This is a genomic window from Peribacillus sp. Aquil_B1 (assembly GCF_022603275.1).
Classification (GTDB): domain Bacteria; phylum Bacillota; class Bacilli; order Bacillales; family DSM-1321; genus Peribacillus.
The window spans coordinates 1-181891 of sequence record NZ_JAKXEE010000005.1 but is presented as its reverse complement, the minus strand read 5'-3'; the positions used below and the strand labels follow the sequence as shown (position 1 = coordinate 181891).

At 41.4% G+C, this 181891-nt stretch carries 178 protein-coding genes, 21 tRNA genes, 1 rRNA gene, 4 pseudogenes, 2 riboswitches and 1 other annotated feature; of the genes and pseudogenes, 130 read left to right on the top strand and 74 right to left on the bottom strand.

The annotated features are described in order from the left end of the window. The first annotated feature begins 198 nt into the window (after positions 1–198). The 22 genes from rrf to MPH60_RS24705 all read left to right on the top strand — a co-directional run bounded on the left by rrf (position 199) and on the right by MPH60_RS24705 (position 2292). Positions 199–314: ribosomal RNA gene (rrf, locus tag MPH60_RS24810) — 5S ribosomal RNA — on the top strand. Positions 315–325: 11 nt separating this feature from the next. After that, positions 326–401, top strand: a tRNA-Val gene (locus MPH60_RS24805). Between the two features lie 10 nt (positions 402–411). Continuing rightward, positions 412–487 (top strand) — tRNA-Thr (locus MPH60_RS24800). Between the two features lie 20 nt (positions 488–507). Then, positions 508–583, top strand: a tRNA-Lys gene (locus MPH60_RS24795). 8 nt (positions 584–591) lie between these two features. Beyond that, positions 592–673, top strand: a tRNA-Leu gene (locus tag MPH60_RS24790). A gap of 8 nt (positions 674–681) precedes the next feature. Then, positions 682–756: transfer RNA gene (locus tag MPH60_RS24785), tRNA-Gly, on the top strand. A gap of 12 nt (positions 757–768) precedes the next feature. Beyond that, a tRNA-Leu gene (locus MPH60_RS24780) sits at positions 769–857 on the top strand. Positions 858–866: 9 nt separating this feature from the next. After that, a tRNA-Arg gene (locus MPH60_RS24775) sits at positions 867–943 on the top strand. Positions 944–954: 11 nt separating this feature from the next. Further along, positions 955–1031 (top strand) — tRNA-Pro (locus MPH60_RS24770). Positions 1032–1048: 17 nt separating this feature from the next. After that, positions 1049–1124: transfer RNA gene (locus MPH60_RS24765), tRNA-Ala, on the top strand. A gap of 28 nt (positions 1125–1152) precedes the next feature. Next, a tRNA-Met gene (locus MPH60_RS24760) sits at positions 1153–1229 on the top strand. A 10-nt stretch (positions 1230–1239) separates the two neighbouring features. Beyond that, positions 1240–1316 (top strand) — tRNA-Ile (locus MPH60_RS24755). Positions 1317–1337: 21 nt separating this feature from the next. Further along, positions 1338–1430: transfer RNA gene (locus MPH60_RS24750), tRNA-Ser, on the top strand. A gap of 101 nt (positions 1431–1531) precedes the next feature. Beyond that, positions 1532–1605 (top strand) — tRNA-Met (locus MPH60_RS24745). 6 nt (positions 1606–1611) lie between these two features. Then, positions 1612–1687 (top strand) — tRNA-Asp (locus MPH60_RS24740). Positions 1688–1709: 22 nt separating this feature from the next. Continuing rightward, positions 1710–1785 (top strand) — tRNA-Phe (locus tag MPH60_RS24735). Positions 1786–1802: 17 nt separating this feature from the next. Continuing rightward, positions 1803–1878: transfer RNA gene (locus MPH60_RS24730), tRNA-His, on the top strand. Positions 1879–1882: 4 nt separating this feature from the next. After that, positions 1883–1956 (top strand) — tRNA-Gly (locus MPH60_RS24725). Between the two features lie 5 nt (positions 1957–1961). Next, positions 1962–2038: transfer RNA gene (locus tag MPH60_RS24720), tRNA-Ile, on the top strand. A gap of 12 nt (positions 2039–2050) precedes the next feature. Beyond that, positions 2051–2125 (top strand) — tRNA-Asn (locus MPH60_RS24715). 1 nt (position 2126) lies between these two features. Continuing rightward, a tRNA-Ser gene (locus tag MPH60_RS24710) sits at positions 2127–2217 on the top strand. A gap of 3 nt (positions 2218–2220) precedes the next feature. Continuing rightward, positions 2221–2292: transfer RNA gene (locus tag MPH60_RS24705), tRNA-Glu, on the top strand. A 41-nt stretch (positions 2293–2333) separates the two neighbouring features. On the opposite strand, the gene MPH60_RS24700 is transcribed toward MPH60_RS24705, so the two are convergent. Both MPH60_RS24700 and MPH60_RS24695 read right to left on the bottom strand, forming a co-directional pair. Next, positions 2334–3083: a TraR/DksA C4-type zinc finger protein gene (locus tag MPH60_RS24700; RefSeq protein WP_241594679.1), complete on the bottom strand. Its 750-nt coding sequence runs from the start codon at positions 3081–3083 to the stop codon at positions 2334–2336. Between the two features lie 146 nt (positions 3084–3229). Next, the gene (locus MPH60_RS24695) at positions 3230–4150 is read right to left on the bottom strand and encodes a 1,4-dihydroxy-2-naphthoate polyprenyltransferase (RefSeq protein ID WP_241594680.1); all 921 of its coding nucleotides are present in this window, start codon (positions 4148–4150) and stop codon (positions 3230–3232) included. 300 nt (positions 4151–4450) lie between these two features. Between MPH60_RS24695 and MPH60_RS24690 the strand changes: the two genes are divergently transcribed. The 7 genes from MPH60_RS24690 to MPH60_RS24660 all read left to right on the top strand — a co-directional run bounded on the left by MPH60_RS24690 (position 4451) and on the right by MPH60_RS24660 (position 12745). Then, positions 4451–5860, top strand: coding sequence for an isochorismate synthase (locus MPH60_RS24690; protein WP_241594681.1), 1410 nt, complete (start codon positions 4451–4453; stop codon positions 5858–5860). Further along, positions 5853–7601 (top strand): 2-succinyl-5-enolpyruvyl-6-hydroxy-3-cyclohexene-1-carboxylic-acid synthase, encoded by a 1749-nt coding sequence (menD, locus tag MPH60_RS24685; RefSeq protein WP_241594682.1) that lies wholly within the window; start codon positions 5853–5855, stop codon positions 7599–7601. Before MPH60_RS24690 ends, menD begins: the two co-directional genes overlap by 8 nt. Beyond that, positions 7601–8422, top strand: a complete 822-nt coding sequence (gene menH / locus MPH60_RS24680; protein WP_241594683.1) for a 2-succinyl-6-hydroxy-2,4-cyclohexadiene-1-carboxylate synthase — start codon at positions 7601–7603, stop codon at positions 8420–8422. Before menD ends, menH begins: the two co-directional genes overlap by 1 nt. 7 nt (positions 8423–8429) lie before the next feature. Further along, positions 8430–9242: a 1,4-dihydroxy-2-naphthoyl-CoA synthase gene (gene menB / locus MPH60_RS24675; protein WP_370029151.1), complete on the top strand. Its 813-nt coding sequence runs from the start codon at positions 8430–8432 to the stop codon at positions 9240–9242. An 86-nt stretch (positions 9243–9328) separates the two neighbouring features. After that, the gene (locus MPH60_RS24670; protein ID WP_241594684.1) at positions 9329–10810 is read left to right on the top strand and encodes an o-succinylbenzoate--CoA ligase; all 1482 of its coding nucleotides are present in this window, start codon (positions 9329–9331) and stop codon (positions 10808–10810) included. After that, positions 10807–11910, top strand: a complete 1104-nt coding sequence (gene menC, locus MPH60_RS24665) for an o-succinylbenzoate synthase (RefSeq protein ID WP_241594685.1) — start codon at positions 10807–10809, stop codon at positions 11908–11910. The genes MPH60_RS24670 and menC overlap by 4 nt, the downstream gene beginning before the upstream one ends. A gap of 685 nt (positions 11911–12595) precedes the next feature. Next, positions 12596–12745, top strand: a complete 150-nt coding sequence (locus tag MPH60_RS24660; protein ID WP_241594686.1) for a hypothetical protein — start codon at positions 12596–12598, stop codon at positions 12743–12745. A gap of 47 nt (positions 12746–12792) precedes the next feature. Here the strand turns inward: MPH60_RS24660 and MPH60_RS24655 are convergent, their stop codons facing one another. Together MPH60_RS24655 and MPH60_RS24650 are read right to left on the bottom strand one after the other, a co-directional pair. Next, the gene (locus MPH60_RS24655; protein ID WP_241594687.1) at positions 12793–13488 is read right to left on the bottom strand and encodes a response regulator; all 696 of its coding nucleotides are present in this window, start codon (positions 13486–13488) and stop codon (positions 12793–12795) included. Next, the gene (locus MPH60_RS24650) at positions 13481–15091 is read right to left on the bottom strand and encodes an ATP-binding protein (protein WP_241594688.1); all 1611 of its coding nucleotides are present in this window, start codon (positions 15089–15091) and stop codon (positions 13481–13483) included. Before MPH60_RS24650 ends, MPH60_RS24655 begins: the two co-directional genes overlap by 8 nt. A 140-nt stretch (positions 15092–15231) precedes the next feature. On the opposite strand from MPH60_RS24650, the gene MPH60_RS24645 reads away from it, so the two are divergent. Further along, positions 15232–16296: a DctP family TRAP transporter solute-binding subunit gene (locus tag MPH60_RS24645; protein WP_241594689.1), complete on the top strand. Its 1065-nt coding sequence runs from the start codon at positions 15232–15234 to the stop codon at positions 16294–16296. A 53-nt stretch (positions 16297–16349) separates the two neighbouring features. Here MPH60_RS24645 and MPH60_RS24640 read toward each other — a convergent pair whose 3' ends face one another. Beyond that, positions 16350–17300, bottom strand: a complete 951-nt coding sequence (locus tag MPH60_RS24640) for a metal ABC transporter solute-binding protein, Zn/Mn family (protein ID WP_241594690.1) — start codon at positions 17298–17300, stop codon at positions 16350–16352. A 121-nt stretch (positions 17301–17421) separates the two neighbouring features. Continuing rightward, complete coding sequence (gene yidD / locus MPH60_RS24635) at positions 17422–17643, bottom strand: membrane protein insertion efficiency factor YidD (protein WP_245406465.1); 222 nt, start codon at positions 17641–17643, stop codon at positions 17422–17424. Between the two features lie 209 nt (positions 17644–17852). Here yidD and MPH60_RS24630 point away from each other — a divergent pair, with 209 nt between their 5' ends. Then, positions 17853–18326 carry an S-ribosylhomocysteine lyase gene (locus MPH60_RS24630; RefSeq protein WP_137019600.1) on the top strand — a complete coding sequence of 158 codons (474 nt, stop codon included), beginning with the start codon at positions 17853–17855 and terminating at the stop codon, positions 18324–18326. A 38-nt stretch (positions 18327–18364) separates the two neighbouring features. Here MPH60_RS24630 and ytzI read toward each other — a convergent pair whose 3' ends face one another. Then, complete coding sequence (gene ytzI / locus MPH60_RS24625) at positions 18365–18520, bottom strand: YtzI protein (RefSeq protein ID WP_241594692.1); 156 nt, start codon at positions 18518–18520, stop codon at positions 18365–18367. 124 nt (positions 18521–18644) lie between these two features. Between ytzI and MPH60_RS24620 the strand changes: the two genes are divergently transcribed. After that, a complete protein-coding gene (locus MPH60_RS24620) occupies positions 18645–19085 on the top strand; it encodes a Dps family protein (protein WP_241594693.1) in 441 nt (146 codons plus the stop codon). A 96-nt stretch (positions 19086–19181) separates the two neighbouring features. Here the strand turns inward: MPH60_RS24620 and MPH60_RS24615 are convergent, their stop codons facing one another. Next, entirely contained in the window at positions 19182–19448 is a 267-nt protein-coding gene (locus tag MPH60_RS24615; protein WP_370694063.1) for a DUF6154 family protein, read from the bottom strand. A 226-nt stretch (positions 19449–19674) separates the two neighbouring features. Between MPH60_RS24615 and MPH60_RS24610 the strand changes: the two genes are divergently transcribed. After that, the gene (locus MPH60_RS24610) at positions 19675–20025 is read left to right on the top strand and encodes a hydrolase (RefSeq protein ID WP_245406464.1); all 351 of its coding nucleotides are present in this window, start codon (positions 19675–19677) and stop codon (positions 20023–20025) included. A gap of 112 nt (positions 20026–20137) precedes the next feature. After that, a complete protein-coding gene (gene ytkD / locus MPH60_RS24605) occupies positions 20138–20608 on the top strand; it encodes an RNA deprotection pyrophosphohydrolase (protein ID WP_241594695.1) in 471 nt (156 codons plus the stop codon). On the opposite strand, the gene MPH60_RS24600 is transcribed toward ytkD, so the two are convergent. From MPH60_RS24600 to MPH60_RS24585, 4 genes are all read right to left on the bottom strand, one after another. Further along, a complete protein-coding gene (locus MPH60_RS24600; protein WP_241594696.1) occupies positions 20570–20728 on the bottom strand; it encodes a hypothetical protein in 159 nt (52 codons plus the stop codon). The two genes, ytkD and MPH60_RS24600, sit on opposite strands and share 39 nt — an antisense overlap. A gap of 184 nt (positions 20729–20912) precedes the next feature. Continuing rightward, on the bottom strand, positions 20913–21704 hold the full coding sequence (locus MPH60_RS24595; RefSeq protein ID WP_241594697.1) for an ABC transporter permease: 792 nt from the start codon (positions 21702–21704) through the stop codon (positions 20913–20915). Further along, positions 21694–22464, bottom strand: a complete 771-nt coding sequence (locus MPH60_RS24590) for an ABC transporter ATP-binding protein (RefSeq protein ID WP_137019594.1) — start codon at positions 22462–22464, stop codon at positions 21694–21696. The genes MPH60_RS24595 and MPH60_RS24590 overlap by 11 nt, the downstream gene beginning before the upstream one ends. A 27-nt stretch (positions 22465–22491) precedes the next feature. After that, the gene (locus MPH60_RS24585; RefSeq protein ID WP_405388960.1) at positions 22492–23493 is read right to left on the bottom strand and encodes an ABC transporter substrate-binding protein; all 1002 of its coding nucleotides are present in this window, start codon (positions 23491–23493) and stop codon (positions 22492–22494) included. Between the two features lie 135 nt (positions 23494–23628). Here MPH60_RS24585 and MPH60_RS24580 point away from each other — a divergent pair, with 135 nt between their 5' ends. The 4 genes from MPH60_RS24580 to MPH60_RS24565 all read left to right on the top strand — a co-directional run bounded on the left by MPH60_RS24580 (position 23629) and on the right by MPH60_RS24565 (position 26515). Then, positions 23629–24417 carry an alpha/beta hydrolase family protein gene (locus tag MPH60_RS24580; RefSeq protein ID WP_241594698.1) on the top strand — a complete coding sequence of 263 codons (789 nt, stop codon included), beginning with the start codon at positions 23629–23631 and terminating at the stop codon, positions 24415–24417. Positions 24418–24458: 41 nt separating this feature from the next. Continuing rightward, positions 24459–24701: a DUF2584 domain-containing protein gene (locus MPH60_RS24575; RefSeq protein ID WP_076370015.1), complete on the top strand. Its 243-nt coding sequence runs from the start codon at positions 24459–24461 to the stop codon at positions 24699–24701. Positions 24702–25249: 548 nt separating this feature from the next. Then, positions 25250–25702, top strand: coding sequence for a DUF523 domain-containing protein (locus tag MPH60_RS24570; RefSeq protein WP_241594703.1), 453 nt, complete (start codon positions 25250–25252; stop codon positions 25700–25702). 42 nt (positions 25703–25744) lie between these two features. Next, complete coding sequence (locus tag MPH60_RS24565; protein WP_241594699.1) at positions 25745–26515, top strand: sulfite exporter TauE/SafE family protein; 771 nt, start codon at positions 25745–25747, stop codon at positions 26513–26515. A gap of 72 nt (positions 26516–26587) precedes the next feature. Here MPH60_RS24565 and MPH60_RS24560 read toward each other — a convergent pair whose 3' ends face one another. Together MPH60_RS24560 and wecB are read right to left on the bottom strand one after the other, a co-directional pair. Then, positions 26588–26995: a VOC family protein gene (locus MPH60_RS24560; protein ID WP_241594700.1), complete on the bottom strand. Its 408-nt coding sequence runs from the start codon at positions 26993–26995 to the stop codon at positions 26588–26590. A 508-nt stretch (positions 26996–27503) separates the two neighbouring features. After that, the gene (gene wecB / locus MPH60_RS24550; protein WP_241615874.1) at positions 27504–28640 is read right to left on the bottom strand and encodes a non-hydrolyzing UDP-N-acetylglucosamine 2-epimerase; all 1137 of its coding nucleotides are present in this window, start codon (positions 28638–28640) and stop codon (positions 27504–27506) included. Positions 28641–28836: 196 nt separating this feature from the next. Between wecB and MPH60_RS24545 the strand changes: the two genes are divergently transcribed. The 4 genes from MPH60_RS24545 to MPH60_RS24530 are packed head-to-tail and all read left to right on the top strand — an operon-like array spanning position 28837 to position 32992. Beyond that, the gene (locus MPH60_RS24545) at positions 28837–30042 is read left to right on the top strand and encodes a glycosyltransferase family 4 protein (RefSeq protein WP_336275684.1); all 1206 of its coding nucleotides are present in this window, start codon (positions 28837–28839) and stop codon (positions 30040–30042) included. Between the two features lie 23 nt (positions 30043–30065). Further along, positions 30066–31382: a glycosyltransferase gene (locus tag MPH60_RS24540; protein WP_241594192.1), complete on the top strand. Its 1317-nt coding sequence runs from the start codon at positions 30066–30068 to the stop codon at positions 31380–31382. A 40-nt stretch (positions 31383–31422) separates the two neighbouring features. Then, entirely contained in the window at positions 31423–32724 is a 1302-nt protein-coding gene (locus MPH60_RS24535; RefSeq protein ID WP_241594193.1) for a nucleotide sugar dehydrogenase, read from the top strand. 49 nt (positions 32725–32773) lie between these two features. Then, positions 32774–32992 (top strand): hypothetical protein, encoded by a 219-nt coding sequence (locus tag MPH60_RS24530; RefSeq protein WP_241594194.1) that lies wholly within the window; start codon positions 32774–32776, stop codon positions 32990–32992. 904 nt (positions 32993–33896) lie between these two features. On the opposite strand, the gene pckA is transcribed toward MPH60_RS24530, so the two are convergent. Continuing rightward, positions 33897–35483 (bottom strand): phosphoenolpyruvate carboxykinase (ATP), encoded by a 1587-nt coding sequence (gene pckA / locus MPH60_RS24525; RefSeq protein ID WP_101225563.1) that lies wholly within the window; start codon positions 35481–35483, stop codon positions 33897–33899. 405 nt (positions 35484–35888) lie between these two features. Next, positions 35889–36051, top strand: a riboswitch (SAM riboswitch). Between the two features lie 163 nt (positions 36052–36214). Here pckA and metK point away from each other — a divergent pair. Next, a complete protein-coding gene (metK, locus tag MPH60_RS24520) occupies positions 36215–37408 on the top strand; it encodes a methionine adenosyltransferase (RefSeq protein WP_241594195.1) in 1194 nt (397 codons plus the stop codon). A gap of 361 nt (positions 37409–37769) precedes the next feature. Here the strand turns inward: metK and MPH60_RS24515 are convergent, their stop codons facing one another. Further along, positions 37770–38288: a gamma carbonic anhydrase gene (locus MPH60_RS24515; RefSeq protein ID WP_241594228.1), complete on the bottom strand. Its 519-nt coding sequence runs from the start codon at positions 38286–38288 to the stop codon at positions 37770–37772. A gap of 210 nt (positions 38289–38498) precedes the next feature. Between MPH60_RS24515 and MPH60_RS24510 the strand changes: the two genes are divergently transcribed. Then, positions 38499–39302, top strand: a complete 804-nt coding sequence (locus tag MPH60_RS24510) for an alpha/beta hydrolase (protein ID WP_241594196.1) — start codon at positions 38499–38501, stop codon at positions 39300–39302. Positions 39303–39368: 66 nt separating this feature from the next. On the opposite strand, the gene MPH60_RS24505 is transcribed toward MPH60_RS24510, so the two are convergent. The 3 genes from MPH60_RS24505 to MPH60_RS24495 form a co-directional block, all read right to left on the bottom strand. Next, positions 39369–39764, bottom strand: coding sequence for a hypothetical protein (locus MPH60_RS24505; protein WP_241594197.1), 396 nt, complete (start codon positions 39762–39764; stop codon positions 39369–39371). Positions 39765–39899: 135 nt separating this feature from the next. After that, entirely contained in the window at positions 39900–40472 is a 573-nt protein-coding gene (locus tag MPH60_RS24500) for a class I SAM-dependent methyltransferase (RefSeq protein WP_241594198.1), read from the bottom strand. Further along, the gene (locus MPH60_RS24495; protein ID WP_241594199.1) at positions 40469–41428 is read right to left on the bottom strand and encodes a TIGR01212 family radical SAM protein; all 960 of its coding nucleotides are present in this window, start codon (positions 41426–41428) and stop codon (positions 40469–40471) included. The genes MPH60_RS24500 and MPH60_RS24495 overlap by 4 nt, the downstream gene beginning before the upstream one ends. Before the next feature lie 166 nt (positions 41429–41594). Here MPH60_RS24495 and MPH60_RS24490 point away from each other — a divergent pair, with 166 nt between their 5' ends. The 12 genes and pseudogenes from MPH60_RS24490 to MPH60_RS24435 all read left to right on the top strand — a co-directional run bounded on the left by MPH60_RS24490 (position 41595) and on the right by MPH60_RS24435 (position 55405). Further along, positions 41595–42101 (top strand): SMI1/KNR4 family protein, encoded by a 507-nt coding sequence (locus MPH60_RS24490; RefSeq protein WP_063234889.1) that lies wholly within the window; start codon positions 41595–41597, stop codon positions 42099–42101. A 96-nt stretch (positions 42102–42197) separates the two neighbouring features. Then, positions 42198–42461 carry a DUF2524 family protein gene (locus MPH60_RS24485; RefSeq protein WP_101225556.1) on the top strand — a complete coding sequence of 88 codons (264 nt, stop codon included), beginning with the start codon at positions 42198–42200 and terminating at the stop codon, positions 42459–42461. A 154-nt stretch (positions 42462–42615) separates the two neighbouring features. Next, positions 42616–42846, top strand: a binding site (T-box leader). Positions 42847–42900: 54 nt separating this feature from the next. Then, the gene (leuS, locus tag MPH60_RS24480; RefSeq protein ID WP_241594200.1) at positions 42901–45315 is read left to right on the top strand and encodes a leucine--tRNA ligase; all 2415 of its coding nucleotides are present in this window, start codon (positions 42901–42903) and stop codon (positions 45313–45315) included. A gap of 333 nt (positions 45316–45648) precedes the next feature. Further along, positions 45649–48816, top strand: coding sequence for an Ig-like domain-containing protein (locus MPH60_RS24475; RefSeq protein ID WP_241594201.1), 3168 nt, complete (start codon positions 45649–45651; stop codon positions 48814–48816). Between the two features lie 422 nt (positions 48817–49238). After that, complete coding sequence (locus MPH60_RS24470; RefSeq protein ID WP_241594202.1) at positions 49239–49727, top strand: DUF2712 domain-containing protein; 489 nt, start codon at positions 49239–49241, stop codon at positions 49725–49727. A gap of 70 nt (positions 49728–49797) precedes the next feature. Further along, on the top strand, positions 49798–50562 hold the full coding sequence (locus tag MPH60_RS24465) for a DUF2705 family protein (protein WP_241594203.1): 765 nt from the start codon (positions 49798–49800) through the stop codon (positions 50560–50562). After that, positions 50552–51283 (top strand): WxPxxD family membrane protein, encoded by a 732-nt coding sequence (locus tag MPH60_RS24460; protein WP_241594204.1) that lies wholly within the window; start codon positions 50552–50554, stop codon positions 51281–51283. The genes MPH60_RS24465 and MPH60_RS24460 overlap by 11 nt, the downstream gene beginning before the upstream one ends. Beyond that, complete coding sequence (locus tag MPH60_RS24455; protein ID WP_241594205.1) at positions 51276–51998, top strand: DUF2705 family protein; 723 nt, start codon at positions 51276–51278, stop codon at positions 51996–51998. Before MPH60_RS24460 ends, MPH60_RS24455 begins: the two co-directional genes overlap by 8 nt. 11 nt (positions 51999–52009) lie before the next feature. Then, positions 52010–52651: an ATP-binding cassette domain-containing protein gene (locus MPH60_RS24450; protein ID WP_241594206.1), complete on the top strand. Its 642-nt coding sequence runs from the start codon at positions 52010–52012 to the stop codon at positions 52649–52651. Then, on the top strand, positions 52638–53285 hold the full coding sequence (locus MPH60_RS24445; RefSeq protein ID WP_241594207.1) for a hypothetical protein: 648 nt from the start codon (positions 52638–52640) through the stop codon (positions 53283–53285). Before MPH60_RS24450 ends, MPH60_RS24445 begins: the two co-directional genes overlap by 14 nt. A gap of 90 nt (positions 53286–53375) precedes the next feature. Further along, positions 53376–53592, top strand: a pseudogene (locus MPH60_RS24440) (DUF2716 domain-containing protein); the annotation flags it as partial. A 61-nt stretch (positions 53593–53653) separates the two neighbouring features. Then, the gene (locus MPH60_RS24435) at positions 53654–55405 is read left to right on the top strand and encodes a right-handed parallel beta-helix repeat-containing protein (RefSeq protein ID WP_241594208.1); all 1752 of its coding nucleotides are present in this window, start codon (positions 53654–53656) and stop codon (positions 55403–55405) included. A 751-nt stretch (positions 55406–56156) separates the two neighbouring features. On the opposite strand, the gene MPH60_RS24430 is transcribed toward MPH60_RS24435, so the two are convergent. The 3 genes from MPH60_RS24430 to MPH60_RS24420 all read right to left on the bottom strand — a co-directional run bounded on the left by MPH60_RS24430 (position 56157) and on the right by MPH60_RS24420 (position 58417). After that, positions 56157–56756, bottom strand: coding sequence for a hypothetical protein (locus MPH60_RS24430; protein WP_241594209.1), 600 nt, complete (start codon positions 56754–56756; stop codon positions 56157–56159). A gap of 128 nt (positions 56757–56884) precedes the next feature. After that, entirely contained in the window at positions 56885–57379 is a 495-nt protein-coding gene (locus MPH60_RS24425; RefSeq protein ID WP_241594210.1) for a spore coat protein, read from the bottom strand. A gap of 135 nt (positions 57380–57514) precedes the next feature. After that, a complete protein-coding gene (locus MPH60_RS24420; protein ID WP_241594211.1) occupies positions 57515–58417 on the bottom strand; it encodes a LysR family transcriptional regulator in 903 nt (300 codons plus the stop codon). A gap of 133 nt (positions 58418–58550) precedes the next feature. Between MPH60_RS24420 and gltB the strand changes: the two genes are divergently transcribed. Both gltB and gltD read left to right on the top strand, forming a co-directional pair. Then, positions 58551–63101: a glutamate synthase large subunit gene (gltB, locus tag MPH60_RS24415; protein WP_241594212.1), complete on the top strand. Its 4551-nt coding sequence runs from the start codon at positions 58551–58553 to the stop codon at positions 63099–63101. Between the two features lie 16 nt (positions 63102–63117). Beyond that, entirely contained in the window at positions 63118–64599 is a 1482-nt protein-coding gene (gene gltD / locus MPH60_RS24410) for a glutamate synthase small subunit (RefSeq protein WP_241594213.1), read from the top strand. A gap of 185 nt (positions 64600–64784) precedes the next feature. Here the strand turns inward: gltD and MPH60_RS24405 are convergent, their stop codons facing one another. The 3 genes from MPH60_RS24405 to MPH60_RS24395 form a co-directional block, all read right to left on the bottom strand. Beyond that, positions 64785–65354 carry an MEDS domain-containing protein gene (locus MPH60_RS24405; RefSeq protein ID WP_241594214.1) on the bottom strand — a complete coding sequence of 190 codons (570 nt, stop codon included), beginning with the start codon at positions 65352–65354 and terminating at the stop codon, positions 64785–64787. 123 nt (positions 65355–65477) lie between these two features. Beyond that, positions 65478–66113 carry a FusB/FusC family EF-G-binding protein gene (locus MPH60_RS24400; protein ID WP_241594215.1) on the bottom strand — a complete coding sequence of 212 codons (636 nt, stop codon included), beginning with the start codon at positions 66111–66113 and terminating at the stop codon, positions 65478–65480. A gap of 159 nt (positions 66114–66272) precedes the next feature. After that, positions 66273–66536 carry a CD3324 family protein gene (locus MPH60_RS24395; RefSeq protein WP_241594216.1) on the bottom strand — a complete coding sequence of 88 codons (264 nt, stop codon included), beginning with the start codon at positions 66534–66536 and terminating at the stop codon, positions 66273–66275. Positions 66537–66894: 358 nt separating this feature from the next. Here MPH60_RS24395 and MPH60_RS24390 point away from each other — a divergent pair, with 358 nt between their 5' ends. Then, positions 66895–67539, top strand: coding sequence for an SDR family oxidoreductase (locus tag MPH60_RS24390; protein ID WP_241594217.1), 645 nt, complete (start codon positions 66895–66897; stop codon positions 67537–67539). A 42-nt stretch (positions 67540–67581) separates the two neighbouring features. Here the strand turns inward: MPH60_RS24390 and MPH60_RS24385 are convergent, their stop codons facing one another. Further along, positions 67582–68148 carry a sugar O-acetyltransferase gene (locus MPH60_RS24385; RefSeq protein WP_241594218.1) on the bottom strand — a complete coding sequence of 189 codons (567 nt, stop codon included), beginning with the start codon at positions 68146–68148 and terminating at the stop codon, positions 67582–67584. A gap of 363 nt (positions 68149–68511) precedes the next feature. On the opposite strand from MPH60_RS24385, the gene brnQ reads away from it, so the two are divergent. The 5 genes from brnQ to MPH60_RS24365 all read left to right on the top strand — a co-directional run bounded on the left by brnQ (position 68512) and on the right by MPH60_RS24365 (position 73934). Beyond that, positions 68512–69843, top strand: a complete 1332-nt coding sequence (gene brnQ / locus MPH60_RS24380; protein ID WP_241594219.1) for a branched-chain amino acid transport system II carrier protein — start codon at positions 68512–68514, stop codon at positions 69841–69843. 118 nt (positions 69844–69961) lie between these two features. Next, the gene (locus tag MPH60_RS27850) at positions 69962–70093 is read left to right on the top strand and encodes a hypothetical protein (protein ID WP_272492881.1); all 132 of its coding nucleotides are present in this window, start codon (positions 69962–69964) and stop codon (positions 70091–70093) included. A 128-nt stretch (positions 70094–70221) separates the two neighbouring features. Further along, positions 70222–71088: an ATP-binding protein gene (locus MPH60_RS24375; RefSeq protein ID WP_241594220.1), complete on the top strand. Its 867-nt coding sequence runs from the start codon at positions 70222–70224 to the stop codon at positions 71086–71088. A gap of 15 nt (positions 71089–71103) precedes the next feature. Beyond that, positions 71104–73020, top strand: a complete 1917-nt coding sequence (locus tag MPH60_RS24370; protein WP_241594221.1) for a vWA domain-containing protein — start codon at positions 71104–71106, stop codon at positions 73018–73020. A 218-nt stretch (positions 73021–73238) separates the two neighbouring features. After that, positions 73239–73934 (top strand): hypothetical protein, encoded by a 696-nt coding sequence (locus MPH60_RS24365; protein ID WP_241594229.1) that lies wholly within the window; start codon positions 73239–73241, stop codon positions 73932–73934. 52 nt (positions 73935–73986) lie between these two features. On the opposite strand, the gene MPH60_RS24360 is transcribed toward MPH60_RS24365, so the two are convergent. Beyond that, the gene (locus MPH60_RS24360) at positions 73987–74106 is read right to left on the bottom strand and encodes a DUF4023 family protein (protein ID WP_048686276.1); all 120 of its coding nucleotides are present in this window, start codon (positions 74104–74106) and stop codon (positions 73987–73989) included. A gap of 275 nt (positions 74107–74381) precedes the next feature. Here MPH60_RS24360 and MPH60_RS24355 point away from each other — a divergent pair, with 275 nt between their 5' ends. The 6 genes and pseudogenes from MPH60_RS24355 to eutC all read left to right on the top strand — a co-directional run. Beyond that, entirely contained in the window at positions 74382–75758 is a 1377-nt protein-coding gene (locus tag MPH60_RS24355) for a sensor histidine kinase (protein WP_241594222.1), read from the top strand. A gap of 9 nt (positions 75759–75767) precedes the next feature. Beyond that, the gene (locus MPH60_RS24350; protein ID WP_241594223.1) at positions 75768–76352 is read left to right on the top strand and encodes an ANTAR domain-containing response regulator; all 585 of its coding nucleotides are present in this window, start codon (positions 75768–75770) and stop codon (positions 76350–76352) included. Positions 76353–76496: 144 nt separating this feature from the next. Next, positions 76497–77768 (top strand): ethanolamine utilization protein EutH, encoded by a 1272-nt coding sequence (gene eutH / locus MPH60_RS24345; protein WP_241594224.1) that lies wholly within the window; start codon positions 76497–76499, stop codon positions 77766–77768. A gap of 18 nt (positions 77769–77786) precedes the next feature. After that, positions 77787–79193, top strand: a complete 1407-nt coding sequence (locus tag MPH60_RS24340; protein WP_241594225.1) for an ethanolamine ammonia-lyase reactivating factor EutA — start codon at positions 77787–77789, stop codon at positions 79191–79193. A gap of 18 nt (positions 79194–79211) precedes the next feature. Next, complete coding sequence (locus MPH60_RS24335; RefSeq protein WP_241615873.1) at positions 79212–80576, top strand: ethanolamine ammonia-lyase subunit EutB; 1365 nt, start codon at positions 79212–79214, stop codon at positions 80574–80576. 29 nt (positions 80577–80605) lie between these two features. Next, positions 80606–81331 (top strand): annotated as a pseudogene (eutC, locus tag MPH60_RS24330) (ethanolamine ammonia-lyase subunit EutC); the annotation flags it as partial. A 411-nt stretch (positions 81332–81742) separates the two neighbouring features. Here the strand turns inward: eutC and MPH60_RS24325 are convergent. Further along, positions 81743–82468 carry a DUF4261 domain-containing protein gene (locus MPH60_RS24325; RefSeq protein WP_241593402.1) on the bottom strand — a complete coding sequence of 242 codons (726 nt, stop codon included), beginning with the start codon at positions 82466–82468 and terminating at the stop codon, positions 81743–81745. A 260-nt stretch (positions 82469–82728) separates the two neighbouring features. Between MPH60_RS24325 and MPH60_RS24320 the strand changes: the two genes are divergently transcribed. Then, the gene (locus tag MPH60_RS24320) at positions 82729–83448 is read left to right on the top strand and encodes a YebC/PmpR family DNA-binding transcriptional regulator (protein WP_241593404.1); all 720 of its coding nucleotides are present in this window, start codon (positions 82729–82731) and stop codon (positions 83446–83448) included. A 100-nt stretch (positions 83449–83548) separates the two neighbouring features. Here the strand turns inward: MPH60_RS24320 and MPH60_RS24315 are convergent, their stop codons facing one another. Next, positions 83549–84955 carry a polysaccharide deacetylase family protein gene (locus tag MPH60_RS24315; protein WP_241593406.1) on the bottom strand — a complete coding sequence of 469 codons (1407 nt, stop codon included), beginning with the start codon at positions 84953–84955 and terminating at the stop codon, positions 83549–83551. A gap of 185 nt (positions 84956–85140) precedes the next feature. Between MPH60_RS24315 and MPH60_RS24310 the strand changes: the two genes are divergently transcribed. Beyond that, positions 85141–85656, top strand: coding sequence for a sigma-70 family RNA polymerase sigma factor (locus MPH60_RS24310; RefSeq protein ID WP_241593408.1), 516 nt, complete (start codon positions 85141–85143; stop codon positions 85654–85656). Beyond that, on the top strand, positions 85641–86510 hold the full coding sequence (locus MPH60_RS24305) for an anti-sigma-V factor rsiV (RefSeq protein WP_241593411.1): 870 nt from the start codon (positions 85641–85643) through the stop codon (positions 86508–86510). The genes MPH60_RS24310 and MPH60_RS24305 overlap by 16 nt, the downstream gene beginning before the upstream one ends. Before the next feature lie 86 nt (positions 86511–86596). On the opposite strand, the gene MPH60_RS24300 is transcribed toward MPH60_RS24305, so the two are convergent. After that, complete coding sequence (locus tag MPH60_RS24300) at positions 86597–86821, bottom strand: hypothetical protein (RefSeq protein WP_241593413.1); 225 nt, start codon at positions 86819–86821, stop codon at positions 86597–86599. Positions 86822–87150: 329 nt separating this feature from the next. Here MPH60_RS24300 and MPH60_RS24295 point away from each other — a divergent pair, with 329 nt between their 5' ends. Continuing rightward, entirely contained in the window at positions 87151–88641 is a 1491-nt protein-coding gene (locus MPH60_RS24295) for a peptide MFS transporter (RefSeq protein ID WP_230178450.1), read from the top strand. A 352-nt stretch (positions 88642–88993) separates the two neighbouring features. Here MPH60_RS24295 and arfA read toward each other — a convergent pair whose 3' ends face one another. The 3 genes from arfA to MPH60_RS24285 all read right to left on the bottom strand — a co-directional run bounded on the left by arfA (position 88994) and on the right by MPH60_RS24285 (position 90888). Beyond that, on the bottom strand, positions 88994–89134 hold the full coding sequence (gene arfA / locus MPH60_RS28045; RefSeq protein WP_405388979.1) for an alternative ribosome rescue factor ArfA: 141 nt from the start codon (positions 89132–89134) through the stop codon (positions 88994–88996). Between the two features lie 89 nt (positions 89135–89223). After that, the gene (locus MPH60_RS24290) at positions 89224–90009 is read right to left on the bottom strand and encodes a glucose-1-dehydrogenase (RefSeq protein WP_241593558.1); all 786 of its coding nucleotides are present in this window, start codon (positions 90007–90009) and stop codon (positions 89224–89226) included. An 18-nt stretch (positions 90010–90027) separates the two neighbouring features. Next, positions 90028–90888, bottom strand: a complete 861-nt coding sequence (locus tag MPH60_RS24285) for a GRP family sugar transporter (RefSeq protein ID WP_241615872.1) — start codon at positions 90886–90888, stop codon at positions 90028–90030. 203 nt (positions 90889–91091) lie between these two features. Between MPH60_RS24285 and MPH60_RS24280 the strand changes: the two genes are divergently transcribed. Next, positions 91092–91652, top strand: a complete 561-nt coding sequence (locus tag MPH60_RS24280; RefSeq protein WP_241593418.1) for a thioredoxin family protein — start codon at positions 91092–91094, stop codon at positions 91650–91652. Positions 91653–91787: 135 nt separating this feature from the next. On the opposite strand, the gene MPH60_RS24275 is transcribed toward MPH60_RS24280, so the two are convergent. Continuing rightward, positions 91788–92333: a helix-turn-helix domain-containing protein gene (locus MPH60_RS24275; protein ID WP_241593420.1), complete on the bottom strand. Its 546-nt coding sequence runs from the start codon at positions 92331–92333 to the stop codon at positions 91788–91790. 243 nt (positions 92334–92576) lie between these two features. Between MPH60_RS24275 and MPH60_RS24270 the strand changes: the two genes are divergently transcribed. Genes MPH60_RS24270 through MPH60_RS24260 form a run of 3 tightly spaced genes read left to right on the top strand, consistent with a single transcriptional unit; the run spans position 92577 to position 94503 of the window. Then, positions 92577–92816, top strand: a complete 240-nt coding sequence (locus tag MPH60_RS24270; protein WP_241593422.1) for a PLD nuclease N-terminal domain-containing protein — start codon at positions 92577–92579, stop codon at positions 92814–92816. Next, the gene (locus MPH60_RS24265) at positions 92813–93718 is read left to right on the top strand and encodes an ABC transporter ATP-binding protein (protein ID WP_241593424.1); all 906 of its coding nucleotides are present in this window, start codon (positions 92813–92815) and stop codon (positions 93716–93718) included. Before MPH60_RS24270 ends, MPH60_RS24265 begins: the two co-directional genes overlap by 4 nt. Continuing rightward, on the top strand, positions 93715–94503 hold the full coding sequence (locus MPH60_RS24260) for an ABC transporter permease (RefSeq protein ID WP_241593426.1): 789 nt from the start codon (positions 93715–93717) through the stop codon (positions 94501–94503). The genes MPH60_RS24265 and MPH60_RS24260 overlap by 4 nt, the downstream gene beginning before the upstream one ends. A 363-nt stretch (positions 94504–94866) precedes the next feature. On the opposite strand, the gene MPH60_RS24255 is transcribed toward MPH60_RS24260, so the two are convergent. Next, entirely contained in the window at positions 94867–96255 is a 1389-nt protein-coding gene (locus MPH60_RS24255; protein WP_241593427.1) for a hypothetical protein, read from the bottom strand. A 384-nt stretch (positions 96256–96639) separates the two neighbouring features. On the opposite strand from MPH60_RS24255, the gene MPH60_RS24250 reads away from it, so the two are divergent. Both MPH60_RS24250 and MPH60_RS28040 read left to right on the top strand, forming a co-directional pair. Next, positions 96640–96849, top strand: coding sequence for a D-alanyl-D-alanine carboxypeptidase family protein (locus MPH60_RS24250; protein WP_241593429.1), 210 nt, complete (start codon positions 96640–96642; stop codon positions 96847–96849). Between the two features lie 60 nt (positions 96850–96909). Next, positions 96910–97020, top strand: a complete 111-nt coding sequence (locus MPH60_RS28040) for a M15 family metallopeptidase (RefSeq protein WP_241593432.1) — start codon at positions 96910–96912, stop codon at positions 97018–97020. Between the two features lie 847 nt (positions 97021–97867). On the opposite strand, the gene MPH60_RS24245 is transcribed toward MPH60_RS28040, so the two are convergent. Beyond that, the gene (locus MPH60_RS24245; RefSeq protein WP_241593435.1) at positions 97868–98866 is read right to left on the bottom strand and encodes an amidase domain-containing protein; all 999 of its coding nucleotides are present in this window, start codon (positions 98864–98866) and stop codon (positions 97868–97870) included. 148 nt (positions 98867–99014) lie between these two features. Next, positions 99015–99542 (bottom strand): hypothetical protein, encoded by a 528-nt coding sequence (locus MPH60_RS24240; protein WP_241593437.1) that lies wholly within the window; start codon positions 99540–99542, stop codon positions 99015–99017. A 591-nt stretch (positions 99543–100133) separates the two neighbouring features. Here MPH60_RS24240 and MPH60_RS24235 point away from each other — a divergent pair. The 6 genes and pseudogenes from MPH60_RS24235 to MPH60_RS24210 form a co-directional block, all read left to right on the top strand. Beyond that, a pseudogene (locus MPH60_RS24235) lies at positions 100134–100502 on the top strand (DUF2283 domain-containing protein); the annotation flags it as partial. Between the two features lie 200 nt (positions 100503–100702). Continuing rightward, complete coding sequence (locus tag MPH60_RS24230; protein WP_241593438.1) at positions 100703–101767, top strand: C45 family autoproteolytic acyltransferase/hydolase; 1065 nt, start codon at positions 100703–100705, stop codon at positions 101765–101767. Between the two features lie 206 nt (positions 101768–101973). Further along, positions 101974–102264: a DUF3817 domain-containing protein gene (locus MPH60_RS24225; RefSeq protein WP_241593440.1), complete on the top strand. Its 291-nt coding sequence runs from the start codon at positions 101974–101976 to the stop codon at positions 102262–102264. A 157-nt stretch (positions 102265–102421) separates the two neighbouring features. After that, positions 102422–103189 carry an ABC transporter ATP-binding protein gene (locus MPH60_RS24220; RefSeq protein WP_241593442.1) on the top strand — a complete coding sequence of 256 codons (768 nt, stop codon included), beginning with the start codon at positions 102422–102424 and terminating at the stop codon, positions 103187–103189. Continuing rightward, a complete protein-coding gene (locus MPH60_RS24215; protein ID WP_241593444.1) occupies positions 103176–105095 on the top strand; it encodes an ABC transporter permease in 1920 nt (639 codons plus the stop codon). Before MPH60_RS24220 ends, MPH60_RS24215 begins: the two co-directional genes overlap by 14 nt. A 5-nt stretch (positions 105096–105100) precedes the next feature. Continuing rightward, positions 105101–105454 carry a YxeA family protein gene (locus MPH60_RS24210; RefSeq protein ID WP_241593446.1) on the top strand — a complete coding sequence of 118 codons (354 nt, stop codon included), beginning with the start codon at positions 105101–105103 and terminating at the stop codon, positions 105452–105454. 45 nt (positions 105455–105499) lie between these two features. On the opposite strand, the gene MPH60_RS24205 is transcribed toward MPH60_RS24210, so the two are convergent. Next, entirely contained in the window at positions 105500–106894 is a 1395-nt protein-coding gene (locus MPH60_RS24205; protein WP_241593447.1) for a sensor histidine kinase, read from the bottom strand. Next, on the bottom strand, positions 106891–107601 hold the full coding sequence (locus tag MPH60_RS24200) for a response regulator transcription factor (RefSeq protein ID WP_241593449.1): 711 nt from the start codon (positions 107599–107601) through the stop codon (positions 106891–106893). Before MPH60_RS24200 ends, MPH60_RS24205 begins: the two co-directional genes overlap by 4 nt. Positions 107602–107931: 330 nt before the next feature. Here MPH60_RS24200 and MPH60_RS24195 point away from each other — a divergent pair, with 330 nt between their 5' ends. After that, the gene (locus MPH60_RS24195) at positions 107932–109107 is read left to right on the top strand and encodes an MFS transporter (protein ID WP_241593452.1); all 1176 of its coding nucleotides are present in this window, start codon (positions 107932–107934) and stop codon (positions 109105–109107) included. Positions 109108–109181: 74 nt separating this feature from the next. On the opposite strand, the gene MPH60_RS24190 is transcribed toward MPH60_RS24195, so the two are convergent. From MPH60_RS24190 to MPH60_RS24155, 8 genes are all read right to left on the bottom strand, one after another. Further along, the gene (locus tag MPH60_RS24190; protein ID WP_241593454.1) at positions 109182–109919 is read right to left on the bottom strand and encodes an amino acid ABC transporter ATP-binding protein; all 738 of its coding nucleotides are present in this window, start codon (positions 109917–109919) and stop codon (positions 109182–109184) included. A 29-nt stretch (positions 109920–109948) separates the two neighbouring features. Next, a complete protein-coding gene (locus MPH60_RS24185; protein ID WP_241593560.1) occupies positions 109949–110653 on the bottom strand; it encodes an amino acid ABC transporter permease in 705 nt (234 codons plus the stop codon). Next, positions 110637–111461, bottom strand: coding sequence for an amino acid ABC transporter substrate-binding protein (locus MPH60_RS24180; RefSeq protein ID WP_191929777.1), 825 nt, complete (start codon positions 111459–111461; stop codon positions 110637–110639). Before MPH60_RS24180 ends, MPH60_RS24185 begins: the two co-directional genes overlap by 17 nt. Positions 111462–111745: 284 nt before the next feature. Beyond that, the gene (locus tag MPH60_RS24175) at positions 111746–113335 is read right to left on the bottom strand and encodes an S-layer protein (protein ID WP_241593455.1); all 1590 of its coding nucleotides are present in this window, start codon (positions 113333–113335) and stop codon (positions 111746–111748) included. A 228-nt stretch (positions 113336–113563) separates the two neighbouring features. Beyond that, positions 113564–114148 (bottom strand): YjgB family protein, encoded by a 585-nt coding sequence (locus MPH60_RS24170; protein ID WP_241593457.1) that lies wholly within the window; start codon positions 114146–114148, stop codon positions 113564–113566. A 288-nt stretch (positions 114149–114436) separates the two neighbouring features. Continuing rightward, a complete protein-coding gene (locus tag MPH60_RS24165; RefSeq protein WP_241593459.1) occupies positions 114437–114907 on the bottom strand; it encodes a DinB family protein in 471 nt (156 codons plus the stop codon). Between the two features lie 270 nt (positions 114908–115177). Continuing rightward, positions 115178–115591 carry a GNAT family N-acetyltransferase gene (locus MPH60_RS24160; RefSeq protein ID WP_241615871.1) on the bottom strand — a complete coding sequence of 138 codons (414 nt, stop codon included), beginning with the start codon at positions 115589–115591 and terminating at the stop codon, positions 115178–115180. Between the two features lie 117 nt (positions 115592–115708). Beyond that, positions 115709–115894, bottom strand: coding sequence for a hypothetical protein (locus MPH60_RS24155; protein WP_241593462.1), 186 nt, complete (start codon positions 115892–115894; stop codon positions 115709–115711). Positions 115895–116104: 210 nt separating this feature from the next. On the opposite strand from MPH60_RS24155, the gene MPH60_RS24150 reads away from it, so the two are divergent. The 4 genes from MPH60_RS24150 to MPH60_RS24135 all read left to right on the top strand — a co-directional run bounded on the left by MPH60_RS24150 (position 116105) and on the right by MPH60_RS24135 (position 119517). Continuing rightward, the gene (locus tag MPH60_RS24150; RefSeq protein ID WP_241593464.1) at positions 116105–116995 is read left to right on the top strand and encodes a TIGR01777 family oxidoreductase; all 891 of its coding nucleotides are present in this window, start codon (positions 116105–116107) and stop codon (positions 116993–116995) included. A gap of 61 nt (positions 116996–117056) precedes the next feature. After that, complete coding sequence (locus tag MPH60_RS24145) at positions 117057–118241, top strand: LL-diaminopimelate aminotransferase (RefSeq protein WP_241593466.1); 1185 nt, start codon at positions 117057–117059, stop codon at positions 118239–118241. Positions 118242–118568: 327 nt separating this feature from the next. Then, positions 118569–118841 carry a phage holin gene (locus MPH60_RS24140; RefSeq protein ID WP_137019549.1) on the top strand — a complete coding sequence of 91 codons (273 nt, stop codon included), beginning with the start codon at positions 118569–118571 and terminating at the stop codon, positions 118839–118841. Positions 118842–119037: 196 nt separating this feature from the next. Beyond that, positions 119038–119517 (top strand): C40 family peptidase, encoded by a 480-nt coding sequence (locus MPH60_RS24135; protein WP_241593468.1) that lies wholly within the window; start codon positions 119038–119040, stop codon positions 119515–119517. Between the two features lie 86 nt (positions 119518–119603). On the opposite strand, the gene MPH60_RS24130 is transcribed toward MPH60_RS24135, so the two are convergent. Together MPH60_RS24130 and MPH60_RS24125 are read right to left on the bottom strand one after the other, a co-directional pair. Then, on the bottom strand, positions 119604–120140 hold the full coding sequence (locus MPH60_RS24130; protein ID WP_241593472.1) for a GDYXXLXY domain-containing protein: 537 nt from the start codon (positions 120138–120140) through the stop codon (positions 119604–119606). After that, positions 120133–121191 (bottom strand): DUF2157 domain-containing protein, encoded by a 1059-nt coding sequence (locus MPH60_RS24125; RefSeq protein WP_241593475.1) that lies wholly within the window; start codon positions 121189–121191, stop codon positions 120133–120135. Before MPH60_RS24125 ends, MPH60_RS24130 begins: the two co-directional genes overlap by 8 nt. Positions 121192–121426: 235 nt before the next feature. Between MPH60_RS24125 and MPH60_RS24120 the strand changes: the two genes are divergently transcribed. From MPH60_RS24120 to MPH60_RS24095, 6 genes are all read left to right on the top strand, one after another. Then, positions 121427–121747 carry a PadR family transcriptional regulator gene (locus tag MPH60_RS24120; RefSeq protein ID WP_095392907.1) on the top strand — a complete coding sequence of 107 codons (321 nt, stop codon included), beginning with the start codon at positions 121427–121429 and terminating at the stop codon, positions 121745–121747. Next, positions 121744–122298 (top strand): DUF1700 domain-containing protein, encoded by a 555-nt coding sequence (locus MPH60_RS24115; protein WP_241593478.1) that lies wholly within the window; start codon positions 121744–121746, stop codon positions 122296–122298. The genes MPH60_RS24120 and MPH60_RS24115 overlap by 4 nt, the downstream gene beginning before the upstream one ends. Continuing rightward, a complete protein-coding gene (locus tag MPH60_RS24110) occupies positions 122291–123085 on the top strand; it encodes a DUF4097 family beta strand repeat-containing protein (protein ID WP_241593479.1) in 795 nt (264 codons plus the stop codon). Before MPH60_RS24115 ends, MPH60_RS24110 begins: the two co-directional genes overlap by 8 nt. Before the next feature lie 240 nt (positions 123086–123325). After that, positions 123326–124069, top strand: coding sequence for a sensor domain-containing diguanylate cyclase (locus tag MPH60_RS24105; RefSeq protein WP_241593480.1), 744 nt, complete (start codon positions 123326–123328; stop codon positions 124067–124069). Between the two features lie 345 nt (positions 124070–124414). After that, complete coding sequence (locus tag MPH60_RS24100) at positions 124415–125611, top strand: MFS transporter (protein WP_241593481.1); 1197 nt, start codon at positions 124415–124417, stop codon at positions 125609–125611. A 165-nt stretch (positions 125612–125776) separates the two neighbouring features. Then, a complete protein-coding gene (locus tag MPH60_RS24095) occupies positions 125777–130444 on the top strand; it encodes a hypothetical protein (protein ID WP_241593482.1) in 4668 nt (1555 codons plus the stop codon). Between the two features lie 166 nt (positions 130445–130610). On the opposite strand, the gene MPH60_RS24090 is transcribed toward MPH60_RS24095, so the two are convergent. The 4 genes from MPH60_RS24090 to MPH60_RS24075 all read right to left on the bottom strand — a co-directional run bounded on the left by MPH60_RS24090 (position 130611) and on the right by MPH60_RS24075 (position 132703). Next, the gene (locus tag MPH60_RS24090; RefSeq protein ID WP_241593483.1) at positions 130611–130859 is read right to left on the bottom strand and encodes a hypothetical protein; all 249 of its coding nucleotides are present in this window, start codon (positions 130857–130859) and stop codon (positions 130611–130613) included. Between the two features lie 68 nt (positions 130860–130927). After that, positions 130928–131167 (bottom strand): hypothetical protein, encoded by a 240-nt coding sequence (locus MPH60_RS24085; RefSeq protein ID WP_241593485.1) that lies wholly within the window; start codon positions 131165–131167, stop codon positions 130928–130930. A 69-nt stretch (positions 131168–131236) separates the two neighbouring features. Further along, positions 131237–131461 (bottom strand): hypothetical protein, encoded by a 225-nt coding sequence (locus MPH60_RS24080; protein WP_241593487.1) that lies wholly within the window; start codon positions 131459–131461, stop codon positions 131237–131239. Positions 131462–131776: 315 nt separating this feature from the next. After that, positions 131777–132703, bottom strand: a complete 927-nt coding sequence (locus tag MPH60_RS24075) for a hypothetical protein (protein ID WP_241593488.1) — start codon at positions 132701–132703, stop codon at positions 131777–131779. A 249-nt stretch (positions 132704–132952) separates the two neighbouring features. On the opposite strand from MPH60_RS24075, the gene MPH60_RS24070 reads away from it, so the two are divergent. From MPH60_RS24070 to MPH60_RS24050, 5 genes are all read left to right on the top strand, one after another. After that, the gene (locus MPH60_RS24070; RefSeq protein WP_048687214.1) at positions 132953–133183 is read left to right on the top strand and encodes an excisionase family DNA-binding protein; all 231 of its coding nucleotides are present in this window, start codon (positions 132953–132955) and stop codon (positions 133181–133183) included. 221 nt (positions 133184–133404) lie between these two features. Then, positions 133405–134424, top strand: a complete 1020-nt coding sequence (locus MPH60_RS24065) for an AI-2E family transporter (RefSeq protein ID WP_241593490.1) — start codon at positions 133405–133407, stop codon at positions 134422–134424. Positions 134425–134761: 337 nt separating this feature from the next. Continuing rightward, positions 134762–135583 (top strand): basic amino acid ABC transporter substrate-binding protein, encoded by an 822-nt coding sequence (locus tag MPH60_RS24060; protein ID WP_241593492.1) that lies wholly within the window; start codon positions 134762–134764, stop codon positions 135581–135583. 78 nt (positions 135584–135661) lie between these two features. Then, complete coding sequence (locus MPH60_RS24055) at positions 135662–136318, top strand: amino acid ABC transporter permease (protein WP_241593494.1); 657 nt, start codon at positions 135662–135664, stop codon at positions 136316–136318. Beyond that, entirely contained in the window at positions 136315–137037 is a 723-nt protein-coding gene (locus MPH60_RS24050; RefSeq protein WP_241593495.1) for an amino acid ABC transporter ATP-binding protein, read from the top strand. The genes MPH60_RS24055 and MPH60_RS24050 overlap by 4 nt, the downstream gene beginning before the upstream one ends. A gap of 63 nt (positions 137038–137100) precedes the next feature. Here the strand turns inward: MPH60_RS24050 and MPH60_RS24045 are convergent, their stop codons facing one another. From MPH60_RS24045 to MPH60_RS24035, 3 genes are all read right to left on the bottom strand, one after another. Beyond that, complete coding sequence (locus MPH60_RS24045; RefSeq protein ID WP_241593498.1) at positions 137101–137472, bottom strand: hypothetical protein; 372 nt, start codon at positions 137470–137472, stop codon at positions 137101–137103. Positions 137473–137630: 158 nt separating this feature from the next. Beyond that, on the bottom strand, positions 137631–138515 hold the full coding sequence (gene cidR, locus MPH60_RS24040; RefSeq protein WP_241593499.1) for a cidABC operon transcriptional activator CidR: 885 nt from the start codon (positions 138513–138515) through the stop codon (positions 137631–137633). Between the two features lie 158 nt (positions 138516–138673). Next, positions 138674–139099: a universal stress protein gene (locus MPH60_RS24035; protein WP_241593501.1), complete on the bottom strand. Its 426-nt coding sequence runs from the start codon at positions 139097–139099 to the stop codon at positions 138674–138676. Positions 139100–139263: 164 nt separating this feature from the next. Here MPH60_RS24035 and MPH60_RS24030 point away from each other — a divergent pair, with 164 nt between their 5' ends. The 6 genes from MPH60_RS24030 to MPH60_RS24005 all read left to right on the top strand — a co-directional run bounded on the left by MPH60_RS24030 (position 139264) and on the right by MPH60_RS24005 (position 144780). Further along, positions 139264–139659: a MerR family transcriptional regulator gene (locus tag MPH60_RS24030; RefSeq protein WP_241593503.1), complete on the top strand. Its 396-nt coding sequence runs from the start codon at positions 139264–139266 to the stop codon at positions 139657–139659. 73 nt (positions 139660–139732) lie between these two features. Continuing rightward, positions 139733–140500 (top strand): 3-hydroxyacyl-CoA dehydrogenase, encoded by a 768-nt coding sequence (locus MPH60_RS24025; RefSeq protein WP_241593505.1) that lies wholly within the window; start codon positions 139733–139735, stop codon positions 140498–140500. A 79-nt stretch (positions 140501–140579) separates the two neighbouring features. After that, the gene (locus MPH60_RS24020; protein WP_241593507.1) at positions 140580–141725 is read left to right on the top strand and encodes an acyl-CoA dehydrogenase family protein; all 1146 of its coding nucleotides are present in this window, start codon (positions 140580–140582) and stop codon (positions 141723–141725) included. Between the two features lie 33 nt (positions 141726–141758). Further along, complete coding sequence (locus MPH60_RS24015; protein ID WP_241593509.1) at positions 141759–142910, top strand: thiolase family protein; 1152 nt, start codon at positions 141759–141761, stop codon at positions 142908–142910. A gap of 132 nt (positions 142911–143042) precedes the next feature. Then, positions 143043–144623, top strand: a complete 1581-nt coding sequence (locus tag MPH60_RS24010; protein WP_241593511.1) for a fatty acid--CoA ligase — start codon at positions 143043–143045, stop codon at positions 144621–144623. Next, entirely contained in the window at positions 144595–144780 is a 186-nt protein-coding gene (locus MPH60_RS24005) for a hypothetical protein (RefSeq protein ID WP_241593513.1), read from the top strand. Before MPH60_RS24010 ends, MPH60_RS24005 begins: the two co-directional genes overlap by 29 nt. A 230-nt stretch (positions 144781–145010) precedes the next feature. On the opposite strand, the gene MPH60_RS24000 is transcribed toward MPH60_RS24005, so the two are convergent. The 3 genes from MPH60_RS24000 to MPH60_RS23990 all read right to left on the bottom strand — a co-directional run bounded on the left by MPH60_RS24000 (position 145011) and on the right by MPH60_RS23990 (position 146401). Beyond that, positions 145011–145196, bottom strand: a complete 186-nt coding sequence (locus MPH60_RS24000; RefSeq protein ID WP_101225951.1) for a YfhD family protein — start codon at positions 145194–145196, stop codon at positions 145011–145013. 108 nt (positions 145197–145304) lie between these two features. Continuing rightward, on the bottom strand, positions 145305–145427 hold the full coding sequence (locus MPH60_RS23995) for a YfhE family protein (protein ID WP_081088510.1): 123 nt from the start codon (positions 145425–145427) through the stop codon (positions 145305–145307). A gap of 53 nt (positions 145428–145480) precedes the next feature. Then, entirely contained in the window at positions 145481–146401 is a 921-nt protein-coding gene (locus tag MPH60_RS23990; protein ID WP_241593561.1) for a TIGR01777 family oxidoreductase, read from the bottom strand. 125 nt (positions 146402–146526) lie between these two features. On the opposite strand from MPH60_RS23990, the gene recX reads away from it, so the two are divergent. Both recX and MPH60_RS23980 read left to right on the top strand, forming a co-directional pair. Then, complete coding sequence (gene recX / locus MPH60_RS23985; protein ID WP_241593515.1) at positions 146527–147324, top strand: recombination regulator RecX; 798 nt, start codon at positions 146527–146529, stop codon at positions 147322–147324. Positions 147325–147399: 75 nt separating this feature from the next. Beyond that, positions 147400–147711, top strand: a complete 312-nt coding sequence (locus MPH60_RS23980; protein WP_125163529.1) for a YfhH family protein — start codon at positions 147400–147402, stop codon at positions 147709–147711. Between the two features lie 41 nt (positions 147712–147752). Here MPH60_RS23980 and MPH60_RS23975 read toward each other — a convergent pair whose 3' ends face one another. Further along, positions 147753–147908 carry a small, acid-soluble spore protein K gene (locus MPH60_RS23975; RefSeq protein ID WP_034305387.1) on the bottom strand — a complete coding sequence of 52 codons (156 nt, stop codon included), beginning with the start codon at positions 147906–147908 and terminating at the stop codon, positions 147753–147755. Positions 147909–148021: 113 nt separating this feature from the next. Here MPH60_RS23975 and MPH60_RS23970 point away from each other — a divergent pair, with 113 nt between their 5' ends. Beyond that, the gene (locus tag MPH60_RS23970) at positions 148022–148288 is read left to right on the top strand and encodes a YfhJ family protein (RefSeq protein WP_101225953.1); all 267 of its coding nucleotides are present in this window, start codon (positions 148022–148024) and stop codon (positions 148286–148288) included. A 49-nt stretch (positions 148289–148337) separates the two neighbouring features. On the opposite strand, the gene MPH60_RS23965 is transcribed toward MPH60_RS23970, so the two are convergent. Beyond that, positions 148338–149315 carry a metal-dependent hydrolase gene (locus MPH60_RS23965; RefSeq protein ID WP_076371135.1) on the bottom strand — a complete coding sequence of 326 codons (978 nt, stop codon included), beginning with the start codon at positions 149313–149315 and terminating at the stop codon, positions 148338–148340. Between the two features lie 219 nt (positions 149316–149534). Here MPH60_RS23965 and mutY point away from each other — a divergent pair, with 219 nt between their 5' ends. Continuing rightward, positions 149535–150641 (top strand): A/G-specific adenine glycosylase, encoded by a 1107-nt coding sequence (gene mutY, locus MPH60_RS23960; RefSeq protein WP_241593562.1) that lies wholly within the window; start codon positions 149535–149537, stop codon positions 150639–150641. Positions 150642–150777: 136 nt separating this feature from the next. On the opposite strand, the gene MPH60_RS23955 is transcribed toward mutY, so the two are convergent. Then, on the bottom strand, positions 150778–151002 hold the full coding sequence (locus tag MPH60_RS23955) for a hypothetical protein (RefSeq protein WP_192207875.1): 225 nt from the start codon (positions 151000–151002) through the stop codon (positions 150778–150780). A gap of 68 nt (positions 151003–151070) precedes the next feature. On the opposite strand from MPH60_RS23955, the gene fabL reads away from it, so the two are divergent. From fabL to MPH60_RS23930, 5 genes are all read left to right on the top strand, one after another. Continuing rightward, a complete protein-coding gene (fabL, locus tag MPH60_RS23950; protein ID WP_241593517.1) occupies positions 151071–151820 on the top strand; it encodes an enoyl-[acyl-carrier-protein] reductase FabL in 750 nt (249 codons plus the stop codon). A gap of 82 nt (positions 151821–151902) precedes the next feature. After that, positions 151903–152175 (top strand): gamma-type small acid-soluble spore protein, encoded by a 273-nt coding sequence (locus tag MPH60_RS23945; RefSeq protein WP_241593523.1) that lies wholly within the window; start codon positions 151903–151905, stop codon positions 152173–152175. Positions 152176–152336: 161 nt separating this feature from the next. Further along, a complete protein-coding gene (locus MPH60_RS23940; protein WP_063577340.1) occupies positions 152337–152591 on the top strand; it encodes a YgaB family protein in 255 nt (84 codons plus the stop codon). 234 nt (positions 152592–152825) lie between these two features. Beyond that, on the top strand, positions 152826–153356 hold the full coding sequence (gene ntdP / locus MPH60_RS23935) for a nucleoside tri-diphosphate phosphatase (protein ID WP_063234823.1): 531 nt from the start codon (positions 152826–152828) through the stop codon (positions 153354–153356). A gap of 241 nt (positions 153357–153597) precedes the next feature. Then, entirely contained in the window at positions 153598–155346 is a 1749-nt protein-coding gene (locus MPH60_RS23930) for an ABC transporter ATP-binding protein (protein WP_241615870.1), read from the top strand. A 78-nt stretch (positions 155347–155424) separates the two neighbouring features. On the opposite strand, the gene MPH60_RS23925 is transcribed toward MPH60_RS23930, so the two are convergent. From MPH60_RS23925 to MPH60_RS23905, 5 genes are all read right to left on the bottom strand, one after another. Then, the gene (locus MPH60_RS23925) at positions 155425–156345 is read right to left on the bottom strand and encodes an EamA family transporter (RefSeq protein ID WP_241593526.1); all 921 of its coding nucleotides are present in this window, start codon (positions 156343–156345) and stop codon (positions 155425–155427) included. 293 nt (positions 156346–156638) lie between these two features. Next, entirely contained in the window at positions 156639–156986 is a 348-nt protein-coding gene (locus MPH60_RS23920; RefSeq protein WP_241593528.1) for a hypothetical protein, read from the bottom strand. Positions 156987–156999: 13 nt separating this feature from the next. Continuing rightward, the gene (locus MPH60_RS23915) at positions 157000–157530 is read right to left on the bottom strand and encodes an NAD(P)H-dependent oxidoreductase (protein WP_063234827.1); all 531 of its coding nucleotides are present in this window, start codon (positions 157528–157530) and stop codon (positions 157000–157002) included. A gap of 18 nt (positions 157531–157548) precedes the next feature. Continuing rightward, positions 157549–159153, bottom strand: coding sequence for a DHA2 family efflux MFS transporter permease subunit (locus MPH60_RS23910; protein WP_405390636.1), 1605 nt, complete (start codon positions 159151–159153; stop codon positions 157549–157551). A 55-nt stretch (positions 159154–159208) separates the two neighbouring features. Then, positions 159209–159847: an HlyD family efflux transporter periplasmic adaptor subunit gene (locus tag MPH60_RS23905; protein ID WP_241593542.1), complete on the bottom strand. Its 639-nt coding sequence runs from the start codon at positions 159845–159847 to the stop codon at positions 159209–159211. 322 nt (positions 159848–160169) lie between these two features. Between MPH60_RS23905 and MPH60_RS23900 the strand changes: the two genes are divergently transcribed. Then, entirely contained in the window at positions 160170–160628 is a 459-nt protein-coding gene (locus MPH60_RS23900; RefSeq protein ID WP_241593544.1) for a MarR family winged helix-turn-helix transcriptional regulator, read from the top strand. Between the two features lie 57 nt (positions 160629–160685). Here MPH60_RS23900 and MPH60_RS23895 read toward each other — a convergent pair whose 3' ends face one another. The 4 genes from MPH60_RS23895 to MPH60_RS23880 form a co-directional block, all read right to left on the bottom strand. Continuing rightward, entirely contained in the window at positions 160686–161777 is a 1092-nt protein-coding gene (locus tag MPH60_RS23895) for an FUSC family protein (protein ID WP_241593546.1), read from the bottom strand. Positions 161778–162097: 320 nt separating this feature from the next. Next, a complete protein-coding gene (locus MPH60_RS23890; protein WP_241593548.1) occupies positions 162098–166570 on the bottom strand; it encodes a glutamate synthase-related protein in 4473 nt (1490 codons plus the stop codon). A 340-nt stretch (positions 166571–166910) separates the two neighbouring features. Continuing rightward, positions 166911–168200: a glutamate-1-semialdehyde 2,1-aminomutase gene (locus MPH60_RS23885; RefSeq protein WP_241593550.1), complete on the bottom strand. Its 1290-nt coding sequence runs from the start codon at positions 168198–168200 to the stop codon at positions 166911–166913. A gap of 132 nt (positions 168201–168332) precedes the next feature. Continuing rightward, entirely contained in the window at positions 168333–168653 is a 321-nt protein-coding gene (locus MPH60_RS23880) for a hypothetical protein (RefSeq protein WP_241593551.1), read from the bottom strand. 151 nt (positions 168654–168804) lie between these two features. Between MPH60_RS23880 and MPH60_RS23875 the strand changes: the two genes are divergently transcribed. The 6 genes from MPH60_RS23875 to MPH60_RS23850 all read left to right on the top strand — a co-directional run bounded on the left by MPH60_RS23875 (position 168805) and on the right by MPH60_RS23850 (position 173049). Then, a complete protein-coding gene (locus MPH60_RS23875; protein ID WP_034305344.1) occupies positions 168805–169812 on the top strand; it encodes an ABC transporter ATP-binding protein in 1008 nt (335 codons plus the stop codon). A 48-nt stretch (positions 169813–169860) separates the two neighbouring features. Further along, positions 169861–170652 carry an ABC transporter permease gene (locus MPH60_RS23870; RefSeq protein WP_072272421.1) on the top strand — a complete coding sequence of 264 codons (792 nt, stop codon included), beginning with the start codon at positions 169861–169863 and terminating at the stop codon, positions 170650–170652. A gap of 4 nt (positions 170653–170656) precedes the next feature. Next, complete coding sequence (locus tag MPH60_RS23865) at positions 170657–171442, top strand: ABC transporter permease (protein WP_048678294.1); 786 nt, start codon at positions 170657–170659, stop codon at positions 171440–171442. A 455-nt stretch (positions 171443–171897) separates the two neighbouring features. Beyond that, entirely contained in the window at positions 171898–172380 is a 483-nt protein-coding gene (locus MPH60_RS23860; RefSeq protein WP_241593552.1) for a DUF2975 domain-containing protein, read from the top strand. Positions 172381–172415: 35 nt separating this feature from the next. After that, complete coding sequence (locus MPH60_RS23855) at positions 172416–172895, top strand: DUF2975 domain-containing protein (protein WP_241593553.1); 480 nt, start codon at positions 172416–172418, stop codon at positions 172893–172895. 10 nt (positions 172896–172905) lie between these two features. Continuing rightward, entirely contained in the window at positions 172906–173049 is a 144-nt protein-coding gene (locus MPH60_RS23850) for a helix-turn-helix domain-containing protein (RefSeq protein ID WP_405390241.1), read from the top strand. 227 nt (positions 173050–173276) lie between these two features. On the opposite strand, the pseudogene MPH60_RS23845 reads toward MPH60_RS23850, so the two are convergent. Both MPH60_RS23845 and metE read right to left on the bottom strand, forming a co-directional pair. After that, a pseudogene (locus tag MPH60_RS23845) lies at positions 173277–173429 on the bottom strand (acyl-CoA thioesterase); the annotation flags it as partial. After that, positions 173426–175732: a 5-methyltetrahydropteroyltriglutamate--homocysteine S-methyltransferase gene (gene metE, locus MPH60_RS23840; protein ID WP_241593554.1), complete on the bottom strand. Its 2307-nt coding sequence runs from the start codon at positions 175730–175732 to the stop codon at positions 173426–173428. The pseudogene MPH60_RS23845 and the gene metE, both read right to left, overlap by 4 nt. A 147-nt stretch (positions 175733–175879) precedes the next feature. Next, a riboswitch (cobalamin riboswitch) is annotated at positions 175880–176072 on the bottom strand. Positions 176073–176310: 238 nt separating this feature from the next. Here metE and MPH60_RS23835 point away from each other — a divergent pair. The 5 genes from MPH60_RS23835 (at position 176311) to perR (ending at position 180077) form a co-directional block, all read left to right on the top strand. Further along, entirely contained in the window at positions 176311–176730 is a 420-nt protein-coding gene (locus MPH60_RS23835) for a potassium channel family protein (RefSeq protein ID WP_101225970.1), read from the top strand. A 62-nt stretch (positions 176731–176792) separates the two neighbouring features. After that, a complete protein-coding gene (bcp, locus tag MPH60_RS23830; RefSeq protein ID WP_241593555.1) occupies positions 176793–177263 on the top strand; it encodes a thioredoxin-dependent thiol peroxidase in 471 nt (156 codons plus the stop codon). A gap of 11 nt (positions 177264–177274) precedes the next feature. Further along, on the top strand, positions 177275–178384 hold the full coding sequence (locus MPH60_RS23825) for an aminopeptidase (protein WP_241593556.1): 1110 nt from the start codon (positions 177275–177277) through the stop codon (positions 178382–178384). Positions 178385–178532: 148 nt separating this feature from the next. Continuing rightward, positions 178533–179477, top strand: a complete 945-nt coding sequence (locus tag MPH60_RS23820) for a D-2-hydroxyacid dehydrogenase (protein ID WP_241593557.1) — start codon at positions 178533–178535, stop codon at positions 179475–179477. 156 nt (positions 179478–179633) lie between these two features. After that, positions 179634–180077: a peroxide-responsive transcriptional repressor PerR gene (gene perR / locus MPH60_RS23815; RefSeq protein ID WP_076371177.1), complete on the top strand. Its 444-nt coding sequence runs from the start codon at positions 179634–179636 to the stop codon at positions 180075–180077. Between the two features lie 107 nt (positions 180078–180184). Here perR and MPH60_RS23810 read toward each other — a convergent pair whose 3' ends face one another. Further along, entirely contained in the window at positions 180185–180538 is a 354-nt protein-coding gene (locus tag MPH60_RS23810; RefSeq protein WP_101225973.1) for a YgzB family protein, read from the bottom strand. A gap of 175 nt (positions 180539–180713) precedes the next feature. On the opposite strand from MPH60_RS23810, the gene MPH60_RS23805 reads away from it, so the two are divergent. After that, positions 180714–181589 carry a nucleotidyltransferase-like protein gene (locus tag MPH60_RS23805; protein ID WP_241593563.1) on the top strand — a complete coding sequence of 292 codons (876 nt, stop codon included), beginning with the start codon at positions 180714–180716 and terminating at the stop codon, positions 181587–181589. Positions 181590–181891 lie beyond the last annotated feature (302 nt).

The following is a 181891-nucleotide window of genomic DNA, read 5'->3' as shown; positions in this document are numbered from 1 at the left end:
GATCAGGTTGATAGGTCAGAGGTGGAAGCATGGTGACATGTGGAGCTGACTGATACTAATAGATCGAGGACTTAACCAACGCTTTTTGAAAAATGAAATACCTTCTTATTATCTAGTTTTGAAGGAATGAAAATTTCTTCTTGCATTTTCTCAAAAAGACGTTATAATAATATATGTCTTGAAAAAATGTTAACATTGTTTGGTGACGATAGCGAAGAGGTCACACCCGTTCCCATTCCGAACACGGCAGTTAAGCTCTTCAGCGCCGATGGTAGTTGGGGGTTTCCCCCTGTGAGAGTAGGACGTCGCCAAGCAGGTTTTATATGGAGGATTAGCTCAGCTGGGAGAGCATCTGCCTTACAAGCAGAGGGTCGGCGGTTCGATCCCGTCATCCTCCACCATTTTACACCTGCCGGTGTAGCTCAACTGGTAGAGCAACTGACTTGTAATCAGTAGGTTGGGGGTTCAAGTCCTCTTGCCGGCACCATTTTAAGATCGTACAAGCACGAGCCATTAGCTCAGTTGGTAGAGCATCTGACTTTTAATCAGAGGGTCGAAGGTTCGAATCCTTCATGGCTCACCATTTCATATGCGGGTGTGGCGGAATTGGCAGACGCACCAGACTTAGGATCTGGCGCCGCAAGGCGTGGGGGTTCAAGTCCCTTCACCCGCATCTTTCATGCGGAAGTAGTTCAGTGGTAGAATACAACCTTGCCAAGGTTGGGGTCGCGGGTTCGAATCCCGTCTTCCGCTCCACTTTTCGTATGTGCCGGGGTGGCGGAACTGGCAGACGCACAGGACTTAAAATCCTGCGGTAGGTGACTACCGTACCGGTTCGATTCCGGTCCTCGGCACCATCATAATATGCGCCCGTAGCTCAATTGGATAGAGCATCTGACTACGAATCAGAAGGTTGTAGGTTCGACTCCCGCCGGGCGCACCATGTTTTTATTGCGGGAAGTAGCTCAGCTTGGTAGAGCACTTGGTTTGGGACCAAGGGGTCGCAGGTTCGAATCCTGTCTTCCCGACCACGTGATTTTTAATGAATGGGGCCTTAGCTCAGCTGGGAGAGCGCCTGCCTTGCACGCAGGAGGTCAGCGGTTCGATCCCGCTAGGCTCCACCATTTTTCAATCAGATACTTATATTATATTGGCGGTGTAGCTCAGCTGGCTAGAGCGTACGGTTCATACCCGTGAGGTCGGGGGTTCGATCCCCTCCGCCGCTACCAATAAATATAAGGACCTTTAGCTCAGCTGGTTAGAGCAGACGGCTCATAACCGTCCGGTCGTAGGTTCGAGTCCTACAAGGTCCACCATATTCATTTCTTTAATGCCGTGGAGGTATACCCAAGTTCGGCTGAAGGGATCGGTCTTGAAAACCGACAGGGGAGTCAAATCCCGCGGGGGTTCGAATCCCTCTACCTCCTCCATTTTTTAAAAAGCAGCAAGTTGTTTTTAAACAACCTTACATAGAGGAAGCGAAAAAACGATATACACGAAAACTTGATGCAAATCGTTTCATTATTACCGTCGCGGGGTGGAGCAGTCCGGTAGCTCGTCGGGCTCATAACCCGAAGGTCGCAGGTTCAAATCCTGTCCCCGCAATTATTAGGTCCCGTGGTGTAGCGGTTAACATGCCTGCCTGTCACGCAGGAGATCGCGGGTTCGATTCCCGTCGGGACCGCCATTTTTTAAATTAATATAAATGTGGCTCAGTAGCTCAGTCGGTAGAGCAAAGGACTGAAAATCCTTGTGTCGGCGGTTCGATTCCGTCCTGAGCCACCATATCTTACAAAATTACGGCGATTGTGGCGAAGTGGTTAACGCACCTGATTGTGGTTCAGGCATTCGTGGGTTCGATTCCCATCAGTCGCCCCATTTCGCGGGTGTAGTTTAGTGGTAAAACCTCAGCCTTCCAAGCTGATGATGAGGGTTCGATTCCCTTCACCCGCTCCAAATATGGGCCTATAGCTCAGCTGGTTAGAGCGCACGCCTGATAAGCGTGAGGTCGATGGTTCGAGTCCATTTAGGCCCACCATATTCATATTGTTCCGCAGTAGCTCAGTGGTAGAGCATTCGGCTGTTAACCGAACGGTCGTAGGTTCGAGTCCTACCTGCGGAGCCATGGGGAAGTACTCAAGAGGCTGAAGAGGCGCCCCTGCTAAGGGTGTAGGTCGCGCGAGCGGCGCGAGGGTTCAAATCCCTCCTTCTCCGCCATTTGGCCCGTTGGTCAAGCGGTTAAGACACCGCCCTTTCACGGCGGTAACACGGGTTCGAATCCCGTACGGGTCATAACAAAAAAGGAAGCATATATTCATGTATGCTTCTTTTTTTCATTTCTTTTCATTGATATAACTATCTTTTTGTTTATAAGGAATGTCTCCAAGCTGGGAATCGATATTTTCTTCTTCTAATGTATTTTCATATTCCTTTTGCTTTTTGTTCGGTATATCCACCCTATTTTTTCCTTCGATATCATTTGCCGCAAATCCTTCATAGTCTTCTGGAAATCCATCCGTTTCATCTTCGGTTTTATAAAGATCATTATAATTGTCATGATCGCCGGTGTAATCAGATGGCGTCTCGGATGTACCGAATTTGGCGACTTCACCAAAGCTATCCTCTTTATCCACTATTTCATTTCCATGACGATTTTCAAAATGATCACCCTTGGATGGAATCAGTATTTCCTCCTCCACTGGCCGGTCTTGTGAAAGTGATCGTTCCGGGGCATGCTCGACACAGTAGAGAGTGCTTGGGATCGCTTCAAGCCTCTCGATGGGGATTTCCCTATTGCAGGTTATACAATGGCCATACGAACCTTCTTCCATTGCTTTTAATGCTTCGTCGATTTTCTCCATTTCTGATTGTGCATGTTCATCGAGTGCTTGATTCCGTTCCATCTCGTATAATTCGGTTCCTAGGTCAGCAGGATGATTATCATAAGAAGATAATTCCCCTACTGATTCCGTCTGGCTTTTATCCAGAACGGATTGTTCATCATTTTGAATTCTACTACTTAACTCATTTTTTTCTTGAAGCAGTTCCTTTTTTAATTTCTGCGTTTGTTGTTTCGTTGCCATATCCTATTCACTCCTTCTAAAGTCCAAATCTCATTTTATATTGGTAAGATGGTTGTATTATCTATTACCCGAATCGGAGTATAGGAAAACAATATGCAATGGAATACAGAAAAAAGGACTGAGCGGATGAGCTCAGTCCTCGGAGATTAGATAAGATAGCTGATGAATAATCCAATGGCCATGAGTAAGCCGAAGAACGTGTTCGTTTGGGCCGTGGCTTTCATTGCCGGGACCATCGTGATCGGCTGCGTTTTGCCTACGAAGCCTTTGATTGCGGCCATGGCCTTCGGTATGCTAAGGAAGGCAAGGAGAATCCACGCCGTTACGCTTCCGGTAAGAACTAGCCCAACAAGCCATAGATAAGAGAAAGCGAACATGATTGCCATGAATGTCAGGGCGTTTTTCCTGCCCATCACTACTGGCATCGTTTTGCGGCCATGTGCCTTATCCCCATCGTGATCACGAAGGTTATTGGATAAGTTGATCAACCCGACCAAAACCCCACTTGGAATGGCAATTAAGATGGCTGTTGAAGAAACATCACCGGTTTGAATGAAAAAGGCGATCAGGATTATCAAAAAGCCCATGAACAATCCAGAAAAAAGTTCCCCGAATGGTGTATATGATATGGGCAGGGGACCGCCTGTATAAAGGTAGCCGACAAGCATGCAAACCAGTCCGACTGCAGCAAGCCACCAAGATGATGCGGCACAAATATAGATTCCAATTATCAAGGCGATGGCATACATGCCAAGGGCCAAGCTCATGATTAGTTTAGGGGCCATCCCATGACGGACGATCCCGCCGCCGATGCCTACGGATTCCTCCGTATCCAAGCCTCTCTTGAAATCATAGTATTCATTGAATAAATTGGTTGCAGCTTGAATCAGGATACTGGCAATCATCATGGCAGCGAATAGTAACCAATTCACTCCATCTTCCAAAAGTGCAATCACAGTTCCAAGTAAGACTGGTACAAAAGCTGCGGTTAGTGTATGTGGACGAATTAACTCCCACCAAATCTTCCAGGTCCGTTTAAGGGGAAGTCCGTCGTATTCTGTTTGCATTATTTCTCTCCTCAAAATCATTATTGGTTCTCTCGAAATTATAACAAATATTGAAATGTTGCACAAAAGGTTATCCTAATAAATGCAGGAAAAGTGGGAAAGGGTGATAATTGGAATTCCTGGATGATCACATTTCCAAAATCAAGGGTATTTCTCTACATTCGCTAAGATTCATATAATAAGGAAAAAAGCAGGAAAGAATCGTCCGGTAAAGGGGCGTTTTATTGACATGGGGTTCAAGTGAGGTGTATCTTTAAATAGGTTAAAAAGCTTTTAAAATGTACATTTGGGGGGATTTTTTTGGCTATCTCAGAGGAAACTGAACAGTTTCAGGGACTGGCTTCAGCTATACAAAAGGCGAAGGACTTGAATGATCAAGTTCTATTCAGTCATATTAAGAAGATTAAATGCAACAACCCCCTTTCATTTTATCAAGCTGGAAGAGAACGGTACGCGGGTGAACGCTTTTTCTGGGAGGACCCTGCAAAGGAAATAACCATCACCGGTTTAGGCAATGTTAAGAAACTCAAAGCGGCATCGAATGCCGAACGTTATAGAGAAGTCGAAAAGAGCTGGATCAAACTGCAGAATAATGCTGTCAAAACGGGAGTGACCGATGTAGAAGCGACAGGTCCTTTACTGTTTGGGGGCTTTTCTTTTGATTATGAAACTGACAGTACGCTCCTTTGGAATCAGTTCGGGGACAACCTTTTTTATATACCCGCCTTCATGCTGTCAATAGTGGGGAAACAAGCTTACTTAACGACAAACTTACTTTGTTCGCCTGATGATTCAGAAAAACTCTTCATAGATATGATAAATGAACGGGAAGCTTTCCTTTTCGAAAGCGTGGATGGCAATGGATTGGGTGCAAATTCCCTGGTTATGCAGAGGGAAGTCGAACCTGAGGAATGGAAACGGACGGTCGCAGAGGCTGTTCAGGAAATCAAGACGACAAATCTCGATAAAATCGTTTTGGCAAGGGAACTTCGACTTGGTTTTGAACATTCCATTGATTCAGGGAAAGTGCTTGAACAATTGCTTGCAGAGCAGCCATTGAGTTATATTTTCAGTTTGGAAGCTGGTGGTGACTGTTTTGTCGGTGCCACCCCTGAACGTTTAATTAAGAAACAGGGAAATGAAGTTTTTTCTACCTGTCTTGCTGGATCGATGGGACGAGGAAAAGATGAGCAGGAAGATGTTTGTCTTGGTGAAGAATTGCTTCATGACCAAAAGAATTTACAAGAGCATCAATATGTCGTGTCGATGATATCCAATGCCTTTGATTCAGTATGCGAAAAGGTGATGGTCCCGGCCGGACCGACACTTATGAAAAATCGCCATATCCAGCATTTGTACACTCCGGTCCGCGGTATATCAAAGGAAGGTGTCACGATTTTTGAATTTATCGAGAATCTCCACCCAACACCTGCTATGGGCGGACTTCCCAAAGAAAAGGCCGTTGTCCGAATTAGGGAAATGGAAGGTCTGGAACGTGGCTTTTATGCGGGTCCTTTAGGCTGGGTGGATACGTATGGAAACGGGGAATTCGCTGTCGGGATCCGTTCTGCCCTAATACAGAACAATGAGGCATCGCTCTTTGCCGGATGCGGAGTCGTGGAAGATTCGACTCCCGAAAGTGAATACCGGGAAACGGGGATTAAATTCAATCCGATGTTAAGTGCTTTAGGAGGAAATCTTAATGAATGACCGAGATGCATTGACAGCTTATGCTGCTTCATTCGTCGATGAGCTGGCACAAAATGAGGTGAAGCATGTGGTGGTGAGCCCTGGTTCACGATCCACACCCCTGGCTTTGTTGCTGGTGGAACATCCTGATATCGAAATTCATATTAATGTGGATGAGCGTTCGGCTGCTTTTTTTGCCCTTGGTTTGGCTAAGGCCCTAAAAGAACCTATCGGACTTCTTTGTACGTCAGGTACAGCCGCTGCAAACTATTACCCAGCCGTCATTGAGGCTTTCTATTCAAGAGTGCCGCTTATTGTACTTACCGCTGACCGCCCGCATGAATTGCGTGATGTCGGAGCCCCGCAGGCAATCGATCAGATACACCTTTACGGGAGACATGTAAAATGGTTTGTCGAAATGGCACTTCCTGAAAGCACGGATGGGATGATGCGGTATGCCAGAACGGTCGGTGCAAGGGCAGTGGCAACAGCTGCAGCTGAGCCTGCAGGGCCTGTACATTTGAATTTCCCGCTTCGTGAACCATTGATACCGGATTTGGAGCAAGCAAAGGAATGCAGGCAAAATAAAATGACGCCTGCAGTGTTGATTGACAGTGGAGAACTTTCACTGTCATCATCACAAATAGAAGCTGTCGCAACTACATTGTCACAAGCAAAGCAAGGTATGATTGTTTGTGGCGAATTACCTCATCCAGAGATGAAGGAAGCCATCGTCGCATTAGCGGAAAAACTTGCTTTTCCGGTACTGGCTGATCCCCTTTCACAGTTAAGGAGCGGAAGTCATGACAAGGCCGTTATCATTGATGCGTACGATACGTTTCTACGCGATGAAACGGCAAAAGCGGCTTTCAGGCCGGAAGTGATCTTGCGATTCGGAGCAATGCCTGTTTCTAAACCGTTATTGTTATTCATGAAAGAACAAAAGCAGGCAATCACTTTGGTCGTCGATGGCGGAGCAGGCTGGCGCGAACCAGCCGGATTGGCAACGAATATGATTTACAGCGAAGAGAAAGATTTTTGTCTGCGAATTGCTGAAAGCATTACTTCCTCCCCTGATGATGAATGGCTTCGCTTATGGCAAATCGTCAACGGTGCGACGAAGGAGGCCTTAGCCTCCGTCAGAGATGAAGCGGAGTTAAGCGAAGGCAAGCTGTTCGCCCTGCTTGCTGATATGATGCCGTTGGAATCGACGTTGTTTGTCGGGAATAGTATGCCCATACGTGATTTGGATACTTTCTTTTTGAATAATGGAAAAGAAATCAAAACCATTGCAAATCGCGGGGCGAATGGCATTGATGGTGTCGTTTCCACTGCGCTTGGCGTAAGCACGGTATCAAAAAATACAGTGCTGGCAATTGGGGATTTAAGTTTTTTCCATGATATGAATGGCTTGCTTGCGGCAAAGCTTCAAAAACAAAATATCACGATATTGCTGGTTAATAATGATGGCGGCGGCATTTTCTCCTTCTTGCCGCAGGCAAATGATAGGGAACATTTCGAAACGCTATTCGGCACGCCACATGGGCTTGATTTTTCCCATACGGCCGAGCTTTACGGCGGTAAATACAACAAGGTGCAAAATTGGGATGAGTTAGAGAAGGTATTTACAGAGTCATTCGAAATCCAAGGACTTAAAATCATTGAAGTTCCGACAGAAAGAGAGTCCAATCTACAAAAACATCGAAATTTGTGGAGCTTTGTTTCCCAGGAAATAAAAATGGTGTTAGACAGGGAAATATGATGAATATTGTCAGCAAGGATGTCAATTATGCTGTTGAAATAACGGGAAATGGAGATCCTCTTGTACTTTTACATGGATTTACGGGAAATCGGGATACATGGAAATTCCTCATTCCGCTACTGAGTGACAGGTATACGTTAATCATGGTCGATATCATCGGTCATGGTATGTCTGCGTCACCAGCCGATCATCGAAGGTATGAAATGGAGCGTGTCGCTGAGGATATCAAGTATATTTTGGATGTGTTACATTTCCCGAAAGCCCATATCCTTGGATACTCGATGGGCGGAAGGCTCGGATTGGGATTTGCCTGTTTGTTTCCTGAGTATGTTGATACATTGATATTGGAGAGCGCTTCACCGGGCCTTTTAACAGAAGGGGAACGTGAAAGGCGAAGGGAAAATGATCGGAAGCTTGCCGAAAGGATTCTTGAAAATGGCATGGAAGCGTTTGTGGATCAATGGGAAAACATCCCTTTGTTTGAAAGTCAAAAGCGGTTGTCGGCCAAAACCAAGTCAGCCATTCGGGAGCAGCGGTTGGCAAATAGTCCTGCCGGCCTTTCCAATAGCCTTCTTGGTATGGGGACCGGCAGCCAGGCTTCATACTGGGAACAATTGCAAACCCTTGATTTCCCTGTGCTCCTTGTAACTGGTGAACTTGACCGGAAGTTTTGTCGGATTGCGGACTCGATGAAAAAAAAGCTGAAGCAGGTCGAATGGAAAATAATAAATGATGCGGGACATGCGATTCATGTGGAAGTTGGAGAAAAGTTTGGTAAAATAATAAGTGAGTTCTTAAAGCGAAATAAAAGGAGGAATTAAGGTGACGATTCAATGGGAAACAATACGTGAGTATGATGAAATTTTGTATGAAAAATATAACGGGATTGCGAAAGTGTCCATCAATCGACCACATGTACATAATGCATTCACGCCAAAAACGACTGCTGAAATGATTGATGCATTCGCAAGAGCGCGTGATGATTCCAGCATTGGTGTCATTATTTTAACAGGTGTAGGCGGCAAAGCATTCTGTTCAGGCGGAGACCAAAAAGTACGCGGCAATGGCGGATATGTGGGTGAAGATAACATTCCTCGTCTAAATGTTCTTGATTTGCAACGTTTGATTCGCGTAATTCCAAAACCAGTCGTAGCCATGGTTGCTGGATATGCAATTGGTGGCGGTAATGTCTTGAATGTGGTATGTGACTTGACGATTGCTGCTGACAATGCGATTTTCGGACAAACTGGACCGAATGTAGGAAGCTTTGATGCTGGTTATGGTTCTGGCTACCTTGCACGTATCGTAGGTCATAAAAAGGCGCGTGAAATCTGGTACCTATGCCGTCAATACAATGCACAGGAAGCATTGGATATGGGATTGGTCAACACAGTCGTACCATTAGACCAATTAGAAGCGGAAACGGTTAAATGGTGTGAAGAAATGCTTGAGAAGAGCCCTACTGCACTTCGTTTCTTGAAAGCGGCAATGAACGCTGATACGGATGGCCTTGCAGGTCTTCAACAATTGGCTGGTGACGCTACACTATTATACTATACAACAGAAGAAGCAAAAGAAGGCCGCGATGCATTCAAAGAAAAGCGCACTCCGGACTTTGGGCAATTCCCTCGTTTCCCTTAATGAAACGCGTGAATCGATGAGACTGACAGCTTGGCGGAAAATCGCCGGGCTGTTTTCTATATCAAAATGGAAGAGGGTAAGCAGCAATGGCAGAAGAAAAGTTGCCGAACTGGCTGAAAAATCGGGCGCATCTTTCACCGGGGCGCCCGGCAATCGAGTTTGAAGGTCATACGTATAGCTTTCTTGAACTGCATACATTATCGGAGAAGATGGCTGGTAAGCTGGCAAGCATTGGTCTGGGTGCTGGCGATTCATGCGCGGTTTTGCTCCGCAACCATATTGATGGTGTTGTCGTTATCCATGCATTATTTTATCTCGGTGTGAAGATTGTGATGCTGAATAATAAGTTAACGGCAAAAGAGCTGTCCTGGCAGATCGAGGATAGTGGGACTGCCTATTTGGTTTCAGAAGGTGCCTTCTCCGACAAACTTTCTGATATTGGTGAGATTCTTCCGGAATTGAACCTTCATTTAATGGAAGGATTGCCGGATGAAGGCACGGCGGAGATACTTCAAGAGTTTTACCTTGAGGATACCGCTACGATCATGTATACATCAGGTACCACAGGAAATCCAAAGGGTGTGATCCAAACATTCGGCAACCATTGGTGGAGTGCAGTAGGGTCGGTTCTGAACCTTGGATTGCATGAGGAGGATTCTTGGTATTGTGCGGTTCCGATCTTTCATATTAGCGGTTTATCCATTCTGATGAAAAACGTGATTTATGGCATGAAAGTCGTTTTGGCGGAACGATTCGATGAACGGGAAGCAAACCGGAGCATTCAGGAAAATGGCGTGACGATCATTTCGGTCGTGACGGCCATGCTGAATAGGATGGTTCAGGATTTGAAGGGAACAAGCTATCCAAAAACCTTTCGCTGTTTCCTGTTGGGCGGCGGCCCTGCACCCGTCCATTTACTTGAAGCCTGTAAGGAGAAAGGGATTCCCGTCTATCAAACATATGGGATGACCGAAACGTCATCACAGATTGTGACACTGGCTCCGGAGTATAGTATGTCAAAAATCGGATCAGCTGGGAAGCCTTTGTTTCCTTCGCAGTTACGGATAGAGAAAGACGGCACGATGTGTGAACCGGGTGCAGTGGGCGAAATCGTGGTTTCAGGTCCGAATGTCACGAAAGGTTATTTTAATCGAATGGATGCTACACAGCAGGCCATTACCGATGGATGGCTTTATACCGGGGATCTTGGTTATCTTGATGAGGAAGGCTTTTTATATGTGCTTGACCGACGTTCGGATTTAATCATCTCCGGCGGTGAAAATGTCTATCCGGCCGAGATTGAAAACGTCCTCGGTATGCATCCTGATGTTTTCGAAGCGGGAGTGACGGGGACTGACGATGAAAAGTGGGGACAGGTCCCGCTTGCTTTTGTCGTCTTGCAACAAGGTGCAGAGCTTGATGAGAGTGAACTATTGGAATATTGCAGGGGATATTTAGCATCCTATAAGCTTCCCCGGAACGTGATTTTTTGTAAGGAGCTTCCCCGTAATGGCGCAAGCAAGCTTTTGAGACGAGAATTGAAGAAGGAAATGGGGGAAGGGCAATGAGGTTATCCTCCATTACCCTAAAGCTTATTAAGGCTCCTTTAAAACGGCCATTCAAGACGCATCTCGAAACGGTAAGCGGTCGGGAAGTGATCATTGTCGAAGCCATGGATAAGGATGGGTTGATTGGATACGGTGAAGCTGTACCTTTTACAAGTCCTTGGTATACCGAGGAAACGATCAAAACCTGCTTTCATATATTGGAGGACTTCTTAATCCCGTTGACATTGGCCAGTCAGGTCAAGCATCCCGATGAGCTGCCGAACCTATGGAGCGGAATCCGGCGGAATGGGATGGCGAAGTCAGCTTTAGAGCAGGCAATCCTCGATTTATATGCGAAGCAGAAAGGAGTCTACCTCGGACGGCTGATGGGCGGCGAACGAAGTGAAGTGGCCGCTGGTGTAGTCGTTGCATCCAGTGATATTGAAGATGCGATGCGCCAGATAGAGGATTTTTCCGGATCTGGTTATCAGCGTTACAAAATAAAAATCAATCCTCAAAATGATCTGGAGTTTTTAGCGGAAATCCGTCGGGCTTATCCTCATATACCGCTCATGGCAGATGCCAATTCAGCGTACACTCTTGATGACATCACCCACCTTCAGAAACTTGATGTGTTTAAGCTGATGATGATTGAACAGCCGCTGGGACATGACGACATTGTGGAACATTCATTTTTGCAGAAACAGCTGCAGACACCCATTTGCCTTGATGAAAGCATAAATTCATTTCATGATGCCAAAAGTGCGCTGTCGCTCCAGAGCTGTGGGGTGATCAGCATTAAGATGGCTAAAGTCGGCGGCTGGATGGAGGCTGTACGAATCCATGATCTATGTCTGGGAAATGATGTGCCGGTTTGGTGCGGTGGCATGATTGAATTTGGCATTTCACGTGCACATAATATTGCACTTGCCACATTAAAAGGATTCACGATTCCCGGGGATATATCATCTTCATCCCGTTATTGGGATGAAGATATAATAGATCCTGAAGTACTTGTCGAAAATGGCATGATCCGAGTTCCCGATAAAGCTGGAATCGGTTTTGCCATCAATGAAAAGCGGCTAAAGGAATTGACTGCATATAGTAAGTTGTACAAGTGAAAACATCAAAGAGGTGCATTGCCCACCTCTTTTGATCAAATATTGATAATCCTTTAACTCCTCTCACTCCCCCCTGTCTATGTAACTCACCCAATTAGAATTTTCTTGGACGGAAACCCCACCCTTTTGGAAAATGATTTTAATAGGATACTAACAAATCAGTTCTTTGTTTTTCATGTTAAAACTCTTACTAAATTGAAGAAATTTACGACACTTCTGCCGGATAACCGGCTAACCAAGATCACGCTAGATGCTGCTTTGATGAGGCCTGGCAGACAGTCGGCGGAAAGGGAACGAATGATTGAAATCAACCAGGAACTTTTTTTTTGAGGGTTTGTAAAATTTGATCGTTGATTGGACGTAAGGCAACTCACTTTCCGCGGGCTCCCTTGACACGCTCGCTTTTCCCGCGGGAGTCTCGTACCCTCCATTCCAAGGAATGTTCTTTAGAATAAACTCTAGGTAAACTGGATTTTCATCGAGTTCGTCTGCAGTCTGTAACTATTTTTTTATCTCCAGTAGTCCCTTTATAAAACGGGATTTTAGAGTAGGAAAATCATTTGAATGGCCGGGTAAACCATAATTTTTTTCCGAAAATGGGGCTTTGTCTATTTTTTCTTTATTGGATTATTTTGTATAATGAGATTAAAAGAATGGCAACCAAGGGAAAGGGAGGGGAGAGTGTATGAAGAAAAAACCGTACCTTATTGCGGAGATTCTACTAAAAAGGGGCATGGCGGACTATGTCATTAAAGAAATGACGGCATTGGAAGAGTGTGAGCTGTTTCTTTTGAAGAGAAAGTGGGGCCTATATGACCGGAAGACAGGTGCGTAAAGAGTAAAAGTAAAAAGGGAACCATTTCGAGCCGGTCCCCATGCGTTTTAAGTTTTTTTAAGCCGGTACCTATTGACAGGGCGGCCTATGCTGCCATATTGTACGTCAAGCTGAAGGACTTCTTCGCCATGCAAGTATTCAAGATAGCGCCTTGCTGTAACTCTGGCGATTCCAATCCCATCAGCCACTTCTTCTGCAGATAGTGACCCAGGCTGGGTCTTTATGAACTTCGTCACCTGCTCAAGAGTCGCGCCATTCAACCCTTTGGGAACATCATATTTCGGACTCGCTTCAGAATGTGTTTTATTTTGAAAGAGAATTCGGTCGAGCTGGGTTTGAGAAATTTGATGGTCAGGTTCAACCTCCATCCGAAAAGCGAAGTATTGTTCCAGCGTATGTTTAAGCCTATCGAATTTAAATGGCTTGATTAAATAGTCAAAAGCCCCATTCTGCATCATTTTTCTGATCGTTTTCTGATCATTTGCCGCTGAAATGATGATGACATCCACATCCATTTGCTCTTTTCTGATTTGATAAAGTGTATCAACCCCGTTTAAAGATGGCATGAAGATGTCCAAAATGACAAGGTCGGGTTTAGACTGCCTGATTTTTTCCAGCCCTTCAAGCCCATTTGAAGCTGTATCAACGACTTTAAAGGCAGGAAGGCGCTCGATGAACTGTTTGTTGACCTCTTGGACCATTGGGTCGTCTTCAATTAAAAGTACACGAATTTCGTTAGTCATTTTGGTTCTCCTCTATATCGTGCATCGGAAAAGAAAGAAGAAAGCTTGTTCCTTCGTCAGGGCGTGTCGTGAATTTCATTTCGCCGTTCGCTTTTTTTACAATTTGGTCTATTAGATAAAGACCAATTCCTGATCCTTCCGCACCTTTTGTTGTAAAACCATACTCGAATATATCTTTATGAATGTCCTCTGGAATGCCGGGTCCATTATCCTCAAGCACAATTTGACAATGACGTTCATCCTGGTAGATGGATAGATAAACCTGTTTTGTTTCCTCTGAACAATGCTTTAGCGCTGCGAATGAATTTTCAATCAGGTTTCCGATTATCAATACAAAATCGTGATGATCCAAATCAGCGGGGAAGCGGTCCAATTTCGTGTGCTTGTCCATGATGAGCTCGATTCCGAGTTCCCTACCCAAGGAGATCTTACTTAATATCAGCCCCACTAAATTATCATCGTGAATGTGCTTCGTTAAAAACCTGGTCAATTCCTCTTGTTCTTCGGTGATCTGAAAAATGTAATGCAGCGCTTCGTCAAGATTGCCTAGCTGGATCAAACCTGCTATCGTATGAAGTTTGTTCATATGTTCATGGTTTTGAACGCGCAGAGCTTCAACGAATGCTTTGACACTAGTCAACTCTTCAGCTAGCTTCGTCACATCGGTGCGATCCTGGAAAATGGCCACCGCACCGATCGTTTTATCCGCAATCTTTATCGGTACCCGGTTGCTTACAATATTCCTGTTTTGAACCGAGATCTCCTGATTAAAGATGGGAGATGTCCGGTCAAGCACTTCCGGGAGACGGGTATCGTGTATAATATCATTGATATTCTTACCAATGACCGCACCGTTAATATTGAATATTTGCTTAGCCTTTTCATTGAAAATCGTGATTGTCTGATTTTTATCTATGGCGATCACCCCTTCATGCATCGCATTGAAAGCGGCTGTCCTTTCAACTAACATCCGTGAAATTTCATGTGGTTCAAGTTGGAAGGTCTCTTTTTTTATCCTTCTTGCCATGAGCCATGAGCCGCATACACCGAATAGAAGTGTAAGGACCAGGATAATCGCGATTTCACCTTTCAGGTCCTTGATTAATTCCGGTATCGTAGGCAAGATATTCCCAACCAGTACGACGCCGATTTGCTCTCTATCTTTATCGAGGATCGGGACAAAGGCGCGGATGGAAATGCCAAGTTCCCCAGCGGCCTTTGAAAGGTATTCGTGTTCAGCGAACGCAGCGCTTTCGTCGCTGCTGCTGGATGGGGTCCCCAATTGACTAAACACCGGGTGGGAATAGCGTATATGCTGATTGTTGAGTACAACTATATAATCCGCTTGATGGATTTTCCTTAAGTTTTCAATAATCGGATTAAGCTCAGTCCATCCTTCAGGCTCACGAACCAATTTTTGTACTTCAGGGAGTTCGGCGATAGTATGGGCAGTGATCATGGAGCGTTTGCCGATTTCATCCTCCCTGACCGAAACGATATTTCCGAATATAAAAATCCCGCCTATTAGTATCGAAAAAGCGACGATTACGAATGATAGCAGGGTGATTTTAATTTGAATGGGCATATGAAAGGATTTATCCATTGTTTTTCCTCCATTACTTCTATACTTTATAGTAACAGAATTTCTACCACTTTTCGCTATTTTTCGCGCATTGTATTACGACAGTAAAAAGCTGTGATAGAATAGTGATAATGTGAAGTGAGCGGTGAGGAGTTGTCGGTATGCGTGCATTATGGGGGTACTTCTTATTAATTGGCTTGGGGCTGTTGATAGCTGTGTATATATCGTTTCAATCGTTCTTTTCAGGCTTCGGTTTCAATTTGCCGAAGGATGAGGAGCAGGTCGGGATGAAGGATCAAATCGTGATTAAGTTCAGTCATGTCGTTGCCGAAAATACACCTAAAGGGCTAGCTGCGAACCGATTTGCCAAACTGGTAGATGAATATACAGATCATCGTGTCAAAATCGAAGTTTATCCTAATCAGTCATTATATAGTGATCATGAAGAAATCGAAGCGTTACAAGAAAACAAGGTGCAGATGATTGCTCCGACTGCATCTAAAATTACGAGCTTATCAAAGAAATGGATGCTATTGGACCTTCCTTATGTCTTTCCAACGGACGCTGCCTTGCAGGAAGCATTGAATGGGGAAGTGGGGGAAGAGCTGCTTAAGCAGCTGAACACCATCGATATCGAGGGACTCGCATTTTGGTCGAATAACTATAAACAGATTACAAGCAGTAAACCGATAAGGCATCCAAGTGATTTTGCAGGAAAGAATTTTAGAATCATGCCAAGTGCAGTCCTGAAAAGCCAATTCAATCATTTTGGGGCGACAACTTCTGAGCTGGAGTTTAACGAAACGTTTAAAAGCCTTGAAATCAATGAGACGGACAGTCAGGAAAATACGATTTCCAATATCTATTCCAAGAAATTATATGAGGTGCAAAAATATTTAACGATCAGTGACCATGGCTATTTAGGGTATGTAGTCATGATAAACAAACAGTTTTGGAACAAACTCCCTTTGGATATTCAGCAGCAAATTCAACGGGCGATGGATGATACAACGAAATGGCTATGGATCAAATCAAATGAATTGAACCAGGAACAGCTTCAGGAAATCCAGCAAAAATCGAATATCGACATCTATACACTGTCAGATGAAGAAAAGAAAGAATGGATGGATGAGATGACTGTCATTTATCCGGAATTCGAACAAACGATTGGAACCGAATTGATGACGAAAATGGAAAAGATCCGTGAGAAACATTTAAAGGAATAACTAAATAATGGGGACAAAAAAAGGAGCGGACCCAAAAGGGCCCCCTCTTTTTCCTATTGTAATGCAGTTTGTAATGTCTTTACATTATTTTCCATAATACTGAAGTAATCTTCACCGGCTTCGATATCTTTATCCGTCAACACGGAAAGGTTATGGAGCTTAAGTGATTTCGCTCCCATTTCCTTTTGGATGATCTCGGTTAGTTTAGAACTGATATTTTGCTCAAAGATGACGTAGTTCAAGTCTTCTTCTTCAGCCATCGTTACGATTTTCCCCAGTTCCTTTTGAGAAGGTTCGTTTGAAGACGTTAGTCCTGTGACGCCAATTTGTTTCAATCCATAGCGTTCCTCCCAATAACCATATGCAGAATGGGAAACGATGATCTTATTGGTACGGCCTGACTCGATTGTCGTAGCGAATTTTTCATCAAGTGCCTCAAGCTTTTCGGAAAGCTCGTTGAAATGATCGTTGAAATATTCTTCCTGTTCCGGCATTTTTTTTGTTAATTCGTCCTTGATGGTTTTTGCCATGTCTATGGAATAGATGGGATCTAACCATAAATGCGGATTAACGCCCCCATGGTCATGACCGTCTTCTTCATGTGCATGTTCCTCTTCATGTGCATGCTCATCTTCATCAAGATGAACCGTTTCGCCCACCGCAATTGTGCTGACGCCTTCTTTGCTTAGAATTGGTTCAGCCTTGGTTACAAAGCCTTCAAGATTATAGCCAATATAGAAAAATAGGTCTGACTCAGCCATTTTTACAATATCTTTTTGAGAGGGTTCGAATGAGTGTTCATCCGTTCCGGGAGGATAAACCGTCTCGACATTTACGTACTCCCCGCCAATGGCTTCCGTGAAGTATTGTAAAGGGTAAACCGTCGTATATATATCCAAGGCATCCTTGGTTTCTTCTTTACTCGATTCTCCCTTCGAATTGCCGCAGGCTGACAGAAATACCGCAGTAACAAGGAAAAGTGAGAGCAATGCTCGAATTTTCATATGAAATGCTCCTTTATAATTCGTATTGATTACGATTTGAATGTTATATGGTAAAAACGAAATGATTACGATTTGACTTCTGTATGATACAAAAGATTGCAAAAGAAAGCAAGGTTTTTTTCTATTGGTCCTCACTTTTTTCTTTTTTTTCAGGAACAAGGTCAATGCCCCCTGGATGAAACGGATGACACTTAAGAATGCGGATGAGTGCTAACCAGCTTCCTTTTATAGGTCCGAATCGATTGATCGCTTCCAAACCATAATGGGAACAAGTTGGGTAAAAACGGCAGGTAGGCGGCTTTATTGGAGAAATAGCAACTTGGTAAAAACGAATGATTCCCATTAATATTTTTTTCAACACAATGCTTTCATCTCTTTTCGAGTAAATTCACTACCCTTAATTATAGCATATTTTCTAAATTTCCAATAAGGGTAAAAAAGGAATAAGCATGTAGATATTCCGAGTGATATAATGAGAATTAATTTTAAAGGATGAAATATATTGTTATTCAAGGTAAAATAGAGATGACATACAATTAAGGAGTGAATTAAATGCCTTCAGTTGAAAGCTTTGAATTAGATCATAATGCTGTTAAAGCCCCATATGTTAGACATTGCGGTGTCCATAAGGTCGGAACAGACGGTGTTGTTAATAAATTTGATATCCGTTTTTGCCAGCCGAATAAACAAGCGATGAAGCCGGATACGATCCATACCCTGGAACACTTGCTTGCATTCAATATCCGTAAGCATTCCGAGCGCTACGATCATTTTGATATAATCGATATATCGCCAATGGGATGTCAAACGGGATATTACCTTGTTGTCAGCGGTGAGCCGACAGTGACGGAAATCATCGATGTTCTTGAAGATACATTCAAGGATGCTGTTACAATTACCGAAATTCCAGCTGCAAATGAAAAACAATGCGGCCAAGCAAAATTGCATGATCTTGAAGGAGCTAAGAAATTGATGAATTTCTGGCTTGCACAAGATAAAGAAGATCTTCATAAAGTTTTTGGTTAATAAAAAAAGTTCCTGTCCATTTGTGACAGGAACTTTTTTTATTTTTCAGGTTCTTCTTTTTTCGCCTCATCCTCAGGCAAAGGATCGACGGGATCCACTGTATGCTTGTAGCTGTAACCCTTTCCGATTGTTAGGACCGATAATGCCAATACAATCAGAATCACAATAATGGAAATAACTAAAACCGTAATCATACTTTACAGCTCCTAACGTTCACAATTTAGATTCATTTTAGCATAAGAACCTAGTCAGATAATGTTTCAATTTTCGAATAGAGGGAATTATAAAGGTATAACCAACTTACGGAGGTAGATATTTATGGCTCAGAAAAAATTAGGAACTTTAGTGAATAAGGAAATTGCAAACTTCAGTGTTCTTTATACGAAAATTCATAATTACCACTGGTTCGTGAATGGACCGCACTTCTTTGAACTTCACCAAAAACTGGAAGAAATATATAAAGAAGTGACATCCAACTATGACGAATTGGCTGAAAGACTATTGGCCATTGGTGAAAAGCCGGTTGCTACGCTTAAAGAGTACCTGGAATTAACGACGATCGAAGAAGCGACAGGTAATGAAAATACAGAAGATATGGTTCAAAGCGTCATCAGTGATTTTGAGAAGCTTTCCGAAGAGTTCCTTGAAATCATCGAAGTTGCCGAAGAAGAAGATCCGGTTACGGCTGATATGCTGACAGGCATGAAGAAAAGCTTAAACAAACATGCTTGGATGCTGCGTGCATATTTAGGACATTAAGATTTAGGAAAAGCCCTGCTTCGGCAGGGCTTTTTTTTATGGGTAAAACAATAAAAAAGGCATCCATCAAAAGAAGGACACCTGACAAGGTATGTATTAATGAATATTCCTTGGCGGAAAATGTGTAGGTTTCGTGTCGTTCATACTATTTTGAGCGAACTTCCCTTTTAACGTTTCTATAATGTAAAGGCCCATTAAATTGGTTAGTTCTTGATCATCCATCTCTTGAAGCAATTCGAAAATTTCCTTGCGGTCAAGCTGTTCCAGAACCGCAAAAGTAAGCATATCAATATCTTCTTCATCACCAGTCATCTTATCACGGTACATATTGTATAATTCTTCAATTAACTTCAAAACTCTCACCTCACATTTATTAGAAATCCGTTATCTCTTTATATGTAGGTTATCAAAAAAACCTCTGGGTGCATATAAAAATCTTAAGGGATGCTTGGGCTTATTATATGTTTTACCCTTTGAAAGATACTTTAATCTATTATTTAACATCTTTGTTCTTCTGTAAACAAAATTTTCCATTGTATGAAGTAGGAAAATACGTGAAAAATAAGTGTAGGATATATGGAAAGGGTGGATGGATGTGTCTGAAAACAGGAAAAAATATTACATTTGGCTTCCGAATGGGCAGATAACACAAGATAGGGAAAGTTCTCCATGGAATTTTGAGATCGAAGCGACAGATAATGAAATCATAAAATTACGTGAATTATTTGATTATAATTATTCAGTAGGGGAAGAAAATTTTTACCGGGCACATGTCCCATACCTACAATATCATTTTGACCGCGAAAATGATAAACAGGATATAACACTCCAAAAAATTTACGAGATGATTTATGCCCTAGGTACTGAAGAAGGAAGACGGCATATAGAAAGCATGGGGATTTTACAGGCAAAACCAACAGACGATGGCCTCGAATATTGAGGATCCATCGTTTTTTTGATGTGATGCAGATTCTGGCTGGATAGTGGTTTTTTTTACCCATATAATGAGAGAAGGGAATAGCATTATTTCTTATACGGAGAGAAGGGGAAAAATGAAACGTTTTCTTGATAAGAACGGATATAAGGTCGAATTCTCCGAGAATCCTGTCTTTGGAGAGTCTTGGCATGTTTTTATACTCAGCAGATATAAGGGCAGTTGGGTATTGACCAAACACAAAGAACGGGGATTGGAGTTCCCTGGAGGTAAACGGGAAGCAGGGGAATCGATTGAAGAAACAGCCATACGTGAAGTGTATGAAGAAACAGGAGGCCTGGTGGGCCAGCTGCAATTTTTGGGACAATATAAGGTACATCATCCAGTCAAACCATTTGTTAAATCGATATACTATGCTGCGTTGAGCGGGGTAGAAAAGAAACAAAATTACCTGGAAACGGATGGTCCGGTCTTTTTGGAAGCATTGCCGGATGAACTCGGTGAGGAGTTTAGCTTCATCATGAAAGATGAGATTGTACCGTTGAGCTTATCAAGACTGGATGAGGGAAATTTGCTGAGAAACGATTGAATCGCTGGAACTTGCCAGTAAACCGCCAAAATTCACGAGTAAATCGCCAAAACTCACGAGTAAACCGCCAAAACTCACGAGTAAATCGCCAAAACTCACGAGTAAATCGCCAAAATTCAAGAGTAAACGCCAAAATATACAGGTAAATGGTCGAAACTCACGAGTAAATCGCAAAACTCACGAGTAAACCGCCAAAATTCACGAGTAAACGCCCGAACCACAAGTAAACAATCCGAACCACAACTAAATTCGATTTTCATCTCAAGCATGAATGAAAAACTGCCGAGGTTTATCGGCAGTTTGGTCAGTCTTTGATTAATTTTCTCTCGAGCAGTTCTACTAGCTGATACATGATTGTGGCAAATACGGCAATGATCATTAGGGCAAGCATTACAAGGGTGAAGTTGAAGACTTGAAAGCCATAAATGATGAGGTAGCCGAGTCCTTTGGCTGAAACAAGGAATTCCCCTACGATGACGCCGACCCAAGAGAGGCCGACATTCACTTTCAATGTTGAAATGATCGTCGGGAAGGAGGCGGGTAATATGGCTTCCCGAAAAGCTTGTGTTCTTGTGGCGCCAAAAGTTTGGAGCACCTTCAGGTAGTTTGGGTCCACTTCGCGAAATGCGGTGTAGACGACGATGGTGGTGATGATGATGGAGATGATCGCCCCCATCGAGATGATGGATGGAAAGCCAGGGCCGAATGCTACGATGATGATGGGGCCGAGTGCCACTTTCGGCATGGCATTTAAAATGACGAGATAGGGGTCAAGTGTTTTGGATAATCTTGGCGACCACCATAGCAGGGATGCCAGGATCGTTCCAAGCAGTGTCCCAATGATAAAGCCGAGAACGGTCTCGAATAGGGTCACTCCGGAATGGGATAGAAGTGTTCCATCACCCAATTTTTGTATGAAAAGATGCCACACTTTAGTTGGGGAGCTGAAGATGAGCGGATCGATCACTTCCATTCTGGATAAAAGTTCCCAACTGCTGAAAAAAACGATGAAAATCAGGATCTGATAAAAGCGAATGAGCCTGTTTTCTTTTTTTACTGAGGTTTTATATTGGTTATGAAGCTGTTCAATATTCAAGGCTCTCAAGCTCCTTCCAGATCGTTTGGAATAGCGTCGGATACTGTGGATGGTTGCGTGCATGGAAAGGCGTGAGTTCCCGCAGTTCATCGGGCACCTTGAAGGTTTTGTGCACGCTTCCTGGATTCGCGGAAAACAGATAGATGCGGTCACTCATTGCAATGGCTTCACCGATATCATGGGTGACGAGCACAGCTGTCTTTCCGAAGGATTTCAGGGTTTCAAAAACAAGGTCTTCCAGTTTCAACTTCGTTTGGTAATCAAGAGCCGAAAATGGTTCATCAAGCAAAAGGATTTTTGGGTCGACCGCCAGTGTCCGTGCCAGTGCAGCCCTTTGCCTCATTCCTCCCGAGAGTTCGCGCGGATATAATTTTCCGGTGCCTCCCAATCCAACGTCACTTAAAAGTTTCAGCGTTTTTATTCTCTCAAGGCCTTCATCTTTTTTAATCAGTTTCAATCCTAATAATATATTTTCTTCAATCGTCTTCCATGGAAATAGATAATCCTGCTGCAGCATATAGCCGATTGAAAGGTCACTGTTGGCTTTCAGCGGTTTGTTTTCGAGCAGGATCTTTCCTGCAGTGGGCGGAAATAACCCGGCGATGATGGAAAGCAGGGTGGTTTTTCCGCAGCCGCTCGGACCTAGAAAAGAGACGAATTCACCTTTTTCAATGTCGAGGGAAATGTCCGCTAGTGCGGTCGCTGCCGTCTGATTTGAAAAATAAGTATGGTGAATGTCTTGGATTTTTAAAAAGCTCATCTGACATCCTCCTTACCTTTAGCTCTGCTATTTTGTGACTTCTTCAGCAAAATCGGTATTGACCAGCTCTTCATGGCTTATACGTGAAGGTAGCTCGCCTGCTTCATCCATGATGTTTTGCAGATTATTCCATTCTTCTTCATCAAGGATGGGGTCGGTGGCAAAGGAACCTTGTTCTTTGTAACGGTTGATGACAGTTTCCATCGTTTCGATATTGGTATCTTCAAAATACGGCTGAATGACTTCCGCAATTTCAGCAGCATCATTTTCCTGAACCCAATCCTGTGCTTTCTTCAATGCTCTCGTGAATTTTTCGACAGTCTCTTTGTCTTCTTTCAAATAGCTTTCCTTAGCCATATAAACTGTATAGGGAAGATGCCCGGACTCGGAACCGAAAGATGCGACGATATAGCCTTTTCCTTCTTTTTCAAACACACTGGCCGTTGGTTCGAACAGTTGAACAAAATCGCCGGTTCCGGAAGCAAAGGCAGTTGCGACATTCGCAAAATCAATGTTCTGGATGAGGGTCAAATCTTTTTTCGGGTCTATGTTATGTTTTTTCAATACGAACTCGCCGGCCATTTGCGGCATCCCGCCTTTTCGCTGGCCTAGGAATGTAGAGTTTTTCAGCATATCCCAATTGAAGTTATCAATTTTTTCACGTGAAACAAGAAACGTTCCATCCGTCTGTGTTAATTGAGCGAAGTTGATGACGGGATCGCTCGAACCTTGTGCCTGAACGTAAATCGATGTTTCAGAGCCAACGAGAGCAATATCCGCCCCATCGGACAGAAGCGTGGTCATGGTCTTGTCGCCGCCTGCCGTCGTTTTCAAATCAATGCTGAGACCCTCATCTTTAAAAAATCCTTTTTCAATCGCTACATATTGTGGTGTATAGAAAAGGGAGCGGGTTACTTCGGCAACCCTGACCTTCGTTGTTTCCTGTTCCTTGTTGCCGCATGCTCCAAGCGGGATCACCAGCATGCACAAAAGTAAAAATACGACACCTGCTTTACACCATTTTTTCAAAATTCCTTCCTCCTTGATATATAGGTATTTTGCCTACATTATCGTATGAACGGAAGAAAAAAATGTGAATGCCTCGCAGGGGATAAAAACAAGCGGATGTTTTACAATAAGATTAAAGTGAAAGGAGAGTGGAAATTGGAGAACGGAACGATTATTTCAAAACGGCGGTTTCCATCACCGCATCCACGAATCCATCTTTATTCAGTTACGTACATATCACAAGGCCTGAAGGTAAAGGGGTTGCTGGCTGAACCTGTTGATGGCGAAATACATGATGCCTTCTTATATTTACGCGGCGGGATTAAAAATGTAGGCAAGGTGAGGCCCGCTAGGATCGTGCAGTATGCCGTAGAAGGTTTCATCGTTTTTGCCCCTTTTTACCGTGGAAATCAAGGCGGAGAGGGAGATGAGGATTTTGGAGGCGAAGATAGATTCGATGCGATATCAGGATTCAATCTTCTTGAACAGCATCCCCGAGTGAACAAGGATCACATTCATATCCTTGGATTTTCTCGTGGCGGCATCATGGCGCTTTGGACGGGGATATACTGCAGGAATGCAGCGTCGATCGTCACATGGGGTGGAGTGTCGGATATGTTTTTAACATATGTCGAACGTGTCGATATGCGTCGGATGATGAAGCGGGTCATCGGCGGTACACCTAAAAAATGCCCCGATCAATATGAATACCGTACGCCATTGTTTGCGATTGAAGATTTGAATGTACCCGTATTGATCATTCATGGTGAAAAAGATGATAATGTCGCCATTGAACACGCGTACAGGTTGGAAAAAAGGCTGAAAATGCATGACAAAGAGGTCGAAAGCTGGTATTTCCCTCAATTCACACATTACTTCCCGCCGGCCGTGAACAGAAAAGTAGTCGAAGATTTAACATCTTGGATGAAAAGTAAAACCGAATAATGATAGAATGAAGTATATATTGGCAAGAGGAGGAGATACACATGGGCATGCCTATGGAGCTAAATACCATGATCGTTACAAAAGGGAACGAAACCCGTGAAGAAGAAAACATTTTTCGGCTCTCGAAAGATGGTTACAGGTTATACCCTATCGATATTCCAATCGATGTCCGCAAGACGATTCAATCTGACTCAAGCGGAACAGCCGTTATCCAAAAAATTGAATGGACCAGTGAAAAGACCATCATTACGTACCAACTACTATCACTGAACTCAACTAACTAAATAGACAAGCGCTTGCCGGGAATCGTCTTCGCTGCAAGCGCTTTTTTTGATTTGTGGCAGAATTCGACCAGATGTGCGAATGATTCGGGCTTTATACGCCCATAATTCGCCCCACGCATCAAGAAATTCGACCGTACACGCTCATAATTCGCCCCACGCCCAAATAATTCGACCGTACACGCTCATAATTCGCCCCACGCCCAAATAATTCGACCGTATACGCCCATAATTCGCCCCACGCATCAACAATTCGACCGTACACGCTCATAATTCGCCCCACGCATCAACAATTCGACTGTACACGCCCATAATTCGCCCCACGCATCAACAATTCGATCGTACACGCCCATAATTCGCCCCACGCATCAAGAAATTCGACCGTACACGCTTATAATTCGCCCCACGCATCAAGAAATTCGACCGTACACGCCCATAATTCGCCCCACGCATCAACAATTCAACCGTACACGCCCATAATTCGACCTCTGCACCAATAAATCCAACCTACGTGGTAAAATGGTGGAAAGTGCATGAAACGGGGTGATTTGATGATTTTGGTGAGTGCTTGTTTAGCGGGTCTTGAGGTAAGATACAATGGTACACATAGCCTGGATGATGGAATTATGGAATTAATGAGGGAGAAAAAGGCTATAGCGGTTTGTCCTGAGTTGCTTGGCGGTTTTTCAACACCGAGGGAGCCTGCTGAGATAGTTGGCGGTGAAGGCGGGGATGTCCTTGATGGAAAAGCGAAGGTCATTGAAAAGTCGGGCAGGGATGTAACGGAATTGTACATAGAGGGAGCCAATCTTACGTTATTGAAAGCCCAGGAGGTAGGGGCGACGTTAGTCGTTTTAAAAGAAAATAGTCCATCCTGTGGAAGTGCCACGATTTATAATGGGAAATTCAACGGGGAGAAGAAGGTCGGGAATGGAGTGACCGCGGCTTTGCTTAAGCGGCATGGATTCACTGTCATTTCAGAGGAAGGGTTATATGAAAAATGAGTAATGGCATTTTTGATAATGCTTTTGAAAGAAGGGGAATGCATGGAGGATATCAATCTCTATACTTTGCTATTTTTAGTACTTGCGGGTTTTATTGCCGCATTCATCGATTCCGTTGTGGGCGGGGGCGGATTAATTTCCATTCCGGCTTTATTGTTCACGGGGATTTCGCCTTCAGCGGCACTCGCCACTAACAAGCTGGCGGGTACTATGGGATCTTTAACGAGTACGATTTCATTCATTCGGGCTGGAAAAGTGGATTTCAAATTTGTCATCAAGCTGTTTCCGATTACCGTGATTGGAGCGGCGTTAGGAGCATACGTTGTACATTTTGTTTCCGCAGAGGTACTGAAGCCCCTCATTTTGATTTTATTGGTCGTTGTTGCGATTTATACGTTGGTAAAAAAGGATTGGGGCAAAGATGCAAAGTATAAAGGGCTGACAAGGAAGAAAATGATTCTTTTGATTGTCATAATATTTGCGATTGGTTTTTATGATGGTTTTCTTGGACCAGGCACAGGTTCCTTTTTATTATTTTCATTGTTGATCATCGGGTTTGATTTTGTCCAGGCAGCCGGGAATGCAAGAATATTGAATTTTGGAAGCAATATTGCCGCACTTATCATTTTCTTATCTTTGGGGACCGTTAATTTTGCCTATGGAATTCCGATGGGTCTGGCAATGGTCGCAGGAGCACTGGTAGGAACGAACTTCGCAATTAAAAAAGGTGCTTCCTATGTACGAATATTATTCATTTGTGTCACGATTGTATTGATTGGAAAAAATGTCCTTAATTATTTTCATGTGTTTTGATGCATCGTATCTGCGATTGATTCTATTAAAAATGGCCGGGGATACAAATCGTATTTTCGGCCATTTTTACATTCATTTTGTGAAATTCAAGTCCCAGTGAATGCCGAATTTATCCTTGACCTTACCATACTTAGCTCCCCAAAAGGTATCTTGCAATTCCATTAAGGATAATCCTTGATCACACATAACCTCATATAAATGCTTGATTTCCGTGTCGCTTTCACATTCGAGAACCAATGCAACATTATTCCCGGCTTCAAAGGGATTGCCTGGAAACGTATCGGATACCATGATCAACAAATCGCCTTTTTTGATTTTGGCATGCAGAACAAGGTCATTCGCTTCTTCAGGTGTTGGGAAATTAGCTTCCCCGTAAGTTTGCATATCGGTAATCTCTGCATGAAATACCTCTGCATAAAAGGCTAATGCGTCTTTTGCTTGTCCATCGAATATTAAATAGGGGGTAACTTGATTTTTCATACTAATCCTCCTGTTTCGTGTCATGACTATCAATTCGACAGGGAGATCTTATCCTCCTTTATATTCACGGGGACTTAGCTGCATTTTCATGTTCAGCCATCAAATAAATTAAAAACAAATTTTCTTATCAAAACAAGCTTCGCAGATGAAACGTCCTTCATTTTTTTAATATGCTTTTATTTCAGTCATCCTCGGATAACGTATTTTCACAAGAACGACTTCATCCCCCTTAATTTCTTTACCACATTTACCACACTTAGGATCTTTCCCGAACATTACAACACCTCCAAGCAGGTTTTAACATATACGATTGACTTCAATGAAACTTTGATCTCCCAAACTATCACATATGTATTTAGCATTTTCAAATTTAAATTAGTTATGTACTCTTTGCGTTAATCCGGCGCTAATAAAAGGGCAAATGAAAATGGAAGCAGCCGTTTCATAATCTGACTGAAAAGAAAAAGCCTGCCGCTTACGTGACAGGCTTTTCTCACTATTTGATTTTTCATAATGGAAGGGGGGATTTCATTCCGCAATGCTTCAATAGGATTTCAACTATGCGTTTTGAAGCGAATCCATCTCCGTATGGGTTGGAAGCAGTCGCCATTTTTTTATAGGTTTCTTCATTTGTAAGTAAGTTTGTGGCTAATTGATAAATTCGTTCTTCCTCAATTCCTGCCAGTAAAAGAGTACCAGCATCGATTCCTTCCGGACGTTCTGTTGTATCTCGTAACACAAGGACAGGAACGCCGAGTGAGGGAGCTTCTTCTTGTACTCCTCCAGAATCTGTCAATATTAGATGGGCGTGCGCTGCAAAATTATGAAAATCAAGCACCTCAAGCGGCTCAATTAAGTGAAGTCTTTCCGTTTCACCAAAAATCCGGTAAGCAATTTCACGGACAACCGGGTTTTTATGTAGCGGGAAAACTACTTGGATATCCGTGTAATCTTCAAGCAGACGTTTGACGGAACGGAATATTTCTTCCATTGGTTTTCCGATATTTTCCCGTCTGTGCGCTGTCATCAATAACATACGGTCTCCATTTAAACCAGATAGAATCGGATGTTCATAATCTTTTTGTACTGTTGTTTTCAACGCATCGATAGCCGTATTGCCAGTAATATGGATACAATCACTCTTTTTATTTTCCAAAATTAGATTCTCTGCCGCCTGATTAGTTGGCGCAAAGTGCAAATCAGCCAGAACGCCTGTCAGCTGCCTATTCATTTCTTCAGGATATGGAGAATACTTATTACCAGTCCGGAGACCAGCTTCAACGTGACCAATCTGTATCTTATTATAGAAAGCTGCCAAGCTTGCAATGAAAGTTGTCGTTGTATCCCCATGTACGAGGACGATATCCGGTTTTATATCTTTCATGAGCGAACTCAATTTTTCAAGCCCTCGAGTTGTAATTTCTTCTAATGTTTGTCTATCCTTCATCATATCCAAATCGTGATCAGGCTTTATTTTAAAACATTGCAAGACTTGGTCGAGCATTTCCCTATGCTGGGCGGTGACCACCACGATGGTTTCTATTTCTTCTGGATGCTTTTTCAGTTCCAAAACGACTGGTGCCATTTTGATAGCCTCTGGTCTTGTACCAAATACGGTCATGACCTTAATACGTTGTTTAGGCATGCTCATTTCCTCCCCTTCTGAATGTCTCCCTCATTATAACGGGAAGTTCATGGGAAATATAAAAACGAAACAATAATTAACAGAATTTTTACAATATTAATAAGGACTTTATATTTCTTTAACCTTCAGTTAATATCTGGCATTTACAATATAAAGCAGGAAGTAAAGCACAGCAGAATAGAGGTGATAGGCGAATATGAAAAGCGTCCTGATGATCGTGCAAAACTTTTATCCGGAAATCGGAAGTGCGGGAAATAGAATGAAAAATATATATCTCCATTTGAAAAGAAACGGATTTGAGGTAACGGTCATCACATTGAAGCCGAGTTATCCTAATCAAAGTTTATATCAAGATACAAAGTTTTGGGATGAAGAAAGCATTGAAGAAGATGTCATCAGGATTAAACCGGACAAAGTGAAGAGGTATACAAGCAATATGGGAAAGCGGTTGCTTCATTATCTTGAAGCGATGTGGCTTTTCATTTATACAATCATCCGTCTCGAAAAAAAATATGATTATGTGTTTGCCACGACCCCGCCGATCTTCCCGACAATGGCGGCTTTGATCGCCAAGAAAAAGATGAAGGCGAAACTCATTACCGATGTCAGGGATTTATGGCCGGAATCGTTGATAGGAGTAGGAGTATTTACTAATAAGTGGGTTTTGAAAGTCGCTTTTTTCCTGGAAAGGAAGCTATATCGGCATTCAGATTTTATTATCATCAATAGTCCTGGTTTCAGGGATTATATCGTTGCAAAGGGAGTCAAGGAAGAGGCCATCCAATACATCCCCAATTCGCTTACTGCGGATGAGCTTACGTTAAAGAATTTACTTACACCCGTATCGGAAAAGGTAATCAAGGTTGTTTATGCTGGGAATATCGGACTGGCCCAGGACTTGAAAAAACTGATAGCCGTAGCTGAAAAGCTAAGGGAACATAAACAAATCGAGTTCTCGATGATTGGATATGGATATCGGATATCCGAAGTGGAGAAGGAGATAAGCTCTAGAGGGCTGACAAATATTAAAATGATTAATGCGATGAATCGAAGAGTGACTCTTCATGAAGTTTCATCGTCCCATATTGCCTATGTGAGCCTGGTTGAAAAAGAAGTTTTCAATAAGGTGCTGCCTGGTAAAATCATCGATTATATGTGTGTCGGAATACCCATTGTCGGTGATGTGGACGGCAGGGCCAAAAAGATGCTATCAGAGGCGAAATGCGGGCTTGTGGCAGAGAGCAGGAATGTTGATGAAATCTGTCAGCATATCTTGACCATGGCCTCAGATCCAGCCCTTCGTGAAGAACTAGGGGAAAACGGTCATCGGTATGCTAAACAACATTTTCAATGGTCTAAAAATATTAAAGGTCTCATCAATGTGATGGAAGCGTCAGGCTGAAAAATCCGGAAGTGGAGGACAACATGGCGAAGAAAGTATGTATGTTCGTGTGGAATCACTTTACAAACGATGCAAGGGTTCTAAGAGAATGCACAGCACTTACTGAAGCGGGTTATGAAGTCGATTTAATTGCCATTCATAACTGGAAAATCGAGGGTTTGCCCAAAAAGGAGAAACACCAAAATGGTTTCTCTGTCACCAGGGTGAATAACCGCTGGGAGGCGCTTCATAGGATTCTCAGGATCGTAGGCAAATTGAAGAAAAAGAAGTTTGAAATCGTTCTGTTGGCCTTATTGGTCTGGAATACGTTATGGAACTTGAACTTGATCAACGGCTGGTTGGGATCGGCAATACTGTTCGGTTCATTTGCACTCCTTGCGATGGGCACCCTGATGATCACTAAAACGAAGCTGCCGACACTATTAACAAGGAGCTACATTTTTGGTCAAATGATCTATCATGGCCGGAAAAGGAAATATGATTTTTATCATTCAAATGACTTGAATACGCTCATGCAGGGAGCGATCAGCAGTAAATGGTTGAGAAGGAAGAAGCTAATTTATGACTCGCATGAGGTACAAACGAGCAGAACGGGATATAATAGCCGAATTTACGGGATGATGGAGAAATTCCTATTAATGTTCGTCGATGAAATGATTGCCGAAAACCATACGAGAGCTAAGTATAACGAAGACTTATATGGTCTGTATCCCAAGGTGGTCCATAACTACCCGATTCCAACCAATCCCGAGGAAAGTACGGCCGTGAATTTGCATGAACTGCTCGATTTGCCAGAGAATGAACCGATTTTGTTATACCAAGGCGGCGTTCAAATGGGAAGAGGGTTGGAGCAATTGGTTGATGCTGTACCGATGATCGAGGGCGGGACGGTAGTTTTTATCGGAGATGGAAGAATCAAGGATGATTTAATGAAAAAAGTAAGCGACATGAATCTGGAGCATCGTGTGAAGTTCCTGCCGAAGGTTCCGGTCGACGAGCTGCTTCATTATACAAAAAATGCGTATTTAGGTTTTCAGATATTGAATAATGTCTGCTTTAATCACTACTCCGCTTCTTCAAATAAATTGTTTGAATACATGATGAGCGGTGTGCCTGTGGTTGCTTGCAGCTTTCCTGAAATCCAAAAGGTTGTCGATACGGAAAAAATCGGTGTGTGTGTCGATTCACATGATCCAAAATCAATTGCCGAAGGTGTCAATTACTTATTGAAGCATCCTGAAAAAAGGGCGGAAATGAGCAATAACTGTCTGAAGGCGCGGCAAAAATACAATTGGAAACAAGAGAAGGAAATCTTTATCGAAATCTATCAAACAGCCTAACAAATTGAGTGTAGCAGAAAAATAGATAGGAGTGGTTTATATGAAACTTTGTACAATCGGACTTGGTTATATAGGACTTCCAACTTCTTTAATGTTTGCGAAATACGGTGTCGATGTTGTCGGCGTGGATATCCATCCTGAAATTATCTCCAAATTGAATAGCGGCAGGCTCCATATCGAAGAACCTGGATTGGATGAGGTATTAGAAGAAGTGATTGCTTCCAATAAGTTCCGAGCTGCGTTAAGCCCGGAACATGCAGATGTTTTCATCATCGCGGTGCCTACTCCAAATAAAAAGGACATACACCAATCTTGTGACTTAACTCATGTACTGGATGCAACCTCCAACATTCTTCCTTTTATCAAAAAAGGAAATGTCATCATTATCGAATCGACAATAGCGCCGAGAAGTATGGATGATCATATTAAACCGATGATCGAGAGGACGGGCCTTACCATCGGAAAAGATATTTTCCTCGTTCATTGTCCGGAACGTGTTTTACCTGGTAGGATTCTTGAAGAGTTGGTTCATAATAACCGTATCGTCGGGGGCATCACGGAAACATGCTCATATAAAGGAAGTCTTGTTTATAAAACCTTCGTTCAAGGAGAGATCATTCAGACGGATGCGAAAACGGCTGAAATGTCCAAACTGATGGAAAACACCTTCAGGGATGTCAATATCGCCCTTGCGAATGAGCTGACGAAAATCTGTTTCGAGCTGGATATCAATGTTTTGGATGTCATATCGATGGCAAACAAACACCCTCGTGTCAATATTCACCAACCAGGACCAGGAGTTGGCGGCCATTGTTTAGCGGTCGATCCGTATTTCGTCGTTGCAAAGGCACCAGAGCAAGCGAGAATCATTAAATTGGCCCGCGATACCAACGTATCGATGCCTTATTATATCGTTAATTCCGTAAGGATGATGCTAGAGGGGATCCGGAAGCCAAAAGTAGCTGTTTTCGGTCTTGCATACAAAGGAAATGTAGATGATATTCGTGAAAGCCCAGCCATTGATGTCGTCAATATCTTGATGGGGATGGAAAACATGGATGTATCCTTGCATGACCCGCATGTCCAATCTGGAAAGATGCCAGTCGTATCAGTGGAAGACGCTGTAAATGATGCCGACTTGATACTTGTTCTGACCGACCATGATGAATTTAAACAAATGGATTATGATAATCTATCAAATCTCATGAGAAATAAATTGATTTTGGATACACGCAATTGCATTGATGCAACTAAAACAGATGTCCCGGTGGCCAATCTGGGCAACATATATCAATACAAAACGATGTCCATGAAAAAAGCCAGGAATAAAGCGATCATCTAAAAACTTGGACAAACATCGATAAAGGTATAAGGATTCAGGGGCGCTGACTATGACAGTGCCCTTTTTGAATTTCATCATCTGGCGGAGGAACGGAGGACAGATGATCATTGAAGAAAAGGAACAAGCGAGAGCTTGTCCTTTCAGAAACTGTGGAAACGTTTCAGTTGGTCTCAGAAATCCGCTCCCTTTCCGCCAAGCCCCCGCCAAACAATCTGGAGGGGGCTTGGCTAGCCATATATTAGGCCGTTGCCGCCGTTATTCTACCTAAACCGTACTTATTGACCTAAGACGCAGTTAATCGACCAACAGGGCACAATATTCGGCCGATGTCGCAGTTAATCGACCAACAGTGCACATTATTCAGCCGTTGTTGCAGTTAATCGACCTATAGTGCACAATATTCGACCATTGTTGCAGTTAATCGACCAACAGTGCACATTATTCGGCCGAAGACGCAGTTAATCGACCAACAGTGCACATATTCGACGGTTGTCACAGTTAATCGACCAACAGGGCACAATATTCGACGGTTGTCGCAGTTAATCGACCAACAGTGCACTATATACGACGGTTGTTGCAGTTAATCGACCAACAGTGCACAATATTCGACGGTTGTCGCAGTTAATCGACCAACAGTGCACTATATTCGACGGTTGTTGCAGTTAATCGACCAACAGTGCACAATATTCGACCGATGTCGCAGTTAATCGACCAACAGGGCACAATATTCGGCCGAAGACGCAGTTAATCGACCAACAGTCCACAATATTCGACCGTTCACGGCAGTTAATCGACCTACAGTGCATTATATTCGACGGTTGTTGCAGTTAATCGACCAACAGTGCACAATATTCCACCGATATCGCAGTTAAATGACCTAACCGGCACAATATTCGACCGTTCACGAATTTAATCTACACCTCACTATTCGGACTCCGAAGCATTTATTTTTAAGGTCCACGCATGATATCCGCTTCATTTCCGGCCACTGTTGTCTGCTAAGTCTCTCGCTAATGTATCTAGCGGGTTCTTGGTTAGCCAGTGGCAGGAGTGTAGCAAATTTCTGAGGAATCCATTCAAAAAGTAAACCATGAAGGATAACCAAGTCCAATCAACTTTTTTGACAAATTGAAAGGACCAAGCAAGAGCTTGGTCCTTTTGTGTACAATTTATTAAGCTGTCGGTCCGCCAAGTTCTTCGATTTCACTTGGAACGCTGCCGAATTTTTTGAAGTTAGCACGGAATTGTGCGGCAAGGTCCGTTGCTGCTTCTTTATAAGCGGCAGGATCTGCCCAAGTCTTGATTGGTTGAAGCACTTCATCAGGAACACCAGGAACATGAAGCGGGATATCCAAGCCGAAGATATCATCTTTGATCGTTTCGATGTTCGCTAATTCACCTTCAAGTGCCGCTTGTACCATTGCACGAGTGTAAGCAAGTTTCATACGGCTTCCAGTTCCGTATGCTCCGCCAGTCCAGCCAGTGTTGACAAGGTATACTTTTGCATTGTGCTCGTCAATTTTATCACCAAGCATCTCAGCATAGCGTTGAGCTGGAAGCGGTAAGAATGGTGAACCGAAGCAAGTGGAGAATGTAGCTTCCGGTGAAGTTACGCCTCTTTCAGTACCAGCCAATTTACTAGTGTATCCGCTTAGGAAGTGGAACATTGCCTGTTCTTTGGAAAGCTTGCTGATTGGAGGCAGAACGCCTGAAGCATCAGCTGTTAAGAAAATGATTGTATTTGGATGTCCTGCAATACTTGGGTTCACGATATTATCAATCGCTTGCATTTGGTAAGCAGCACGAGTGTTTTCAGTCAATGAACTGTCATCATAGTTCGCTTCACGTGTATCCGGATCAACAACAACATTTTCCAATACGGCACCGAAACGGATTGCATCGAAAATTTGTGGTTCTTTCTCACGTGAAAGATTGATCGTTTTCGCATAGCAGCCGCCTTCGATGTTGAATACGCCGTTAGAAGACCAGCCGTGCTCGTCATCGCCAATCAGCTTACGGCTAGTATCTGCTGATAAAGTTGTTTTGCCTGTACCGGACAGTCCGAAGAATAAAGCGACGTCCCCTTCACGTCCTACGTTAGCAGAGCAATGCATTGGAAGGATTCCAGCCTCTGGAAGTAAGTAGTTCATGATCGAGAAGATCGATTTTTTCATTTCTCCTGCATATTCCGTTCCGCCGATCAGGATGGTACGGCGTTCAAATGAAACGATGATGAAAGTTTCGGAAGTGGTTCCGTCCACTTCTGGGTCTGCTTTGAAGTTAGGCGCAGAAAGGATTGTGAATTCAGCTTCGTGACCTCTTAGTTCCTCTTCATTTGGACGGATGAACAAAGTATGGGCGAAAAGGTTATGCCAAGCATATTCATTAACAACACGGATTGGAAGACGAGATGATTCGTCTGCACCAGCGAAACCTTTAAAAACAAAAATCTCTTCTTTTGCTTTTAGGTAGTCAACTACTTTATTATATAGTTTATTGAACACATCTTCGGAAATTGGTTGGTTCACTGAACCCCAATCGATTTTATCTTTAACGGATGCTTCTTCCACGATAAATTTATCTTTAGGTGAACGACCAGTATATTTGCCAGTTTCAGCTTTTACTGCGCCGGTTGATGTTAAAACGCCTTCATTTCTGCTTAATACTTTTTCGACCAATTGAGGAACTGAAAGTTGAGTTTGCACATTGTTTCCTGTTAATAACTGGTGTAACTCATTAGAAACATCTACAGAATTCATATATGAGGTACCTTCCTTTGTTTAAGTTTTTAGATTACAATTAGTATAACACATTCATTTAAATAGTCTATACTATTTCTTCTAATTTGTGATTATTTTCAGATGGTCGCGTTAATCATTTTATTCCGGCAGGAACCGAGTCAGGATTATCACATATACTTTAATGAAGTGAATTTATTTTAATAGGAAGTAAGTAAGCAATAATTTCCAATGTTGAAGTCGTTTTTCATCTGCTTAATACTTATTATTAATGGCAATTTCCAACATTTCTATTCGTATTTTGCATTGTAATACGCTGTATCAACATGTTTTTCAAATGAACGCCATACTGGGCGGAAATGTTCTTTTTAGAAAAGCATTGACAAATTCCAACCAGATACGATAATATCTTAAATTGTACGGATTCTCTTATCCCGAGTTGGTGGAGGGACAGGCCCTTTGAAACCCAGCAACCTGCCATATTGAACTTGACTCCAAGATCGATCGCCGAAAATAAAGCGAAGGTCTTCAAGGAATAGTGGTGATGGTGCTAACCTGAGCAAGGTAAAAAACCCTTGAACGATAAGAGTGAAAGGATAGAAGACAGAATTTTAAACCTTTCCTCATTTGCCAGGGAAGGTTTTTGTGTTTTTTATAAGTAATTCTGTGTCTATAGTTGAAACTAATGAGGGAAACGAGTTCCGTAAAAATCAGGCTTATGCCTACAACATACTAAATTCCAAGGAGGAAATATGATGTCAAAGAAACGTCTATTTACTTCTGAATCTGTTACAGAGGGCCATCCGGACAAAATTTGTGATCAGATTTCAGATTCCATTTTAGATGCTATCCTAGCTAAGGATGCAAATGCACGTGTTGCGTGTGAAACTAGTGTAACAACAGGACTTGTACTTGTTGCTGGTGAAATTACAACGTCCGCTTACGTGGATATTCCGCGTATCGTTCGTGATACGATTAAAGGAATTGGCTATACACGTGCGAAATACGGTTTCGATGCTGAAACTTGTGCCGTGTTGAGTTCCATTGATGAGCAGTCTGCCGATATCGCAGCTGGTGTCGATAAAGCATTGGAAGCTCGTGAAGGTAACATGTCTGAGGAAGAAATCGATGCAATCGGTGCAGGAGACCAAGGTCTTATGTTCGGATTTGCTTGCAATGAAACAGAAGAGCTTATGCCGCTTCCGATTTCATTGGCACATAAACTTTCATTCCGCTTGGCTCAAGTTCGTAAAGATGAAACTCTTGCTTACCTGCGCCCTGATGGTAAAACACAGGTAACAGTGGAATATGATGAGAATAACCGTCCTGTACGTGTAGATACGATCGTTATCTCTACACAGCATGATGCAGAAATTACACTTGAACAAATTCAAGCCGATTTAAAAGAACATGTGATTAAAGCAGTCGTTCCAGCTGAATTGATCGATGCTCAAACTAAATACTTCATCAACCCTACTGGCCGTTTTGTAATTGGCGGACCTCAAGGGGATGCTGGTCTTACTGGACGTAAAATCATCGTTGATACTTACGGCGGATATGCTCGTCATGGCGGCGGTGCATTCTCTGGTAAGGATGCCACTAAAGTTGACCGTTCTGCTGCATACGCTGCTCGTTACGTTGCGAAAAACATCGTGGCAGCAGGCCTTGCCGACAAAGCGGAAGTTCAATTGGCATACGCAATTGGTGTGGCAGAGCCTGTATCGATTTCAATTGATACGTTCGGAACTGGTACAGTTAGCGAAGAAGTCCTTGTTGACCTAGTTCGCGCCAACTTCGACCTTCGTCCAGCTGGCATCATCAAAATGCTTGACCTTCGTCGCCCGATCTACAAACAAACAGCTGCCTACGGACACTTTGGCCGTACAGATGTCGATCTTCCATGGGAACGCACGGACAAAGCAGAAACATTAAAAGCACAAGCGTAAATCATATAAAAAAGGTGTCCCGCAATTTGCGGGGCACCTTTTTTTGTGGATTAATTTTGCCGTCAGCGGGAATAATTCAAGAAATCCCTAAGAAATTCAACTTACGTGCAATACGCGTGATTCAGGGTCGTTTACAGTTTGTTTGGGTGAAATACTCGTGAGTCAGAGCAGTTTACTCGTGATATTGTAGCTTTACTTGTGAATAAGAGCGGTTTACTCGTGAATTTGAGCCATTTACTCGTGAATTATAGCGGTTTACTCGTGAATTTGAGCCATTTACTCGTGAGTCAGAGCAGTTTACTCGTGAATTTGTAGCAAATACTCGTGAGTTTGAGTATAATACTCGTAACTTTCAGTCAATTCACTTTATTCGTTCCGCTGTTTTATAGTATTGTCCTTTTTCGGCATATTCGCGAACGATGCGTTCCATATCCTGGCGATCTTCTTCGTTGATTTCGCGAATGACTTTAGCTGGGCGTCCGAATGCCAGCATGTTCGGTGGAATGACTTTACCTTGGGGAACGAGGCTGCCGGCACCGATGAAGGCTCCTTCGCCGATTTCGGCTTCATCCAGTACAATCGATCCCATGCCGATCAGAGCTCCTCGACGGATTTTACAGCTATGTAAAATGACCTGATGGCCAATGGTTACTTCATCCTCGATGATCAATGGATTATTTGGGCTTTGGTGCAGGACGCTGTTATCCTGTATACTGACTTTTTTCCCGATGATGGTTGGGGATACATCACCGCGGATGACGGAATTGAACCAAATGGATGTTTCGTCGCCAATTTTGACGTCACCTGTCACGACAGCATTCTCAGCGATATAAGCGCTTTCGGCGATTTCAGGTTCTTTGCCTTTATACGGATAAATAATCATTTTCAATCATTTCCTTTCCGAAGTGAATGTTTTTATGTATTATTTTAATATACCGTATGCAAATACACTTGGCTATTTATAATAGCAATGTACAACTTGTTAGATTTCTTTTTTGTCGAAAATCACGAATATGGTTATAATTTATATATATTATTTTTACTATCATGGATCGTACACAACAAGTGAAAAGTGAAAGGGGGATTTCGAATGTGGAAATGGGAGACAGAAGGAGACGCAAAGGGCGTCATTGTCATCATTCATGGGGCAATGGAACATCATGGACGTTATAAGTGGGTAACACAAATGTGGCTTTCGGCTGGATACCATGTCGTCATGGGCGACCTTCCTGGGCAGGGTATGACAACTCGCGCCTACCGGGGACATATCGATTCCTTTGATGAGTATTTGGACGAAGTGAAAAGCTGGATAGAAGAGGCTTACGAATATTCGTTGCCGGTTTTTTTACTTGGACATAGCATGGGCGGTTTGATTTCAATACGCCTTCTTCAGGAAGAGGAATGGGACATTGCAGGGGTGATTCTTTCTTCTCCATGCTTGGGCCTCATGACGAAGCCGCCGAAGTTCCTGACAACCATCTCGCATGGTTTGAACATCGTGATGCCTAAGTTCAGGGTTGAATCTGGATTGACACCTGAAATGGCGACGAGAAGTGCGGAAATCCGTGAATCTGATAGAAACGATACATTATATATCACAAAGGTTTCGGTTCGCTGGTATCGCGAGCTTGCACAGGCCATGAAGGATGCTTTTGAAGAGATTCCTGAATTTCAGGATGTGCCGCTTTTGGTCATGCAGGGCGGAGATGACCGAGTCGTGAACAAGAAGGCGGTTCGTGAGTGGTTTAATTATAACTTGGCCAGTGAAAAGCAATATAAGGAATGGCCGAAGCTATATCATGAAATCTTCAATGAACCAGAACGTGATGATGTATTTCAATATGCGCTGAGTTTTGTTGAAAACCGTTTAAAAATATTAGGGTATGTCGTTTGATCAGTACATACTTCAGGATAAATAAAAAACTGCCGAGGTTGGACCTTCGGCAGTTTTTTATTTGAATCAGCCTGCGTTTTTAAGCAACTCGTTCGACTTGATCACCGGTGCCCAGAAAGTAACCGGGTACATTAATTGGTTCAAGTGTGTAAGTTCTTTTTTATTGGATAATGCGGTGGATAGAAGATAAATGGATTTGAAGGTTAAGTCATTGGCGAATAGGTCCAAGAGCGTCGCTTTCATATTCATGATCGCTTCATGGTTTTGAGTGGAAATCATTAAATCGAGCTGTGGCAGGAACCTATCAAAATGGTGATCGAATTGTTTGAGGTCCTCCATGGTTTTTTGGTTTTCTGTCAACGTGTTAAGCGAGCTGACAAACTCCCCGTATTGTACACTTGAATCCCTTTTGATTTTTTCAGTCAATATATCCGTCAGTAATGAAGTAGGCAAATGTTCCATTTTCTGCACCCTCTTATCTATTTTCTATCATTATAATCATTATAGACGAAAAATTCAAAATGTTGTGATTGGTAATTTTGTTTCTACGATTTGGGATTGAAAAAACACCGTTCGATTGAACGGTGTCAAAAGTCATCATCTCTTTTCAATCGCGACAATGAATGGCGGATTGTTTGATTGGTTGATGAACCCGTATTTTAGGATATGGGCTTTCTGTTGAGGGAAGTTCTGTACATAATCCATCAATGCATCCCGTTCTGCCGATCCCCCTGGATGACCATGGTAAATGACGAGGATGATGAGGCCTTCAGGCGCCAGCAGTTCGAATAGCTGTTCAATGGCTGATATCGTCGTATCGGCTTGGGTGATGATTGATTTGTCACCGCCAGGAAGGTAGCCCAGGTTGAATATGGCACCCGTGACCTTTCCGGAATGCTCTTTTCTGATGTACTTATTCAAATGTTGATGCCCATCGTGAATGAGGGTGCAGCACTCTTGTAAATTCTCAGCCTTTAGTTTCGCTGCTGTGGTTTGGATCGCTTCTTTCTGAATATCAAAACTATAGACATGTCCGCTTTCACCTGTAAGTCCTGCAAGAAAGACTGTATCAAAACCGTTGCCCATCGTGCAATCAATGGTTATATCCCCGGGATGGACCGTTTTTTCCAGCAGAATCCTAGCGAATGGCAAAATTCGGTCAAGCTTCATGATTGTACCTCCGTATGATGATTTTTTCCTTGCCAGCTGTTACGGCGTTTCAATTCGGCATCAATGGCATTCAAGACATCCCATTTATTGACGCTCCACATTGGACCGATCATCAAATCGATCGGACCGTCACCCGTAATGCGGTGAACGATCATTTCTGGAGGGATTATTTCCAGCTGGTCACATACCAGGCTGACATAATCGTCACGGTCAAGAAATTCGAGCAGGCCTTTTTCGTATTGTTTGACCATCGGTGTCCCTTTTAATAAATGAAGTAAATGGATCTTTATCCCCTGCACATCGAGTTTGGCGACTTCCCGGGCGGTTTCCAGCATCATGCCGTAATCTTCCTGAGGAAGGCCATTGATGATATGGGAGCATACGCGGATGCCGTGCTTCCGCAGTTTATCGACGCCTTCTTTGTAGCAATCGAAGTCATGGGCACGGTTGATCATTGTCGCGGTCTTTTCATGAACCGTCTGGAGACCCAGCTCCACCCAAAGATAGGTCCGTTCGTTCAATTCGGCTAAATACTCGACTACATCATCTGGAAGGCAATCCGGACGTGTCGCAATGGAAAGTCCGACGACACCCTCCTGGATCAATACACTTTCATATTTCTCGCGAAGCTCTTCCACTGGGGCATGTGTATTGGTGAACGCCTGGAAATAGGCCATATATTTTCCATCTTTCCATTTATGATGCATCCGTTCGCTGATCTTCTTAAACTGGACGTCGAGGGGTTCAACCCTGCTGCCCGCAAAGTCACCAGAGCCTGAGGCACTGCAGAAGGTACAGCCGCCATGTGCGACGGTGCCATCACGGTTCGGGCAGTCAAAACCGCCGTCCAGGGCAACTTTAAAAACCTTATGTCCAAAATGTTCCCTCAGGTGGTAGTTCCATGTATGATATCGTTTGTTATCCGCTGCATATATAAACGGGTTTGCCTGATTCAAATCAGCAACCTCCTAAATAAATTAAATCGCAACATATATTATACAACATTCTCGCAGCTAGGTCTTTTTTTGAAAAATAAGCGTATACTGTATACTTGAGGGCTAAACATTTTGCTGCTATTTCCAGTTATCTTTGAAGACTATATCGAATCGGGAGCTGATGGACATGACCGGTCAAGTTGAAGAAGCGATTAATCAAATGAAAAAGAAATTAGCCGAAAATAATCAGGTGATCGAAGTAAATGAAGATGGATTCATATACAAAGCCACTTGCACCTTCAATTCACCTGCTTCGGATGAACAAATTCATTCCTTTGAAAAGAAAACCGGACTGCTTCTGCCCGAGGATTATAAGGAGTTTTTAAAAATAACCAATGGATGCCGCCTGTTCGATAATGTGGAATCGGGCGGAGAAAATGATTTATACAGCTTGGATGATATTATTAATTACACATATGAAAATTCCTACGAGGGATGCTATAAAGTGGCCTGCATTTATCAAGATAATATCGTCATCGATGGGGAAGCTGTCGCTAAAGGCGATAAGGAGTATTTAATGGTAAAAGGCCATATCGATGATTTTGAAGAAGGCGAGAAGCTCCATATGGGCTTTGCCGAATGGATCGAGCAGTTCATTTCCCATCAAGGTGAGAAGTTTTGGGATAAAGGTTGATTGCTCAAAAAAAAATGATAATCCTCCCGTCATTTGCTCAAACTAGAAAAGATGATTCCGAATCATCCAAATGAGACGCGAAGGAGAGGGTTTGAAATGGCAACCAGACAATCCGTCGATCATTTTTTAGAGCAATGTGAAGGGGCACTCCATTTTGCAGAGTTTGAATTTAATGAGGCCTCACGACAGGAGCATTATGATGATGAACAATTTCAAAATTCGCAAAGGTATATCGAAGAGGCTTTGACGGATATGGAACGATTGTATGCCAGTTCGAATGACCAGCAACGGGAAATGCTTTCGCGGATGAAGCAGCAGTTGAATCAATTGAGGAATGAAATGACTTTACTGCGACATTAAATGGAAGCAAGGGAGCTATGAATGAATAGCTCCCTTTTTTGCACGATTTTTCTTGAATTCGCATATATAATGTAAAACCTGTCGATAATGTTTATGTACGGCTATTGCAATTATCGTTGAAATTGACTAGAATGTAATAAAATCCAATATTCTCATAAAGACTATGATGAGGAATAGTAGCGGTTTAAACCAGTAAAGAGAGTTGACGGGTGGTGCAAGTCAACCTGGGATGGTCGTGAACTCGCCTTGGAGTCCCGGGTGTGAAGGTGAAAAGTAATGCCTGGCGTTTAATCCATGTTACGGATATTTTAAGCTGGGCGGATTTTAGCTATCGCCAATGTGGGTGGTACCGCGGGAAGATATACATAATCCTCTCGTCCCTATTTTGGGATGAGGGGTTTTTTATTGTTTTTTTATACGGAAATTAGGAGGAAATCATATGAGTTTTGACCATAGGAGCATAGAAACGAAATGGCAAAAGTATTGGGAAGGCAATAAGACATTCAAGACGGGTGAAGAAAGCGGCAAACGCAAATTCTACGCGCTGGATATGTTCCCATATCCTTCAGGGGCAGGTCTTCATGTAGGGCACCCGGAAGGTTATACGGCAAGCGATATCCTGGCACGGATGAAACGTGCGCAGGGATATAATGTATTGCATCCGATCGGCTGGGACGCTTTTGGACTTCCGGCAGAGCAATATGCGATCGATACGGGGAATGATCCAGCCGAATTCACGGAGCACAACATCAACACGTTCCGCCGCCAAATCAAAGCCCTAGGTTTTTCTTATGACTGGGATCGCGAAATAAATACGACAGATCCCGACTATTACAAATGGACTCAGTGGATCTTCTTGAAATTATATGAAAAGGGCCTTGCATATATTGATGAAGTGGCCGTTAACTGGTGTCCGGCACTTGGTACGGTATTGGCTAATGAAGAAGTCATCGATGGGAAAAGTGAGCGTGGAGGCCATCCGGTTGAGCGCCGCCCGATGAAACAGTGGATGCTTCGTATCACTGCGTATGCAGACCGCTTGATCGACGATTTGAATGATGTGGATTGGCCGGAAAACATCAAGGATATGCAGCGTAACTGGATTGGCCGTTCCGAGGGAGCGGAGGTTACATTCAATATCGATGGCTTTAATGAAACATTCACGGTGTTCACGACTCGTCCTGATACGTTATTCGGTGCAACATATGCGGTATTGGCACCTGAACATCCGTTTGTCGATAAGATTACGTCGGCTGATCAAAGGGCGGCGGTTGAAGCCTATTTAGATGAAGTGAAACATAAAAGCGATTTGGAAAGAACAGACTTGGCCAAGGATAAATCAGGCGTGTTCACGGGGGCTTATGCCATTAACCCGGTAAATGGCGAAAAAATGCCGATCTGGATTGCCGATTACGTGTTGATCAGCTATGGAACAGGTGCGATCATGGCCGTTCCTGCCCATGATGAGCGTGATTATGAATTTGCAGTCAAGTTCAACTTGCCGATCAAGGAAGTCGTAGCTGGCGGAGATGTGACAAGTGAAGCATATACAGGCGATGGTCTTCATGTGAATTCGGAATTCCTTGATGGATTGAATAAAGAAGAAGCCATTTCAACCATGATCAAATGGCTGGAAGAAAAAGGAATCGGTACGAAGAAAATAACATACCGTCTTCGCGACTGGTTATTCAGCCGTCAGCGTTACTGGGGTGAACCGATTCCAATCATTCATTGGGAAGACGGCACGATGTCTCCAGTGAAGGAAGAAGATCTTCCATTGATTTTACCGAAAGCTACGGACATCAAGCCTTCAGGTACAGGCGAATCACCACTTGCAAACATATCGGAATGGGTGAATGTAACGGATGAAAATGGACGAAAAGGGCGCCGTGAGACAAACACGATGCCACAGTGGGCAGGCAGCAGCTGGTACTTCCTTCGTTATATCGATCCGGATAATAAAGAAGCACTTGCAGATCCTGAAAAATTAAAAGAATGGATGCCGGTCGACATTTATATTGGCGGAGCTGAGCATGCGGTGCTTCACTTGCTTTACGCTCGTTTCTGGCATAAATTCCTGTACGATATCGGTGTCGTGCCAACGAAGGAACCGTTCCAGAACCTATTTAACCAAGGAATGATCCTTGGCGAGAATAATGAAAAAATGAGTAAATCCAAAGGGAATGTCGTGAACCCGGATGATATCGTTGAAAGCCATGGTGCCGATACACTTCGCATGTACGAAATGTTCATGGGTCCATTGGATGCTTCGATTGCCTGGTCCACAAACGGATTGGACGGTTCGCGCAGATTCCTTGACCGTATCTGGCGTTTATTAGTCAACGATGACGGTACACTCACAGATAAGATGACAGAGACGGATGATACGGGCAAGCTCGAAAAAGTCTATCATCAAACGGTTAAAAAAGTGACCGAGAACTATGAGGAATTGAAATTCAATACAGCGATATCACAATTGATGGTATTCATTAATGATGCTTATAAAGCGGATTCGCTTCCTAAGGTGTATATCGAAGGCTTCGTAAAGCTGCTTGCACCAGTTGCACCTCATATTGCTGAGGAGCTTTGGTCTAAACTCGGTCATTCCGAGAGCATCACTTACGGAACATGGCCGGCTTTCGACGAAGCGAAGTTAGTGGATAACGAAGTCGAAATCGTCATCCAAATCAACGGAAAAGTCAAAGCGAAATTAATGGTGCCGACTGACACAACGAGAGAAAAACTGGAAGAAATCGCGATGGGTGATGATTCCATCAAAGAACAAATCGATGGGAAAACCATTCGTAAAGTGATTGCCGTACCAGGCAAATTAGTCAATATCGTCGCAAACTAAATAAAATGATTGGAAGCTGTCCAGCATATTTTACTGCTTGGACAGCTTTTTTTTCGTGTCATTGGCCGGCCATAGGAATTAGGTCATGTTAGGATTCGCACCGATTTAAATCTATTGGCGATCAATCTACCAATTGGGTTACTATCGTCATGAGAGGAACAGCGGAACGCAAACATCTTGCTTAATTGGTTCATGGGAATCATTTTTCAGCTCTATGGCCAAACAAATCAAGCATTTGACATAAAAAAGGGAAAAAATTGGTTGATAAAAATTTACAGTGTGATAGTTTGGTATAGTACTGTTATTTTTTAACCAATTATTGGAGGGAAAACCGTGAAATTTAAGAATGTGAGTCGAATTACGGCGTGTGTACTTATTTTTGCACTGATATTCAGCTTGATGGTTCCGCTAAATTCTCAAGCTGCAGCTGCAACGCCTATTGAAAATGTAAAAATGATTAAAAATGGGGACACTCTGAACGGAAAGTTTGAAAAACCGGAAGTCCAATGGTACCAAATCAGTCCCACAACAGAAGAAGTACAAAAGTTCTCCCATATTGAGTTCGAAGTCAATTCGGACAAAATCTTGAATATCTCCGTATATCAAGATAAAGAAAAAGCAGAAAAGGATGAGAGCAATTATATCGTCTCTTCTTATCCTGATGAAAAAGCTGTAGTCGATTTCCCATATGCTTGGGAAGGAACATATTATGTTAAAGTTGAATATTTCGGCGATACGGATGATGAGGGAAATCCGATGCCGGATGCGGAAAATGTAGCTGAATACTCCATCAATGCTCATTCAGTGACATTGCCGCCATCTGCCGGGGACGAAGGGGAAGAGCTTGAATCTTGCCCGGTTGAACTGAGTGTAAACGATAAGAAAACGGGAGAATCCATGTTGAAAACACTCCGCGTGTTTAGAGATGAAGTTCTCACGAAGTCGTCTGAGGGACGCACCCTTTCCTCTTTATACTATAAAGCTTCGCCATTCCTGGCTCTACATCTTGCTGGTAATAAAACGGCAAGGGAATCCGTTTTTAATCACTTAGTCGAGATTAAGCCACTTATTGAGGATCTTAATGAAAATGGAGCAAGCAGTACGGCAGTCATTAGCAACAAGCAGCAAGAGGCGATTAAGGCCTTATTCAATAAGTCGGCAGGCGTCGCTCCGGCCGGATTGAAAAAGGATATGGACGCCATTGCAAAGAAAATCAATCTTGATAAGCTTGCAGGTGAGAGAATCGTCGATATCGCAAGCAAAGCGGGAATCGAACTTCCTGCTTCGAAAAATGTAAAGAACAAATATATCGTCAAACTTAAACCTGGGAAGTCATTAAGCACTGTCCAATTCAAGATAAGCGGAAAAGGATATGGAACATTATCGGCACCTAAGCAACAAGAGGTTCTGTATGATGATATGTATGTTGTAGAGTTAAAGAACCAAGCTAAAATGAGCACTGCAGCTCTATCCAGTATCGAAAAGCTTCCGGAAGTGGAGTATATCGAAGCGGTAAAAACGTACAAAGCACTTTCTGCCGACATTCAATCTCCGTATCAATGGTCTTTAGATAACGCCGGCGGGGAAGAAGGCATTAAGGGAGCGGACATCGATAACGAAAAACTGCAGAACCTTATTAAGAAACGTAATTTAAAAGATACGCTGGTAGCGGTTATCGACACAGGTGTCGATGATTCACTGGCGGATCTACAAAGTGTCGTTGAAATGGAGTCAGGTAAGAATTTCATCGATAAGAAAGAAAAAGCAATTGATGACAATGGTCATGGTACACATGTATCCGGTATCATCGCTGCCAAAGCAGATAATGGTTATTCCATGCAAGGGATCAATCCAGTAGCTAAAATCATGCCTGTGAAGGTCTTGGATTCTTCAGGGTATGGAGACAATGAGAAAATTGCATTAGGCATTAAATATGCCGTGGATCATGGTGCAAAGGTCATAAACCTTAGCTTGGGCGGAGAATATAGCAGGACGATTGAATATGCCTTGAAACATGCCGCTGCCAAGAATGTAATGGTTGTCGTAGCAAGCGGTAATGATGGGATGGAAGGTCTTTCTTATCCTGCATCATCAAAATACGCCATATCCGTCGGTGCAACCAATGCCCTTGATTTAGTATCCGATTATTCCAATTATGGATCGAAGTTGGACTTGGTCGCTCCAGGGACAGCCATCCCGAGCCTTGTGCCCAATGGGAATGTTACCTACATGGATGGTACATCAATGGCAGCTCCGCATGTTGCGGCAGCTACAGCCTTGTTATTATCCGGAAACCCTGGGTTGAAAGTGAATGAAGTAAGGGAAATCCTTCATGAGACATCGGAATATGTCGCTTTTGAAGAAGAAGATAATGTAGATCCTTATGAGGACTATGAACCGGAAGATGGGGAAATCATCATACCGGAAGAAGAACTTCCTGTCGGAAAAGATTTAGTATCAGGATACGGAAGATTGAATGCGTACAGTGCACTTAGTGCAGTGGATTTACAAGCTAAAGTCAATCTAGTGATGGATACGCAAACAAAACTTACTGGTTCAGCTAAAAAAGGTTCAGTAATCGAAGTGAAAAGCGGAAACAAAACGCTCGGTAAAGGAACTGCGGCAGCTAATGGAACGTTCACTGTTACGATTCCGGTTCAAAAAGCTGAGCAGCAGCTTACTGTGAATATCTCTGATTCTTCCAAACTAGCAGTATCTTCAATCAAAGTATTCGTGAATAAGGGTGCAACCCCTAACAAGCCGACTGTAAAAGCTTTAAGTGACAAAGATACGTATGTAACGGGTCAATCACAAGCGGACATGAAAATCACGATCAAAAATAGCGCAAAAAAAGTGATTGGTTCAGGTAACACGGACAGCAAAGGGAATTTTAAAGTGAAAATCAGCAAGCAAAAGGCTGGCACTAAACTTTCAGTCACAGCTACAGACTTAGCAAAACGTGAAAGCAAGGCGGCAACCGTGACTGTTCTCGATAAAACCGCTCCAGATGCACCGAAAGTGAATGAAGTAAGCGATAAAGCTACTGCAGTAACAGGTAAAGCGGAAATCGGTTCAACCGTTACCGTGAAGCACAGCAATAAAAACATCGGAACGGCAAAAGCTGATAGTAAGGGGAACTTCTCCATTAAGATCAGCAAGAAAAAAGCAGGCTCCGCATTATACGTCTCAGCAAAAGACAAAGCGGGCAATACAGGAAAAGCAGCAAAAGTAACGGTTAAAGATAAAACCGCTCCAGGTACACCGAAAGTGAATGAAGTAAACGATAAAGCAACAAAAGTAACAGGTAAAGCGGAAATCGGTTCAAACGTTACCGTGAAGTACAGCAATAAAAACATCGGAACGGCAAAAGCTGATGGTAAAGGGAACTTCTCCATCAAAATCAGCAAGAAAAAAGCAGGGTCCGCATTATACGTCTCAGCAAAAGATAAAGCGGGCAATACAGGAAAAGCAACAAAAGTAACCGTTAAAAAATCTAAATAGCAGTGAAGGCCGTTTAACTACATGTTAAACGGCCTTTTTTGTGAGAAAACAAATGAAAACACCGCTCGATGATGAGCGGTGTTTTTGCCATGGGCGTGTTCTTTTGCCTGTGCGTTGTCATTGCATGATTTCAGATCTGGAGTTTCGTGTTTTAATTCTGAAATAGAACTTACTCTTTTTTCTTGTACTATAAATCTTTATTAGAGAAAAGGAGAGGAGAGAATGAAAATGCAAGAACAAACAATGGCAACGATTCTTACAGTGATAGCAATATTGTGTTGCTGGTAAGTTCCCATTTTGCGTTTGCTTTACATAATTATATAACTTTGCTTAAAGATGTGGCGGATTATAGGTGCAATTTACAATTAGTAACCTTTACCCCAAGTAGAGAAATCAAATACCAAATTTAAGGAGGAACAATAATGATGAAAAAAGGAAGAGTACTAGCATTAGGTACTATTTTAGCTTGCTCAATCGGGTTAGGAACGCTTTCGGTTGAAGCTGGAAATGAAAATAACAAGTATTCATTTACAATTCAGAAGGATCAAAAAAATTCGTACACAGGCACAGAGTATCGCCAAACGACTACAGAACGGAATACATGGAAAGTGAGAATGTATAAATCAACAGAAGGAACCAATACGGTAACGACGTATTGGCTCGAAAAAAGCAACGGCACGAACGTATCTCCTTCAGTGAAAGTTACAGCCGGTAGCGGCGGTTTAAATAGTGGGCGCAATCATTATGTTAAAGGCAATGCAGGTGCCAATGCGACCGATGTACGATTAACGGCACAAAATAATAATTATAGCTCTAATACCTATTCCGTAAACGGATATTGGGATGAAGAGACAGGGAGAATATTACCTGGACAGTATAAAGAATCTTACACCACGGAATATAATAAATAAAAAATGATGAAAATGGTGACGCCACCTTGGATGATTCTCTATTCATGGTGGCTTTCTAAAGGGAGACAAAATGAATAGTTATTACTATCGATTAACAAATAATAATAAAACAAAGTTCATCGTTTTATGTATTGTGGCGATTGTTATTATTGATATTTTTATTTTGATCGGCAATGTTTTAGAATCATGGATCATGCCCCATCTAGCCACTTTTTTAGCGGGAAGTTCATTAGGTCATATGATGCAAATACTACTTATTTGGTTTTTGCCTATTTTTCTATTAATCTTGTGTGCCGACAGCTATATCCAAGACTATAAAACAGGCTATCGATATATCGTAGCGACCAAAAAAGGGCGATACTCTTATTATAAAACGATGTTATTGGGAAATATGTCATTTGCCTTTTTAGTGATGGTTGGTTGCTTATTATTTAATATGCTCATTGCATATATGGTTTTCATGAATGGTGAATTTGACACTGGGTTGACCCCAGATTTATTTCCGGAAAATCCTTTATATACACTCGCCAATAAAATACCTTTTGTCACTAATGTGGTTTATATCATCATTTTTGGATTTTTCACTAGTTTATGCGCAGGGATGGCTACCGTCCTTAGTTGGTGTTTCCCAGATATAAAGTATACGTATCCGCTAAGCTTTGTTATTTGGTTTTCACAAATTTTAGGACTGAATTATTCATTAGCAATGATCATCCAGCCGTTTAACGAAGTGACCTTGGAAGCTTTCGTTTTTATTTTCTTTAGATCGACCATCCTTTTTTTAGCGGTCATCACGGTCGGGTTCATGTATAAGGTGAAAAGTGATGAAGTCTAATCAAAAAAAAGTATATGTATCACTGCTGCTTGTTCTGTTATTTGGATGTTTATGGATGACCTATAATATTCATTATTTAAAAATAAAGCAGCTTGACCCAGTGTATCTATTGATCATTGATGTAAGTGCGAGTGTAGAAGGCTATCTCTCGGTTAAAAATTTATTGATCACATATATTGTTCCTTTGTTACTATTTTATCGTTTTTTTATTGAAGATGAGCATCCACACATTATCGTTCGCTTAAAGTCAAGAATCGACATGTATCGGAGACGGACCATCCAAGTTTTTATAAGTTCGTTTATCTTTGCGTTCATCATTTTATTGATTAATTTCGCAGCTGTTTTCTTATTCGATAGATTTCACTTTATATCATCAAATTATTGGAACTTATCTCTTCTTAATCTAGCGCTATTAACGTGCATTTATTTCTCGATTGGCCTGATTTATTATTTCATTTTTGATTATTCCAATTTAATCATAGCGATGGCAGCGACCTTTTGTATCTGTTTTCTCTTATATGTGATGAAGAGTCAGCTGAATATTGATTGGGGTCCTGCCAGTTCCGCAAATGTTATCGATCCTTTATTAAGCAGCGGAATTACAGGATATTATTCGCTAATCATGATTGGAAAAGAATTATTTCTATCTCTCGTGATGGTTTTACTTGGGCTTTTCGCGATCGAGAAAAAAGATTTCATGTTTGGTGTTTCTGATGACTAAACGAATCTTCTTAACGATGTTGATCGTCATTTTGTTGCAAATTTTATTATTTGATTATTTTGATGGCTCTAAAGCCGATCTTACGGGATATATGATCGTTAGCGGAGTTCCCATCAGTAATAAGTTTGTTGTATTGGGAACATGGTATATGTTCTTTTCTGGATTGAGTTTTTTATCGTTAGGTTATTTGCGGCAATATATTTCCGGTTATGGGGTTTACCTCATGATCAGGGAAAAAAGCAGGGTGAAACTTGGGCTTAGAAGAATCGGGAACTTAATGATCCTTATATCTGGATTTTCTTTAATTCAACTTCTTTTCTCGATCGTATTCGCTTATGTAAATAATGTCGGTCAGGCCTTTTTTTATGATGATTTTCAATCATTGATTTGTATAGCAGGTCTTTATATGATGTCCAATATTGTCCTGGTTTTCATTCAAATGGCACTCGAACTTCATTTTACGGAGGAAGTATCTTTATTGCTGATAAATGTTTATGTGCTTTTTTCGGTTACATTAGGCGGAGTTCTATTATCTACACAAAAGCTGACGTGGATTTTATATTTTTTGCTTCCCAATTTCGGCATGTATGTAAGAAGTGATGTACTTGAAACTGGCGGAATATCAGCAGTAAATGCATATATCGTTTTAACCGTAATGACGATCATTTTAACTGTTTTAACATATATCCGATTAAAGAAAATCGATTTAATTTAACGAGGTGCACAATGACGACAATACGAATTAGTTCTTTACATAAAAAGATGAGGAAGAAAACACTTTTGCATGATATCAATTATGAGTTTAACAGCGGGAAAATTTATGGTTTGTATGGAAGGAATGGCTCCGGTAAAACGATGCTGCTTAGAGCGATTGCAGGATTAATCATGCCAAGCTCAGGGGAAATTGCCATAGACGAAAAAATTCTTCATAAAGATATTTCCTTTCCTGCTAATATTGGTGTCATTATTGAAAACACTTCGCTGCTGCACCAATATGACGCTTATACAAATCTGAAAATATTAGCAAAAATCAGGAACATCGCTACTGATGAAGAGATTAAAGCGAATATAAAAAGAGTCGGCCTTGATCCGGAATCAAAAATGAAGGTTGGAAAATTTTCGTTAGGAATGAAGCAGCGTCTAAGCGTAGCCCAAGCGATATTTGAAAAACCGGACATTTTATTATTGGATGAACCGACCAATGCCATCGATGAAGAAGGTGTTATGCTAGTTTATCAGATCTTGAAGGAAGAAAAGGAGCACGGCGCACTCATTCTGTTGACAAGCCATCATAAACAGGACTTGGAGGCATTAGCCGATGAGTATGTAAAGATGGATAATGGAGGAATCGTCCTTGACTCTAAATAAAAGAATAGCCGCGATCAGTTTATTCATATTAGTAGGAGGATTCCTTATCAATAGAATGTACATTGTTCCATCAGCGATGAGTGCCGCTAATAGAAATACGGAAAATAATGCTGCTTCCTATAAGGTGTTGGAATCACAAAACATCATTGTCGGGAGAGATATCGATCAGGGTTATTATGATATTAAAGCTCTCGATAGTGAAGCGGTTGTTGCTGGCTATAAAATGCACAAAAATGCTGTACTGCATGCAGAGCCCTCATATATGAATGAAAATTTCTCTATTAAAGGGAAGATTGAATTCAAGCCTTCTGAATTTGAAAAACCTGTGAAAAAAAATCAAAAAATCATCATGAAATCTCCTGGTCATTATGTGGTCGGTGCAGAAATACCAGCGGGGGATTATGTACTATCAAGGACCACCGATAAAATCCGAGTGTTTGTCGATATAAAAGATGAACCGCAAACCGAAAGCTTGCAAACGATTCAATGGGAAATCGACGAAGAAGTGAAAAAGCCAATCGAGGTCGAACTGAAAAAGGGCTATAACGTATATATCGATAAAACGGGAAAAGACGGGTATATATCGAATGAGGGTGATCTGATATTGGAGAGGAATAATGAGGAAAGCGAGTAATGTAAAGTTCTTTAATAGTTTAAATCCTGGCAACTGTAACTTAAAGGTGGTCATTTATTCAGTTCCCATTTCCGACAAAGAGTCGACCAAATTTGGGACAAGATATATAGGGAATTTAAATTCGAGCCAAGTATTTCTGAATTTTCGTCCTTTAAAGTGCCGCATCCTTTTATAACAAAAGATGTTTCTGATTACTTCGGAGAGTCAGTAGAGTTGGATGATGAAGACCTAAGAAAAAGCATTACTTGTATTTAAAGAGAACACATCATTTGAAGAGTGTATACTGGCACTCGATTGGCAGCATGAATGACGTCTCAGTGGAAAGCATTCAATTATCAAGGAAGTATAACTTGCATGGGAGTTTTCAGATGAAAGTATGTAGAAGTATAGTAATATTCATTCTGTTTATGGCCGTTTTCTTTTCGCTCCCATCCATGACATTCGCGGCAAATCCGGTTTGCGAAACAACAACAGGAACGACAATCCAACAATTCGACAACAATAATACGCTTATGGAAACGTCAACATTAGCACCCAATTCTACGGCGTCATCAGTAAGAGTTGCTGTTAATAATGCCATTCTAAGCGTTTCAAAATTTCCGAAGGATGGGGCAACCGGAAAACGGGGGACCGTTCTCTTATCAAAAGGAAATTTCACGGCAAGTGCCTTTCTTGTGATGAGATCTGGAGTTACATTGGAAGGAACCATGGAGAATGGAAAGTCTGTCACGACAATCTGTACTGAATCAAGAAGTGAACCTGTTACCATTAAAATACTGGAAAGTCAGGTGGGCATCAATAATCTTATTCTGGATGGAAAACGAAAAACAGAAGATACCGTAACAGGAGAACCAAGGAAGTATTATGTATCTCAGCATAGAGGGATCCAGGTTACCTCTATTGATCAAACGAAATCAACGGATGACTTAGTCAGTACATACCCGACAACTGATAAAGATGGTGATGCGAAACGGATAAAAAATATCATTATTGAGGATGTTCAAATTACAGGATATGAAGGGTATGGCATCTATTTAGAGCATGTGGATGGGGTAACCATCAAAGGATCCGATACCGTTTATAAAAAAAGGATGAACATTACGGATATTGGATATGCGGGCATTGGCGGCGTCTCAGCGAATAACGTGACCGTAAAGGATACTAAGGTTAGTGATATTTGGCCGGGAGTAAAGGTGGGAAGTTCCCAGCAAAGCTATGGCATGGCCTTTAGCCATAGGAAAGTCAATACCACAGATGATGCCAATGCACAAGCAAAGTTCCCGCCAAGCAACAACATTGTGGTGGATCAGAACGTGGTCGCCAACAACCCGACATGGGAGGGAATCGACACACACTCGGGACAAAACGTATCCTTCACGAACAATGTCATTTTAAATACACGTTTCCCTATTGTTGTTGGAGGAATGGATTATGATGGTGGGAAGGTCTCTGCCTATCCGCCTCGAAACATTACGATTTCAGGGAATCGGATTAACAGTCATAGAATGGGCATCCAGGATGATTATGATGTTTATGATATAGAAAAAAATGACACAATTACAGAACGGGGCATCACCGTTAACGGAACGCAATTTACGGACCTGGCCAAAATGGAGATGGGATTCTTGGATTCGGTTGTGATTAAGCATAATTACGTAAGCAATGTCCGAACCACCGTCGAGACACAGGGAGGCATCAGCATCCACGTGACAAAAAATGCAATCATTGAAGACAATACCATTGAAAACAGTTTCAACAACGGGATTGTGTTTCTTAGTTCCAACAAGCTCACGAAACTACATAGAAACAAAATTCAACATGTCAAAAAATCCGAAAATAACTATATCCAAGCTGGAATTGGCATACGCGGGTCTCATAATAATGGGAACTTTAATAATGACTACACAACCCTGCCATTGACCTTGACCAACACCTTGATTGAAAATGATCACACATTTACCGAGGTTGGACGTGAGATTCATTTTCAAGTAGGGTCAGAAAATAATTTATTGAATAATCGGATCGGTATCCCTCCTGACTTTAAAAATCAGGACGGTTTTACATTGAAACCAGAATGTGGGGATGACATAACATGGAAGTGTCACCAAAGCGATAATTGAAAAACCGGATATCTCATAGAGATGAAATCTAAAACCGAAAATTTGCAAACCGTCGATGTGAAATTGATGAAAATATAAAAAAGCCAATCGAAATCGAACTAAAAAATGGGTATAACGTATCTATCGATAAAACGGGAAAAGATGGATATATATCAAATGAGGGAGATCTGGTATTGGGGGAAAGTGAGTAATTTAAGGGGATTTAATACCTAGCTTAATTGAGTGATAAGTTTGCACAGGTTCAAATTCCATGAACGTTTCTTAAAAATGATAATATTCATTGACTTCCAAAATGATAAGGAATCAAGCTCAAAAGCGGATTCCTTATCTCAAATGTATATACCTAGGGCGGGATTTACGCGGGTCATTATATCCGCCGGTTATTTGATGTCCGAGAGAGCTCGCAATGACTACTGCTGCAAAGAGGAGGATGATTTTCTTCAAATTAATAATCTTCTTTCCGTTTTATTATTTTAAAAGATTACACCCAAATTTCTCTTCCTTCAACCCCTTTATAACATGTAGAAAAATTTACTACATTAAAATCTTCCATACCCATAATTTGGACTTACACATCAATCGAATGAGCAAGTTCAGTCATCTAATGGGCTTTTCTACCTTAGTCCATTAGATGACAAACCTTTTTTTGATTCTACAACTGTCCCATTTATTTTCTCGAAGTCATATAGGTGAAGGATCCACTTTTGCAATAGTATCGTGCAAAAACAATCTTGCCTCTGCATTTGTCAGCTCATTTAGTGAATTCACTTCTGAGGAGGTAGACAACATCGTATTCCTTCAACTCGTCCATATGTCCATCACTATCTCCATAAAAATCAGTGGAAAGTGAATGTATGCCTTTATTACCGCTTGAGTAACATATACTCGCCAATGCAAGCTTGTTTGTGCTGTTTATTTTGAGTTTGTCAATACTGCTCCATACGCTGGAATCCATTTCATCAATGGTTTCAGGATAAGTAACTGTATCCGAACCATCATCGCTTTGAATGCTGATGTTGAACATCGATCGTTTTTGGTCAGCATCCGTTTTGGATGTGGTGAAGATGATCGTCCCATTCTTTTCAACCCCAGTTGTCATGCGGCCTTTTTCCTCTTCGACCAGTTTGCCGAATTCATATTTTTCGACCCAGACTGACATCTCCTTGTATGTATCATCAACACTGAAATTGATAAGGAAGGAATGTTCACTTGAATTCTCCAAGATGGCCTTTTCCCTTGCTGTCAGCTCAGGAACTGAAAGGTTATTTTCGGATTTTGGATCAGCTGCCTTACATGCGACTAAAGAAAATGTGAGCAGGGATAGGATGATGGATAAAAAGATCTTTTTCATGTTTTTCACCTCTTGTATACTATTACCCAATTAAAGCCAATTCTTAAATATTATAACATTCTATAAAAGAAACGGAATCGGAACGCGGCAAAAAGGCAAGCAATCGGTATGCTTGCCTTTTTTTGCATTTACAATGGTTGGGAAAGAGCCTTATTGGCAACATCGACGTCATTTTGGAGCAATTGGTTCAAGTCGTAAGCAGGATAGAGGTTTCTTTCATAAAGGTAGTTGAAAATCTTGGCATGGGTATCGACGGCTCCATTTAAATGCTTCTTAAATACTTTTCGAAGGGAAGGGGTGGCCGTTTCCGTAATGGCACCTGCATAACTTTTGATCGATGATTTGGCAAAGCCCAGCAATTCCCCGGCGGCAGCTGCCGATGCGTCATCCCTTGATACATCGTCATCCCGGTGAGCTTTAGGCGTCAATGGGTAAAATTGCAGCAGCTCCATGATGTTTTGGGTAAGGGTATCGATCGTTTGCTTATAAATCGTTTTTAGAATCGGGTCTTTTATTTTTGGATAAGCTTTTTTAAATTTCATAAGGGCATTGGACTGGGCGGCAACCAACTCATGAAGCTCGAGTGTTTCATGCCAGGCAAGATGTGAATAGGTGGGTTGCATGTAAATTCCTCCTGAACGAATAATCTTGATAAATTATTCGTTCAGTGGGCTACAGGCAAGTTGTCTAGTGAAATATTTATGGGAAGAGCTGTCCCATCTACGAATCCCATTCACCGTTTAGAAGGATCGCCATAATTATTGATATTGCTCGAGAACAGAGAAGAACTTTTTGGCAAATTGGTAAAAAAGTTTTTCAGATGGAGCCAAGTCCCTGTTTTTAGGAGTGATGATGCCGACAGTCCGTTTTACTTCGGGTGTATCGATCGGAATTTTAACAGTCAGTCTTGGAGTGACTTCATAAAAGGTACTGTCAGGGAGCAGGCTGACTCCGATTCCGGCAGAAACGAGCCCTTTTATGGAATCCATGTCTTCTCCTTCCGAGGCGATGTTCGGTGCGAAACCGGCGGCTTTGCACGCTTCAAGAGCGATAGTGTGAAAGATGTATCCCTTTGGAAACAAGACGAAGGGGTCATTTCGTAGGTCACTTAGACGCAGACTCTTCCTTTCAGCTAATGGGTGAGTGATTGGCAGTAAAGCGGATATGTTTTCCGTGAACAGGATATGACCTTCGATATCCGGATCATCTGTCGGGATCGGTCCAAGGAAGGCTAATCCGATTTCGCGATTTTTAACAGCCTCTTTTAAAGAGGAATAAGATCCCTGTCTTAAGTGGAAGCCGATATTCGGCTGCTCATCTTTAAAAGCGGAAATGACGGTAGGCAGTAAATGGGTGGAAAGGCTGGTCGGGAACCCGATTTTAATGCTTCCGTGTTCAGGGTCCAAAAACTCCTCAATTTGATATTTGGCATATTCAATCGCCTGTATCGCCGTTTTGGCATGGATCAAGAAAATTTTTCCGATTGGGGTTAACTGGATATTCCGGCCGATTTTCTCGAATAAAAGTACGCCAAGCTCATCTTCCAGTCTGGAGATTTGCCGGCTGATTGCTGATTGTGCGATATGCAGGTGCTCTGCGGCTTCTGAGACGTGTTCCCTCTCGGCGACTTCAACAAAATAACGTAATTGTCGTAGTTCCATTTATTCATCCTCCTGCCATTCATCTCAAATTGAGATGGATTCTACTAGAATTATATATTGTTTATATCGATTTGAAAACCTAGAATAAATGTAAGTGACATAACGGTGTAAGAATACGATGGGGGCGATTAATATGACATACAATCAAATACCAAAAGCACAAGGGCTCTACCATCCTGAATTTGAACATGATGCATGTGGGATCGGTTTATACGCTCATTTAAAAGGGCTTGCTACACATGACATCGTCAAACAAGGACTGAATATGCTGTGCCAACTAGATCATCGCGGCGGACAAGGCAGCGATCCCCTTACAGGAGATGGCGCAGGATTAATGGTGCAGATTCCTGATGAATATTTCAGGCTGGTATGCCCGGAAATGAACTTGCCGGCAAAAGGGCGCTATGGTGTAGGCATGCTCTTTTTCTCTAACAATGATGATGAACGGAATGAAATCGAAGCTCGTTTGAATGCATTCATCGAACAAGAAGGCCAAACGTTATTAGGCTGGAGAACGGTTCCTGTTGATGCAACGAAAATCGGGGAGGTCGGCAAGGAGACATGTCCGACGATTCGCCAAGTATTCATCGGGGCAAGCGAAGGGATGACTGATGATTTAGCTTTTGAGCGTAAATTGTTCATTATCAGAAAACAAGCTGAAAACTGGGCTCGTGAACGCGGCAATCGTTTTTATTTTGCCAGCCTTTCAAGTGCTACGATCGTTTACAAAGGATTGTTGACGCCGGAGCAGGTGGATGCTTTTTATCTTGACCTTCAACAGGAGTCCTTCGTTTCGGCTTTCGCTTTAGTGCATTCCCGCTTCAGTACGAATACTTTTCCTAGTTGGGAACGGGCACATCCAAACCGTTATCTGATCCATAATGGCGAAATCAATACGCTTAGAGGTAATGTGAATTGGATGAAAGCGCGTGAGCAGCAGTTTGTTTCGGAAGCATTCGGGGATGACCTGCAAAAGGTCCTGCCTATTCTGGATATAGACGGCAGTGATTCCTCGATTCTTGATAATGCACTTGAATTCTTCGTGCTTGCCGGGCGTAAACCGGCACATGCGGCGATGATGCTCATTCCTGAACCGTGGACGGAAAATCCGCATATGACGAGGGAAAAGAAGGCATTTTACGAATATCATAGCATGCTCATGGAGCCATGGGATGGACCGACGGCCATATCCTTTACGAATGGCAAGCAAATCGGTGCCATCCTGGATCGAAATGGTTTAAGGCCGGCAAGGTATTATGTGACAAAAGATGATTACATCATTTTCTCCTCTGAAGTCGGCGTGATCGATGTGGAGCCTGAGAATGTATTATATAAAGATCGTTTAAGCCCAGGCAGAATGCTTTTAATAGATTTAGAGGAAGGCCGTATAGTTTCTGATGAAGAGATCAAGTCGGAAATGGCTCAGGAAAATCCATACCAGCAATGGCTGGACGAACAGCTTGTTCAATTAAGTGACGAAGAACCTGTGCTCGAAGGGGAGCCATTGAGTGATTTACTATTCAGGCAAAAAGCGTTTGGATACACATATGAAGATGTCCAAAAATATTTACTGCCGGTCATTAACGAAGGCAAAGATCCGTTGGGCAGCATGGGGAATGACATTCCGTTAGCGGTCTTATCAGATCGCCCGCAATCGCTATTCAACTATTTCAAGCAATCCTTTGCACAGGTAACCAACCCGCCAATCGATTCGCTTCGTGAACAGATCGTCACGTCAACGATGACATTCCTCGGTGCGGAAGGAGATTTGCTGAAACCGGATGAAACGAACAGCCGCCGCATTCAATTGGATTCACCTGTTTTGACGCCAGGTCAAATGCAGCAGTTGAAAGAAAATGTTTATCCTGAATTCAGGAGCAAAGTCATTCACACTCTATTTTCAGAAGATTTAGAGAGCGAACTTGATCGCATCTGCCGTGAAGCGGAACAAGCGATCGCTGATGGTATCAGCCTTTTGATTTTATCTGACAAGGATATGGGCAAGGAAAAGGCTGCGATTCCTTCCCTGCTGGCTGCGAGCGCCCTTCATCAGGAGCTGATCCGTCATGGGAACCGTACGAAAGTGAGCATTATCGTTGAATCGGGGGAAGCAAGGGAGGTCCATCATTATGCGTCCCTGATCGGGTATGGAGTGGATGCGATTTACCCGTACCTTGCTTATGAAACATATAAGCAGGCGGTATTGGAAGGCAGTTTGGCCATCAGCTACGAAGAAACGGTGAGGAAATATGTACGCTCATTGACGGAAGGCATCGTAAAAGTGATGTCGAAAATGGGGATTTCAACGATTCAAAGTTATCGCGGAGCGCAAATTTTCGAAGCGGTCGGAATCGGTGCTGATGTGATTGAACATTATTTCAGCGGTACGGCATCGCAGCTTAGTGGGATCGATTTGGAAACGATCGCAGATGAAACGTTGATTCGCCATAGAAAAGCTGCAGCTGATTCCCTTGACGAAACTCTTGAAAGCGGAAGTGATTTTCAATGGAGAAAAACAGGGGAACATCATGCATTCAATCCGAAAACGATCCATACACTGCAATGGGCCTGCCGGAAAGGCGATTATAATTTATTTAAGCAATATTCAAACTTGGCGAATGAAGAGAGACTCGGGTTTTTACGGAATTTATTCTCGTTCGATCAAAAACGCCAAAGTATTTCTATAGATGAAGTGGAATCCGTGGAATCCATCGTCAGCCGATTCAAAACGGGCGCGATGTCATTCGGTTCATTGAGTCAGGAAGCACATGAAACATTAGCGATTGCGATGAACCGTTTAGGCGGAAAAAGCAATAGCGGTGAAGGCGGGGAACACCCTAGCCGTTACCAACTGGATGAAAATGGCGATGACCGCCGCAGCGGAATTAAACAAATTGCATCCGGTCGTTTTGGAGTGAAAAGCCATTACCTTGTTAATGCCGATGAGCTTCAAATCAAAATGGCGCAAGGTGCAAAGCCGGGTGAAGGCGGCCAGCTGCCTGGAAACAAAGTATATCCTTGGGTCGCAGAGGTAAGGGGTTCCACACCGGGAGTCGGCCTTATTTCACCGCCTCCGCATCATGATATCTACTCAATTGAAGATCTGGCACAGCTGATCCATGATTTGAAAAATGCGAACCGTGATGCCAGGATCAGCGTCAAGCTTGTGTCAAAAGCAGGCGTAGGCACGATTGCAGCCGGTGTGGCCAAAGGTGCCGCAGATGTCATCGTTATCAGCGGGTATGATGGCGGTACGGGTGCATCACCAAAAACTAGTATCAAACATACTGGTCTTCCTTGGGAGCTGGGCCTTGCCGAAGCACACCAAACATTGATGCTGAATGGCCTTCGCAGCCGTGTAGTCCTTGAAACGGATGGGAAATTAATGACGGGACGCGATGTGGTCATGGCAGCTATCCTTGGAGCGGAAGAATTCGGCTTTGCTACAGCACCGCTTGTGGTTCTTGGCTGTGTCATGATGCGTGCTTGCCATTTGGATACATGTCCTGTCGGGGTGGCTACTCAAAACCCTGAGCTTCGCAGCAAATTCACAGGGGATCCGGATCATGTCGTGAATTTCATGCGCTTCATCGCTGAGGAAGTTCGGGAGACGATGGCTGAGCTTGGTTTTAGAACACTGGAAGAAATGGTCGGCCGCACTGACGTTTTACAAGTGAGCGAGCGGGCACAAAACCATTGGAAAGCGAAGCATCTGGACTTGACGACACTACTTTTCCAACCGGAAGGGATACGTACGTATCAACTTCCTCAAAACCATAAAATAGAAGAATCCTTGGATATCCGTGAGATTTTACCTGTTGTTGAGCCTGCTTTAAATGATCAAACCCAGGTGGATGCGAGCTTCCCGATTACAAACGTGAACCGTGTGGTCGGAACGATTGTCGGCAGTGAAGTATCCAAACGCTATGGTGAAGAAGGGTTGCCTGAAGATACGATCACACTTCGTTTTACAGGATCGGCGGGCCAGAGCTTCGGTGCATTCATTCCAAAAGGGATGTCCATGTATTTGACAGGTGATGTCAATGATTATGTTGGGAAAGGCTTATCTGGCGGAAAAATCATTGTCACGGCACCTTCTGGCAATCAGATCGAGGCCGGGGACAATGTAATTGCCGGAAATATCGCCTTATACGGTGCAACAAGCGGCGAGGCCTACATTAATGGCCGTGCGGGAGAACGATTTGCGGTACGGAACAGTGGAGTCAATGTTGTTGTTGAAGGAATTGGAGACCATGGCTGTGAGTATATGACAGGCGGGCGCGTGGTCATTCTTGGCGGCGTCGGCAAAAACTTTGCGGCAGGCATGTCAGGCGGCATCGCTTATGTACTTGCTGATGATGCAGAAGAATTCAAGTCATTATGCAATGGTGAAATGATAGAATTCGAGACACTTGATAATATGGATGATTCAAACGAGGTAAAAGAAATGCTTTACAGCCACCTTCATTATACAGAAAGTGCCAAAGCATCGTATGTACTGGAGAACTGGGAGGATTTCGCTAAGAAATTCGTGAAAGTCATTCCGAAGGATTACAAACGGATGATCAAAAGCATCAATGAGCAAAAGCATGCAGGGCTGACGGATGAAGAAGCGATCATGAGTGCATTTCAAGCAAATGCCGTTCAAGATAAAAAAATCACTAAACAAGCTGTGATGCAGTAAGGAAGGGGAGAGAAAGATGGGAAAAGCAACAGGATTTATGGATTATCCGAGAGAAAAACCAAAAGACCGGAATCCTCTCACTCGTTTAAACGACTGGAGAGAGTATACAGCTCCTTTCTCTGATGAAAAGTTAAGTACACAGGGAGCGCGGTGTATGGACTGCGCCACCCCTTTCTGCCATATGGGCATGGAATTGAACCGGGTCACAACGGGCTGTCCGATTCATAATCTGATTCCGGAGTGGAATGATTTGGTGTACCGCGGCAGATGGAAAGAAGCATTGGACCGTTTATCGAAAACAAATAATTTCCCTGAATTCACCGGGCGCGTCTGCCCGGCCCCTTGTGAAGGGTCTTGTACGGTGGCGATAAGCGATCCTGCCGTTACCATTAAGAACATTGAACGGACCATCATCGATAAAGGATTTGAAAATGGCTGGATCACGCCTCGCATCCCTGAAAGCAGGACCGGCAAGAAAATTGCCATCATCGGTTCAGGCCCGGCAGGATTGGCGAGTGCCGACCAGTTGAATCAAACAGGTCATTCGGTCACGGTTTATGAGCGTTCAGACCGTGCGGGCGGGCTGTTGACATACGGTATCCCGAACATGAAGCTTGAAAAAGATGTCGTTGAACGCCGGATCAAATTATTGACCCAGGAAGGCATCGACTTCATTACCAATACAGAAGTGGGCAAAGATATTTCAGCCGAAGAACTGCAAGATCAATATGATGCAGTCATCCTTTGCACAGGTGCCCAAAAGCAGCGTGACCTTGTAATTGAAGGCCGCGGGGCAGCAGGCATTCACCTTGCAATGGATTACTTGACGACTTCGACTAAAAGCCTGCTTGACTCCAATTTTGAAGACGGCAAGTTCATAGACACAAAGGGGAAAGACGTCATCGTCATCGGGGGCGGGGATACAGGAGCTGACTGTGTCGCAACTGCCCTTCGTCAGGAATGTAAGAGCGTCGTACAATTCGGGAAGCATCCAATCCTTCCGACGGCCCGTACATCCGATAATATGTGGCCAGCCTACCCGAATGTATTTTCCCTTGATTATGCATATGAGGAAGCGGAAGCGAAATTCGGTGCAGATCCGCGTCAATACTCAATCCAAACAAAGAAGATTGTAGCCGATGAAAATGGCAACGTTAAAGAATTGCACACAATCTCAATGGAAAAAATCAAAGGCGATGACGGAATGTACATTTTCAGGGAAGTTCCAGGAACTGAAAAAGTATGGCCTGCACAATTCGTATTCATCGCAATCGGATTTGAAGGAACGGAAATGCCGCTATTAACTCAATTTGGCGTAGAAACAATCAATCAAAAAATTGATGCCGTTTATGGCGATTACAGAACCAATGTCGAAGGGGTCTTCGCTGCCGGAGATGCAAGGAGAGGGCAAAGCCTCATCGTTTGGGCAATCAATGAAGGCCGTGAAGTAGCGCGAGAAGTAGACCGCTACTTGATGGGCGCATCGGTATTGCCTTAAAAGCAAAAAAAGGAAGTGCCATTATGGTGCTTCTTTATTTGTGTGGGGGTGTGGTACTCACGAGTAAAAGCCCCGAATTCACGAGTGAAAAGCCAAAACTCAAATAGTAACGAACTCAAAAATTATCAATAATGTAACGGGAAACAACACGCTTAGGAGATTCCTAAGCGTGTTATTTATTATTATTATTTAAAACTAGCTGGCAAGTATTGTTCACAGACGATGATATCATCGTCTTGTAGAACATAAGGATGTGTTTCCAACAATATGGTTTTGAGGTAGTCTGGCATCCTCTCACTTTTGTACGCACAAATTAATGGAAACGACAGCTGATTTACAGCTTCATCTACTGTTCTCTCAAATTCCTCTATGATGTGCAGCGGCTCTTCCAGGGTTGCCCATTCCACATGTGCCCATGATCGGAAGGAGATTTTATTTTCAACATAGGGCTGTACCATTTTATTAAAGTATTCTTCGATTGCAGGAGGATGATAACTGCCGCTTGAACAATAGAAATCGAAGTTGTTCACAAAATGAAGGAACTCCATTTGATCTTCCGTTAATCGAGTGCTCAGCTCTTTATGAATAATGGGGTAAATACGGTCATTTTCAACAAGAATGACATAATCCCCCGCTGCGATGCCATCTTGGATATACCTTAAAACCTGGTTGATGTAATTTTCCATTTCATTATAGGAATACAGCACATGAATGTTTTTTTGATCTTCAAACAACTGATTCATTTTGCTTTTCAATATATCATTCCTTCTTTCATGTATCGCTTCAATTATACTTGAATTCCATAGGCAGGACAAAATGAGAATTTTTTAACAAGGAAAAAAAGCAATCCTTCGCCAATGAAGGATTGCTTTTCCGTATTATTTCAGCCGCTCGATTAGGTCGGTCATTTTATCCAAATTGCTTATGTTTTGGTTGCATTTCATACTGTCCAGACAAATATAATTCCCTTTTTTAATGAAAGTACCTTGGACGGTTCCTTTTGTTTCAGACATGAAAATCCCTACTTCTTCAAAGCGGCTGCATATGGCACAGATCCCTTTTTTGTTGGCAGGTTTAATGGTTCCGTGCAATCCGGTGAGTTTATTATGATGGGGTGCAATGATGTATTTTTTTCCGGATCCGAGATCATCCCATCCCAAGTAGGTAATCTCTCTCAAATCGATGTTTTCCAGCAAAGGGGCTTTCAATTTCTTTGCTTTCGGAAATAATTTTTTTATCGTTTTTTCGGTTACTTCTTTAAATGGGATCACAAATGGCTTTACCTGTAAAAGAAAGGCTTCGGCATGGGCGGGATCCTTGATGGTATCCACTGGATCCAGCAGTTGTTTTTGCTCTTCGCTCAAGTCATTGAATAAGCCTAGTACTCGTTCTTTGGCGACTGTTTTCAGGGTGTTGATCACATCCTTATCGTTGGCAGTCGCGTGTCCATTTATGAGAATCTGCGTTTGGGATTTTACGAAGTTGTACTGCTCGCTCCTGATAAAAGGTTCCATTTTCTTCACTCCTGTTTCTGTTGCTCGATACTTGCCGTAGTGTACCGTTTCTCTTTACTTTACAGAAATGGCATCTGCTTTAAAAGGGGGAAAATGACTAAGAAACATACTCGGCATACGAATAGCACTGATATCATTATCAGTGCTACTCCTGCAATTCTATTTAGAATAAACGATTTTCTTGATGGTTTCCTCGGAGAGAAAATGTTCCTCGGCTAATTGGTGGACGGTATGCCCGTGTTTGAATGCATATTTTATAGAGGCATTTCGGTCATCGATCATTTCCCTTGATCCCGAACGGGTTCCCCATTTGTGATGTGCCTTTTCAGGTTTAGGGATATATATGGTTTCACCTTGCACATATTTTTGAATTTCAACGATCAGCTTTTCAGGCAAAACGGCCGTCGCTTTTACATATTTCATTTCTGCCAGCCCCTTATTCTTTTTTAAGAATGAAATAAGGTGCAAAGCCGAATATTAGAAATGATAAGGCGGGCGATTAAATTTAGCTTAATTCAACCCCATGCAAAGTATCGCCTCCAATACTAGGCTTTGCATGAGACGCTGCAGAAGGTGGCATTAACATTCGTATTGCCATCTTTACACCTCCCCTTTGTGTTCCTGAAGAACACGTATTGTTCTTATTATAAAATAGATAAGGGTGGTTGCCAAACTTTTTCCAATGTTAAAGCTGAATCGGCGGGCTGATTGTTTGATAATGTTCTGAGTCCATGAAATAATTTGAAAGGAAACCAAACTAACCATTATGGGAGCTGACTTTATGAAAGTATTCGTAGTTGGGGCAAATGGGCAGATCGGTAAACATCTTGTAGATTTATTAAAAGACAGCCCGGATCATAGTGTACGGGCAATGGTTCGCAAAGAGGAACAAAGTGAGCATTTAGAGAAAAAAGGAATTGAATCTTCAGTCGTCAGTTTAACTGGAACAGTGGATGAGATTGCGAATGCGGCAAAAGGCTGTGATGCCATCGTGTTTACTGCAGGGTCCGGAGGAAGCACCGGTGCTGATCAAACGCTGTTGATTGATCTGGATGGTGCAGTTAAAACGATTGAAGCGGCAGAAAGCTTGGGAATCGACCGATTCATTATGGTGAGTGCATTTCAGGCCAATAATCGCGAAAACTGGAATGAAGCGATCAAACCGTATTATGTGGCCAAGCACTATGCGGATAGGGCATTGCTACAAAGCAATTTAAATTATACGATCATTCGGCCTGGCGGTCTGGTGAATGAACCGGGAACGGGAAAAGTGACAGCCGCCGAGGAATTGGAAAGAGGTTCGATTGCCCGTGAAGATGTGGCTCGAACGATTCTTGCGTCATTGACTGAGGAAAATACCTACAAGCGTTCTTTTGATTTAATCTCTGGCGATATTGCAATCGCGGAAGCATTGAGGAAAATTTAACGAAAAAAGGAGGCGGAGCCACTCAGGCGGAGTGGGCTCTGCTTATTTAATTCCTTCAATATGCTTGATGACCTTCGCTGGGTTTCCACCGACAACAACGCCTTCAGGAACATCCTTTGTAACGACGGCACCTGAGGCGACGACGGAATGACTCCCTATTGTAACGCCAGGATTGATGATGGCCCTTCCGCCAATCCATACATGATCCCCGATCGTAACCGGCTTTCCGTATTCCACTCCAGAACTGCGTTCAAAGGGATCAAGCGGATGTGTGGCTGTATAGATATGCACTCCGGGAGCCAACATGCAATCCTTGCCAATTTTCACTTCACAAACATCCAAAATGACACAATCAAAATTAGCATAAAAGTTTTCCCCGACAGAAATGTTGTATCCATAGTCACAACGGAAAGTGGGTTCAATATATACATTTAGCCCAGAGGAACCTAAAAGCCGCTTCAGCAATGCACTCCGTTCATCCCCTTGACTTTCCGTAGTCTGATTGTATAACCGGGTCAGTTTTCTGGCATTTTCCCTGTCCCTGATTAATTCCGGATCAGCGGCCATGTAAGGTTTCCCGCTCACCATCTTTTCTTTTTCAGTATTCATGTGTACTCCTCCTGTTTCTTTTTTTATATAGTTTGGATAAATATCTGAATATTAAAACATTTTTTCTGCAAAATAAATTGCAGTACTTTTTACTCAACTTTTCTGTTGAATCTAAATGCCTCTCTCGTTTTCTTGAAAAGAAGTAAGAAAAGAAAGATTTTTCCGAATAATGAATGAAATAGCTTTGACAAACGTTCCGCCGGATTTTATAGTAAGGAGAGTTATGGATGATTCATAGTTTCATGAAGGTCCATTTTAACAGATAAGTAGAATGGTTCGAAGTTCATGTCACTTTTTTTACCGGAAATAGATGGACAACTCTTTTCTTCGTTAAGATAATCACAAAACAATGGAGGGCTCTATATGTCACAGAAAGCACCGATGTCTTTTGTCATTGTAACAGGATTAATGCTTTTTGCTTTATTTTTTGGTGCAGGAAACTTAATTTTTCCTGCCATGCTCGGTCAATCCGCGGGGACCAATTTATGGTCGGCCAGTTTAGGATTCATCATTACTGGTGTTGGACTGCCATTCATTACAATATTGGCCTTTGGTTTTTCGGGGAAAAATGATGTTCAATCGCTTGCAAGCAGGGCACACCCGTTATTCGGCATCATTTTCACAGTCGTTCTTTATTTATCTTTGGGACCGCTTTTCGCGCTTCCCAGAACGGGAAGTGTATCCTACGAAATAGGGATTAAACCTTTCCTATCTAATGATGTCGGCTTTTTACCATTGCTGATATTCACCATCATATACTTTGGAATTGCCTGTTTGTTATCCATCAATCCATCAAAAATGCTCGATATCGTCGGAAAAATATTAACTCCTTTATTATTGATTTTCATCGGGATTCTCATTGTGGTCGCCATTATTAACCCAATGGGTGAAATCCAGTCGCCATCGGCTGATTATTCAGATAATTCTTTCTTCAAGGGGTTTAAAGAAGGCTATTTGACCATGGATACGCTGGCTGGATTTGCATTTGGGATCATCGTCATCAACGCGTTCAAAGATAGAGGGATAACATCAAGAAAAGAAGTGTTGGGCTACTGTCTGAAAGCCGGCTTAATAGCTGCCACCTTGTTGGTGATCGTTTATGCGTCCATAACTTATGTGGGGGCAACAAGTGTGGAAAAACTCGGTCAACTGGGGAATGGCGGAGACGTTTTGGCTCAAGCCTCGAATCATTTTTTTGGACCGGCTGGTGCCGTGTTGTTAGGGTTGATTGTAATCGCTGCTTGCCTGACGACAAGCATCGGTTTGATAACCGCTTGTGCTACGTATTTTAATAAATTACTGCCTGCCGTATCGTATAAATCATATGTCGTCATCTTCTCCGTTTTCAGTGCGGCTGTTGCCAATGTAGGTTTGACCAAGCTCATTTCCATTACAGTCCCTGTGTTAACGGCGCTTTATCCCGTGGCGATCGTTTTGATCGTTCTTACGTTCTTCCATTCCTTATTCAAAGGGAAATCGGAGGTATATTTAGGAAGCTTATTATTAACGGCCATCATAAGCATTATGGATGGAATAGTGGCATCAGGCATTAAAATGGATGCCGTGTCGAACCTTTTCACTCAATACCTTCCACTATATAGTGTAGGGGTGGGATGGGTGATCCCTGCCATCATCGGCGGTGTATTGGGCTATATGGTTTACCTTATGAAAGGTGACCCTAAAGAAGCCTATTAAGGGATATCATTCACTTTCATCGAATCTTGAAAGGAGCTGTCTTGATGACAGCTCCTTAGTTTGTCTACAAAAGTGAGTAGGCACCTCGAACCATGATTTTAAAACAGGACTGAATTACATGTTTTTTACTATAACCCTTATTGGATATAAGAGATTTGCGACACTCCTGCCGAATATCTGGCTAGCCGAGACTTCACAGGCGCCTGCTTTGATGTGGCTGGCAGACAGTCGAAAGGGAGCGGATTTCTGAAAGAAAAAATGCAGGGCAAACTCGCTTTACTCCGGTCAGGGAGCTGTCTTGATGACAGCTCCTTTTCTTAGTGTTTGTTTTTAATGGGAAAGAGCCTTAAAATGTTCAGAAAGGGGTGTAGGAACATAATGATCAATCGATTACCAATAGAAATAGCAAATATATTACAAGCAAGCAAAAAGAATCCTGCTCAATTTGAGGAATTGATCAGGAGCGGCGGATATTTGCCTCCCGATATGGAGTTGATGGTGGATGCCATCACGGCCTTAAGCATGGGGAAGAATATCCTTTTGAAGGGTCCTACAGGGGCTGGAAAGACAAAGTTTGCCGAGACATTATCGAATTTATTCAACCAGCCGATGTTCAGTGTCAACTGCTCAGTCGACTTGGATGCCGAGAGCTTACTGGGCTTCAAGACGTTGGCTTACAAAGAGGAAAAACAGGTGATAGAATTCATACCTGGACCTGTGACCAATTCGATGAATCACGGTCACTTCCTATATATAGATGAAATCAACATGGCAAAACCGGAAACTCTGCCGCTTATCAATGGTGTGCTTGATTACAGAAGGACGATAACGAATCCGTTCACGAATGAAGTCATAACGGCAAAAGAAGGCTTTAATGTGATTGCTGCAATCAACGAAGGGTATGTCGGTACAGTGCCGCTGAATGAAGCGTTAAAAAATAGGTTTGTCGTAATTGAAGTTCCTTATATCGAAGGGGAGCAGCTAAAGCGATTGATAGAAACCAATACAAAGTTGAAGGACCCAAGAAGTATTGAATTGTTCGTTAAACTGTCGAGTGATTTGATAAATGCCGTGAATCAAGGGAAAGTGGCTGAAGATGCGGCATCGATCAGGGCTTTGCTTGATGCTTGCGATCTGAGTGTGTTGATCCCGCCGAAACGGGCGATTCTTCGTTCCATTGTGGATAAGTTGGACGAGGAACGGGAGCGTGAGTTTGTAAAGAACTTGGCTGACACATTATTCTAACTAGGAGAATGCCACATGAAGTATATCCGGTTCAATGATTCAATAATAGATACGGCTCTTTTTTTACAGCTGCAGGATCTCTCGACTGTTTTATCTGGCATTCCTGAGCTGGAATTCGAATACAATTATGGCTCCTTCATTGATCTGGTCGAAAATAAGGTCACAGCCAGCCATTTTTGGGAAAATGGCAATAAGGAAGTGAAGGAAGCGGGACTGAAAACGGACGTGCTCCTTAGAACGATAGGTACGCTGCATCATACCACAATACAGAGTATGAAAGAGTATCAGGACATCATCGGGGAAAGTTCGCTGCCGAAGTTTGCAGCCCAATTATTCGCTTTACTGGAAGATTTAAGATTGGAAGAATTGGTGAAGAAAGAAAGGCCAGGCACGAAAAAATGGTTTTCGGTAAGGGGAGCTTACCTTAAACAATATTTTGAAAGCCAGTTGGCGACGAATGTCACAAGAAGTTTTGCACTGGATGAATTATACTGCCTCATCTATTTACTGCTTCAATCTGACAGGCCGGATCCGATTTTTCCAAGGGCCAATCTAAGGCAGCTTGAAGAACTGGAGAAACTCAAACCATTCATCCATTCTGTCTTTGAAGCCACTAAAACCAGTGATATCACGAGGATTTGCGAGCAAATCGTTTTCCGTGTGAACGATGGATACGAGGATACGATGAATGAGTATTTCATCTTCCCCATTGCAAATGTGGAAAAGTATAAATCAAATACCTTATTTGATGAACTGACAAGAAATGATGAACTGTTGAACGATGATACAGAAGATGCAGACGAAGATAAAAGTGAGTTCATTGATGAAAAATTCTCGACTTGGCACCGGGAGAATAAGAACGGCGAGAGTAATTCGACATTTCTTCAATTTGAATTGGAGCAGGGAACGAAAACAAGTCTGATGGGCGGCGGTGCCCGGGAAGCGGAAGATGCCGACCAAGCACTGGCTTCGATCCAGGGTTCATCAGGGGAAAGTCAGCAAAAGGAATACAATCAGCAGGAAACGCTGGAGAAGAAACAAACCAATATGGGCAAAAGCGGTGAACATCCATTTGGTGAAGAAAATAAAGACGTCGTCCAAGTGATCAAGGAAGCAAAAATTCCAACACTAACGGAAGAGAAGCGCTACCGTGAGTTTGTTGCGGATATCGAACCGTTTAAGAGAAAACTCTCCAGTACAATTGAAAAAACACTGGAAAATAAAAAGAACGCACCAAGAAAAGATTTGGTTTTTGGCCGTTTATCGAAGAAATTACTGCCGCTTGTATTTGAAGAGAATCCACGGGTTTTTTATAAAAAGAACCAGGATTCAAATGAAATGGATGCCATATTCACATTGCTTATCGACTGCTCGGCTTCGATGCATAACAAGATGGATGAAACGAAAAGGGGGGTGGTCCTGTTTCATGAAGTGCTGAAGAAATTAAGGATCCCCCACTCGATCGTGGGATTTTGGGAAGATGCAAATGAAGTGAGAGAAGGATATCAGCCAAACTACTTCCATGTGATTCAATCCCATTCCGATTCTCTTTATCTAAACTCAGGAGCTAAAATCATGCAGCTTGAGCCAGAGGAAGACAACCGGGACGGATACAGTATCAGGGTTGCCGCAATGGAATTGGAAAAAAGACGCGAAAAAAACCGTTTCTTGCTCGTGTTTTCCGATGGTGAGCCGGCAGCTGCCGATTATGATCAAAATGGCATTGTCGATACACATCTTGCTGTTTCAGAAGCCAGGAAAAAAGGCATAGAAGTCATCGGCCTGTTTTTAGCCGATGGAGGCATCGAGGAAAGTGAAGAAATGACGATGAAAAACATTTATGGCAAAGAACGCTTAATGATTCCAAGCGTAGCAGAATTGCCAGAGCAATTTACACCGCTGTTAAAAAAGCTGCTGCTGAAGACCATATGAGAAACGAAGTTCCCCCACTCGTCATTTAAAACAAGCAAATGCATTTGATTAGAATATTAGTAAAAAACGCAATAGGATTCAATGGATCTTACTGCGTTTTTTTGTTTGTCATGGCAGTTATTTGCAATAAGTGAATATATTGAAGGGGAATTGAAAAAATGAATGCGATTCTTTTGGCGGGATTAGGGTAAACCATAAATGAGGAAGTGATCGTTTTGATGAATTTACTTTTTATGTTGCTTTATCTTATAATCATTATTCTTGTTATTGAAATATCGGTTACCTTGATGAAATTGACCGGATTAAAAAGCACAGTGGCAAGATTTCAGGTTATCTCCATGCTGACGGGTACTGGTTTTACAACTGACGAGTCAAAATCCATTATTGATCATCCCGTTCGAAGGAAAATAAGCATGTTCTTGATTTTATTTGGTGCTTTCTCACTTGCTGTCATCATTTCATCGATTAGTACATTGCTTACAGATGATCTACGCTTGATGGAGTTAAGCATCATTATAGGGATACTGGTGGTACTGGTCGTATTAGTGAAAGCTCCTTTCCTGAATAATAGATTATCGAATAAGATGAAAAGTGAAATGTACAATCATTATGAATTATGGGAACACCCGATAGAAGAGGTCCTATTTTTAGAAGAGGAAGACGTGGTCATGGAGATCGATATTTATGAGGATTCCGAATTCATCAATGTCAAAGCATTTGATGTCATTTCAGATGGAGCCGACATCAATATTTTATTTATTGAAAGCGGAGAAGTGAAGATCAGGAAAGAGTTATATGAGTATGAAATTAAATTAGGGGATAACCTCTTTTTATATGGAAATAAAAAAGAGATAGAAGAAACATTTTCTAAAGAAATCGAAGAGATGAAGAAGAAAAAAAGTGCATCGGAGTGAAAGGAATCCCAGCCTGAAATTTAAGGCTGGGATTTTTTGAAGAAGGGCTTCATTAATGTTTTTTATTCGGTAATTTCTGAGCGGGATTCCCATTGCCTTGACGGCGCATATTGCCTTCTTCCTTTTTCTGCTGCTCTTGAATGCTTTCAACAAACTCCTTTGAACTTTTCATGAAAAGTACCTCCTTCGTTAGTTTCTTTTTTACTATAACCAGAACAGGCAGAATTCATGAGTAAGCAAGGGATCTGGCTACCTTGCAAAAAGTAAAGGTAGTAATATATGGACTTAATTCCACAAGTGATAAGAATGTGGATCAATAATTTAAATATCGTTATCTATGTTAGAATACATCACATTAGAATATTTTGAATATTGACAAAAATAGGGTGGGTATCTATAATAATCAATAATAATATCCATGAATAAACGTTTATTGGAGTTTTGCCTATGGAACGGACAATGACTGTCCGCGATTTATGTGAGGTGCATACTCATTTACTGGACAGTGATATTCAAATTCTTGAAAATCTATCAACGAATTTATCGTTGATAGCCAATTTGAATAAAGCGAATGTATTTATTGATTGTCCGGTGCGTGAAGGAAAGCATGCCATTGTCGTCGCAGAGGCATGCGGGCATTCCGTGAATTCGGTTTATGATTATCCGGTTGTCGGGAAATTTGCCTACGAGGCTTTCGAACCGGCCGTATTTTATGTATTGCGTACCGGAAAGGACATGTTCGTGAATCGGGCATTGACTCAAGAGGGAGCAATGGTCCAGCAAAGTGTCGTTCCCATCAAGGGGGAATCCAATCGGGTCATCGCCGTTTTGATCATGGAAAAGGTGATAGACGAAGAACCTGAAGCTTCAAATCAGTTTGATAGGCAAGATCAACAGAATTCCTTAGTTCCTGAATTTATCGAGGAGTCCATTTTCCTGATAAATAATCAAAATCGACTTGTTTATACGAATCCTTCTGCCATTAACTTAGTATCGGAAATATGCATGACGGAATGTGTCTTAGGGGTATCCATTTTCGAATATTTTCCTGACTTTGCCGAAGTTCTTGCTTCAAAAGAGGACATTCTAATGAAGGAAATGAACATTGGTAAAAAGATTTTCCAAATAAAGAAATTCCATTTGGGCAATAAGAATTCCAATGAAACGTTCTTCATCATCCGGGACCTGACTGAACTGCGGGATAAAGAGAGAGAGCTGATTAGCAAATCAGTAGCCATTCGTGAAATTCATCATAGGGTGAAGAATAATTTGCAGACAGTGGCCAGTTTACTTCGGCTGCAAATGAGGATAGGGGCCCCAGAAGAAATCAAGCCCCATTTATTGGTCAGCCTGAACCGGGTGTTAAGCATCTCGACGGTTTACGAAATCATTTTGGCAAGCAGTAAGGTCGACCATGTGGATCTTCTGGAGCTTATTAGGAAAATAGGCGATATGATTGTTCATACGGAGGATCAAGCTCGTCAAAGCCTAAGCATTGAATATAGTGGTGGTGAGTTTCATTCCATAGATTCCGACATTGGCATTTCTGTCGCGCTGGTGGTGAATGAGCTCATTCATAATTGTGTGAAGCATGCATTCAAGGAAGGGACGGAAGGGAAGATTACCGTATGCTTGCAAAAGGATGGTCCTGAATTGGAAATTCAAGTTAGAGATGATGGCATTGGATATTCACCTGCATTGAAACCAACTTTAGGGCTGGATATCATCCGCATGACGGTGGAAAATGATTTGGATGGGGAGTTTTTGATTCATCGGATTAAAGAAGGTACCCTGGCTTCTGTAAGATTTCCATACAAGAGGTAGGTGGGAGAAGTGGTCAAGAGGATTTTGGTCGTGGAGGATGAATCGATACTTCTGCTTGATATAACGATCATGCTCAAGGATGCAGGCTTCGATGTGGTTGGACATGCCAATAATGGCGAGAAGGCGATTGAATTGGCACATGCATTACAGCCGGATCTTGTTTTGATGGATATCAAAATGCCAAAAATGAATGGGCTTAAGGCTAGCGATGTGATATCCAATACCTTTCAGATACCGGTCCTGATTTTAACCGCATTCAGCCAGCGAGAATATATCGACGAGGCGAAGCGGGCGAATATCGTCGGTTATCTTGTAAAGCCGATTACGGAGGCGAATTTGATTCCGGCAGTGGAGATAGCTTTGCTGCAAGCAGCCAATACAAAGAAGTATCAGGAACGAAATGCTCAATTGGATGAAACGCTCACAAATCGTAAAGTCATTGAAAAGGCAAAAGGAATCATCATGAAAAGGAAGAATGTAACAGAAGAAATCGCTTACAATAAGCTGAGAAGGTTAAGCATGGATAAGCAGCTTTCCATGGAGACGGTGGCACGACGAATCATTGCAAATGATCAAAAACAAGTAAATAGATAAAGCAATGGCGCTTTGATGGACCAAATTGGTTGTAGGCAGGCATTTCTGCCGAAAAACCTGAGTTTGGGCTATAAGAGGCGTCTTTTTTATACCCTTTTTTAAAGTCTATAGGCCAAATCAAATCCGAATTCAGGGGGAATATGTATGGAGATGGTAGGTAAATTCGTTATTTATATCATTATGGTGTGTGCCGTTGTCGGTGCTATTGCATCGATTAAAGACAGTGAGCAGGGCTTGGGGAAACAGTTCATGGAAGGTTTGCATACCGTTGGCCATATATTTATCCCGGCAGCTGGTATCATGGCTTCGATTCCTTATTTATCTTGGTTCATCGATACAGTATGCGGCCCGATTTTCGCTGCGATCGGTGCAGATCCTGCCCTCGCCGCAACAACGATTTTGGCAACGGATATGGGGGGTTACCAATTAGCTGCCGAGCTGCAGGAATCATATGAAGGCTGGATCATGGCGATGATTGTCGGCTTTATGTCTGGGGCAACGATTGTATTCTCTATTCCAATGGGACTTGCGATGCTGGAGAAGCGTGATCATAAATACATGGCACTTGGTGTCATGTCAGGAATCCTGACGATTCCGATTGGCGCTTTTATCTCAAGCGTGCTTGTGGTGGCAACGAATTCGAAGATCCGCGAAGTGATTTCAACAAATGCGGATTCTACTTACGAATTCGCGTTGAGCTATTTGAAAATTGCCCTGAATCTTTCCCCTCTTCTTATTTTTGTCGTCTTGCTGGCGTTAGGTCTATATTTCCTGCCCGATTTGATGATCAAAGGTTTCATGTGGTTTGGAAAAATATTGGATGCCGCGATAAAACTTGTACTCGTGTTTTCAATCGTGGAAATTTTCACCGGACTGTTTTCCAATGTATTTGGTGCTTGGGGTTTCCATCCGATCATGGCCGATAAGGCAGACCAGTTTCGTGCCCTGGAAACGGCCGGGTATATCGGGATCATGCTGGCAGGTGCTTTTCCAATGATTTACCTGATTCAAAAATATGCAGGCAAGCCTTTGGAAGCGATGGGCGGGAAAATCGGATTGAGCAAAGCTGGAAGTGCAGGGATATTAGCCACGGTAGCCAATATATTAGCAATGTTCAAGCTTGTTAAAGAAATGCCGCCGAAGGATAAGGTCATAAACATTTCCTTCGCTGTGTGTGCAGCCTTCCTATTAGGCGATCATTTATCATTTACCGCCAACTTTCAGCCCTCCCTGATATTACCGATCATTGTCGGAAAGCTATCTGCCGGAGCGATTGGAATCGGTCTTGCTTACTGGCTGTCCGTTCCGAAAGCTTTGGAATTAGAAGAAAAGGATCGTGCTGCAGGGGTTATCGGCATAAATGAATATAAAACGAAAAGCGAGGAAGAAAACAGCAACGAAATCCAAGTGGTGTAAAACTGGGGTGTGATTTTAATGTATGAACACGTGGAACGAATCATCAGTGCAGGAATTGATATTGGCACCAGTACGACGAAACTTGTTATCAGCGAGCTTTCGCTTAGGAATGTGGCGGGGGGCGGACAGGTGCCAAAAATCGAAATTACCGATAAGGAAGTGCTATATCGAAGTCCCATTTTCAGGACCCCGCTTGTATCCGAAACGGTAATTGATATACCTGCTGTTCATAGAATGGTGGAAAGTGAATACAAAAATGCGGGAATCACGTTCGATAACATACAAACAGGGGCTGTCATCATCACTGGGGAAACGGCAACCAAACAAAATGCAGAAGAAATGGTATACCGGTTATCTAAAGCGGCGGGGGAATTCCTTGTAGCGGCAGCCGGCCCGGATTTGGAGGGAATCATTGCCGCCAAGGGGTCCGGCGCCTATCAACATTCCATCAAGACAAGAAAGACTGTAGCGAACATAGACATTGGCGGGGGAACGGCGAATATTGCCGTATACCGTTCTGGCATGCTTTGCGGAACTTGCACACTGCATATAGGAGGCCGTTTGGTGGAGTGGGAGGGGGCAAAGGTTAAGGTTGCTTCTTCAATAGGAAAATGGCTGAAATCAAAGGGGCTCTCTCCTTTGAATGGTGATGGGGCAATCATCGCAAATGAAATGGCAAAGGCCCTTTCGAGGTTTTTGGCTGGTTCATTCACAAAAGAAGATGAACTTCTTTTAGTGGGGAAGGAGCCATCATGGGAAGGACGAATCGATGTGTTGATGTTCTCGGGTGGTGTCAGTGATTGCATTTATCATCAAGAACGGGAGGACAAAAGCTTCCGGGACATCGGCATGATGCTTGCGGCCTCTATTAAGGAAAATGGAGAATTGGCTGGCTGGGAGTGGGAACAGCCCGTTGAAACGGTTCGGGCGACTGTTCTTGGAGCAGGCGCACATACAACTGAAATCAGCGGAGCAACCATCGAGGTGAATGATTCTCATCTGCCAGTTCGTAATATCCCAGTCTATCGGGTCGATTTTCATGGCGGGCTTGATGATGTAACCGCGAAAATGGCACAAGCTGTTCAGGATGCGATCACAATATACGACGCTTTAAAGGAGGGGCTTAATTTTGCCTTTTATGTAACGAATTTACCTTATCAATCATTTCGGGACATTCACCGGCTCGCAGTCGCTTTTACCGAGGCTTTGATGCAAAAACCGAATCGGCAGCAGCCTCTGATCATTGTCATGGATAGTGATTATGGGAAGGCACTTGGTCAAACCATTCTAGCGAACCAACCGGATCTGCCGGTCATCTGCATTGATCAGACAGAAGTGGAACATGGTGATTATTTGGATATAGGAAGGCTGCTGCGGACAGGGGTCGTTCCGGTTGTAGTAAAAACACTAACCTTTCACAGTTAGGAAAAGGAGGATTATACGATGAAATTATCCACTCAATACTTTGGGGAAATCCATCAATTCAAATCGTTGAAGGAAGTACTGGCCAAAGCGAATGAAGAGAAATCAGGAGATAGGCTTGCGGGAATTGCAGCAGATTCCGTCCAAGAACGGATTGCGGCGAAAGCGGTGCTTAGCGAATTGACTTTGGCTGACATCAGGAACTATCCCCTGCTCTCCCCGGAAGAGGATGAGGTGTCGCGGATCATAGATGGTCTCATCAATGGAACCATCTATCAATCCGTGAAGAACTGGAGCGTTGCCGAGCTGCGTGAATATATTTTGAGTGACGAAACGACCGGCGAGGATTTAAAGCGATTAAGCAGGGGATTGAATAGTGAAATGATTGCTGCGGCAGCCAAGTTAATGTCGAACCTCGACCTTATCCATGCAGCCAATAAAATCGAAGTGCTCACCAAGAATAATAGCACGATCGGATACAAAGGAACGCTTGCTTCGCGCCTTCAGCCTAACCACCCGACCGACAATGTGGATGGCATGCTGGCTTCTTTAAAAGAAGGTCTCTCCTATGGAGTCGGGGATGCACTCATTGGAATCAACCCTGTCGATGATTCGGTCGAAAGCGTAAAGCGGCTGCTTCATGCTACACAGGATGTCATCCAGAAGTGGAACATCCCGACCCAAAATTGTGTGCTTGCGCATGTGACCACGCAAATGAAGGCCGTACAGCAGGGGGCGCCTGCTGATATGATCTTTCAAAGCATCGCCGGTACGGAAACGGCCAATCGCTCTTTTGGAATTAACGTACAATTGCTCGAAGAAGCTAATGAGATCGCGAAGGCCTATGGGACCGGCACAGGCCCGCAGCATCTTTATTTTGAAACGGGGCAAGGCTCCGAGTTATCGGCTGAAGCTCATTTCGGAATCGATCAGGTGACGCTCGAAGCCAGAAACTATGGATTTGCCCGCTATTTTGATCCGTACATTGTCAATACGGTCGTCGGATTCATCGGACCTGAATATCTATATAACAGCAAGCAGGTCATCCGAGCCGGGTTAGAAGACCATTTCATGGGAAAAATGCATGGACTGCCGATGGGTGTGGATATTTGCTATACAAATCATATGAAGGCGGATCAAAATGATATTGAAGACTTGGGTGTTCTTTTAACGGCGGCTGGTGTGAATTTCATCATCGCAACTCCGATGGGGGATGACTGCATGTTAAACTATCAGTCTTTGAGTTACCACGATATAGCGACTTTGAGGCAAACGATGGATAAGCGGCCTGCCCCATTATATGAAGCTTGGCTGGAGAAGATGGAGATTATGGAGAATGGAAAATTAACGAAGCGTGCCGGTGATCCAACTATATTTAACAATTAGGAGTGGATGATATGGGGATGAATAAGGAAGATTTGGATGCCTTGATGGCAAAAACCCCTGCGCGAATAGGTATAGGCAGGTCAGGGACCCGGCCGAAAACGGATTCTTGGCTGAAATTCCGTTTTGACCATGCGGCGGCCGTCGATGCTGTATATGGTGAAGTCAGTGATATTCTTTTGAAACGCTTGGATTTATTCAAGGTGAAAACGAAGGCCGATGATAAGGAAGTCTATTTACGGCGGCCGGATTATGGCAGAAAGCTTTCGGATGAAGCAAAGCGGGTGATAGAAGCTAAATGCAAAAAGGCTCCAACAGTTCAAATCATCATTTCCGATGGCTTAAGTGCCAAGGCGATCGAAGAAAATGTGGAGGACGTCTATTTATCTTTCAAACAATCTTTGGTGGTGGCAGGTCTGGATACGGGTACACCTTTTTATATTGAAAAGGGCCGGGTTGCCGTGATGGATGATATCGGTGAAATCCTTGGTCCTGAGGTCATTGTTCTGTTGATTGGTGAACGGCCTGGTCTAGTCAGTGCTGAATCATTGAGCGCTTATATTTGCTATAAGCCACGTTTGGGCACCATTGAAGCAGAAAGGATGGTCATTTCCAACATTCATAAAGGAGGGATTCCCCCGGTTGAAGCTGGAGCACATCTTGGCACGGTCATTCAAAAGATCCTCAAATACCAAGCGAGCGGCATGTCCCTCGTGAAAAAGGAACATGAAGAAGAAAAGCGTGAAAAACTCGGTTGAAAAAAAGTGGAGGAGCGAATCACTTCTCTTAGTTTGCAGGCAAAAGGGGGTTCGGGATGGTCTCACTCCGGACGATGATTGAGAATGGATCGTTGATTTCTTCTCCAGGTACTCGCTTTCCGCGGGTGGTCCGGGAGCCTCTCATCTCGAGCCATGATTTTAAAACAAGACTAGATTATTATAAATGTTTTTTACTGTGAATCTTATTGGATGGAAGAAATATGCGACACTCCTGCCGGATAACTGGCTCGCCGAGACCCCACAGGCGCTTGCTTTGAGGAGGCCTGGCAGACAGACGGCGGAAAGGGAGCGGATTTCTGAAAACGACTGGAACATTTTTTAAATAAAAAAACTGCAGGCAAACTCGCTTTATGCGAATTTATCTACAGTCTGGGGGAGCGAATCGCTCCTCTATTTACTTGACCCTAAATTCCATAATCCAAACGGGTTGTAGAAGGGATGGTCTTCTTCATATCTAAAGTCCTGAAGGCCCGTCAATATAAAGTCGGGTGCATCTTGCTGAATGCTAAACGTTTCGCCATTCTTAAAGAGAGGCCGTTCACCTACATGGTAATAATTAAATGTGTTAAGCAGAGCAGCCGCCTCTTTCGGGCTCATTGTGTTAAGTGTCACGGCATCCGGAAGACCAAAGGCTTTCATTCCGAATGAACAATAATAGTCTTCCTCTCCGATGATCGTGACAAAATGGGCATATACCGAGAGAATATCCGGGCTATGATGTAGATGCTGCCAATCTTCCTTTGAATGGGCAATTCCAGCGGTTTCTATCTTCACTGCCATTCCGCCTGCCCTTAGGATCGCTGCCCCGGCATCAATCAAATCGATAACGGTTCCGGTATCGGATATATCCGCTATTATATAAACGGTATAGGTATGGTTATGGATTTCCTCTAATGCATTCTCTGAAAAGGCGTCTTTACTTGCGTAAGAAAAGCTCTCTTTTAAAGTGGGTTCATAATCATGGATCTCAGCCTGAAAAGTAATGTTTTTATCACTGTTATGAAAAACATTCCCGGCTAACAGAAACCCTTCGCTTTGGGAAGCGACCGTTTGAATCAATTCTGTCCGGTCCTTCCATTTACCGGGTATCCCGATGATGATTTGGTTGTCCTTCATGGATTTTCTCTCCTTTCCGATCACTTCATACTATACCACTGCTGATGATTTCCATAGTATTTCAAAAAAAATAATGCCAAGCACCGATAAATGCCAGTGAGGGATGTGCAGGACTTTTTCAAAATTATACAATTGATGTATAATATAATCTAGTAAACGTATAGCCTATCTTCATAGGAATTCCCCTTGTGGGTTTTCTCATAGGGCCGTATCTTAATAATCTATTCGTATATATCAATGATGAAAGAGAGTGGAATATAATGGGTCGTAAGTGGAATAACATTAAAGAAAAAAAAGCGTCAAAAGATGCTAATACTAGTCGGATTTATGCTAAGTTCGGACGGGAAATATATGTAGTGGCAAAACAAGGTGAACCAGATCCAGAATCCAATCAGGCATTAAGGGTCGTGCTTGAGCGTGCGAAAACGTACAATGTTCCAAGAGCGATCATTGACCGTGCGATCGAAAAAGCCAAAGGCGGTTCCGAAGAAAACTATGACGAACTTCGTTATGAAGGGTTCGGTCCAAATGGTTCAATGGTCATCGTGGATGCATTGACAAACAACGTGAACCGGACGGCATCTGATGTACGTGCCGCATTTGGGAAAAATGGCGGGAATATGGGTGTCAGCGGATCTGTTGCTTATATGTTCGATGCAACGGCTGTCATCGGGATTGAAGGTAAAACGGCTGATGATGTTCTTGAACTGTTAATGGAAGCGGATGTTGATGTACGTGACATCATTGAAGAAGAAGAAAGTGTCATCGTTTATGCCGAACCTGAACAATTCCATGCTGTACAACAAGCATTCAAGGATTCAGGAATCAGCGATTTTACAGTGGCAGAGCTGACGATGCTTGCACAAAATGACCTAACCCTTCCAGAAGATGCACAAGCACAATTCGAAAAGATGATTGATGCATTGGAAGATTTGGAAGATGTTCAACAAGTTTATCATAATGTAGATCTTGGTGAATGAAATAACATGCAGACCTTTGCTATATGATCAAAGGCCTGCTTATTTTATTTGAAAGAAAAGAGCCTGTTTACGAATCACGAAACAGGCTCTTTCCTTTTGATTATTCACTTATGGTAATTCCGGAAAGTTCACGATCCTTCTTTACCTTTTCCAATTCCGAGATTGTGACAAGTTGATAACCTTGGTCATGCAGTTGTTTGATGATTTTTCCTGCAGCCTGGGCGCTAGTTTGGTAGATATCATGCATTAAGATGATACTGCCATCTTTGGCTTTGCCCATCACTTTGTTTACGATTTTCTTTTCATTCCGTTCTTTCCAATCTTCGGGATCGACATCCCAAAGTGTGACTTTCATATCCTCCATATATTCACGCACATTATTGTTAATCGCTCCATATGGGGGACGGACGAGATTTGGCTCAGCACCTGTAGCTTTTTCTACAGCGTCTTGGGTCTTTTCGATTTGATCTTCGATTTTACTTTTGCTTAAGCGCGTCAGCTGCGGATGATCCCATGAATGGTTGCCGATCTCATTTCCTTGCTGCAGCATTTTTTGAAGAACTTCCGGATAGTGCTGAACGCGGCTTCCAAGCACGAAAAACGTCGCGTGACCATCATACTTTTTCAGGTTTTCAAGAATGGACATGGTATGACTTGGATGCGGCCCGTCATCGAACGTCAAGGCAATGACCTTTTTTGAAGGGTCAATCCATTCATTTTGCACGGGCAGTTTGGCAACGATATGTTTCGGCTGCCATTCCTTTACACGATCCTCATTCAAATCTTGACTTTGATAGGAATCTAGCAAACTATCTTTAAAAAGTTCCTTCTTGATGGCTATTGTATGGGTCTTGGTTGAATCATCAGTCTTAACGTAGAATACAAGCGTATTTTTCAAGACTGAAAAAGAATTGAAGTTGGCTGCCTTCAGTTTGTTTTCCTTTTTAATGAGACTGTTTGAAATGCCTTCTTCTTCCTTCTCCGTTAACTCTTCAAAAACAATATCGGATAAAACGGATAAATAATCAGTATCCGTGGCAAAGATGTCTTCTATGGAGAGCTTTTGCTGAGATGGAATATCATAAGTGAAGATCTGGGTTCCAGACTGCTTCTTTCCTTCCACTTGCTCATATTTATCGAAGGAAATCGTAATGGTCTGTTTGCTGAAATGGAGGATCGTATAGGTGAGGTTAAGCTCGGAAGCTTTGCCGTCGGATGCTTTCCATTTCTTTTCATAATCCTTAATTTCTTTCTTTATGTAGGCTTCTAGCTGCTTGTCGATATTTTCTAAATGCAGAACGGGCCTGCTGGCTGAATATCCGCCTTTCGTATTATCTTTCACATACGTTTGAATATCGGCTTCTGGGTAATTTTTATCGGTTGTATAGGCCGAAACGGTTCTTTTCTTATCAAAAGCAAGGCTTTTGATGGCTAATCCCAATGTACCCACAGCAGCTGTAAGACAAAATAGAAAAATAAAGACTTTTTTATAATTTAATTTCCTCATGATGCACTCCACCTCGATAATCATTCTACTATATAGACGCGCCAAAAGCCTTAAAAGTTTGTTAAAAATTTCATTTTTTTATTTTTATATATTTCCTTGTTCATTTTCAAACTTTTATGGCTGCACAAACGTCTATCCTTTGTACCCAGGATACGTAATTTAAATGTAAGGAGCTCTTTCATGCAATGAAAAATCTAGATATGAATCAATTAATCGCGGCCCGGATAACCGAACGGCAAGAAAATTTGTACAGACTTGCTTTTTACTATGTTAAAAACCAAGAGGATGCGCTTGATATCGTGCAGGAATCAATCAGGAAAGCACTGGCCTCCAGCAGTAAAATCAAAGACGCTGCTTCTATAGATAGCTGGTTATATAAGATCATCGTCCGAACGGCATTGGATGTTTTGCGGAAGAAAAAGAAACTGACCGTCGCCGATGATGAAACAATAGAATACTTACGCAACGGTGAGGAAGATCACTACCCTGACCTGGATTTGCAAAAGGCCCTTGAGGGACTTTCGGTCAAGTACAAAACGGTAGTCGTTCTCCGTTTCTTCGAGGACCTGAAGCTGGATGAGATAGCGGAAGTGCTGGAAGAGAACGTAAGCACAATTAAAACGAGATTATATAAAGCGCTGCAACTATTGCGGATCAACATGACTGAACGGGAGGAAACAAAAAGATGGAAAAAAAACTAAAAGATCTGCGGGAAGAATATCTTAAAACACCGATACCAATGGAATTGAATGATGTCGTCCAAGCAGCCTTGAATGAAAAGCCCAGGAAGAAGCCAAGGGTTGGCAGGAATATCCTTGTGACAGCGGCAGCGGCGCTTCTGATTGTGACAGCTTCCGTAAACATCAGTCCGGCAGCGGCGAAAGCCATGAGTGATATTCCAATAGTCGAGAAGGTCATCAAAGTGATTACCTTCGTCGAATGGAAAGAAGAAGCGAATAATTCCTCGGCAGTAATCAAAACACCTGCTATATCCGGTCTGGAGAATAAAAAACTCGAAAATAGCTTGAATGATAAATATTTAGCGGAAAGCAAGCAGCTTTATAAGGAATTCACGGACTCCATGTCAAACCTGAAGGAAGGGGAAAAGGGCAATATCTCGGTGGAAAGCGGATATGTGATATTGACGGATAATGAAACGATATTATCTGTACAGCGTTATACGGATACGATTCAGGCCTCAAGTTCTACAGAAAGTCAATTCGATACAGTCGACAAAAAAAATGAAGTGCTATTAACGCTAAATAGCTTATTTAAAGATAATCGTTATCTTCAGGTGATCAGCGAAAACATCAAGGAACAGATGAAGCGGCAAATGGCTGAGGATCCGGAAAAGATATATTGGATCGAAGAAGATGACCTTACTGCGTTTAAAGGCATCGATGAAAACCAAAACTTTTATATTAACGAAGATGGCAAGCTAGTCATTGCCTTTAACAGCTACGAAGCTGCGCCGGGATATATGGGGGCCGTCGAGTTCATCATCCCGACAAAGGTGCTGTCAGACCTTCTTGTTGGCGATCAATATATCCATTAAAATGGCCTATTGTAATGCTTATGACGGGCGGAAGGTTTTTAAAACGGCACAATACCCATCGAAAAAGACGAACCAACGTTACTTGATTACAGTAACCTTGGTTCGTCTCTTTTTTGTTCGAATTTCATCTGATCCAGTTCCAGCCTCATTTTTTCCGTCTCCATAAGGAAGTTTTCATGTTTAAGTTTTTCAAGCTCCAATTCAACTTGCAGCATCTTGTGTTTGTTTTTTGACTGTTTTTCGAAATGGCTTGTCAGTATGGCGATTATAGGGATGGAAAAAATCAGCACAACGGTTATGATCCCTAGCATTATGGTGCCTCCTCAGTTTTTTATATCTATTATACGGTGAATAGAACGGTTGTGGTGGGGTTATTTCAACATTCTTCATTTCCGATTCTCATTAATATGTGCATGGCAATCAAACGTAATACCATGGATGAAGTTAGGGCAATATATCATTGATGGTCGTCTCCTATAAGACTTTATAGAGTGTTTTCTTCTGTAAAATACGAACTTTTGCAGTCGTGGTGGAAAGTCACTTCTATTTATTTTGAAATTAATTATTTAAATATACTAAATATTTGTTTACAATAGAGAAAATTAAATGTTATTATACAATAATAAAAGGAGGGCTAGGTATGGCAACGATAAATAAACAGAAAATTGTGGATAGTGTACCTCAAAAAGGTTTTTTTGGAAACCCTAAAGGTCTTTTCACCCTTTTCTTTACTGAGTTCTGGGAGCGTTTCTCCTACTATGGCATGAGGGCCATTCTTGTTTACTATATGTATTACGAAGTTTCTAAAGGGGGACTTGGCCTTGATGAAACCACAGCTCTTTCCCTTGTATCCATCTACGGATCTTTAGTATATATGTCAGGAATAATTGGCGGCTGGCTCGCCGATAGGATTTTCGGGACTTCAAAAGCCGTATTATACGGTGGTATCTTGATCATGCTCGGGCATATTGTCCTTGCTGTACCAGGCAATCTCTCCATGTTCTTTGTTTCCATGGTACTCATTGTTCTGGGTACTGGTTTATTAAAACCGAATGTTTCCAGCATTGTCGGCGAAATTTACGCAGAAAATGATGAACGCCGGGATTCCGGTTTCAGTATATTCTATATGGGTATCAACATGGGTGCATTCCTTTCACCACTCATTGTTGGTTCAGTCATGAACTACAGCTTCCACCTTGGGTTTGGTATAGCCGCAATTGGTATGTTAATTGGACTCATCGTCTTTGTTGCAACAAAGAAAAAGAACCTGGGCTTGGCTGGAACTTTTCCTGCTAACCCATTATCACAGAATGAAAAGAAAAAAGTATTCACTAAATTGGGGATAGCTGCACTTATCATAGCTGCCATCATTGGCATCACGGCTTCTGCAGGCATCTTAACGATTGAAACCTTTATTAATCTTGTAGGTATTCTAGGAATCGTTATTCCGACCCTTTATTTCATTTTCATGTATCGCAGCCCGAAAACGACTTCTGTTGAACGTTCACGCTTGCTTGCCTATATTCCTTTGTTCATAGCAGCTGTCATGTTCTGGGCGATTCAGGAGCAAGGTGCAACAATATTGGCAAACTATGCAGATAAACGGACACAGTTGAATTTTGCTGGAATAGAAATAAACCCGGCATGGTTCCAATCTTTAAACCCTTTGTTCATCATCACCCTTGCACCAGTATTCGCATGGTTATGGATTAAACTAGGAAAGCGTCAGCCGACCATTCCTCAAAAATTCTCAATCGGTCTACTGTTCGCCGGTTTATCATTCCTAGTGATCCTGCTTCCTGTTTATTTCGGTGGATCAGACGCATTAGTCAATCCGCTATGGCTTGTACTTAGCTATTTCCTTGTAGTACTTGGAGAACTTTGTTTATCTCCTGTCGGACTTTCAGCAACTACAAAATTGGCTCCGGCCGCATTCTCGGCACAAACGATGAGCCTGTGGTTCCTGGCAAGTGCGGCAGCACAAGCACTGAACGCACAAATCGTCAGATTCTACACACCTCAAACCGAAATGGCTTATTTTGGAGTGATCGGTGTTGCCTCAATGGTCCTTGGACTTGTCCTGATGGCCTTATCACCAAAGATTCAAGGCTACATGAAAGGCATTCGCTAACGCATTAAAAAAGATGACCTCCGAATTAACGGGGTCATCTTTTTTTCATTTTTCGTGCCCTCGAAAATTCTCGAATGGGTGCTATATCGATTTTTATTTGAGGTCGTGATTCAAACCTTTAACTTTTTTTTATATGATCCACAGTGAACACTAAGAAAAAAAATAAAATAATCTTGGGAATGGGCTCGATATCGAAGATAAAAAAAATACAATATCTTAAAATGAAATATATCGAAAATCATTTCCTCCTCCTTAGCTGGGTATCCATCCCTTTTTTACATAACAGCTGTCATTAGCAATCCATAAAAACTAATCTTCAACTTGATAGATTCCAAAAGAGAGAAGTGGAATTTCATGAAATGATACGGTTACCATAAAGAACTAAGCGAATATGAAAAAAAGAGCATCCTTTATAGGATTGCTCTTTTTTCCGGTTGTAAGAACCTTTTCCTTTTTTGTTTTTGATAATACGGGTGGAGGGGTCAAACCCCAACGCATTCGACTATTTGCCATTTCAACAATGGTTTTCTTATTGGTTTTATTCGTTTTAGTCAATGAACTGGTTCATTTCATTAATTAAGTTCAGCCTTTTCCTGCCTGGAATCCTGGATACTTGGTCATTCCGCCATCAGCATATAAGGTCATTCCCGTTACGTAGCTAGATTCGGCGGAAGCTAGCCAAGCGGCACAAGCCGCAATTTGTTCCGGCTTTCCGATATATCCCATCGGTATCAGGTCGATGACTTCTTGTTTAGATTTTGGATCATTGAATTTTTCGGCATTGATGGGTGTGTCGATTGCTCCAGGTGAAATATTATTAATGCGAATCCCTTTAGGAGCATATTCAAGTGCAAGGGTTTCTGTCATCATCTTGACTCCGCCCTTACTTGCTGCATAGTGGACAAAATGAGGCCAAGGGATCCGGTCATGAACGGAGGACATGTTAATGATATTCCCCTTAATGCCATGATCGAGCATGTAACTGATTGCTTCTCTGCTTGCCAGGAACATTCCGGTTAGATTTACATCGATGACTTTCTGCCAATCTTCAAGAGTCAATTTTTCGCTGGGCACTTCATTTTCAATACCAGCATTGTTGATCATGATGTCGATTGTGCCAAAGGTGTCCGCAGCGAATGAAAGCAATTTCTTCACTGCCGCCTCCTTTGAAACGTCGCCTTGAATGGCTGCGGCTTTCCCGCCTGCCGCTTCAATCGTTTTGATGATTTCCTTATGGTCGTCATTTTCCGTGTGATAATTCAATACGACATGTGCCTTTTCTTTACCGAATCTTTCGGCCATGGCTTTTCCTAACCCTTTTGCCGCGCCAGTGATCACTACCACTTTTTTCTCTAAATCTTCATACATCATTTATCGCTCCCTTGACTATTTTTTTGTAAAGCCGATCATGATTCCGCCTGCAATTACGAGTACACATCCGGTGATGACGAAAACCATTTGCTTTTTGGATTTTTTTTCTCCTAAAAGAAAGATGCCGCCTAAAGTGGAAATGACGATCCCCATTTGGGAAAATGAGAATGCGATGGCAACGCCTACTTTTGGATTAGCGAGCAGGAGGCCGATATTACCGACTGCCCACATCATTCCGGTTAGAATATTTCTTCCGGCATATTTATTAAACGGTTTATGTTTGATGGATAGGAGCAGGGCAGCCAGGAACATGCCAATTGCTTGCGGCAGGATCGCCGACCATCCGTCAACTTCATTCCATCTGACGACAATGACATATGTAACATAACCCACTGTTGAAATGGCAAGATATAAAACCCCTTTTTTCATGCTTCCTGCTTTTTTGTTATCACCATCGCCGTAGCTTGTCAGCAAGACACCTGTAATCAAACAGATTATTGCAACTATGCCGATGATGATTGTAATCCTGTCATTCCATTCCCTGAAAATGATAACTGCAAAAAATGTATTTCCTAGAATTTGCAGTCCTGTTGAAATTGGAACGGTTTTCGATACCCCGATTTCCTTGACGCTGTTGAATTGAAATAACTGCCCGAATGCCCAGCCTATCCCCGAAATGATACCGACAATCCACACTGTACTGCTCCATTCCGGCGGATTGATGAAAGACATCATGATGGCGAACAGTAATGAACCGATTGTAATGCCAAGTGTTTGATTATAAGAGTTGCCTCCGAGTTTTTCGGAAACAAGCACTAAGCTGCCCCATGTCAATGCAGGGAGTAGCGCAAAGAGAAAACCTTCCACAAATTTCATCTCCTAAACTAGAAAACAATGTTTTAATGAATATAAAATAGTTAGTTAGTAAGCTATTGAATGTATTTAGAGTTTTCCCCTTACACGGGAAAGAAAACATGGTTTTAATTTACCAATTTGGAATTTTATTTTTCAGGGCGGAAACAATGAAAAAATAAGGGGGTTATGGTACTTTTAACTTAAAAACAGTTAGGAGAATTAGTATGACGACACTGAAAGAATGGTTTGAAAAGGGGATTCCCGCTAATGAATTTGTATCTTCGATGAAAGTTCATAAAGAAAACTTACAATCAATTCAGGAGGGTTTTTCTGTTTCTGCAGAGGACCAAGGTTTTTTCGATGAATTAAAGACGAAGGAACTTCGAGCCATTGTCATTACTGAAGACTGGTGCGGAGACGCAATGATGAACATTCCAGTACTGCTGAATATAGCTGAAGCGGCAAATATTGAAACTCGGATGGTTTTACGAGATCAAAATCTTGAACTGATGGATCAATACTTAACGAATGGAACAGCGCGTTCAATTCCCATTTTTATATTCATTGATAAGAATGGTGAAGAAAAAGCTGTTTGGGGACCACGTGCACCAAAGGTACAAGAGTATGTAATGGAGTTAAGGTCAGACCTGCCGGCCAAGGATGATGAACGTTTCGAGTCAGCGCAAAAAGCAGTCATCAAAAAGATAACTGCAGCTTTTGCTGAAGAAAAACACCTGTGGGATGAAGTATACAGCAGTATCAAGGAAGCATTGGGAAGCTGTTGACAGCGGGGCTATCCCTTTTTAACCTTCCATAATGAAGGGCTGTTTCAAAACGGAGACTGCAACCATTTTGGTTGATGAATCTATAGTATTCATGGTTCTTTTAGTCCAAGGTTTGGGAACAGCCTTTTCATTTACTTATGATTCCGGAATGATCGTAACGCCGATTGTTCGAATAGGAGAATCTTGTGTAGCACTCTGATTCGTAGCATTGTAGTACTTTACCATTAAATCGTTCAATTCATTTTGAAAGTTACTAAAGCTTTCATCATCAAGCTTTAGTTCTAAAAGGGAAAAGGTTGAACCATCTTCAGCGTAATCTCTTTCTTCTAATTTAGTAAGATAGTTTTGATATTGAGTCATAAGGGATAATTGATAATAAGAAAAGTAGTTCACCTTTTTCTCATTAGAATATTTTTTCCATTCTTCCCCGCTAAGTCGCGCTTCTTCTTCATTTAAAACATAATATTTTTCGGAAACGGATCTCACTTTTTTCTCTTTTACAATGCGGATGACCCCTGAATCAAATAGAACCTGTATATGTCTATATAATGTTGCTTGGGGTACATCTTTAATGATTTTTAACATTTCTAATGGTGTTAAACCATTTACCCTGTTTCTCATTAAAGCTTGGGTAATCTTCATTCTTACAGGATGCATTAAAATTTCAGCTTTATTAATCATCTTATTCTCCTCACATTGGAAATTAAATCATTTCAATTGTAAATAATTAATGTCTTCAAGTAACAAGGCTTAATAAATAGGACTATATTTTTATTGTTATTCATAATGATAATATTATCATTATGAATAACAATAAAACCTCAAACAATATTTTATCAAGAAAAAAGTAGGTGAAAAATCCCATTTTAAATGTTATCATTACTGATAATGAGAATAAAAATTTGATATTAAGGAGTGGTATATATGAAATTGCATTATGGATGGGACGAGTTTAAAGATATTGATTTCATGCCTATTCTGCCGATTATTATACCGGTAATTGCTATTGGGATGATTTTAATCCTTATTGCATTAATTGATTTATACAGAAATCGAAAGACACGGAAAAATGTTTTATTGTGGACACTCATCATTATTTTTGCAAATACTATCGGTCCAATTCTTTACTTCGTTATTGGTAGAAAGGACAGTGACAGAATATGAAATTGGAGATTAATAATGTTACAAAAAAATTCAAAGAAAAAACAGCGGTAAATAATTTTTCAATGGAATTGCAATCTGGGGAATGTGTTGGATTGATAGGGCCAAATGGGGCTGGTAAGTCGACACTAATAAAAGTCATTGCAGATATTATTGATCCAACTATGGGAGAGGTATTGCTTGACGGTAAGAAAATTTCAAAAATGAAAAAGGAAATAGGCTACTTACCACAATACCCTAACTTCTTTCAATGGATGACTGCCAAAGAAACCCTTACATTCATGGGGCAGCTCTCGGGTATCAAAAAGGAAGAATTATTAAGCGGCATTCCAGAGATAATGTCGAAGGTAGGGTTGAGCGGTGAAGAGAATGCAAAGGTGCGGACTTTTTCAGGCGGAATGAAACAAAGGCTTGGAATTGCACAGGCGCTGTTACATAAACCAGCATTGATTGTCATGGATGAACCGGTTTCTGCATTAGATCCGATCGGCCGGAGAGAAGTGTTAAATATCATAAAAGAGATAAAGAAAGATACGACCATTTTATTATCGACGCATATATTAAGCGATGCAGAAGAGATATGTGAGAGGTTTGTCATTATAAAAAGTGGTGAAAAAATTGAGGACACAACTATTTCTGAATTATTAACCAGGAATAGCGGAAATAAAATCAATGTCGACATAACCTCTAGCAGTCAAAAATGGATTGAACATGTTAAAAGCTTGAACTTTGTCAAAGGTGTAGATGTAATCGGAAATAAATTGAAGATAGAAGTGGAAAATATTGATTCAAACAAGAATATGTTGCTTGCGAATGCTTTGGAGCATAATGTTGATCTTATAAGGTTCGAAATAGATAACGATACATTGGAAGAGATTTTCTTAAAATTGGTGGTGGAAAAATGAGTGATTTTGCCGTTTTAGCTAAAAAGGAATTTGTTCAGATGGTACGTGAATATAAAGTGATTTGGCTGCCGCTTGTATTTATATTTTTAGGAATAACTCAACCAGTCGTAAGTTATTATTTGCCTTCAATTTTAGAGGCACTGGGAGGGAGCCAAGGGATCACCATTGATCCAAGCATGGCAGCCCAAAAAGGCGGCGAAGTTCTGGCTAGTACCTTAGGGTCTCAATTTGATCAGCTAGGGATCATGATCATCATCGTTTCCACGATGGGAGTCGTACAATCCGATAAAGCGAATGGTATGCTGGCTTTCATTCTTACAAGGCCTGTGACGGTTGGGTCTTACATAAGCGGGAAAATCATTTCCAATTATCTGTTTGTTGCCTTCAGTGTAGCATTGGGATATTTGGTTTCATATCTGTATGCAGTTTTCTTGTTTACGAGTGTTGATTTTGCGGATTTAATAGTGGCTTTGCTATTCTATCTGCTGTGGATCCTATTTATCGTTTCATTCACGATGATGATCAGTACCATTTTTAATAGTCAGGGTATTATTGCATTAATTTCGATAGTATTTCTCCTCGGCTGTAGAATCATAGTTGGATTAAGTCCCGTAATGGACAATGTGAATCCAGCAAGCATGAGTAAACATGCCATGGAAGTACTGATTTTAGGCACAGTCAATTCACAGGCGATTTGGGGTGCATTAGCGGCACTTGAGTTGACGGCAGTAGCGATATTGGTAACGAACATATGGATTTCAAAAAAGAAATTCAATAACGAATAAGTTGAGTATGAAGGAAAAATATATCGACGAATACAGTTATATCTTCGAAAATAGAGATATATCGACGAAATCTACAGTTATATCTCCGAAATAGGGATATATCGACGAAATCTACAGTTATATCTCCGAAAATAGGGATATATCGACGAAATCTACAGTTATATCTCCGAAAATAGGGATATATCGACGAAATCTATAGTTATATCTCCGAAAATAGGGATATATCGACGAAATCTATAGTTATATCTCCGAAAATAAAAATATATCGGCGAAATCTACAGTTATACGTTTGAAATGAAAAAGGACTGATTTTTTACTCAGTCCTTTTTCAATATAAGCTCTACATAAATCGGTGCAGATCGATTAAATGAGAAACATCGCGACTATTGTAGTGACTGCCAAACCAATGGTTACCGGTAGCAGATTCCGGCGGGCGAGTTCAAAGGGACTGACGTTACATATGGCAGCTGCTGGTATCAGTGCCCATGGAATCAGAGTACCTCCGCCAACCCAAATCGCGGTTATTTGCCCGAGTGCGGTCAAGGTTGCGGTTCCGCTTCCGATTGCCGTGCCAAAGAGTTTAGCGACAGATCCCGCTAAAGAAATGCCTGAGAAGCCCGATCCATCCAAGCCGGTGATGGCACCGATGCCGGTTAATGTGACGGCGGCTATTTCTTTCGTTAAAGGAACGGAGGCCGCCAATGCGGCACCGAGGTCATTGACGATGCCGAGGGATGTTTTAGGTAAGTAGTCACCGATGATCTGATTGAATCCAGAATCACCTAAATAGAAGAATGCGGCGATCGGAATGACTGGTCCGAATACTTTGAAGCCAAATTGAAAACCCTGGATCAAATAGGCCGTTGATTTTTCAAGCCCTTGCTGCTTATGTGCGACAAGGGATAAAATCAGCAAAATGAAAACCGCTGTACCGCCAACCAACGCGGTGGCATCTCCGCCTTGCAACTTCAAAATCGACAATGCCACAACATCCAACAGAAAGGCGATCGGAATGAAGACGGCAAAAAATTTCTTTTGTCCCAGTGTAAGCAGATTTTCACTCATTGTTTGATCTTGGACAAATCCCACATTATCCGCCTTGATTCTTCCAAGCTTCATATCCCGCTTTAAAAGGATAAAGGCGGAGAGGGTGGTGACAACCCCCATTGTAATGACAAGGGGTATGCTCGCAGCGATGACATCACCGACTGGTATCGAAGCCGCATCACCCGTAAGTTTAGGGGCAGCCTGAATGATGAAATCCCCTGATAATGCGATTCCATGACCAAAAAGGTTCATCGCCATCGCCACACCAAGTGCAGGTAAACCAGCCCGTAAGGCAACTGGGAGCAGGACTGCACCAAGTAAGGCAACGGCAGGTGATGGCCAGAAAAACCAGGATATCACCATCATGACGATGCCGATTACCCAAAAGGCGAGTGTAGGGTTCTTAATGAATTTCGCAAATGGTGCAATCATGACATCATTAATGCCTGACTTCGTTAAAACCGTACTCATGGCAACGATGATGGAAATGATTAATATCGTGGACATTAATTCCGTGATTGCGAAAATGAAGCTGTTGAATATGCCGCTTATGGAAGAGGCTAAACTGCCTGTAGCCACTAAAGCCAAAAGGAAAATGCCAATTATGCAGATGAGGGTAGTATCACGACGTTTTACCATAAACCCGATTATCAATGCAATAAAAACAACATAAATCCAATGGAGTGCCGTTAATTCCATCTCCATGATCCGTCCCCCTCATAAATGTGCCTAGTTACAGATTATGAGGGGGGTATGGGGTGGTGAGTTGTTTCAAAAATTTTAAAGGCTTATCTTATTTTCAACTTATGATGTGAATATCGAATATAATAGGAGAATACTGGGTGTATTTTTTCTTTTGCTTAACGCTTAGTTGAAATAGAGGAATGTTGTATAAGATAATTCTACTGAATCAGCTATCGTCCGTGTAAAGTAAGACAATATTGGTGGATTACATTCGGATTGATATAGCCATGATAGGCGGTTCACTTGGTACACTGCTTTTTTTTTCAACCAGTCGGTTTTCAGGATGAATGGTTCAAAAATACAATCAATTCGTTTAATTGAATTTTGAAGGCATCAGCATTAGAAATGATTAAACGAGCATATAAGGAAGGCATTTACGTCCAAATAAGTGCTGGTTATCGTTCCATGGAAGAACAATCTGCACTATACGGTCAGGGTCGTTTTTATAGTTACAAAGGAGAGGATTATAGCAATCTAGCTAAGCCAGAAGTGATAGATACTAAGCCGGGACATTCTTTTCATAACTTTGGACTAGCTGTTGTTTTTTTCATTTAACCGAAGATGGAAAAACAGCATTATGGACAGTAAATACAAAATGGAGAAGTATAGCTACAATTGGGAAAGAACTCGGATTTTAATTGGGGTGGAGATTGGTCAGGTTTTAAAGATTATCCTCACTTGGAGATGACAGGTGGACTATCTTATTCACAGTTACAAGCAGGTTAAAAACCTACTGTTACCTTGAAATTTAAGCCAGGTTCTGAAGCTATGCCCGCTAAAAATGGTAGCTTCCGAGGTTACTAAGGCACCATCCAAGAACAAAGGAGTTAGCATTGTCGTTTCCATTCAAAAGACATTGAATAACCGTTATGGATTTAATCAAATTGTTGATGGCATTCCAGGCCCTAAAACTAAATCAGCCCTTATCAAAGCTTTACGAATAAAACTTAATGTGCAATTCAAAAAAAGCTTATTATGGATGGTAAATGACTAAGTCTGCAATCGAGACGGTACAAAAAGGGGCAAAAGGCAATCTTACATGGATTCTACATGCTGCACTTTATTTAGAAGGATATAATACTGGAAAACTAGATTTTTGACTTCTGAAACTTATATAACGCCAACTCAGTATCTTTACCTATTTACTTATAAAAGAATAAATACAAAAACATAAAATCATTATAAGCGCTAAAAAAAGTATTACGCCTATTAAAAAATCAACAGTTATAAAAGTTGCCGATACATTTAAAAGCGCAATTAAAGTAAAAATATTAATCTTCTCTTTAGTTTTTTAAAAAAATAAAAAAATTAAAGATAAAAAGAATAAGGAACTTGCTAAATAAAATATTGAATCATATTCTAAGTTATCACGATGTGTTAATAAAACAATCGAGTATAGAAACTATAAGTGCCACAATACTTATTACTTTTTTCATAATCCACTCTCCTTTTGTGGAAGTTTAATATCAAAGCATTCACTGGAAACCTCTTAGCATAGTGTAGGTGCGATTGTTGATGTGGCAGTAGTTACCAATAATAAAAGCCCATAAAGGGCTTTTATTATTGGATTTTATTACATTTTTACTATTCTATAAGTTTTATAACCCGTAATAGCATTAAAACTTCTTTCTAAATAATCACTTGTGTGTCCAGAAAGTTTAAGATTATCAGAAGATTTTGAATAAACCCACATTCCATGTGAATAGCGATCAGCACCAGATTTTTTAAATTGAATTACATCTCCAGCTTTAGCATTACTTATAATTGAACTTTTACTTGTACTACTGTATCCTTTTTGAGATCTTGTTAGATGAGAATACATATCTGTTACCACTGTCCAAGAAGCACTTCTACCTTTTCCACCTTTAGGTAAGCTCTTTATATACCAGTATTTATTATCAGAAACCAATTTGGAAGTACTATTAGAAACAACCATTCTTTTTCCACCTGCATTTAAAATTTGAGAGACAAAGTTTGTACAATCATTACTATATTTAGGATAGGAAGGGTTATAGTTCTTATAATATTTTTTCGCATACGCTCTGGCATCAGCTATATTTATTGTGCTAGTTGCGAGAGTTGTCATTCCTGTTTTACTTTTTAATTCTGCTGTTGCCTCTTCCACATCAATTTCTTTCTTCATTTCTCCTAAAGTAGTATTATCAATCGAATTCATACTTTCAATGGTTGCTTGTTCTAAACCGGTTAGTGAAGTACTATTTCGATGTTCTGAAAAATAAAGCGAGGAATTGTTTTCTTGTTCTACTTCTTCTACAGATAATCTATGAAGATATTCGGCAAAATAAGCAGTGATTAATTCGTAATCATCTCTAGATGCTAAAAAAGTATCCGCATCACTATCCATTTGTTCATTCACATATTTAGTAAATTCTTCTGATCCAATTATAAATGAATAACCTTGTGATTTTAAGTATTCCATTACAGTGTTCTCAATTTCTCCAAAAGTATAATCATCTCTTGATTTTTCGGCAGCTGAAACCCCGTTTACATAAAATAAACTTCCAAAAGCTAATGATATAAAGAAAAAACCTAAAATAAAAATTTTTTTCATAATTCTCCCCCTTAATTCAATACAGAGTCTATTATAACTTAATTAATATGAAAAAAAAGGTTATTTTGTATTAATTTGTAAAAAAGGGTAATTAAAAAGGAGGAAATGGCCACTATCTAAAAGATAGTGGCCATAAAGAAAAGCATATTTAGTTTCTCGTTTCCTTTACCCATTTTTCAACCTTCTTCTGCAGTTCTGCTTTTAAATCACTAGCATCTCCTGTATCTTTCAGTGCCTTTTTTGAATATTTGCTAGGAAACATATTCTTAACCGACTCTTTGTATTCAGACCCGTCTGTTGGTTCTTTATATTCTTTTACTATAAATTCATTGTCTTCTTTTGCTAATTTAATAAGTGCAGGATATGAATGTCCAGACTGTATTTCAGTCCCAGTTGACTTATTGTATCCTTCATATAATGCAAATAAGTAGATGCTAATCAAACCGTTTTTTTCATCTGCACCATATATTTTATGTGCTTCAAATTGCTTATCTGTTTGAGATAGAGCATCTTTATTGTGTTCCATTATAGTATTTGAGATGACTTGATCCATTTCTTTAGTAATCGTTACCTCGTTACTGGCTTTACTACTCGTATTAGAACATCCTATAAGTAGTATAGAAAAAGTTAAAAAAACGCTCATAGTTATTAAATTCTTATTAAATAGAAATCTCAATTGAAAGCCTCCTAATATCCTTATGTATTTCCAATCTATTTACAATTAATTATAACATTATTTTACACAAAATATAATAATTTGAAATGCTTATTTTTAGGGAGAGGTTGGGAGTATATTACCAATTAACCTTACTAATAATACTTTTAATTGTAGTTAATTATAGAAACTATGTTTTCCTTCTAATTTGCTCAAGTCTATATAATTCCATTAATCAGCTGGGGGTTTATCCTCGAAAGACAGTAAGACTTCGGATTTATTTTTCTAAAACGTTATAAAAATTTGCATGTTAGTAAATGATAACCGTCAATAGAATACTAACAGCAAAAAGTAATCCACTCTTAACTAAAGCCTATACTAGAACAATTAATCTGATAATACCTGCACCTGCAAATAATAAATAATATCGTCAACCAATAATAATAATGCCACTTAAAGCATCATCTAGCTGAACATATGCAAGAAAGAGGAATTTCTCGAGTACTAGTGTTTAATGTAGTAACAAAAGGTAGCTTATTACCACTACTGAAAACAGCAAGACCTAAATCAAGGTGGGAGTAGGGATAAAATGAAATCTAGGTTACATATGATGAAGAAGCAAAGTTAGCATATTTATATCCTTTACCTTCATCAGTAAAGGATAAGATAGTGTCTACTATTGAATTAGAAGTAAATGAATATTTAGAGTTAGATATTGATGAAGTTGGTAGGATAATAGGGATAGAGTTCTTTCGCCCAGTAATATCAAAGTTGTCTAAAAAAGCTGGAAGTACGAAATTTTATAAGAAAAATGGAGAGAAATTTTCATTCCGCTTAACTGAAAAGGATATAAAAAGTAAGTTTAACTTTAAAGGAATTGACTTTTGTTTTGCGGACAATGATTTTCAAGAATTTGTGGGCTTTGATGTAGTTGATATAAAGAAGTACAACGGGGAATCTTTGAAATTCATTACAGAATGATTCTAAAAGACAATAAATATTGAAGCTTAATTCTGATAGAAAAATTCCTTTTCTTAATTGAAAGGAGCTATTTTCATTTTTAAAGGTAAATTAAATAATAGACAAACCATGGGGAATTTTAAGGCTTATCTTCTTTATTTTCAACAATACTTCAAGTATCCTTAGTTTGAGTAGCAACTACTGTAAATGAGGGATAAGCCGTGAAGCAAATATATAGTGATGTCATACAATTTCGGGGTACACATTATGAGTTTGGATACATGCAAGGGGAGGAATTAAAAGATTCATTAACGGTAAAAAATCGTGAAGATCAGTGGAAGATCAGACAGCCTCGGTTTACGGTTGAAGAAGAAGAGGTCAAGAAAGCCATTACACAATTCGCCCCTGGAGTTTGGGAAGAATTACTTGGATTGCAAGAAGCGCTGAAATGGCCAATGGACCGCGTGCTGCAAGAGTTTGGTGGATACCGATTGGATTATGTTCGGTCCGGCTGTTCCATCATGACAGGCGATGATTATCTCATTCGCAATTATGATTACCACCCGAAGACCTATGAAGGACGCTATGTCTTATTCCAGCCAACCGATCAAGGGTATTCAAGCATCGGCCCTAGTCAGCGAGGGACTGGCCGGATGGATGGAATGAATGAAAAAGGTTTGGTGATAGGCTATAACTTCATGAATCGCAAGAATCCTGGTGATGGTTTCATTTGCTGCATGATTGGAAGACTGATTGTTGAATCTTGTGCGAACGTTCAGGAAGCGGTCGCGATGTTGAAGGAAATCCCGCATCGTCATTCTTTCACTTACGTCGTCTATGATAAAAGCGGAAGTACCTATATTGTGGAAACCTCCCCGAGAAGTGTAGAGGTGCGTACGTCAAATGCCTGTACAAATCACTTTGAAATCATGAAAAATGAAAACCGTAACCATCTTATCGATTCAAAACGCCGATTGGAGATCATCCAAGATCAGGAAGGGAAACTTTCATCTGCATACGATGCTTATAGGTTGTTTAATGATACCAATCAAGGTGTCTTCTCGGATTTGTATAGCAGCTGGGCAGGAACGATCCATACATCCGCATATTTACCTAATGAGATGAAAGCTTGGATTGCCTTGGGAGGGAACCAGGAGCCGACTTCCATAGATTTTGCAAAATGGCTCGAAGGGGAAGATGTTGAGTTAAAACGAATCAAAGGTGTAATTGATACGGATATTCCCTTCGTGCATATGGATGAGGGAGCGAATTGGTTTCGGAATTGAACGTTTGAAGTGATGAATCTGAACCTTACTTTCTTAAAAGGCCCAATCCTTTGGGCTTCTTTTGTTGTTCTATTTTTAGGGAAATCTGGTACTATTTATTAGTGGGTGTCACCGTAATATAATATGATAGAGTAACAGATTTTGGATTTGGGACAAGAAGTTGGATTTGTGTGCCGTACTTGTACAATGAATAAGGGGATGTGCGAATGTTTTCGACAGCTATTGGTTGGTTTCGATTTATTACAATAATTGAGGGAATCTCATATGTTTTATTGCTTGCCATTGGTATGCCCTTTAAGTACATATTGGATATTGGGGAAGCAACACTCATTTTAGGCAGCATCCATGGTTTCTTATTTGTCGTATTTGGGCTTTTATTACTTTATGTGAGCATCATATCAAAATGGTCCTTTTTAAAAATGGCGATGATTTTCATCGTTTCATTCATTCCATTCGGTAATTTTGTAATCGATCGCAGGCTTCTGAAGCAAAGTTAAATACTTTTACTTTAAAAAAATCCATAAAAAACGTCTTCCTATATAAATGGCAGGCGTTTTTTTTATGGATTTAAGCTTGCTGTAAGGTTGGCACAAAGATGCTGTAAGAATGGGCATGTAAAGTATAAGTATCAACAATACTGAAGAGGTGAAACAAATGGAACCATTATTAAAAGTGGAAAATATAAAAAAAACATATGGTAAATCAAGCGCTGCCTACACAGCGTTGGAAAATATATCTTTTGACATTCATGAAGGGGAGTTTGTAGGGATCATGGGACCTTCAGGAGCAGGGAAATCGACGTTGCTCAATTTGTTGGCAACCATTGATTCGCCGACTGAAGGGGAAATTTTCATGAACGATACGAGCATTCACGAAATGAAAGGGGCTGACTTAACGGACTTCAGACGTGATAATCTTGGTTTCATCTTCCAGGATTACAATTTGCTAGACTCACTGACTGTGAAGGAAAATATATTATTGCCGCTGGCGATTGCAAAAGTTCCAGCGAAAGAAATTACTTACTTGGTGAATCGTATTGCTAAAGTATTTGGGATTGAAGGTTTATTAGCTAAATATCCATACCAAATCTCCGGTGGGCAAAAGCAAAGAACAGCTGCAGCCAGAGCGCTTGTGACAGAGCCGGCGTTGATCCTGGCTGATGAGCCAACAGGTGCACTTGATTCAAAATCAGCAACAGGTCTGCTGGAAAGCTTAAGTGAACTAAATGAAAATAATAATTCCACCATCATGCTGGTGACACATGATGCATATGCCGCAAGCTTCTGCCGACGGATCATTTTCATCAAGGATGGGACGCTTTCAACAGAAATTTATCGTCGTGGCCAATCACGTAAAGCTTTCTTCCAAGAAATTATGGATGTCCTTGCAACAATTGGAGGTGAGGTAGATGACGTTATTTAGTCTGGCGAGAAAGAATATTGCTCGAAACCTCTCCCAATATTTTTTATATATTGCATCCATGGTATTTAGCATTATCATCTATTTTACATTTGTAACGTTAAAATATAGCGACACAGTTGCAGAACAAACGGCTTCATCACAGAAATTGGATTCATTAATGAGTGGTGCCGCAGTTATCCTAATTTTCTTCGTTGCCATTTTTATTGCCTATTCCAATTCATTCTTTATGAAAAAGCGTAAAAAAGAAGTGGCATTATATGCATTGCTTGGCGTACGCAATCGTCAGATTGGTTTTATGCTTTTCTTTGAAAACCTATTGCTAGGTTTGGTTTCATTGGTTGTGGGAATTTTACTTGGATTTCTTTGTTCAAAAGGGTTCATGACGGTTTTGATCTATTTAATGGGCTATGATGTCATCGCACCATTTACATTTTCGGGATCTGCAGCTTTGAACACCTCTATCGTATTTCTGATTATTTTCTTGGTGACATCTTTCCAGGGCTATCGTTTAATTTATCAATTTAAACTAATCGATCTCTTCCATGCATCGAAAAAAGGAGAGGCAGCTCCGAAGCCATCGATGACTGTAGCCTTTCTGGGAGTTTCCCTGATTGTCATGGGTTATTGGTTGGCGATGCAAGATCTTTTTACTTCTAAAGTGTGGGAAAAGGTCGGCTTTTTAATGACGGCACTCATCATTTTGACAACGGTTATTGTCGGTACGTTTTTATTGTTTCATAGCGTGACAGGCTTTGTGTTGGCCGTGATTAAGAAAAATGAAAAATGGCTTTGGAAAGGCCTGCATCTGATGACGATCTCGCAACTGCTATATCGTATACGGGGTAATGCACGGACATTAACCGTAATTGCAGTGTTAAGTGCTACAACGGTAACGGCTGGCGGTGCGGTTTATGGCCTTTATTATAACGCGAATGACCAAGTTATGACCATTGATCCGAACACTTTCATGTATCAGCAAACTGATTCAAAAAGCGATCAGCAAGTCAGCGCTGTATTGCCAGATACAAAGTATGATGAAAATGTCGAAGCACTATCAGTCACATTTAATACGAAAGAACTTAGCAAGGGATCCGCATTCGATAGCTCTGATAAAAGGATTTACACGATAATCGATGAAAGAACATATAACAAATTAGCTGAAGTACAAGGTAAGGAAGCATTGCATGTGAATAATGGCAAAGCAGTCATTTTGGATATTGGATTTGACAAAAGATTCTCACCTGAATACAAGGACAAGACGATCAGGACAGAAAACAACACAGCGATAACATTTCAAAGCTTTAAAACACAAACCGTTTTAAATGCCAAAACAGCAGGCATTGCAGTGGTCGTATCGAATGATCAATTTACATCATTGCAAAAAGAAGGGGAAGCCCTAAACTATCGTGTTATCGGAGTTGATCAAGCTTCCACTGATTTATCGAGGGAAATTGCAGAACAATTGCCTGAAGAAGCGCTATTTTCCAGTGCCCCTCAAGATTTTCAAACAAGCATTGAAGGTGTAGGCTCATTGCTCTTTATCGGAAGTTTTCTTGGTCTTGTTTTTTTAGCGGCAACAGGCAGTATCATTTACTTTAAAGTTTTGACGGAAGCTGAGGAAGATAAATCACAATACAATATGCTTCATAAAATGGGCGTTAACGCAAAAGAAATGCGGAAATCCATTGCATCACAAGTGTTTGTAATCTTTTTCGTTCCACTGGCAGTGGGGTTATTGCACAGTGCGGTGGCTTTAAAAGCCTTCTCGGGCTTATTGATGATGGACCTAGAAAAACCTGTGTTGATCTGGATGATCGCTTATACGGTTATTTACGGTCTGTATTATATCTTAACGGTAGCGTCCTATAATCGTATTATCACACAAAATAATAAAACAGAAGGATGATCGAGATGAAGAAATTTATTATGGTAGTTGGCATTTTGTTTATACTGGGAGCGGCAGGGATCTTCGCGCTTACTAAAATAGACTTTAACCGCATGAATGCCGCTAATTATTATTTGCAAATTACAGAGGATGGGGTACAACATGAAACCAAACTGGATGATGGTACAGTGATGACTTACTATTCTTATATGCTGGACGCCAAAAATGAAGCTGGTGAAACGATACCTCTTGAATTCACGGCACAAAAAAATCTTCGGAAAGATGCTTACTTGAAGATGTACGTGAAAAATGGTGATGAGGTTTCGTCATATGATGAAGTGAAATTTGAGGATATCCCAAAAAAGGCACGAACAAAATAACTGAAAGAAGGGCTGTCTGTAAATTATGGACAGCCCTTTAAATAATTATAAAAGTATCGTAATTGTGGTTCCCTTATTTTCAACGCTAGTCAAATCAAGTTTACCTTTATGAGCCAGAATGATGTCCCTTGCAATGGCCATTCCTAAACCGGTCCCATGTGTACTGGCAGTATTCGTACCTCGATAGTAGCGTTCAAATACCTGTTCCAAGTCTTTGTCGGGAATACCGCGGCCATTATCGGCAATGGTGATTTTGGTATGAAGTTCCGATTGTGGACCAATATCATCAATTTGTATTTTCACGACGACATTTTCATCATTGTGCACGAGTGCATTGTAGATAAAGTTAAAAATCGCCCGTTTCAGTAATTTTTTATCCACTTTATGTGTTGCTTTTTCCACATTTGCCTCAAATTCTACCTGTCGATCACCAAATTGTGAATCATTTAAAAGCTCAATCGTCATTTCTCTTATAAACCCAACGATATCAACATCTTCAAATTGCAAAGGAAGTCGTTGGTTGCGCAAACGCATCGTTAAATTGAGATCATCCAACAAATCTTTCATATATACGGACTGTCTATTAATAATGGATGTAAACTCATACAATTCTTGTGGTGTTAATTCATTGTCTTTCATCAATTCTGTATACCCATGGATGGAGGCAAGTGGTGTCTTCATGTCATGGGAAACATTGCTAATCCATTCCTCACGCATTTGGTCGAGTTGATCTCGTTCTTTTTCATACTGATCTAACTTTACCGATAGTTCATTCATATTGTGAAATACATCTTCATAAACGCCTTTTGGTATACTCATCTTTTTAAAGCGCCGCTCCCGAAGCTGCTGAATTCCATCTATTAAAGTATTCAGCGGACTTGTTAATTTTTTTCCAAATAATAATCCGATGATTAATGCGATAATGATATCCACGATTAAAAATAGCACTAGTAAGATGTTAAAGTTTTTAAAAACTTTTTCATAATCATAGGTTATTACATAGCGGCCAATTTTCTGTTCTTTAACTCCTATAAAATAGCTGAAATCATGGGCTTTGCCGATAAAGACAGTCGTCTCTGCATCAATTTCCTTATACTTATACATTTGGACGATTTCAACAGGAGAATATACGGTTGGCAATGTTCGAGGTGTAAAAAAGGCTGCAACTTGCTCACCGTTATGATTCAAAAATTGTATCCAGGCGTTATTGTTCCGCAGTTTTTCCAGCCCTTCTTCATTTACGGCTGGTTTGTCATCTATTATTTCTACATATTGTGAAAATGTTCTGCTAAAGTTTTCTGCATTTACATCTTCTGCCTCAAAATTATGCATGGCTCGATAAAAGAGTAAACATAAAAGTAAAATTGTATTTACGATTCCTACGATTACAACAATTGTCACAACGGATCCTAAAAAGCGCCGTGTCAATTTCCACTTCATCTTGTTTCACCCTTGGTTTGTAATTTATATCCAAGTCCTTTAACGGTTATTAAAAAAGAAGGATTTGAAGGATCTGCTTCGATTTTTTCGCGTAAACGGCGAATATGAACCATAACTGTATTATCAGAGCCAAAGTAATCATCGGCCCACACATGTTCAAATAAAGTTTCCTTGCTCAAAATCTGATTTGGGTGATGCATAAAACAGCTCATCAGTCCGATTTCTTTAGCTGTGAGCTCTAGCGCTTTGCCATCCTTTTTCACTTCATTTTCATTTGCACTAAGCTCAAAAGGACCAACTTGAAATTTTTTCGGAGCAGCTTTTTCCTCTGAAAAGCCCGCACGCCTCAGCTGCGCCTTTACCCGATATGCAACTTCCTTCGGACTGAATGGCTTGGTAATATAATCATCCCCGCCAATCGCCAACCCTAAAAGCTTATCAATTTCCTCATCCTTTGCCGACAAAAATAAAATGGGCACATTCGACACTTCACGAATTTGCTTGCATAAATCATAGCCCTCACCATCTGGCAGCATAATATCCAGCAAGACCAGTGATGGATCGAACTTCTGAAACTTTGCCCATCCTTCCGCAATCGTCCCCGCCGTAACAATATTCGGGATCCCTTCTTTATGTAAAACCGTCTCCATGAGACGTGCCAAATCTTCTTCATCGTCAATAATTAAAATCCACTGGTCATTAGACATTCTTTTACCTCCTAAACATCAATCATACCCTACAGTATAGAGTACCCCTTAACAAAAAATAAGGGGAGGGAAAGTTTTTTAACGACCTCATCCATTATTTTCACGAAAGTGCCATTACATGAAAAATTAATGTTGAGATCAGGAAACCTGTTGTCTGTTCTGTATTTAGTTAAGGTGGTTTGGGTAAGAAGATTGTGCTTCATACTGATTTGGTAAAGGTTGTATGATAAACTGTTTAAAGTATTGTTAGGAAGATTATGCTAAGTAATATGATTCAGGAGTTCATTGCCGTATGCAGCGAATGTGGAAGAGTAAAAGGAGAAAAAAATAATGGAAACAAAAAAGGTGTTACCCGTTCTTTTTTTAGTGATGTTTTTAGTCATGGTCGGATTTGGGATCATCATTCCCGTCATTCCGTTTCTTGCAGAAAAGGTTGGTGGCAGTCCTACTGAACTTGGACTTTTAATGGCTGTTTATTCATTAATGCAATTATTTTTTGCCCCGGTGTGGGGGCGTATATCTGACCGGATAGGACGTAAGCCTGTCATGATGATCGGAATTGCTGGCTTGGCTCTTTCGTTTTTTATCACGGCTTCGGCAGATTCCTTATGGGTATTATTTGTAGCAAGGATCATTGGCGGGATTTTGTCATCGGCAAACATGCCGACCGCAATGGCGTATGTGGCTGATATCACGACGCCGGAAGATCGGGGAAAAGGGATGGGAATCATCGGTGCCGCTACAGGGCTTGGATTCATCTTTGGACCGGCGATTGGCGGGGTATTCTCCAAATCAAGTTTGAATTTACCGTTTTACATTGCTGGAATATCCTCTTTGATTACTTTATTCTTAGTGATTGCGTTACTCAAGGAATCACATACAGTTGAAAAGAGGGCCCAACAGTCAATAAATAAAGAGTCCATGTGGAAAGCCTTTAAAGGGCCTCTTAAAACCATGTTCTTTCTGCAATTGATCGTCACCCTTTCAATGGCAGGACTCGAAACGACTTTTGCCTATTTTGCAGCCAAAAAGGCTGATATAAGCCTTGTCCAATTAGGCTATATCTTTATGATCATGGGTTTTGGCAGTGCGATCGTTCAAGGTGGATTAGTGGGTAGGATGACAAAGAAATATGGGGAAGGCGCGGTCATCCGAATGGGAATCATCGTATCGGCAGTTGGTTTCATCCTCATCTTGTTTTCTTCCGGTTTTTGGACATCGGCGGTCTTCCTGACGATTTTCGGAGTGGGTAATGGGTTCATCCGGCCGGCAATTTCGGCACTGCTGACCAAAAGTTCCATGACGGGCCATGGCAGTGTCACTGGACTGCTATCTTCCTTCGACTCGTTCGGCAGGATTGCAGGTCCTCCGATAGGCGGTTGGTTATTTTCAATTTCGATTGATTTACCATTTATATCGGGTGCGATCCTTTCCGTTTTTGCTTTGCTTCTTTTTCAGTTATACCATGCACGGACACAGACTAAACAGGTCCAAGCAACTCATTAATTTTATGGTGGTCAAAAAACCCCCCATTTCTAAAAATGGGGGGGCTGTGAACGGTGCTTGAATAGCACCGTTTTTTATTGAATCATATTGAGGAATTTACGTGTGCGCGCTTCTTTAGGATTTGTGAAAATCTGCTCGGGTGTTCCTCGCTCCATTATTTTTCCTTCATCCATGAAAATGACTTCGTCGGCGACTTCACGGGCGAAACGCATTTCATGGGTTACCACGATCATTGTCATGCCTTCTTCTTTCGCTAGGTCTTTCATGACCTGTAACACGTCTCCAACTAGTTCGGGATCTAAAGCGGAAGTGGGTTCATCGAATAGCATGACCTTTGGCTCCATGGCCAGGGCCCTTGCAATTCCGACCCGTTGCTGCTGTCCGCCGGATAATTGAAAGGGATAAAAATCGATTTTTTCACCTAAGCCGACTTTTGTAAGCAGGGCAGCAGCCGTTTCCTTCGCTTGCTGCTTGGCTATTTTTTTTACAATGATGGGGCCTTCCATTACATTTTCCAATGCTGTTTTGTGGGGGAAGAGGTTATAGCTTTGGAAAACCATCCCTGTCAAACTGCGAAAAGAAGTAATCGAATTTTTTCTAACGGTTTTTTTGAAGTCCATTACCGTTTCATCGATTTCAATCGTCCCGTCCGTTGGTACCTCAAGGAGATTCAAACACCGAAGAAAGGTTGTTTTACCTGAACCCGAAGGACCGATCAATACAATGACTTTACCTTGCTCCACTTCCAAATCGATGCCCTTTAATACTTCAAGGTCACCAAACGATTTATGAAGATTCTTAATGTTGATCATTTTAAAATCTCCTTTAACTACTGCGGTTCTTATTTTGCTACATAACGATTAAGTCTGTCCTCTAAGCTTCCTTGAATGAAAGATAGAATGGTGCACAAAATCCAATATAAAGCAGCTGCTTCTATGTAAAGTAGTAGAAATTCATAGTTTTTTGCAGCGATTTCTTGAGCTTTACGGAATAATTCCGTTACAAGAATGAGTGAGGCAAGCGATGTATCTTTTAAAAGGCTAATGAACGTATTGGATAATGGGGGAATGGATACCCGCGCAGCTTGAGGCAAAATGATGCGCTTTAAAGCTTGGGTATATGTCATCCCAATCGAATAGCCTGCTTCCCATTGCCCTTTTGGTATGGATAAAATGGCTGCTCGTATAATTTCCGAAGCATATGCTCCTACATTTAAAGAGAATCCTATAATAGCCGATATGAAAGGATCGATGGTTACACCTAAATTTGGAAGTCCATAGAAAATGATAAATAATTGCACAAGTAAAGGTGTCCCGCGGATGATTGACACATATACACGCGCAATTATTTGAAGAATCCTTATGGAAGATAATCTAGCCAATGCTGTGAGTACAGCAAGAATAAGGCCGAGAACGAATGTGATCAATGTTAGTGGAATCGTATATTGAATAGCTCCCTCTATCATAGGATAGAGGGAGGTTTGAGCGATGGAAACAAGCTGGTTCATACGCTCGGGGTCAGCGAAAATATTACTTAGGAGAAACATCTTCACCAAACCATTTATCCGAGATTTTCGCGTACGTGCCGTCGTCTTTCATTGCCTTAAGTGCTTTGTTTACTTCTTCCACTAATTTGCCGCTGTCTTTTCTGAACATTAAACCACTTGCGACTCCGCTTTCTTCCTCATCAGCCACTTTGATAGGTGCATCTGGGTGTTGCTTTTTATAATCAAGATACGATAATTTGTCATTGATCGTGGCATCTACACGTTTAGAGCCAATAAGCTGTACGGATTGAGAAAATCCTTCAATGCCTGTAACTTCAGCACCATGTGATTTGGCTAGATCATTGTAATTACTCGTTAAAGATTGTGCAGAGGTCTTGCCTTTCAAATCATCGAAGGATTTAATATCCGTATTATCCTTGTGTACTAGTAATACCGCTCCTGATTGAATATATGGGTCAGAGAAATCATATTTTTTTTGACGGTCTTCATCGATGCCCACTTGGTTTGCGATCATATCAAAACGTTTTGCATCCAAGCCTGCAAACATGCCGTCCCATTGTGTTTCCTTGAATTCAGCTTTCACTCCAAGGCGTTTTGCCACTTCTTTAGCAATTTCAACATCAAACCCCGTTAGTTTATCTGAATCATCGTGGAATGTGAAAGGAGGATATGTACCTTCAGTTCCAACAGTTAATACGCCATCTTTTTTGACTTTATCATATAGACTTTCTTGAGATGAAGATTTATTGTCGGTATCGTTTGCCTCATTTTTGGTATTGGTACCACAAGCAGTAAGTACGACCGTGAAAGCTAACAATAGCGATAAAAGTGCAACCATTTTTTTCATTTGGGTAAACCTCCTAGTAATCTGATAGGGATTGATACTCTGTGATACTATACAAGAAAAGGAAAAAAGTCAATGAAAATAACTTATAACTTAGTGTTAATGAAACTTGGTGAATTATACGGTTTTTCACGCATTGAAGTGAAAATAAAACTAAAAGAAAGGTGTATCGTTATCCAGGGAATGAACTGAATCGATATCCATTCTAAGGAGACAAAAAGCCCCTTATCCACGTCATCTATTAGCTAAGTGGAAGAGGGGCTTTTTGGACTGTACAGAACTTTAATTTAACGTTTTTTATGATTTTTATCCTCTACACTGACGAAGATAGGGTTCGAATAGAACCAAAGGTCTTTATAGTTACGTTTGTTTATTTCCAAAAAGCGTGTTTCGTTATCCTCGATTTCAGTCTTTGCATCGATCAGCGGTTCACCGTTCATCGTTTCTCCAGGGACATTTTCCCCTAGATTCGTGCCACGCAAACGGAAATATTGATCCTTATTTGCTTTGACTTTGTAAGTGATGGTATGAAAACCATCGCGATCGGTTTTCCAGTCTTTACTTGTAAAGCGTTTAACCACTTTTGTCGTATCATTGGTGGCTTTATTATAAGCAGGTGTTCCAGGTTCTGCTTTCCCGGTTACTTCCCCGGAAATTAAATCCACGTGATCCACCTTGACCGGGTCCCCGTTATTGTTCTTTTGGGGGCTCTTAAATCGGATGGTGATCTTGACCATCTGTCCTTCCTTCACTTTAAGATCCCCGCCCATACCTGCCTTGTTGTTTCCTTTTTTAGCATGGAAATCAAGGGCGTCGATCAAGTCACCAAAAACGGAGAAGGATTGCCCTGATCGCATGCCATCAAGGACGGATTGCATCGATGAACCATTTACCCATGTATAATTTTTGGAATATTCACCTGGCCAGTAGCCGCTAGAATATAGGCGGTTTTCACTGATTTCAAAATGGGAGTCCGAATTGGAAAAGTTCCAGAACTTACGACCTTCCCCAAGAAGCGCATCCCATGCACCTCCTACCTTAGCGAGCATGTAATCGGAACCGCCATAGGTACGGTTTTCCGGTGTTATCAGATTTAAACCGCCTCTATCCGGCTCCATCTGATTACCTGGCATACCTTCAAATCCGAACATGACATCCGGGGCTATATTGTTGAAGTCGCGAAAATCAGATATGTTGTACACCCTTTTTCTTGACGGGTGGTTCAATATGGCATAACTTGTATTCTTATAATTTTTCTCGAGCCATGCCAATGCTGTTCGAGCATCCTCAGATGTCTTATTGGCTCTTTGATCCTGTGCTTTCCAGACGGCTACATCATCAGGATCAAACATCTTTTCATTCTGGTTGGTGAACAGATATTCGAACTGATTGCCAGCTTTCAGACTTTTCGGAGCGCCCGGCTGGTCTCCCAGAATGCCTATGCCGACATGCTCGTATGTGGGCATATCCCATTCGAAGCCAGAAAAGATGACTTTATTTTTAAATTTGCCCTCTTTTTGCAGTTGCTCCATTTTCGGGGTTTGATATAGTATGATTCCCTGAGATAGCGGTATCGGCCCGCCTGGAATCAAATTTCCCTCAGCATCCCTTGAAGACATCCTCAAGTGGTCAGAAATTCCCATCCAATCCATACCATACTTATCAAATGCTTTATTTAGCAAGCTCTCAAGGCTCTGTGATCCCTCGGCGTCATCGGACTGAGCGGTATGGGCATGATATTCCCCCTTCATCCATCTGCCTCCCTGATTTGTCTGATTGTCTGCTGCATCTTTTGCAGCAACCGCGGCTGGAAGACCCTGAAAGAGGATGGCCATGCTTAGAACCGATACTGTGAAAGTCCTGAATTTGTTAATCATTTTACCGACACCCTCCATATATTGAAATAATGTTGAACAAGCTCATTTTATTGTGAAAATATTAAGGGCCCGTTTGGGGGGAGTATGGATTTTGTAAATTAAATGACCGGTTTGCTTCCAAAATATGTTACAGGGAGGTGACAGCCGTTTGGAAGTTGAGGGGGAGGGGCATGAAACAAAAAAGGCTGTAGAGAAAGTTTTCTTTCTCTACAGCCTGCGACAACTATATTACTTAGCTTCGAGTAGATTGATATGATTTACAGTTTGATCTTCACCGACAATGAATTGCAGTTCATAATTCCCTGTCTTGTAAATGTAGTTGATTTCATTCGTACTGGAAATATGGCGTATTTCGTCAGCACTGCCGAGTTGTTTTCCTAAAACTTTAGGAGTGATGCTTCCTAGGTTATGGTCACGTTCTACATTTGTCCCAAAATATCGGATTTGTGAGATGGTATTGTCATCGTTATAGGCAAATGCAAATCCTGGATGCCCCATTTCTGCATGGTAATAGTCAAAACTCTCATCTGTGTTACCTTGCTCAGGGGGAGGACCAAATGCCTCATATACTTCTTTTTGGGTGTTTTCATTAATTTTCAAACCCACGGCAGTATAAGGCATTTCCCCTGAAAAAGCTTTGTTGTAGATTTCATGTAAGGTGGTAAGAGCGTGTTCCTTAGCTATGCCAGAAGCGGAATCCATTGTGGATGCAGCCCCAACCGGTTCTGTTGGAAACGATGCACCTGCCCCTAAAAGAGAGCCTGTTAGAATAACGGCGCTAACCATTCTGGCCGCTGGTTTTTTAGATAACATTTCTTATCCCTCCTATATCATTACTTTTCCACAATTTTCTTACATGAAACATTTACTTGGTGATCGATTGGGATGTTTGGATATGGTCGAGCATCAAGAACAGTTCATAGTCTTTCATTTTGTGACCGCTATACTATTATTTAAAGAATATATAACAAAGATGATAGATTTGATTATGGTTGAGCTGTCTTTGAACTCAGGTTATAGGTCAATAAGGGATGTTTCATGCCTCCGAAAAAATAAAAAAGGTGCTTCACCGTGATGAAACACCTTTTGAAAATGATGCAGTTAATCCCAAACGCTAATTCTAGGAGCTCCAGCAGTTCTTAAGTAGTCCAATAATTGACCAGTATGTACAGACTCATGATAAGCGATCCTTAGCAACATATCTCCTAAATCCCTGATATACCCAATATCGGAGCGATCAATTTTAATAGTGGATAAGTCGTCCTCACTGAAGGATATGATTGTTTCCAAAAACTCACGCCTGTAAGGTTCCGCAAACGTTAATTCGGCTTCGACAGAGATAAGCGGCTGTTTTTCAAATGGTGATTCATAAACGGATAAGCTGCCTTGATTTTTAATGGATAAATGATAGTAATGCTCACTATCAAGGACATGTCTAACCATTTCTAAACAGCTCATTGCCTTGTCGTCTGGCTTCCAATGCAGTGTGCTTTTAGGTATTGAAGTCCATAGTTTAATGTTTCTTCTTCTAACCTCTTCCAGATTCAAGATGATAAGTTCTATCGATTTCATAAAGATCCCCCTTTTTGCAGGTATACATTTACTATACACGAATGAAAGGTGGAAATAATGGGATTCATTTGAAAAAAAAGAAAATTCAATGAACTATTTGAGGTAGTGAATTTATTGCTTATTCTTACTATTATTTATTAGAGTACAAGGAAAATGCCTATGAATTCGTGCAGAATTTACAGGCGATTTCATTCCCTAGTTTTGTATGGATGTATTTTCACAACTATCTTCTTGATTACGTAAAGAGGGGACAGGTGGCACTTGTTATGTTTATATAAAGGATTGAATTAGAATGTCATCTTGATAAGTTAAAATTGGTTTAAAGCCAAGGTCTTTAAATTTTTGCAATGCATCAGGGTTATTTTTGTTTACCAAACCGGACACTGCAAGGAACCCTTTTTCTCTCGCATGAGCTACTAATTTCGGTAAAAGGGATTGCAGAATTCCCTTTCCTCTATATTTCTTGTCAAGGACAACATAATTAACATGAGCGACTTTATATAAATAAAGATTATAACAAAGAAATCCCATTACTTTACCTTTATCATTACAAATCACAAGTACCTTATGGGACCTTTGCAAAATTTCATGTACTGTATCAGACGAAACCCGAAAATTACTTACCGTAATATCCGTTAAAGTCTTGATATCTTTTTTAGGTTTCCAGTCTCGAAAATACATCATAACTTCTCCTTTTTCTCTATTAAACCAAAATGCGGAAATCATATTATTGTTTATTAATATGGAAACCCTTTAGAATATTCCAAAGGGTTTCCATGTTAATCTCAAAAAAGAAATCTCTTAACTCCTTTTGATTTTCTTGATTGAAATAGGTTCCTTGATTGAAGTACCTCTATTATTGTTTAATAAAATTTTTAAAATCCTTCTCAATTCAGACCTAACACTGCTATTTCCATTTTCGGAATTGCCATTACCTGAACCGCCATTATTGGATTCACCAGTTCTTCTTAGTTTTTTGCTTGACACTGCAATCATCCCTTTGCTTTTATAAATTTTCACATTACTAATTTATGTGTCATATTCCTTTTTGATTGGACAAGTTTACCATTTGTTGCATTGTTATGTATTCGTGATACCTATTAATGTAATAAGATGGTATAATTGTGAAATAATTCACAAAAAGGCCAAACTGGTTTAATTGACCTAGTCACTTATAAAAGAAAGCGGGTTGGATATATGCTGAAGAAAGTGGTTTTAGCTGGCGGGACTGGTTTTGTCGGTCAATACTTTGAAAAGCATTTCAGGAATTTGGGATATGAGGTAAGGATCATCTCCAGAAAAACTCCGCATATTGGCTGGGGAGATATAGAAGGAATAAGGGAAACGATCGATCATTCGGATATGTTAATCAACCTAGCAGGAAAAACGGTCAATTGCCGCTACAATGCCAAGAATAAGAAAGAAATATTGGATTCACGAACCGATACGACTGAAGTGCTAGGTAAGGTGATGGAACAATGTGGAAATCCTCCTTCATTATGGATAAACTCAAGTACTGCAACGATATACAGGCATGCTGAGGATAAACCGATGACAGAGGAGGATGGTGTAATCGGATCAGGCTTTTCCGTAGATGTAGCGAAAGCGTGGGAGAGCTCATTTTTCGATTTCCGATTACCAAAGACGAGACAAATTGCTTTACGGATCGCCATTGTATTGGGAGATGGGGGAGTGATGACCCCATATAGGAACTTGGTTAAATTCGGACTGGGAGGTCATCAAGGATCAGGAAATCAGAAATTCAGTTGGATACATATAGAAGATTTATTTAACATTGTTCTTTTTCTAAGAAAGAATCAGGATTTGAGCGGGGTATTCAATTGTTCATCACCCAATCCAGTTACAAATCGTGAATGGATGGCTCATTTGAGAAAGCTCATGAATATTAGGATAGGACTGCCCTGTCCAACACCCATGCTTGAAATGGGGGCTTTCTTTATGGGTACCGAAACGGAATTGATATTAAAAAGCCGGTGGGTCATACCTGAGAGATTGGAAAAGGCGGGGTATGCATGTAAATTCCCTCATCTTGATGACGCTCTGGAACAGATACTGATGAGTTCTTAAAATACTAGAGATGGATTGCTATAATGATAGATAGAAATCATTAATGGAGGGGAATTGTAGAATGAATATGACTCCATCTGAAAAAGTCGGAATATTCACAACAGGGATATTTTCAGAGTTGGCGACACGCAAGCAGGATGCAATGAAACGTGGGCTGGATGTTATCGATTTGAGTGTAGGAAGTCCAGATTTACCACCGCCTGATTTCGTAGTGGATACGCTTGTGAAGTATGTGCAGGATCCCAGTTCCTATGGGTATACGTTAAAAGGTACGCCTGAATTCCATGAGGCAGTCCGTTATTTTTATCGGATGCGTTATGGAGTGGAGCTGGATGCAGAAAGGGAAGTCCTCCAACTGATGGGGTCACAGGATGGCCTTGCACACTTGGCAACGGCGATGATAAACCCTGGAGATTATGTGCTGGTGCCAGATCCGGGATATCCTATTTACGAAGCGAGTGTAGAGCTTGCTGGTGGAATCATTCATCCGATGCCGCTTACTGCCGAAAATGGATTCCTGCCGCAGCTCAACGAAATTCCGGATGAAATACTGAAAAAGACGAAAATGATGATCATCAGTTATCCTGGAAATCCTGTCACCGCCCTTGCTGATGAGACTTTCTTTTCGGACGTTATATCGTTTGCGAAAAAGAATGAGATCATGGTGGTTCACGATTTTGCTTATTCGGAATTGATTTTTGATGATCATCCGCAAATTAGTTTTATGTCCATTCCTGGTGCCAAGGAAGTGGGGATTGAATTTAACTCACTTTCCAAAACTTTTAATATGGCCGGCTGCCGCATTGGGTATGCAGTGGGCAATCGAGAGGCGCTGAACATCCTGGGAACACTGAAATCACACATCGATTATGGGGTTTTTTATCCTATCCAAAAGGCTGCCGAAATGGCGCTAACTTCCAATCTTTCGCTGCTATCCGAACAGGTTAAGGAATACGAGTCCCGACGTGATGCATTAATATCAGGTCTTGCTGAAGCGGGCTGGCATGTTCCGAAAACCTCAGCTACCATGTTTATTTGGGCCAGAATTCCTGCTGGCTGGAAATCGCGGGATTTTGCCTATGCATTGATTGAAAAAGCAGGGGTAACGGTCGTTCCAGGCGATGCTTTTGGGAAGCAGGGTGAAGGGTATGTCCGAATGGCCTTGGTCCAGCCGGCCGAGAGATTGAAAGAAGCTGCTGAACGGATCAGATTGTTTTTGGAGGGGAAAATCGGAGTGTGTGATTGAAAGAAATGGTTACGGCCGGTGATTTCCGATTTACTTATGGATGCAGAAGCTTGTTTTCTAAAGGAAGGAATCAACTGCTTACTGAGGATTATATAGAGCTTAAGGTAGTTGTTGGTAACTTGTTAAAGTAAGGCACTCTATCGTTTTTTTCAAAACTACTTTGAAGTTTAAGAGAAGGTCCATCCTCGGATGGGCTTTTTTATGTTTATGGGAAACTAGAACGATAGATTATTTATGGAATTTCCGAACGTAAAAAGGACAAGCCGCATAATATATAGCAAGTCTGAACTATTTTCGGACTTAATATGATAGAGAGGGGGAAAAGCAATGATCAACTGGAAAGTGCGTCTTAAGAATCCGACGTTTATATTCACGGTACTCCTTCCTGGGCTTTTATTATTGGCGCAGATGGTTGCCGCGTTCATAAACAATTTCATTACCCCTATAGGCTTTACCATTACTGATGATGCATTGAACGGGGCTTTAGGCATCATTAACTTCATAGCGCTTACATTCTTTGGGGTCGGCGGTGTGGTCGATCATACTACTAAAGGTCTAAGCGATAGTGAGAATGCACGACAATACGATGAGCCTAAGTAATGGACGCTATTCTTTCATCCATTGAAGAGTAGAATATACCAGATAACACCGTAACTTGCTACAAAACGGCGTTATCTGGTTATTTGTATTTTTGCAGAAATGATCATGCACCAATTGAAAATGATTTTGGTCTGAAAACCGAAATGCAGCATACATTTAAAATTGTGGTTCATTTTCAGTTTGGGGAGGAAAAAGGATGAGTTATAGTTTACCAGTTTCAAAATGGCTTGCAGCCATAGTTTTGATTGGGGCATTATTGATGGCATTCATATTCAGTCCGGCTAATGCTTCAGCCTCTATCAATTATGGTGATGAAGTTGCCGCTTTGGCAAAAAAGCAGGTGGGAAACAAATATAAATATGGGGGGACGACACCAAAAGGATTTGATGCTAGCGGTCTAACCCAATATGTATATAAAAATGCCGCGACAGAAATGAAGATTCCAAGAACGAGTGCGGAACAATATAAAACCGGAAAGGCCGTTAAGCAAAAAGATTTAAAGGCGGGAGATTTGGTCTTCTATGCGACAGGTAAGAAAGGGCAGGTCTCTTTTGTAGGGATCTATTATGGAAATGGTACATTTATCGGGACCACCACCAAAGGGGTCAAGGTCGTCAAAATGAGTGATACGTATTGGAAAGAAAAATATATAGGGGCAAAACGAGTCATTAAGTAACATCTGATGTTCATATGAAAATAGTCCAGCAATAAAAAGAGCATCGAAAAACCGATGCTCTTTTTGCTAGTCATTTCCGAGTTCATTCATTCAATGATGATATCCGTTAAAACAACATTCCCATTACGAACCTTTACGACGGCCACTGAAGGATTGGCCAATGCTTCTTTCTCCATTTCCTTTGCCTTTTCTTCGGATGCGAAATAATTGTCCAGACCGTATCTGATCTGAATGGTTTCAGCATTTTGCAGGTCATATGGGATTTCCAATTCCCCTTTTAGGTAAACGCCTTTGCCGGGTTTTTCTTTCGTTACGTAATCGACAACGTATAGTCCATCCTTATTTTGTTTTAAACGTACATAGACCTTTTTAAAATCACCCATATTTCTTGTAGTGAACTCGGTTTTAATCGAGTCATCGATCTGTGATGGCTTAACGGATTCAATTTCGTATTTCAAAGCCACATAGCTTCCTCTAAAAAAGTCAGTCGGGTCGACCGGGGCTGTTTTGATCTTGATTACATCTCCTGTCATTGTTGTCCAGACCGGAGGAATAGCCAAGACTAACAGAATCAAGACTGGAATGGAAAATACGATAAGTGGCCGGAATAATGGGTTATTCATTGAGCTTCCCTCCTTTTTTTCGTTGATTTTCAAAGAAGAAGCCAAAACCGATTAGCATGATTCCGCCGATGATGAATGTAAGTGATTTTGGCAGGAAGTCAAAAGAATAGATGTAATATCTGAAAATCAGTGCACATATTATCACGATGCTGGTCAAACTGCCTTTTAGAATGAGATAAAGCAGAAAAACGAAATAAGCTAAAGGGAACCAGATTGAAAAATCAAAGGTAAGGAAGAGTGCAGTAATACCATGTAAAATATGCCCTTGTATGTGGGTGATGTCGTGTAATTTGGCTTTTACCGGAATATAGGCAAGCACGATTCCCAGCACAAAAAGAATGGAAAGGACAATTGTATTCGAATTTTCAAACTCCAGCTTAGGCACGAATTCCATAAGAAATAAGGCAATTGTATTGATGGCTAAAGCGTTAATGAAAAAGGTCAGATATTTAGGGTAATCGAATTTCTTTAACAAAATGTATAAAGCCGGTAGAAATATAAGAATGGCAAGCGGATAAGCTGTTTCATCAACGAATATACTTCCGTTAATATAAATGAAAAGCAGGAAAGATGTAAAAAGGAGAACGAAGACATCCTTCAAATAATATCCAATGAATACCGTACCGATCGCCCATAATAAAAAGGAACTATTGAAATTGATGCTGATATTAAACATCTGCTCGATTAGAAAAATCCCTGCACCAAAGATCAGAATACCTGCATAATGCAGACTTCGTGACGTTTTTGGCAAGCGTACCTGCACCTTCACGCCAGCAAAGTTCACTCCGATGAGGCATGCAATGATAAGCAGGAATTTAACCGCTTTACTTAAATAGATCCAGTTACTGGCTACGAAGGTCAATACGCCTAAACCTAAAAGAAGTGCCCCAATGGATAATAGAATAGTGATGAAGCTCAAATTACCTTTTACGTCATAGGAATCCAACATCCTCACTTTCTCTTGCTGGGAGATGACTCCTTCCTTTTCAAGGTAATTAAATTCATGTTCAAGAAACTCGAATTGCCTTTTCGTTATTTCTTTGTTGGCCAAAGTAAACTCCTCCTTCCACATTTTACTATTATACATCGTATTCTCATGCAGCTTTGAATATAATGTTAATTTTCTTCTACCCTTATTGGAATGCTTGTAAGACCAAAAAATATATTTATAGTACCTTGCAATGAACAGTACCGTGTGGTAAATTATTTACATAAGATGTATTATTCGTTGTTCAGTACTGTTTATTGAACTATACTAAAAGACTATTGGAAGGAGTGATGGTGTTATGAATGTGCAATTTAAGAAAGGTGTCCTGGAACTATGTGTCCTGGTCTTATTGGATAAGCAGGATCGCTATGGGTATGAACTTGTACAGAAGATTTCGGATCAAATTGAAATTTCTGAAGGTTCGGTATATCCGCTTTTACGACGATTGACGAAGGAAGAGTATTTTACGACATATTTGCAGGAATCAACAGAAGGGCCTCCACGCAAATATTATACATTAACCGAAAAAGGCCGGAGGTACCTTCAAGAGCTGTTGACGGAATGGAATGAATTTTCCAATGGGGTCAATCAATTAATCAAGGAAGGTGTGAACCAATGAATAAAGAACAATTTTTAAAACAATTGAATGCTTCTTTAACCAGACTTTCCTTAGAGGAACGGGAAGATATCCTTCAAGATTACGAAGAGTACTTCGAAATCGGAATGGAAGAAGGAAAGTCAGAGCAGGAAATCTCCAAATCGCTTGGGAATCCTAAACAGATTTCCAAGGAACTGATGGCATCCTATCATCTTGGTCAGGTCGAACAAACGACTTCTGCAAGTAATGTAATGCGGGCAGTTTGGGCAGTCATTGGTTTGGGATTCTTTAATTTAGTGATCGTTTTGGGACCATTTATAGCATTGATCGGAGTTGTCATTGCAGGATGGGCTTCGGCGATAGCGTTCATTCTAGCTCCGTTTGGCGTTCTTTTTAACCTTGCGATAGGTAACTTTCAATTATTCGATCTATTCTTCGCATTGGGACTATGCGGGATTGGCATTTTCATTGCCATGGGAATGTTTGTCGCTACGAGTGCTTTAACTAAAGGATTCATTCGCTATTTAAAATTTAACGCTTCTCTTGTGAAAGGCGGTTTGAAAAATGATTAATGTAAAAAAATTATCGATCATAGCACTTGTATTGTTATTGATCGGAGTAATAGGAAGTCTGTTTACGTTTTCCCAAGTGACGAATAAGGAAACGACTACTGAGAAAAAAACGATTTCGGAAATCGTAACGGACATTCGGATCGACACGGACAATGCAGCTGTAGAGATCGTTCCAACCAAGGATAAGGAGACAAGGATAGAGTTGGTTTCAAAAGGGATGGATGTTTCCAAGTTGGATTTCACCGCAGATGTGGAAGGGAAGAAGCTTTCGGTACAATTAAAAGATCGACGTACCTTTAGCTTTGGCTTTCATATTCAATCCTTACATTTAAAGGTGTATGTGCCTGATGAATCTTATAAATCCTTTGTCGTCGAATCCGATAATGGGAAATTGCAACTATCAGGATTGAAAAGTGATGATCTAAATGTGAAATCTCAAAATGGCCGGGTAGAATTAAATGATATAATGACCGAAAAAGTTGAAGTGAAATCCGCTAATGGAAAAGTAGAGCTTAATAATGTGGAGGGAAAACTGGTTGGGTCATCGAATAACGGTAAAATCACATTGGTCACGAAAGACTTGGATAGGGAGATTGATTTCGAAAGTAATAATGGTAAAATCATGATCAAAACGGAGAATGAACCAACAAATACAACTTTCGATGTTCATGTTGACAATGGGAGAGTGGATATCCTTGGTAAGTATGAGGGAGATACTGTCATTGGCAAAGGTGAAAACCTAGTGAAATTGGAAACGAATAATGGGAAAATCGAGATAACGAAATAGTCGTGAAGCATGAAAAAGCCGATTCAATTGGAGTCGGCTTTTTTCAATTATGCGCCATAGCTAGAAGCTGTACTCTTTACTTAAGGAGATAAGGAAAAACATTTAAAGTTTTTCCTTTTAGATATTTTGGAATTATAATATATCAAGGATAATTAAGTTAAAAGTAACGTGTGTAAGTCCGCCATCAAATCTAAGGAAAAGATTTTAATGAAAATGACTTCAAAGTATGGGGGCTGTGGAATGAAATTCAATAAATTGTCATTTGATATATTTAAACGTACGATCTTCACTCGCAAGAAAAGGGAAAAGGACTATCAGAAGAAAGGATTCGAAGTGCAAAAAAGGGTTTTTAATATAGTGGAAAGTTCTAAGGATATTATTTACTGCTACGAAATAAACCCAAGTTCCAAGTTCAGGTATCTAAGTCCATCCATCAATACTCTTTTAGGTCATGGCGTCTTGGAAGAAGCATACAATGACCCTTCCTCCCCTTTCGAAAGGATTCATCCTGATGACTTTGAAATCCTGAATGAAAAAATATACGTTGGGATTGATTATACTAAGCCGGTCATTCAACGCTGGAGAAATATCGAGGGGGATTTCTTGTGGTTCGAGGAATATGCTACACCTATATATGAAAAAGAGCAATTGGTAGCCGTTCAAGGAATCATTCGCAATATCGATGAAAGAGTGAGATTCATACAGGATATTGAGTATCAAATGTCCCATGACCCATTAACGAATATCCATAATCGACAGTTTTTTGATAATATATTTGCCAAATCCAATCTGGATTTTGATACTCCGGTTGCTATGATTATATGTGATTTAGATGAGCTGAAATATATGAATGATACGTATGGCCATAATAAAGGGGATGAATTGATTAAAGAAGCGGCAAATCTATTGAAACGGATTTTCTCGGACATCGCTGTTTTAGCGAGAGTGGGAGGAGATGAGTTTGCCATTCTGCTGATTGATTGAAGCAAGCGAGAAGTAGAATCTCTTTGTGAATTATTAAAGGAAGAACTCCTTTTGCAAAACTCCCTAAAAAAAGGCCCTCACATCAGCATGTCATTTGGGCATGCATACCGTTCGCATTCCAAAGGGAATATGGATAGTTTATTCATGGAAGCGGATCAAAAAATGTTTCAAGATAAACGGCGAAGAAAAGAACAGAAACTCGTTCGGGCGGGTAGATGAAAGACCAGTGTCATACTGGGCTTTTATTTATATATATATATTTAGGTACACGAAATAAATTGCTCGCTTATTTTAACCAATTTTAGTAAACTGGCAATGACTATTTTAATTAGAAGGTGAAGGGATATGAGGGAAACCTTAGTGGATGAACGGGTAAGAGGGACTGATAAGATCTGGACACGTGATTTCATCATGATCTGTTTGGCAAATATGTGCATCTTCATGGGGTTTCAAATGACGATGCCGACCCTCCCGCTGTTTGTGGAACAGCTTGGCGGTGACGATCGACTGGTGGGGGCTGTCCTTGGAATCTTCACTTTTTCGGCCTTGCTCGTTCGGCCAATTGCAGGCAGATTATTGGAGACGAAGGGAAGGCGCATGGTTTTTCTTGCCGGTTTAGTCATTTTTGCATTGTCAGTGGGATCCTTCGGTTTTATGGGGAGCATCGGCTTATTATTCATGATGCGGATTGTACAGGGTGTCGGCTGGGGATTTTCTTCAACGGCTTCAGGAACGATCGCTTCCGATATAATCCCTGCGAAACGGCGTGGTGAGGGGATGGGGTATTATGGATTATCGGGTAACTTAGCATTGGCATTCGGGCCATCATTAGGTCTTTTTCTGGTTACGGTCCTTCCGTTTCAAGAGTTGTTTTTGATCTGTTCATTATTAGGATTGTTTGCCATCGTTACAGCATCACTTATTCGGTATCAAAAAGTGGATAGTGATCCTTCCGCGGCTGTCAGAGCAAAAAGGTTTGATATATATGAAAAGAGTGCCCTTCAGCCATCATTGCTCATTTTCTTCATTTCCGTTACATTCGGTGGAATTGCAACCTTCCTTCCCCTGTATACAGCGGAAAAAGGGGTAGATGGAATTCAGTGGTACTTTTTAGTATATGCAATGGCCCTCATGGTCACGAGATTATTCGCGGGTCGATTATATGACAGAAGGGGACATCGAGCCATATTCGTGCCTTCAACAGTACTCATCATGGCTGGGATGCTCCTGCTTGCATGGATGCCGAGTGAAGCGGTCCTTTACATTGCGGCAGTGCTTTATGGATTTGGATTCGGTTCTGTCCAGCCGGCGCTGCAGGCATGGTCGATTGAAAAGACGGCACCTAATCGGAAGGCGATGGCGAATGCCACATACTTTTCATTTTTCGATCTTGGGGTGGGCATAGGTGCCATCGTGTTCGGGCAGATAGGCTTCCTCTTCGGCTATAGGACCATCTATATTACGGCAGCCGCCTCGATTTTCATTTCCATGATCGTTTATTTATGCATTATCAGGACCGAGGATAAAGTAAAATCAATATAGGGACGTTGAATGGCTTCAATGGAGGTCATTCTTTTTTTTGTGTCAGTAGGAACATTCCTGGTGCATTATCCTAAATATTTTAAAAATGGAAAAACTTTGTTATTATCGAAAAGAGAATATACATAAGATGATAGAAGGTCTATTTGAAGGAAGGGGAAGCTTGGAATGAATGATTCTTCAAACGAAGAAATGACATTAGATAGAAGGAAGCGTATTTTCCAAGAAGAGCTGGATGTTTTATGGGAAAGGCGGCTCATCCCTAAATCAGAATATATCCGGATTAGCAGGGCATACAATCGGCATTTCCAATTAGCCCTCCATAAACAAAAGCGTTTAGAGCAAGAAAAAAAGAAATCCACCCATGGAACTGAAACGATAATCGGTGAAAGTGCCGATAAGAGGGTTGATAGCCTGATTGAAGAGTCTTCATTTGAATTACGGGAATCCGGTGGATTGAACGAATCGATAATGAAAGATGAGAAGGCCGGGTATGCTCCTATTGAATCCGGTTTCGAGGAAAGCCTTGAACCTGTCAAGGAAATTACTGATAGGAAACCGGTTATTCAACAGCAGGCCATCAAACGGGAGAAACCGGTAAAACCGGAAAAGCTGAAGAAAACACCTGAGCAAATCAGGGAACGGAATATTTCTGTCATCCTGCTCACTGGGGTCATATTGCTTCTGTTTGGCGGGTTGATTTTAGCAACCACTTCATGGGGGGATCTGAATGCGGGCCTGAAAGTTCTCTTCATTGGAATGATATCCGTCATTTTTGCAGGGATGGCCTTCATCGCTTCGAAGCTGAAAATTAAACAAACCTCTTTTGCATTCCTGACGCTAGCCGGTTTATTCGTTCCGATTACGATTTTATCAGCTTCATATTATCGGATTTTTGGGGAGTACCTTTCACTTAATGGTGGTGGGCGGGGGCTTCTGGGGTTTCTTGGGGGATTACTCTGTTTAGCCATTTATTGTAAGATTGCTGACTACTTCAAGTCGAAAATATTCATTTTCATTTCAATATTCACGTTTGGCATTACCTGCTATTTCGGATTGGCTTTTGTGACGCCGACTATCGAATGGATGTTTTTGGCGATTGGCGTTCTTAATTTAATGCTATTATGGAATATTGAGCAATTGAAAAATCAAAAAGCATTAACGTTATTTAAACCATTCATTTTTCAATTTATCCAGTTTAAGATTATCGTGGAGGCCTTTGTAATCCTGACGTTATTTTCAAGCAACTTTGTGTATTCGTTAACGTTGATGGTCTTTTCTGTTTTGTTTTTAATTTTTTCGGTCAAATTCCAAAAAAAATATTATGAAATGGCTTTTAGCGCCGTTTTCACGTATGGATATATCCATCTTGTTTATAACTCATTTTTAAGTGAGTACATGATCATTGCATTTGCACTTGTACCACTCATTTTTACTATGCTATCGAAATATCTAGCTAAATTCAAAAGAACTAAGCTTTCCAAGAACTTCATGTTCACCAGTTTGATTGGGAGCGGAATCGTTTTCTTATATAGTAACGCGATGGTGTACCAGGAGAACTATGCGCAAATATTCGTCGCGCTCATGTTAGTATCCGCGCAGCTTGCCTATGTTTCCCTTCAATCAAGAAATTCAAGCCTCACGTACCCGGCTGTTGTTATATTCGACTTAGCGTTACTATATCTTTTCTTTGCATTGCCAGTCTCTTTTTCTACCATCTTAAATCAGATTTTTGTTATTCAGGTCATTCAATATCTTGGAGTATATTTATATAATCGTCACCCAAGGTATAGCCTGTTTAAGAAAAGTACCTTACTTATCTCCCCATTGATCATGTTAGTGATACTGACCATTAAATTCAGCGAAATGGATTGGATTGCAGTTAGTGCGGCGCTCGCCATGGTCTCTGGGCTTTTCTTCATCACATATATAAAAGACGAATCAAAGCATATGAAGGAAAATGCCTTATACGGATTTCCAATCACTTTCGTACTGGCTTTGGTTGCTTTGTATCCATATTTGATGGAGAGTTTAGAATGGGTTCAGTCATATATCCCGCTCAGCGTCTATTTAATGGGTGTTTCACTGATTTCCATCGGTGCTGCTTACACATTTAAAAAAGGATACCATAAATTCTTTCCGGTTTTTGCATATAGCGGACAGATTCTTTCCTTCCTTTCCTTGATATCGATTCCATTCGATTCACTGAATCCTATGGAGGCAAGCGGAGTGATTGCCGTCGCTACTGCAATAAACGGCTGGTCCGTCCACATCCATCGGAAGCACATATTCTGGGTGCCTGTCGTGATTACAAGTGCCAACTTATATGCTTCACTCTACGATGTTTTTGATTTTGGTTCAATGGTGTTGAAAATTGCGTTCGTGTTGCTCGGCCCCATTATCTTTTTCCTATTAGGAGAATGGCTTGGTAAATATTCGAAAAATGGGAAACGGTATTTCTTTTACGCAAGTCAACTTGCCAATTTACTGGCGATTCCTGTTGGATATTTGGTCATTATGTATACGGAAAGTTCACCGTTACTATATGTTGCACAACTGTTGATTTATATTTTAAGTGCTTTAAGGGCGCATGTGAAATGGGAAAAATGTGTTTTTACGTACCTAGGGTTTTCGGTCCTTTTCCTACAGGTCCATTTATTTGTGGTAAACATGGAGCAAATGGTATTCATTACATCAATATGCATGATGATTACAACAGGACTCATAACCATTCTGTGGGCGTTATCCAATAAGAATTGGAAAGGCATCATGGAGTATTACCTAATTCCATTCATTCATTTAGGGATAAGCCTATCCATTTTGGAAACGGCAATCCGGGACTTTCCACTTAACCGGGAGCTGGTCTGGGTAGGGGTGATGACTGTACAGCTCTTGTTTGCCTGGTATCTGCTCATGCAAAGGAATTGGCGGAACTATGTTGTGGTTCCTCTTGGCCTGGCGTACATCTTCTATAATATGTATGTAAATACATTACCACTGGTTATGGCGATTATCGTATTGCTTGTATGTATGGCTGTGATGGTCATGGCTAGCAGACGACTTTTCAAAGGATTGCTCAACCAAGAGGGATCGAAGAGAGTCATTGATTATTATCGGATTTTTGGCTTGTTATATCTGTGTACTCTGAATCTGGAAGTGTTTATGAGCGATACAGATTCTGCAATTTTGGGAATTTTTGTTTCCCTGCTGTTGCCGGGCTATTTCATCCTAATGGAAAGATTCACGATCTATAAGAAAGAAAAAAGCATTTACTCAGGGCTAGCAGCCATTATCGGCCTTTTCCCGTTCATCAATATCTTGGACTATGCCCATACACTCCCAATCGTAACGAGTTTGGCAGTTCTTTTTGGCTGTATGGCAGGAATGTTGTTGTTAAGCAGGCTGTATTCCAGCGGATTACTCAAGAAAAATGAATCAGGTATCACCAGCTTTGATCCTTTCAGGATTTATGGTTTATTCTTTTTGATCGATATGAATGCAGAGGTTTTTAATGATACTAAGCATCAGTTACTCCAAGTCTTTGTATCGCTGCTGTTAACCGCTTATTTCATTTTCCTGAGAAGCTTGACAGCGGAAAAGCTAGAAAGGAAAATCTATTCCAATATTGCTGCATTGGTCAGTCTGTATCCCTTCGTAATCATCGTCGGGTATGCCGACAGCTTATCGGTTGTAATGGGATTGTTGTTCCTTTTCGTCTGTATGTCAGGATTGCTGCTTTTAAGCCGGCGTTATTTCGATGGTTTAATCAAAAAGGAAGAAACAGGAATTACCATCGATGCATACAGGATATATAGCCTGCTGTTTTTACTGGCCATGAATAGGGGATTTCCAATAACTGAAACATTGACCCAGTTACTCGAAGTTTTTGTATCGCTCTTGATCACGGTTTACTTCATCTTGATTGGAAGTTTCACAAAGGATGTAAAAGAAAAGGGCATCTACGTTTGGCTGACGGGAGTTCTCAGTTTGTATCCGTATTGGACCATCATCATGTACGCGGACACTTTACAGCCTTTCGTTGGAACAGCAGTCCTTTTTGGATGTACTGCCATAATGGTACTGCTAAGCAGGAAATACTTTAAAGGTTTGCTTGATAAAGGCGGGGCAGGACTTCAAATGGATTTTTACAGAGTCTATGGTCTGCTGTTTCTTCTTGCCATGAACATGGAAGTTTTGACGGGGGGACCGGCACATTTCATTTTGGAAATCTTTGCGGCACTTCTGATTCCGGCCTATTTCATTTTGATGAGAAGCACGACGACAAACATGTTGGAAAGGAAATCTCAGTTGGCAGCAGCGATTTTGTTCAGCCTATATCCGTATTGGGTCATTGTCGATCAGCTCACGATCCCTCCTATACTTGAGGAGGAGGTGAATATTCTGCCGCTGTTCATTGTCAGCACCACTCTGCTGAGGAAAATCTTTGTTAAAGGCAAAATCACACAATATATCGAAAGTGGTATTGTTTTCCTCTTATTTTCAGCCTTGATCATTGATGCAATGGCGGGAAACACCTTATATGATGCCCTCATTATCGGCACGGTGTCATTGGCTGCAATGCTCTTTGGATTCATCATGAAATACAAATCCTATTTCATCGCTGGAACTGGGACCATTTTATTCAATGTCTATATGAATACCAATTCGATGTGGGGCGAGATGCCATGGTGGCTGTATTTAATCATCGGCGGAGGGCTGCTTATCGGAATTGCATCTTTCTTTGAATGGAAAAAGCAAAAAGACAACAGGACATCGAAGGAGGTGCTTGAGAAAAATAAACAAAGGATCAAGAATTGGTTCAAGCGGTGGAATTAATGAAGAAGGAAATGGAATGCATCAGACGACTTAAGAAATTTCCGATGAAGGCGATGCTTACCTTTAATTTGAAGAAGAGAGCCAATTTCTTAACCTTGGATCAAAATTTCAAAGGGGCTTGGAATTTATAAATTCCGAACCCCTTTTGTCTGCAAACCGAGAGCACTTAAAAGCTCTCTTTCTCTGCTTCTATTTTTTTTATTTCCTCATGCCAATCATGAATTTCTATTTCCCACTGATCTATATTAGTTTGCAAAATATTAATTAAAAATGGAGAAAGAACATTTCTGTATTTTTCTAATTCTTGAATTAATTTCACTCGATCTTCAGTTAAACCTTGCACTAATTTTTTTTTGCTTTCCAAATTTGCATATACAAAAACTGGCCTGAATTTTCGTATCTCATTATCATCCATATCAGTAGTAACTCCTTACAAAAGATAAAGTAAATATAATTTTTGAAATTTTATACAAAATATAGTAATCACATTATAAACCAAGTGATTGCCCGAGCAAAAGAATCGGCAATTTGAAAAGAATATTTAGAAGGTACCCCAGCATTCTTTAAATAAGTATTTAAGCGTGATTTAATTGTTGATTGAGTAACACCCTCAGCTTCATCAATCCAATTATCAAGTTTATCTAATGCTTTTGTCATTTTAGATGAATTACTTTTCACATATTTAGCAGCATCTTTATCTAAAAGCTTTAGAGCATAAGACAAGATACTTCCACCTTGTTTTACTGCTACTTTAAGTGCATCAATCCCAATCTGTATTGCCCATCCTTTAAATCAGGCAGGTTGAATTCCTACCACTCCTGAGGATGTTTCTTCTGTAGCAAATTCATATGAATTGTTATACATTGAATCTGCTGTATTAGTTGAATATTCATCAGTTATATTTACATCTTCTTCAATATTGACTGTTGTCTTATTCCCAACAGCAAAACTAAATGTTGGAGCAATAGTGGAAAACATCAAAGTCGTTACCAAAATTGCCAAAAAATGTTTTTTCATTTTTTCTTCTCCTTTTAATTAATAATCTAAAAGCTATAAATTAAATTCTATAAAAATTTAATAGAGGACATTGTTCCACTTTTGGTTATAATCTTTTCAATTTTGAATTATCTTCTGAAAAAACCAAACTCATAGTAGAATTACTCTTACTTTTCATGGAGTTGGTTTTGAAGTCTTTCAAAACATCTGGGATTAAGTTTGTGAAGAATTAGTAGAAATCCATTATGAGGACATCATCAAAATCACAAAAAACCACTCTGAAAGGATACTGAGTGGTTTTTTTGCGTTTATTCAAATGTTTTCCAACCGAAAAGCTCAAGACGAGCAAGAGCTGCATGAAGAACAGCTTGAAGAGGAATCAGTACTGCTGTCATGGGAGCCGTTATGGCCACTATGATCGGCATGGCCGGATCCGGAGGAAACTGTGTTCGATTCATTCCCGAATATATCTTTAAATTCGCTGTCAAAATCATCGGTGCTTGCATAAGTGAAATAGGCAGGAGCTGCGTAGTCCGTCTGGTCGTACGTTTTCCGCCAATTCAATTTTGTCATGGGGCGATTTTCTTTAAATCGGGAAGTGAAAGATTCAAAGGTCCGTTCCGCGTGCATACTTGTCGGTTTCCGCATATATTTCTCTTTTAACTGCTCCAGCTCCAACGTTTCAAAATCGCGGAGAAGCGTTAGCCCTTTATCATGTTTGAAAAATTTTCCCCATTTTTGAATCGAATGGGAATCCAACGTAAAAAGCTGTACATAGTAAAAGTCAAAAAGAGTGCGCTCATCGGGTTTGAAAACAGGTTCTGAATGAGGATGGTGTTGAATGGTCCTACCGATGAAAGCCTGGCAAAACTCATCATATTCCTGTCTATAGTTCAGCATGTTATGCCATAACTCATCGATAACTGAATTAAACATTTCAACTTTTCCAAACACAGCAGCCATGATCAAGTAGCGTTTCAATTCACGCCAAGCCTGATTGACCTTTAACTGTGAGTACCGTGGATGATTCAGTCGGAATTCAGTATTGACCCTTTCCATATAATTGAAATCCAGTGCTGTATTAAGCTTTTCTATCAATGCTTCTGAAACGATTTCCGTTGCATGCAGATCTAAAGTTTCACCATGGTATTTGCGGAATTCATTTTGATAGCGTTCTAATTTTGCAGGTTCACTTAGCCCTTTAACGAAATTGACCAGGAAAACAGCAAAAATAGCCGCAAGAATGACATAAAAGAAGGTCATTTTTGTCCACTCCTCTTAATCTATGGATATATTGCATTAACATTATCTTACATGTTATTGGAATTCATTGTAAGTTTTTTATCTAAAATGTTCCATTGGTGGAAATTGATAAAGCTGGTGAGGTTGCAGGACAATCCCCTGAATCGTGTATCGTCCTTCCTTCGCATTTAAGGGGTCTTCAGTTAAAAATCAAGTGCTTCAAATAATGCTTCATATCTAGTATAGTTAGAGAGGAAAAGGGGTGAAGGCATGTACTTGACAGTAAAAGAGACTGCGGAATATCTTTCGATGCCGGAATCTTATATAGAAAGTTTGATCGTTCAAAATAAAATTCGCACCGTTCATGATGGTGAGCAGCATTTGATTTTTAAAGATCAGTTTAATATGCATCTTGAACAGATGGAGAAATATAAAAAGGACTTAGCGGATTATTATAACGAACCCATCCCCGAAGATATCGATGTGAAGGATGAAGATTAGCATCTGCCGATTTGGCAGATGTTTTTTCATGCAGAACTGGCTGTGAAATTAAAGATCAATTTTCGGAAAAGGTCTTAACTGCGTCTCCATCCTGGGTTTTACTGATCATTCAAATAATTTTGTTGTCAATGGAAGGTAATTGTAGTAGAATTCCTCAATTACGTGTAAAATGAAAGGTAGAAGGAATTATCACGGCAGAACGGTAGTTAGGAGATAGGTAAGTGGTAAAAGAGTATTTGCAAAGCGAAGGTTTTTCAAGGTTAATTACATTAATTGTGTTAGTCCTCTTTTTAATTAGCATCGGTAGTATGGTTAATATCGTATTATTCACATTTGTTTTCACTTTCCTGATGGGAAGGCTGGAGCAAATTATCATGATTCGGCTGAATAAAGTGATGCATATCAATTCCAAGGTTGTTATAAGCTTTTTATATGCAGTCGTCATTTCTTGTTTAGCTATCGTTCTTTATAAATATCTACCGGTCATTACGCTGCAATTCACGGAATTAGTGACACAAATTGTTTTCTTCTTTCAACATCCACCAGATAGCAGGGTCATTCAATATGCCATTAATATAATGAACGAGCTGAAATCTCCGCTCGATCTTCAAACACAGATGAATACACTCTATCTTTATATATCCGATTTCGGTAAACTGGCATTTCAAATTTTCATTTCCATGTTGCTTAGTCTATTTTTCTTATTGGAAAAAGATAAAATCATTCGCTTCACTTCTAAATTCAAGCGGGCCAAATTTAAATCTTTCTTTATAAACTTAAGCCACTTTGGCGTCAAGTTCATCAATTCATTCGGAAAGGTGATTGAGGTCCAGTTCTTGATAGCCATCACGAATGCCGTCCTATCTGTAACTTTCTTATGGATCCTTGGCTTCCCTCAGTTGCTCGGTCTAGGAATCATGATTTTCTTCCTTGGTTTGATTCCGGTTGCAGGGGTCATCATCTCCCTCATCCCGCTTAGCATGATTGCCTATAGTATCGGTGGCATGCCCAAAGTGATTGCTGTATTAATCATGATTGTTGTGATCCATGCAATTGAAAGCTATATTTTAAATCCGAAATTCATGTCGGCAAAAACAAATCTTCCAACATTTTTCACTTTCATCATCCTATTGTTTTCCGAGCATTTCCTTGGAATATGGGGATTGATCATCGGAATACCGATCTTCATCTTCCTGTTGGATATGTTGGATATTGAAGAGGGGAATATGGAAGTCCCATAATAATCATTTGAGCAGCGGCCACTAATATGGCCGCTGCTTATTTTTTTCAATTAAACCTTTTGAAAGGGGGCGCTAACTGTTTTCAATATAATATCCGTCAATTCGAGTAAATGGGGAAAGGGTGCAACTTTCCCTATTAGAGCATAGTTGCGTTTTTGATTTACCGAGTTAATTGATTAAAATTTTATTTTACTAAAGTTATTTATCGACTTTTTATTGCATAAAAAAACAAATAAACGTATAATATTCTTACAAGAATATACTGAAAGTTCTCTAAAGTTAGATTTATCTGTTTTTTTAAAAAAAGAGAGTTTACGAGAGAGAAGAGGGGATTATTTTGAAAAAGGTTTCTTTTTTAGTGTTTGCCATGGTGGCTTCTTTGTTACTAGTCTTGACAGGATGCGGGAAAGATAAGGAAGTCTCGACAACTGGTAAAGAGGAAGAGTCCAATGGGAAAACACTCAGAGTCGTGACGGACGCCAACTATGCACCATTTGAATATCTTGAAGGAGATAAGATTGTAGGGTTCGATGTTGATTTCATCAATGCCGTTGCAAAAGAAGCGGGTTATGAAGTTAAAGTGGAAAGTGTTGGCTGGGATCCGATTTTTGTTGAAATCGAAGGTAAGAGAGCGGATGTCGCCATATCTGCGATTACAGTGAATGACGAAAGAAAACAATCTTATGACTTCTCTGTTCCGTATTTCTTATCCACAAATAAGATTCTCGTCCCTGAGAAAAGTGATATAAAATCAGGAGATGAATTGAAAGGAAACGTCATTGCCGTTCAGACTGGTACTACTGGCCAGGAAGCGGTAGAGAAACTCCTTGGAAAGAATCACAAGGATATCAAAAAATTCGAAAACAATAACCTGGCCATTCAGGAATTACTAAAAGGCGGGGCTGCGGCTGTCGTAGCTGATAATACGGTTGTTGAAGAATATGTGAAAAATAACCCCGATCAAAAACTGAAAGTCGTTGAAGATAGCAAAAGCTTCAATGAGGAGTTTTATGGTCTTATGTTCCCAAAAGGCAGTGAATTGAAATCGGAGTTCGATAAAGCCGTGAATGCCATTTATGAAAATGGGAAATATGCAGAAATCTATAAAGAGTGGTTTGGTACTGATCCAGATATTGAAACTCTGAAAGCACAACAATAAAAACAAATGGATAGTAAAAGATTGCGTAACTTTACGTGTGAAGTTACGCAGTTTTTTTGGTCTTAGGAGGGAAACAAAATGAGTTTTCGCTGGGATATTATTTTTGAATATGCTCCTTTCTTATTAAAAGGAACGTTGCTTACAATAGGGCTGTCGGTTTCCTCCATCCTCATCGGTACTTTTTTGGGGTTATTGATCGGTTTAGGGAAACTCATGAGAAACAAAGTGCTTGCCTTTCCATTTTACTGTTATGTCACGGTTTTTCGCGGAACACCGCTTTTAGTTCAAATCTTTTTAATCCATTTTGGAATTGTGCCCTTTTTTACCGGGGAAACAAATGCAGTAACTGCCGGTGTCATTGCTTTATCTTTAAATGCAGCCGCATATATTGCCGAAATTTTTCGGGCGGGCATTCAATCCATCGATAAAGGGCAAATGGAAGGGGCGCGTTCATTGGGAATGACCCATATCCAAACAATGATACATGTTATATTGCCCCAAGCTTTTAAACGAATGATTCCTCCATTAGGAAATGAATTCATCGTATTATTGAAGGATTCATCCCTGCTTTGTGTCATTGCTGCCCCGGAATTGATGTATTGGGGGAAAGCGATGGGGAGTCAGTACTTTAAAGTGTGGGAGCCGTACTTGGCGTGTGCCTTCATCTATCTATTCCTTACCCTCATTTTAAGTTTTGTATTAAATAGACTCGAAAGAAGGTTGAAAACAGAATGATAAAGGTGGAGAATCTTAAGAAGTCATTTGGCCAAAATGATGTATTGAAAAATATCAATGCAATCGTTTCCCCTCGCGAAGTAGTCGTGGTAATTGGTCCTTCTGGATCGGGAAAGTCCACTTTCCTGAGGTGTATCAATCAACTTGAAACGATAACGGGAGGCCATATTTTCATTGAAGGACTTGATACGACAGACAAGAAGGTCAATATCAATAAAGTCCGGACGGAAGTTGGCATGGTATTTCAGCATTTTAACTTATTTCCACATAAGACTGTTCTTGAGAATATAATGCTTGCGCCTATAAAGGTCCGCAAAATATCCAAAGAACATGCTTCCCAAAGAGGGATGGAACTGCTTAAGAAAGTCGGACTTGCCGAGAAAGCGAACGCTTATCCGGATTCATTATCAGGTGGACAAAAGCAGCGCGTCGCAATTGCCAGGGCGTTGGCGATGGAACCGAAAATCATGCTATTCGACGAGCCGACTTCCGCTCTAGATCCGGAAATGGTCGGCGAAGTCCTTGAGGTCATGAAGCAGCTGGCTAAGGAAGGCATGACCATGGTAGTTGTGACCCATGAGATGGGGTTTGCAAAAGAGGTTGGAGATCGCGTGATTTTCATGGACGAAGGTTATATTATTGAAGAAAATATTCCTAGTGAGATTTTCAATAACCCCCAGCAGGAAAGAACGAAAGCCTTTTTGAGTAAAGTGCTTTAATTACACCTAAAGAAAAAAACCTTCCATAAAGGGAGGTTTTTTTTCGGAGTATATCAGGGGACTTCATTTGATGCATGAAGCGCCTAAAAGCGATTGAGGGCTTTTACCGAGCACAAGCATACTGATTTTGGCATATCCAATATTTTTATTTTGGGAGATGGTCTGAAGTAATGCCTGGATATTCGGATCATCCTTTAACTTTTGAACTTCCTCTATATATAATCCGATAACGGAGGGCATAACGAATTCAGGGGTATATTCGTTAGGGTTTTCATCCATGAGTAATGTGCCCATAAATTGATATTTAAATTGAAGAGCGCGTGTTAAAGCAACTACATGGAGCAGTTTATCAAATAGTTCGGGGTATGAATATTTAATTTTCTCCAGCGCTGCCTCTGTTGCCTGTAACTCATCGACACTAGATAAAGTGATCATGAATATCTCCTTTTTAGAATATATGGATCCATCAGCATTTACCGTGCTTTTTCCTTATACTAGTCTAACCCCGTCCTAATCCATTGTAAAATGGTTAGATGTTATCATGTGCATAACCTAAATCTATGATAGTGCTTACATCAATCATGCTAAATAATTCACTGCTTATGTGATAACGCTTCCCTCGTATATTTCAGCCATTCTTTTGCAGCGTATGAAAGGTAATGCTCCTTACTCCAAATAAATCCTAAATTCCAACTAATGGAGGGATTTTTAACCTTGATTGTCTTAACGCGCTCATCATGACGGCATAAACTTTCAGGTAATAGAGCAACGCCAAGTTTACAGTAAACCATTTCCTCAATAAAATCCCAGCGTGAGCTTTCCGTGACGATATGTGGAGAAAAACCGGCTTCATTACAGGATGAAATGATGAGATCTCGAAGGACGTAATCTTTATTGAATAAGATGAAAGATTCGTTTTCCAGGTCGGCCAAATCAATTTCTTCCACACAAGCATGCGGATGGGAGGGATGAACTATCAAGTTGATGTCTTCTTCCAAAAAAGCAAAATGATGAAAAATTGCGGTGTTGGTTGGCAGGACTATTACGCCTATATCAATTAAGTCATTTTGAACGGATTCTTCTATTTTCTTTGAACCATCCTCTACTAATTGAAAGGTAATATTAGGATAATCCTCGTGAAAACGGCTAAGTATCCGGGGGAAGAAAGAAGCGTCTATTATTGGCGGAAGCCCGATGCGTATATGTCCCTTTTTCAAACCTAATAAATTGTCCATTTCCGTTTCTAAATTGTGAAAGGCCTTATCAATCAATTTTGCCTGCTCTAAGACGACCCTGCCTGCATCGGTCAAGATCAGTTGCTTGCGTGAACGATCAAAAAGCTCAACGCCTAGCTCGGTTTCCAGGTTTTTAATCATCTTGCTGATGGTCGGCTGGGTAATGAATAAATGATCGGCAGCCCGAGTGAAGCTATTGAAATTGGTAACCTCTATAAAGTATTGCAGATGTTTAATATCCATTGCGTCACCTGTTATCCTCGTTTAAAATTAGTTTCATTTTACCCGTAAACGGAAGTGTTTGTAAAACATGATAAGTTTGCAGTTTCATGCATGCATAAATAAGCTGGATCCCTAAGGGGGACCCAGCTTATAAAAGGGCTGGCTAGTAACCCGTAAGTTTATTTGATCAACAAGACGGGCACTGGGGAATGTTGAACGATATAGTGGCTCACGCTGCCTAGGAATTCCTTGAAACCACTTAATCCGCGGCTGCCCATGATGATAAGGTCACAATTCTGGGATTTTGCATGTTCCAATAACGTAGTGATGGCTGAACCCTCTACCACAAATGTTTGGGATGCATTCGGGATTTCGGATAAAAGCGCTTCCGCCTTTTTAATCACTTCCTTGCCATACTTGAGCATGGATTCTTCAATTTCCTGAAAGGCATTGCCATATATATTTGGCTTGATTGGCAGCGTAACAGCGTGAAGCACCTGGATTTCGATAGCGGGATCCAGCTTCGCTAATTCAATCGCTTTTTCTAAAGATTTTAGTGCCAATTCAGATTCATCATAAGCAACTAATATTTTTGAACATAGCATTGAGCGATCATTCCCTTCTTTAAAAGAATATACCCTTAGTATATCAATTAAAATCTTTCATACAGTTTCATATATTATAAATTTTGTGAATAATTATTGAAGTTTACGTTAACGTCAATGTTAAAATGAAGGTAAATAATCCCTTTGCAAAGTGTGGTTTTAACATGTACACCATTTCTGATTTAGCAAAAGAATTCGGATTGACGACAAGGACCCTCCGATATTATGAAGAACTGGGTATGCTTAGACCAAAGCGTACCGAAACGGGAAAAAGGGTTTATGGAAAGAAGGAATATGCACAGCTCAAAATCATAATGCGCGGTAAGAAGTATGGATTTTCGTTAGTGGAAATAAAGGATATCGTCCTTTTATTCGATAAGGATAGGACAGGTATAAAGCAATTGGAAAAAACGATTGAAACAGCAGGACAGAAGCTAAACGAAATAAATGAACGCATTAAAGAGCTGGATGGGTTGAAGCAGGATTTTGAACAGGTAATTAAAGGTTTTACCGAAACCCTTCATGACTTGAAAGTGAACGATAAAACAGGCAAGCGGTGAAATTAATCTTGAAAATAGGTTTTGATGATAGTGAAGGATGAATATATATTCTAGAAACAAATGGGGTGAGGATTTGGAAATTCAAGAAACGATTGCAGTTGTGACAGGAGGAGCTTCAGGTCTTGGAGCCGCAACAGTAAGAAACATCATTAAAAAAGGCGGAAAAGCGGTCATATTTGACCTCTCTGAGGAAAAAGGCGCTAAAATGGCTCAGGAATTTGGAGATTCAGTTCTGTTTATTAAAACAGATGTAACAAGTGAAGAAAGCGTATCGATGGCAATGGATGAAGGGATGAAAAAATTCGGGAGCATCAATGCGGTCATCAACTGTGCAGGCATTGCAATTGCAGAGAAGGTCATAGGCAGAAAAGGTACACATGAATTGAAAGCGTTCTCAAAAGTCATTCAAATCAATTTGGTCGGTACGTTTAACGTAATCCGGCTTGCAGCGGAAAAGATGGTCGAAAATGAACCGAACCAAGAGGGGGAGCGTGGGGTCATTATCAATACAGCTTCGGTCGCTGCATTTGAAGGGCAAATCGGACAAGCCGCATATAGTGCCTCCAAGGGAGGGATTGTTGGTATGACTTTGCCAATCGCAAGAGAGTTAGCCAGCAAAGGGATACGTGTCGTATCAATCGCACCGGGTCTATTCCATACTCCGATGTTCGATTCGTTACCTGATGAAGCTAGGACGTCATTAGGGAAAACCGTACCATTCCCATCAAGGCTCGGATATCCAGAAGAGTACGCTAAACTAACGGAAAGCATCATAACGAATCCAATGCTGAATGGGGAAACCATCAGACTGGATGGGGCCATTAGAATGTCACCCAGGTAAGTTGTTAATTTCTTCAGGGCAATCCATTCTAATCCAGTAAAAGAGCCCCCGACAAAGAATTGGAAAGGAGATAAAACAGATGAAACATCCATACCTAAGTGAAGATCATGAGATTTTCCGTAGGTCATTCCGAAAGTTTTTAGAAAAAGAAGCAGTTCCCCACTATGAACGATGGGAAGAAGAGAGGATCATACCCCGGTCTTTTTGGGTGAAAATGGGGGAACAGGGTTTTTTATGTCCGGATCTTGAAGAAGATTATGGGGGTTCCGGGGGAGATTGGGGATTTGCCGTCATAATTAATGAGGAATTGGAAAGAGTCGGTTCTGGGTTCATTGGTTTCGGACTTCACAGTGACATCACTGTTCCGTATATTTCAGCCTACGGAAATGAGTCGCAGAAACAGCGTTGGCTTCCCAAATGCACGACGGGGGAAATCATTACAGCCATTGCCATGACAGAGCCTGGTACAGGTTCGGATTTGGCCAATATTAAAACGACTGCCATTTTGGATGGAGATCATTACATAGTAAATGGCCAAAAGACATTCATCACGAATGGCATACATTCCGATTTGGTCATCGTTGCCTGTAAAACGGATCCAAATGCAGTTCCGAAACATAAAGGAGTTAGCTTAGTCGTGGTCGAAAGGGATACACCCGGGTTTTCCAGGGGGCGAAAACTGAAGAAGCTTGGTTTGCACAGTCAGGATACAGCGGAGCTCATCTTCGAGGATTGCCGTGTTCCAAAGGAAAACCTGCTTGGTGAAGAAGGCAAAGGGTTTAATTACCTAATGGAAAAACTGCAGCAGGAACGACTTGTGGTGGCAATTTGTGCTCAAACAGCATCTGAAGATATGCTGGCCGATACGATTGAGTATGTGAAGGGCAGGGAAGCGTTCGGAAAATCCGTAAGTCAGTTCCAAAATACTCAATTCAAAATCGCGGAAATGGCAACGGAAATCAAAATGGGGCGTGCCTTCCTAGATCAATTGATCGCCAAACATATGGCTGGTGAACAGGTTGTAACGGAAGTTTCGATGGCAAAATGGCGTTTGACGGAGACTGCCAGAAAAATATCCATTGAATGCATGCAGCTCCATGGCGGCTATGGATATATGGAAGAATACAAGATTGCCAGAAGATATCGGGATGTTCCGGTAGCGAGCATCTATGCCGGGACAAATGAAATCATGAAGAAGATCATCGCTAAGAATATGGGTCTTTAATTTAATAAAAAGGTTGAGAAGGGAAGAGAGTATATGCGGGAAGTGGTTATCGTTGAAGGGATTCGCACGCCAGTAGGCAGAAGGAACGGTGTCTTGAAAGACGTCCGCCCTGATGATCTGGCAGGGGAAGTATTGAAGAAGCTGATTGAAAAGGCGGGCATCGATCCGGCTATTGTCGATGATGTCATTTTAGGCTGTGTTTCACAGTCGGGCGAACAGGCCGGTGATATAGCTAGGGTTGCTGCACTGATTGCTGGATTTCCGATTGAAGTGCCGGGAACGACGATTGACCGTCAATGCGGATCAAGTCAGCAGGCAGTCCACTTCGCTTCACAGGCCATCTTGTCGGGTGATATGGATGTGGTAGTGGCAGGTGGAGTGGAAAACATGTCACGAGTTCCCATGGGGTCTAATTATCAAGGTGCTGTAACAAGCCAAAAGTATATGGACCTTTATGAGGTGATCAACCAAGGATTATCAGCTGAGAGAATTGCCGATAAGTGGGGCATAACACGTGAAGATTGTGATCAGTTTTCCGTGGAGAGCCATGCCAAGGCAATACGTGCTCAAAAAGAAGGACATTTTAACCGTGAAATGATATCAGTATCGGGTACTGATAAAGAAGGAAATCATATCGAAGTTACGGAAGATCAAGGCCCAAGGGGTGGAACTACGCTTGAAGTACTTGCTGGATTGAAACCGGTTTTCCAAGAAGACGGTTTAATCCATGCGGGGAATTCAAGTCAAATCAGTGACGGTGCAGCCGCATTATTATTGATGGAACGCAGTAAAGCCAAAGAGCTTGGATTGAAACCGCGCTTTAAAGTGCATACCCGGGTTGTTGTCGGGTCAGATCCCACCCTGATGCTTACGGGACCGATTCCCGCCACCCAAAAAGCTTTGGAAAAAGCAGGTCTTACAATTGATGATATCGACATCTTTGAAGTGAATGAGGCTTTCGCTCCTGTACCGATTGCCTGGCTAAAAGAAACGGGGGCAGACCCGAGGAAACTGAATCCAAATGGCGGGGCGATTGCCTTGGGTCATCCTCTTGGCGGCAGCGGGGCCAGATTGATGGTGTCATTGATCCATGAGTTAGAAAGGACGGGCGGCCGTTATGGGCTGCAAACGATGTGTGAAGGCCATGGGATGGCGAATGCGACCATCATTGAAAGATTGGACTGAATCTGGACATTCCATGTATGAATATTCGTAATTCGCACGAAAGTAAAAGCTGAAAAGGGATGAAGCCGACCATCGCAGGCTTTGCTTGAACTCTTCCTGTTGATGGTGGGCCTACTTGAGGAGGAAAATGATATGTCAGTAACGATTAAAAATATCTTTGATCAGACGGTTCAGGAATTCCCCATTAAAGAAGCTATCTACGACGTGAGAAGAAATATCCGCTATACGTACATTCAATGGAATGAGCAGGTGAATAGGTTGGCGGCGGCCCTTCAAGCGGAAGGGGTGCGAAAAGGGGACAGGGTCTCTACGTACCTTTACAACAATGAAGAGCTTGCAACAGCATTCTTTGCCTGTGCAAAAATCGGTGCAATCTTTAATCCAATCAACTTCCGTTTAATGCCGGAAGAATTGGCCTTCATCTTGAACGACGCTGCTCCAAAGGTCGTTTTATTCGAACACGAATTGGAAGCGAACGTTGCCGCGGTTGAAAAAAGATTTTCGGAAACGGCCTTCTGGTATATTGATGATGATGTGCCTGGATATGCCAAAGGTTACCGCCAGAAAATGGCCAGTATCTCATCAAAGCCAGAAGAAGTGGATGTTCACGAGGATGATATCTATGCCATCATGTATACGAGCGGGACTACCGGACGTCCCAAAGGGGTGATTCACCTTCATAAAGATATGGTCAAACAAGCAGAGATTTTAATAGAGGCAATGAAGTACGAACGCTCTGATATCGGTTTGATTACTGCACCGATGTTCCATTGTGCTGAATTGCACTGTTCCTTTTTACCTCGCGTACAGGTCGGTGCCGCAAATGTCATATTACATCAATTTAATCCCAAAAAGGTCATGGAACTGATTGAATCCGAGGGGATCACCAAGTTTTTTGCTGCTCCTACGATGTGGAACATGCTCATTCAGGAAAACTTGGAGAAGTATAAATTCCAGAGTTTGAAGCTTGGGCTTTATGGAGCAGCCCCGATGGCCCCCTCGCTTGTAAGGGCCTGTCAGGAGAAACTCGGCATCCAGTTCATCCAAGCTTATGGAATGACTGAAATGGGTCCCGCCATCACTCTCCTATTGGAGGAAGATCAAATTAGGAAAGCGGGTTCTGCCGGCAAGGCATGTTATGATCATGAAATCATAATCGCCCGTCCGAATGACGAAGGGCCATCGGATCCCGAGGATATGCTGGAACCAGGGGAAACAGGCGAGATTCTTGTGAAGGGTCCATGTATTATGCAGGGTTACTTTCAAAAAGATAGAGAAACCGAAACGGCGCTTTACAAAGGCTGGTACCATTCCGGTGACATCGGCTTCCTGGATGAGGATGGATATCTGTGGGTCAAGGACCGGGTGGACGACATGATCATTTCTGGAGGGGAAAATATTTATCCACGTGAAGTGGAAGATACCTTATATGAGCATCCAGGAGTTCTCGACTGTGCAGTCCTTGGTCAGCCAGATGAACATTGGGGGGAAACGGTAACGGCTTTCATCGTAGCCAAAGACCCAACGCTAGCGGAATCTGACTTAGAAACCTGGTGTAAGAACAGTGAAACACTGGCGAACTATAAACGTCCAAGAAGATATATCTTCAGTAAAGAGCTGCCTCGAAACGCAAGTGGGAAGATACAAAAATTCATGCTTCGTAAACAGTTGGAAGAAAATGCTGATGGAAAAAGTTTGGGGAACCTTCTTTAATGCCGGGGTCAATAGCGATAAAGCTACTGACAAGTTAGGGTTGGAAAAGTCATTTGGATTCCAATCATACTTGGAGGGTAGACATTTAATAAAGACCGTAACAGATAGTTATTATATAAATAATAATCCTGTGGACCAATTCAAGGAGAGAGAATAGTTATCCACAACAATAATGCTGAGTGGTTAGCTTAAAATCCCCTTTATCCACATAATCCACAGGGTTATCCAGAAATAACATTATTTTCATGTTGATAAGCTGATTTATTGTACTTGTTTTTTATCAGTATTTTCAGAATATATCCACAATATACACAGGGCTGTGGATAAGCTATGTAAATAAAAAAACCTAAGGGGCTAATTGACAGCCCCTTTATCGGTTTCTCCTGCTTATAAGCGGCGATTATGAGCACGGCGGTCAGCCGCATTTGCCCGGGCTTGTGCCTCGATGTCTTCCTGGTCAGCAAGCTCGGAAGAATATTCAACGTCAAGTCCGTCACTTTTCAGGTTTTTAGGAACCTGAGGAAGTTTCTGTTTGTTCTTATCTCGATTATGGTGTATGTTATTGCGTCCCATGTTAGCGCCCCCTAGAGTAGAAAATAAGCTGGAGATGAATTCATTAATCATCTCCAGCTTATTTTGTGTTGAGTGGCTGTTCAAAATGTACGGGAAAAAACTCCAAACTTAACGACGGGATTTCTTTTCGGTATATCCACCAGCTCGATCTGCTTTTTTAAATTCGCGAGCATAAAGAATCGCTTGTGTACTAGTTAAGTTACTTTTTTCTTTATCGTGTTTTTTGAGCAATTAGATCATCTCCATTCCACTTAATATCCCTATTTTTTCCTAAAATGACCCTTTCATACGTGAGAATCTTCTTTTAAGATATTTTGTAAAGCTTCTTTAAGGGTTGGAAAGGAGAAGGTGAATCCTTCCTCTTTAAGTTTAGTGGGAAGGACATTTTGCCCTTCAAGTACAAGTATGCTCATTTCTCCAAGCAGTTTCTTGAGGAAGAAGGGAGGTACGGGTAACCAATGGGGCCGGTGCAGGACAGCTCCTATCGTTTTCCCGAATGTATCCATTTGAACGGGATTCGGGGCCGTAAAATTAACTGGACCTTCTATCCGTGCATCGTTCATGCAAAAGATGATTGCACGGACCGCGTCATGGATATGAATCCAGGAAAGCCACTGACTCCCTTTGCCCATCTTCCCTCCGCCGAATAGTTTATAGGGGAGGACCATCATTGGCAGTGCACCGTCTTTTTCTCCAAGAATCACCCCGAATCTTGTCAGGATCAACCTTTTACTGTAAGAGCGTGATTTAGCCGCTTCCTTTTCCCATAATTGAACAGTACGGGCCAAGAAATCATCACCAATGGATTCAGAGGTTTCGGTAAAGGTTTCATCGTCCGAGATACCATAATATCCGATTGCACTTGCATTAATGATGACGGACACATTATCGGGCAGTATGGAAATGATCCGGTTCATTTCTTTGGAAGCTTCGACCCTGCTTTCGACAATCCGGCGTTTTCGTTCAGGTGTCCAACGACCGCTGTTTAAAGATTCACCAGCAAGGTTAATGAAAACATCGAGCCCCGCCAAGTGCTGTTCCGGCTTTGCGTCCTTGGTTAACCAGCCGATATATGTCAAGTTAGTCTGTTTATTAAATTTTTCGGGGTGACGGGTCAAAATATATATATCATGATTTTCTTTTGATAATTCATCAATAAGGGCTGTGCCGACAAAACCGCTTCCACCAGCAATGGCTATTTTCATGAAAACCACTTCCTTTCCCTTTCTTTCCTTCACTTTAACATGCCCATGTTCTTTTTTCATTTTTAGACATGCTATATATAGAAATGGAAAACGTAAAGGGGTAAAGTAGGTGTGGGGGTGGATTTATGCCAAACATAACAAAAATAACAACCCAAAAGAAGCGTAAAGATCGTTATAACATTTTCGTTGACGAAAAATATGCTTTTAGTGTAGACGAAGAAGTGCTATTGAAATTTCATTTGAAAAAGGGTATGGAACTTGATGACCTGCTTTTGGCTGAAATACAATTCCATGATGAAATCCAAAAAGCATTTACCGATGCACTTAATTATTTATCATACCGGATGCGCTCGGAATCGGAAATTCGCCTTTATTTAAAAAAGAAGGAAACGGAAGAGCCGATCATTAAGGAAGCGATACATAAACTATACAGCTTTAATTATTTAGACGACCTTGAATTTGCCAAGGCTTACGTTCGGACCCATGTGAATGGAGGCAATAAAGGGCCAACTACCCTTAAGCTCGAGCTTAAGGAAAAAGGGGTGCAAGAAAAGTTGGTTGTCGAGGCATTGAAGGAATACCCCTATGATATTCAGATTGAACATGCAAGCAAACTTGCTGGAAAAGCGGTCAAAAAGGAAAAAAACATTTCCGAACGAGCTTTAAGGCTGAAGGTTGAACAAACCTTGTTACGGAAAGGCTTCCCTAGAGATGTCATCCATGTAGCACTTGAAGATGTGACGGTTGAAAAGGATGAAGATGAACAATGGGATTCTCTTTGCCACCATGCCGAAAAAATGCAACGTCGATATAAAAACCATGAAGGCTTCGAATATGAACAAAAAATGAAGCAGGCATTATACCGAAAAGGTTTTCCAATAGAATTGATTGAGCGTTATCTTTCCAATACAGATGGGGATTAAGTGCATCGATAGCCAAATCACAAAATTTTGTTTAATATAGAGGTAAATTAATATTTCATTTAAGGAGTCATATATATGAGCGACGTAAGATACAGCAAGTTGTCCGCCTATGAACTACAGCAGGAAATTGCAGCGTTGACTGAAAAAGCGAGAAAAGCAGAGCAATTGGGAATGGTTAATGAATTTTCAGTATTGGAACGAAAAGTGACGATGGCCAAGGCCTATTTGTTAAATCCGGATGATTTCAAAAAAGGTGAAATATATCAAATTGAGGGAGATCCCGGTGTCTATTTCAAAATTGATTATATGAATGGCGTATTCGCCTGGGGATACCGCTTAGGTGGAAGCGGTAAGGAAGAAGCACTGCCGATTTCAATGTTAAAATAAAAAGGAACCGGGAAAGTACCCGATTCCTTCTGGTGCATCTTTTAATTCGATCGCTCGTTTGATGCTTTCATTCTTTCTTGAGGGTGTGTATTTATACTGCCATCTGCACGCTTTGAAGCATATCTTGCTTTGGCACGAGGCTCGCCTTGGAATTTATTATTGTTTTGGTTGGGGAATCCTTTTTGTTTATTTCGCAAATTTTTCTCCTCCAAGCATCAGATTAAAGACAGAAGCGTTTCCGCTTACCACTAGTATGGGTATGGAACAGTATAGTTCATTCTGTAAAAATATTGGCAATGAGGTGGTTCTAATGAATGATTACCATGAAAGATTAACCAAGATACTGCTTGAGAAAAATGAACACATCACGTATGAGCAAGCTCTGACTTGGGTGGAATTATTATGGGAAGATTTCGAGGCGACCTATGCAAAGGCCGGGCATGAATATGCCGGAGAAGAAATGACATCGCGCGTTGTAAGGACCTGGATTGATAACTACGGAGAGCAATTCCACGAATTCATTGCAAAAAACCCTAAATATCAACAGTTATTAAATCAGCAGAATCGAGTGCATTAAAAAAGCTGATTCCAGAGGGGTTCCCTGGAATCAGCTCTTTTTCAATATACTACAAAATAATATTCAATTTCTTCTGCAGCTTCGCTTCGCTAAAGATCCAGCCGGTATAAGAATTCAAGATATTCAATTCGCTGTCTAAATGGACCACTGCCACAAACGGGTAATATCCATTGCTGCGGTATCTTAAATCGATAAAACGGACTTCATAATATTCTTTTATCTGTTCGATTTCAAAGCGGTAAACCGGCGAAAAGGACAGAAAGGCTGCCAAGTTGATATCCTTCTTGGCGGCTTCGAGAATTTCACTTTCAGGCAATGGCACTCGATCGAACGTATCCAGAATCGTCACATATCCATTATCGGCCCGTGCCACATAATAATTCTTTTCGGTAATCACTGCAATTTTCCAGCGATGAAAACGCATGGTCGGTGATAATAGAATTTTCCTTGCTCCAGGAATTTGCCTTTTGACCACTTTTTTTATAAAAGCTTGTTCCCTGAACCTGGAAATATAATAAATGACGAGTATTCCGTAAATGGAAAGAAATAAATAGCCTGGAGGAAATCCAAAGCCCCATAATATCAGGCCGGCAACATGTATTCCAAAAATGAACGGGTCAAATGTATTGATGACCCCCAAAGCTACCCATTTTGACGAAATCGGCCTAAGAGCCTGGGTCCCATAAGCATTGAATATATCCACGAATACGTGAAGGAAAACGGCTAAAAAGGTCCAGAGCCAAAGATGTAGGTAATTTGCTTCAGGTATGATGGCGAAAAGTGCTCCGCTGATAATCAAGGGCCAGAGTAAAACAGCGGGAATGGAATGCGTGATTCCACGGTGGTTTCGTATATATACAGCGTTATTCCTTAATTTTAAAACAGTGTCAATGTCCGGAGCTTGTGATCCCAATATCGTACCTGCTATGACTGCACTTGCAGTGACTGGGCTTTGCGCTATAACAGGATCCAATGTGGCAAGACCTCCAAGAGCAATTCCCATGACAAAGTGAGTACCTGTATCCAAAAAACTAACCTCCTTGCCACAATTTGAAAAAAATGGTCTTCTTTCATCATACCGTATTTATATATTAACCATCAAATGAATATAATTTTGATTTATTTCCGTGAGCCTTTACAAATAAATGAATATGAACATGATATTAAAAAAAGAATGGCCTACTATAGGTATTCCCAATTTTGATAAGAGTGTAACATCTTTGGAGGAACTGATGTGAAAGAAATTATGATCCCGACAATAGAAAAAATAAAAATCGATGAATTTCAAAAAGATTTGGTTTCCTGGTTTCTCGAAGAACAAAGAGAATTGCCATGGAGGGAAAATAAGGACCCGTACCGTGTTTGGGTTTCTGAAATAATGCTGCAGCAAACGAGAGTGGACACGGTGATTCCTTATTTCAACCGGTTTATGGACTGGTTCCCTACACTCGAGGATTTTGCCAATGCCGATGAAGAGAAAATCCTAAAAGCATGGGAAGGGCTTGGATATTATTCACGTGTAAGGAATCTGCATAGTGCCGTTCAGGAAGTGAAGGCTACCTATAATGGGATTGTACCGGATGATCCAGAGGAAATATCCAAATTAAAAGGTGTCGGCCCTTATACAGCTGGTGCGATTCTTAGTATCGCATACGGTAAGCCGGAGCCAGCCGTTGATGGAAACGTCATGCGTGTTTTATCAAGGATATTGATGATATATGAAGACATAGCAAAGCCAAAGACAAGAAAAACTTTCGAAGCGGCCGTCAGAAAGCTGATCGATCATGAACATACCTCTGCCTTCAATCAAGCGTTGATGGAACTTGGAGCATTGATTTGTACACCAGGTAAGCCTGCCTGCCTATTATGTCCCGTTCAAAGTCATTGTCTAGCATTTGAAGCTGGGGTTCAGTCGGAATTGCCGGTAAAAATCCAAAAGAAAAAAACGCGGGATGTACCAATTGTAGCCGCCGTTTTAACAAATGAAAAAGGTGAATTTTTAATTCACAAGCGAGCATCAGAAGGATTGCTTGCAAATCTTTGGGAATATCCGAATTTCGAAAACCATTCATCCCTTTTGCATAAGAGGGAATTCTTCGAGAGCCGGTTTCAGGAAATGTATGGCGTCAAACCGGAAATCACTGAATCACTTGTGAGAATTGAACATGTTTTCTCACACCTCGTTTGGAAAGTGGACACGTATATCGGAATGGTCAAAGAAGCCATCAGTGAAGAGACATTAATACAACAGCAACTTAAGTGGGTGAGTGAAGCAGAAATGGCTGAGTTAGCATTTCCGGTTTCCCACCAAAAAATGATGAGAGCGTATAAAGAAAAAGAGTGTATTGAATAAAATTATAGTCAATACATTCTTTATATTTTGGATTCGATTTGTAAATATGTGGGAACAGGGATTTATGCTAAAAAGAGGATATCCGTTCAGATATCCTCTTCCTTTTGTTGATTTACTAAGCCATATCCGTATAAAATCAATCGTAAATGGTTTTCGTACCATGAGTATAATCTGCTTCTTGCCTATTAAGTCCGCCTCTATTTTCAATTTCTTTGATGATTTCGCTATGGATACTCTGTCCTTCTTGGTTTAAATAAGGTACCATTTGTTGAAGGGAGTGATGAAAATAGGCAAGTTCACTATTTTCCCAATCCGATTTTTTCATCATCGACAACTCTGTCATATCACGTCCAACATACATAACAGTAACACTCCTTAAAAAAATGATTTTTATTACTCGGTGTTTACTCAGAAAGGATGAATAAACGAATGGAACAAAAAGTGGCACTCGTTACAGGTAGCAGTAAAGGTTTAGGCAAAAGCACGGCAATAAGGCTTGCAGAGGAAGGTTACGACCTCGTTATTAATTATGCCCGGAGCAAGTCGAAAGCATTAGAAGTGGCAGCCGAAATTGAAGCATTGGGGCGGAAAGCCCTTGTAGTTAAGGCAAATGTCGGTGACGTTGCGAAAGTGAAAAGCATGTTCGAGGAAATCGATGCTTATTATGGACGTTTGGACATTTTCATTAATAATGCGGCCTCTGGGGTGCAGCGTCCATTGATGGAGCTGGAGGAATCCCATTGGAACTGGACCATGGACATCAATACAAAAGCCCTCCTTTTCTGCGCACAGGAAGCGGCGAAATTAATGGAGAGGAACGGCGGGGGGAAAATCGTCAGCATCAGTTCACTAGGATCGATTCGCTATTTGAAAAATTATACAGCTGTTGGAGTTTCCAAGGCTGCGCTTGAAGCCCTGACAAGATATTTAGCGGTCGAATTGGCTGCGAAAAATATTTGTGTAAATGCCGTTTCAGGCGGTGTAATCGATACAGATGCCCTGAAGTCTTTCCCGAATCGGGATGAAATGCTTGCCGAGGCGGCAGAACAGACTCCGGCTGGAAGGATGGTCGAGGTGGAAGATATGGTGAATACCATCCTGTTTTTAATTTCCGATGGAGCCAGTATGATTCGTGGACAAACCGTAATAGTCGATGGCGGCATCTCATTGCTTGTTTAATGTAACTGGAAAATTTTAAATGTTTTTAGTTGGATAACACTCCTGGATAATGGTTATCTTATTATTTGTGGAGGTGATATCAATGGCTAAAAACAATAAATCACAAGCAGGTACTAATGTTCAACAAGTGAGACAACAAAACGCGCAATCTCAACAAGGTCAAGGCCAATTCGGTACAGAATTTGCTTCTGAAACCAACGTTCAAGAAGTGAGACAACAAAACGCGCAATCTCAGCAAAAAAAAGGTCAAGGTCAAGCACAAGGCCAATTCGGTACAGAGTTTGCTTCTGAAACTAACGTTCAAGAAGTGAAACAACAAAACCAAAAATCTCAAAGCAATAAAAGCCAAGGCTAATTGCCGAAGAAAAGCACCCTTCTTTTGAAGGGTGCTTTTTTTTGCCTTTCATTGGATTCGACAAATGTTTCGATGTGTTTACATATTATGTCAAAGGAAAAAACGGATAAAAATAGAATATACATACTAATAGGAAAAATACAGATTAGGAAGGTGCATTCATGGAGGAATTTAACCGGCTTATAAACAACCAGTTGAAAACGATGGATAAGCTTTTACTTTTACAATCCGAAATCGAAAGATGCCAAGATATAGAGAAGCAACTCCTTGCCCTGGAAGAGGAGAGTGAAGCAGTCACCATTCAGGAAGAGATTCAACTCAAAAAGCAGGAATTGAAAAGTATCCATGATATGTTCGAGAAGCAAACGGAAGAAGTCATCCGTTATTTTCAGCAAGGACAGGCTGCCATACGATGAATAACCGGCTAATTTCTTAGTTAAAATGGGTGGATGGTCAGACTTTTTCGACTTATTTACACATTTTCACTGGGAGATTAGCCACTTTTGTTTTAAATTTATGAATAAATCGCTATAATATAGGAATATAGGGTAAATGGAAAAAAGTATATATTTTTAAATACACACAACAACTGCAAACGGAATAGGGCACAGTACGCTGTCAGGGTGTCTATAGAAAGTAGGGAGAGATAAATGGGGATTGTTCCTGCCGAAGGAGGAAAAATCCAAATCCATAGCTATAAACATAATGGACATATCCATCGTATCTGGGAAGAGACGACCGTTTTAAAAGGGACCCAAAATCTGGTAATAGCAGCGAATGACCGTACTATGGTAACGGAATCAGATGGAAGGACCTGGATTACGAGAGAGCCGGCGATTTGCTATTTTCATTCAAAGTATTGGTTTAATGTTATTGGTATGTTGAGAGAGGACGGGGTTTATTATTATTGCAATATCAGTTCGCCGTTCACATACGAATCGGGAGCATTGAAATACATTGACTATGACCTGGACATTAAAGTATTCCCAGATATGACGTTTAATTTGCTGGATGAGGATGAATATGAAAGGCATCGGAAAGAAATGAATTACCCGGATGCCATCGATTCAATATTGAAACAGAACGTAGACTATTTGATTTATATGATACGCCAGCGAAAAGGACCATTCTCCGCAGAGTTTATTGATAGTTGGTATGAACGCTTTTTAACCTATCGATGATAGAAAAGGCCTGCTGCTTAATTGGCAGGCTTTTTCATTGTGTAACATATCTAAACAACTGATTCAATCTATCAAGATGCAGGATCCATAAAATGTGTTTGAAAGTTAGTGAATGAAATCCTTTTGATACTTAATCATCGAAAAGGAAAATATAATTGGACAAGTGCATATAAGATTCCAAATTGGCTGGTATGGACTTTTTTTTCATTTGGATTTAATGATTCAGAAAAGGAGGTATTCCGTGGGGAGCATTAAAAGATATTTGCAATTCGTTAAACCATATAAATGGCAGATAATCGGGACGGTACTGATTGGATTGCTAAAATTCGCGATTCCGCTTTTGCTTCCATTGCTCAGTAAGTATATAGTGGATGACATCATCGGAAATGGTGACCTGTCCAAAGCCGTGAAGTCCGAACGCCTTCTATGGGCAATGGCCATCATGATTTTCATTTTCGTTGCAGTTAGACCGCCGATTGAGTATTACAGACAATATTTTGCACAATGGACCGGAACGAAAATCTTATATGATATTCGTAATGATTTATTTACTCATATACAGAAACTGAGTTTCAAATATTATTCCAATACAAGGGTGGGCGAGGTCATTTCAAGGATGATCACGGATGTAGAACAAACGAAGAACTTTGTCATCACGGGTTTGATGAACCTTTGGCTCGATATCGCAACGATCATCATAGTGATAGTCATCATGTTTACGATGGACGTGAAGTTAACCGTTGTATCGATCATCATGCTTCCATTTTATGCATTTTCGATTAAGCATTTCTTTGGCAAGCTAAGAACCTATACAAGGATTCGGTCCCAAGCGTTAGCTGATGTACAGAGTCACCTTCATGAACGGGTTTCAGGGATGTCAGTCATCAAAAGCTTTGCGATAGAAGACAGGGAACAGGAATTGTTTGCGAAGCAGAACAAGAATTTCCTTGATAAGGCCCTAAAGCATACGAGCTGGAATGCCAAGTCATTTGCTGTCGTAAATACGATCACGGATATTGCCCCCCTGCTCGTGATCGGATTTGCCGGTTATCAGGTCATTCATGAACAATTATCACTGGGTACCATGGTTGCCTTCGTCGGTTTCATTGACCGGCTTTATAATCCCCTCAGACGTTTAGTTAACTCTTCGACGACAATGACCCAGACATTGGCTTCCATGGACAGGGTTTTTGAGTTTGTGGATGAGAAGTATGATATCGATGACGAACCAGGGGCGAAAGAGCTGAAGCATGTGGAAGGCCGAATAACCTTTCAGGATGTATCGTTTGCTTATGACGAGAAAGAGCCACCCGTTTTGAAACATATAAACTTGGATGTCAAACCAGGGGATACCATTGCACTTGTCGGGATGAGCGGCGGCGGGAAATCCTCGATCGTCAGTTTGATTTCCCGTTTCTATGATGTGACGGAGGGAAGGGTATTATTGGATGGGACGGATATCCGTAAGTATCAAGTCCGCAGCCTAAGAGATAAAATAGGAATGGTTCTACAGGATAATATCTTATTTAGTGAATCGGTTAAGGCCAACATCCTTATGGGACGACCTGATGCAAGTGATGAAGAAGTATTTGAAGCGGCAAAGGCGGCGAATGCCCATGACTTCATCATGGGTCTGAAAGAAGGATATGAAACGAAAGTCGGGGAGCGGGGAGTTAAATTATCCGGAGGCCAAAAGCAACGGGTGGCCATTGCGAGGGTATTTTTGAAAAACCCGCCAATCCTTGTACTCGATGAAGCCACATCCGCATTGGATTTGGAAAGTGAACACTATATCCAGGAGGCGCTGGATATTTTAGCGAAAGACCGGACCACCATCATCGTGGCCCATCGGTTATCAACCATCACCCATGCCGATCGGATCGTTCATATCGATAATGGAGAAATTACGGAAATGGGAACACACGAAGAACTTATGAAAAAGCAAGGGCATTACTACAACCTATTTCAAGTACAACAATTGGATTCTTAAGAAGAATAGGAAAAAACAATATACAAAAGAAGACCATTCCGCTTAACCGGAATGGTCTTTCTTGTGCAAGCATGCAAGTTATGAAATCCTTTTTTCATGCAGCGTTTTTTTTCTGTCAGGAAGGAAATGCGGCAGATGCTTTATTCCCTCAGGCAAGGCGATGCCTACGATGATCAAGCACATTCCGAACCATTGCAGTGACGTAACCTGTTCATGCAAGAAGATGACGGAAACGACCATCGCTGAAGGCAGTTCCGCAGCACAAAGAATCGTTCCAAGCCCGACCCCCACTTTCGGCAAACTGACAGCAAAGAAAAAGAAAGGAACTAAAACACCCAATGTGCCGAGCAGCAGACCGTAGTACCATAGGTTCGTTTGGACAAGATTCGTCACAAGTGTGACGGGGTTAGTCGTGAATACAGCAGTCAGCATACCACCCGTTGCAATGAAAAACAGCCGTTTCATGGAAGATTCCCCAACAGCGAATTGAGAGTTGCAGTACATATACAGCGCAAAAAGCAATGCAGACAATAGTCCGAACAATACGCCTTTTAGGCTTAGACCGGATAGAGGCTGACCAAAAATAGCGCCTGCCAATAATGTTCCGATGAAGAGAACGAAAATGGCAATGAGTTTATTTTTATCCGGGCGTCTTTTATTTATGAAACTTTCAATGAGGACGCCTATCCAGGTAAATTGAAATAAAAAGACAACGGCAATTGAAGCGGGAAGCTCGGATACGGAAACGGCATATGCCTTTCCGACGAAAGTGGACATCATGCCCGTGATTAAAAGTAATCCGGCACTCTTCCATGAAACTTTATATTTAAACGAAAAAAGAAATAACACGGAGACAATCAGCCAACCGACGAGGTATTGACTGCCGACCAGTTCTCCGGATGAATGGCCATCCATGAATCCAAATTTCATCATGGTGGATAATGTGCCATATGAGATCGAACCGATTAAGACCATTATGGAATACTTCAAAAGTTGCATGTTTTTCACCCCTGTAAAAATAAAAATCGCCACCTGCCAAAAAGGCAAGTGACGAACGAAAAAAGGAAATCCTTTTAAAATTCCGTCTCTCAACAAAAGTTGAGTTTAAAAAAATGTTTGTGTTGCATTACCTTAGCTTAAAGTCTTTGTGAATATTTGTCAACCAGAAAAATAAGTTAAGCCTGCAGGTCGACCTTTAAGCTAAAGGCTTGGGAGAGGCAGGGGATATTCCTTTCATCCAAAGTAATTGAAAACCCCCAAAAAGGCGAATATGCCGAATGGGGTGACGTGCTTCAATCGCCTTTATGCCGTAAGTCTTTCAATGTACCACGGTATTCCTCGTCTTTCATTTTTCGAAGATTAGGCTTTTTTTCTGCAGTTGGCTCATCATTTGGCTTTTGATTGTGAAGTTTGGAAAGTGCCAAACGGTAATCCTGATCTTTCATTTTCAATTCATCATTGTCCGTTGGGGAGATGATTTCGGTAATGGAATCATCAGCCGAAGGGTAAGTGTACTCTTCCAACGAGTTCTCTTCCTCGTCACCCGGCGGCTTGCCTTCAGGCGATAAGGCTTTGATATTGTATGTGATCAAGCCCGTGACCGCTAATATGGCAACGATGATAATTAGAATTATGCCCATTGAATCAAGCCTCCTAGAGCTCGTTTATGAATGAACGGGTGACATGGGCAACCCGTTTTCCTAATGCTTCTCCAAGCTGCAAGTCATTTTTGGTGATGTTGTCATCCACACCGGGCGGACAGCTTATTCCTACTCCATAGTAGGAACCATATAAGGCGTTTTCCGGGACAGTGCCGGGCAAGCCGACAATGATCATGCCTTGATGAAGCATAGGGGTGATTAAGTTCAGCATGGTAGCCTCGAGTCCGCCATGTACGGTGGCCGTCGTACAGAACACAGCACCCACTTTATTGATCAGCGCACCTTCCGCCCATAGATACCCAAGTTTATCAATCCACGTTTTCAAACTCGAACTGATGGTGCCGAAATGACCGGGACAGCCCCAAATGATGGCATCCATTTCCTGGAGCTTATAAACATCCGCCTCGTTCACATGGTCTATGAGAACCTCAGCGCCAGGGACCGCAGCGGCCCCTTGAGCTATTGATTCGGCAAGTGCTTTCGTATGGTTGCCTTCACTGTCGTAAACAACATAGATCTTCATTTTTATTCCCCCATTTCATTAAACCGATTTTTTTACTGGCGAAGGAAGCAATGGTACATCCAAAGGTTCTTGTTTAACTTGTTTCATTGCTTTATCCTTCCGAACGTCGCGCAAAAATAGTGAGAGAACGATGCCGGCAATTGCGAAGCCTGTTGCCCAAAAGAATGCATCATTGATTCCCATCACATTTGCCTGACCCTGGATTTGAGAAGAAATCAGCGACATGGCAGTTTCCTGTGCCTGTTCACTAGTTTGATTCATCGAAGTCATGATGGATTGAACGATAGTTTGGAAATTCTGGACAAAACCGGGATCACTCGTACTCATTTCCGTTCCTAAAGCAGTTCCATGGAAAGAAGCACGGGTTGTATAAATGGTCGTCACGAAGCTCGTACCAATGGCTCCGGTCACTTGTTTCAGCGTATTGCTCATTGCCGTACCATGTGTATTCAAATGCTTGGGTAGCTGATTCATCCCAGCCGTCATGATCGGCATCATCAGTAAAGACATTCCAAGTGCGCGGATGGCATAGATGATGACCAAAGTCGAATAGGTTGTTTCCGTAGTCAATTTAGCGAATTCGAAGGTTGTGACGGCAGTGATCGCTAAACCAATCAGTGCTAATGGACGAGGTCCGATTTTGTCAAATAATGCTCCTGAAATGGGTGACATCACCATCATCACAAGGGCTCCGGGTAGCATCAACAGTCCGGATTGAACTGGTGTGAAGCCTCTTAAAGTCTGTAAATATATAGGCAATAAGAATATCCCGGTAAACATGGCCACTGTGACGATGGCGGAAATGATATTCGATAATACGAACATGTCATACTTAAATACACGGAAGTCGAGCATAGGTGTATCCGATTTTAGCTGTTGAACCACAAAAAGCGTCAAAAGGATCAGCCCAATGATGATCGTTCCCAGAACGATAGGATCCGTCCAGCCTTTGGAACCAGCTTCACTGACACCGTATAGTAAGGATGCAACACCTAGCAAGGATAGAGACGCACCCAATAAATCCAATTTGATTTTCTTTGGTTCTGCTACATTACGCATACTTAAAAAGGCGAGTGTCATGACTATCATGCCTAATGGCACCATTGCGTAGAACATGACCCGCCAGCTATATTCCTGAATGACCCAACCAGACAAAGTCGGGCCGATTGCAGGGGCAAACATAATGGCAAGTCCAAAGATTCCCATTCCTTTCCCGCGCATTTCCGGAGGGAAGATGAAAAGAATGATCGTCATGACCAATGGCTGCAGGATCCCGCCGCCAGCCGCTTGAATCAGCCGGCCTGTAAGGATGACGGGGAAATTTGGTGCGATGCCGCAGATCAATGTCCCGACGGTGAATAAAAACATGGCAGCAAGGAATAAAATGCGCGTGCCAAACCGTTCTATTAAAAAAGCGGACAGTGGGATCAAAGCTCCATTCACGAGCATGAATCCAGTTGATAACCATTGAATCGTAGTCGCAGCTACATTGAATTCTGCCATCATCCTGGGCATGGCGACACTAAGCAGGGTTTGATTCAAAATGACCATGAACAAACCTAGCATTAAGATAATTAACATGGGGGCAAATTGCTTCATTCCCTTGTTTTCATTTACTGTGATGGTTTGAGAAGCCATTTAAAGAAAAGCCTCCTTTCTGTATAACTGTGTAGCCGGTTTATTTAGTTGAAATTTTCACTTCTGCGTTCATTCCAGGCAGAACTTTATCGGATGGTGCTTTGATGGAAATTTTAACTGGTACTTTTTGGGTGACTTTCGTATAGTTTCCGCTGCTGTTTTGATTGCCCATCACTGAAAAGACAGACGTTGTAGCATAACCGATCTGTTCCAATGTACCTTCGAAGACCGTATCGGGATCTCCATCGATGATAATATCGACGCTGTCACCTTTTTCGATATCCTTTAATTTATTTTCTTCGATATTAGCCGTTATGGACAGATCATCCATATTAATGGTCTGAGCCAGCGTTTGACCCGCTTGAACAAGCTGCTCATCATGCACTTGTGTTTTAACGATAGTACCTTGTGCTGCGGTTTTTACCGCTTCTTTTCCGTCTAAAGTGGCAACATTGGCAACATTGGCATCCTTACTTACATTGTCTCCTTCATGCAAGTCCCAATCTGCTAGTTTACCGGCAGCGGGGGCAACGATGGTATATAGCTCTCCCGACACTTTCGCTTCATCCGTTTTAATGAAATTCGTGCTTTCATAATAGTAATAAGCCCCACCGGCCAATACCGCTATGATAATAACCAAACCAATGACATTGATTAAAACTAAACGTCCTCTATTCACTTGTTTCGCCTCCAAAAAATATTGATGATGTATTTTTTTCGATACTGTTCGTTAGGTAGTGATGACAACGCCTCCTATTCTAATGTTTATTTGTTAATTTAAATAAATATTAACTTTTATAAGTATTAATATTATTAAGTAAAGAGTTTACCAGTTTAATTATTTTTTGTCATGTAATTTATTCGGAAAAATAGTGGGAAATAAATACAGTGAAATGGTAAAAATTTGAATTTTTTTTAGTTTTAAGGATATTTGGAAAGTAAAGTTGACATTGGAATGCCATTTAATTAAATTTAAGAGGTAGGATTGTCCTATATAAGGAGTGAGAAGGCTGGATTTTAAATGGGAAGTAACTAATAGTATAGAAATGCAGATTTTTCGGATTAGGAAGAAGCTTAGGGCCATCGTAGCAAAAAATCTTCAGCCTTATGGATTGACGTCGCCTCAATTTTTCATATTATTGATATTGAAAAAAGAGGGGTCGATCAAATCGACCAAGCTGGCTGACTTCTTAACCGTTAAGCCAAGTGCGATTACCGTATTTGTAGATAAGTTGGTCGAAATGGATTATGTAAAAAGGCAGCCCTCTGAAAAGGATCGCAGGGTCATCAACCTTGAATTGAAAGAGGCAGGGGAAGCGATTTTGGGGAGAGTCCTTGCGGAACATAACCAATTGATGGGTAAGAACTTCAATTCATTCTCGGAAGAAGAGCTGCAGGATCTTTTGAAAAAATTGGATACGATCGAAAAAGCGGCAGATAAGAACCTTTTGGATGATTGAAGAAGAGGGCATGCTCTAAATAGAGACGAAAAAGACGGTTCCCGGGAACCGTCTTTTTTAATCTTCTTCATACTGGACAGATATTTCGTTATCTTCCTTATGGAAGGACTGGAAGCTCACGATCAGCTTTTCAAGATGTTCCAATTGTTCGTCATATTCTATGACTGCAGAAATCAATGGAACAAGGCGGGCAGAGAGATGGCCCAGATTATCATGCATTTCGTCCACTTGATTTTGCTGTTCGAAAAAGTGGGCAAGCAGCTCTTTGCGACTTAAACAATCCTGGTCCCAATCTTCAATCTCCTCGATGGACTTGATTTTTTCGATATGCAGTAATATCAACTGTTCATGCTTGCGGATCAAGGAATCAAGCTGCTGTAAGATGCTCCGTTGGAAATCCTCAGGCATTTGATATACTTCATTCTCGAATTTATGGACTCTCTTCAAGGTTTCAAACGCCTTTTTTGTCGTTATGATCATTTGCCGATAAACGACAAGCTTTCTTGCTTTAGCTACACTGTTCTTCTTGAAATATTCCCGTTCCTCTTTGTACATGGAATAGATATGTTCCAAATCGAGTAACTCCGCCTTCAATCGGCTGATGTCTTTTTTCAATAAAGTGTGTTCTGTAGCATGTCTTGTGCTGATTCTGATCCATTTCAAGATGTCTTCGGTTACATCTGTAATGCGTGTATAAAGCTTTGATTCGTACTTTGGAGGAATGAAAACCAGATTCACGATAAACGAAGAAACGATTCCAAGCAAAACGGATGAGAGACGAATAAAGGCAAAATTCAGGAATTCCCCGTCCTGGCTTTCCATGATGGCAATGACCGTCACGATGGAAAGGACAATCGTTTTATCCATTTTCAGTTTTAAATTGATGGTTATGACAACCATTACGGCAAGACCGATAATAAAAATATCATTTCCGAACAACAAAACGAAGGAGACAGCAACCAATGCGCCAATTATATTTCCTTGAATTTGCTCCAACACCGTTTGATATGAACGGTAAATGGTCGGCTGTATTGCAAAAATTGCAGCAATCCCAGAAAGGACAGGAGCAGGAAGGTTAAGCAGTTCCGATAGATAAAGCGCTAAAACAATTGCTATTCCTGTTTTGAGAATGCGGGCACCAAACTTCATATATGGGTTAATCCTTTCTTTGTATTGTAATGGATCGTGGCTCTATTTATATATAGGCTTTTGCTTAAAGTTGTATTCTAACTTATTTGTTAGTACTTTACACTAAAATAAGAAGATGTAAACAAAAAGTAATATACAGGATTTTCCTAAGAGTTACAATAGTTAAAATCAAGTTTAATATATAAAGAAACGATAGGCAATTTGTTGATTGTTTTCAACTGTGTTTTTCCATCGTTTAAAGACTATTCCTGAGGTATATGACTGGAAAAGGCTGATGCTCTCATTTAAGAGCATCAGCCTTTTTTAATATATTTTCGGCATCACTCCGTGGAAACAGCAGGGTCCGCCTGTTCTTTAACTGGAACAACCTGAAGGAAGTGCTCTTCAGGATTTTGAAGCAATGCCTTTAAAGAGGCCGCTTCTTCGCTTTGGCCATGATCTTTCAAGAGGTCCGTATATTTGCCCAGAAGTTCAGCCACATCCTGCAGGCCTCTTGCGGATAGGGGCTCAATGGAAATCTTTGCCCCTTTCGCAACCCGCTTCTTAATGACCTCCTTGGTTAATCCAGATTCAGGCTGTTGCCGTAAATAAACGACACCGCCTGTCATCCCTGCGCAGATCCATGGACCGGGATCACCCAGAACCAAACCTCTTCCATTTGTCATGTATTCAAAAGCGAATCCCTTAATATTGGAAGTTACCGCAATATTACCGGTTTCCTTTTCAGGAAGCGGTTGTTTCAATAATCCTCCAATGATCATATCCGCTCCGGAAAGCCGGATTCCCGCCCTGGCATCGGCATCACCTTGGGCAATGAGAAGACCATGCTGTGCACCGTAACCAAATCCCTTGCCTACAGAGCCATTGTAGAACTTTCCATCTTTTCCTGGAGATTTAAAGATGGCAATATTACCGCCAATCGATGTTTTGCCGATACCATCCTGGGCACCGCCATTCACGCTGATTGTAATTCCCTCCGTATTGTATGCCCCGAGTCCGTTACCCGGGATGGATCCATCCTGGTAGGATAGGTGAACGGGAGGAAGTTTTTTGTATGATCCGTCCAATCTGCCCCTAACGCGGTGACAGGACACCCTGCTGCCGAGTACACGCTGCTCGGAGGTGATCGAGCTATAGCTACGGGATTGCTGCAGATCATCTACATGCGAATCAAGATATTCAGCGCCAACGGCTACCTGCATGGAGCCTTCATTCAAATATGCAGCCGTTTCCTTATGTGAGAAAGGTGTTATATCCAAGTTTTTCAATAAATAGGTTAAATCCAATGATTGTTGACCTTTAACTTGCTGCAGTAAATCAGAACGTCCGACGATATCCTGAAGATTCTTCACCCCAAGTGATCCGGTCAAAGATTTGAGTTCTCTTGCAAATGCACTGAACATATTCGTTAATCCCTGAACGGCTAAATCAAATTTTCGTGGAACAAAACGGCGCAGCCCGTGTTCTTTCGCCTGGGCTTCCGATTCAATTTGTGTGGCGATGCCCACATGGCAAGTATCAAGGTGACATCCGCGGCACGTTGTACAGCCGACGGCAATCATCGAAAGGGTTCCAAAGCCTACACGGTTAGCACCAAGCAGCATTACCTTCAATACATCCATCGAGCTTTTTAACCCACCGTCAGCCCAAATTTCAACATTCTGTCTGATACCTGACTCAAGCAGCGCATTATGGGCGGCTTTCACACCAATCTCAACGGGCAGACCGACATGTGCGAGTGCATGGATCCTGGCAGCACCCGTTCCGCCATCAAAACCGGAAAGCGTAATGATATCGGCCCCCGCTTTTGCGACGCCGACAGCAATCGTACCAATGTTTGGAACGACCGGTACTTTGACGGCAACTTTTGCCTTGTCGTTTGCCGTTTTTAGCTCATGGATCATTTGGGCCAAATCTTCAATTGAGTATATATCATGATTATTGGAAGGGGAGATCAAATCGGAACCGATTGTTGCATTTCGGGCTTCTGCGATTTTCGCTGTGACCTTGGAACCTGGAAGGTGACCGCCTTCACCAGGTTTTGCCCCTTGACCAATTTTAATTTCCAATAGATTTGAAGAGTTCAATAGTTCTGCATTGACACCGAAACGGCCGGAAGCGATTTGCTGTCCGCGGGATTTCGGGTACTTGCCAAGCATATCCTTTATTTCCCCGCCTTCGCCATTCATGCTGATCATCCCTAACCTCTCGGCAGCTTCAGCATAGGCCCTGAAAGCAATCTCATTTTGTGATCCAAAAGACATGGAGGCTATGACGAACGGCAATTCCTGTTCGCCGACCGAAAGACTGACTTCTTCAGAAGGGATGGAAGCATCTGAAGTTTTTAATGATGTCAAGTGGCGGATCGTCGTAGGATTGGATTCTTCCTGTTCGGTGATCTTTTCGCGATAAGCATCATAGTCCCCGGTTGAAGCAACTTCCCCGATAGACTTCCAAATTCTTGGGAACAGATGAAAGGTTTTGCCCATCCGTTCTTTTTCATTGCCGTAATCTTCTGCTCGCTGGATGGCATCTGCCTTGATTTTATCAAAATTATAGTCCAGATCATTGGATCCGAAGAAGTTAGCCACATTTAAATATTTCGCGATTTCCTCATGTAAACCGATGCTTGAGAAAAGTCTTCCATAGCCGCGCAGCTCATGAATGCCAATGGTGGAGATGACTTTCTCAAGACCTTTCGTCAAGGAGTTATATAGATTGGTAACCCCCTTGAGGTCATCCGAAGATAAGGAAAGGAACATATAATAGGGGCTGATTAAGTTGGCCCCAAGACCATAAGAAACGATGATATCATGCAGTGACCTTAGTGATGCTGAACGTAAAAGGATGGAACAATCACGGCGCTTGCCTGTGCGGACCAACGCTTGATCGACGGCTGAAGTGACAAGGTGGGGATCAAGCCAAAGGTTGCCGTTTTGATGGGCAAGGGCATCATCCAGAACGAGCAGCGTTTTTCCTTCATCCACTGCATTGACACTTTCATCCGTAATCCTGGTCAAGGCATCCGTGATGTTTTCATCTTCTTTGAACGTGCTTGAAATGAAGTGTACGAGTTTTTGATCTTGGTTATATTTAATGAACTGATCATAGCTTGGCTGCGATACGATGGATGAACACTCATAACCCGTTGACCCTTCAATCAATAAGGGAGTCAGCAGCTCCGTAACCCTTCCTGCCTTATTCGCTTCGAAAAGGGAAGGACGTTTTCCGATGATCGTTCTTGTTGAGAAGTGCTCGGTTTCCCGGTCCCTGTCGATCGCTGGGTTAGTTACAACGGCCACACTTTCCTTAATGAAATCAGCAAGGTTGGTCCGTTGGGGATTAAGTGCTGCGAGTGGCGCATCATGACCAAGTGAACGAATGGGCTCAGCGCCTTTTTCAGCCATCTGTTCCACTAATTGAACATGCTCCCTTTCCCACCCAAAGGCTTTATACTGACCATTATGAATGGCTTGTGTATTTGTCATGGAGACAACCTTTTCAAACACTTGGGGCTGTAAGCGGACTCGGTCATTGGAAAGGACGAAACGATCATTGAAGAGTTCAAATACTTTATCCTGATAATCTTTGTATGTGTACAATTCAATACGGTCGCCGTTCCATTTTAAACCGATTTTTTCCCCTGGCCCCATCGGTTTCGGATCACCGGTATATTCACTGGAAGGGATGATTCCTGGTTCGGAAGTGAACATATAAGATGATTCCGTTTCAATATTCCATAGTGGGCGCAAGCCTAAAGAGTCGACTGAGAACACGGCTTCATCGCCGAAACGGGAGATGATGCCTGCCGGACCTTGCGCAAAATGGCCCCATGCTTCCCTTAAATACGTATATAAGTCTTGTAAGTGCTCGGGATATTCCTTGATTTCATTGATGATTGGCGGGAACATAAGATCGACAGCTTCAAATAAAGAGTAGCCATGACGGCAGATGAAAGTTTCGATCGTCTTGTTTAAGTCCTGTGAGTCGCTTCCATCTTTAGCGATGGGAACTCCGATCATTTTCGCTTCATCACGCAATTTGGCGATGGTATTGATTTCACCATTATGACCAAGTACACTGAAAGGCTGAACCCGGAAGAAGCTTGATAGAGTATTAGTTGAAAAACGATTATGCCCCAGTGTCATGGTGGAGGCAGCCAAAGGGTCGGCAAGATCAAGATAATAGGCAGGGAGCGTATCTCCAGCACCCATCACTTTGTATACCGCATGATGCTGGCTTAAAGATGCAACATGGATGAAATCACTTTTTTCGATGTCGGAAGTCAGCTCGAAAAGAACATTTGAAAGCTCCTGGTTTTTATTGATGGTGGAGGAACAGGCAAATTGCCAGAACACTGGGTCTTCTTGAATGGCAATCGGACCCAATGCCTCGGAACGGTAGGCTTTATCCGTTTCGAATATCAATGAGAGACCATGTTGGAGCAGTTTCTCCTTGACCTCGATTTTTAAGTCGTTAGCTTCTGTTTTTTTGCTTAAAAATAAATGGCCGACTATGAAGGAATCTTGATCGACGATGCTAGAATCGACATTTACCGCTTCAAGCTTCTTTTTCCAAAGAGCCCGGGGAATATCGATATGGATGCCGGCGCCATCGCCCTCACCATTGATGAAGCCGCAGCGATGGTTCATTTTAACCAGGGCGTCGATACAGGCAAAGATGTTTTCGTTAGTAGGGATCTTCTTTTTTTCGATGCAGGAAACGATACCGCAGGCATCATGTTCTTCCTTGTGAAATTCTTTGAATGTAGTAGGTGTCCATTGTTGGGTCATATTTGTGGCTTGAATAAGGTTACCCTTATTCTCTGCCTTTCACCTCCTGTAGCATATGATTAATGGGGGAAATATTAGTAAACCCGAACAATAGTCCAAGTTTTGATAGATTGAAAGAAAGTGTATAAATGTATATAAATGTATTCATATCATATCATTTAAATATTCAGAAATCAATTTTTTATACAATGGACTGGATGCTATAATTGGTGGGATTTTTGTAAGGAGTGGCTTCAAATGCCAATATTAAAGATTTGTTAAAGGGAAATAAGAAACCCTCAAGATTAATGAACATCCTGAGGGTGTATAAAAAAATGCATAATTATGCTGATTCGTTTTATTACATTAGGTTTTTAAATGCATGTTCAACCGCTTTTAGAGTATAAGCGATATCATCATCCGTGTGAGCAATCGTCAAGAACCATGCTTCGTATTTGGACGGCGCCAAATTGATTCCTTGGTTGAGCATGAGCTTGAAGAATTTAGCGAACATTTCGCCATCCGTATTTTCCGCCTGCTCATAGTTTTCAATCTTTTCTGTCGTGAAATAGATCGTCAATGCCCCTTTAAGGCGGTTGATGGTGATCGGTACATTATATTGGCGGGCCGCTTTCAGGATACCTTCTTCAAGGATTTTCCCCAGCCTGTCCAGCTCGTCATACAGCCCCTCTTCTTTAAGTACTTCTAAGCAAGCTATCCCGGAAAGCATGGAAGCTGGATTTCCTGCCATCGTACCCGCTTGATAGGCTGGTCCCAGCGGTGCGACAGAATCCATTATCTCTTTTTTACCGCCGTAGGCACCAATAGGAAGCCCGCCCCCGATGATTTTTCCAAGCGCGGTCAAATCGGGTTGAATTCCCAAAAAGTCCTGTGCCCCTCCGTACATGAAGCGGAACGCTGTGATGACCTCGTCGAAAATGACGAGTGATCCGGCTTCATGAGACAATGAAATGACTTCTTCCAAAAAGCCGGGACTTGGTTCCACGATTCCGAAGTTGCCAACGATCGGTTCAACCAGCACGCCAGCAATTTCATTGCCCCATTTATCCAGTGCTTCTTTAAATGGCTCAATATCATTGAAAGGTACCGTGATGACTTCTTGTGCGATGCTTTTGGGAACGCCGGCAGAGTCCGGTGTACCTAAAGTGGACGGTCCGGAACCTGCAGCGACGAGAACAAGGTCGGAGTGTCCATGGTAACAGCCTGCAAACTTGATGATCTTATCGCGTCCTGTGTAAGCGCGGGCAACGCGGATGGTGGACATGACGGACTCGGTTCCTGAATTGGTGAAGCGGACTTTATCCATGGATGGTATGGCTTCTTTCAACATTTTGGCAAATTTGACTTCATGTTTTGTCGGTGTGCCGTATAAAACGCCCGTTTCTGCTGCTTTAACGATCGCTTCCGTAATATGTGGATGCGCATGACCTGTGATGATAGGGCCATATGCAGCTAAGTAATCAATATATTTATTGCCATCAACATCCCAGAAATAAGCACCTTTGGCATGATCCATCGCAACAGGTGAACCGCCGCCTACAGCTTTGTAAGAACGGGACGGGCTGTTAACCCCGCCAACGATATGTTCCAATGCCTCTTTATGTAAACGCTCCGAATTACTAAAATCCAATCTTAAAACCTCCTAAAAATATAAACATAATTCCCCTTAATCATAGCACTTTTCCGTCCGTAAATCTGGGGTCGAAGTCGGGGAAATGTGATTCATTCGCTGCAGCCCTATAAGCATCAGGGTTCCGGGCCTTCATTTTGTTTGCGAAATAGGGTCGGACTTCAAAACTCCTGTTATGAAAGTAAGAATGGCCAAGATGGTGTCAGGGTTTTCGATGTCGAAGGATTGGCGGTTCATTTCGCCCTGGGCTTGGTAATAGATTAGCTGGCCGGTTCCTTTCTCTTCATTAATGCGAAGGTGGAAACTGATGGGTGTGCTTTCGATCGACCCGCTGGAATCCCTTTGGATGACCTGGCATAATAATTCACCGTACTCATCTTCATAAAGGAAGTCATATCGAAGGCCGAAAACGACTTTTTCAATTTGGGATAGTAATAATTTTTTGATATTCATAGCATACTCGTCTCCTTTATATATGTATCTGGTACAACGGCTATTTCCCCCCTGAAAATGGTAAATGGCAGCCAAGCATTTTTATTGTCTAAAAAGGTTAGGTTGGATAAACTAATTCATTAGGACAAGAGATTACGGAGGATGTAACAGGATGAGTGATGCAATTCAAGTGAAACAGCTTCGGAAGGAATTTAAGTCGGCATCAAGCCGTTCAGGGCTAAAGGGTGCCTTCCGGGATTTACTTACCAGAAATTATAAGGTCGTCCCTGCCGTCAATGATATCAATTTTACTGTAAAAAAGGGTGAGATGGTAGCTTATATCGGGGAAAATGGTGCAGGGAAATCGACCACGATCAAAATGCTGACAGGTATTTTGGAACCGACAGCAGGTGAAATCACGGTCAATGGCATGAACCCGCATAAAGAAAGGGAAAAGTTCACTCAAACAATCGGAGTCGTATTCGGTCAGCGCTCACAGCTTTGGTGGGATATTGCCGTTCAAGAATCGTTTAGGCTGCTAAAAAAGGTCTATAAGGTAACGGATGAACAATATAACGATCATATGGAACATGTCATCAAGACGCTTGATATCGGTCCTTTGCTGGACAAACCAGTGCGTAAACTCTCGCTTGGTCAGCGGATGCGCTGTGAGCTTGCGGCAGCTTTGATTCACAATCCGCCTTTACTGTTCCTGGATGAGCCGACAATTGGACTTGATGTGCTCGTGAAAATGAAGATTCGTGAGTTCCTGAAAGAAATCAATGAGAAATATAATACGACAATCCTTTTGACTACACATGATCTAGGAGATATTGAAGCATTATGTGAGCGTGTAATCATGCTTGATGAAGGACAAATCATCTATGATGGGGAATTGCAGAGTTTGAAAGATAACTGGGCGGAGGAAAAACAGATCCATTTTCAATTCATCGAGCCGATCGCATTGAAGGAATTACAATCTTTAGCGCTCCCTTTTACCGCTAACTGGGTTTATGATGAGAAAAATCAAACTTACATTGCCTTGTTGAAAGAAGAAAGTGATCATATTTCACAGCTTGTTTCAGCTGTCGTATCTCATTTTAAAATTAAAGACATCAAAATACATGAAACGTCCATTGAAGAGATCGTTCGCAATATTTACGAAGAAGGCACTGTCTGACTCTCTTATCAATAAGAAACAACGTGTCTATCAAGAAGGGGGAGGGCAATGGGGAAGTATCTTGCCATGATCCGCATGCGTTTTTTAATGATGCTTGCGTATCGAACGGATTATTATACCGGCATTTTAATTTATAGCATTAATATCGGTGCTTATTATTTCTTATGGAATGCAATATATGGAGAAAAAAGCTCAATCGAAGGACTTTCAAGCATGCAGATGACAACCTATGTCGCGGTTGCATGGATGGCGCGCGCTTTTTATTTCAATAATATTGACCGCGAAATCGCCACTGAGATTAAAGACGGCAAGGTTGCCATTGAGATGATCCGGCCTTATAACTATTTAGGCATGAAAACGATGCAAGGACTTGGGGAAGGGATATTCCGTTTCTTCTTCTTCTCGATTCCGGGGATGCTTCTGGTAGCATTCATTTTTCCTATCGAATTGCCGCACGAGCCGGCTACGTGGGGGATGTTCGGCATTTCCTTGCTGTTCAGCTTCATCATCAATACACAAATTAACTTATTGACGGGAATCACTACCTTTTTCTTATATAATAATGCCGGATTAATCCGAGCTAAAAGGGTTATCATTGATTTATTTTCCGGTCTGCTGCTGCCCATCAGTTTCTATCCTATATGGGCGCAGGAAGTGATGAAATATTTACCCTTTCAAGGGATCAGCTATGTACCAAGCATGATTTTTACGAACGGGTACAGTTCAGGCGAAATTGGCATGGCACTTTTACAGCAGTTAATTTGGTGCATCATTCTCATAATACCGATTCAGCTTTTATGGATAGTCGCAAAAAAACAGCTGATTATTCAAGGAGGTTGACGGGATGTTTTATGTATCGATGTTTTTTCAATATGTGAGTCAATATATGAAAACAAGACTGCAATATCGAGCCGATTTCTTCATGGAAATCCTATCTGACCTGCTGAATCAGGTCGTGAATCTGGTATTTATCTTAGTCGTTTTTGGACATACACAATTTTTAAGCGGCTGGAGCCGAGAAGAAATCATATTCATTTATGGATTTTTCCTTATCCCATTCGCCCTTTTTTCAGCCTTTTTCAACATCTGGGATTTTAATGACCGCTATATCGTCAAAGGTGAAATGGACCGGATATTAACAAGACCGATACATAGCCTATTTCAAGTCATTTTAGAAAGAATCGAGCTTGAAGCGTTATTTGGTGTTGTGACCGGTTTGATCATTATATTCTATTCCGGGATTTCATTGGATCTGCAGCTTGCGTGGTATGACCCGATCCTTTTCATCATTTTTGCAATAGGCGGGGCCCTTGCTTATGCAGCCATATTCGTTGCGATAGCAAGCATTGGTTTCTGGTCGGATGCGAAAACCTCCATCATGCCAATGATGTACAATATCGGGAACTATGGGCGCTATCCTGTTGATATTTATAATAAGGTCATTCGTTTTGTCCTTACATGGGTGCTGCCATTCGCGTTTGTTGGTGTCTATCCGGCATCTTATTTCCTTAGAAAAGAAGAGTGGTATGCATATGCATTTGCCACACCTGTAATTGGGGTAGCCTTTTTCGTGATATCCGTATTCATATGGAATCAGGGAGTGAAGAGGTACCGCGGGGCAGGGAACTGAAAGAAACCCCTTCAACAGCATTCATGTTGAAGGGGTTTTTGTTTAGTTGCGTTTATTCTTTCTTTCAATCTATCTTGCAAAAATCAATTTCACAATACATTTTTGACGTGAATTCACACATGAATTGCACGTTTTTTCTTTCCTTGAAATTACTACACTCTTTGATGTTTTTATTAAAATTCAAGCAAGATTTCGTACACCACTTCTCGAATTTGGAAATAATTATTGTACAGTGTGATTTTTACTGTGAATTATGAAGGAGGAACAGATATGGGGTTTTTTAAACCCGGGAAAACCCAAAGTAGTGGAAAGTAAGAGCATTTCTTTGTAATGAGAAATGCTTTTTATTTTTGTTGATAACAATAATAATATAATAATAAACAATACTAATTTATTGTTAATCGATAAATAATATGCTAAAATCAGATTGTCACTAAATAAGTGAGGTGTTTTAAATGAATGTTAAACGAGGCTCAACCACTTTCTTAAAGGTAATTATTTTTCTGGCTGGAATTGCAGTGCTTGCTTTATGTATCTATTGGTTGCCTGAAGCAGCCAGAAGAGATGCAATAGAGCGCCCAGGTGATTATTCGCTATATCCACTTTTGGTATGTGCATATGGAATATGTATTACGTTTTCTGTCGCGTTGTATCAAATATTTAAACTTTTAACCTATATCGAAAAGAATAATGCTTTTTCTGAGTTATCTCTTCAATCTTTAAAGGTAATTAAAAAATGCACTTTTACTGTCATTTTCTTCATTTTTTTAGCAATAGTTTATTTAAGGGTGCGTGTTCAATTCACAGGAGACGACCCAGCAGGTCCAATATCTCTAGGTCTAATGGGCATCTTGGCAACAAGTATCATCGCAGCCATTGTGGATGCACTTCAAAAGCCATTAAAAAATGTCCCAGATATTAATTCAAAAAATGATTAACGGTTTGAGAAAATGTAATTAACGAGGTACTTTTTATGAAACGAGTTACGACACTCTTTTTAAAGCTAGCTATTATTTTTATAGGAATCCCAGTTCTTGCATTGTGTATATTTTTAGTTCCCCATATGGCGAATTTCGCAGCAAAATTGTATCCCAATATTGCCCTAATGAAATATCTCATTTTCATCGTGATGTATGGAGCGGCTATTCCTTTTTACGTTGCTCTCTATCAGGCTTTCAACCTTGTACGGTACATTGACGAGAACACAGCGTTCTCGAAATTATCTGTAAAGGCGTTAAAGAACATAAAGTGCTGTGCGATTACAATCAGTGGTTTGTATGTATTAGGTTTGCCACTCTTTCATTTTATAGCAAAGAAAGTTGACCCTCCTATTGGATTAATGGGACTCATCATCATTTTTGCCTCGTTGGTTATCGCCGTTTTTGCTGCTATCCTCCAACGGCTTCTACAAGAAGCGATTAACATAAAATCGGAAAATGATTTGACGGTCTGAGGTGGGGGATATGGCAATTATAATTAATATTGATGTGATGTTAGCAAAACGAAAAATGAGCGTAACGGAGCTTTCGGAGAGGGTTGGAATTACTATGGCGAATATTTCCATTCTGAAAAATGGGGGAGCAAAAGCGGTTCGTTTTCAACATTAGAAGCGATATGTAAGACTTTGGATTGTCAGCCAAGTGAGATTTTGGAGTACAAAAGCGACGAAGACACTCAATAAAAACAGACAACAAATTTATTAACTAACGGGAGCGGATAGAGAATTTAAGGGATAGCCATTAAGCTATCCCTTCTTTGCGTTTATTGATGTTATTTACTCAGAGAATTGCATTGAGAATTGCATTGATATTAGTGACAAAAAATATGATGTGATTTGCAATGTTTGCACCTCAGCTATTTTATCGACATAGGCCATTACTTTCCCGCCAAAGATGGTATTGTGATGATTTGTATCCGGTGGAAAAACAAGGTCGGTTAAAAAAGTCCGTGACTTCTTTGTTGGATGGGCAGCGTTCATTTCAATCATTGGGCTGTTGGTTTGGCCAAAAGGGTTTCACGGACGATTTTTGCTGCTTCGACCATGTTTTTCAGGGAAGCGACGGTTTCCGGGATGCCCCTTGTTTTCAGGCCGCAGTCGGGATTGATCCAAAACTGGTCTTTATCCAATACCTTGATCCCACGTTCAATCATATCGACCATTTCTTCCACTGCCGGCACACGCGGGCTGTGAATATCATACACACCCAGGCCAATACCTTTTTCATACGTCTTTTCCTCGAATGCGGAAGCAAGCTCTCCATGACTACGGGATGTTTCGATGGAAATTACATCGGCATCAAGGGAGGAGATGACATCCATGAAACTGTTGAAGTCGCAATAACACATATGCGTATGAATTTGGGTTGTATCCTCCACGCTTGATGTCGATATCAAGAACGAATTCACAGCCCAGTTCAAATACTCGTCGCGATCGCTTTTTTTCAATGGCAGACCTTCTCTAAGTGCAGGCTCATCAACCTGAATCATTTTGATTCCAGCGGTTTCCAATGCAATGACTTCTTTTTCCAAAGCGAGCGCCAGCTGATAGCAAACATTCTCCCTGGAAATATCATCACGGACAAATGACCAGTTCAAAATCGTTACAGGACCTGTAAGCATTCCCTTTACCGTCTTCTTCGTCAGTGATTGTGCGTATACACTTTCCCTGACTGTCATCGGTTCGATGAAATGGATGTCGCCGTAGATGACTGGCGGTTTCACACAGCGGGATCCATAGGATTGTACCCAACCTTTTTCTAAAAAGGCGAATCCGCCTAACTTATGGCCGAAGTATTCAACCATATCCGTCCGTTCGAATTCCCCGTGAACAAGGACATCCAAACCGATTTCTTCTTGGATTTCAATCCACCTGCCGATTTCTTCGTTAACGAATGTTTCATATTGCGAAGCGGTCCATTCTCCTCTTTTAAATTTCCCGCGTGCTTGTTTAACTTCAAATGTTTGCGGAAAGCTTCCGATCGTAGTCGAAGGGAGAAAAGGCAATTTGAAAAATTCCTGTTGTTTTTGGTAACGCTCTTTAAATGGAAGCTGACGGCCGGGGGTCCTGGTTTTAACCTTTTCGACATTGGATTGTACAGTTCCATAGTTCCGGGCATTTGAACTTGCTAACGTTTGAACCGTAAATTTATTGGCATCGACTTTTTCGGCAATTGCTTCAAAGCCTTGATTATTCCCTTTGACCAAGAGTGTGATTTCCTCAAGTTTCTCATCAGCGAAAGCAAGGGCCGCTTTCACTTCTTTTGAAAGGGCGGTTTCATTACGAACGGTCACTGGGACATGAAGCAGGGAACAAGAGGGCTGAAGCCAGATTTGGTCCTCGGCTACCAATGACTTAAGAGTCTCGATCAATTGGATTTTTTTTGATAAATCAGAAAGCCAAATGTTTTTTCCATCAATCACACCTGCAGCAAGCACTTTGTTTTTCGGAAAGCCGAATGCTTTCAGGTTGCTTAGATTCCTACCTTTGTCATGTACAAAATCAAGACCGATTCCTTGAACTTGTAATTCGATGACTTCCTGGTAATGTTCCACGGCATCAAAGTATGTTTGCAGCATGATGTTCAGGTTTGGTGCTGCTTCATTCAGTTTTTCATAGAGGTAAGTAACAGTTTTCATATCTTCTTTGGAAATCGATGAAACAAGTGAAGGTTCGTCCATTTGAACCCACTTCACGCCTTCTTGCTCCAACTCCCGCAGGATTTGCATGTATAGGGGAAGCAGGCTCAGGATGATGCCAGGGATATCTTGTTTTTTAAAGCCTTTTGAAAGGGAGATGAAAGTATAAGGACCGATCAACACGGGTTTCGTTTCTATCCCTAGCATTTCCTTGGCTTCCCGATATGCTGCAAGTGGTTTATTTTCTGTTAACGTCAGCTGTGACACCTTTAATTCAGGGACAATATAGTGATAGTTCGTATTGAACCATTTCGTCATTTCGGAAGCGACTTCATCATTGTTTCCGCGAGCCATTGAATAATAAACGGAAAGGGGAACGCTTCCGCTTTCATAGGCTGAATAACGTTCAGGAACAAGACCGAACATGACGGACATATCGAGCATTTGATCATAGCAAGTGAAGTCGTTGACAGGAATGATATCAATGCCTCGCTTCTTCTGTTTTTGTAAGTTGCCTAAACGGATGGCTTTTAGTTGTGCCGTAAATTCTGATTCATCGATTTTACCAGACCAGTAAGCTTCTAATGTACGTTTCCATTCACGATCTTCCCCGATTCGAGGGTAACCCAAACTACTGCTTTTCAAAATTCCCATCCTCCTAAATTCATTTGATTGAACAATAAAAAAAGCATCCCCAACAGTCAAAAGAGAAAGTTAGAAATGCTTAAAATAAAGAGGCATGCAAAAATGCCCCTTACAATTATAAGGTCCCTAACACCTCCCTATCTCCCGTAGGTTAAAACAGTGTTGTCGAAATAGGCAGGTCTCCTGACTTAGGGATTAACATTAGCGGCGGGCCTTCCCGATCTGTTGATCAGTGGCATATTGGTTGACGCTAACACTCCCATTACAGTGGCGGGACCGTGCCGGAATTACACCGGACTTCCCTTTTAATCCCAATTTAAAATTAGGAACCTATTTCCACATATGAAATTTGACAAAACCTGCCTTGATAACTGTTTGCAGGCTAAAAATTTATAAAATAAAAACTATTATAAAAATTTAGGCAATCTTAACATATCCGACCAAAAGGGTCAACATGGAAAAAAGATTCAGGAAAGTATCCGGTTATTAATTGTGCAGGAGGATGGGGTCTGTTCCTAAAAAAGAATATATTGTTTGGACAGGGAGTATGTATAGAGGAAGTGGCGTTTTGAAATGGGGCGTGGGGGATGACTTTCTACATCTTGATTGCAGGAATCATTTTTTGCATGGTGATGAGCATTCGTACGTTATTTCTTGTTGAGTCGGGAGGAAAGAAGTTTTCTCTGGAGGATATGCTTTGGCTTGGTAATTTATATGCGACGATATTAGTCGGATTTGCACTGATTTATTTATTATACGAACTTCAGAATCATTCGGTGATTCTTGATATGGGCAATCGATTGGACGGCACTTTCTATGAACAGTTGAAGACTTCTTTTTATTTTAGTGCGATGACGATGTTTTCTGTAGGGTATGGAGATATAGCCCCGATTGGCATGGGCAGGATGATAGCTACGATTCAGGCTTTCATCGGTTATACACTGCCGGCAGCGTTCGTGATCCGGACGGTGATCGATTTGGAGCACAAAGATAGGAAGGATAAATGAAAGTTGTGTTTCTTTCAATTATTGGGTACTCTTACCATAATGAAAGAAATGGAGGGTTCAATATGACTGTTAAAATTGGAGAAAAAGCACCTGATTTCAAGCTCCCTGCAAACAATGGCGAAATGGTGTCCCTATCGGATTTTAAGGGGAAATATATCGTATTATATTTTTATCCAAAAGACATGACGCCAGGATGCACGACTGAGGCCTGTGATTTCCGGGACCATAATGAGCATTTTGAGGAATTGGACGCTGTCATCATTGGGGTAAGCCCAGACCCAGCTGCACGTCATGAAAAATTCATCGAAAAACATGGATTGCCTTTTCTGCTGCTGGCTGATGAAGATCATGAAGCGGCTAAAATCTTTGATGTGTGGCAATTGAAGAAGAATTTCGGTAAGGAGTATATGGGCATTGAACGTTCAACTTTCCTGATTGATAAGGATGGTAAGATAGTCAAAGAATGGCGGAAAGTAAAAGTCAAAGGCCACGTCGAAGAAGCTCTTGATACTCTTCGCGACCTCGAAAAATAAGGGACAGACAGATGAAGGATGAGCGAATAACGAAGCTTGCAGCCAGGCTGATTCATCATTCGATACAATTACAGCCAAAAGAGAGAATCCTCATACGGGGCCATATCAACACGAAACCATTATTGAAAGAGCTGATTGATGAAATATACAGAGTTGGCGCTTATCCATATGTTGAACTCGAAGACGATGAAATAAGCCGCCACCTGTTACAAGGGAATGTAAAGGAACAACTTGACACCTCTTCGCAATGGGCCTTGAAGAAATATAAGGATATCGATGCAGTCATCATCATCACCGGGGAGGAAAACGATGTGGAAATGACCGATGTTCCCATCGAAAGGCTCCGTCTACAAGGGGAGGCTATGAATTCCCCCACTCTTTTCTATGTAAACAACCGACGTTGGGTCTTGCTTAATTATCCCACCAAGGCATCAGCGCAAAAAGCCGGCATGACCTTCGACAGGTACGAAGATTTTCTTTTGAATGTATGCAACATGGATTACGGGAAAATGGAGACGGCCTTGAAACCGTTAAAACAATTGATGGAACGAACTGACAAAGTCAGGATCGTTTCGCCAGGAACGGATTTGACCTTTTCCATCAAAGGTATGCCGGCCGTCATATGTGCCGGAAAAAAGAATTTACCGGATGGGGAAGTGTTTACGGCACCCATAAAAGATAGTCTCAATGGAAGGATATCCTTCAACACACCAACAACCTATGAAGGATTCACCTTTAGTGACATAGAATTAAACGTAAAAAAGGGAAAAATCATTAAAGCTACTTCCAATCGTGACTCTGAAATGAACCGAATTCTGAATATTGATGAAGGGTCCCGTTTTATCGGGGAGTTCGCAATAGGAATCAACCCATACATATTGGAACCTATGGACGATACCTTGTTCGATGAGAAAATTAGCGGGAGTCTGCACTTGGCTCTTGGACTTGCCTATGAAGAAGCGGATAATGGAAACCGATCATCGATTCATTGGGATATGGTTTTGATTCAGCGGCCCGAATATGGGGGTGGTGACATCTTCTTTGACGACGTCCTGATCAGAAGGGATGGCGTTTTCATTTTGCCGGAATTAGATGCATTAAACCCAAATTCTTTAAAATAAAGCCTTTTTTAATAAGGCTAAGGCTTTTGTCCAACTCAAAAAGGGGACACCTGAATATGCTTTATTAAGGGAATACCTCCTCAGAGAAAGTTGCGCGGGACACATAGAGCCCGTGTTTTTTTATGTTAATTAAAAGGGAGAGATGAACATGTTAATACTTTCAACTGTCATTCCTAATGAAGGCATCCAAAAGAAGATGACGGAAGCTTTTCCTGACTTGAGCTTCATTTATCAAAAAGGATGGACGGATGGGCCGCTTCGTGAAGCGGAAATCTTAATTACATATGGTGAAGACTTAACGGAAGAAATCATTGGGAAAGCTGCGAACTTGAAGTGGATCATGGTCATGAGTGCAGGGATGGAATTAATGCCATTTAAAGCCATAGAGGAACGGGGCATTCTGGTGACAAATGCTAGAGGCATTCATAAAATCCCAATGGCAGAGTATACGATAGGGATGCTTTTGCAATATGAAAAGAAATTGAAACTGCTTATGAAGAATGAAACGGAAGAATTGTGGGATAGAAAGATTGAAGTAGGGGAATTGAATGGCAAGACGATGTTAGTTATTGGTGTGGGTGCAATTGGAGGGGAAGTGGCTCGTCTTGGGAAAGCCTTTCGGATGACGACGATAGGAGTGAACCGGAGCGGGAAACCAGTGGAATCCATAGATCACCTCTATGCCCTGGATAATTTATTGGAAGCCATACCGGGGGCCGATTATATCGTATCCGTCCTGCCAAGTACGGATGAAACGAAGGGTCTTCTGCAAAAGGAACACTTTGAAGCAATGAAAGAAACTGCAGTATTCGTGAATATTGGCCGGGGCGACCTGATTAACGATGAAATGCTGATCGAAGCGCTGAATGCCGGGGAATTATCTCATGCCATCTTGGATGTATTTGATCCGGAACCATTAGGAAAAGGGCATCCGTTTTGGAGGATGGAGAATGTTACAGTCACTCCGCATCTTTCAAGTAAAAGCGGAGAATATTTACCAAGAACCTTTGCCATATTCGAAAAAAATATGCGTGAATACCTGAAAGCTGGAAAAGACTTCACCAACGTAATCGACTTATCCAGGGGATACTAAACTCATTGCAAAAATGGGAAAGATTCAATGTGTTCATGAATAAACTAAAAAAGAATGGTTAAGCCATTGAATTATTGACAAATTCAACGCATAAAAGGTACACTATTTATAAACATTATAATTTAAGAATGCATACTTAATGAGAAAAAGAGGTGGATGACGGTGTCTGAAGTTCAGTTAAAAGAAGCGTTGGATTCCTTAAAAGATACCGGTGTAAGAATAACTCCTCAACGCCATGCGATACTTGAGTATTTGATAAGCTCCATGTCCCACCCTACCGCTGATGATATATATAAAGCGCTGGAAGGCAAGTTTCCGAATATGAGTGTGGCAACGGTTTATAACAACCTGCGTGTGTTCCGTGAGGTAGGTTTGGTAAAAGAACTTACGTATGGTGATTCTTCAGCAAGGTTTGATTTTGTGACGACGAATCATTATCATGTAATTTGCCAAACTTGCGGGAAAATTGTGGATTTCGATTATCCTGCATTGGATGAAGTCGAGCATTTCGCAGCACAAGTCACCGGTTTCAATGTTAGTCACCATCGGATGGAAATCTACGGCGACTGTACGGATTGTGCGAAAAAAGAATCGCATTAAAAAAAGTTCCTCCACTTGGTTGGAACTTTTTTTCATGTTATGAAGAAATGATACAATTGTTAAAGACTTCTTTAAAGGGAATTCAGCTAGTCGAATTCCATTAGTCATTAGTCATGCAGGCTTTTCCGGTTATATTTTTCGTTGAATTCTTCGCCTTCCAGCTTTTTGTCAAGTGTCAATGGTTCTTCGCAATGCATGCAAATATCTACACGCCCTAGTATTTTGGTAGGTTTGCCGCAGTTAGGACAGACAACCTGGATCGATTTTGTGGAAAGCATTCCAATCCAAAAATAAACCCCTGTACTTGCGATTATGAATAAAAGGCCCAGCCCCATGAAAATCGTCATGACAACAGGATGCGTTTTGAAGAAAAGCCCCAGGTACATTACGATGAAGCCGATGAAAATCAAACTCAAAGCAAAAGTGCGTATTTTATTGATTTTGCTAGAATATTTAGCCATGGATTGTCCCTCCTAAAATATAACTTTAACTATAACATAAACAATGGATGGAACAAAAAAGAAATAAAGGATACATATTACTTTTGAATTGAGATGGTTTGGGGTAAGGGACATAAGCAGGAATTTGAAGAGTTTTGTCGAAAATCTAAAAAAAAAGGTTATGGAGGAATTTATGATGGAAGATATCCTTCGCCCGATTTATCAAGAGCGAGCAAGTTTAAAATCTACACTTGGAATCTTGTTAATAGAAAAAAGGGATGATAATAGCCCGATTACCGATACATTTGACTACATCCTTTTTGTGATTGCAGACGAAGCCGAAGAGGCCGTGTTTTTAAAACATTACACTTACCGTGATAAAAAGGCAGCCTTACATATCGTGAAGGAAGACCAGTTAAAAGAATGGCTTCTATTAGGTACGAACCGCAAAGTGGTTGACTGGATATATAACGGGAAGGTTCTTTTTGACCGGAATGAATATTTGGACCGTTTGAAAACAGAAATCCGGGAGTTCCCCTTCTATGGAAGGAAGTTAAAGATGGGGATGGAGTTTGCAAAGTTAATTCGCAGGTACATGGATGGGAAAAGCTTCTTTGAAAAAGGCCATTATCTGGAGGCATACAACCATATCGTTCATTCCTTGCATCACTTGGCCCGTTTGGAAATAATAGAACAAGGTTTTTATCCGGAGGTTACGGTTTGGAACCAAGTGAAGCATATGGAACCTGAGATCTATAAGTTGTATAAAGAATTGATCAGCAGTGAGGAAACTCTCGAAAAAAGATTGGAGCTTCTATTCCTTGCGAGCGAATTTCTTATTTATTCGAGGACGAATGCAGGTTCACAGCATTTGGTCGAAATAATGGGGACGAAAGAAGATCCGTGGACGATTGCGGAACTTATGGAACATCCGGAAGTTAAGTTTTATTCAGTCGACCTAGGTGTTTTATTGGAATATTTGATAGAGAAGAAGGTAATCGACGTTATCAAAGCGGAGACAAAAGGTCACGAGGTATATCACCGGTTTTATCGAGTGTCAAAAAACTTTTAAAAAAATGCATTTTTATTGTTGACCAATAGTAATATAGGTGTTATATTAATACATGTCGCTGCGGGACATCAGCTTTCGCAGCTTCATTAAAACAAAAAAACTTAAAAAAACATGTTGACAACAATGTTGAAAACATGATAAGATGTAAAAGTCGCTTACGAAGTAAACGACAACGAAATTGCTCTTTGAAAACTGAACAAAACAAAGCGCCAACGTTAAATTTTAAGTGAGCACACACTATCAAAAAGCAAATGAGCAAGTCAAACATTTCTTCGGAGAGTTTGATCCTGGCTCAGGACGAA

What these genes read in the sequence shown, in the direction of transcription:
- MPH60_RS23915 (WP_063234827.1), bottom strand. Translation starts at nt 157,530, where the DNA reads ATGAAGATCTATGTTGTTTACGACAGTGAAGGCAACCATACGAAAGCA.
- cidR (WP_241593499.1), bottom strand. Translation starts at nt 138,515, where the DNA reads ATGGATATTAAACATCTGCAATACTTTATAGAGGTTACCAATTTCAAT.
- MPH60_RS23860 (WP_241593552.1), top strand. Translation starts at nt 171,898, where the DNA reads ATGAATGTTAAACGAGGCTCAACCACTTTCTTAAAGGTAATTATTTTT.
- MPH60_RS24095 (WP_241593482.1), top strand. Translation starts at nt 125,777, where the DNA reads ATGAATGATTCTTCAAACGAAGAAATGACATTAGATAGAAGGAAGCGT.
- MPH60_RS24145 (WP_241593466.1), top strand. Translation starts at nt 117,057, where the DNA reads ATGAATATGACTCCATCTGAAAAAGTCGGAATATTCACAACAGGGATA.
- MPH60_RS24200 (WP_241593449.1), bottom strand. Translation starts at nt 107,601, where the DNA reads ATGTCTAATGACCAGTGGATTTTAATTATTGACGATGAAGAAGATTTG.
- eutH (WP_241594224.1), top strand. Translation starts at nt 76,497, where the DNA reads ATGGAGATGGTAGGTAAATTCGTTATTTATATCATTATGGTGTGTGCC.
- MPH60_RS24425 (WP_241594210.1), bottom strand. Translation starts at nt 57,379, where the DNA reads ATGCAACCCACCTATTCACATCTTGCCTGGCATGAAACACTCGAGCTT.
- perR (WP_076371177.1), top strand. Translation starts at nt 179,634, where the DNA reads ATGACGGTGTCTGAAGTTCAGTTAAAAGAAGCGTTGGATTCCTTAAAA.
- MPH60_RS24465 (WP_241594203.1), top strand. Translation starts at nt 49,798, where the DNA reads ATGAATAGTTATTACTATCGATTAACAAATAATAATAAAACAAAGTTC.
- MPH60_RS24110 (WP_241593479.1), top strand. Translation starts at nt 122,291, where the DNA reads ATGATTAATGTAAAAAAATTATCGATCATAGCACTTGTATTGTTATTG.
- MPH60_RS24220 (WP_241593442.1), top strand. Translation starts at nt 102,422, where the DNA reads ATGGAACCATTATTAAAAGTGGAAAATATAAAAAAAACATATGGTAAA.
- MPH60_RS24285 (WP_241615872.1), bottom strand. Translation starts at nt 90,888, where the DNA reads ATGAAATTTGTGGAAGGTTTTCTCTTTGCGCTACTCCCTGCATTGACA.
- MPH60_RS24115 (WP_241593478.1), top strand. Translation starts at nt 121,744, where the DNA reads ATGAATAAAGAACAATTTTTAAAACAATTGAATGCTTCTTTAACCAGA.
- MPH60_RS24395 (WP_241594216.1), bottom strand. Translation starts at nt 66,536, where the DNA reads ATGAAATATGTAAAAGCGACGGCCGTTTTGCCTGAAAAGCTGATCGTT.
- MPH60_RS24325 (WP_241593402.1), bottom strand. Translation starts at nt 82,468, where the DNA reads ATGAAGGACAACCAAATCATCATCGGGATACCCGGTAAATGGAAGGAC.
- menH (WP_241594683.1), top strand. Translation starts at nt 7,601, where the DNA reads ATGAATATTGTCAGCAAGGATGTCAATTATGCTGTTGAAATAACGGGA.
- MPH60_RS24175 (WP_241593455.1), bottom strand. Translation starts at nt 113,335, where the DNA reads ATGATTAACAAATTCAGGACTTTCACAGTATCGGTTCTAAGCATGGCC.
- MPH60_RS23945 (WP_241593523.1), top strand. Translation starts at nt 151,903, where the DNA reads ATGGCTAAAAACAATAAATCACAAGCAGGTACTAATGTTCAACAAGTG.
- MPH60_RS24130 (WP_241593472.1), bottom strand. Translation starts at nt 120,140, where the DNA reads ATGAATAACCCATTATTCCGGCCACTTATCGTATTTTCCATTCCAGTC.
- mutY (WP_241593562.1), top strand. Translation starts at nt 149,535, where the DNA reads ATGATCCCGACAATAGAAAAAATAAAAATCGATGAATTTCAAAAAGAT.
- MPH60_RS24090 (WP_241593483.1), bottom strand. Translation starts at nt 130,859, where the DNA reads ATGGATGATAATGAGATACGAAAATTCAGGCCAGTTTTTGTATATGCA.
- MPH60_RS24360 (WP_048686276.1), bottom strand. Translation starts at nt 74,106, where the DNA reads ATGAAAAGTTCAAAGGAGTTTGTTGAAAGCATTCAAGAGCAGCAGAAA.
- MPH60_RS23835 (WP_101225970.1), top strand. Translation starts at nt 176,311, where the DNA reads ATGACTTTCTACATCTTGATTGCAGGAATCATTTTTTGCATGGTGATG.
- fabL (WP_241593517.1), top strand. Translation starts at nt 151,071, where the DNA reads ATGGAACAAAAAGTGGCACTCGTTACAGGTAGCAGTAAAGGTTTAGGC.
- MPH60_RS24485 (WP_101225556.1), top strand. Translation starts at nt 42,198, where the DNA reads ATGGCAACCAGACAATCCGTCGATCATTTTTTAGAGCAATGTGAAGGG.
- MPH60_RS24260 (WP_241593426.1), top strand. Translation starts at nt 93,715, where the DNA reads ATGAGTGATTTTGCCGTTTTAGCTAAAAAGGAATTTGTTCAGATGGTA.
- MPH60_RS24205 (WP_241593447.1), bottom strand. Translation starts at nt 106,894, where the DNA reads ATGAAGTGGAAATTGACACGGCGCTTTTTAGGATCCGTTGTGACAATT.
- gltD (WP_241594213.1), top strand. Translation starts at nt 63,118, where the DNA reads ATGGGAAAAGCAACAGGATTTATGGATTATCCGAGAGAAAAACCAAAA.
- MPH60_RS24120 (WP_095392907.1), top strand. Translation starts at nt 121,427, where the DNA reads ATGAATGTGCAATTTAAGAAAGGTGTCCTGGAACTATGTGTCCTGGTC.
- MPH60_RS24290 (WP_241593558.1), bottom strand. Translation starts at nt 90,009, where the DNA reads ATGTATGAAGATTTAGAGAAAAAAGTGGTAGTGATCACTGGCGCGGCA.
- MPH60_RS24385 (WP_241594218.1), bottom strand. Translation starts at nt 68,148, where the DNA reads ATGAATACTGAAAAAGAAAAGATGGTGAGCGGGAAACCTTACATGGCC.
- recX (WP_241593515.1), top strand. Translation starts at nt 146,527, where the DNA reads ATGCCAAACATAACAAAAATAACAACCCAAAAGAAGCGTAAAGATCGT.
- MPH60_RS24035 (WP_241593501.1), bottom strand. Translation starts at nt 139,099, where the DNA reads ATGCTATGTTCAAAAATATTAGTTGCTTATGATGAATCTGAATTGGCA.
- MPH60_RS24160 (WP_241615871.1), bottom strand. Translation starts at nt 115,591, where the DNA reads ATGATGTATTTTCGAGACTGGAAACCTAAAAAAGATATCAAGACTTTA.
- MPH60_RS24400 (WP_241594215.1), bottom strand. Translation starts at nt 66,113, where the DNA reads ATGGAACCTTTTATCAGGAGCGAGCAGTACAACTTCGTAAAATCCCAA.
- leuS (WP_241594200.1), top strand. Translation starts at nt 42,901, where the DNA reads ATGAGTTTTGACCATAGGAGCATAGAAACGAAATGGCAAAAGTATTGG.
- MPH60_RS24270 (WP_241593422.1), top strand. Translation starts at nt 92,577, where the DNA reads ATGAAATTGCATTATGGATGGGACGAGTTTAAAGATATTGATTTCATG.
- MPH60_RS23925 (WP_241593526.1), bottom strand. Translation starts at nt 156,345, where the DNA reads ATGCAACTTTTGAAGTATTCCATAATGGTCTTAATCGGTTCGATCTCA.
- MPH60_RS24645 (WP_241594689.1), top strand. Translation starts at nt 15,232, where the DNA reads ATGCGTGCATTATGGGGGTACTTCTTATTAATTGGCTTGGGGCTGTTG.
- MPH60_RS24700 (WP_241594679.1), bottom strand. Translation starts at nt 3,083, where the DNA reads ATGGCAACGAAACAACAAACGCAGAAATTAAAAAAGGAACTGCTTCAA.
- MPH60_RS24540 (WP_241594192.1), top strand. Translation starts at nt 30,066, where the DNA reads ATGGCGAAGAAAGTATGTATGTTCGTGTGGAATCACTTTACAAACGAT.
- MPH60_RS24575 (WP_076370015.1), top strand. Translation starts at nt 24,459, where the DNA reads ATGGGCATGCCTATGGAGCTAAATACCATGATCGTTACAAAAGGGAAC.
- MPH60_RS24275 (WP_241593420.1), bottom strand. Translation starts at nt 92,333, where the DNA reads ATGATTAATAAAGCTGAAATTTTAATGCATCCTGTAAGAATGAAGATT.
- MPH60_RS23920 (WP_241593528.1), bottom strand. Translation starts at nt 156,986, where the DNA reads ATGGGCATAATTCTAATTATCATCGTTGCCATATTAGCGGTCACGGGC.
- MPH60_RS24255 (WP_241593427.1), bottom strand. Translation starts at nt 96,255, where the DNA reads ATGGAGATGGAATTAACGGCACTCCATTGGATTTATGTTGTTTTTATT.
- MPH60_RS24320 (WP_241593404.1), top strand. Translation starts at nt 82,729, where the DNA reads ATGGGTCGTAAGTGGAATAACATTAAAGAAAAAAAAGCGTCAAAAGAT.
- MPH60_RS24250 (WP_241593429.1), top strand. Translation starts at nt 96,640, where the DNA reads ATGATTAAACGAGCATATAAGGAAGGCATTTACGTCCAAATAAGTGCT.
- MPH60_RS24185 (WP_241593560.1), bottom strand. Translation starts at nt 110,653, where the DNA reads ATGTTTCTCCTAAGTAATATTTTCGCTGACCCCGAGCGTATGAACCAG.
- MPH60_RS24590 (WP_137019594.1), bottom strand. Translation starts at nt 22,464, where the DNA reads ATGAGCTTTTTAAAAATCCAAGACATTCACCATACTTATTTTTCAAAT.
- MPH60_RS24180 (WP_191929777.1), bottom strand. Translation starts at nt 111,461, where the DNA reads ATGAAAAAAATGGTTGCACTTTTATCGCTATTGTTAGCTTTCACGGTC.
- MPH60_RS24070 (WP_048687214.1), top strand. Translation starts at nt 132,953, where the DNA reads ATGTACTTGACAGTAAAAGAGACTGCGGAATATCTTTCGATGCCGGAA.
- MPH60_RS24650 (WP_241594688.1), bottom strand. Translation starts at nt 15,091, where the DNA reads ATGGATAAATCCTTTCATATGCCCATTCAAATTAAAATCACCCTGCTA.
- MPH60_RS24660 (WP_241594686.1), top strand. Translation starts at nt 12,596, where the DNA reads ATGAAGAAAAAACCGTACCTTATTGCGGAGATTCTACTAAAAAGGGGC.
- MPH60_RS23990 (WP_241593561.1), bottom strand. Translation starts at nt 146,401, where the DNA reads ATGAAAATAGCCATTGCTGGTGGAAGCGGTTTTGTCGGCACAGCCCTT.
- MPH60_RS24500 (WP_241594198.1), bottom strand. Translation starts at nt 40,472, where the DNA reads ATGAAGCTTGACCGAATTTTGCCATTCGCTAGGATTCTGCTGGAAAAA.
- MPH60_RS23955 (WP_192207875.1), bottom strand. Translation starts at nt 151,002, where the DNA reads ATGTATGTTGGACGTGATATGACAGAGTTGTCGATGATGAAAAAATCG.
- MPH60_RS23855 (WP_241593553.1), top strand. Translation starts at nt 172,416, where the DNA reads ATGAAACGAGTTACGACACTCTTTTTAAAGCTAGCTATTATTTTTATA.
- MPH60_RS23820 (WP_241593557.1), top strand. Translation starts at nt 178,533, where the DNA reads ATGTTAATACTTTCAACTGTCATTCCTAATGAAGGCATCCAAAAGAAG.
- MPH60_RS27850 (WP_272492881.1), top strand. Translation starts at nt 69,962, where the DNA reads ATGTTTTTTACTATAACCCTTATTGGATATAAGAGATTTGCGACACTC.
- MPH60_RS24055 (WP_241593494.1), top strand. Translation starts at nt 135,662, where the DNA reads ATGAGTTTTCGCTGGGATATTATTTTTGAATATGCTCCTTTCTTATTA.
- MPH60_RS24010 (WP_241593511.1), top strand. Translation starts at nt 143,043, where the DNA reads ATGTCAGTAACGATTAAAAATATCTTTGATCAGACGGTTCAGGAATTC.
- MPH60_RS24470 (WP_241594202.1), top strand. Translation starts at nt 49,239, where the DNA reads ATGATGAAAAAAGGAAGAGTACTAGCATTAGGTACTATTTTAGCTTGC.
- MPH60_RS23870 (WP_072272421.1), top strand. Translation starts at nt 169,861, where the DNA reads ATGGGGAAGTATCTTGCCATGATCCGCATGCGTTTTTTAATGATGCTT.
- MPH60_RS24450 (WP_241594206.1), top strand. Translation starts at nt 52,010, where the DNA reads ATGACGACAATACGAATTAGTTCTTTACATAAAAAGATGAGGAAGAAA.
- MPH60_RS24215 (WP_241593444.1), top strand. Translation starts at nt 103,176, where the DNA reads ATGACGTTATTTAGTCTGGCGAGAAAGAATATTGCTCGAAACCTCTCC.
- MPH60_RS23890 (WP_241593548.1), bottom strand. Translation starts at nt 166,570, where the DNA reads ATGACCCAACAATGGACACCTACTACATTCAAAGAATTTCACAAGGAA.
- MPH60_RS23850 (WP_405390241.1), top strand. Translation starts at nt 172,906, where the DNA reads ATGGCAATTATAATTAATATTGATGTGATGTTAGCAAAACGAAAAATG.
- MPH60_RS24190 (WP_241593454.1), bottom strand. Translation starts at nt 109,919, where the DNA reads ATGATCAACATTAAGAATCTTCATAAATCGTTTGGTGACCTTGAAGTA.
- MPH60_RS23865 (WP_048678294.1), top strand. Translation starts at nt 170,657, where the DNA reads ATGTTTTATGTATCGATGTTTTTTCAATATGTGAGTCAATATATGAAA.
- MPH60_RS24050 (WP_241593495.1), top strand. Translation starts at nt 136,315, where the DNA reads ATGATAAAGGTGGAGAATCTTAAGAAGTCATTTGGCCAAAATGATGTA.
- MPH60_RS23875 (WP_034305344.1), top strand. Translation starts at nt 168,805, where the DNA reads ATGAGTGATGCAATTCAAGTGAAACAGCTTCGGAAGGAATTTAAGTCG.
- brnQ (WP_241594219.1), top strand. Translation starts at nt 68,512, where the DNA reads ATGTCACAGAAAGCACCGATGTCTTTTGTCATTGTAACAGGATTAATG.
- yidD (WP_245406465.1), bottom strand. Translation starts at nt 17,643, where the DNA reads ATGGGAATCATTCGTTTTTACCAAGTTGCTATTTCTCCAATAAAGCCG.
- MPH60_RS24000 (WP_101225951.1), bottom strand. Translation starts at nt 145,196, where the DNA reads ATGGGACGCAATAACATACACCATAATCGAGATAAGAACAAACAGAAA.
- MPH60_RS24460 (WP_241594204.1), top strand. Translation starts at nt 50,552, where the DNA reads ATGAAGTCTAATCAAAAAAAAGTATATGTATCACTGCTGCTTGTTCTG.
- MPH60_RS24560 (WP_241594700.1), bottom strand. Translation starts at nt 26,995, where the DNA reads ATGAAAAATCAAGTTACCCCCTATTTAATATTCGATGGACAAGCAAAA.
- MPH60_RS23880 (WP_241593551.1), bottom strand. Translation starts at nt 168,653, where the DNA reads ATGAATATCAAAAAATTATTACTATCCCAAATTGAAAAAGTCGTTTTC.
- MPH60_RS24565 (WP_241594699.1), top strand. Translation starts at nt 25,745, where the DNA reads ATGGAGGATATCAATCTCTATACTTTGCTATTTTTAGTACTTGCGGGT.
- MPH60_RS24265 (WP_241593424.1), top strand. Translation starts at nt 92,813, where the DNA reads ATGAAATTGGAGATTAATAATGTTACAAAAAAATTCAAAGAAAAAACA.
- MPH60_RS24030 (WP_241593503.1), top strand. Translation starts at nt 139,264, where the DNA reads ATGTACACCATTTCTGATTTAGCAAAAGAATTCGGATTGACGACAAGG.
- MPH60_RS24210 (WP_241593446.1), top strand. Translation starts at nt 105,101, where the DNA reads ATGAAGAAATTTATTATGGTAGTTGGCATTTTGTTTATACTGGGAGCG.
- MPH60_RS24150 (WP_241593464.1), top strand. Translation starts at nt 116,105, where the DNA reads ATGCTGAAGAAAGTGGTTTTAGCTGGCGGGACTGGTTTTGTCGGTCAA.
- MPH60_RS23825 (WP_241593556.1), top strand. Translation starts at nt 177,275, where the DNA reads ATGAAGGATGAGCGAATAACGAAGCTTGCAGCCAGGCTGATTCATCAT.
- ntdP (WP_063234823.1), top strand. Translation starts at nt 152,826, where the DNA reads ATGGGGATTGTTCCTGCCGAAGGAGGAAAAATCCAAATCCATAGCTAT.
- MPH60_RS24080 (WP_241593487.1), bottom strand. Translation starts at nt 131,461, where the DNA reads ATGAAAAAACATTTTTTGGCAATTTTGGTAACGACTTTGATGTTTTCC.
- MPH60_RS24225 (WP_241593440.1), top strand. Translation starts at nt 101,974, where the DNA reads ATGTTTTCGACAGCTATTGGTTGGTTTCGATTTATTACAATAATTGAG.
- MPH60_RS24075 (WP_241593488.1), bottom strand. Translation starts at nt 132,703, where the DNA reads ATGACCTTCTTTTATGTCATTCTTGCGGCTATTTTTGCTGTTTTCCTG.
- MPH60_RS24295 (WP_230178450.1), top strand. Translation starts at nt 87,151, where the DNA reads ATGGCAACGATAAATAAACAGAAAATTGTGGATAGTGTACCTCAAAAA.
- MPH60_RS24455 (WP_241594205.1), top strand. Translation starts at nt 51,276, where the DNA reads ATGACTAAACGAATCTTCTTAACGATGTTGATCGTCATTTTGTTGCAA.
- gltB (WP_241594212.1), top strand. Translation starts at nt 58,551, where the DNA reads ATGACATACAATCAAATACCAAAAGCACAAGGGCTCTACCATCCTGAA.
- bcp (WP_241593555.1), top strand. Translation starts at nt 176,793, where the DNA reads ATGACTGTTAAAATTGGAGAAAAAGCACCTGATTTCAAGCTCCCTGCA.
- pckA (WP_101225563.1), bottom strand. Translation starts at nt 35,483, where the DNA reads ATGAATTCTGTAGATGTTTCTAATGAGTTACACCAGTTATTAACAGGA.
- MPH60_RS24570 (WP_241594703.1), top strand. Translation starts at nt 25,250, where the DNA reads ATGATTTTGGTGAGTGCTTGTTTAGCGGGTCTTGAGGTAAGATACAAT.
- MPH60_RS24545 (WP_336275684.1), top strand. Translation starts at nt 28,837, where the DNA reads ATGAAAAGCGTCCTGATGATCGTGCAAAACTTTTATCCGGAAATCGGA.
- MPH60_RS24435 (WP_241594208.1), top strand. Translation starts at nt 53,654, where the DNA reads ATGAAAGTATGTAGAAGTATAGTAATATTCATTCTGTTTATGGCCGTT.
- MPH60_RS23810 (WP_101225973.1), bottom strand. Translation starts at nt 180,538, where the DNA reads ATGGCTAAATATTCTAGCAAAATCAATAAAATACGCACTTTTGCTTTG.
- ytzI (WP_241594692.1), bottom strand. Translation starts at nt 18,520, where the DNA reads ATGATTACGGTTTTAGTTATTTCCATTATTGTGATTCTGATTGTATTG.
- MPH60_RS24195 (WP_241593452.1), top strand. Translation starts at nt 107,932, where the DNA reads ATGGAAACAAAAAAGGTGTTACCCGTTCTTTTTTTAGTGATGTTTTTA.
- MPH60_RS24655 (WP_241594687.1), bottom strand. Translation starts at nt 13,488, where the DNA reads ATGACTAACGAAATTCGTGTACTTTTAATTGAAGACGACCCAATGGTC.
- MPH60_RS24015 (WP_241593509.1), top strand. Translation starts at nt 141,759, where the DNA reads ATGCGGGAAGTGGTTATCGTTGAAGGGATTCGCACGCCAGTAGGCAGA.
- MPH60_RS24610 (WP_245406464.1), top strand. Translation starts at nt 19,675, where the DNA reads ATGGATGTGTCTGAAAACAGGAAAAAATATTACATTTGGCTTCCGAAT.
- menC (WP_241594685.1), top strand. Translation starts at nt 10,807, where the DNA reads ATGAGGTTATCCTCCATTACCCTAAAGCTTATTAAGGCTCCTTTAAAA.
- metK (WP_241594195.1), top strand. Translation starts at nt 36,215, where the DNA reads ATGATGTCAAAGAAACGTCTATTTACTTCTGAATCTGTTACAGAGGGC.
- MPH60_RS24535 (WP_241594193.1), top strand. Translation starts at nt 31,423, where the DNA reads ATGAAACTTTGTACAATCGGACTTGGTTATATAGGACTTCCAACTTCT.
- MPH60_RS24530 (WP_241594194.1), top strand. Translation starts at nt 32,774, where the DNA reads ATGACAGTGCCCTTTTTGAATTTCATCATCTGGCGGAGGAACGGAGGA.
- MPH60_RS23895 (WP_241593546.1), bottom strand. Translation starts at nt 161,777, where the DNA reads ATGAAGTTTGGTGCCCGCATTCTCAAAACAGGAATAGCAATTGTTTTA.
- menD (WP_241594682.1), top strand. Translation starts at nt 5,853, where the DNA reads ATGAATGACCGAGATGCATTGACAGCTTATGCTGCTTCATTCGTCGAT.
- MPH60_RS24390 (WP_241594217.1), top strand. Translation starts at nt 66,895, where the DNA reads ATGAAAGTATTCGTAGTTGGGGCAAATGGGCAGATCGGTAAACATCTT.
- MPH60_RS24375 (WP_241594220.1), top strand. Translation starts at nt 70,222, where the DNA reads ATGATCAATCGATTACCAATAGAAATAGCAAATATATTACAAGCAAGC.
- MPH60_RS24505 (WP_241594197.1), bottom strand. Translation starts at nt 39,764, where the DNA reads ATGGAACATTTGCCTACTTCATTACTGACGGATATATTGACTGAAAAA.
- MPH60_RS24170 (WP_241593457.1), bottom strand. Translation starts at nt 114,148, where the DNA reads ATGTTATCTAAAAAACCAGCGGCCAGAATGGTTAGCGCCGTTATTCTA.
- MPH60_RS24105 (WP_241593480.1), top strand. Translation starts at nt 123,326, where the DNA reads ATGAAATTCAATAAATTGTCATTTGATATATTTAAACGTACGATCTTC.
- MPH60_RS24510 (WP_241594196.1), top strand. Translation starts at nt 38,499, where the DNA reads ATGTGGAAATGGGAGACAGAAGGAGACGCAAAGGGCGTCATTGTCATC.
- metE (WP_241593554.1), bottom strand. Translation starts at nt 175,732, where the DNA reads ATGGGAATTTTGAAAAGCAGTAGTTTGGGTTACCCTCGAATCGGGGAA.
- MPH60_RS24140 (WP_137019549.1), top strand. Translation starts at nt 118,569, where the DNA reads ATGATCAACTGGAAAGTGCGTCTTAAGAATCCGACGTTTATATTCACG.
- MPH60_RS24695 (WP_241594680.1), bottom strand. Translation starts at nt 4,150, where the DNA reads ATGCAAACAGAATACGACGGACTTCCCCTTAAACGGACCTGGAAGATT.
- MPH60_RS24245 (WP_241593435.1), bottom strand. Translation starts at nt 98,866, where the DNA reads ATGAAAAAAATTTTTATTTTAGGTTTTTTCTTTATATCATTAGCTTTT.
- MPH60_RS24620 (WP_241594693.1), top strand. Translation starts at nt 18,645, where the DNA reads ATGGCTCAGAAAAAATTAGGAACTTTAGTGAATAAGGAAATTGCAAAC.
- MPH60_RS24630 (WP_137019600.1), top strand. Translation starts at nt 17,853, where the DNA reads ATGCCTTCAGTTGAAAGCTTTGAATTAGATCATAATGCTGTTAAAGCC.
- MPH60_RS24305 (WP_241593411.1), top strand. Translation starts at nt 85,641, where the DNA reads ATGGAAAAAAAACTAAAAGATCTGCGGGAAGAATATCTTAAAACACCG.
- MPH60_RS24100 (WP_241593481.1), top strand. Translation starts at nt 124,415, where the DNA reads ATGAGGGAAACCTTAGTGGATGAACGGGTAAGAGGGACTGATAAGATC.
- MPH60_RS24340 (WP_241594225.1), top strand. Translation starts at nt 77,787, where the DNA reads ATGTATGAACACGTGGAACGAATCATCAGTGCAGGAATTGATATTGGC.
- MPH60_RS24365 (WP_241594229.1), top strand. Translation starts at nt 73,239, where the DNA reads ATGAATTTACTTTTTATGTTGCTTTATCTTATAATCATTATTCTTGTT.
- MPH60_RS24640 (WP_241594690.1), bottom strand. Translation starts at nt 17,300, where the DNA reads ATGAAAATTCGAGCATTGCTCTCACTTTTCCTTGTTACTGCGGTATTT.
- ytkD (WP_241594695.1), top strand. Translation starts at nt 20,138, where the DNA reads ATGAAACGTTTTCTTGATAAGAACGGATATAAGGTCGAATTCTCCGAG.
- MPH60_RS24300 (WP_241593413.1), bottom strand. Translation starts at nt 86,821, where the DNA reads ATGCTAGGGATCATAACCGTTGTGCTGATTTTTTCCATCCCTATAATC.
- MPH60_RS24370 (WP_241594221.1), top strand. Translation starts at nt 71,104, where the DNA reads ATGAAGTATATCCGGTTCAATGATTCAATAATAGATACGGCTCTTTTT.
- MPH60_RS24355 (WP_241594222.1), top strand. Translation starts at nt 74,382, where the DNA reads ATGGAACGGACAATGACTGTCCGCGATTTATGTGAGGTGCATACTCAT.
- MPH60_RS24420 (WP_241594211.1), bottom strand. Translation starts at nt 58,417, where the DNA reads ATGGAACTACGACAATTACGTTATTTTGTTGAAGTCGCCGAGAGGGAA.
- MPH60_RS24315 (WP_241593406.1), bottom strand. Translation starts at nt 84,955, where the DNA reads ATGAGGAAATTAAATTATAAAAAAGTCTTTATTTTTCTATTTTGTCTT.
- wecB (WP_241615874.1), bottom strand. Translation starts at nt 28,640, where the DNA reads ATGCCTAAACAACGTATTAAGGTCATGACCGTATTTGGTACAAGACCA.
- MPH60_RS24670 (WP_241594684.1), top strand. Translation starts at nt 9,329, where the DNA reads ATGGCAGAAGAAAAGTTGCCGAACTGGCTGAAAAATCGGGCGCATCTT.
- MPH60_RS23980 (WP_125163529.1), top strand. Translation starts at nt 147,400, where the DNA reads ATGAGCGACGTAAGATACAGCAAGTTGTCCGCCTATGAACTACAGCAG.
- MPH60_RS24165 (WP_241593459.1), bottom strand. Translation starts at nt 114,907, where the DNA reads ATGAAATCGATAGAACTTATCATCTTGAATCTGGAAGAGGTTAGAAGA.
- MPH60_RS24310 (WP_241593408.1), top strand. Translation starts at nt 85,141, where the DNA reads ATGAAAAATCTAGATATGAATCAATTAATCGCGGCCCGGATAACCGAA.
- MPH60_RS24005 (WP_241593513.1), top strand. Translation starts at nt 144,595, where the DNA reads ATGGAAAAAGTTTGGGGAACCTTCTTTAATGCCGGGGTCAATAGCGAT.
- MPH60_RS24490 (WP_063234889.1), top strand. Translation starts at nt 41,595, where the DNA reads ATGACCGGTCAAGTTGAAGAAGCGATTAATCAAATGAAAAAGAAATTA.
- MPH60_RS24335 (WP_241615873.1), top strand. Translation starts at nt 79,212, where the DNA reads ATGAAATTATCCACTCAATACTTTGGGGAAATCCATCAATTCAAATCG.
- MPH60_RS24280 (WP_241593418.1), top strand. Translation starts at nt 91,092, where the DNA reads ATGACGACACTGAAAGAATGGTTTGAAAAGGGGATTCCCGCTAATGAA.
- MPH60_RS23970 (WP_101225953.1), top strand. Translation starts at nt 148,022, where the DNA reads ATGAATGATTACCATGAAAGATTAACCAAGATACTGCTTGAGAAAAAT.
- MPH60_RS24045 (WP_241593498.1), bottom strand. Translation starts at nt 137,472, where the DNA reads ATGATCACTTTATCTAGTGTCGATGAGTTACAGGCAACAGAGGCAGCG.
- MPH60_RS23940 (WP_063577340.1), top strand. Translation starts at nt 152,337, where the DNA reads ATGGAGGAATTTAACCGGCTTATAAACAACCAGTTGAAAACGATGGAT.
- MPH60_RS24020 (WP_241593507.1), top strand. Translation starts at nt 140,580, where the DNA reads ATGAAACATCCATACCTAAGTGAAGATCATGAGATTTTCCGTAGGTCA.
- MPH60_RS24135 (WP_241593468.1), top strand. Translation starts at nt 119,038, where the DNA reads ATGAGTTATAGTTTACCAGTTTCAAAATGGCTTGCAGCCATAGTTTTG.
- MPH60_RS24430 (WP_241594209.1), bottom strand. Translation starts at nt 56,756, where the DNA reads ATGAAAAAGATCTTTTTATCCATCATCCTATCCCTGCTCACATTTTCT.
- MPH60_RS23805 (WP_241593563.1), top strand. Translation starts at nt 180,714, where the DNA reads ATGGAAGATATCCTTCGCCCGATTTATCAAGAGCGAGCAAGTTTAAAA.